The 208,551-nt window shown below is 71.5% G+C and carries 187 protein-coding genes, 2 pseudogenes and 1 riboswitch; of the genes and pseudogenes, 107 read left to right on the forward strand and 82 right to left on the reverse strand.

The features are described from left to right. Window position 1 precedes the first annotated feature (1 nt). The 4 genes and pseudogenes from ACFWU3_RS00790 to ACFWU3_RS00805 all read left to right on the forward strand — a co-directional run. Window positions 2–142 (forward strand): annotated as a pseudogene (locus tag ACFWU3_RS00790) (hypothetical protein); the annotation flags it as partial. Window positions 143–469: 327 nt separating this feature from the next. Beyond that, on the forward strand, window positions 470–1,057 hold the full coding sequence (locus ACFWU3_RS00795; RefSeq protein ID WP_383233942.1) for a sigma-70 family RNA polymerase sigma factor: 588 nt from the start codon (window positions 470–472) through the stop codon (window positions 1,055–1,057). A gap of 127 nt (window positions 1,058–1,184) precedes the next feature. Then, window positions 1,185–2,687, forward strand: a complete 1,503-nt coding sequence (gene guaB, locus ACFWU3_RS00800; RefSeq protein WP_384429111.1) for an IMP dehydrogenase — start codon at window positions 1,185–1,187, stop codon at window positions 2,685–2,687. 102 nt (window positions 2,688–2,789) lie between these two features. Continuing rightward, window positions 2,790–3,914 (forward strand): GuaB3 family IMP dehydrogenase-related protein, encoded by a 1,125-nt coding sequence (locus ACFWU3_RS00805; protein ID WP_313944631.1) that lies wholly within the window; start codon window positions 2,790–2,792, stop codon window positions 3,912–3,914. 121 nt (window positions 3,915–4,035) lie between these two features. Here the strand turns inward: ACFWU3_RS00805 and ACFWU3_RS00810 are convergent, their stop codons facing one another. Continuing rightward, window positions 4,036–4,524, reverse strand: a complete 489-nt coding sequence (locus ACFWU3_RS00810; protein WP_384429114.1) for a hypothetical protein — start codon at window positions 4,522–4,524, stop codon at window positions 4,036–4,038. Between the two features lie 96 nt (window positions 4,525–4,620). Then, on the reverse strand, window positions 4,621–5,862 hold the full coding sequence (locus tag ACFWU3_RS00815; protein WP_384429117.1) for a nucleotide sugar dehydrogenase: 1,242 nt from the start codon (window positions 5,860–5,862) through the stop codon (window positions 4,621–4,623). A gap of 230 nt (window positions 5,863–6,092) precedes the next feature. Here ACFWU3_RS00815 and ACFWU3_RS00820 point away from each other — a divergent pair, with 230 nt between their 5' ends. The 9 genes from ACFWU3_RS00820 to ACFWU3_RS00860 all read left to right on the forward strand — a co-directional run bounded on the left by ACFWU3_RS00820 (window position 6,093) and on the right by ACFWU3_RS00860 (window position 23,149). Then, a complete protein-coding gene (locus ACFWU3_RS00820) occupies window positions 6,093–7,799 on the forward strand; it encodes a glycerol-3-phosphate dehydrogenase/oxidase (protein ID WP_384429120.1) in 1,707 nt (568 codons plus the stop codon). Between the two features lie 779 nt (window positions 7,800–8,578). Further along, window positions 8,579–10,927, forward strand: a complete 2,349-nt coding sequence (locus ACFWU3_RS00825; RefSeq protein WP_384429123.1) for a serine/threonine-protein kinase — start codon at window positions 8,579–8,581, stop codon at window positions 10,925–10,927. Between the two features lie 138 nt (window positions 10,928–11,065). Continuing rightward, window positions 11,066–14,011, forward strand: coding sequence for a protein kinase (locus tag ACFWU3_RS00830; protein WP_384429126.1), 2,946 nt, complete (start codon window positions 11,066–11,068; stop codon window positions 14,009–14,011). Window positions 14,012–14,134: 123 nt separating this feature from the next. After that, a complete protein-coding gene (locus tag ACFWU3_RS00835; RefSeq protein ID WP_384429129.1) occupies window positions 14,135–15,802 on the forward strand; it encodes a serine/threonine-protein kinase in 1,668 nt (555 codons plus the stop codon). Window positions 15,803–15,830: 28 nt separating this feature from the next. Continuing rightward, window positions 15,831–17,471 (forward strand): serine/threonine-protein kinase, encoded by a 1,641-nt coding sequence (locus ACFWU3_RS00840; RefSeq protein WP_384429132.1) that lies wholly within the window; start codon window positions 15,831–15,833, stop codon window positions 17,469–17,471. 165 nt (window positions 17,472–17,636) lie between these two features. Then, a complete protein-coding gene (locus tag ACFWU3_RS00845; protein WP_384429135.1) occupies window positions 17,637–17,804 on the forward strand; it encodes a hypothetical protein in 168 nt (55 codons plus the stop codon). Beyond that, entirely contained in the window at window positions 17,801–19,543 is a 1,743-nt protein-coding gene (locus tag ACFWU3_RS00850; protein ID WP_384429138.1) for a serine/threonine-protein kinase, read from the forward strand. The genes ACFWU3_RS00845 and ACFWU3_RS00850 overlap by 4 nt, the downstream gene beginning before the upstream one ends. 104 nt (window positions 19,544–19,647) lie before the next feature. After that, window positions 19,648–21,264 carry a succinic semialdehyde dehydrogenase gene (locus ACFWU3_RS00855; RefSeq protein ID WP_384429141.1) on the forward strand — a complete coding sequence of 539 codons (1,617 nt, stop codon included), beginning with the start codon at window positions 19,648–19,650 and terminating at the stop codon, window positions 21,262–21,264. A gap of 70 nt (window positions 21,265–21,334) precedes the next feature. Beyond that, entirely contained in the window at window positions 21,335–23,149 is a 1,815-nt protein-coding gene (locus tag ACFWU3_RS00860) for a GMC oxidoreductase (protein ID WP_384429144.1), read from the forward strand. Window positions 23,150–23,273: 124 nt separating this feature from the next. Here ACFWU3_RS00860 and ACFWU3_RS00865 read toward each other — a convergent pair whose 3' ends face one another. Further along, a complete protein-coding gene (locus ACFWU3_RS00865) occupies window positions 23,274–24,269 on the reverse strand; it encodes an LPXTG cell wall anchor domain-containing protein (protein ID WP_384429146.1) in 996 nt (331 codons plus the stop codon). A gap of 391 nt (window positions 24,270–24,660) precedes the next feature. Here ACFWU3_RS00865 and ACFWU3_RS00870 point away from each other — a divergent pair, with 391 nt between their 5' ends. Further along, entirely contained in the window at window positions 24,661–26,364 is a 1,704-nt protein-coding gene (locus tag ACFWU3_RS00870) for a peptidase (RefSeq protein ID WP_384429149.1), read from the forward strand. Window positions 26,365–26,997: 633 nt separating this feature from the next. On the opposite strand, the gene ACFWU3_RS00875 is transcribed toward ACFWU3_RS00870, so the two are convergent. Next, on the reverse strand, window positions 26,998–27,294 hold the full coding sequence (locus ACFWU3_RS00875; protein ID WP_313944617.1) for a chorismate mutase: 297 nt from the start codon (window positions 27,292–27,294) through the stop codon (window positions 26,998–27,000). A gap of 312 nt (window positions 27,295–27,606) precedes the next feature. Here ACFWU3_RS00875 and guaA point away from each other — a divergent pair, with 312 nt between their 5' ends. Then, window positions 27,607–29,202 (forward strand): glutamine-hydrolyzing GMP synthase, encoded by a 1,596-nt coding sequence (guaA, locus tag ACFWU3_RS00880; protein WP_384429153.1) that lies wholly within the window; start codon window positions 27,607–27,609, stop codon window positions 29,200–29,202. A gap of 16 nt (window positions 29,203–29,218) precedes the next feature. Here guaA and ACFWU3_RS00885 read toward each other — a convergent pair whose 3' ends face one another. Then, a complete protein-coding gene (locus ACFWU3_RS00885; protein WP_313944615.1) occupies window positions 29,219–29,662 on the reverse strand; it encodes a cupin domain-containing protein in 444 nt (147 codons plus the stop codon). A 69-nt stretch (window positions 29,663–29,731) separates the two neighbouring features. Here ACFWU3_RS00885 and ACFWU3_RS00890 point away from each other — a divergent pair, with 69 nt between their 5' ends. From ACFWU3_RS00890 to ACFWU3_RS00900, 3 genes are all read left to right on the forward strand, one after another. Beyond that, complete coding sequence (locus ACFWU3_RS00890) at window positions 29,732–30,520, forward strand: class II aldolase/adducin family protein (protein ID WP_384429157.1); 789 nt, start codon at window positions 29,732–29,734, stop codon at window positions 30,518–30,520. Window positions 30,521–30,631: 111 nt separating this feature from the next. Continuing rightward, window positions 30,632–31,900, forward strand: a complete 1,269-nt coding sequence (locus tag ACFWU3_RS00895) for a hypothetical protein (RefSeq protein ID WP_384429160.1) — start codon at window positions 30,632–30,634, stop codon at window positions 31,898–31,900. Between the two features lie 124 nt (window positions 31,901–32,024). Beyond that, on the forward strand, window positions 32,025–32,549 hold the full coding sequence (locus tag ACFWU3_RS00900; protein ID WP_384429163.1) for a DoxX family protein: 525 nt from the start codon (window positions 32,025–32,027) through the stop codon (window positions 32,547–32,549). On the opposite strand, the gene ACFWU3_RS00905 is transcribed toward ACFWU3_RS00900, so the two are convergent. Further along, window positions 32,456–32,731, reverse strand: a complete 276-nt coding sequence (locus ACFWU3_RS00905; protein WP_384429166.1) for a hypothetical protein — start codon at window positions 32,729–32,731, stop codon at window positions 32,456–32,458. The two genes, ACFWU3_RS00900 and ACFWU3_RS00905, sit on opposite strands and share 94 nt — an antisense overlap. Next, the gene (locus ACFWU3_RS00910; protein WP_384429169.1) at window positions 32,718–34,010 is read right to left on the reverse strand and encodes a PspC domain-containing protein; all 1,293 of its coding nucleotides are present in this window, start codon (window positions 34,008–34,010) and stop codon (window positions 32,718–32,720) included. The genes ACFWU3_RS00905 and ACFWU3_RS00910 overlap by 14 nt, the downstream gene beginning before the upstream one ends. Before the next feature lie 140 nt (window positions 34,011–34,150). Here ACFWU3_RS00910 and ACFWU3_RS00915 point away from each other — a divergent pair, with 140 nt between their 5' ends. From ACFWU3_RS00915 to ACFWU3_RS00925, 3 genes are all read left to right on the forward strand, one after another. Then, window positions 34,151–35,446: a PspC domain-containing protein gene (locus tag ACFWU3_RS00915; protein ID WP_328861500.1), complete on the forward strand. Its 1,296-nt coding sequence runs from the start codon at window positions 34,151–34,153 to the stop codon at window positions 35,444–35,446. Beyond that, complete coding sequence (locus ACFWU3_RS00920; protein WP_384429173.1) at window positions 35,443–36,132, forward strand: LuxR C-terminal-related transcriptional regulator; 690 nt, start codon at window positions 35,443–35,445, stop codon at window positions 36,130–36,132. The genes ACFWU3_RS00915 and ACFWU3_RS00920 overlap by 4 nt, the downstream gene beginning before the upstream one ends. A gap of 70 nt (window positions 36,133–36,202) precedes the next feature. After that, window positions 36,203–37,426, forward strand: coding sequence for an alpha/beta hydrolase (locus ACFWU3_RS00925; protein WP_384429176.1), 1,224 nt, complete (start codon window positions 36,203–36,205; stop codon window positions 37,424–37,426). 168 nt (window positions 37,427–37,594) lie between these two features. Here the strand turns inward: ACFWU3_RS00925 and ACFWU3_RS00930 are convergent, their stop codons facing one another. Beyond that, window positions 37,595–38,653 (reverse strand): NlpC/P60 family protein, encoded by a 1,059-nt coding sequence (locus ACFWU3_RS00930; RefSeq protein ID WP_384429179.1) that lies wholly within the window; start codon window positions 38,651–38,653, stop codon window positions 37,595–37,597. A 339-nt stretch (window positions 38,654–38,992) separates the two neighbouring features. Here ACFWU3_RS00930 and ACFWU3_RS00935 point away from each other — a divergent pair, with 339 nt between their 5' ends. Beyond that, entirely contained in the window at window positions 38,993–39,346 is a 354-nt protein-coding gene (locus ACFWU3_RS00935; RefSeq protein ID WP_384429182.1) for a hypothetical protein, read from the forward strand. A gap of 128 nt (window positions 39,347–39,474) precedes the next feature. Here ACFWU3_RS00935 and ACFWU3_RS00940 read toward each other — a convergent pair whose 3' ends face one another. Further along, on the reverse strand, window positions 39,475–40,650 hold the full coding sequence (locus ACFWU3_RS00940; RefSeq protein ID WP_384429185.1) for an NlpC/P60 family protein: 1,176 nt from the start codon (window positions 40,648–40,650) through the stop codon (window positions 39,475–39,477). 1 nt (window position 40,651) lies between these two features. Then, window positions 40,652–40,816: riboswitch (cyclic di-AMP (ydaO/yuaA leader) on the reverse strand. A gap of 377 nt (window positions 40,817–41,193) precedes the next feature. Between ACFWU3_RS00940 and pcrA the strand changes: the two genes are divergently transcribed. Further along, window positions 41,194–43,671: a DNA helicase PcrA gene (gene pcrA / locus ACFWU3_RS00945; protein WP_384429188.1), complete on the forward strand. Its 2,478-nt coding sequence runs from the start codon at window positions 41,194–41,196 to the stop codon at window positions 43,669–43,671. Window positions 43,672–43,775: 104 nt separating this feature from the next. On the opposite strand, the gene ACFWU3_RS00950 is transcribed toward pcrA, so the two are convergent. Both ACFWU3_RS00950 and ACFWU3_RS00955 read right to left on the reverse strand, forming a co-directional pair. Then, entirely contained in the window at window positions 43,776–45,398 is a 1,623-nt protein-coding gene (locus tag ACFWU3_RS00950; RefSeq protein ID WP_384429191.1) for a M23 family metallopeptidase, read from the reverse strand. A gap of 235 nt (window positions 45,399–45,633) precedes the next feature. After that, entirely contained in the window at window positions 45,634–46,605 is a 972-nt protein-coding gene (locus tag ACFWU3_RS00955) for an esterase/lipase family protein (RefSeq protein ID WP_384429194.1), read from the reverse strand. Between the two features lie 373 nt (window positions 46,606–46,978). Here ACFWU3_RS00955 and ACFWU3_RS00960 point away from each other — a divergent pair, with 373 nt between their 5' ends. Further along, window positions 46,979–47,392 (forward strand): cobalamin B12-binding domain-containing protein, encoded by a 414-nt coding sequence (locus tag ACFWU3_RS00960; protein WP_313944600.1) that lies wholly within the window; start codon window positions 46,979–46,981, stop codon window positions 47,390–47,392. A 367-nt stretch (window positions 47,393–47,759) separates the two neighbouring features. Here ACFWU3_RS00960 and ACFWU3_RS00965 read toward each other — a convergent pair whose 3' ends face one another. Both ACFWU3_RS00965 and ACFWU3_RS00970 read right to left on the reverse strand, forming a co-directional pair. Continuing rightward, window positions 47,760–49,379, reverse strand: a complete 1,620-nt coding sequence (locus ACFWU3_RS00965) for a DUF5691 domain-containing protein (RefSeq protein WP_384429197.1) — start codon at window positions 49,377–49,379, stop codon at window positions 47,760–47,762. 27 nt (window positions 49,380–49,406) lie between these two features. After that, window positions 49,407–50,756: an SWIM zinc finger family protein gene (locus ACFWU3_RS00970; protein ID WP_384429200.1), complete on the reverse strand. Its 1,350-nt coding sequence runs from the start codon at window positions 50,754–50,756 to the stop codon at window positions 49,407–49,409. Window positions 50,757–50,874: 118 nt separating this feature from the next. Here ACFWU3_RS00970 and ACFWU3_RS00975 point away from each other — a divergent pair, with 118 nt between their 5' ends. The 7 genes from ACFWU3_RS00975 to sucD all read left to right on the forward strand — a co-directional run bounded on the left by ACFWU3_RS00975 (window position 50,875) and on the right by sucD (window position 60,443). After that, window positions 50,875–51,987 carry an AAA family ATPase gene (locus ACFWU3_RS00975; protein ID WP_384429203.1) on the forward strand — a complete coding sequence of 371 codons (1,113 nt, stop codon included), beginning with the start codon at window positions 50,875–50,877 and terminating at the stop codon, window positions 51,985–51,987. Then, window positions 51,984–54,512, forward strand: coding sequence for a DUF5682 family protein (locus tag ACFWU3_RS00980; RefSeq protein ID WP_384429206.1), 2,529 nt, complete (start codon window positions 51,984–51,986; stop codon window positions 54,510–54,512). Before ACFWU3_RS00975 ends, ACFWU3_RS00980 begins: the two co-directional genes overlap by 4 nt. Beyond that, window positions 54,509–55,798, forward strand: coding sequence for a vWA domain-containing protein (locus ACFWU3_RS00985; RefSeq protein WP_384429209.1), 1,290 nt, complete (start codon window positions 54,509–54,511; stop codon window positions 55,796–55,798). The genes ACFWU3_RS00980 and ACFWU3_RS00985 overlap by 4 nt, the downstream gene beginning before the upstream one ends. A gap of 93 nt (window positions 55,799–55,891) precedes the next feature. Further along, a complete protein-coding gene (locus ACFWU3_RS00990; RefSeq protein WP_384429212.1) occupies window positions 55,892–56,887 on the forward strand; it encodes a hypothetical protein in 996 nt (331 codons plus the stop codon). A 107-nt stretch (window positions 56,888–56,994) separates the two neighbouring features. Next, on the forward strand, window positions 56,995–57,900 hold the full coding sequence (locus ACFWU3_RS00995) for a hypothetical protein (RefSeq protein ID WP_384429215.1): 906 nt from the start codon (window positions 56,995–56,997) through the stop codon (window positions 57,898–57,900). 455 nt (window positions 57,901–58,355) lie between these two features. Continuing rightward, a complete protein-coding gene (gene sucC, locus ACFWU3_RS01000; protein ID WP_313944592.1) occupies window positions 58,356–59,537 on the forward strand; it encodes an ADP-forming succinate--CoA ligase subunit beta in 1,182 nt (393 codons plus the stop codon). 21 nt (window positions 59,538–59,558) lie between these two features. Next, the gene (gene sucD, locus ACFWU3_RS01005) at window positions 59,559–60,443 is read left to right on the forward strand and encodes a succinate--CoA ligase subunit alpha (protein WP_313944591.1); all 885 of its coding nucleotides are present in this window, start codon (window positions 59,559–59,561) and stop codon (window positions 60,441–60,443) included. A gap of 114 nt (window positions 60,444–60,557) precedes the next feature. On the opposite strand, the gene ACFWU3_RS01010 is transcribed toward sucD, so the two are convergent. After that, window positions 60,558–62,111, reverse strand: coding sequence for a sigma factor-like helix-turn-helix DNA-binding protein (locus tag ACFWU3_RS01010; RefSeq protein WP_384429219.1), 1,554 nt, complete (start codon window positions 62,109–62,111; stop codon window positions 60,558–60,560). Between the two features lie 116 nt (window positions 62,112–62,227). Here ACFWU3_RS01010 and ACFWU3_RS01015 point away from each other — a divergent pair, with 116 nt between their 5' ends. Next, window positions 62,228–64,087, forward strand: coding sequence for a DUF6350 family protein (locus tag ACFWU3_RS01015; protein WP_384429222.1), 1,860 nt, complete (start codon window positions 62,228–62,230; stop codon window positions 64,085–64,087). Here the strand turns inward: ACFWU3_RS01015 and ACFWU3_RS01020 are convergent. After that, entirely contained in the window at window positions 64,077–64,865 is a 789-nt protein-coding gene (locus ACFWU3_RS01020; RefSeq protein ID WP_384429225.1) for a hypothetical protein, read from the reverse strand. The two genes, ACFWU3_RS01015 and ACFWU3_RS01020, sit on opposite strands and share 11 nt — an antisense overlap. 297 nt (window positions 64,866–65,162) lie before the next feature. Between ACFWU3_RS01020 and purN the strand changes: the two genes are divergently transcribed. Continuing rightward, window positions 65,163–65,822 (forward strand): phosphoribosylglycinamide formyltransferase, encoded by a 660-nt coding sequence (gene purN, locus ACFWU3_RS01025; RefSeq protein WP_384429228.1) that lies wholly within the window; start codon window positions 65,163–65,165, stop codon window positions 65,820–65,822. After that, entirely contained in the window at window positions 65,819–67,381 is a 1,563-nt protein-coding gene (purH, locus tag ACFWU3_RS01030) for a bifunctional phosphoribosylaminoimidazolecarboxamide formyltransferase/IMP cyclohydrolase (protein WP_384429231.1), read from the forward strand. Before purN ends, purH begins: the two co-directional genes overlap by 4 nt. A gap of 134 nt (window positions 67,382–67,515) precedes the next feature. Here the strand turns inward: purH and ACFWU3_RS01035 are convergent, their stop codons facing one another. Continuing rightward, window positions 67,516–68,100 carry a hypothetical protein gene (locus tag ACFWU3_RS01035; RefSeq protein WP_384429234.1) on the reverse strand — a complete coding sequence of 195 codons (585 nt, stop codon included), beginning with the start codon at window positions 68,098–68,100 and terminating at the stop codon, window positions 67,516–67,518. Window positions 68,101–68,360: 260 nt separating this feature from the next. Here ACFWU3_RS01035 and ACFWU3_RS01040 point away from each other — a divergent pair, with 260 nt between their 5' ends. The 10 genes from ACFWU3_RS01040 (at window position 68,361) to ACFWU3_RS01085 (ending at window position 80,661) form a co-directional block, all read left to right on the forward strand. Further along, on the forward strand, window positions 68,361–69,227 hold the full coding sequence (locus ACFWU3_RS01040) for a bifunctional methylenetetrahydrofolate dehydrogenase/methenyltetrahydrofolate cyclohydrolase (protein WP_384429237.1): 867 nt from the start codon (window positions 68,361–68,363) through the stop codon (window positions 69,225–69,227). 17 nt (window positions 69,228–69,244) lie between these two features. Continuing rightward, window positions 69,245–69,922: a DUF3017 domain-containing protein gene (locus ACFWU3_RS01045; protein WP_384429240.1), complete on the forward strand. Its 678-nt coding sequence runs from the start codon at window positions 69,245–69,247 to the stop codon at window positions 69,920–69,922. Window positions 69,923–70,357: 435 nt separating this feature from the next. Then, a complete protein-coding gene (locus ACFWU3_RS01050) occupies window positions 70,358–71,368 on the forward strand; it encodes a DUF2690 domain-containing protein (protein WP_384429243.1) in 1,011 nt (336 codons plus the stop codon). A gap of 154 nt (window positions 71,369–71,522) precedes the next feature. Further along, window positions 71,523–72,512 (forward strand): malate dehydrogenase, encoded by a 990-nt coding sequence (locus tag ACFWU3_RS01055; RefSeq protein WP_384429246.1) that lies wholly within the window; start codon window positions 71,523–71,525, stop codon window positions 72,510–72,512. A gap of 220 nt (window positions 72,513–72,732) precedes the next feature. Further along, window positions 72,733–73,350, forward strand: coding sequence for a hypothetical protein (locus ACFWU3_RS01060; RefSeq protein WP_384429249.1), 618 nt, complete (start codon window positions 72,733–72,735; stop codon window positions 73,348–73,350). Between the two features lie 110 nt (window positions 73,351–73,460). Then, window positions 73,461–74,954: an aldehyde dehydrogenase family protein gene (locus ACFWU3_RS01065; protein WP_313944580.1), complete on the forward strand. Its 1,494-nt coding sequence runs from the start codon at window positions 73,461–73,463 to the stop codon at window positions 74,952–74,954. 27 nt (window positions 74,955–74,981) lie between these two features. After that, a complete protein-coding gene (locus tag ACFWU3_RS01070; RefSeq protein ID WP_384429251.1) occupies window positions 74,982–76,520 on the forward strand; it encodes a GMC family oxidoreductase in 1,539 nt (512 codons plus the stop codon). Continuing rightward, window positions 76,520–77,563 (forward strand): glycine betaine/L-proline ABC transporter ATP-binding protein, encoded by a 1,044-nt coding sequence (locus ACFWU3_RS01075; protein ID WP_384429254.1) that lies wholly within the window; start codon window positions 76,520–76,522, stop codon window positions 77,561–77,563. Before ACFWU3_RS01070 ends, ACFWU3_RS01075 begins: the two co-directional genes overlap by 1 nt. Window positions 77,564–77,813: 250 nt before the next feature. Then, entirely contained in the window at window positions 77,814–79,691 is a 1,878-nt protein-coding gene (locus ACFWU3_RS01080; protein ID WP_384429567.1) for an ABC transporter permease, read from the forward strand. 1 nt (window position 79,692) lies between these two features. Further along, window positions 79,693–80,661 carry an ABC transporter substrate-binding protein gene (locus ACFWU3_RS01085; RefSeq protein WP_384429257.1) on the forward strand — a complete coding sequence of 323 codons (969 nt, stop codon included), beginning with the start codon at window positions 79,693–79,695 and terminating at the stop codon, window positions 80,659–80,661. 128 nt (window positions 80,662–80,789) lie between these two features. Here the strand turns inward: ACFWU3_RS01085 and ACFWU3_RS01090 are convergent, their stop codons facing one another. Both ACFWU3_RS01090 and ACFWU3_RS01095 read right to left on the reverse strand, forming a co-directional pair. After that, window positions 80,790–81,509 carry an isocitrate lyase/phosphoenolpyruvate mutase family protein gene (locus ACFWU3_RS01090; protein ID WP_384429260.1) on the reverse strand — a complete coding sequence of 240 codons (720 nt, stop codon included), beginning with the start codon at window positions 81,507–81,509 and terminating at the stop codon, window positions 80,790–80,792. A gap of 12 nt (window positions 81,510–81,521) precedes the next feature. After that, window positions 81,522–82,022 (reverse strand): carboxymuconolactone decarboxylase family protein, encoded by a 501-nt coding sequence (locus ACFWU3_RS01095; RefSeq protein WP_384429263.1) that lies wholly within the window; start codon window positions 82,020–82,022, stop codon window positions 81,522–81,524. Between the two features lie 47 nt (window positions 82,023–82,069). Here ACFWU3_RS01095 and ACFWU3_RS01100 point away from each other — a divergent pair, with 47 nt between their 5' ends. Then, complete coding sequence (locus tag ACFWU3_RS01100) at window positions 82,070–83,467, forward strand: PLP-dependent aminotransferase family protein (protein WP_384429266.1); 1,398 nt, start codon at window positions 82,070–82,072, stop codon at window positions 83,465–83,467. Between the two features lie 235 nt (window positions 83,468–83,702). Here the strand turns inward: ACFWU3_RS01100 and ACFWU3_RS01105 are convergent, their stop codons facing one another. Beyond that, complete coding sequence (locus ACFWU3_RS01105) at window positions 83,703–84,572, reverse strand: hypothetical protein (protein WP_384429570.1); 870 nt, start codon at window positions 84,570–84,572, stop codon at window positions 83,703–83,705. Between the two features lie 153 nt (window positions 84,573–84,725). Here ACFWU3_RS01105 and ACFWU3_RS01110 point away from each other — a divergent pair, with 153 nt between their 5' ends. Continuing rightward, window positions 84,726–85,001, forward strand: a complete 276-nt coding sequence (locus tag ACFWU3_RS01110) for a hypothetical protein (protein ID WP_384429269.1) — start codon at window positions 84,726–84,728, stop codon at window positions 84,999–85,001. A gap of 201 nt (window positions 85,002–85,202) precedes the next feature. Then, complete coding sequence (locus ACFWU3_RS01115) at window positions 85,203–86,384, forward strand: glutathionylspermidine synthase family protein (RefSeq protein WP_384429272.1); 1,182 nt, start codon at window positions 85,203–85,205, stop codon at window positions 86,382–86,384. A 9-nt stretch (window positions 86,385–86,393) separates the two neighbouring features. Here ACFWU3_RS01115 and rocD read toward each other — a convergent pair whose 3' ends face one another. Continuing rightward, window positions 86,394–87,587, reverse strand: coding sequence for an ornithine--oxo-acid transaminase (gene rocD, locus ACFWU3_RS01120; protein WP_384429573.1), 1,194 nt, complete (start codon window positions 87,585–87,587; stop codon window positions 86,394–86,396). 394 nt (window positions 87,588–87,981) lie between these two features. On the opposite strand from rocD, the gene glyA reads away from it, so the two are divergent. Further along, window positions 87,982–89,244, forward strand: coding sequence for a serine hydroxymethyltransferase (gene glyA / locus ACFWU3_RS01125; protein ID WP_384429275.1), 1,263 nt, complete (start codon window positions 87,982–87,984; stop codon window positions 89,242–89,244). Between the two features lie 39 nt (window positions 89,245–89,283). On the opposite strand, the gene ACFWU3_RS01130 is transcribed toward glyA, so the two are convergent. The 3 genes from ACFWU3_RS01130 to ACFWU3_RS01140 all read right to left on the reverse strand — a co-directional run bounded on the left by ACFWU3_RS01130 (window position 89,284) and on the right by ACFWU3_RS01140 (window position 91,761). After that, window positions 89,284–90,012, reverse strand: a complete 729-nt coding sequence (locus ACFWU3_RS01130; RefSeq protein ID WP_384429278.1) for a hypothetical protein — start codon at window positions 90,010–90,012, stop codon at window positions 89,284–89,286. Between the two features lie 281 nt (window positions 90,013–90,293). Continuing rightward, the gene (locus ACFWU3_RS01135) at window positions 90,294–91,154 is read right to left on the reverse strand and encodes a hypothetical protein (RefSeq protein ID WP_384429281.1); all 861 of its coding nucleotides are present in this window, start codon (window positions 91,152–91,154) and stop codon (window positions 90,294–90,296) included. After that, complete coding sequence (locus tag ACFWU3_RS01140; protein WP_313944567.1) at window positions 91,147–91,761, reverse strand: sigma-70 family RNA polymerase sigma factor; 615 nt, start codon at window positions 91,759–91,761, stop codon at window positions 91,147–91,149. Before ACFWU3_RS01140 ends, ACFWU3_RS01135 begins: the two co-directional genes overlap by 8 nt. A 46-nt stretch (window positions 91,762–91,807) precedes the next feature. Between ACFWU3_RS01140 and trpS the strand changes: the two genes are divergently transcribed. Next, on the forward strand, window positions 91,808–92,821 hold the full coding sequence (gene trpS / locus ACFWU3_RS01145; protein ID WP_384429284.1) for a tryptophan--tRNA ligase: 1,014 nt from the start codon (window positions 91,808–91,810) through the stop codon (window positions 92,819–92,821). Between the two features lie 149 nt (window positions 92,822–92,970). Then, on the forward strand, window positions 92,971–93,567 hold the full coding sequence (locus ACFWU3_RS01150; protein ID WP_384429287.1) for a 2'-5' RNA ligase family protein: 597 nt from the start codon (window positions 92,971–92,973) through the stop codon (window positions 93,565–93,567). A gap of 43 nt (window positions 93,568–93,610) precedes the next feature. Here ACFWU3_RS01150 and ACFWU3_RS01155 read toward each other — a convergent pair whose 3' ends face one another. Then, window positions 93,611–94,366: a decaprenylphospho-beta-D-erythro-pentofuranosid-2-ulose 2-reductase gene (locus ACFWU3_RS01155; protein WP_384429290.1), complete on the reverse strand. Its 756-nt coding sequence runs from the start codon at window positions 94,364–94,366 to the stop codon at window positions 93,611–93,613. A 91-nt stretch (window positions 94,367–94,457) separates the two neighbouring features. Beyond that, a complete protein-coding gene (locus ACFWU3_RS01160) occupies window positions 94,458–95,840 on the reverse strand; it encodes an FAD-binding protein (RefSeq protein WP_384429293.1) in 1,383 nt (460 codons plus the stop codon). 150 nt (window positions 95,841–95,990) lie between these two features. Here ACFWU3_RS01160 and ACFWU3_RS01165 point away from each other — a divergent pair, with 150 nt between their 5' ends. Genes ACFWU3_RS01165 through ACFWU3_RS01180 form a run of 4 tightly spaced genes read left to right on the forward strand, consistent with a single transcriptional unit; the run spans window position 95,991 to window position 98,848 of the window. Further along, window positions 95,991–96,572: a phosphatase PAP2 family protein gene (locus ACFWU3_RS01165; RefSeq protein WP_384429296.1), complete on the forward strand. Its 582-nt coding sequence runs from the start codon at window positions 95,991–95,993 to the stop codon at window positions 96,570–96,572. Continuing rightward, on the forward strand, window positions 96,565–97,506 hold the full coding sequence (locus tag ACFWU3_RS01170) for a decaprenyl-phosphate phosphoribosyltransferase (protein ID WP_384429299.1): 942 nt from the start codon (window positions 96,565–96,567) through the stop codon (window positions 97,504–97,506). Before ACFWU3_RS01165 ends, ACFWU3_RS01170 begins: the two co-directional genes overlap by 8 nt. Next, entirely contained in the window at window positions 97,503–97,928 is a 426-nt protein-coding gene (locus tag ACFWU3_RS01175) for a GtrA family protein (protein ID WP_384429302.1), read from the forward strand. The genes ACFWU3_RS01170 and ACFWU3_RS01175 overlap by 4 nt, the downstream gene beginning before the upstream one ends. Further along, a complete protein-coding gene (locus ACFWU3_RS01180; protein WP_384429304.1) occupies window positions 97,916–98,848 on the forward strand; it encodes a YihY/virulence factor BrkB family protein in 933 nt (310 codons plus the stop codon). The genes ACFWU3_RS01175 and ACFWU3_RS01180 overlap by 13 nt, the downstream gene beginning before the upstream one ends. Here the strand turns inward: ACFWU3_RS01180 and ACFWU3_RS01185 are convergent. Further along, window positions 98,817–100,025 (reverse strand): D-alanyl-D-alanine carboxypeptidase family protein, encoded by a 1,209-nt coding sequence (locus ACFWU3_RS01185; RefSeq protein WP_384429307.1) that lies wholly within the window; start codon window positions 100,023–100,025, stop codon window positions 98,817–98,819. The genes ACFWU3_RS01180 and ACFWU3_RS01185 overlap by 32 nt on opposite strands. 121 nt (window positions 100,026–100,146) lie before the next feature. Here ACFWU3_RS01185 and ACFWU3_RS01190 point away from each other — a divergent pair, with 121 nt between their 5' ends. After that, entirely contained in the window at window positions 100,147–100,398 is a 252-nt protein-coding gene (locus ACFWU3_RS01190; RefSeq protein WP_340474902.1) for an SCO4848 family membrane protein, read from the forward strand. An 11-nt stretch (window positions 100,399–100,409) separates the two neighbouring features. Then, entirely contained in the window at window positions 100,410–101,741 is a 1,332-nt protein-coding gene (locus tag ACFWU3_RS01195; protein WP_384429310.1) for a metallophosphoesterase, read from the forward strand. Window positions 101,742–101,750: 9 nt separating this feature from the next. On the opposite strand, the gene ACFWU3_RS01200 is transcribed toward ACFWU3_RS01195, so the two are convergent. Next, window positions 101,751–103,340, reverse strand: a complete 1,590-nt coding sequence (locus ACFWU3_RS01200; RefSeq protein WP_384429313.1) for a sensor histidine kinase — start codon at window positions 103,338–103,340, stop codon at window positions 101,751–101,753. Beyond that, the gene (locus tag ACFWU3_RS01205) at window positions 103,337–104,023 is read right to left on the reverse strand and encodes a response regulator transcription factor (RefSeq protein ID WP_313944554.1); all 687 of its coding nucleotides are present in this window, start codon (window positions 104,021–104,023) and stop codon (window positions 103,337–103,339) included. The genes ACFWU3_RS01200 and ACFWU3_RS01205 overlap by 4 nt, the downstream gene beginning before the upstream one ends. A gap of 159 nt (window positions 104,024–104,182) precedes the next feature. On the opposite strand from ACFWU3_RS01205, the gene ACFWU3_RS01210 reads away from it, so the two are divergent. Next, window positions 104,183–106,669 (forward strand): MMPL family transporter, encoded by a 2,487-nt coding sequence (locus tag ACFWU3_RS01210; protein ID WP_384429576.1) that lies wholly within the window; start codon window positions 104,183–104,185, stop codon window positions 106,667–106,669. Window positions 106,670–106,741: 72 nt separating this feature from the next. Here ACFWU3_RS01210 and ACFWU3_RS01215 read toward each other — a convergent pair whose 3' ends face one another. The 3 genes from ACFWU3_RS01215 to ACFWU3_RS01225 are packed head-to-tail and all read right to left on the reverse strand — an operon-like array spanning window position 106,742 to window position 108,314. After that, complete coding sequence (locus tag ACFWU3_RS01215) at window positions 106,742–107,443, reverse strand: TetR family transcriptional regulator (protein WP_313944553.1); 702 nt, start codon at window positions 107,441–107,443, stop codon at window positions 106,742–106,744. Window positions 107,444–107,454: 11 nt separating this feature from the next. After that, window positions 107,455–107,865 (reverse strand): thiol-disulfide oxidoreductase DCC family protein, encoded by a 411-nt coding sequence (locus ACFWU3_RS01220; RefSeq protein WP_384429316.1) that lies wholly within the window; start codon window positions 107,863–107,865, stop codon window positions 107,455–107,457. Window positions 107,866–107,870: 5 nt separating this feature from the next. Beyond that, window positions 107,871–108,314 (reverse strand): hypothetical protein, encoded by a 444-nt coding sequence (locus tag ACFWU3_RS01225; protein WP_384429319.1) that lies wholly within the window; start codon window positions 108,312–108,314, stop codon window positions 107,871–107,873. A gap of 151 nt (window positions 108,315–108,465) precedes the next feature. Here ACFWU3_RS01225 and ACFWU3_RS01230 point away from each other — a divergent pair, with 151 nt between their 5' ends. Then, window positions 108,466–109,932, forward strand: a complete 1,467-nt coding sequence (locus ACFWU3_RS01230) for a VWA domain-containing protein (protein ID WP_384429322.1) — start codon at window positions 108,466–108,468, stop codon at window positions 109,930–109,932. Further along, window positions 109,932–110,504 (forward strand): GNAT family N-acetyltransferase, encoded by a 573-nt coding sequence (locus tag ACFWU3_RS01235; RefSeq protein WP_384429325.1) that lies wholly within the window; start codon window positions 109,932–109,934, stop codon window positions 110,502–110,504. Before ACFWU3_RS01230 ends, ACFWU3_RS01235 begins: the two co-directional genes overlap by 1 nt. A gap of 68 nt (window positions 110,505–110,572) precedes the next feature. On the opposite strand, the gene ACFWU3_RS01240 is transcribed toward ACFWU3_RS01235, so the two are convergent. From ACFWU3_RS01240 to ACFWU3_RS01265, 6 genes are all read right to left on the reverse strand, one after another. After that, the gene (locus ACFWU3_RS01240) at window positions 110,573–111,118 is read right to left on the reverse strand and encodes a hypothetical protein (RefSeq protein WP_384429328.1); all 546 of its coding nucleotides are present in this window, start codon (window positions 111,116–111,118) and stop codon (window positions 110,573–110,575) included. 165 nt (window positions 111,119–111,283) lie between these two features. Then, window positions 111,284–112,051 (reverse strand): succinate dehydrogenase iron-sulfur subunit, encoded by a 768-nt coding sequence (locus ACFWU3_RS01245; protein WP_340474915.1) that lies wholly within the window; start codon window positions 112,049–112,051, stop codon window positions 111,284–111,286. Continuing rightward, window positions 112,051–113,805 carry a succinate dehydrogenase flavoprotein subunit gene (sdhA, locus tag ACFWU3_RS01250; RefSeq protein WP_384429331.1) on the reverse strand — a complete coding sequence of 585 codons (1,755 nt, stop codon included), beginning with the start codon at window positions 113,803–113,805 and terminating at the stop codon, window positions 112,051–112,053. Before sdhA ends, ACFWU3_RS01245 begins: the two co-directional genes overlap by 1 nt. Window positions 113,806–113,825: 20 nt before the next feature. Further along, window positions 113,826–114,302, reverse strand: coding sequence for a succinate dehydrogenase hydrophobic membrane anchor subunit (locus ACFWU3_RS01255; protein WP_313944545.1), 477 nt, complete (start codon window positions 114,300–114,302; stop codon window positions 113,826–113,828). A gap of 8 nt (window positions 114,303–114,310) precedes the next feature. After that, window positions 114,311–114,691: a succinate dehydrogenase, cytochrome b556 subunit gene (gene sdhC / locus ACFWU3_RS01260; protein ID WP_313944544.1), complete on the reverse strand. Its 381-nt coding sequence runs from the start codon at window positions 114,689–114,691 to the stop codon at window positions 114,311–114,313. Between the two features lie 168 nt (window positions 114,692–114,859). Next, complete coding sequence (locus ACFWU3_RS01265) at window positions 114,860–115,339, reverse strand: 2-oxo-4-hydroxy-4-carboxy-5-ureidoimidazoline decarboxylase (protein WP_384429336.1); 480 nt, start codon at window positions 115,337–115,339, stop codon at window positions 114,860–114,862. 302 nt (window positions 115,340–115,641) lie between these two features. Here ACFWU3_RS01265 and ACFWU3_RS01270 point away from each other — a divergent pair, with 302 nt between their 5' ends. From ACFWU3_RS01270 to ACFWU3_RS01285, 4 genes are all read left to right on the forward strand, one after another. Continuing rightward, entirely contained in the window at window positions 115,642–117,264 is a 1,623-nt protein-coding gene (locus ACFWU3_RS01270; protein WP_384429339.1) for a glycoside hydrolase family 20 protein, read from the forward strand. Between the two features lie 424 nt (window positions 117,265–117,688). Beyond that, on the forward strand, window positions 117,689–118,273 hold the full coding sequence (locus ACFWU3_RS01275; RefSeq protein ID WP_384429342.1) for a hypothetical protein: 585 nt from the start codon (window positions 117,689–117,691) through the stop codon (window positions 118,271–118,273). Window positions 118,274–118,562: 289 nt separating this feature from the next. Further along, window positions 118,563–119,339 carry an RNA polymerase sigma factor gene (locus tag ACFWU3_RS01280; protein WP_384429344.1) on the forward strand — a complete coding sequence of 259 codons (777 nt, stop codon included), beginning with the start codon at window positions 118,563–118,565 and terminating at the stop codon, window positions 119,337–119,339. Next, entirely contained in the window at window positions 119,339–120,340 is a 1,002-nt protein-coding gene (locus ACFWU3_RS01285; protein ID WP_384429347.1) for a hypothetical protein, read from the forward strand. Before ACFWU3_RS01280 ends, ACFWU3_RS01285 begins: the two co-directional genes overlap by 1 nt. 198 nt (window positions 120,341–120,538) lie before the next feature. Here the strand turns inward: ACFWU3_RS01285 and ACFWU3_RS01290 are convergent, their stop codons facing one another. Further along, a complete protein-coding gene (locus tag ACFWU3_RS01290) occupies window positions 120,539–121,405 on the reverse strand; it encodes a peptidoglycan-binding protein (protein WP_384429350.1) in 867 nt (288 codons plus the stop codon). 189 nt (window positions 121,406–121,594) lie between these two features. Between ACFWU3_RS01290 and ACFWU3_RS01295 the strand changes: the two genes are divergently transcribed. Beyond that, window positions 121,595–123,175 (forward strand): methylmalonyl-CoA mutase, encoded by a 1,581-nt coding sequence (locus tag ACFWU3_RS01295; RefSeq protein ID WP_384429353.1) that lies wholly within the window; start codon window positions 121,595–121,597, stop codon window positions 123,173–123,175. A 57-nt stretch (window positions 123,176–123,232) separates the two neighbouring features. Beyond that, window positions 123,233–123,892, forward strand: coding sequence for a leucine efflux protein LeuE (leuE, locus tag ACFWU3_RS01300; RefSeq protein ID WP_313944538.1), 660 nt, complete (start codon window positions 123,233–123,235; stop codon window positions 123,890–123,892). 17 nt (window positions 123,893–123,909) lie between these two features. Here the strand turns inward: leuE and ACFWU3_RS01305 are convergent, their stop codons facing one another. Both ACFWU3_RS01305 and ACFWU3_RS01310 read right to left on the reverse strand, forming a co-directional pair. Beyond that, window positions 123,910–124,368: a MarR family winged helix-turn-helix transcriptional regulator gene (locus tag ACFWU3_RS01305; protein ID WP_384429357.1), complete on the reverse strand. Its 459-nt coding sequence runs from the start codon at window positions 124,366–124,368 to the stop codon at window positions 123,910–123,912. A gap of 17 nt (window positions 124,369–124,385) precedes the next feature. Beyond that, on the reverse strand, window positions 124,386–125,834 hold the full coding sequence (locus tag ACFWU3_RS01310) for an FAD-dependent monooxygenase (protein WP_384429360.1): 1,449 nt from the start codon (window positions 125,832–125,834) through the stop codon (window positions 124,386–124,388). A gap of 58 nt (window positions 125,835–125,892) precedes the next feature. Here ACFWU3_RS01310 and ACFWU3_RS01315 point away from each other — a divergent pair, with 58 nt between their 5' ends. Then, a complete protein-coding gene (locus ACFWU3_RS01315; RefSeq protein WP_384429363.1) occupies window positions 125,893–126,516 on the forward strand; it encodes a TetR/AcrR family transcriptional regulator C-terminal domain-containing protein in 624 nt (207 codons plus the stop codon). A gap of 25 nt (window positions 126,517–126,541) precedes the next feature. On the opposite strand, the gene ACFWU3_RS01320 is transcribed toward ACFWU3_RS01315, so the two are convergent. Both ACFWU3_RS01320 and ACFWU3_RS01325 read right to left on the reverse strand, forming a co-directional pair. Further along, window positions 126,542–127,867, reverse strand: coding sequence for an alpha-2,8-polysialyltransferase family protein (locus ACFWU3_RS01320; protein WP_384429366.1), 1,326 nt, complete (start codon window positions 127,865–127,867; stop codon window positions 126,542–126,544). After that, entirely contained in the window at window positions 127,867–128,850 is a 984-nt protein-coding gene (locus ACFWU3_RS01325) for a glycosyltransferase family 2 protein (protein WP_384429369.1), read from the reverse strand. Before ACFWU3_RS01325 ends, ACFWU3_RS01320 begins: the two co-directional genes overlap by 1 nt. A 187-nt stretch (window positions 128,851–129,037) precedes the next feature. On the opposite strand from ACFWU3_RS01325, the gene ACFWU3_RS01330 reads away from it, so the two are divergent. The 12 genes from ACFWU3_RS01330 to ACFWU3_RS01385 all read left to right on the forward strand — a co-directional run bounded on the left by ACFWU3_RS01330 (window position 129,038) and on the right by ACFWU3_RS01385 (window position 143,357). Further along, on the forward strand, window positions 129,038–130,363 hold the full coding sequence (locus ACFWU3_RS01330; RefSeq protein ID WP_384429372.1) for a DUF6716 putative glycosyltransferase: 1,326 nt from the start codon (window positions 129,038–129,040) through the stop codon (window positions 130,361–130,363). Window positions 130,364–130,413: 50 nt separating this feature from the next. Beyond that, window positions 130,414–131,754 (forward strand): cytidylyltransferase domain-containing protein, encoded by a 1,341-nt coding sequence (locus tag ACFWU3_RS01335; RefSeq protein ID WP_384429375.1) that lies wholly within the window; start codon window positions 130,414–130,416, stop codon window positions 131,752–131,754. A gap of 13 nt (window positions 131,755–131,767) precedes the next feature. Next, window positions 131,768–132,691 (forward strand): N-acetylneuraminate synthase family protein, encoded by a 924-nt coding sequence (locus tag ACFWU3_RS01340; RefSeq protein WP_383234792.1) that lies wholly within the window; start codon window positions 131,768–131,770, stop codon window positions 132,689–132,691. 411 nt (window positions 132,692–133,102) lie between these two features. Beyond that, complete coding sequence (locus ACFWU3_RS01345) at window positions 133,103–134,173, forward strand: hypothetical protein (protein WP_384429378.1); 1,071 nt, start codon at window positions 133,103–133,105, stop codon at window positions 134,171–134,173. A 195-nt stretch (window positions 134,174–134,368) separates the two neighbouring features. Next, on the forward strand, window positions 134,369–135,598 hold the full coding sequence (locus tag ACFWU3_RS01350) for an amidohydrolase (RefSeq protein ID WP_384429578.1): 1,230 nt from the start codon (window positions 134,369–134,371) through the stop codon (window positions 135,596–135,598). 226 nt (window positions 135,599–135,824) lie between these two features. Next, window positions 135,825–136,868: a BMP family protein gene (locus ACFWU3_RS01355; protein WP_384429381.1), complete on the forward strand. Its 1,044-nt coding sequence runs from the start codon at window positions 135,825–135,827 to the stop codon at window positions 136,866–136,868. Window positions 136,869–137,107: 239 nt separating this feature from the next. Beyond that, entirely contained in the window at window positions 137,108–138,646 is a 1,539-nt protein-coding gene (locus tag ACFWU3_RS01360; protein WP_384429581.1) for an ABC transporter ATP-binding protein, read from the forward strand. After that, window positions 138,643–139,755 carry an ABC transporter permease gene (locus ACFWU3_RS01365; RefSeq protein ID WP_384429384.1) on the forward strand — a complete coding sequence of 371 codons (1,113 nt, stop codon included), beginning with the start codon at window positions 138,643–138,645 and terminating at the stop codon, window positions 139,753–139,755. The genes ACFWU3_RS01360 and ACFWU3_RS01365 overlap by 4 nt, the downstream gene beginning before the upstream one ends. Window positions 139,756–139,867: 112 nt before the next feature. Further along, entirely contained in the window at window positions 139,868–141,112 is a 1,245-nt protein-coding gene (locus tag ACFWU3_RS01370; protein WP_384429584.1) for an ABC transporter permease, read from the forward strand. An 11-nt stretch (window positions 141,113–141,123) separates the two neighbouring features. Continuing rightward, entirely contained in the window at window positions 141,124–141,513 is a 390-nt protein-coding gene (locus ACFWU3_RS01375) for a cytidine deaminase (protein ID WP_384429587.1), read from the forward strand. A gap of 87 nt (window positions 141,514–141,600) precedes the next feature. Beyond that, window positions 141,601–142,878 carry a thymidine phosphorylase gene (locus ACFWU3_RS01380; RefSeq protein WP_384429387.1) on the forward strand — a complete coding sequence of 426 codons (1,278 nt, stop codon included), beginning with the start codon at window positions 141,601–141,603 and terminating at the stop codon, window positions 142,876–142,878. A gap of 197 nt (window positions 142,879–143,075) precedes the next feature. Then, window positions 143,076–143,357, forward strand: a complete 282-nt coding sequence (locus ACFWU3_RS01385; RefSeq protein WP_384429390.1) for an STAS domain-containing protein — start codon at window positions 143,076–143,078, stop codon at window positions 143,355–143,357. Window positions 143,358–143,409: 52 nt separating this feature from the next. Here the strand turns inward: ACFWU3_RS01385 and ACFWU3_RS01390 are convergent, their stop codons facing one another. The 3 genes from ACFWU3_RS01390 to ACFWU3_RS01400 form a co-directional block, all read right to left on the reverse strand. Next, window positions 143,410–144,471: a sigma-70 family RNA polymerase sigma factor gene (locus ACFWU3_RS01390; RefSeq protein ID WP_384429393.1), complete on the reverse strand. Its 1,062-nt coding sequence runs from the start codon at window positions 144,469–144,471 to the stop codon at window positions 143,410–143,412. 69 nt (window positions 144,472–144,540) lie between these two features. Further along, window positions 144,541–145,254, reverse strand: a complete 714-nt coding sequence (locus ACFWU3_RS01395) for a L,D-transpeptidase family protein (protein WP_384429397.1) — start codon at window positions 145,252–145,254, stop codon at window positions 144,541–144,543. 109 nt (window positions 145,255–145,363) lie between these two features. Beyond that, the gene (locus ACFWU3_RS01400) at window positions 145,364–146,635 is read right to left on the reverse strand and encodes an MFS transporter (RefSeq protein ID WP_384429400.1); all 1,272 of its coding nucleotides are present in this window, start codon (window positions 146,633–146,635) and stop codon (window positions 145,364–145,366) included. A gap of 62 nt (window positions 146,636–146,697) precedes the next feature. Here ACFWU3_RS01400 and ACFWU3_RS01405 point away from each other — a divergent pair, with 62 nt between their 5' ends. Beyond that, window positions 146,698–147,651, forward strand: coding sequence for a LysR family transcriptional regulator (locus ACFWU3_RS01405; RefSeq protein ID WP_384429403.1), 954 nt, complete (start codon window positions 146,698–146,700; stop codon window positions 147,649–147,651). 51 nt (window positions 147,652–147,702) lie between these two features. On the opposite strand, the gene ACFWU3_RS01410 is transcribed toward ACFWU3_RS01405, so the two are convergent. Beyond that, window positions 147,703–148,563, reverse strand: a complete 861-nt coding sequence (locus ACFWU3_RS01410; protein WP_384429406.1) for an alpha/beta hydrolase — start codon at window positions 148,561–148,563, stop codon at window positions 147,703–147,705. A gap of 103 nt (window positions 148,564–148,666) precedes the next feature. Here ACFWU3_RS01410 and ACFWU3_RS01415 point away from each other — a divergent pair, with 103 nt between their 5' ends. From ACFWU3_RS01415 to ACFWU3_RS01425, 3 genes are all read left to right on the forward strand, one after another. Then, window positions 148,667–149,821 (forward strand): adenosine deaminase, encoded by a 1,155-nt coding sequence (locus tag ACFWU3_RS01415; protein WP_327681008.1) that lies wholly within the window; start codon window positions 148,667–148,669, stop codon window positions 149,819–149,821. Window positions 149,822–149,943: 122 nt separating this feature from the next. Further along, complete coding sequence (locus ACFWU3_RS01420) at window positions 149,944–150,336, forward strand: ATP-binding protein (RefSeq protein ID WP_384429409.1); 393 nt, start codon at window positions 149,944–149,946, stop codon at window positions 150,334–150,336. A gap of 119 nt (window positions 150,337–150,455) precedes the next feature. Continuing rightward, window positions 150,456–151,277 carry a hypothetical protein gene (locus ACFWU3_RS01425; protein WP_384429412.1) on the forward strand — a complete coding sequence of 274 codons (822 nt, stop codon included), beginning with the start codon at window positions 150,456–150,458 and terminating at the stop codon, window positions 151,275–151,277. 13 nt (window positions 151,278–151,290) lie between these two features. Here the strand turns inward: ACFWU3_RS01425 and ACFWU3_RS01430 are convergent, their stop codons facing one another. The 5 genes from ACFWU3_RS01430 to afsQ1 all read right to left on the reverse strand — a co-directional run bounded on the left by ACFWU3_RS01430 (window position 151,291) and on the right by afsQ1 (window position 155,242). Continuing rightward, window positions 151,291–151,491: a PspC domain-containing protein gene (locus tag ACFWU3_RS01430; RefSeq protein WP_313944515.1), complete on the reverse strand. Its 201-nt coding sequence runs from the start codon at window positions 151,489–151,491 to the stop codon at window positions 151,291–151,293. A 102-nt stretch (window positions 151,492–151,593) separates the two neighbouring features. Continuing rightward, the gene (locus tag ACFWU3_RS01435; protein WP_384429416.1) at window positions 151,594–152,163 is read right to left on the reverse strand and encodes a VanZ family protein; all 570 of its coding nucleotides are present in this window, start codon (window positions 152,161–152,163) and stop codon (window positions 151,594–151,596) included. Between the two features lie 151 nt (window positions 152,164–152,314). Next, window positions 152,315–152,950, reverse strand: coding sequence for a hypothetical protein (locus ACFWU3_RS01440; RefSeq protein ID WP_384429419.1), 636 nt, complete (start codon window positions 152,948–152,950; stop codon window positions 152,315–152,317). Next, window positions 152,947–154,524, reverse strand: coding sequence for an ATP-binding protein (locus tag ACFWU3_RS01445; protein WP_384429422.1), 1,578 nt, complete (start codon window positions 154,522–154,524; stop codon window positions 152,947–152,949). The genes ACFWU3_RS01440 and ACFWU3_RS01445 overlap by 4 nt, the downstream gene beginning before the upstream one ends. A 40-nt stretch (window positions 154,525–154,564) precedes the next feature. Then, window positions 154,565–155,242 (reverse strand): two-component system response regulator AfsQ1, encoded by a 678-nt coding sequence (afsQ1, locus tag ACFWU3_RS01450; protein WP_175257369.1) that lies wholly within the window; start codon window positions 155,240–155,242, stop codon window positions 154,565–154,567. Between the two features lie 236 nt (window positions 155,243–155,478). Between afsQ1 and ACFWU3_RS01455 the strand changes: the two genes are divergently transcribed. Next, the gene (locus ACFWU3_RS01455) at window positions 155,479–156,213 is read left to right on the forward strand and encodes a SigE family RNA polymerase sigma factor (RefSeq protein ID WP_313944512.1); all 735 of its coding nucleotides are present in this window, start codon (window positions 155,479–155,481) and stop codon (window positions 156,211–156,213) included. A gap of 253 nt (window positions 156,214–156,466) precedes the next feature. Here ACFWU3_RS01455 and ACFWU3_RS01460 read toward each other — a convergent pair whose 3' ends face one another. Then, window positions 156,467–157,102: an ATP-binding protein gene (locus tag ACFWU3_RS01460; protein ID WP_384429425.1), complete on the reverse strand. Its 636-nt coding sequence runs from the start codon at window positions 157,100–157,102 to the stop codon at window positions 156,467–156,469. A gap of 126 nt (window positions 157,103–157,228) precedes the next feature. Between ACFWU3_RS01460 and ACFWU3_RS01465 the strand changes: the two genes are divergently transcribed. Then, window positions 157,229–157,639: a hypothetical protein gene (locus ACFWU3_RS01465; RefSeq protein WP_384429428.1), complete on the forward strand. Its 411-nt coding sequence runs from the start codon at window positions 157,229–157,231 to the stop codon at window positions 157,637–157,639. A 117-nt stretch (window positions 157,640–157,756) separates the two neighbouring features. Here ACFWU3_RS01465 and ACFWU3_RS01470 read toward each other — a convergent pair whose 3' ends face one another. Genes ACFWU3_RS01470 through deoC form a run of 3 tightly spaced genes read right to left on the reverse strand, consistent with a single transcriptional unit; the run spans window position 157,757 to window position 161,057 of the window. Further along, window positions 157,757–158,671 (reverse strand): aldehyde dehydrogenase family protein, encoded by a 915-nt coding sequence (locus ACFWU3_RS01470; protein ID WP_384429431.1) that lies wholly within the window; start codon window positions 158,669–158,671, stop codon window positions 157,757–157,759. After that, window positions 158,664–160,103, reverse strand: a complete 1,440-nt coding sequence (locus ACFWU3_RS01475; protein WP_384429434.1) for an aldehyde dehydrogenase family protein — start codon at window positions 160,101–160,103, stop codon at window positions 158,664–158,666. Before ACFWU3_RS01475 ends, ACFWU3_RS01470 begins: the two co-directional genes overlap by 8 nt. Window positions 160,104–160,109: 6 nt before the next feature. Continuing rightward, window positions 160,110–161,057 (reverse strand): deoxyribose-phosphate aldolase, encoded by a 948-nt coding sequence (gene deoC, locus ACFWU3_RS01480; protein WP_313948890.1) that lies wholly within the window; start codon window positions 161,055–161,057, stop codon window positions 160,110–160,112. A gap of 1,079 nt (window positions 161,058–162,136) precedes the next feature. Between deoC and ACFWU3_RS01485 the strand changes: the two genes are divergently transcribed. Beyond that, window positions 162,137–162,766 carry a PH domain-containing protein gene (locus ACFWU3_RS01485; RefSeq protein WP_384429437.1) on the forward strand — a complete coding sequence of 210 codons (630 nt, stop codon included), beginning with the start codon at window positions 162,137–162,139 and terminating at the stop codon, window positions 162,764–162,766. A 176-nt stretch (window positions 162,767–162,942) separates the two neighbouring features. Continuing rightward, complete coding sequence (locus tag ACFWU3_RS01490; RefSeq protein ID WP_384429440.1) at window positions 162,943–163,284, forward strand: hypothetical protein; 342 nt, start codon at window positions 162,943–162,945, stop codon at window positions 163,282–163,284. A gap of 4 nt (window positions 163,285–163,288) precedes the next feature. Here the strand turns inward: ACFWU3_RS01490 and ACFWU3_RS01495 are convergent, their stop codons facing one another. From ACFWU3_RS01495 to ACFWU3_RS01510, 4 genes are all read right to left on the reverse strand, one after another. Then, window positions 163,289–164,494, reverse strand: coding sequence for a hypothetical protein (locus tag ACFWU3_RS01495; RefSeq protein WP_384429443.1), 1,206 nt, complete (start codon window positions 164,492–164,494; stop codon window positions 163,289–163,291). A gap of 144 nt (window positions 164,495–164,638) precedes the next feature. After that, a complete protein-coding gene (locus ACFWU3_RS01500) occupies window positions 164,639–166,288 on the reverse strand; it encodes a phospho-sugar mutase (RefSeq protein WP_384429446.1) in 1,650 nt (549 codons plus the stop codon). A gap of 108 nt (window positions 166,289–166,396) precedes the next feature. Continuing rightward, window positions 166,397–167,227: a purine-nucleoside phosphorylase gene (locus ACFWU3_RS01505; protein WP_384429449.1), complete on the reverse strand. Its 831-nt coding sequence runs from the start codon at window positions 167,225–167,227 to the stop codon at window positions 166,397–166,399. A gap of 122 nt (window positions 167,228–167,349) precedes the next feature. Further along, window positions 167,350–167,787, reverse strand: a complete 438-nt coding sequence (locus ACFWU3_RS01510; protein ID WP_313944502.1) for a gamma-glutamylcyclotransferase — start codon at window positions 167,785–167,787, stop codon at window positions 167,350–167,352. A gap of 564 nt (window positions 167,788–168,351) precedes the next feature. Here ACFWU3_RS01510 and ACFWU3_RS01515 point away from each other — a divergent pair. Together ACFWU3_RS01515 and ACFWU3_RS01520 are read left to right on the forward strand one after the other, a co-directional pair. Continuing rightward, the gene (locus ACFWU3_RS01515) at window positions 168,352–169,791 is read left to right on the forward strand and encodes an NAD(P)H-quinone dehydrogenase (RefSeq protein WP_313944501.1); all 1,440 of its coding nucleotides are present in this window, start codon (window positions 168,352–168,354) and stop codon (window positions 169,789–169,791) included. A 143-nt stretch (window positions 169,792–169,934) separates the two neighbouring features. Then, the gene (locus tag ACFWU3_RS01520) at window positions 169,935–170,888 is read left to right on the forward strand and encodes a DeoR/GlpR family DNA-binding transcription regulator (RefSeq protein WP_313944500.1); all 954 of its coding nucleotides are present in this window, start codon (window positions 169,935–169,937) and stop codon (window positions 170,886–170,888) included. Between the two features lie 68 nt (window positions 170,889–170,956). Here the strand turns inward: ACFWU3_RS01520 and ACFWU3_RS01525 are convergent, their stop codons facing one another. After that, window positions 170,957–171,547: a TetR/AcrR family transcriptional regulator gene (locus tag ACFWU3_RS01525; RefSeq protein WP_384429453.1), complete on the reverse strand. Its 591-nt coding sequence runs from the start codon at window positions 171,545–171,547 to the stop codon at window positions 170,957–170,959. A gap of 137 nt (window positions 171,548–171,684) precedes the next feature. Further along, on the reverse strand, window positions 171,685–173,439 hold the full coding sequence (locus ACFWU3_RS01530; protein WP_384429456.1) for a biotin carboxylase N-terminal domain-containing protein: 1,755 nt from the start codon (window positions 173,437–173,439) through the stop codon (window positions 171,685–171,687). A 359-nt stretch (window positions 173,440–173,798) separates the two neighbouring features. Between ACFWU3_RS01530 and ACFWU3_RS01535 the strand changes: the two genes are divergently transcribed. Beyond that, window positions 173,799–174,257, forward strand: a complete 459-nt coding sequence (locus ACFWU3_RS01535; RefSeq protein WP_384429459.1) for a hypothetical protein — start codon at window positions 173,799–173,801, stop codon at window positions 174,255–174,257. Window positions 174,258–174,436: 179 nt separating this feature from the next. Here ACFWU3_RS01535 and ACFWU3_RS01540 read toward each other — a convergent pair whose 3' ends face one another. After that, window positions 174,437–175,042: a nucleoside triphosphate pyrophosphatase gene (locus ACFWU3_RS01540; RefSeq protein ID WP_352205831.1), complete on the reverse strand. Its 606-nt coding sequence runs from the start codon at window positions 175,040–175,042 to the stop codon at window positions 174,437–174,439. 20 nt (window positions 175,043–175,062) lie between these two features. Beyond that, window positions 175,063–175,191: a morphogenic membrane protein MmpB gene (gene mmpB / locus ACFWU3_RS01545; RefSeq protein WP_384429462.1), complete on the reverse strand. Its 129-nt coding sequence runs from the start codon at window positions 175,189–175,191 to the stop codon at window positions 175,063–175,065. 214 nt (window positions 175,192–175,405) lie between these two features. Here mmpB and ACFWU3_RS01550 point away from each other — a divergent pair, with 214 nt between their 5' ends. Continuing rightward, window positions 175,406–176,680 carry an SGNH/GDSL hydrolase family protein gene (locus tag ACFWU3_RS01550; RefSeq protein ID WP_384429464.1) on the forward strand — a complete coding sequence of 425 codons (1,275 nt, stop codon included), beginning with the start codon at window positions 175,406–175,408 and terminating at the stop codon, window positions 176,678–176,680. Window positions 176,681–176,694: 14 nt separating this feature from the next. On the opposite strand, the gene ACFWU3_RS01555 is transcribed toward ACFWU3_RS01550, so the two are convergent. Both ACFWU3_RS01555 and ACFWU3_RS01560 read right to left on the reverse strand, forming a co-directional pair. After that, entirely contained in the window at window positions 176,695–176,901 is a 207-nt protein-coding gene (locus tag ACFWU3_RS01555; protein ID WP_384429467.1) for an acyl-CoA carboxylase epsilon subunit, read from the reverse strand. Window positions 176,902–176,915: 14 nt separating this feature from the next. Further along, window positions 176,916–178,526, reverse strand: a complete 1,611-nt coding sequence (locus ACFWU3_RS01560) for an acyl-CoA carboxylase subunit beta (protein WP_384429470.1) — start codon at window positions 178,524–178,526, stop codon at window positions 176,916–176,918. Between the two features lie 109 nt (window positions 178,527–178,635). On the opposite strand from ACFWU3_RS01560, the gene ACFWU3_RS01565 reads away from it, so the two are divergent. From ACFWU3_RS01565 to hutH, 5 genes are all read left to right on the forward strand, one after another. Continuing rightward, entirely contained in the window at window positions 178,636–179,493 is an 858-nt protein-coding gene (locus tag ACFWU3_RS01565; RefSeq protein WP_384429473.1) for a biotin--[acetyl-CoA-carboxylase] ligase, read from the forward strand. A gap of 273 nt (window positions 179,494–179,766) precedes the next feature. Next, window positions 179,767–180,861, forward strand: coding sequence for an adenylate/guanylate cyclase domain-containing protein (locus tag ACFWU3_RS01570; protein WP_327686767.1), 1,095 nt, complete (start codon window positions 179,767–179,769; stop codon window positions 180,859–180,861). A 91-nt stretch (window positions 180,862–180,952) separates the two neighbouring features. Further along, window positions 180,953–181,747 carry an enoyl-CoA hydratase-related protein gene (locus ACFWU3_RS01575; RefSeq protein WP_328861563.1) on the forward strand — a complete coding sequence of 265 codons (795 nt, stop codon included), beginning with the start codon at window positions 180,953–180,955 and terminating at the stop codon, window positions 181,745–181,747. A 62-nt stretch (window positions 181,748–181,809) separates the two neighbouring features. Beyond that, window positions 181,810–182,973 carry a diguanylate cyclase domain-containing protein gene (locus ACFWU3_RS01580; RefSeq protein ID WP_384429476.1) on the forward strand — a complete coding sequence of 388 codons (1,164 nt, stop codon included), beginning with the start codon at window positions 181,810–181,812 and terminating at the stop codon, window positions 182,971–182,973. Window positions 182,974–183,105: 132 nt separating this feature from the next. After that, window positions 183,106–184,647: a histidine ammonia-lyase gene (hutH, locus tag ACFWU3_RS01585; RefSeq protein WP_384429592.1), complete on the forward strand. Its 1,542-nt coding sequence runs from the start codon at window positions 183,106–183,108 to the stop codon at window positions 184,645–184,647. Between the two features lie 59 nt (window positions 184,648–184,706). On the opposite strand, the gene ACFWU3_RS01590 is transcribed toward hutH, so the two are convergent. Continuing rightward, a complete protein-coding gene (locus tag ACFWU3_RS01590; protein WP_384429479.1) occupies window positions 184,707–184,997 on the reverse strand; it encodes a hypothetical protein in 291 nt (96 codons plus the stop codon). Window positions 184,998–185,104: 107 nt separating this feature from the next. Here ACFWU3_RS01590 and ACFWU3_RS01595 point away from each other — a divergent pair, with 107 nt between their 5' ends. Both ACFWU3_RS01595 and ACFWU3_RS01600 read left to right on the forward strand, forming a co-directional pair. Continuing rightward, complete coding sequence (locus ACFWU3_RS01595) at window positions 185,105–185,491, forward strand: hypothetical protein (RefSeq protein WP_384429481.1); 387 nt, start codon at window positions 185,105–185,107, stop codon at window positions 185,489–185,491. Window positions 185,492–185,698: 207 nt separating this feature from the next. Next, window positions 185,699–186,964, forward strand: coding sequence for an Ig-like domain-containing protein (locus ACFWU3_RS01600; RefSeq protein WP_384429485.1), 1,266 nt, complete (start codon window positions 185,699–185,701; stop codon window positions 186,962–186,964). A gap of 100 nt (window positions 186,965–187,064) precedes the next feature. Here the strand turns inward: ACFWU3_RS01600 and ACFWU3_RS01605 are convergent, their stop codons facing one another. Then, entirely contained in the window at window positions 187,065–187,949 is an 885-nt protein-coding gene (locus tag ACFWU3_RS01605; protein ID WP_384429488.1) for a helix-turn-helix transcriptional regulator, read from the reverse strand. A gap of 118 nt (window positions 187,950–188,067) precedes the next feature. Here ACFWU3_RS01605 and ACFWU3_RS01610 point away from each other — a divergent pair, with 118 nt between their 5' ends. The 3 genes from ACFWU3_RS01610 to ACFWU3_RS01620 all read left to right on the forward strand — a co-directional run bounded on the left by ACFWU3_RS01610 (window position 188,068) and on the right by ACFWU3_RS01620 (window position 190,181). After that, window positions 188,068–189,111 carry an NAD(P)-dependent alcohol dehydrogenase gene (locus ACFWU3_RS01610; protein WP_384429491.1) on the forward strand — a complete coding sequence of 348 codons (1,044 nt, stop codon included), beginning with the start codon at window positions 188,068–188,070 and terminating at the stop codon, window positions 189,109–189,111. Between the two features lie 151 nt (window positions 189,112–189,262). Further along, window positions 189,263–189,850 carry a TetR family transcriptional regulator gene (locus ACFWU3_RS01615; protein WP_384429494.1) on the forward strand — a complete coding sequence of 196 codons (588 nt, stop codon included), beginning with the start codon at window positions 189,263–189,265 and terminating at the stop codon, window positions 189,848–189,850. A gap of 118 nt (window positions 189,851–189,968) precedes the next feature. Further along, entirely contained in the window at window positions 189,969–190,181 is a 213-nt protein-coding gene (locus ACFWU3_RS01620; protein WP_384429496.1) for a hypothetical protein, read from the forward strand. A gap of 130 nt (window positions 190,182–190,311) precedes the next feature. Here the strand turns inward: ACFWU3_RS01620 and ACFWU3_RS01625 are convergent, their stop codons facing one another. Continuing rightward, the gene (locus tag ACFWU3_RS01625; RefSeq protein WP_384429595.1) at window positions 190,312–191,940 is read right to left on the reverse strand and encodes a hypothetical protein; all 1,629 of its coding nucleotides are present in this window, start codon (window positions 191,938–191,940) and stop codon (window positions 190,312–190,314) included. A 157-nt stretch (window positions 191,941–192,097) separates the two neighbouring features. Then, window positions 192,098–193,723 (reverse strand): ribosomal protection-like ABC-F family protein, encoded by a 1,626-nt coding sequence (gene abc-f / locus ACFWU3_RS01630; protein WP_384429499.1) that lies wholly within the window; start codon window positions 193,721–193,723, stop codon window positions 192,098–192,100. A 391-nt stretch (window positions 193,724–194,114) separates the two neighbouring features. Between abc-f and ACFWU3_RS01635 the strand changes: the two are divergent. Then, a pseudogene (locus tag ACFWU3_RS01635) lies at window positions 194,115–194,444 on the forward strand (helix-turn-helix domain-containing protein); the annotation flags it as partial. A 314-nt stretch (window positions 194,445–194,758) separates the two neighbouring features. Here the strand turns inward: ACFWU3_RS01635 and ACFWU3_RS01640 are convergent. The 7 genes from ACFWU3_RS01640 to ACFWU3_RS01670 all read right to left on the reverse strand — a co-directional run bounded on the left by ACFWU3_RS01640 (window position 194,759) and on the right by ACFWU3_RS01670 (window position 199,366). Then, a complete protein-coding gene (locus ACFWU3_RS01640; protein ID WP_384429502.1) occupies window positions 194,759–195,361 on the reverse strand; it encodes a ClpP family protease in 603 nt (200 codons plus the stop codon). 1 nt (window position 195,362) lies between these two features. After that, window positions 195,363–196,016, reverse strand: a complete 654-nt coding sequence (locus tag ACFWU3_RS01645) for an ATP-dependent Clp protease proteolytic subunit (protein ID WP_313944478.1) — start codon at window positions 196,014–196,016, stop codon at window positions 195,363–195,365. Between the two features lie 144 nt (window positions 196,017–196,160). Then, entirely contained in the window at window positions 196,161–196,385 is a 225-nt protein-coding gene (locus tag ACFWU3_RS01650) for a hypothetical protein (protein WP_384429505.1), read from the reverse strand. A 26-nt stretch (window positions 196,386–196,411) separates the two neighbouring features. After that, window positions 196,412–196,738, reverse strand: coding sequence for a DUF6233 domain-containing protein (locus ACFWU3_RS01655; RefSeq protein WP_313944476.1), 327 nt, complete (start codon window positions 196,736–196,738; stop codon window positions 196,412–196,414). A 351-nt stretch (window positions 196,739–197,089) separates the two neighbouring features. Further along, window positions 197,090–197,422 carry a hypothetical protein gene (locus tag ACFWU3_RS01660; RefSeq protein ID WP_384429508.1) on the reverse strand — a complete coding sequence of 111 codons (333 nt, stop codon included), beginning with the start codon at window positions 197,420–197,422 and terminating at the stop codon, window positions 197,090–197,092. Further along, window positions 197,415–198,116: a peptide-methionine (S)-S-oxide reductase MsrA gene (gene msrA, locus ACFWU3_RS01665; protein WP_384429511.1), complete on the reverse strand. Its 702-nt coding sequence runs from the start codon at window positions 198,114–198,116 to the stop codon at window positions 197,415–197,417. Before msrA ends, ACFWU3_RS01660 begins: the two co-directional genes overlap by 8 nt. Window positions 198,117–198,262: 146 nt before the next feature. Next, window positions 198,263–199,366 carry a hypothetical protein gene (locus tag ACFWU3_RS01670; RefSeq protein WP_384429514.1) on the reverse strand — a complete coding sequence of 368 codons (1,104 nt, stop codon included), beginning with the start codon at window positions 199,364–199,366 and terminating at the stop codon, window positions 198,263–198,265. A 71-nt stretch (window positions 199,367–199,437) separates the two neighbouring features. Here ACFWU3_RS01670 and ACFWU3_RS01675 point away from each other — a divergent pair, with 71 nt between their 5' ends. After that, the gene (locus ACFWU3_RS01675) at window positions 199,438–200,592 is read left to right on the forward strand and encodes a cystathionine gamma-synthase (protein ID WP_384429517.1); all 1,155 of its coding nucleotides are present in this window, start codon (window positions 199,438–199,440) and stop codon (window positions 200,590–200,592) included. A 332-nt stretch (window positions 200,593–200,924) separates the two neighbouring features. On the opposite strand, the gene ACFWU3_RS01680 is transcribed toward ACFWU3_RS01675, so the two are convergent. The 4 genes from ACFWU3_RS01680 to ACFWU3_RS01695 all read right to left on the reverse strand — a co-directional run bounded on the left by ACFWU3_RS01680 (window position 200,925) and on the right by ACFWU3_RS01695 (window position 202,482). Then, window positions 200,925–201,116, reverse strand: a complete 192-nt coding sequence (locus ACFWU3_RS01680; protein WP_313944470.1) for a DUF1059 domain-containing protein — start codon at window positions 201,114–201,116, stop codon at window positions 200,925–200,927. Between the two features lie 99 nt (window positions 201,117–201,215). Beyond that, window positions 201,216–201,467, reverse strand: coding sequence for a hypothetical protein (locus ACFWU3_RS01685; protein WP_384429520.1), 252 nt, complete (start codon window positions 201,465–201,467; stop codon window positions 201,216–201,218). Further along, window positions 201,464–201,937 (reverse strand): sigma factor-like helix-turn-helix DNA-binding protein, encoded by a 474-nt coding sequence (locus ACFWU3_RS01690; protein ID WP_384429523.1) that lies wholly within the window; start codon window positions 201,935–201,937, stop codon window positions 201,464–201,466. The genes ACFWU3_RS01685 and ACFWU3_RS01690 overlap by 4 nt, the downstream gene beginning before the upstream one ends. Window positions 201,938–201,969: 32 nt before the next feature. Beyond that, window positions 201,970–202,482, reverse strand: a complete 513-nt coding sequence (locus ACFWU3_RS01695; RefSeq protein ID WP_313944467.1) for a MarR family transcriptional regulator — start codon at window positions 202,480–202,482, stop codon at window positions 201,970–201,972. 145 nt (window positions 202,483–202,627) lie between these two features. On the opposite strand from ACFWU3_RS01695, the gene ilvA reads away from it, so the two are divergent. From ilvA to ACFWU3_RS01710, 3 genes are all read left to right on the forward strand, one after another. Beyond that, entirely contained in the window at window positions 202,628–203,857 is a 1,230-nt protein-coding gene (ilvA, locus tag ACFWU3_RS01700; protein WP_384429527.1) for a threonine ammonia-lyase, read from the forward strand. 258 nt (window positions 203,858–204,115) lie between these two features. After that, entirely contained in the window at window positions 204,116–205,135 is a 1,020-nt protein-coding gene (locus tag ACFWU3_RS01705; RefSeq protein ID WP_384429530.1) for an ATP-binding cassette domain-containing protein, read from the forward strand. Next, window positions 205,132–205,989 carry an ABC transporter permease gene (locus ACFWU3_RS01710; protein WP_384429533.1) on the forward strand — a complete coding sequence of 286 codons (858 nt, stop codon included), beginning with the start codon at window positions 205,132–205,134 and terminating at the stop codon, window positions 205,987–205,989. Before ACFWU3_RS01705 ends, ACFWU3_RS01710 begins: the two co-directional genes overlap by 4 nt. 95 nt (window positions 205,990–206,084) lie before the next feature. On the opposite strand, the gene greA is transcribed toward ACFWU3_RS01710, so the two are convergent. Beyond that, on the reverse strand, window positions 206,085–206,582 hold the full coding sequence (gene greA, locus ACFWU3_RS01715; RefSeq protein WP_327680914.1) for a transcription elongation factor GreA: 498 nt from the start codon (window positions 206,580–206,582) through the stop codon (window positions 206,085–206,087). A gap of 186 nt (window positions 206,583–206,768) precedes the next feature. Beyond that, a complete protein-coding gene (locus ACFWU3_RS01720; protein ID WP_384429537.1) occupies window positions 206,769–207,173 on the reverse strand; it encodes a DUF4307 domain-containing protein in 405 nt (134 codons plus the stop codon). Between the two features lie 97 nt (window positions 207,174–207,270). On the opposite strand from ACFWU3_RS01720, the gene mca reads away from it, so the two are divergent. After that, window positions 207,271–208,152 carry a mycothiol conjugate amidase Mca gene (gene mca / locus ACFWU3_RS01725; protein ID WP_384429540.1) on the forward strand — a complete coding sequence of 294 codons (882 nt, stop codon included), beginning with the start codon at window positions 207,271–207,273 and terminating at the stop codon, window positions 208,150–208,152. After that, a complete protein-coding gene (locus ACFWU3_RS01730; RefSeq protein WP_356701350.1) occupies window positions 208,145–208,393 on the forward strand; it encodes a hypothetical protein in 249 nt (82 codons plus the stop codon). Before mca ends, ACFWU3_RS01730 begins: the two co-directional genes overlap by 8 nt. Window positions 208,394–208,551: the final 158 nt, after the last annotated feature.

The following is a 208,551-nucleotide window of genomic DNA, read 5'->3' on the forward strand; positions in this document are numbered from 1 at the left end:
GCTGTACCTGGAGCTGCACCGCGGCACGTACACCTCCCAGGCCAAGACCAAGCAGGGCAACCGGCGGAGCGAGTCCCTGCTGCGCGAGGCCGAGCTGTGGGCGGCCACGAGTAGCTCCGCTACGAGGGCGCACCGGCGCCCGGCGATCGCACGCATCGGACGCCGCGAACCCCGCCCTGCGGGCGGACGACGACACTGCGCGGACACTCCCTTCGGCCCGGCGGACGGGTCGCCCCCGGGGCGCGACGGACCCCGCCCGCCGTACGGCGGGCGGGGAATCGGACGGACGCGGGCATTCGTTTCCCGTCCGATGCCGCATCCTTGAGATGTGGAGTTCCTTGGGAACGAGTCTGTCGAGCGGAAGGGGAGGGCGCAGGCGATGAGTTCCGGCGCACCTGCTCATAACGCTTCGGTGCACAACATTGGACGCAGTGCCACGGATGCTCAGGCGCCGAGGCACCATGGACCGATGCGTGACGACGAGGCGGTGACCGCTCAGGGGGCCATCGGTTCCCTGGTTCACCGTGCCGTCGACGGGGACGAGCAGGCCACGCACGATCTCCTCGCGCACGTTCACCCCCTCGCGCTGCGTTACTGCCGCACCCGGCTCAGCCGGCTGCCGGGAGACGCGCGTCACTTCGTGGAAGACCTCGCCCAGGAGGTCTGTGTCGCGGTGCTGATGGCACTGCCGCGGTACAAGGACACCGGGCGGCCCTTCGAGGCCTTCGTCTTCGCCATCGCCACCCACAAGGTCGCCGATCTGCAGCGGGCGGCCATGCGCCACCCGGGATCGACGGCCGTACCGTCCGACGAGATGCCCGAGCGCCCGGACGACTCCCTCGGCCCCGAGGAACGCGCGCTGCTCAGCGACGACGCCGAATGGGCCAAGAAGCTCCTCGCCAACCTCCCGGAGAACCAGCGCGAGCTGCTGGTGCTGCGGGTCGCGGTCGGTCTGACCGCGGAGGAGACGGGACAGATGCTGGGTATGTCACCCGGCGCGGTGCGAGTCGCCCAGCACCGGGCTCTGAGCAGGCTGCGTGCGCTGGCCGAGCAGTGAGTCGTACGGTCTTCCTGTACGTACGAACAACCAAAGCTGCCGGCCGATCTTGATCGTGGAATGAGACGGGTTCAGAGCCCGTTAGCATGGACATCCGCACCGATCAAGGCCATTTGGGGAAGGTGTCATGACCAACGTCGACGGAGTGCCCGAGAAATTCGCGACACTCGGGCTGACCTACGACGATGTGCTGCTGCTGCCGGGCTCGTCGGACATGGCGCCCGACCAGATCGACACCTCCTCGTACATCTCGAAGAACGTACGGGTGAACATCCCGCTGCTGTCCGCGGCGATGGACAAGGTCACCGAGGCGCGCATGGCCATCGCGATGGCCCGCCAGGGCGGCGCCGGCGTGCTGCACCGCAATCTCTCCATCGCCGACCAGGCCAACCAGGTCGACCTGGTCAAGCGCTCCGAGTCCGGCATGGTCACCGACCCGATCACGGTGAACCCGGACGCGACGCTCGGCGAGGCCGACCGGCTGTGCGCGAAGTTCCGCATCAGCGGTGTGCCGGTGACCGACCGCGGCGGCAAGCTGCTCGGCATCGTCACCAACCGTGACATGGCCTTCGAGTCGGACCGCAGCCGCCAGGTGCGCGAGGTCATGACCCCGATGCCGCTGGTCACGGGCAAGGTCGGGATCTCGGGTGTCGACGCCATGGAGCTGCTGCGCCGCCACAAGATCGAGAAGCTTCCGCTGGTCGACGACGCCGGTGTGCTCAAGGGCCTGATCACGGTCAAGGACTTCGTCAAGGCCGAGAAGTACCCGATGGCCGCCAAGGACAAGGACGGCCGGCTGCTCGTCGGCGCGGCCGTCGGTGTCGCGGGCGACGCCTTCGAGCGCGCCCAGGCGCTGATCGAGGCGGGCGTCGACTTCATCGTCGTCGACACCGCACACGGCCACTCCCGGCTGGTCGGCGACATGGTCGCCAAGATCAAGTCGAACGCGGGGGGCGTGGATGTCATCGGCGGCAACATCGCCACGCGTGACGGCGCCCAGGCGCTGATCGACGCCGGTGTCGACGGCATCAAGGTCGGCGTGGGCCCCGGCTCCATCTGTACGACCCGGGTCGTCGCCGGCATCGGCGTTCCCCAGGTCACGGCGATCTACGAGGCCTCGCTGGCCGCCAAGGAGGCCGGTGTCCCGGTCATCGGCGACGGTGGCCTCCAGTACTCCGGCGACATCGCGAAGGCGCTGGTCGCGGGCGCCGACACGGTCATGCTGGGCTCGCTGCTCGCGGGCTGCGAGGAGTCTCCGGGCGAGCTGCTCTTCATCAACGGCAAGCAGTTCAAGTCCTACCGCGGCATGGGTTCGCTCGGTGCGATGCAGTCCCGCGGCGAGCAGCGGTCCTTCTCCAAGGACCGCTACTTCCAGGAGGGCGTCGCCTCCGACGAGAAGCTGGTTCCCGAGGGCATCGAGGGCCAGGTGCCCTACCGGGGTCCGCTCTCCGCGGTCGTGCACCAACTGACCGGTGGTCTGCGGCAGTCGATGTTCTACGTCGGCGGCCGGACGGTCCCGGAGCTCCAGGCGAACGGCCGGTTCGTGCGCATCACCTCGGCGGGTCTCAAGGAGAGCCACCCGCACGACATCCAGATGACGGTCGAGGCGCCGAACTACAGCAGGAAGTAGTCCGCACGTCGTGAGGGGCGGTCCCGGAGCTTGCCGGGACCGCCCCTCACGTATGTGTCGGGGATACTGGTAGGCGCAGACGTAGAGGGAAAGGCCACACACGTGACTGAGATCGAGATCGGGCGCGGCAAGCGCGGCCGCCGGGCGTACGCGTTCGATGACATCGCCGTCGTACCGAGCCGGCGCACGCGGGACCCGAAGGAGGTCTCGATCGCCTGGCAGATCGACGCCTACCGCTTCGAGCTGCCCTTCCTGGCCGCTCCCATGGACTCCGTCGTCTCCCCGCAGACCGCGATCCGCATCGGTGAGATGGGCGGCCTCGGTGTCCTGAACCTCGAGGGCCTGTGGACGCGGTACGAGGACCCGCAGCCGCTGCTCGACGAGATCGCCGAGCTGCCGACCGACGCCGCGACCAACCGTCTGCAGGAGATCTACGCCGCGCCGATCAAGGAAGAGCTGATCGGGCAGCGCATCAAGGAGGTCCGCGACTCGGGCGTCGTGACGGCCGCCGCGCTCTCGCCGCAGCGCACCGCGCAGTTCTCCAAGGCCGTGGTGGACGCGGGCGTCGACATCTTCGTCATCCGCGGCACGACGGTCTCCGCCGAGCACGTCTCCGGTGCTGCCGAGCCGCTGAACCTGAAGCAGTTCATCTACGAGCTGGACGTCCCGGTCATCGTCGGCGGCTGCGCCACCTACACGGCGGCGCTGCACCTGATGCGTACGGGCGCGGCCGGTGTCCTGGTCGGCTTCGGCGGCGGCGCCGCGCACACCACGCGCAACGTGCTCGGCATCCAGGTCCCGATGGCCACCGCGGTGGCCGACGTGGCCGCGGCCCGTCGTGACTACATGGACGAGTCCGGCGGTCGCTATGTCCACGTCATCGCCGACGGCGGTGTGGGCTGGTCCGGAGACCTGCCGAAGGCGATCGCGTGCGGCGCGGACGCGGTGATGATCGGTTCGCCGCTCGCCCGCGCGACGGACGCGCCCGGCCGGGGACACCACTGGGGCATGGAGGCGGTCCACGAGGACGTCCCGCGCGGCAAGCTGGTGGACCTGGGCATCGTCGGGACGACGGAGGAGGTCCTGACGGGGCCCTCGCACATCCCGGACGGTTCCATGAACTTCTTCGGTGCGCTGCGCCGCGCCATGGCGACGACGGGCTACAGCGAGCTCAAGGAGTTCCAGCGCGTCGAGGTCACGGTGGCGGACTCCCAGCACAAGCGCTGAGGCCGGCCGCTCCGCACCGGACGGGTGCGGACGATACGTACGGCAAGGGGCCCGCACCGGGTGGTGCGGGCCCCTTCCGCGTGCACGGATCAGCTCCGGCGGGAGCCGAGGTGGGCGGAGGTCACTCCGCGGACTTCTTCGCGCCGGAGAAGGCCGCGAATCCGGCCAGACCGAAGAAGAGGAAGGTCATGACGTCCTTGCTCTCGTTCCAGAGGTCCATCACCTGGGAGAAGTTGTCGAACAGGACCTCGGTCACCGACGCGCCCGTCAGGTCCGCCATGATCACCGCGATGGCGAGCAGCTGACCCAGGTACACGGCCACCAGCGAGCAGACGACGCTGACGACGGGGAGCAGGGGGTTGCGCCCGCCCACCTTGCCCGCGGCGAAGCCGGTGATGAAGCCGACGCCGATCGCGGCCCAGCCGATCTCCCGCTCGATGGCTCCGGCGATACCGCCGTAGATCCCGCCCGCGACGAGGGCGACGACGACAGCGGTCACCAGACCGAGGGCGACGTTGTCACGGACGGGGGCCGGCGGCGGGGCCGGCGCGAAGGGAACGCCCTGGTCGGCGAAGGGATTGCCGGACGGTGGCGGAACGGGCTGGCTCATGTGGGTCCCCCCCAAGGGATGCAGATCGTCGTACGAGCGTGCGACGAGTTCCGGACAGTAGCAGCCCGCTACGACAGACGCGGACGGGTTATGTCCTCAGAGCCGGTGGGCCGCGCCCGCCGGGGTGGCGCCCCGGGTGTCGAGCAGGAGCTGCGCCTTCACGGCGAGGCCCTGGAGGTCGTACGTGCGGTGGTGCTGGAGCAGCACGGTCAGGTCCGCGTTGGCGGCCGCCTCGTAGAGCGAGTCCGCACGCGGGACGGGCTGGTCGTGGACGCGCCAGTCCGGGATGTAGGGGTCGTGGTAGCTGACGGAGGCGCCCAGATCCATCAGGCGGCGGGCGATCTCGGTGGACGGGGAGCTCTCCAGATCGGCCAGATCGGGCTTGTAGGTGATGCCGAGGAGCAGAACACGCGCGCCGCGGGCCGATTTTCCGTGCTCGTTCAGCAGGGTGGCGCACCGCTGGATGACGTACTGGGGCATCCGGGTGTTGATCTCCTGGGCGAGGCCGACCATGCGCAGGGGAGGCCCGGGGGTGCGGCCGTTCAGCGGGAGGCAGCTGGGGTCCAGCGGGACACCGTGGCCGCCGACGCCGGGGCCGGGGCGGAAGGCCTGGAAGCCGAAGGGCTTCGTCTCGGCGCAGCGGATGACGTCCCAGAGGTCGACGCCGAGGTCGTTGCAGAGGACCGCCATCTCGTTGACGAGGGCGATGTTGACGTGCCGGAAGTTCGTCTCCAGCACCTTCACCGTCTCCGCCTCGCGCGTGCCGCGGGCCCGGACCACCTTGTCCGTGAGGCGGCCGTAGAAGGCGGCGGCCGACTCGGTGCAGGCGGGGGTGAGGCCACCGATGACCTTGGGGGTGTTGGCGTAGCCGTGGGTGCGGTTGCCGGGGTCGACGCGGCCGGGGGAGTAGGCGAGGTGGAAGTCGCGGCCCGCCCGCAGTCCGGAGCCCTCTTCGAGGAGGGGGCGCAGGAAGCTCTCGGTCGTGCCGGGCTGGACGGAGGATTCCAGTACCACGGTGGTGTGCGGGCGCATACGTGCCGCGAGCGTGCGGGCGGCCTCGCCGAGGGCGGTGAGGTCCAGATTGCCGTCCGGACCGAGCGGCGTGGGTACACAGAGTGCGGCGGTGCGAACCCGGCCGAGCTCGGCCGGGTCCGTCACCGTCCTGAACCCGGCGGAGAGCATCCGGCGGACGTCGGCGGGGGAGCAGCCTCCCGCCGGTTCGGTGAGATGCCGCGGGTCGGTGTCATAGCCGATCGTCTCGATGCCGGCACCGACGGCGGCCTGGGCGAGGGGCAGGCCGAAGTGACCGAGTCCGATGACAGCGAGATCTGCGGGCATGGCGTTGGCCGTCCTTCCCTTTAACCGGAGGGGAGCGGGGGCGCAAGCCCTGTGGGCAGAACGGGCGGGCGCAATGTCAGACTAGGCGTAAATATGACCGTTATGCGGTATTGCGCGCTCGTGGCTGCCCGAGTGTTATCCACAGTCGGTGGCTGAAGTCGGCGACTGCGGACAGAATCGACGGTGTGGACCCGACCGCAGGGGGACACGGGGGCGACGGGAGGCACGCAGTGAGGACAGCGACACTGGGACCCGAGGAGCGCACTCTGGCACTCGCCGGCATGGCCGAGCGGGAGCTGGACGTACTGGTGGTGGGTGGTGGCGTCGTGGGCGCCGGCACAGCCCTGGACGCCGTGACGAGAGGACTGTCCACCGGTCTGGTGGAGGCGCGCGACTGGGCGTCGGGCACGTCGAGCCGGTCCAGCAAGCTCATCCACGGCGGACTGCGCTATCTGGAGATGCTGGACTTCGCGCTCGTCCGTGAGGCGCTGAAGGAGCGCGGCCTGCTCCTGGAGCGCCTGGCGCCGCACCTGGTGAAGCCGGTGCCGTTTCTGTACCCCCTTCAGCACAAGGGCTGGGAGCGCCTGTACGCCGGATCGGGCGTCGCGCTGTACGACGCCATGTCCGTCTCGTCCGGACACGGGCGAGGGCTCCCCACACACCGCCATCTGACCCGGCGGCACGCCCTGAGGGTCGCCCCCTGCCTGAAGAAGAACGCCCTCATCGGGGCCATCCAGTACTACGACGCGCAGATGGACGACGCCCGCTATGTGATGACCCTCGTCCGCACGGCCGCGCGGTACGGCGCCCACGTCGCCAGCCGTGCCAGGGTCATCGGGTTTCTCCGTGAGGGCGAGCGTGTCGTCGGAGCGCGGGTGGAGGACGTCGAGGGCGGCGGGGAGTACGAGATCCGCGCCAAGCAGGTCGTGAACGCGACCGGTGTGTGGACGGACGACACCCAGGCGATGATCGGCGAGCGCGGCATGTTCCATGTGCGCGCCTCCAAGGGCATCCATCTCGTCGTGCCCAAGGACCGGATCCACTCCACGACCGGCCTGATCCTGCAGACCGAGAAGTCGGTGCTGTTCGTCATTCCCTGGGGCCGGCACTGGATCGTCGGAACCACGGACACCGAATGGGACCTGGACAAGGCGCACCCCGCCGCGTCCAGCGCGGACATCGACTATCTCCTGGAGCACGTGAACTCCGTGCTGGCCGTCCCGCTCACCCGGGACGACGTCGAAGGCGTGTACGCGGGGCTCCGCCCGCTGCTGGCCGGTGAGTCCGACGCGACGAGCAAGCTCTCCCGCGAGCACACGGTGGCGCATCCGGTCCCCGGGCTCGTCGTCGTCGCGGGCGGGAAGTACACGACGTACCGCGTCATGGCGAAGGACGCGGTGGACGAGGCGGTGCACGGTCTCGATCAGCGGGTCGCCGCATGTGTCACGGAGAACGTGCCGCTGGTCGGCGCCGAGGGATACACAGCGCTGTGGAACGCCCGCGCGCGGATGGCCGCGCGTACGGGCCTGCACGTGGTGCGGGTGGAGCATCTCCTCAACCGGTACGGCACGTTGACCGAGGAAGTGCTCGCGCTCATCTCCGACGATCCGACGCTCGGCGAGCCGCTCGCCGCCGCGGACGACTATCTGCGGGCCGAGATCGTGTACGCGGCCTCGAACGAAGGCGCCCGGCACCTGGACGACGTGCTGACCCGGCGCACCCGGATCTCGATAGAGACCTTCGACCGGGGTACCCGCAGTGCACGCGAGTGTGCCGAGTTGATGGCACCGGTGCTGGGCTGGGACAAGGAACAGATCGAGAAGGAGGTCGAGCACTACGAGAAGCGGGTGGAGGCGGAGCGTGAGTCGCAGCGGCAGCCGGACGATCTGACGGCGGACGCCGCGCGGTTGGGGGCACCCGACATCGTGCCCCTCTGATCCTTGCAGTGGCCGGGGAGGTGCCGTCGGCGGTCGGGCAGGTCCCGCCGACGGCCGAGCAGGGCCGCGACCAGTGCCGGGGTGGGTGGGGTCCCGAGTAGTGGCAGGGTGGGGTGGTCCCGATCTTCCGGACCCGTTCAGACGGACGGTGGACCCGGGAGACACGCCGGTCCCGGAGTGAGGGACAATGATGGCTCTGCCAAGGCGTGTTACCGCATCGCGCGGGAGCGGCAGGCGCGGGCGAATACCAGGGATCGCAGAGGGGACGCATGTCGGAGGCGGAGCAGTCGCGGAAGCCCCAGCGGGACAAGGCCGAGGAGCCCGAGGCGACGGTGCCGGACGAGCGGGGATCGGGCACCGCGAAGCCGGGCGTCAAGGGTGGAGCGAGGACGGGCGCGAGGTCGGGCGCGAAGCCTGCCGCGAAGTCGGACGCCAAGCCGGGGAGCCGGCCGGACGCGAAGGGGAGCCGGCCGGGGGATTCCGGAGCGGACCCCGCGGGCGGGGCGGCGGCCGGAGTGTCGTCGGGTGCGGCGGCGGACGCGGGTCCGGCCGACGCGAAGCCTGAGGACGGTGCTGTCGCCGCGGGTGCGGCTGACGCTGTGGCTCGCGCCGAGGAGCCGGCCGATGCTGCCCCTGGTGCTGCGGATGTGGTTGATGCCGAGCCGCGTGTTGAGGCTCCGGTTGACGCTGTGCCCAGTGCTGCGGATGTGGTTGATGCCGGCCCGCGTGCTGAGGAGCCGGCCGATGCTGTTCCCGGTACCGGCGCGCCGGTTGACGGCGTGCCCGTAGCCGAGGACGAGGTGGCCGAGGCGACGCCGGTTTCCGGGGCGGCGAAGAAGACTGACGTACCGTCCGGACCGGCGGCGGTCGCGGGCGCCGACGCCTCCGCCGATCCGCGGACCGACCCCCGGACCGGAATCACGGCCAAGGCCAAGGCCAAGGCTGAGCCCGGGGCTGAGACCAGGAACAAGACCGAGTCCGGGACCGGTGCCAGGTCCGGGGCCGCAGCAGGCACCGGGGCCCCTGCCGAGGACGAGGACGAGGCCGTGATCGGGGCGGCGGCCGCTGCTCAGGACGCGGCTCCCTCGCGTGCCAAGGCCCGGGAGACCGTGCCGTCGTGGGCCAAGTCCGAAGTCGCCGCCGATGCGGGGCGCGAGGCGAAAGCCCCGGCCAACTCCGGCGCGGCCAAGACCGATGCCCCCTCCGGCGTCAGGGCCGACGCGAAGCCCGCGTCCTCCGCGTCCCAGAGCTCCGCCGAGACGAAGGTGCCCCGCCAGGGGTCCGGGCGGGACTCCGAAGGGCGTCTGCTGGCCGGGCGTTACCGGCTCGGCGGTGTGCTCGGCCGCGGCGGTATGGGCACGGTCTGGCGGGCTGTCGACGAGACCCTCGGCCGTACCGTCGCCGTGAAGGAACTGCGCTTCCCGACCAGCATCGACGACGAGGAGAAGCGCCGCCTCATCACCCGGACGCTGCGCGAGGCCAAGGCCATCGCCCGTATCCGCAACAACAGCGCCGTGACCGTCTACGACGTCGTGGACGAGGACGACCGTCCGTGGATCGTGATGGAGCTCGTGGAGGGCAAGTCCCTCGCCGAAGCGGTGCGTGAGGACGGGACCCTGACGCCGCGCCGGGCGGCCGAGGTCGGGCTCGCCATCCTCGACGTCCTGCGGTCAGCGCACCGCGAGGGCATCCTGCACCGTGACGTGAAGCCGTCCAACGTGCTGATCTCCGAGGACGGGCGCGTCGTCCTCACCGACTTCGGCATCGCGCAGGTCGAGGGCGACCCCTCGATCACCTCCACCGGCATGCTCGTCGGCGCCCCCTCGTACATCTCGCCGGAGCGCGCCCGTGGCCACAAGCCCGGGCCCGCCGCCGACCTGTGGTCGCTCGGCGGTCTGCTGTACGCGAGCGTCGAAGGCAGCCCGCCGTACGACAAGGGCTCCGCGATCGCGACCCTGACCGCGGTCATGACCGAGCCGCTCGACCCGCCGAAGAACGCGGGCCCGCTGGAAGAGGTCATCTACGGCCTGCTCGCCAAGGATCCGGCGCAGCGGCTGGACGACGCCGGCGCACGTGCGCTGCTGACCAAGGTGCTGAACACACCCGAGCTCCCCGAGGCGCCGGTCGTGCCCGAGCCGCCGCAGGACGCCACCCGCGCCCTGTCGTTGCCGCCCGTGCCCCCGCCGCCCACGGCGAAGCCGAAGGATCCGGCCGCCGAGCGGGTGCGCGGCGCGCTCAGGTCCGTGCGGAACGCCGCAGCGGCGGCCGCGACGCCGGAAGCCCGGCCGAAGCAGTCGGCCTCGCAGCAGACGTCTTCCCCCCGGCCCACACCGCCGCGGGCGCCGCTCACCGATGTGGTGCCCCGCCGGACGCTGGTGATCGGCGCGGTGGTCGTCGTGCTCGCCATCCTGGCCACGGTGCTGTACCTGACCCTGGGCGACGGCGATCAGGGCAACGAGGGCAAGGTCAAGAACGACCCGTCGGCCACGCCGGGGGCGGCCTCCGCGGGGACGGGCACCGACACCGGCACGGACACCGGCGACGACAAGGGCAAGAACGGCGACGAAGAGGACTCCGGCAAGGACTCCGGCAAGGGCGACGACGGCGGCTCCGGCGACGAGCAGACGCCCGAGAAGCCCGGGGCCGGTGACGCCGCCGGCGGCGGACTGCCGGCGGGGTACGCGATGGTGTCGAACGACCAGTTCCACTTCACCATGGCGATGCCCAAGGGCTTCAAGGTCACCGACATAGCGGGCTCCAACTCCGGCGCGATATACAACCGGACGAGCGGCGCGTTCCCGCGCGTCCAGGTCGACTTCGGCGCGAACCCCAAGGACGACGCCGCCGCTGCCTGGCGGGCCGCGCAGGTCGCCGTCAGTCTCAGCAGCGACGGTTACAAGCACCGGGGGATCAAGCCGGTCGAGTACAACGGCTATCCGACGGCGGCCGACTGGGAGTTCGAGCGCACTCAGGGCGGAATGCGGGTACGAGTCCTCAACAGGGGCTTCAAGGTGGACGCCGCCCGCGGCTACTCGATCATGATCAGCTGCAAGGCCAGTGAGTGGGACAAGGCGGAGTGCGTCACGCTGCGCAAAACGGCGTTCGCCACATTCAAGCCCAAGGACTGACCAAGGACACGTATCGTGAGAGCTCGCGGACGGTACGCAGCCGCAAGGGGCCGCTGAACGACCGGAATTGACGTGCTTTGACGTTTTGCTGCGGCCTCCGGGACGGGTCGGCGGACAGCGCGCTTGTGGGGAGGCGTCGTGGACGACTACGCGGGACGGGTACTCGCCGACCGCTATCGGCTTCCCCTGCCTCCGTCCGACGCGTACGAACTGGCCGAGACCCTCGCGTTCGACACCTACAGCGGACAGGAAGTCCTGGTACGGCAGGTGCCGTTGCCGGAGATCGTCGAGGCCGAGTTCGTCGACATGGAGGGCCTGGCCGGGAGTGCGGTGCCGGGGAGGGCGCAGGGACGTTCGACGCGGCGGCCCGCGGACCCGGCCGTGCGCCGGGCCATGGACGCCGCGCAGGCGGCCGCCCGGATTCCCGATCATCCGCGGCTCGACCAGGTCTTCGACGTCTTCGCCGAGGACGGCTCGCTGTGGATAGTCAGCGAACGCGTCGCCGCCAGGCCGCTGGCCGCGCTTCTCGCCGAGAAGCCCCTCACGCCCTACCGTGCGGCCGAAGTCGCCTCCGACGTGCTGACCGCCCTGCGCGTCCTGCACGCCCACGGCTGGACGCACCGGAACATCACCGCGCGTACGGTCCTGGTCTGCGACGACGGACGGGTCGTTCTGACGGGGCTCGCCACCGGGGCCGCGGAGGAGGCACTGTGCGGATACGCGCCCGTGCCCGCGCCGGTCGACCTTGATCACGACCCCGAGGACGACGATTTCGACGACCGGCATCTCCAGGACGGGGAGCTGGACGAAGGCGAGTTCGGCCACGACGGGCACGAAGGTCACGACGGGCACGAAGGCCACGACGACCACCCGCACGTCGAGGGTGCCCGTGACGAGGGCTACGCCTACGGCGAAGCCGGCGAGGGTTCGCCGGGGCAGGCCGCGCTGGAGTCGCCGCACTCGGCCGATCCCTACGCCACCCCCGACCCCTATCTGGCCCCCGATCTCTATCCCTACCATCCCCCCGCGCAGGGCACCGGCACAGGAGTCGGCTCCGGCCCCACTGCTCCCGACCCCGCTGCTCCCGGTCCCACCGGTGCCGGTTCCGGCACCGGCGTCCCCGACATCAGGGCCGCCCGAGCGGGTGCGATCGCCGCGTACCGCGCGGGCGCCCGCGCCGCCGCCCGGGTCAGCGAGGACCTGCGCCAGGGCGACCGCCCCGTACAGACGGGCAACGACCCGGACTGGTGGGCAGCCAAGCCCGGAGAGCGGCGTATCGCACCGGCCGAGTACCACGCGGCCGACGCCGACGCCGACGAAGACGATGCGGACGACGACGAGTTCGACGACGACTACGGCGCCGGCGGACCCGCTCGCCCCCGTCTCGCCGGAACCTGGCACGACGGCCCACTCCCGGGGCAGGACGGCCCTGCCCCCCTGTCCGCGGGCGGTGGCGGACCGGCCGGGCATCCTGGGCGCGACAACGACCCGTACGGCGTCGACCCCTACGGTGTGCGCCAGGCCCTCCCCGGCGGTTCGCACCGCCCTGATCCGGGCGCCGGGCGCGGCGGCTCCGGCGACCCCTACCGTGACCGGCCGGCACTGCCCGCACCCCGTTCCGGCACCCCGGACCCGTACCGCCCCGCCCTGCCCCGCACCCGCTCCGGTGGAGCACCGACGCCGGTTCCGGCCCCGCCCACCGGGAGCTGGGACCGCGGCGGTGCCGGACGCGAGGCCCTGCGCGCCGACTCGCAGCGCCGGCCTGTCCCCGCGGCCCGGAACGCCGGCGGCTGGGACGAGGTCGTGGCCGGCTCCGAACCCCCCGCGTACCAGGGGCCGTCCACTCCGCTCGCCGCCGAGCGCGCCCGGCAGGCGCGGATCGCCGTCGTCGGAGCGGTGACCGAGCGCTGGGCGCCCGAGCAGGCCGGGCCCGTCCACGAGAACTGGCAACTGGCCGCCCCCGTGGGGCCCGCCACCGACCTGTGGGCGCTCGGCGCCCTGCTCTACCGCTCGGTCCAGGGCCATGCGCCCTACCCGGAGGAGAGCGCCCACGAGCTGGTGCAGCTCGTGTGCGCCGAGCCGCCCGCGTTCGCCGAGGAGTGCGGGCCGCTGCGCCCCGTGGTCGAGTCGTTGCTGCGCCAGGACCCCACGGAGCGCCCCGACTTCGAGGAGCTGCGGGGCTGGCTGAGGTCCCTCGTGCGCTCGGCTCCCGAGCCCGAGGCCGGGATGGACGTCGTGGCGGTCCCGTCGAGCGTCGTGGACGGCAGCCGACTGCCCGTCGTACGCCGCCGGGGCGAGCTGGTGCGCAAGCGGCGGACCGGTTCCACCGAGGTCGTCCACGGCCGCCACCGTCACAAGAAGTCGCGGCGGGAACGCCGCGGTCCGCGCTCCCTCGGCCGCATCCTGCTGCTCCTGATCCTGGTGCTCCTGGTCGCGGCGATCGCCTACGCCATGATGTTCATGCCCAGGTCCGGTACGCAGCAGGAGGGCGCCCAGGGCACGCAGAGCCCGGCGCCCACGGCCTCCGCGCCCGGTCCGGGCCGTACCGAAGCCGGTACCCCTCCGCCGCCGAAGGCTTCCGGCACCCCCGGTTCGCAGCAGCCCCAGACGTCCGCGCCCGCCGGGAACCTCCCGGCCGGCTATGCGCTGCGCAGCGATCCCGAGGGCTTTCGGGTCGCGGTCGACACGTCCTGGCAGCGCAGGCCCATCAACGACAGCGGCCAGGTCCGTTACAGCGACGGGGACTTCACCCTGATCGTGGTCCCCGGCCGGGACAGCGTCCAGGCGAACGGCGACGACCCGCTCGTCTACCAGCGGGACAAGGAGCGTGAACTCCAGCCGTTCCGTGACTCCTCCTGGGCGGCGGCGACCGGGCTGCGCCGGATCGACGTCGGCCGACAGGCCATGGCCGAGGGGCAGTTCACCTGGCAGGACAGCAGCGGCCGTGAGGTCTACGTACGCAACCTCGCCATGATCGTCGGCGGCCGGTACCACGTGGTGCAGGTGATCGGTCCGGAGGACCAGCGGGACAAGGTGACGGAGGCGTACAGCCAGGCCGTCGAGGCATATCGGGCGACCGGCTGACCCCCCGCCCGGACCGCGGGAAGGTGCCGACGGGCATCACAGTGCGGTCACTTGAGGCATCCGAGGTACCGCGCCCGTAATTCCCTTCCGTAACCTGTGATCCCAAGGAACGGGGCGGGGGACGTGGAGAATTCTCAAGAGACGGGCGCGGGACTGCTGCTGGCCGGGCGTTACCGGCTGGGCGAGTGCATCGGCAGCGGTGGCATGGGCAAGGTCTGGCGCGCACACGACGAGGTGCTGCACCGGGTCGTCGCGGTCAAGGAGCTGACGGCGGGGCGCTATGCCTCCGAGGCCGACCGGATCGTGCTGCACGCGCGTACCCAGAAGGAGGCCCGGGCCGCTGCCCGGATCAGCCATCCCGGCGTGGTCACCGTCCACGACGTTCTCGACCACGACGCGCGCCCCTGGATCGTCATGCAGTACGTCGACGGGCCGTCGCTCGCCGACGCGGCCAAGGAGACCGGGCGCATCCCGTCGCTGGAGGCCGCCCGGGTCGGACTGCACGTGCTGCGCGCGCTCGGCGCCGCGCACGCGGTCGGGGTGCTCCACCGTGACATCAAGCCCGCGAACATCCTGCTCGACCGGCAGGGCACCGCGCACGGCGAGGACCGTACCGGGGGACGTGCGCTCATCACCGACTTCGGGATCGCGGCGATCGAGGGCGACTCGACGATCACCAGGACCGGCGAGATCGTCGGCTCCATCGACTATCTGGCCCCCGAGCGGGTGCGCGGCGCCGATCCCGGTCCCGCCTCCGACCTCTGGTCGCTGGGCGCCACGCTCTACACGGCGGTGGAGGGCGAGTCGCCGTTCCGGCGTTCGACACCGCTGTCGACCATGCAGGCCGTCGTCGGCGACGAGCCGCGCCACCCCGAGCACGCGGGCCTGCTCACCCCCGTGATCATGTCGCTGCTGCGCAAGAATCCCGCGGACCGCCCCTCGGCCGCCGAGGCCGAGCGGATGCTCCAGGCGGCGCTGGCGGACCCGACGCGGACCGTGGCCCCGCACCAGGTCCCCACGCAGCGGGTGACGCGCAGCGAACAGCGTCACGAACACGGCCGCGGACACGGGCAGGACCAGCGCCACGGTCAGGGGCCAGGGGGTCCCGTCAACTCACCGGCCCCGACGCCGTACCGGCCGAACCCCGTCCTGACGCCGTCCTCCTCACCCGCCCCGCCGCCCGCCCCGAAGCGCCGCGCGGGCCGGCTGCGCCGGGCGGTGATCGTCGTCGTGCTGTCGGCCGTCGTCGGCGTCGGCGCGGGGCTCGCGGCCATGAAATACGCGGGGGACGACGGCGAGGGCGGTACGGGAACCCAGAACACTCCCGACACCTCCGCGTCCGTGCCGCCCGGCTGGCACCGTGTCGACGACCCGGAGGGCTTCAGCCTGCTCGTGCCGAAGGGCTGGAAGCGCCAGGCGGACGGCGACCAGATCGACTACACGCCGGACAACGGCAGACACCGCATCCGGATCAGCAGTGACGACTCGCCGGACTTCGAGAACCCGTACATGCACATGCTGAGCCTGGAGAAGACGCTCGCGAGGCTGCCCGCGTACAAGCGGGTCAAGCTCGCGCCCAACACCTTCCGGGACCACACCAACTCCGCACTGTGGGAGTTCACCTGGACCGAGCGGAAGAGCCACCCGGGGGACCGGCGGGCCATCGACCAGATCTACTACGAGGACGACGGCAGCGAGTACGCGCTCTACATGTCGGGGCCGGCCGAGGACTGGGCGACCACCCGTGAGCAGTTCGACATCATGCTGCGGGGCTGGCGGCCGCCGGCATGACCGACGACGCCGAACGAGGGGGATTCGGGTGTCCGAGCAGACGCGGCTGATCGCGGGCCGCTACCGGCTCCTCGGCCGGCTGGGGCGCGGGGGCATGGGCACCGTGTGGTGCGCGGACGACGAGCTGCTCGGCCGCCGGGTCGCGGTGAAGGAGCTGCATCCGGAGGACTCTCCCGGGGGCCGCGGCGCCTCGCCGTACACCTCCACGGCGGCGCCCCTGCGCGAGGCGCGGGCCGTCGCACGGGTCAAGCACCCGCATGTCGTCGTCGTGCACGACGTGGTCGTCGACGACGGGCTTCCGTACATCGTCATGGAGCTGGTCGACGGCGGCTCGCTCGCCGAACGGATCGCGCGCCGCGGCCCGGTGGGTGTCGCCGAGACCGCCCGCATCGGACTGGCGCTGCTCGGGGCACTGCGTGCCGCACACGAACTGGGCGTGCTGCACCGGGATCTGAAGCCCGCGAACGTCCTGCTCGAAGAAGCGACCGGGCGGGTCGTGCTCACCGACTTCGGCATCGCCCAGCTCACCGGCTCCACGACGATCACGGAGGCGGGGTCGTTCGTCGGATCGCCCGAGTACACCGCACCCGAGCGGATGCAGGGCGCCACCGCCGGTCCCGCGTCGGACCTGTGGTCGTTCGGGGTGCTGTTGTGTGCCGCGCTCGGCGGTGAATCGCCGTTCCGCCGGGACTCGTTGGGCGGCATCCTGCACGCGGTCGTCGAGGCCGAGATCGTTTTGCCCGCCCGGGCCGAGCCGCTGCGTCCGCTCGTCCTCGGGCTGCTGGAGCGCGATCCGGCGCTGCGGCTCGGCGCCACGGAGGCGGAGGAACTGCTGCGTACGTACGTCGCGAAGGGCAGTCTGCCGGCCCGCGACGTGCACAGCGCGCCGACCAGCGCCGTGGTCCGGCCCGCGCCCCGGGCGCCCACGCCGACGGAGTCGGTCACGGCGGCGCCCGCGCCGGTGTCCGTACCGGCACCCGCGGGCCGTGCCCGGCGCCGTGCGCCGCTGCTGGTCGCCGCCGCGCTGGTCGCCGCACTCGCCGGGGCGGGCGGGGCGACGGCGGTGCTGATGCAGGACGACGGCAAGGGCACGGCCGCGCCCGGGCCAGCGGCTTCGGACAGCACGCCACCGGTGCGTACCGCGCGGTCTCCCGTCGCCGACCCCGCGCCCACCGTGACGGTGACGAGCTCCCCGGCTCCGGCCCCGGCGGCCGAAAAGCCTTCCGCGCCCGCGGGTTACCTCGCCGTCGTGGACCCGGACGGGTTCGCGATCGCGGTACCCGAGGGCTTCTCGCGTTCCGAGGACGACAAGCGCGTGTACTACATGGACGCGGACCAGGCCGTCAGGATCGGCATCCGCGTACAGCGGCCGGTCCCGGACGGCCCGCTCGGATCGATGCGCCGCTCGGACGCGGACGGGCCGCACACCAACCCCGGCTATCGCGACGGCAAGGTCACCCCGACCACGCACAACGGACTGACCGCCGCGCTCTGGGAGTTCACCTGGAACGGCTTCTCGCGCGCCGAGGGCGACCGGCACACGATCGACGTCTGCTGGGAGGAGAACGGCAGGATGTACGACGTGTGGGTCTCCGCGCCCGTGGGGCGGCTGGACGAGGCGCGCCGGCACTTCGACACCGCGCTCGACTCCTTCACACCGCCCGGCTGATCGCCCTGCCCGGCTGACCGCCCGTCGCCCGGCCGGCCGCCCCTCGTCCGGCCGGGTGCGGAGAGACAGGGCGGGTGCGGAGAGACAGGGTGGTCACTGTCACGGGTCTGCATCCGGTCCCCTGTGCCTGTGGCATCCACCACCGGGTTTGGTGAGGATGTGTGCATGACCAACAACGGGGGACGGTCGAACGAGCCGATCAGCCACGGCCTCAGGTCGCCGGACGCCGCCCGGCGGCCGCGGATCTCCGGCCCGGCGGAGGGCTGGGCGGCCCGGGAGTGCGGGATGCTCCTCGACCGGGTCACCGGGCATCCGAGGATCCAGGGCCTGTGAGCGCCGAGGGCGACGGCCGTCTGATCGGCGGCCGCTACCGGCTCGTCGAACGCATCGGCTCCGGGGGCATGGGCACCGTCTGGCTGGCCCGGGACGAAGTCGTCGGGCGGGACTGCGCGGTGAAGGAGCCGCGGCTGCCCGGCGACCCCGCCGACCCCGTCCACCAGCGGCTCTGCCGGCGGCTTCAGCGCGAGGCGCGGGCGGCCGCGCAGGTGGAGCACCCGTCGGCCGTCTCCGTCCACGACGTCGTGACGGACGGCGGACTCCCCTGGATCGTCATGGAGTTGGTCCGCGGCGAATCCCTCCACGCCCTGCTCAAGCGGGGAGCGCTGACACCGCGGGAGACCGCCCGGATCGGGCTCGCCGTCCTGGGCGCCCTCGACGCCGCGCACGCGAAGGGGATCGTCCACCGCGATGTGAAGCCCGCGAACGTCCTGCTCGGACCGCACGGCCGGGTGGTGCTCACGGACTTCGGCATCGCGCGCGTCCAGGGCGAGGAGCCGCTGACGGTCAGCGGCGAGTTCGTCGGCTCGCTCGAATCGATCGCGCCGGAGCGGATGCAGGGCGTCCCGGCCGGGCCCGAGTCGGACCTGTGGTCGCTGGGCGTGCTGCTGTACGCGGCGGTCGAGGGGTGGTCCCCGTTCCGGCGTACGACGCTGGAGTCCACCCTGGCGGCGATCCTCCAGGCGGCACCGCCCGAGCCGGTCCAGGCCGGGCCGCTGGGCGATCTGATCGTGAAGCTGCTGGCGAAGGAGCCCTCGCACCGGCCGTCCGCGCAGGAGGTCGAGCGGGAACTGGCGGCGGTCGCGGAGGGCCGCGTCTCCCCGCTGCCGGGAGCGGAGGGCTCAGCGGAACCGCGATCTCCTGCTCGGCACGAGCACGAGCCGCGTCCCCCCGCTGCCGACGCCGCCGATCCCGCGCCCGGGTCGCGCGCATCCGCATCCCCGGAGCCCGGGTCACCGGACTCCGGGCCCGAGCGCTCAGGACCACCCGATTCGGGATCGGACCCCAGGCCCACCTCCACGGCCACCCCCTCCGGTCTCCGCCGCCCCCGCCGGGCCCTCGCCCTGGCCGCGGCGGCCACGGTCGCCGTCGGAGCGGCCGTCTGGGGCGTCGCCGCCGTCGCGTCCGGCGGCACCGACAACTCCGGCACCCCCGGCGCACACGGGAACGGCACCCCCGGACCCTCCTCACAGCCGCAGATGGCCACCCCGGACGCCTGGCGGTGGCGCCCCCACTTCGAATCACGGCTCGACGCGGAGATCTCCGTCCCCCGGTCGTACCGGCGTGAGGCCGTCCCTTCCGAGGCGTCACTCGCGGCCGACCGGGAGATCACCTTCGCCGAGCGCGGCAACCCGGTCTGGTTACGGCTCGCGCGCGCCGACAGGGACCCGTCCGCGTCCGGCCCGGTCGAGTGGGCGCAGCGCGATCTGCGGCGGCTGATGGACGGGGGTGAGCAGGGCGGACGGGTCACCGCGTCCCAGGCGCGCGGCACCGTCGTCCCCGCCAATCACCACGGCACCGACGCGGCCGTGCTGGACGTGACGTACTACGCGCAGGAGGGCGACACCGCACGGCCCGTCCACCGGCTGGCGTTCTACGTGGTCACCGCCGCCCAGGAGCGCTACTCGGTGCTCGTCGAGATGCCGAAGGGCGGCAAGGAGGAGGCGGAGGGCCAGGATCTCTTCCGTGGTGTCCGGGACCGTCTGAAGCTCGGCAAAGCCGAGACCAGTCCCTGATCAGGGCTTATGTGCCAGCGATCGCTGGCGCGATGATGTGGGGGTGTGGAAAAGCTGTTACCGACGGGTACCCAAAGCTCTGATTGCGGCATACTCTCGCCCCCATGACGGACTCGAAGGCCCCCGCCGCCACCCTCGGCACCAACCCGACCGCGGCCGCGCCGGCGAACGCGCGCACCGCCGCCGACGTGGTCACTCCCGAGGTGGTCGCGCAGCTCACCCGTGGCGTCGTCGGCTCCGGCCGCACCGCCAACCACACGCCCTTCACCGGACAGAAGCTGGCGGACCTGCCCGAGTCCACTCCCGAGGACGTGGCCGAGGCCTTCGCGCGGGCCCGTGTCGCCCAGCCCGTCTGGGCCGCGACCCCGGTCCGCACCCGCGCCGCCGTGCTCCTGCGCTTCCACGACCTGGTCCTGGAGCGGCAGGCCGAAGTCCTCGACCTCATCCAGCTGGAGACCGGCAAGGCCCGGCTCCACGCGCATGAAGAGGTCCAGGCCGTCGCCGTCGCCGCCCGCCACTACGGCCGCAGGGCCGCCGCGTATCTGAAGCCGAAGCGGCACACCGGTGTGGTCCCCGTCCTCACCAAGGCCACCGAACTGCGCCAGCCGCGCGGTGTCGTGGGCCAGATCGCGCCCTGGAACTACCCGCTCGAACTGTCCGTCGGCGACGCGCTGCCCGCGTTCGTGTCCGGCAACGCCGTCGTGATGAAGCCCGACACCGAAACCGCGCTGACCGCCCTGTGGGCCCGCGACCTGCTGATCGAGGCCGGACTGCCGGCTGAGGTCTTCCAGGTCGTCATCGGCGAGGGACCGGTCGTCGGCCCGGAGGTCGTCAAGCACGCCGACTACGTCTCCTTCACCGGCTCCACGCGCACCGGCCGAGAGGTCGCCCAGGGCGCGGCCGCCCGCCTCATCGGGGTCTCCCTCGAACTCGGCGGCAAGAACGCCATGCTGGTGCTCCACGACGCGGACATCGAGAAGGCCGCCGCCGGAGCGATCCGCGCCTGCTTCTCGTCGGCCGGCCAGCTGTGCATCTCCATCGAGCGGCTGTACGTCCACGAGTCGGTGGCCGACGCCTTCCTGGAGCGGTTCGCCGCCCGGACCAAGGCGATGCGCCTGGGCAGTTCGCTGGCGTACGGCGCCGACATGGGCTCGCTCGTCGGCGAACGCCAGCTGGAGACCGTCACCCGCCATGTCGACGAGGCGGTGGCCAAGGGCGCCACGCTCGTCGCCGGCGGCGTCGCCCGCCCCGACATCGGCCCGCTGTTCTACGAGCCGACCATTCTCGACGGCGTCGAGTCGCCCATGGCCGTGTGCACCGAGGAGACCTTCGGCCCGGTCGTCTCCGTCTACCGCTTCACGGACGAGGACGAGGCCGTCGCGCTCGCCAACGCCACGCCGTACGGACTGAATTCGAGCGTCTGGACGCGTGACGGCAGGCGCGGCCACGCCGTCGCCGCGAAGCTGCGCACCGGCACGGTCAACATCAACGAGGGCTACGCACCGGCGTACGGCAGTGTGCAGTCCCCGATGGGCGGCATGAAGGACTCCGGTCTGAGCCGGCGGCACGGCTCCGAGGGAATCCTCAAGTACACCGAGGCCCAGACCGTCGCGCAGCAGCGACTCATCCCGCTCGCACCGTCGTTCGGGATGGACGACGAGAAGTACGCGGCGTTCATGAGCCGCTCCCTCAAGGCGATGAAGGCCCTGCGCCTGCGCTAGCCCGCAACGCCGGCGCCCGCAGTGCCGGCCCGAACCGAGCAGTCAGCACCGTTTCGTACCGAGGAGTGCCATGTCCCAGGTCCCCCCTGCCCGGAATCAGGAAGCCCCCGACAACGACGCCTACGACTACGACGTCCTGATCGTCGGTTCGGGCTTCGGCGGTTCGGTCTCGGCGCTGCGGCTGACGGAGAAGGGCTACCGGGTCGGCGTCCTGGAGGCGGGCCGCCGCTTCACCCGGGAGACGCTGCCGAAGAACTCCTGGGACCTGCGCAACTTCCTGTGGGCCCCGGCGCTCGGCCTGTTCGGCATCCAGCGGATCCACCTGCTCGGCAATGTGATGGTGCTGGCGGGCGCGGGGGTGGGCGGCGGTTCGCTGAACTACGCCAACACCCTCTACGTCCCGCCGAAGCCCTTCTTCGAGGACGCGCAGTGGGGGAACATCACCGACTGGCAGGCGGAACTCCAGCCGTACTACGACCAGGCGCGGCGGATGCTCGGCGTCCGGCTCAACCCCACGATGACCCCCTCCGACGTCCATCTCAAGGCGACCGCCCAGGCGATGGGCATCGGCGACACCTTCCACATGGCACCGGTCGGCGTCTTCTTCGGCGACGGCGAAGACGCCGACGGTACGGCGAGGACCACGCCCGGCTCCGAGGTCCCCGACCCGTACTTCGGCGGTGTGGGACCGGCCCGCAAGGCGTGCACCGAGTGCGGTGAGTGCATGACGGGCTGCCGCCACGGCGCGAAGAACACCCTCAACGAGAACTACCTCTACCTCGCCGAGCAGGCCGGTGCCGTCATCCACCCGATGACCTCCGTCGTCACCGTCACCGAGGACTCGCGGGGCGGCTTCGCCGTGGGCACACTGCCGAGCGACAGCAAGCGCAAGGGCAAGGGCCGGACCTTCACGGCCCGCCGGGTCGTGATCGCGGCCGGCACCTACGGCACCCAGACCCTGCTGCACCGGATGAAGGACACCGGCCTGCTGCCGCGGATCTCCGGGCGACTGGGGGAGCTGACCCGTACGAACTCCGAGGCGCTCGTGGGCGCGCAGACCGACAACCGCCGTTACCGCAAGCGGCACGGCGGGGAGCGGGTCGACTTCACCCGCGGGGTCGCGATCACCTCGTCGATCCACCCCGACGCCAACACCCACATCGAGCCGGTGCGTTACGGCAAGGGCTCCAACGCGATGGGCGGACTGACCGTCCTCCAGGTCCCCTACAACACCAAGCGCCGGGTTGCGGGCTGGTTCGGGAGCATCACCAAGCACCCGATGCTGGCGATGCGGATGCTGTCCAACCGGCGCTGGTCCGAGCGGACGATCATCGGGCTCGTCATGCAGTCGCTGGACAACTCACTGACCACGTACCGCAAGCCCAAGGGCATCGGCAAGGGTCTGCTCACGGCCCGGCAGGGCCACGGTGCGCCCAACCCGACCCAGATCCCCGAGGCGACCCGTGCGGCCTCGCTCCTCGCGGAGGAGATCAACGGCTTCGCCGGCTCCAACATCGGTGAGCTGATGGGCACTCCGCTGACCGCCCACTTCCTGGGCGGCTGCCCGATCGGCGCGGCGGCGGAGTCGGGCGTGATCGACCCGTACCACCGGCTGTTCGGCCACCCGGGCATCTCGGTCGTGGACGGCTCCGCGGTCTCGGCGAACCTCGGGGTGAACCCGTCCCTGACGATCACCGCGCAGGCGGAGCGGGCGATGTCGTTCTGGCCCAACAAGGGCGAGGAGGACCCGCGTCCGGCGCAGGGCGGTGTGTACGAACGTCTGCTTCCGATCGCCCCGAAGTCCCCTGCGGTCCCGGACGCGGCGTTCGGGGCCCTGCGACTGCCGTTGCTGGAGATCCCGAAGGTGCCGCCGAAGAAGGCCTGACGGCCCACGCCGAGGCCGCCCGCCCCGGCCGCACCACCCCGGCTGCACCACCCCGGGCACAGAGAAGGGCCGCTGCACCCCCCTCCGAGTGCAGCGGCCCTTCCGGTCTTGCAGGTGGCTCGTGTTACGCCGTCGCGTCCTCGCGGCGGCGCTTCATCGCGAAGACCACACCGGCGCCGGCGAGAACGGCGACACCGCCGACGATCCCGACGACGGGCAGGACGGAACCGGAGCCGGTCTCGGCGAGGCTGCCGGTGACCTGGGCGCCCGTGTTGGTGCCCGTGTCCGGCTTCTCGGTGGCGACCGGAACCTTGCCACCCTCCTGCGGCTTCGTGCCGCCGGTGTCCGTACCGGCCTTGACGATCTGGAACTTGTACGCGTCGTCACCGCTGCCGATGCACTCGGCGTCCTCGTCGCTGTAGATGCTCGCGCCGAGCGAGAAGCCCGCACCCACCGGGGCGCCGGCCTTGACGTTGATCCGCAGCGGGAGGTCGACCTCGAACTCGGGCTCCAGCGTCTCCGACCAGCCGACGAAGCCGACGGCCTCGCCGTCCGGGCCGCGCAGGTCGTACCAGGTCTTGGTGTCCGGGTCGAAGGCCTGCAGCCGGACCTGCTTGCGCGTGAACAGCTCCTCGCCCAGCTCGTCGGCGGAGGCGCCGGCGAAGTAGACGAGGTCGGTCAGCGTGCTGTCCGACGAGTTGTAGATGTTCAGGCTGAACTTGTGCCAGCCGCTGCCCGCGGCGATCTTGCCGGGAAGCCCCGTGATCGACACGTCGATCTTGGCGTCCTCGCACTCGACCGGCAGCTCTTCCTCCGGCTCGGTCGCCGTCGCGCTGGGCGTGCCGGCGGGAGTGCTCGGGGTGTTCGCCGGGGTGCTCGGCGAGGAGGCGGTGTCGCTGGGCGAGGCGGATACACCGGTGCCCGGCTCGGGGGCTGCCTCGGGGGCCGTCTCGGTCGCCGAGGGCGAACCGGACGGGGTGGTGCTCTCGCCGGCCTCCGGAGTCGTGGACTCCGTGGTCGTCGGCGAGCCCGTCGCGAACGCGGCCGGAGCCGACAGGAACGCGGCGGGGGCTATGACTGCGGTCGCGGCGGCGACGGCCATAGCGCGGCGAAGCTTCATGAAGACCTCAGTGAAGTCCGGGTACCGCATCACAGCGGCACTGATTCTGGAGGGCCTTCCGGGGTGGGGGTGCACGGGTGAGGCCGTTGATACGCATAGATGACCGGCGAGTGGCTGAAAAGGTTGCACGCGAACTCACAGAAACTTTATGTGGTGCCCGTCACATGCGTCGTCACGGGGCCGTGGAGCGGTGCCGGGGCCCGTTTGTGGCGTCGGGTCCGATGTCCTGAAATCGCCCCCTGGCCCATCCGTTGCATGTGATGCGCATCACGCCGCGCCGCCCGCGGTGATCGCACAACCTTTCCTCCGGGTGTGTGGTCGAACCTGCGCTGTCACCGCCCCGAGCACCCCCGGGGCCCCACGGATCCCAACCGATCTCGAAGGTTCGTTGATGAGACGCCTGTTCCTTCCGGCTGCCGGCCGTCGTTCGGCCACCGCCCTCGCTGTCGCCGGGCTGTTCGCCGGTGCCGTGCTCACCGCCGCTCCCGCCCATGCGGACGGCCCTGTGTTCACCCTCGGCGGCCCGGCCGAGGTCGGGCTGCGCCCGTATCCCGCCACGGGCAAGCCCCAGCCGACGACCGTCGATGTGACGGTGAACAACCCCAGCGAGGACGTGGAGAACGGCGACTTCGACGGCGAGTACACCGTCACGTTCGACCTCAGCGCCCTCGCCGGTGTCGCCGATGTGAAGTTCGGCGACACCGGGAGCTCGAACTGCAAGATCACCGGCACGACCGGTGTCTGCACCGACTACGGCGTGTGGGCCGGGCTCAGCAGTGTCGCCGAGCTGAAGGTCTCCGCCGCGAAGGGCAGCAAGCTCGGCTCCACCGGTGACATCAAGGTCTCCGGCACGGCCGAGGGCGCCACCTTCACCCCCTTCACGACCAAGGTGACCGTGGGCGGTCCCGACCTGGTGATGAAGCCGCTGAACCTGAAGGCGGACGTCAAGCCGGGCCAGGCGCAGCGTGCTCCGATCACGTTCGCCAACGCGGGCACGTCCGCGGCCGGCGATGTGCTGCTCACGCTGATGTACTCGCACGGCATCGAGATCCCCGAGCGGTTCTCCAACTGCGAGTACAGCCAGGGCGCGGGTGAGGACTTCGAACACGCCTACTCCACCGCGATCTGCGCCCTCGAAGGACCCTTCGAGCCGGGTGCCGTCTACGAGCTGGAGAAGCCCTTCACGGTGCAGGCGGCCGGTCACGCCTTCATCGAGGACTTCATCTACCGCGTCAACGAGGACAGCCCGAAGGAGCGTGCCGCCCAGCGTGCCGGCGCCGCCTTCACCCCGGGCACCGGAGGCGTTCTCGGAGTGAAGAAGCAGGCCGCCCCGGCCCGTTCGGCGGACCTCGACCCGTGGAACAACCAGCAGGAGCAGGGCATCCGCGCCAAGAACACGGCGGACTTCGCCGCGTACGGCGTGAGCGTCGAGAAGGCCGCCGTCGGTGAGACGGTCAAGGCCGGCATCGGCTTCCGCAACCAGGGCCCGGCGTGGATCGGTTACCTCCGCTCCGGTGAATCCATCGGCGTCGTGGACGTCAAGATCCCCGAGGGCGCCAAGGTCACCGCCAAGCCGAAGTCCTGCAACGGCGTGACGGCGTCGGGCGGTGAGCGCGACAAGCAGCTCGGCGCGCCCCGCTACATCTGCGAGGTCGGCTCCGTGGTCCTGGAGGACGCGGACTTCGCGCTGCCCTTCGAGCTCACGATCGAGAAGGTCGTCGCCGACGCGACGGGAACCGTGACCGTGCGCAACTGGCACGAGCCCGAGCCCGCGCTGCAGTTCGACCCGAACATGGCCAACAACACCGCGAAGCTGGTCCTGAACGGCAAGGACTCCGGCACCACCACGGGCGGCACGTCCGGCGGTTCCACCACCGGCGGTTCGACCGGTGGTTCCACGGGCGGCGACTCGCCGCAGTCCACGGGCGGTACGGCCGCGGGCTCCGCCACGACCGGTGGGGGTACGGCCGAAGGCGGGCTGGCCTCCACCGGTTCGACCGCGCTGCTCACCGCGTCGGCCGCCGCCGTCGCGCTGGCCGCGGGCGGGGTCCTCTTCGTCGCCGTCCGTCGCCGCCGCGCGACGACCGGTGCCTGAGAGGCCGATCGCGACCGATCGCGTCGCACCGACCGAGCGGGAGTGAGCGGGCAGGGCCGATCGACGAGACCGGACCTGCCCGCGCCGGAGCAGTGAACACCGTGACGGGCCCTCGGCCCGGACGCAGAACAAGAGCCCCGCCGGACGCGCTGTCCGCGGGGCTCTTGGCGATCGGCACCGGCGTCAGGGCAGCGCCGGTGCCCACCGTGGCGCCGGGGGGTTGCGCCGCCGGGAAGGGGCCGCCCGCCGTGTGCGCCCAGGCCCTGATCCGAACGACAGGCCCTGCGGCGCACGGGTGGTGTCGACCTCTGGCTGTGGAGTCGCGCAGTGGGGATGCGCGGGTTCTGGCATCGTGCTGGGCGTGCTGCGAGAGCAGCTGTTCGGATCGGATGCGGTCGGCCCCGGGCGTCCCCGGAAGCCGACCGCCCTTGGAGTGACCGGGCTGCTGTCCCCTGCCGACCGGTCACGCGCGCTGGGGCGAGGTCCCACGACGTACCTGAAGTACGTCACACGCCCCAGCGGAGCCACGCGTGGTTTCCTGCACTGGCCCGCCCCTGGCTGACACGGACACCCGGACCAACGACCCCCCGTCGCCCGCGGTCACGCGCCGTACGGGTGAGGATGCGACCGAACTCAGATGCGGCCCCGGCACAGCTCCAGCAGGGTCATCGCCAGCGAGGTGCCGGGCCGGCCGAGCGCGTCGCGGAAGTGGCTGAGCACCTCCATCTCGCGGGACAGGTTCACCCGGCGCCCGCCGGAGGACAGACGCGCGTCCTGGATGACGGCCGACACGGCCATCCGTTCCTGCACGAGACCGATGATCCGGTCGTCGAGGGCGTCGATCCGCTCGCGGGCGGAGGTGATCACGTCCGCGGCCTCGGGGGTGCGGGCGCCGGTCTTCTCCGTGACGGTCTTCTCGGCGAGTGTCATGGCGTGGGGCTCCTTGTTCCGAAGGAGGCGTCCCCGGTCCGGCACGGCCCGGAAATGACAGAACGCCCCGGGCCTTGTCGGCCCGGGGCGCCTGGGAAGTCGCTTGTCAGTTGCTCAAGCAGCACGACCATGGCAGCCGGACGGGCCGGTGCCATAGGTAAAGACGAAGGTCAGCTGCGTGTGCATGGGGACAGTATGGACCGACCGCCCGCCCGGGGCCAAAGCCGGGTTCGGATGGTGAGACGGAAGAGGCCCCCGCGCGCCCCGGTAGAATCGGCAGAACCGACCCCGCCCACCGCCGGAAGGCCGCCAGTGTCATCAGCGTCCCCCGCTGCCGCGCCCGCATCGAACCCGGACGTCGTCCTGGTTGTCGATTTCGGCGCCCAGTACGCCCAGCTCATCGCCCGCCGTGTCCGTGAGGCCCGGGTCTACAGCGAGATCGTCCCCTCGACGATGCCCGTCGCCGAGATGCTGGCCAAGAACCCCAAGGCGATCATCCTCTCCGGCGGTCCCTCGTCCGTCTACGCGGAGGGCGCCCCGCGCCTGGACCGCGCGATCTTCGAGGCCGGGGTCCCCGTCTTCGGCATGTGCTACGGCTTCCAGCTGATGGCGACGACCCTCGGCGGCACCGTCGACAACACCGGGGCACGCGAGTACGGCCGTACCCCGCTGCACGTCTCCAAGGCCGGCTCGACGCTCTTCGAGGGCACCCCGGCAGAGCAGCCGGTGTGGATGTCCCACGGCGACGCCTGCTCCGCCGCCCCGGAGGGCTTCACGGTCACCGCGTCCACGGACGTGGTCCCGGTCGCCGCCTTCGAGAACGACGAGAAGAAGCTGTACGGCGTGCAGTACCACCCCGAGGTGATGCACTCCACGCACGGCCAGCAGGTTCTCGAGCACTTCCTCTACCGGGGGGCCGGCATCGAGCCGACCTGGACCACCGGGAACGTCATCGAGGAGCAGGTCGCCGCCATCCGCGAGCAGGTCGGCGACAAGCGCGCGATCTGCGGGCTGTCCGGCGGCGTGGACTCCGCGGTGGCCGCCGCTCTCGTGCAGAAGGCCATCGGCTCCCAGCTGACCTGTGTGTACGTCGACCACGGTCTGATGCGCAAGGGCGAGACCGAGCAGGTCGAGAAGGACTTCGTCGCGGCAACGGGCGTACAGCTCAAGGTCGTCGACGCCGAGGAGCGTTTCCTCGACGCGCTGAAGGGGGTCGCCGACCCCGAGCAGAAGCGGAAGATCATCGGTCGCGAGTTCATCCGGGTCTTCGAGCAGGCGCAGGCCGAGATCGTGGCCGAGGCCGAGGCCGGCGAGGAAGTCGCCTTCCTCGTCCAGGGCACGCTCTACCCGGACGTCGTCGAGTCCGGCGGCGGCAGCGGCACCGCCAACATCAAGTCGCACCACAACGTCGGCGGCCTGCCCGAGGACCTGGAGTTCCAGCTCGTCGAGCCGCTGCGCCAGCTGTTCAAGGACGAGGTCCGGATGGTCGGCCAGGAACTGGGCCTGCCGGAGGAGATCGTCCAGCGCCAGCCGTTCCCGGGCCCCGGCCTCGGTATCCGGATCGTCGGCGACGTCACCAAGGAGCGGCTCGACCTCCTGCGCGAGGCCGACGCGATCGCCCGCGAGGAGCTGACCGCGGCCGGTCTCGACCGTGACATCTGGCAGTGCCCGGTGGTGCTGCTCGCCGATGTGCGCAGTGTCGGCGTCCAGGGCGACGGCCGCACCTACGGCCACCCGATCGTCCTGCGTCCCGTGTCCTCCGAGGACGCCATGACGGCGGACTGGACGCGGATGCCGTACGACGTGCTGGCGAAGATCTCGACCCGCATCACCAACGAGGTCGCGGACGTCAACCGGGTGGTCCTCGACGTGACGAGCAAGCCGCCGGGCACCATCGAGTGGGAGTAGTCCCCGTGCGGTGCCGCTACGACGGCTTCTCCAGTTCGAAGTCGTCGTAGTGGAAGCCCGGCGAGACGACGCAGGTCACCAGGGCCGGCTCCGTCCCCGCCGGGTCCGCCGACTGCCAGGTGCCCGCGGGCACCAGCAGTTGCGGCATCTCGCCGGACTCCACCGACGGGCCGAGCCTGAGCGTCGTGTCGTGCGACGGCTCGTCCCCGGTGCCGCCGAGGTGCAGCCGCAGTGGGCCGCCGCGGTGCCACAGCCACAGCTCGTCCGACCGCACCCGGTGCCAGCGGGACCGCTCGCCGGGGTGCAGCAGGAAGTAGATACCGGTGGCGTAGGCCCGCTCCCCGGGGTAGCCGGGCGGGGTCGTTCCGCCGGGCGTCCGCCAGGTCTCCCTGAACCATCCGCCCTCGACATGGCGCTCCAGCCCGAGCAGCGGAACCAGCGGGGAAGTGTGTTCGCTCATGGGGGCATTCTCGCGCAAGGGGCGTGAAGTCTCTGGTCAGTTGAGGTACCCGGAGGTAGCTTCCGTGCCATGACTGAGACGCCCTCGCCGATACCGGTTGACCAGCTGCGATTCGCCATGCCGCCCGTGCACGAGACCGTGGCGGACGAGCGGGCCCACCGCAAGCAACGGCTCGCGGGGGCGCTGCGGCTCTTCGGCCGGTTCGGATACGAGGACGGGGTGTCCGGGCATGTCACCGCGCGGGACCCCGAGTTCGCGGACTGCTTCTGGGTCAACCCCTTCGGTGTGCCGTTCGCGCATGTCACGGCCGAGGACCTGGTGCTGGCGAACGGCCAGGGACAGGTCGTCGCCGGGCGCCACCACGTCAACCAGGCCGCCTTCGCGGTGCACGCCCAGGTCCACCGAGCGCGGCCGGACGTCGTCGCCGTCGCCCACACCCACTCCGTGCACGGGCGCGCGCTGTCGGCACTCGGCGAGCTGATCGAGCCGATCACCCAGGAGGCGTGCGCCTTCTACGAGGACCACACGCTGATGGACCGCTACACCGGTGTGGTGGTCGACGAGGAGGAGGGCCGGCGCATCGCCGAGGCCCTCGGACCCCACAAGGCCGCCGTCCTGCGCAACCACGGACTGCTGACCGTCGGCGACTCGGTCGACGCCGCCGCCTGGTGGTTCATCTCCATGGAACGCTGCGCCCAGGTGCAGCTCACGGCGCGGGCGGCGGGCAAGCCCGCGCTGATCGATCACCGTGACGCGGTGGCCACCCGCGAGCAACTCGGCACCGATCTGGTCGCATGGATCAACTACCAGCCGCTGTGGGAGCAGATCAGCAGGGCGGAACCCGGGCTTCTCCAGTAGTCTCCCGTCAACGTAGCGGCGCCGTATTCACCCCCTGTGGCCTCGGGCGCCGGAGCGCGCGCCCCTTACGTACGGCACAATTCCCTGGAATTGCAAGGAAGTTCGGTCGACGTGGGGCTCGGAAGGCGGCAGACGTTCGTGGCGGTGCAGGAAGCGGGACAGTGCGAGGAGTGCACGCACGGCGCACGCGAGGGTCATCGGCGCGCGGTCGCCGCGTTTCTCGCACGACGGGACGAACTGGCCGCGGGGCAGGGACTGCCCGCCGGGGTCGCCCACTCGCCGGGCGCTTCGCGCCAGTGGGTGTCGGACGAACTGACCCAGTCGGCGCGTGGAGTCGCCGACCGCAGCCGTGAAGCCGGCGACGCCTGGCTCCAGTTGATCTGGCAGCGCTCGGTGATCGCGGTGTGGGCGGCCGTGGTGGCGCTGGCGCTCGGACAGAGCGTGACGGCGATAGGCGCGGGCTGGACCGCCGCACGTACGGCGGGGCTGCTCGCCGCGGTCCTCTTCGGCGCGCTCCTGACCGTCACCGCCCGGCTGCACCGCGCCCGCGGCGGCCTCCTGGCGCCCCTCATCGGCGAGGACAACCGTCTCTCCACCTCCCGCGCGGTCGCCGTCACCTGGGTCCTGCTGGTCGCCTACGCCGTGCTGGTGATCGCCTTCGAGCTGGCGCTCGCCTCCGCGCCGTCCCGGCGGGACACCCTGATCGACGGCCTCGGTCTCGCCCGGGGCGCGGGCCTGCTCTCCGTCCTCGCCCTCACGTGCGCCATCGCCGTGGCCGTCCGCCGGGTGGTGGCCCTGCGGGTCGTGGGACGGCGGCTCCAGAAGGTGCGCGCGGACCGGCCGCGCCTGGCCGACCTGCTCTGCGACGACAGCGGCCGCGGCAGCTTCGCGGACGTGCAGTACGTCCTGGTCGGCGCGGTCGCCATGGTCTTCACTCTGGTGTGCCTCGCCCGCAGGCCCGAGCGGCTGCCCGATCTGCCGTGGGGCCTCGCGCTGCTGGTCGCCGTCTCGGCGGTGACGTACTTCGCGGGTAAGTACGCGGAGGGCGGCCGGCCGGTCGTCTTCTCGGTGGTCCGGGCGCGCGAGGCCGGGGACCTCGACGCCCCCATCCGTACCGGCGACGACATCGAGATCCGCGGCACCGGCTTCGTACCGCCCGGCGCGGGTGCCCCGGACCGGCTCGCCCGGCTGGTCGTGCGCATCGGCACGGTCCATGTCCACGTCCCGCTGATCCCGGTCCCCGGCGGCTTCGCCAACCCCACCGACACCGTGCTGACCGTGCCGGTCCCCGTGGAGGTCGAGCCGGGGCGGGTCGAGGTGCAGGTGGTGACCGCCGCCGGCGGTGAGAGCAGCCCGGTCGTCATCGATGTGACCGACTGATCCGTCCCGTCACGGGCGAGCGCTCCCGGGGTGGTTGTCACAGTGTGAGCCGCATGCCTGGTGAGCCGCGCGGCGACGACGTACGTATGGTCAGTTGACGGGTCAACCGAAGGCGGGACCAGCGATGACACATACATATCGGACGACATCCGGCTACGGCACGATCGACGGCGGACACCACGGCGGCTGGAGGGAGCGGGCGAGCCAGTACGCCCTGCTCCCGCTGCGGATCTTCCTCGGCGTGACCTTCATCTACGCGGGGATCGACAAGCTCACCGACAGCCAGTTCCTGGCGGCGAGCGGCACCGGCTCGGTCGGGGACCTGATGCGCAGTGTCCGGGACAGCTCCGCCGTCCCCGGGCTCGTCGACCTCGCCCTCAAGAGCCCCGAGAACTTCGGTTACGCGATCGCCTTCGGAGAGCTCGCCGTCGGCATCGGCACCCTCGTCGGACTGCTCGCGCGGCTCGCCGCCTTCGGCGGCGCGCTCATCTCGCTGAGCCTGTGGTTGACCGTCAGCTGGCAGACCGAGCCGTACTACTACGGCAACGACCTCGTCTACCTGATGGCCTGGCTGCCGCTGGTGCTCGCCGGGGCGTCGGTCCTGTCCTTCGACGCCGCCATCGCCTCCCGGCGACGGCGAACCTTGTAGTCCACCAGACCCACCGCCCCGGACAGGAACAGACCGCCGAAGACCACCGGGAGGACCACGAACCACGGGATCTGCCAGGTGCCGGCCGCATCGCCCGCGTACAGCAGCGCCGCGGCCAGCACCGCCAGACCCGCGACCACCTTGCCCGGCCTGAACGCATGCCGGATGTCACGACGCGGCACGGGTCACCTCCACCTGTCCGACGCCCACTTCGAGGCGGAGTTCGATCGTGCCCGACGGCTTGACCCCGGCGGGCGGCGACAGCGTCTGCTGCCGCTGCTGACCGGGCTGGACGTCGATGTCGTTCTTCGCGTCACCGGGCAGTCTGATGTCGCCCAGTCCGACCTCTGCCCGCAGCTTCACCGGAGCGTTCCTCGGGACGACGACCTTCGCGCCCCCGGCCCCGACCTCCACCCGTGTCGACAGGGTCTCGCCCGCGGGGACGGCGGCGGCGGAGAGGTTGAGAGTGCCGATGCCCGAGCCCAGTTCGTACCGCGGCTTGACGGCCGCCACCGAGGCGGGCTTCCAGTCCGTCCGCGCCCACTCGGTGCTGATGTCCTTCGGGAGCGCGGCCGCGCCCGCCAGCAGCACCGCCGTGATCCCCGTCATCAGCACGGTGCCGAAGCCGGTACGGCCCAGCACCGAACTGACCAGCAGACCGAGGCCGAACACCGCGAGCGCGCACACCAGACCGATCTGCAGGCTCGTGCCCAGCGCATGGGTCTCCCAGCTCGCGGCCGTGCCCGTACCGCCGGCGACCAGGGCGAGCAGGAACACCGTGCCGCCGATGCCACGCGGACCGCGCGCACGGGTCCGGACGGGGCGGTCCCGCCGCGGTTGGACCGCCTCCCCGAGCGCCGACTCCGGACCCCACAGATAGCCGGACGGCACCGGCCCCGTCGTGCCGTCCTTGACGATCGGGTCGCGCCACCAGGAGGGGCTGTCGGGGGCGGGCGGCGCCTTCGTCTCCGGCGGAGCCTCGGCGACCGCGTGCGCCGTCGCCGGATCGAGCGGCGCACCCTCGGGGAGGACACTGCGGCGGCGCTGCGACCACACGGCCGCGCCGGCGGCCGCGACGGACAGGAGCACGGCGAAAGCGATCGTGCCGCCGTTGCTCAGCATCGTCAGGAACAGTCCGCAGCCGATCAGGGCGAGAAACACCGCCGTCAGGGACGCGCCCTCGACCCGGCCCGACAGCAGCCGGCGCCCCTCGGTCTCGTCGTCGTCCTCCTGCGGGATCAGCAGCCAGGCGAAGCCGTAGAAGATCAGGCCGACACCGCCGGTCACCGACAGCACACCGATCACGATCCGGAAGATCACCGGATCGAGGTCGAAGTAGCGGCCGAGGCCGCCGCAGACGCCCGCCAGCACCTTCTGGCGGGGTGTGCGGCGCAATGGCGCGTCGGGGTGCGCCTCGGGCGCCCCTTCCTGAGTCGCCTGCGGCGTGGTCGGCGAAGTCATGTGTCCATGGTGACGGGCGCCCGGCGCGAACGGCACCCGGGCCGACCCTGGCCGTCCCCTGATATCCGCTCCCGCACTCAGGGTCGGATTAAGGGACGACCCTGATACCGCCGTGTGCCCCCGCGTGTGACGATCGGGTCATGCCAGTCGCCACGCCCCGAGCCGCCGGACCCTCGCGCGCCACCGCGCCGGAGGAGGTGCCGGTGCGCAAGCTCTACCGCAGCGCCGACGGGCGGATGCTGGGCGGTGTGGCCCGCGGCCTCGCGGGCCATCTCGGCCTGCCGGTCATCTGGGTCCGGCTGGTCTTCCTCGCCCTGTTCCTCTCCAACGGCCTCGGGGTGCTGCTGTACGCGGTCTTCTGGATCGTCGTGCCGCTCGGCGTCGGCGGCAGGGCGGCCGAGCCGCGCTCCGTCTTCGAGACCACCCCCGACGGCAGACGCAAGCTCCGCAAGCCCGACAAGGGTCAGCTGTTCGCGATGGTCGCGCTCCTCATCGGCGCCGCGATCTTCGCCCAGAACATCGACATGGGCGGCAGCGCCAACCGCTACATCTGGCCGACGCTCCTGATCGGCGCCGGCGTGGTGCTGGTGTGGCGGCAGGCGGACAACGCCCGCCGGGCCCGCTGGACCCAGGCGGCCGGCCGCCGCCGCAGGCTGCTCCAGGTGGGCCGTGCGCTGGCCGGTGTGGCCCTCGTCGGCATGGGCCTGACCGTCTTCATGGTGGTCCGCGGCTCGGCCGCCCAGCTCGGCAACGTCCTGACCGCCGCGATCGCGGTCATCGCCGGAGTCGCCCTGCTCGCGGGCCCCTGGCTGGTGCGCATGACGCAGGACCTCTCGGAGGAGCGGACGATGCGCATCCGGGCGCAGGAGCGCGCCGAGGTGGCCGCCCACGTCCACGACTCCGTCCTGCACACGCTCACCCTGATCCAGCGCAACGCCGACGACGGCGGCGAGGTCCGCCGTCTCGCCCGCGCCCAGGAGCGGGAGTTGCGGAACTGGCTCTACAAGCCCGAGGGCACCGGCAAGGAGGAGGACGAGGAGCCGGACACGCTCGCGGAGGCGGTGAAGAAGGCCGCCGCCGAGGTCGAGGACAAGCACGGCGTCCCGCTGGAGGTCGTCGTCGTCGGCGACTGCCCGCTCGACGAGAAACTGAGCGCACAGATGCAGGCCGCACGCGAGGCAATGGTGAACGCGGCCAAGTACGGTGGCGAGGGCGGGGCGGTCCAGGTCTTCGCGGAGGTCGAGGGCCGTACGGTCTTCGTCTCCGTCAGGGACAGGGGGCCGGGCTTCGATCTGGATTCCGTACCGCGCGACCGTATGGGCGTCAGGGAATCGATCATCGGCCGTATGCAGCGCCACGGCGGCACGGCGCGGCTCACCTCGGCACCCGGCGAGGGCACGGAAGTGGAGCTCAAGATGGAGAGGGCGGACGGATGACCGAGGCTGCGGGAGAGAGCGCCGAGCGGCGGGTACGGGTCGTGCTCGTCGACGACCACCGGATGTTCCGCACCGGCGTGCAGGCGGAGATCGGCCAGACCGAGACCACGGGCGTGGAAGTGGTCGGCGAGGCCGCGGACGTGGACCAGGCCGTCACCGTGATCACCGCGACCCGGCCCGAGGTCGTCCTGCTGGACGTGCACCTCCCGGGCGGCGGCGGGGTCGAGGTGCTGCGGCGCTGTGCCTCGCTGATGTCGGCGGCGGACCGTCCCGTACGGTTCCTGGCGCTGTCCGTCTCGGACGCCGCCGAGGACGTGATCGGTGTGATCCGCGGCGGCGCCCGCGGCTACGTCACCAAGACCATCACCGGCACGGACCTGGTGAACTCGATCTTCCGGGTGCAGGACGGCGACGCGGTCTTCTCGCCGCGGCTGGCCGGCTTCGTGCTCGACGCCTTCGCCTCGACCGACGCACCGCCGGTCGACGAGGACCTCGACCGCCTCACGCAGCGTGAGCGCGAGGTGCTGCGGCTGATCGCGCGCGGTTACGCGTACAAGGAGATCGCCAAGCAGCTGTTCATCTCGGTCAAGACGGTCGAGTCCCATGTCTCCGCCGTCCTGCGCAAGCTCCAGCTGTCGAACCGTCACGAACTGACCCGGTGGGCGACGGCGCGACGACTCGTCTGACAGCCGCTGTGAGGTAATCGGTACATAGCCGGGCAACCGTCGGTGCCGAGTTCACCTCTTGCTGTGCGTGATGAATCTGACGGGGAACACCTTCTTCGTGATCACGATCGTCCTGGTCGTGATCGCCGTGCTGCTGCCGCTGCTGCTGTGGAGCCGGCTGCGCGGACCCGCGGTCGTGCGGGGCGCGTGCCGGCTGCTCATGGTGGTCTTCGCGCAGGCCACGGCCATTCTCATGGTCTTCGTCTCGGTGAACAACTCCAACGGTCTCTACGGCAGTTGGGGCGACCTGCTCGGCACCTCCGACCATGTGAACAACGCGGTCGACCTCGGGCCCAGCGGGACCGGGGGCCGGCAGATCGCCGCGCTGCCGAAGGTGCGCCAGACCTTCGAGAAGGTCGACGAGCCGGGCCTCGGCAGCGGCCTGCGCCGCACCTACCTCAAGGGCGCGGTCTCCGGCGTGGAGGGCGAGGTGTACGTCTGGCTGCCGCCGCAGTACGACGACCCCGCCTACCGCGACAAGCAGTTCCCCGTCGTCGAGCTGCTCGCCGGCTTCCCCGGTTCCTCGAAGAGCTGGTTCCGCGCCATGAAGGTGCAGTCCCGGATCCAGCCGCTGATCGAGTCCGGCGTCGTGGCGCCCTTCATCCTCGTCTCGCCGCGCACGATGCTGCTCGGCGACAAGGACACCGGATACGCGAACGTCCCGGGCACGGTCAACGCCGACAGCTGGCTGACCGTGGACGTGCGCAAGATGGTCGCCGACAACTTCCGGGCCTCCCTGGCCCCCACGAGCTGGGCGATAGCCGGCTACTCCGCCGGCGGCCACGGAGCGGCCAAACTGGCCCTCGCCCACCCCGACCGCTACTCCGCCGCGGTGAGCCTGTCCGGTTACAACGACCCGGCTGCGGAGAAGACCTCCATCACGGGGGCGGACCCGAAGCTGCGCCGTGAGAACGACGTCCTGAACATCCTCATGGGGGCGAAGACGCCGCCCCGGGTCTCCCTGCTGGCCACGGGAGAGGGCGCGGACGGCTACCTCCCGGGCCTCGCGCTCCGCGACGTGTCGAAGCCGCCGACCAGGGTCGAGGTCCGGCCGACGGCGGGCGGTCACGTCACGCGGGTGTGGGGTGCGGAACTGCCGTACGCGTTCCGGTGGTTGACGCGCGAGATGAAGCTGGAGGACGGGACGCCGGGCCAGGGCGGCCCGGGCGGGGGCGCCGGGCGCCGGGACCGTCCGGAGGCGGAGGGTGCGGAGGTGGACGAACCGTCGGGGGCGGGCGGCGGGATGCTGGAGTGAGGTCGGGCGCTGGCGCGTGAGGGCCGGACGCCGGACGCCTGTGCGCGAGGCCCCGCGACGGACGCTCGTCGATGACCCCGGACCCCTACGACGGACCCCCGGGCCCCGGGCCCCTACGACGGACCCCCGGACCTCGGGCCCCTAAGACGGACCCCCGGACCCCGGGCCCTATGACGGACGCGTCGCCCCCGCGAACGGCATGTCGTCGATCGACGCGACCCGGACCGGGGCGCCCGGACGCGGTGCGTGGACCATCTGGCCGCCGCCGATGTAGAGGCCGACATGGCTGATGCCCGAGTAGAAGAACACCAGGTCGCCCGGGGCCAGTTCGGACCGGGACACCCGCCGGCCCGCATTGATCTGCGTGTACGTGGTCCGGGGGAGCGAGACGCCGGCAGAGCGCCAGGCCGCCTGGGTGAGCCCGGAGCAGTCGAAGGAGGACGGGCCGGTCGCTCCCCAGACGTACGGCCTGCCGAGCGCCCCGTAGGCGTAGGCGACGGCCTGGGCGGCGCGGGAGTCGGGGGCCCTCAGGGCGCCGCGGGGGGCCGTGGAGCGGTCGGCGCGCGCGGCGGACGCGGAGTCCCCGTGCCCGGACCCCGCGTCGTACGAGGCACGCTGTTCGGCCGTGAGCCGGTCCAGCATCCGCTCGGCGGCCGAGAGTTTGCTCTGTACGGTCGCCTTGTGGCGGGCCAGTTCCGCCTGCCGGTCCTTCAGGCTCTCCATCCGCTCGCCCGCCTGTGCCCGCAGCCGGTCGATCTCCACGAGCTGCTGGTGCACTCCGGCGATCGCGGCGGCCTGCCGCTCACCCGTGCGTTCGACGAGCGCGGCCCGCTCCAGGTACTCGTCGGGGTCGGAGGTGAGCGCGAGTTGCAGGGCGGGGTCGATGGTCCCGGCGCGGTACTGAGCGGTGGCGATCGAACCGAGAGCGTTGCGCGAGGAGTTGAGGCGGTCGGTCCTGCGGGCGGCCTCGTCGCGCAGCCGGTCGACCGATGTACGCAACGCCGCGGTCCGCTCCTTGGCCCCGTTGTACTTCTCCGTGGCCACCTCTGCCTCGTGGTACAGCTTGTCCGCCTTGTCCTTGACCTGGGCCGGTGTGAGGGCGGGTTCCGCGTGGCCGACTCCGTCGAAGGCGGTCGCCGACGCCGCTCCTGCGAGCGCGATGGTGGCTGCGGTTCGGGCGGCGGGCCCGGAGAGGAGATGCTGCTTGGGTTTCCGGTGCGCGGCCACGGGTGCGTGTACGTCCTTCCGTCATCCCTGCGGGTCCGGGTCCGGCGGCGGCCCGCACAGGGGAGCGGTCCGCCGCCGGATCTCTCGGCGTGACGGCCGACTGCCGCCCGGTGCTGCGGCGGCGGTGGGGAGTCGGTCATCTGAGGCAGGACGCTAAACCTGGGGGTCACGGCAGGGAGACGCAAGGACCGAATGTGCCCGAAGGTGGACATCTTGCTGCGCTTTCTGCAAGCCGATCCGGCCCGCACACGTCCTTTCTCCGCACCGCTGTGACCGATGTGCCGAATGAGGCTCACCCGGCCTGAAGGGGGTGATATGGCGGGAGTTAGGCTCCGCCGCATGGACGTACTCATCAATGCCTTCGTCGCCCTGCACATCATCGGTATCGCGGCCCTGCTGGGCGGCTTCCTCACGCAGATGAAGGCGATGTCCGAGGGGACGGCGCGCTTCGGCCCGGCGATGCTGCACGGTGCGCTGACGATGCTCGTCACCGGTGTGGCGCTGGTGGGCCTCAACCAGGCGGACGACCAGACGGTGAACAACCTCAAGATCGGCATCAAGCTGGCGGTGCTGGTGGTGATCCTGGGTCTGGTCTACGTCAAGCGGGACGAGGAGTCGGTGGAGAAGCCGCTGTTCGCCGCGGTGGGCGGGCTGACGGTCGCGAACATCTTCATCGCCACGCTCTGGACGTGAGCGCGCCGCGCCGGACATGAGGGCGCCGGGCGCGGCTCTGGTGCTCCGGGTGCTCCGCGCGTTCCGGGCGCTCCGGGCATGAGAACGCCCGGGCACCCTCGGGCCCGGGCGTCCGGTGTGCGGCCGGCTCAGGCCGGGCGAACGCTGCCGTAGATCGGCATGTAGAAGATCGACTCCTCGCGGACGTTCGCCCCCGGCTTCGGGGCGTGGATCATCTTGCCGTCGCCGATGTAGATGCCCACATGGCTGATGTCGTCGTAGAAGAAGACCAGGTCCCCCGGGAGCAGATCCTTCGTCTCGATCCGCTTGCCGGTCTTCACCTGGTCCCAGGTGGTGCGCGGCAGGCTCACGCCCGCGGTCTTCCAGGCGGCCTGCGTCAGCCCCGAGCAGTCGTACGAGCTGGGGCCGGCCGCACCCCAGACGTACGGCTTGCCGATCTGGGCGCGCGCGAAGTCGAGGACCTTGGCGGCCTTGGCGGTGGAGGTGCCGTCGGAAGAACCGGAACCGGAACCCGTGCCGGTCCCGGGCACCGTGCCCGTGCCGCCGCCCTGGTTCTGCTCGCGCTCCTTCTCCCGGCGCTGCCGCTCCGCCTCGGCCTTCGCCTCCTGTTCGGCCTTCTGCTCCGCCTTGCGGCGGGCCTCCTCCGCCTTCTCGCGCTCGATCGCGGCCAGCCGCGCCTTCTCCTCGGCGGTCAGCTTCGACAGCAGCTCACGCGCCTCGGCGAGCTTTGCCTGCACGTCCTGCTTGCTGGTGCGCAGCGCCCGCTGCGACCGGGTGAGGGACTCCAGGCTCTCGGTCGCCGTGGCCCGCTGCTTGGCGGCGGCCGCCCGCTGGGTCTCGTAGTCGGCGATCACATCCCGCTGACGGTCCGTCATGCGGTCCATCAGCTGGGTCTGGTCGAAGTACTGCTGAGGGCTGTCCGCGAAGAGCAGCGCGGCGGTCGGGGCGACCGCGCCCGTGCGGTACTGCGCGGCCGCGTAGTTGCCGAGCACCTGGCGGGACTCGTTCAGCTTCTCCGTGCGCTGCGCGTTCTCGTCGAGGAGCTTGCCGACCTGCTGCCGCTTCTCCTCCGTCGCCTCTTTCGCCTGGTTGTACTTCTGCGTCTCGGTGCCGGCCTGCCGGTACAGGTCGTCGACCTTCTTCTGCACCTCTTCGACCGACGGCTTCGGGTCGCTCGGCGCCGCGTCGGCGCTCTGCGTCGACAGCAGCGTGACGGATGCGAGGGCTGCCGTCGTGAAACCGACGGCGGGGGAGGTCTTCACGGTTCGACTTCGCGTTTTGCGATGCGACGCCAAGGCCGACATCTCCTTCTTCCGTTGACCGCCTACCGGGTTAGCTGTCGGGTTCGGGCGGAACGGAAGATCGCCCTACGGACCGTGCTGGTGCTGGTCCGATTCACCCCGGTTGTGCATGGTGGGTCCCCGGTTCCGAACTTCCTTGGGAAAAGCTCGAATTCGGCGCTGACTGCCCGTTTGGCGTGGATCGCCGCGGGGGACGGGCTGCCTGATCGAGCACGCTAACCAACTCGTGTGGCTCCTGTGAAGGTTGATGTTCGATATGCCCGATACATTTTCGTGACCTTATCGATCGGGTGGTCGGCGTGCTCGCCAGATGACCCATTGCGTTCGAAAAGGTGCAGAGTGTTGCCGGAGTCGTGCGGGATTGGGCGCATCGGTGGTACGGGAGCGGGCGTACGGCTTCGAACGCGCCGACGCACCGACGCATCGCATCGCATCGCACCGCTCCGGCGCTCGGACCGGAGCCGCCACGCCTCTCGGCGGGGTCGCGGCGGCCGTATGGCAATGCGGCCGCGAGCTGTCAGTGCCGCGGCCTAGACTCGTAAAGCGATGAGCAGCCTCTTTGACGACAGCTTCCTGGCGAACCTCCAGCACACCTCGGAGGAGCCCCCGCCGCACCCCGAGGAGCCCGGAGACGGGCCCGGAGAGGAGATCCCGGACGATCTCTTCCAGGGCGCGTTCGACGTGCCCCCGGCCCGGGACGCCCACCACGGCAACGGCGCCCCGCGCACGATCGTGGACCCCGCCGCCCTGCTGGACGGACTGAACGAACAGCAGCGCGCCGCCGTGGTGCACACCGGATCGCCGCTGCTCATCGTGGCCGGCGCCGGTTCCGGCAAGACCCGTGTGCTCACACACCGCATCGCCCATCTGCTGGGGACGCGCAGCGTCCACCCCGGCCAGATACTGGCGATCACCTTCACCAACAAGGCCGCCGGCGAGATGAAGGAGCGCGTCGAGCAGCTGGTCGGCCCGCGCGCCAACGCCATGTGGGTCATGACCTTCCACAGCGCCTGCGTCCGCATCCTGCGCCGGGAGTCCAAGAAGCTCGGCTTCACCTCGTCGTTCTCGATCTACGACGCGGCCGACTCCAAGCGACTGATGGCGCTCGTCTGCCGTGATCTCGATCTCGACCCCAAGAAGTTCCCGCCGAAGGCCTTCAGTGCCAAGATCTCGAACCTCAAGAACGAACTGATCGACGAGGAGAGCTACGCCGACCAGGTCGGCGGGGGCAGCGAGGCCGAGGGCTCCGGGGGAGGCTTCGAGAAGACGCTGGCCGAGGCGTACCGGATGTACCAGGCGCGGCTGCGCGAGGCCAACGCCCTGGACTTCGACGACATCATCATGACCACCGTCCATCTGCTCCAGGCGTTCCCGGACGTCGCCGAGCACTACCAGCGGCGCTTCCGGCATGTGCTGGTGGACGAGTACCAGGACACCAACCACGCTCAGTACACGCTCGTACGCGAGCTGGTGGGCACCGGGCAGGAGGACCTGCCCCCCGCCGAGCTGTGCGTCGTCGGCGACGCCGACCAGTCGATCTACGCCTTCCGCGGCGCGACCATCCGCAACATCCTCCAGTTCGAGGAGGACTACCCGGACGCGAAGACGATCCTGCTGGAGCAGAACTACCGCTCGACCCAGACGATCCTCTCCGCCGCCAACGCCGTCATCGAGCGCAACGAGAGCCGCCGCCCCAAGAACCTGTGGACGAACGCAGGCGCGGGCGCCCGGATCACCGGCTACGTCGCCGACACCGAGCACGACGAGGCCCAGTTCGTCGCCGACGAGATCGACCGGCTCACGGACGCGGGCGACGCCAAGGCCGGTGACGTCGCGGTCTTCTACCGGACGAACGCACAGTCCCGGGTCTTCGAAGAGATCTTCATCCGGGTCGGCCTGCCCTACAAGGTCGTCGGCGGAGTCCGCTTCTACGAGCGCAAGGAGGTCCGGGACGTCCTGGCCTATCTGCGCGTCCTCGCCAACCCCGAGGACAACGTCCCGCTGCGGCGCATCCTCAACGTCCCCAAGCGAGGCATCGGCGACCGCGCCGAAGCGATGATCGACGCACTCGCCCTGCGCGAGAAGATCACTTTCCCGCAGGCGCTGCGGCGGGTGGACGAGGCGTACGGCATGGCGGCCCGGTCGGCGAACGCCGTCAAGCGGTTCAACGTGCTGATGGAGGAGCTGCGTACGGTCGTCGAATCAGGCGCCGGACCGGCCACCGTCCTCGAAGCCGTTCTGGAGCGGACCGGCTATCTCGCCGAACTGCAGGCGTCTACGGACCCGCAGGACGAGACACGGATCGAGAACCTCCAGGAACTGGCGGCGGTGGCGCTGGAGTTCGAGCAGGAGCGGGCCGAGGAGGAGGGCGCTGGCACCCTCGCCGAGTTCCTGGAGAAGGTCGCGCTCGTGGCCGACTCCGACCAGATCCCCGACGAGGACGAGGACGGCTCCGGAGTCATCACCCTGATGACGCTGCACACCGCCAAGGGCCTCGAGTTCCCGGTGGTGTTCCTGACCGGCATGGAGGACGGCGTCTTCCCGCACATGCGCGCGCTCGGCCAGGCCAAGGAGCTGGAGGAGGAGCGCCGGCTGGCGTACGTCGGCATCACACGCGCCCGCGAACGCCTGTACCTGACGCGCTCCTCCATGCGCAGCGCCTGGGGGCAGCCCTCGTACAACCCGCCGTCGCGGTTCCTGGAGGAGATCCCGGGACAGCACCTGGACTGGAAGCGCACCGGCCCGATGGCCGCGCCGGCGGGACCGACCGCGGGTATCGCGTCGTCGCTGTCGTCGTCGCGCTCGCGGTCGGGCGGCGGAGCGTCGGGGTTCGCCACCAGGCGGACGACCGACAAGCCGGTCATCTCGCTGGCCGTCGGCGACCGTGTGACCCACGACCAGTTCGGCCTGGGGACCGTCACCGAGGTGAAGGGGTCCGGCGCCGACGCACAGGCGACGATCGACTTCGGGGACGCCAAGCCGAAGCGGCTGCTGCTGAGGTACGCGCCGGTGCAGAAGCTCTAGCGCGGGCAGGGGCGCCGGCCGGCTGCGACGAGCGGCCGGCCGGACTGTCCTGCTGCGTGGAGATGTGCGGTGTGACCGAGCCCGGCCGGTGTACGGGGGTCGGGCTACGCGGGGTCGAGGCCGTGGCTGCGCAGCCAGGGCAGTGGGTCGATCGCCGCGCCGCCGCCGGGCCGGACCTCGAAGTGGAGGTGCGGGCCGGTGGAGTTGCCGGAGTTGCCGGAGTACGCGATCACGTCACCGGCCTTGACCGAGCCGGACCGGATCTTGGTGGTGCTCAAGTGGCAGTACCAGGTCTCGGTGCCGTCCGCAGCGGTCACGATGGCCATGTTGCCGTAAGCGCTGTTGTACTGCGTACGGACGGTGCCGTCGGTCGCGGCCATCACCTCGGTGCCGTACGACACCGGGAAGTCGATGCCCGAGTGCAGGGACATCCAGTTGACGCCGGCCTGACCGTAGTAGGCGCTGAGGCCGCCCTGCTTCACGGGAAGGACGAACTTGGGGCGCAGCGCCTCGAGACGCTTGGCCTCCTCCAGACGCTTCTTCCGCTCCGCCTCCTGGCGCGCCTTGAGGTCGAGGCGTTCCTGGGTGCGGGAGGCGCGGTCGCCGAAGTCGCGGGCGTCGGCGCTGAGCGCGGCGAGCTGCGTGTCCATCTTGTTGTTCGCGGCGGCCGGCTTGACCGATGCGGGATCGGCGGCAGCCAGGTTCTGGGTGCTGTTGTCCTTGGTCTCACCGCCGCTGATGCCACTGACCGAAGCGGCGGCGATGCCCGCGACGCCCATCACGCAGGCGGAGGGCACGGCGACGGTGAGCAGTGCGGATCGCTTGGCCGGGGTGCGACGACGGCCGCGGCTGCCGCCGGACCGGCGGACGGGGCGCGGCGTGACCGGGGTGGCACCGATGAGCGCGGGCTCGAGCTCGTCCCCCGGCTCCTCGACGGAGTCGGCGTCCATGGCCGTGCTGTCGTCGGTGTGCTGCTCGGCCTCGTGGCCGCCGTCGAAGTCGGGCCCGTACGCGGAGTCGTACTCGGACGCGTACTCCGCCTCCGACGCGTAGTCCGCGTCCTGGCCGGTCTCGACGGGGGAGTCGTAGCCGGGCGTTGCCTCGGCCTCGTACTGCTCCGCGTACTCCTGCGTGTGGTCCGGGGCGTACTCACCGGAGAACTCCGGCAGCAGTTCCGTGCCGAACTCCTGCTCAGGCGTGAACTGTTGCGGTACGAGGGCTTCCGCGCCCGTGTTCCAGGCGGTGGCGTCGTAGGTGCCGGTCTCGTGACCCGGCACCGCCCACTGGCCGGTGGTGTCGTACGTGAAGGTGGCCGCGGCCGTCTCGAACTGGCCTGTCTGCGCACCCTGGTTCCACGCGGAGGCGTCCCACTGGCCGGTGGCGTCGTACTGACCGCTCGGGTCGTAAGGGACCCCGGCCTGCACACCGGCGTCGTACTGCGCGGTGGTGTCGTACTGGCCCGTCGTGTCGTACTGACCGGCGGTGGCGTACTGACCGGTGGCCTCGGTGAACTGCTGGGCCTGGTCTGCCTGGTGCTGCGCGCCGTACACGTCGTAACCGGCGGTGCCTGCCTGGTGCGACCCGGTGTCCCACTGGGACGAGTCGTACTGACCGCTGTGTCCGGCCTCGTGTCCCGGAAGCGCACCGAAGAGCGGGTCGGTTTCAAAGCTGCCGGAGGGGTACCCGTCATATCCGACGTACCCGGCGTGGGCGTGCTGGTCGTTCACCAACTTCTCTCTCGCCTCGGCAGCAGGACCTGTGTTCAGGGGCCACGGTGCAGTCGGGTCCCGGAGCGAACGCAGTGGCGGCGACTGTACCCGGCGGTATGCGACGGCGACAATCTTCCGCAGGTTTTAGGGAATCAGGAAACGGGCATTCGGCCGTGTTTCGGCGGACTGTGGGCAGAGCTTTGGCCCTACGTTCGAAAAACGTTCGACAATCTGTCACCGCTGAGGCCGCGACTCAGGCAACCGAAACGGCTCCGGACGCGTCCGCCGACGACGTGCTCGTCTCGAGTGCCTGCCGGATGCCGGCGGCGACGGCAGGGTGGACCGGCAGGGCGAGATGGCCGATTCCGCTGACTCGCACGTTCTGGGCGATGAGGTCCGGATGGTCCACACAGGCCGTCTCGACGGGCACCATCAGCTGGTCCAGGTCGCTCCAGAAGCTCACGAAGCGCGTACGGCAGCCGGGCGCGGGGCCGCGCAGCTCCTCGATCACGGCCGAGCCGGGGCGCATCTGCCGCACGATCGGATGGGCACTGGCGAGCGGGGCGACGGTCGTGCCGGAATGCGGGGTGCCGAGCGTGACGAGGGTGCGGACCCGCTGGTCGCCGCCGAGGCACTGCACGTAGTAGCGGGCGATGAGTCCGCCGAGGCTGTGCCCGACGATGTCGACCTCGCCGCGGCCGGTACGGGCGCAGATCTCCTCGATGTGCCGGCCGAGAAGCTCGGCGGCGGTGCGGATGTCGCAGGTCAGCGGGGAGTAGTTGAGGCACTCCAGATGGCGCCAGCCGTGGCGGGCCAGCGAGCGGCGGAGCAGGACGAAGACGGAGCGGTTGTCGACGAAGCCGTGGAGCAGTACCGCGGGCGGAGGGGCGGGCACCGCGCCGGTCGGCAGTGGCGTGGCGGTGGGTGCGGGCCCGCACTCGAGCTCGGACGCCGGCTCGGCATCGAGCGGGCGCGGGTTGCAGGCGCCCTCGTCCGGTGACCGGCGGCTCCCGTCGCCTGCCGGTCCGGGTTCGCGGTCCTGCGGGTGGCCGGGGCCGGGGCGCTCGGCGAACAGCCCGGAGGGGTAGAGCAGCAGATGCCCGGCGAGGATCGCCAGCTCGAGGGCGGTGGCCTGGAGAAAGGTGACAGGCACTTTCAGGTTGCAGAGGCTTCGCAGGTGGCGCACGGGGCGCAGACTCAGGGAAATGAAGGGCACCGCCGTCATGGGCCGACCTCCGTACGGCACGCTGGAGACGACACCGTCCCCCGTGTGCCCTCATGGGGCCTCCGCAGGTACGACCTTGTGCCTTTGGCCCGTCGCCGGATGCCGGTATCGACACCGGGGACGGCGGCGGGCCAAAGGCAAAGGTGCCGTACCCCGGTGCCGCGCGGCTGACGGCAGGGGAGGTACGACCCTGAAGCGGCTCCCTTGTGATCGTCCCCGTGGACGGCTTGTGTGCCGCCCGGTACGGGTACGACGCTTAGCGAACTTGTCCCATGTGTGATTTCCCCCTCGCTGACCTCCGCGAAACGGTCGGGTGCGGGATGCTGGAGATAACGTTCGTTCACTGACGACGGAGTCAGGTGTGGAGGCAGTGATGGGTGTGACCGGTCCGATCCGCGTAGTGGTGGCCAAGCCGGGGCTCGACGGCCATGACCGCGGGGCCAAGGTGATCGCGCGAGCGCTGCGCGACGCGGGTATGGAGGTCATCTACACCGGGCTCCACCAGACGCCCGAGCAGATCGTGGACACGGCGATCCAGGAGGACGCGGACGCGATCGGTCTGTCGATCCTCTCGGGCGCCCACAACACCCTGTTCGCCAAGGTGATCGAGCTCCTGAAGGAGCGCGAGGCGGAGGACATCAAGGTCTTCGGCGGCGGCATCATCCCGGAGGCGGACATCGCACCGCTGAAGGAGCTCGGTGTGGCGGAGATCTTCACGCCGGGCGCGACGACGACGTCGATCGTCGACTGGGTCAACGCGAACGTCCGCGAGCCCGCCGGAGCGTGACCCGAACGGCCCCATGGCTGAGCATCACGGGCGGTCGGAATGGGTGTCCCAGGGCGGGCGTGCGGCCGGAGCGCCGTGGGCCGTACGACCGGGTGCCGGGTGCCGTGGGCCGTACAACCGGGGGAGCGGTGGGCGACCTACCGAGGTTGCTTCTGTCGGGGTGGTTGCTGTGGGTGACGGCCGGACGGGCCGGAGCCGCTTCCGTCACGTTCTGTGGCGGATCGCGCCCCCGTCACCGGTCGAGGACGGGTGGACCGGCCCCGGTGTCGTGGGTCGGTGACGGGCCGGCCTCGGTGTCCTGGCCGGTGACGGACCGGCCCGACCCGGGTTCCCGGTCCATGACGGGCCGGCCCGCGACAGGGTCCCGCTACACCGATGGCATCAGCTCCTGCCGCATCGCCTCCCGCAGCCGCAGCGTCGACACCAGGCGCTGGAACGCCTCCGACCAGTAGCCCCCCGCCCCCGGTGACGCCCCCTCCACCTCGTCCGGGGTCGCCGTCAGCAGGTCGAGACGGCTCGCCTCCGCGGGATCCAGGCAGCGCTCCGCCAGACCCATCACCCCGCTGAAGCTCCACGGATAGCTGCCCGCGTCGCGTGCGATGTCGAGTGCGTCCACCACCGCGCGGCCCAAGGGCTCCGACCAGGGGACTTCGCAGACGCCGAGCAGCTGGAACGCCTCCGACAGCCCGTGCGCCGCTATGAACTGCGCGACCCAGGCCGCCCGCTGCTCCTCCGGCAGCGTCGCGAGCAGTTTCGACCGCTCGGCCAGGGACGACGTGCCGGGGCCTGTCTGCGGCGGGGTGCCCGGCGGGCCGAGCAGGGCCCGGGACCAGTCCGCGTCCCGCTGGCGGACGGCCGCCCGGCACCAGGCCGCGTGGAGCTCCTCGCCCCAGCCGTCCGCGACCGGCAGGGCGACGATCTCCTGTGGGGTGCGCCCGCCGAGCCGCTCGGCCCAGACGGTCAGGGGCGCCGCCTCCACCAGCTGGCCCAGCCACCACGAGCGCTCCCCCCGCCCCGTCGGCGGGGTGGGCACCACTCCGTCGCGCTGCATGTCCGCATCGCACTCGTGCGGCGCCTCCACGGCTATCGACGCGCTGCCGCCGTCCCCGCTGCGGTCCGGTCCGACGCACGACACCGCCCGTGCGGCCATCCGTCCGGCCAGGGCGGAGTGCGGCAGCGCGGAGAGCAGTTCGGCCGCCGTCGCCCGGACATTGCGGCTGCGGTCGGTCAGCGCCTGCTCCAGGAACGGCTCGTCCGCATCCGTCAGTCCCGTACGCAGGGAGTCGAGGAACATCAGCCGGTCCTCGGCCCGTTCGGTCGGCCAAGTGCCGGCCAGCAGTGTCCTCGCCCGGCCCGCGTCATGCGCCCGCACGGCAGCCAGCAGCGCGACCCGCTCGGCGAACAGACCCTCCTCCCACAGTCGTTGGACCGCTTCCTCGTCGGTGAGGTCCGGCAGCAGGGCACCGCCGCCCGACGAGCCGCGCAGCGCGAACTTCCACTCCGGATTGAACCGGGCCAGCCACAGCCCGCGCGCCCCTGCGAAGGCGAGTGCCTGCGGACGCAGGTCCGTGCGGGCCCGGGCCGCGTCCAGCAGCGCGGGCAGCAGGGGCGGCGGTACCCGGTAACCCTGTTCGTTGGCCGCGGCCAGCCATTGCGGCAACAGCTCGGTCAGGTCGGGGGCCGTGCCTCTGCGGCCTCCCGAGGAAGGAGCGGAACGGTCGGCCAGCAGCTGTGCCAGTCGGCGCCGGGCCGGTACCGGCAGGTGCCGGCGGGTGTCGTCCGGCGCGGGCTCCGGACGGGCGGCCGCCTGGGCCGGCACGAGACCCGCCCTGCGCCGCACGGTGTGGATCGCCGCGGCGTCCAGCAGTGCCGCGGGTGCGTCCCTGCCCGTGGCCGTCACCGGTTCCGGCGGCGTGCGGCGGTCGGTGCCGAGCAGGGCCGAGGTGACGAGCTCTTCCCACAGGGCGTCGTCGATGATGCTGGTCATGGGTGGCGTCCTCCGTACCTTCACAGTTCAGACGAGGGGAACCGTCTCGGCCGCGTCGTCGGACCAGGCGGCGAGAGGAGTGAAGCCCTCGTGCCCGCACTCCCCGAACACGGTCACCGGACCGCCGCCGGACAGCGCAACGAGCTTCCACAGCCCGGGCCGGCCCAGCGTGCCGGGCGACAGCGGCAGAGCCGACTCACCGTCGGCGTCGGCCAGTTGCCATCCGTCGCCGGCCGGGACGGGTATCACCTCGGTCAGGGTCGCCGGCCAGGAATCCAGCCACGGATCGTCCCGCAGAGCGCGCCCATAGGAATCGAGCGCGGTGGCCACCGGACCGCCCGGCGGCGGTGACGCGATCGGGACCGGTGTGCCGAACTGCTCGCCCAGGTCAGCGCGCAGTTGCCCCGCTCCCGCATGGGGAGTCAGCTCGGTGTCGATCATCATCCCCACCGGCAGGGCGAGTTGTGGAGAACGGCCTGCCGCGCCGAAGGAGAGGATCACCGCCGTACGTCCGGAGGACCGCCCGTGCATCCACGTACGGCGTGTGGTGATCTTGCCGTCGGACGTGTCGTACTGGGCGAGGACCATCCATGCGTCGCGCACCGCCGGGCCCTCGGCCGGCGAGGTGAGACCGACGCGCGTGCGCACCGCCGCCGCCAGAGGCTGGGGAAGCCGCTCGATCCCCAGCCACGCCGAGTCCAGCAGATGGATGAGCGCGCACTCCTCCAGCAGTCTCACCGGCCAGCCGGGCCCCGATCCCGGAATGGCGCCCAACTCCCGCACCCGGGCCGCCAGTCCCGGCGCCTGGGCGTCGACCATGCGGGCCGCGGTCTCCTCCCACAGGCCGTACCCCGACTGCTCGGCCGCCGCCAGTCCACCGCGGAGCAGATCGCCGAGCCGCTGCTCCAGCTCGGTCGCACCCGCCGTGATCCGGCCGGCCCTGCGCTCCGCGCGCCGCTTGGCCGCCTCCGGGTCGGCGCTCCTGGCGGGCGCCCCCGCGTCCCCGTCGCTCCCCTCCTTCTCCACGGCGCGCTTGCGCCGCCCCTCCAGCCACTCCTCGGCCCAGTCCGGCGCGCTGCCGGCCTGCACCGCCTTCTCGTCCCCCGCCCAGAGCAGCAGCAGCCCCAGCGCGTGCTTGCAGGGGAACTTCCGGCTCGGACAACTGCACTTGTACGCGGGCCCCGTGGTGTCCACGACCGTCTGATACGGCCTGCTGCCACTGCCCTTGCACAGCCCCCACACCGCTCCCGTGCCGCTCGTGCCTGCTTCGGACCACGGCCCGGCCATGCCGAGCCTGTTTCCCGCTTTGCGTGATGCGTCGTCAGGAGCCAGTGCCAGCACCTGTTCCGACGTCCAGCGCACCCCCTGCTGATTCATGGTGACGACGCTACGGGCAGCCACTGACAAACCCATCTGACCTGCGAGGACGGTTGATTGTCAGTGGCATGGTGCACGGTGGGAACCACATCGGATCGAACGATCTGGAGGGGGAAGCATGACCGTGTCCGAAACCGGAAATGCCACGGGCGCCGAGGCTCTGCGGCCGCATGCGGAGGACGCCTTCGCGGACGAACTGGCGGCGCTCGCCGCGGCCGACGACCGGCCGCGTCCGGTCAACTGGCGGCTGTCGCCGTGGGCGGTCGCCACCTATCTGCTCGGCGGCACACTGCCCGACGGCACGGTGATCACACCGAAGTACGTGGGACCGCGCCGGATCGTCGAGGTCGCCGTCACCACGCTCGCCACCGACCGGGCCCTGCTGCTGCTCGGCGTGCCCGGCACCGCCAAGACCTGGGTCTCCGAGCACCTCGCGGCCGCGGTCAGCGGCGACTCCACCCTGCTCGTGCAGGGCACGGCGGGCACCCCGGAGGAGGCGATCCGCTACGGATGGAACTACGCGCAGCTGCTCGCCCACGGCCCCAGCCGCGACGCCCTCGTGCCCAGCCCCGTCATGCGCGCGATGTCCGACGGCATGACGGCCCGGGTCGAGGAGCTCACCCGTATCCCCGCGGACGTTCAGGACACGCTGATCACGATCCTGTCCGAGAAGACGTTGCCCGTACCCGAGTTGGGGCAGGAGGTCCAGGCGGTCCGCGGCTTCAACCTCATCGCCACGGCCAATGACCGCGACCGCGGGGTCAACGACCTCTCCAGCGCGCTGCGCCGCAGGTTCAACACCGTGGTGCTGCCCCTGCCCGCGACGTCGGACGCGGAGGTCGACATCGTCTCCCGGCGCGTCGACCAGCTGGGCCGCTCGCTCGACCTGCCGGCCGTGCCGGAGGGCCTGGAGGAGATCCGTCGCGTCGTCACCGTCTTCCGGGAGCTGCGCGAAGGCGTCTCCGCCGACGGCCGCACCAAGCTCAAGTCGCCGTCGGGCACGCTGTCCACGGCCGAGGCGATCTCCGTCGTCACCGGCGGCCTCGCGCTCGCCGCGCACTTCGGGGACGGCGTGCTGCGGCCGGGTGACATGGCGGCCGGCATCCTCGGCGCGGTCGTCCGCGACCCGGCGGCCGACCGGGTCATCTGGCAGGAGTATCTGGAGACCGTGGTGCGCGAGCGGGACGGGTGGAAGGACTTCTACCGTGCCTGCCGCGAGGTGAGCGCATGACGGGCCCGCTGCTGCTCGGTGTCCGTCACCACGGACCGGGCTCGGCGCGTGCGGTGCGGGCGGCCCTGGACGCGGCCTCGCCCCGGGTGGTGCTGATCGAGGGCCCGCCGGAGGGGGACGCCCTGTTGGCGCTCGCGGCGGACGAGCAGATGCGGCCGCCGGTCGCTCTGCTGGCCCACGCCGTGGACGACCCGGGGCGGGCGGCGTTCTGGCCGCTGGCCGAGTTCTCCCCGGAGTGGGTCGCCCTGCGCTGGGCGCTCGACCGGGACGTCCCGGTCCGCTTCATCGACCTCCCGGCCGCGCATTCGCTGGCGCTCGCGGCGGAGGAGGAGGCGGCCGCCGGGGCCCGTCCCGAGGAGCCCGGCCCGCTGGAGGGCGCCGATCCCGAACGGCCGGCGGTGGGTTCGACGGACCCGGGGTGGGACGCGGTGCCGGACGGCGCACCGTCGGCTGAGCTGTCGCCGCAGGAGCGGTCGCCGCACGAGCCGGTGTCGGACCGGCCGTCTCCACAGGAGTCGGCGGCCGGGAGCGGGGACCCCGAGTGGGATGCCGTCCCGGGGGAGCCGGGAGCGGGCCCGGACAGCGCGCCGTCCGACGCCGGTATGCGCATCGACCCCATCGCCGTCCTCGCCGAGACCGCGGGGTACGACGACCCCGAGCGGTGGTGGGAGGACGTCATCGAGCACCGCGGCACGGACGGCGCCGACGGCGACCCGCGAGCGCCGTTCGCCGCCCTCGGCGAGGCCATGGCCGCGCTGCGCGGGATGTACGGACACGGCGGGCACGACCGCGACCTCGCCCGCGAGGCCCATATGCGGATTCAACTGCGCACGGCGCGCAAGGAGTTCGGCGACGAGGTCGCGGTCGTCTGCGGCGCCTGGCACGTCCCGGCGCTCGCGGAGAAGACCACCCTCACCGCCGACAGGGCCCTGCTGAAGGGACTCCCCAAGCTCAAGACGGAGATGACCTGGGTGCCGTGGACCCATCGCCGGCTGGCCCGCCACAGCGGGTACGGGGCGGGCATCGACTCGCCCGGCTGGTACGGGCATCTGTTCCAGGCGCCCGACCGTCCCGTCGAGCGCTGGATGACCAAGGTCGCGCGGCTGCTGCGCGACGAGGACAGGATGGTCTCCTCCGCCCATGTCATCGAGGCCGTCCGGCTGGCGGAGACCCTCGCGGCCATGCGCGGCCGCCCCCTCGCCGGACTGACCGAGACGACCGACGCGATCCGCGCTGTCATGTGCGACGGCTCCGACGTGCCGCTCGACCTGGTCAGGGACCGGCTCATCGTCGGGGACGTGCTCGGCGAGGTGCCGGACACCGCCCCCGCCGTGCCCCTTCAGCGGGACCTCACCCGGCTCCAGCGCAGTCTCCGGCTCAAGCCGGAGGCGCTGGAGCGGGAGGTGGAGCTGGATCTGCGCAAGGACAACGACGCGGCCAAGAGCCGGCTGCTGCACCGGCTGTGCCTGTTGTCCGTCGGCTGGGGCGAGCCGGCGACGGGGCGGGGCAGCACGGGCACCTTCCGCGAGAGCTGGCGGCTGCGCTGGGAGCCCGAGCTGTTCGTCAAGGTCGCCGAGGCCGGCGTGTGGGGGACCACCGTGCTCTCGGCCGCCACGGCGAAGGCGGAGAGCAAGGCGGTGTCGGCGACCGCCCTCGCCGAGGTGACCACGCTCGCCGAGCAGTGCCTGCTGGCCGAACTGCCCGACGCCCTCTCCGTCGTGATGAAGGCGCTCGCCGACCGAGCCGCGCTCGACGCCGACGTCGGTCACCTCGCCCAGGCGCTGCCCGCGCTCGCCCGTTCGCTGCGTTACGGCGACGTGCGGTCCACCGACACCGCCGCGCTCGGCGAGGTCGCCACCGGGCTCGCCGAGCGGATCTGTGTCGGCCTGCCGCCCGCGTGCACGAATCTCGACGCGGACGGCGCCGCCGAGATGCGCGGCCACCTGGACGCGGTCCACACCGCGATCGGGCTGCTGCCGACGGCCGCCGAACTGAGCAGCCGTTGGGGGTCGGTGCTGCACCGGCTCGCCGGCCGCGACACCGTACCGGGGGTGATCCGCGGCCGGGCGGCCCGCCTGCTGCTGGACGACGGGCGGCTCGAGGAGGACGAGGCCGCGCGGCTGATGAGCCTCGCCCTCTCGCTCGGCACCCCGCCCGCCGAAGCCGCGGCCTGGATCGAGGGGTTCGTCGGAGGAGCGTCGGGCGGCGGCATGCTCCTCGTTCATGACGAGCGCCTGCTCGGCCTGGTCGACGCCTGGTTGACGAGCGTGCCGGCCGACGCGTTCACCGATGTACTGCCGCTCCTGCGCCGCACGTTCTCCGCGTACGAGCCGGGCGTGCGCCGCACGCTCGGCGAGCTGGTCCGCCGCGGACCCGCCGCGGCGCCGGGCGGTCCGTCGCGGCCGCAGGCGGGGATGCCCGGCTTCGGTGCCGGACTGGACGAGGAACGCGCGGACGCCGTGCTGCCCGTGCTGCGGATGCTGCTCGGAATCGACGACAACGACCTTGCGGGGGCGGGCCGATGACCCGGACGACTGATCCGGCGACGACAGATGCGACGACGATTCGTCCGGCGACGACCGACGTGACGGCTACCGACGTGACAGCGACCGCTGGGTCCACGACGGAGCGGACCGCGGCCGGGGCGACGCCCGGCGACGAGCGGCTGCGCCGGTGGCGGCTCGTCCTCGGCGGCGAGTCGGCGGACGGCACGGGCTGCTCCCTGGCCGGGACCGACGTGGCCATCGACGGAGCCCTGACCGCGCTCTACGGCAACGGCGGCGGACGGCCCGCCGGCGACCGCAGCCGCGGCCGTTCGGCCGGGCTCGGTGCTTCCGCGCCGTCCGTGGCGCGCTGGCTCGGCGACATCCGTACGTACTTCCCGAGTTCCGTCGTCCAGGTGATGCAGCGCGACGCCATCGACCGGCTGGGGCTGTCCACGCTGCTGCTGGAGCCCGAGATGCTGGAGGCCGTGGAGGCGGACGCCCACCTCGTCGGCACCCTGCTCTCCCTCAACAAGGCGATGCCCGAGACGACCAAGGAGACGGCCCGGGCCGTCGTGCGGAAGGTCGTCGACGACCTGGAGAAGCAGCTCGCGACCCGGACGCGCTCGACGCTCACCGGGGCTCTGGACCGATCCGCGAAGATCAACCGTCCGCGGCACCGGGACATCGACTGGGACCGCACCATCCGGGCGAACCTCAAGAACTACCTGCCCGAGTTCAACACGGTCGTACCCGAGCGGCTGATCGGATACGGGCGGGCGTCGCAGTCCGTGAAGAAGGACGTCGTGCTCTGCATCGACCAGTCCGGTTCGATGGCCGCGTCCGTCGTCTACGCCTCGGTGTTCGGCGCGGTCCTCGCCTCCATGCGCTCCATCGCCACCCGGCTCGTCGTCTTCGACACCGCGGTCGTCGACCTCACCGACCAGTTGGACGACCCGGTCGATGTGCTCTTCGGCACCCAGCTCGGCGGCGGCACGGACATCAACAGGGCGCTGGCGTACTGCCAGTCGCAGATCACCCGGCCCGCCGACACGGTGGTGGTCCTGATCAGCGACCTGTACGAGGGCGGCATCCGGGACGAGATGCTCAAACGGGTGGCCGCGATGAAGGCGTCGGGTGTGCAGTTCGTCGCGTTGCTCGCCCTGTCCGACGAAGGGACGCCGGCGTACGACCGGGAGCATGCGGCGGCACTCTCGGCGCTGGGCGCACCGGCCTTCGCCTGTACGCCCGACCTTTTCCCGGACGTGATGGCGGCCGCGATCGAGAAACGGCCACTGCCCATACCGGACATGGTGGCTCATCAGTAACAGGGGGCTTGCGCAGCCCCGGGAGGAACGTGCGAGCATCGTCCCCGATCGACGCGGAACGTCCGCTTCCGCCGATGGGGAAGGTCTCTCGCCGTGTCTGCCGCAGCTGCGCCCTCCGCTACTGCCGTTCTGCGCGTAGTGCGCCGTACGGCGGTCCAGCGGCATGTGGTGCGGGGGCGGCTGCTGCGGGTGCTGCTGTTCCTCGGCGGCCTGTTGACGGTGGGGTTCCTCTACGGGGGCCAGGCGCACGCGGCGGAGGCGGCGGGCCCCGCACAGTCGGTGACGACAGCTGGGGCCGGCGCGGCACAGGACATGCGCGGTGCGGCAGAAAACGTCGTGCGCGGTGCGGCGACTTCGGGGCCCTCGGAAGCCTCGGGGGCGTCGAAGTCCGCCGACCGGGCCGAGCCCGTACCGGCCACGGACGCCCCGAAGCAGGCTCAAGCTCTGCGGCCTGTACGGCAGGTGGTCGTGCCGGAGCGGGTCACCGCTCGCGACACCGCCCGACCTCTCACGCGGCCGCTGAACCGGTCCATCGTCGAGCCGCTCGCTGAGCCCCTGGTCACGTCGCTTGCTGAATCGCTCGCCGCGCCGCTGACGCCGATCCTGGCCCGGACGCCTGGCCTTCCCCACGCGCCCGGCCTTCCCGAGGGCCTGACACCGCCTCTCGGCACGCCGCCCCTCGACGGCAACGAGCCGCACACAGCACCGCAGCTCCCCTCCGTCGACAACTCAGCGCTCAACCCCGCGTTCCCCGCGGGTCCATGCGGACCCACGGCCGAGACTCCGGCGGCGACGGTCGCGCACCGGGCCTTCGGCGCGGACCGTTCCGTCCGTGCGGCTGCCGCTGCCCGGACCACGGCGGACGACCCTGCCCCGGCGCCCGCGCCCGGGCAGGCGCCCGGGAAGCCGTGCGGCATCGTGCCCGGGGCGCTCCAGCAGTCCGGCGACAGCCACACACCGCGGTCCGGCGACCAGGCGACGCACACGGCGGGCGGTACGGCCTTCGCGCCGTCGCCCGGTGCGGTCCGGGCGGCGGCCGGTGAGCCGACGCGTGAACGACCCGGCGACATCCTCGAATTCCCCGGCTAGGGCAGCCCTTCCCCAACTCGAGACCTCCCGCGCGGGGGTGGGACAGGTCTGCCCGCCGTCCGGACGACTCCGGACAGCCGAACGCTTTCGAAGGATCAGAAGCCAGCATGAACAAGAACATTCGCCGTTCCATAGCCGTAGCAGCCACCGCCTCCGGGATGTGGGCGCTCGGGACCGCCATGGCCAGCGCCGACGAGCTGCCCGTCTCCGTGCCGCTCTCCACGCCGGACCTGGCGGCCGAGCTCCCGGCGGCCCCGGAGGTCCCCGAGGCACCCGCCGCCCCGGAGACGGTCGTCCCCGAGGTGAAGGACCTCCCCGAGGCCCGGGATCTCGAGCCGACCGCCCAGCGCCTCGTCCACGACGCCGAGCACGACGCCGAGCGCACCGCCGCCGAGGCGCAGGGGGAGATCGACTACCTCTTCGGTCCTCTGTCCGACTTCGCTCCCGAGCTCGAGCGGGTCCCGGCCGACGCGCAGGCGCAGGTCCGGAGCACGGTCGGTGCCACGGGTCCCGTCGTCGACGAGACGGCCACCGCCGTGCTCCCGCCCGTCGCCGCCACCGCCGTCGACTCGGTTCTCCCCGTGGCCGACCGGGCCGTGGGTGACGCGGGTGTCCTCGCGGGCGGTGTCGTCGGCGAGGTGTCGCCGTTCGCGGGCGGCATCGTCTCCGGCGTCCAGCCCCTGGCCGGGGGCGTCGTCTCCGAGGTCGGCCCATTCGCCGGCGGTGTGGCCGGTTCGGTCCGGCCGGTGGTCGACACCGTCGTCTCCCACGTGCAGCCGGTCGCGCACGGCGTCGGCGGCAGCGCGGGGAGCCTGGCGCAGGGTATGACCGGGGACGTGCGGCCGTTCGCGGGTGCCGCCCTCTCCGGCGTACAGCCCTTCGCCCACGACCTGACGGGCGCCGTCACCGACGACGTCCACCCCCTCGCGGGCAACGCCGTCGACGGCGTCCAGGGCGCGGTCTCCGCCGTGACGCCGAGCTATGTCCCGGCAGCCCCGTCGTACGGCATCTGAGACGGCATCTGACAGATCGGTCCGGTCTACGGACAGATCCGGCACGGATTCGGCGGCATCTGTCGAAATCGCCGGATACCCGGGCGAATACCTTGCCGACCCGGTGGGCAGCAAGGAAACAACGGCCCGGGCCGGGTCATCGGGCGGTCCTCATTGGGGTGAGGGCCGCCCGGCTCAGGGCGCGTCCCCCGAAGGTGTCCGCAGGCATCTGTCGGTGGCGTGGCCGACGGTGCGATCTGTTCGCGCGGCCGATGGTGCGATCTGTGACTGTTATCACCGCTCATCTGTGAGCTGCAATTTAGGGAGCCACGTTCCACGGGGATAACCTGCGAGGCGGACATGCCGCGTGCCCGGACACCGTGTACGCCTTCCTTGTGACACCGCAGTCACGTTGCCCTTCGCGGCACGCCCACGCAGACAACGAACCGCGATGATGAGAAAAGGGACGGACGCGCGTGGACCTGTTCGAGTACCAGGCGAGGGACCTCTTCGCCAAGCACGGTGTACCGGTGCTGGCCGGTGAAGTCATCGACACGCCTGAGGCGGCGCGCGAGGCTACGGAGCGTCTGGGCGGCAAGTCGGTCGTCAAGGCGCAGGTCAAGGTCGGTGGCCGCGGCAAGGCCGGCGGCGTGAAGCTGGCCGACGGCGCGGACGACGCGGTCGAGAAGGCCGGTCAGATCCTCGGCATGGACATCAAGGGCCACACGGTCCACAAGGTGATGATCGCCGAGACCGCGCCCGAGATCGCCGAGGAGTACTACGTCTCGTACCTCCTCGACCGCACCAACCGCACCTTCCTGGCCATGGCCTCCGTCCAGGGCGGCATGGACATCGAGGAGGTCGCGGAGAAGACCCCCGAGGCCCTCGCGAAGGTCCCGGTCGACTCCAACGAGGGTGTCACCCTCGAGAAGGCCCGCGAGATCGTCGCGCAGGCGAAGTTCCCGGCCGAGGTCGCGGAGCAGGTCGCCGAGATCCTCGTGACGCTGTGGAAGACCTTCATCGCCGAGGACGCGCTCCTCGTCGAGGTCAACCCGCTGGCCAAGGTCGCCGACGGCCGTGTCATCGCCCTCGACGGCAAGGTCTCGCTCGACGAGAACGCCGAGTTCCGGCAGCCGGGCCACGAGGAGTTCGTGGACCACGCCGCAGCCAACCCGCTCGAGGCTGCCGCCAAGGCCAAGAACCTCAACTACGTCAAGCTCGACGGCGAGGTCGGCATCATCGGCAACGGCGCGGGTCTGGTCATGTCGACCCTCGACGTCGTGGCGTACGCCGGTGAGGCGCACAACAACGTCAAGCCCGCCAACTTCCTCGACATCGGTGGCGGCGCCTCCGCCGAGGTGATGGCGAACGGTCTCGAGATCATCCTCGGCGACCCGGACGTCAAGTCCGTCTTCGTCAACGTCTTCGGTGGCATCACCGCCTGTGACGAGGTCGCCAACGGCATCGTCCAGGCCCTGGAGCTGCTGAAGTCCAAGGGCGAGGAAGTCACCAAGCCGCTGGTCGTGCGCCTCGACGGCAACAACGCGGAACTGGGTCGCAAGATCCTCTCCGACGCGAACCACCCGCTCGTGCAGCGCGTGGACACCATGGACGGCGCGGCCGACAAGGCCGCCGAGCTCGCCGCGGCTGCGAAGTAAGGGACGAGGGACACCACAGTCATGGCTATCTTCCTCACCAAGGACAGCAAGGTCATCGTCCAGGGCATGACCGGCGCCACCGGCATGAAGCACACCAAGCTCATGCTCGCCGACGGCACCAACATTGTCGGCGGTGTGAACCCGCGCAAGGCCGGCACCAGCGTCGACTTCGACGGCACCGAGGTGCCCGTCTTCGGCTCCGTCGCCGAGGCGATGGAGAAGACCGGGGCGGACGTCTCCGTGCTCTTCGTGCCGCCGGCCTTCGCCAAGGCCGCCGTCGTCGAGGCGATCGACGCCGAGATCCCGCTGGCCGTCGTCATCACCGAGGGCATCGCGGTGCACGACTCCGCCGCCTTCTGGGCGTACGCCACCAGCAAGGGCAACAAGACCCGGATCATCGGCCCGAACTGCCCCGGCCTGATCACCCCCGGCCAGTCCAACGCCGGCATCATCCCGGGCGACATCACCAAGCCCGGCCGCATCGGTCTCGTGTCGAAGTCCGGCACGCTGACCTACCAGATGATGTACGAGCTCCGTGACATCGGCTTCTCCTCCGCCGTCGGCATCGGTGGCGACCCGGTCATCGGCACCACGCACATCGACGCTCTGGCGGCCTTCGAGGCCGACCCGGAGACCGAGCTGATCGTGATGATCGGTGAGATCGGCGGCGACGCCGAGGAGCGTGCGGCCGACTTCATCAAGGCCAACGTCACCAAGCCGGTCGTCGGTTACGTCGCGGGTTTCACCGCCCCCGAGGGCAAGACGATGGGCCACGCCGGTGCCATCGTGTCCGGCTCGTCCGGCACGGCGCAGGCGAAGAAGGAGGCCCTCGAGGCCGCGGGCGTCAAGGTCGGCAAGACGCCGACCGAGACGGCCAAGCTCGCACGCGAGATCCTCGGCGGCTGATCATCACCGCCTGAATCTCTGCCGAACGCACGGACGGGCCCGCGCCTCATGACGAGGCGCGGGCCCGTCCGCGTTCCCGGCCGCACTCGGGCCGGCCCGGTGACGGCCGCCCTCCTACGGGATGGTCGGTACGAGTCGTTCCGGGCCGTGGACAGGCTCGGACAGCAGCTTCTCGCGCAGCATGTGATTGCGCGGGTTGATCGGCTGCGGTCCGGCGAGCGGTGGTACCCCGCCGACCTGATGGCCGGGAGGCACCGCCGGCTCGTACTGCGTCGGCGCGGTGGCCAGGGTGAAGCCCGTGGCGCCCATGATCAGCGTGGTGACGCTGAGCGCCGCCCGTGTCCACAGCCAGGCCCGGCGCTCGCTGGTCGTCCGTACGGCCCTGGGCGGGTTGAGCTGCGGCACGGGAGCGGCGTTCGCGAGCGCGATCAGCTGATTGCGCAGGACCGTGGGGTCGCTGAGGTGGGGGAGCTGCTCGGCGATGGCCTCGCGCGCGTGCAGCAGACGGTTCGCCGCCGCGGGAGTGCTCGCCTCCGTCTCGGCGGCCGTGTCGGGCAGGTCGAGGCCGAGGCCGTCGTAGAGCACGAGGGTGCGGCGGTAGGCGGGCGGCAGCTCCAGCAGCGCTTCGAGCAGTTCGCGCTGTTCGCTCTCGACGAGCGGCGGGTTGTCGGGGTGCCGGTGGACGGGCCGCAGCCGCTGCCAGGGGGACATGGCGAACTCGTACGCGGCCGCCCGCACCCAGCCCGCCGGGTCGCGGTCGCGGGCCACCTCGGGCCAGCGCTGCCAGGCGAGGTGGAAGGCGCGCTCGACGGACTCGTGGGCGAGTCTGCGCCGGCCGGTGAGCAGATAGGCCTGGCGTACGAGGCCGGGGGCGCTGTACGTGTACAGGGCGTCGAAGGCCTCGGCGGGGGTGGACACGGGTCGCCTGTCCAGGGGCTCCGTGCCGGCCGCGGTCTCCGCTGCCGGGGCCATGGCTGGCTCGCTCCCGCCGCCGGCCGGGCCGGACCCGCCTTCACCCGCGACGTCGGCGCCTGATCCGGCGTCGCCCGCGCCATCAGGCCGGTACCCGCCTTCGCTCGCGTCATCGGGCCGGGACTCGACATTGCCCGCGTCGTCGGGCCGGGACTCGACATTGCCCGCGTCTTCGCCGCCGGAACCGCTGTCCCCGGCCACCGGCGGCATCTCCGCCGTGGTGCCGCCGGGCTCGGGGTCCGCTGCCGACGCCGTCCGCACCGGCGTCGGTTCGACCGGCACCGGGTCCCCGGCCGTCTCCGGAGGCTGTTCGATGTCCGTCGCAGATGCCGTGACCGGGGCGGTCTCCGGAGCGGAGGTGCCCGGTGACGTGCTCCGCGGCCGGGCTGCGGGGGAGGGCTGTCGCCCCGACACCGTCTCCTGTTCCGGATGCGGCCCCGACGCCGGTTCCGGTTCCGCTTCCGGTTCCGACCCGGGAGCCGGGTCCGGGTCGGTCAACAGCTTGGCGTACACCTCACGCCTGCGCCCCCGGGGGCTGCTGCGGCCCGTTTCCCACGACCGGATCGTGGCTCTCGTGACGCCGACGGCGGTGGCGATCTCCTGCTCGCTCATCGACTTCGCCTCGCGCAGCCTGCGGCGCTCCTTGGGGGAGGGCAGCGGAATGCTCGAACCGGAGCGTGTCGTGCTCTGGGTCATGACCGGCTCCCCGAAGCGCAGCACTCTGCGGAAAAGTACATAAACGTATATTGAGCGACACAACGACTATTCGCCCGTTACGTGGATAAAGCGCGTGTCGTTGGCAGCATGGCCGCGTGACCCAGACGACCGATCACAGCCCTCCGTTCTCGGCTCCGGTGCTGCTCCAGGGCGGCCGGCGGCCCGCGCTGGCCGCTTGCCTCGTGCGCGGGGCGATCGCGGCCGGACTCGGGCTCGGTACGTTCGCCGTCCTGGTGATCGCGCTGTGGATCAGTTCGCCGTATCCGGACAGTGGTCCGAACGGGGCGCTGCATGTCGCGGCCGGGCTGTGGCTGCTCGCCCACGGCGCGGAACTCGTCCGCTCCGAGACCCTCTCCGGGCAACCGGCGCCCATCGGGATCGTGCCGCTGCTGCTCGTCGTGCTGCCGGCCTGGCTGGCGCACCGGGCGGCCCGCGACGGTCTGCTGCCCGCCGACGACCGGCCGCGCCCGTCGGCGCGGGGAGCGCTGTGTGCGGTCACGCTGGGATATCTGCTGGTCGGCGCGGCTGCCACGGTCTACGCGGCGGGCGGACCACTGGCGCCGGATCTGCTGAGCGCCGTGCTGCATCTGCCGCTGGTGACCCTGGCGGCGGTGGGGGCCGGGGTGTGGACGGCGAGCGGCCGTCCGGGCGGTCCGCTGCCGGAGTGGGTGCCCGCGCGGCTGCGGAAGGAGCTCGCCCGTACGCGGGTGGCTGTCGCCGTGCGGTCCGGGGCGGCCGGTGCGCTGACCCTTCTGGGCGGTGGCGCACTGCTGGTGGCGGCCTCGATGGTGTGGAACGCGGACGCCACGCAGGACTCGTTCCTGCACCTCGCGGACGTGTGGTCGGGGCGGCTCGCGGTGCTGATGCTCGGGCTGACGCTGGTCCCCAACGCGGCCGTGTGGGCCGCCGCGTACGGGCTGGGGCCGGGCTTCGCGCTCGGCACGGGAGCGACGGCGACCCCGCTGGCGCTCACCGGGGACCCCGCGCTGCCGCACTTCCCGCTGGTCGCCGCGGTGCCGGCCGAAGGGCCCGGCACGCCGCTGAACTGGGCCGCTGCGGCCGTGCCGCTGGCCGCGGCGCTGATCGTCGCCCACTTCACCGCGGACCGGGCCGCGCCCCGCCACGGCAACCGCGCGACGGCGTGGGGGATGGGTGAGACCGCGCTGGCGGCGTTGCAGGGTGCGATGGTCTGCGGCGTACTGACAGGTGTCCTCGCGGCGGCAGCCGGCGGGCCGCTCGGTACGGGACGGCTGACGGCGTTCGGCCCGGTGTGGTGGCTGACGGGCGCGGCCGCGCTGGTGTGGTCGGCGGTCGTCGCGGTGCCGGTGGCCCTGGGGCTGCGGGCCTGGCGGGTACGGGGCAGGGCCGCAGGGGCCGACGGGTCACCGGTTCCGGCTGCCGTTGTGCCGGGACCCGCGGCATCTGCGCCCGTCGGTGCGGGCGGCGTGGAGGTGGCCGACATGGCCGACATGGACGACGCGGAGTTCGACCCGTACGACTTCCTGCCGGAGTTCCCCACCGGGTCCCGGAAGACCGACGCGTCGCCGGACGGTACGGCCGGGACATCCGACGAGTCCTCGGAAGGGGCCGGGCAACGGGCCGGGGACGCCACCGGATCGGACCGCGACGACCGCGCGCCGTGGGCCGTGCCGCTGAGCCCGTGGCCCAAGGCCCCCGGACTGTCGAGTGTTGCCCTCGGCACGGACCGCGCCAAGGCGGACGGCGAGAAGGCGGACTCCCCGGCAGCCGACCGTAGGGAAGACCCCGGGGCAGTTTCCACGACCAGCCCTGCGACGAACCCCACGGACCATCGTGCGGATACCGGCACTGCCGGGGCGGACGCCGCACGGCCGAGCCCCGAGCTCCCGGCCCTGCTGCCCGATGCTCTGCCGGACAGGCCCGCGGGCTCTGGGGACGCGGACCGGGACGACTCCGGTCCGCCAGCTACTCCTTGACGCCGATGACCCCGCGCAGCGGGTCGGGCAGCTTGTCGTTGCAGGCCAGCTGCCCGGTCTTCGTCAGCGAGTCGTTCACGCACGTGTAGTAGTCCCGGTAGACCAGCTGCGCGGTGAAGGACGCGGCCACGATCACCAGGGCGATGCTCGCCATCACCAGACCGCTGACGGCGGACGTGATCTGCGAGCGGTTCGGGGTCTGCGGCGCCTGCGGGGTGGCCGGCGGCGCGACCGTCGGGTCCGCCGGGCGGCGCTGGGGCTTGGCACGCAGGGAGCTGATCGCCCAGTACAGCGCGAGCGCGCCGAGCAGCAGCGCGATCTCCGGGAAGTCGAACAGGGCGAAGAAGAACGCCCACATGCCCGAGAGCAGTGCGTAACGCGCCCGGCGCTGGGACGGGTCGGTCGGGTCCCAGCGCATGCCGCCCGTGCTGGGAGGTCCGCCTTCGGGGCCCTGCTGTCCGCCGCTGTTCTGCTGGTTCTGGCCTTCGGGGCGGCCGCCGAAGCCGCCCGGGGAGCGGCCCGGCTGGCGGCTGCTCCACTGGCTGCCCCACACGGGACGGTCGTCGGAGCCGGACGGGTCGGAGGAACCGGAACCCTGGCCGGATCCCGATCCGGACGAGTCGTCGGGAGAGCCGGAGGAACCGTCGTTCGCCGGGCGCCGGGGCTGCCACGGCTGGTCGGGCCGCCCCTCGGGCGGAGGGGCGAAGGGGTTGTTGTCGTCCGTGGACTGGCGCTCCCGCGGCAACAGGAGGTCCGTACGGCGGCGTCGGTCCGGCATCTGGTGAACGTCTTCCCCTCAGACCCTGTTGCGCGTGGGGTCTTGTGTCGTCGTGCCCGTCGAGGGACGGGTCCTGTCCCCAGACGCTACCTCCCGGCCACGCCCCCGTCCCGTGGGGGCTCTTCTGTGTGCCGGTATCGTTGCTGACGGTCGGCCCCTTCGTAGAGTTCCCCGTATCGAGGGGTGCGATTCGTTCGTACGACCGTACAAAGACGCACAGCCCCGCGACACGCACTGCCACGCGCACTGCGACACCGCGGGAAACACCGCGACATCACCGCGAGAAAGAGACCCGCCGTGGCCTCCCCGCCCCTCTCTGTCCGACCGGCCCCGGATCGACCGGCCCGCCTGGTGGTCCTGGTCTCCGGTTCCGGCACCAACCTCCAGGCCCTGCTCGACGCCATCGGCGACGATCCGGCCGGCTTCGGCGCCGCCGTGGTCGCCGTCGGCGCGGACCGCGACGGGATCGTGGGACTGGAGCGCGCCGAGCGCGCCGGACTTCCCACGTTCGTGTGCCGGGTCAAGGACCACGAGTCCCGTGACGCGTGGGACCGGGCGCTCACCGAGGCGACGGCGGCGTACGAGCCCGACCTCGTCGTCTCGGCCGGATTCATGAAGATCGTGGGCAAGGAGTTCCTCGCCCGCTTCGGCGGCCGGTGCGTCAACACGCATCCCGCGCTGCTGCCCAGCTTTCCCGGCGCCCACGGTGTCCGCGACGCGCTCGCGTACGGGGCCAAGGTGACCGGGTGCACCGTCCACTTCGTCGACGACGGCGTCGACACCGGCCCGATCATCGCGCAGGGCGTGGTGGAGGTGCGGGACGAGGACCACACGGACGGTGGGACCGCTCTTCACGAGCGCATCAAGGAAGTCGAGCGAGCACTGCTCGTCGAGGTCGTGGGGCGTCTGGCCCGTAACGGCTACCGCATTGAGGGACGAAAGGTAGTTTTCCCGTGACTGTTGAGACTGCGAAGCGGGCCATCCGGCGAGCGCTGGTCAGTGTGTATGACAAGACGGGGCTCGAGGAGCTCGCGCGCGGGCTGCACGAGGCGGGCGTGGAACTGGTCTCCACCGGATCGACCGCCGGGAAGATCGCCGCGGCCGGTGTGCCGGTCACCAAGGTCGAGGAGCTCACCGGCTTTCCCGAGTGTCTGGACGGCCGGGTCAAGACGCTGCACCCCCGCGTGCACGCCGGCATCCTCGCCGACCTGCGCCTGGAGTCCCATCGCGAGCAGCTCGCCGAACTCGGCGTGGAGCCGTTCGACCTGGTGGTCGTGAACCTCTACCCGTTCCGCGAGACCGTCGAATCCGGCGCATCCCCGGACGAGTGCGTCGAGCAGATCGACATCGGCGGCCCCTCCATGGTGCGCGCCGCCGCCAAGAACCACCCGTCGGTCGCGATCGTCACCAGCCCCGAGCGGTACGGCGACGTGCTGACCGCCGTCTCCTCCGGCGGCTTCGACCTCGGCGCGCGCAAGCGGCTCGCGGCGGAGGCGTTCCAGCACACGGCCGCCTACGACGTCGCCGTCGCCTCCTGGTTCGCGTCCGCGTACGCCCCGGCCGACGACTCGCCGTTCCCCGACTTCCTCGGTGCCACGTACGAGCGCTCCCACGTCCTGCGCTACGGCGAGAACCCGCACCAGGGCGCCGCGCTGTACGTGAACGGCAACGGCGGTCTCGCCGAGGCGGAGCAACTGCACGGCAAGGAGATGTCGTTCAACAACTACACGGACACGGAGGCCGCGCGGCGCGCCGCGTACGACCACGCCGAGCCGTGTGTGGCGATCATCAAGCACGCCAACCCGTGCGGTATCGCGGTCGCGGCGGATGTCGCCGAGGCGCACCGCAAGGCGCACGCCTGCGACCCGCTGTCCGCGTTCGGCGGGGTCATCGCCGTCAACCGCCCGGTCTCGGTGGCCATGGCGGAGCAGGTCGCGGAGATCTTCACCGAGGTCATCGTCGCTCCGGCGTACGAGGACGGAGCGGTGGAGGTGCTCGCCCGCAAGAAGAACATCCGGGTACTGCGCTGCCCGGACGCTCCCTCGGCGCCGGTCGAGATCAAGCCCATCGACGGCGGCGCGCTGCTCCAGGTGACGGACCGTCTCCAGGCCGACGGCGACGACCCGTCGGCGTGGACCCTCGCGACGGGCGACGCCCTGGACGCCGGTGAACTGGCCGACCTGGCCTTCGCCTGGCGGGCCTGCCGCGCGGTCAAGTCCAACGCGATCCTGCTGGCCAAGGACGGTGCGTCGGTCGGCGTCGGCATGGGTCAGGTCAACCGCGTCGACTCGGCGAAGCTCGCGGTGGAGCGCGCGGGCGAGGAGCGTGCGCGGGGTGCGTACGCGGCGTCCGACGCGTTCTTCCCCTTCCCCGACGGCCTGGAGATCCTGACCGCCGCGGGCGTCAAGGCCGTGGTGCAGCCGGGTGGTTCGGTCCGTGACGAGCAGGTCGTCGAGGCCGCGAAGAAGGCGGGCGTGACGATGTACTTCACCGGGACACGTCACTTCTTCCACTGACGGATTCCGCCGACGGTTTCCGTCGACGGATTTACTCGACGGACGTCCCCTCGGGGACGGACACGCGTACGGCCCGCCGGTTGCGCAACCGGCGGGCCGTACGGGGTGCTGCGGGCTGTCCGTGCAGTGCGGGGTCAGTGCCGCGGGCGGGCGAACCACTCGCCGCCGTCGGACTTGCCGACAAACACCGTGATGAGGATGGCGAGCACGGTGTGCGCCAGGCCGACGACGATGAACGGGTAGATGCCGAGAATCGCGGTGATGATGCCGAACACCATGGTGGTGACACGGATACCGCTTCCGCCCGTCTTGAACTTGATCGCGAGGAAGACCGCGAGCGCACCCCAGACCAGGGCGCCGACGCCGATGGCGTAGACCGCGCCGGTGGAGAAGTCGGCCAGGTCCTGGAACTGCACGTCGTCCCGGAGCGACGGGTCGTCCTGCGCCTTGTCGATGGCCGCGCCGGTGAGGAACATGAGCACGGCGCCGATGACCTGGAAGCCGGCGATCACGTAGAGCATGACGCGCGCAGCCTTCACACCGCCCGGCATCTCCGTGGGGCCCACCCCGTAGCCGCCGCCACCGTAGGGCTGGACCGGCGGCGCCTGCGGGTAGCCGTAACCGGGCTGTCCCTGGGGCTGGCCCTGCTGCGGATAGCCGTAGCCCGGCTGACCGCCCTGCTGCTGGCCGTAGGGGTTGTTCGGGTCGCCGAAGCTCATGGCGGGTTTCCTCCGTTGAAAGTGCGGGGACTGCGCGGTCCGGGCGGAGGAACGTCACACGAGATCAGCGGTTCGGCCCCCCAACACTTTCCGCGGCACTGCGCCGCTCATCGTCGTCTCCACGTCGACTTTTTGTCCAGTCGGTATGCGTATGTGTTGTGCAAGTGCAACCTCCCGTTCCGGGTGCCGGGAGGGGGTGTTCCGGGCCCGGTGGGGAGCGGAATTGGAACCGGGGCGGGTCCATCCGCGAGGATGGGTGCATGACTGCCCAGATTCTCGATGGCAAGGCCACCGCAGCCGCGATCAAGTCCGATCTGACCGTCCGCGTGGCGGCCCTCAGGGAGAAGGGCGTCACGCCCGGTCTCGGGACCCTGCTGGTCGGGGACGACCCGGGCAGCCGCTGGTACGTGAACGGCAAGCACCGCGACTGCGCGCAGGTCGGCATCGCCTCGATCCAGCGCGAACTGCCGGACACCGCCACCCAGGAAGAGATCGAGGCGGTCGTCCGCGAACTCAACGACAACCCCGAGTGCACCGGCTACATCGTCCAGCTCCCGCTTCCCCGGGGCATCGACACCAACCGGGTCCTGGAGCTGATGGATCCGGCCAAGGACGCGGACGGGCTGCACCCGATGAGCCTCGGCAAGCTGGTGCTCGGCGTCGACGGGCCGCTGCCCTGCACGCCGTACGGCATCGTCCAGCTGCTGCGTCACCACGACGTCGAGATCAACGGCGCCAATGTGGTCGTCGTCGGCCGGGGCATCACCATCGGGCGGCCGATGCCGCTGGTGCTGACCCGCAAGTCCGAGAACGCGACCGTGACGCAGTGCCACACGGGCACCCGCGACCTGTCCGCACATCTGAAGCAGGCCGACATCATCGTCGCGGCGGCCGGCGTGCCGCACCTGATCAAGCCGGAGGACGTGAAGCCGGGCGCCGCGGTGCTCGACGTCGGCGTCAGCCGCGACGAGCACGGCAAGATCGTGGGCGATGTGCACCCGGGCGTCACCGAGGTGGCCGGCTGGGTGGCCCCGAACCCGGGCGGCGTCGGCCCGATGACCCGCGCGCAGTTGCTGGTCAACGTGGTCGAGGCGGCCGAGCGTGCCGCCGCCGTCACGGCAGGCTGACCGGAGAGGCTGACCCCATGGGTGTACGGACGAACGACGAGGACGCCACGGCGCCGGCGGAGCCCGACGGGCCCGCCGGATCCGGCGCGGACGATGCGCGGGACACCGGCGCGGCCGCCGCCGACGGGGCGCGCGGCACGGAGGGTGACGCGGCCGATGACGGCGGCGCGACCGCGGACGGACACGCGGACGAGTCCGGCGCCGGCTTCGAGGGACCGGACGTCGTGCACGAGCCGGACGGCGAGGTCAGTGCCAAGGGCGTCGTCAGTTCTCCCGGGCCCGACGGCGAACCCGTGCGCACCACCCGGCGCTTTCCCTCGCTCACCACGGACACCGCCCGCCCCGAGGGCGGCGGGCGCGCGGCCCCCGGGGACGCTCCCGCTCCCGCCCGGCAGTGGCCGCTGCTGACCGTGCTGGCGCTCGCCGGACTCGGGCTGCTCATCGTCGGCATGGACGCGTTCGCCGACGCCTTCCGTGTCGGCACGATCCTCATCGGGGTCGCGCTGATCACCGGTGCGGTGATGCGACGGGTCCTGCCCTCGGTCGGCATGCTCGCTGTGCGATCGCGATTCACCGACATGGTGACGTACGGGCTGCTGGGCGTGGTGATCACGCTGCTGGCGCTGGTGACCCAGCCCAAGCCCTGGCTGGACCTGCCGTTCCTGGAGGACGCCGTCCACTTCACCGTGCGGTAGGAGCCACCGGGCCGGGGCGTCCGGCACGCGGACCACGCAGACACCCGGACCACGCAGAACGGCGCCCGTCCTCTCCCCCGAGGGAGGACGGGCGCCGTCGTGTGTCCAGAGTCATGGACGCGCCAACACCGTTCAAGGGACGGCCGGGGCCTGTGGCACGGAAGTGACCATTCCGCCACGGTGTGATCGTTGCGCCACGGATGCGAGACCGAATCGGCCGCCGGGGGGCGCACGAAATCCACGGCCGGGGGGCGCACGAAGCATCGCGACCGGTCCTGAGTGCTCCCCCTGTGAGCCGACAGACGGAACTGACATCCTGACCCTGCGCATCTCCCTCGGTGTCCGGTTCTCGGGCGGGGGTCCCGGAGCGGAGCGGGGGCGGCGGAGCGACACGGCACGGCACCGCACGGTTCGGGGGAACAAGGGGGGTGGCACATGCCTCGTTGGAAGGCACTGCCGGAAGAGCTGGACCCACAGATCCGCGAGTTCGCCGAGCAACTGCGCCGGCTCGTCGACCGGAGCGGGCTGAGCCTCGCCGCGGTCGCCGACCGGACCGGCTACGGCAAGACGTCCTGGGAGCGGTACCTCGACGGGCGGCTGCTCGCCCCCAAGGGTGCGATCCTCGCGCTCGCGGAGGTGACCGACACCGGCCAGGCCCATCTGATCACCATGTGGGAGCTCGCCGAACGCGCGTGGAGCCGCTCCGAGATGCGGCACGACCTGACGATGGACGAGCAGCGGATAGCCGAGGCGCGGGCCGCCCTCGGGGAGTACGGCCCGCCACCGGAGCACGGCCCGACACCGGAGGACGCCGTGCCGCCGGGCGCCCGCACGGCCGCACCCGTGCCCGGGAGCGGAGCGGGAGCCCGGACACCGCGGCGCGGGCAGTACCCGGCGCCTCCCGGATCGCATCCGCCGGGCGACGCCCGTCCCGGCCCGTCGGGCGGCCGGCGCAAGGTCGTCCTGTTCCTCGCCGGCGTCGTGGGCGCGCTGCTCGTGATCGCCGCCGCCGTGCTGCTGACCGACCTCGGCGGGAGCGGTGGCGACGACGGCACTGCTGCCGGGAAGCCGTCGGCGACGCCGAGCACCAGCGCACCGCCGCTGCCCGCCGGGGTGAAGTGCAGCGGCGCGGCCTGCACCGGCCAGGACCCGGAAACGATGGGCTGCGGCGGCGAGTTCGCCACGACGGCCTCGTCGGCGACCATCGGCAGCTCCCTCGTCGAGGTCCGCTACAGCAAGACCTGTCAGGCGGCATGGGCGCGGATCACGGGGGCCACGGCCGGTGACATCGTGCGCGTCACCGTCACCGGCAAGGCAGCGCAGCAGGGCCTGGTGGACGAGGACACCGACGCGTACACCCCGATGACCGCCGTTGCCGGGGCGGCCGACGCGCGGGCCTGCGCCACGCTCATCTCGGGGACCACCGGCTGCACCGGCGGCCAGTGAGCCGCGCCACACGGGTGGGGGGAATGGCCGGGTGCCGGGTCGGATAGCCTGACCGCTGGATGTCTCTTCACGTCAAGATTCGTGCAGAGGTGCGAAGGGGCGTCCCGCACGAGGGGCAGGGACCCCCACCGCCAGCTGTCTTACGGAGATCGCCATGACCCGCACTCCCGTCAACGTCACCGTGACCGGCGCGGCCGGCCAGATCGGCTACGCGCTGCTCTTCCGCATCGCCTCCGGCCACCTGCTCGGCGCGGATGTGCCGGTCAAGCTGCGCCTTCTCGAGATCACCCCCGCGCTCGGCGCCGCCCAGGGCACCGCCATGGAGCTCGACGACTGCGCCTTCCCGCTGCTGCGCGGCATCGAGATCACCGACGACCCGAACGTCGCCTTCGACGGCGCGAACGTCGCCCTGCTCGTCGGCGCCCGCCCGCGTACGAAGGGCATGGAGCGCGGTGACCTGCTCGAGGCCAACGGCGGCATCTTCAAGCCGCAGGGCAAGGCCATCAACGACCACGCCGCGGACGACATCAAGGTCCTCGTCGTCGGCAACCCGGCCAACACCAACGCCCTGATCGCCCAGGCCGCGGCCCCGGACGTACCGGCCGAGCGCTTCACCGCGATGACGCGCCTCGACCACAACCGCGCGATCTCGCAGCTGGCCGCCAAGACCGGCGCCGCCGTCTCCGACATCAAGCGCCTGACGATCTGGGGCAACCACTCGGCGACCCAGTACCCGGACATCTTCCACGCGGAGATCGCCGGCAAGAACGCCGCCGAGGTCGTGAACGACGAGGCCTGGCTGGCCGACACGTTCATCCCGACCGTCGCCAAGCGCGGCGCGGCGATCATCGAGGCGCGTGGCGCGTCCTCGGCCGCCTCCGCCGCCAACGCCGCGATCGACCACGTCCACACCTGGGTCAACGGCACCGCCGAGGGCGACTGGACCTCCATGGGCATCCCGTCGGACGGCTCCTACGGTGTGCCGGAGGGTCTCATCTCCTCCTTCCCGGTCACCACGAAGGACGGCAAGTACGAGATCGTCCAGGGCCTGGACATCAACGAGTTCTCGCGCCCGCGCATCGACGCCTCCGTGCAGGAGCTGGCGGAGGAGCGGGACGCGGTCCGCGCTCTCGGCCTCATCTGAGGAAGCCCGCGCGCGTCACGGCACCACGAAGCCGCCTCCGGTTCTCCGGGGGCGGCTTCGTCGTACCCGGATGCCCGAGGCCCGAGGCCCGAGGCCCGAGACCGGAGCCGCGGGACCGGGGGCACCCGCCGCGGCCGCCTGCGCAACCGGGCGCCACCGCCGGTGAGATGGGCCGCGGACCGGCGGAACCGGCCGTACCACCGCGGGAGTCTGGGCTGTCATGCGCGTGACGATGATTCTGCCGGCCCTGACGGAAGCCACCCGCCCGCGGACGGCGCCCGCGACGACCCCCGCGACGGACATGGGACAGCGCCTCCTGGCCACGGAGACGGGACAGCACGTCCTGGCGGCCGCACTGGTCGTCGTGCTCGGCGTGATCGCGCTGTTCCCGCTGTGCGGGCATCTGGTCAGGACGGCGATCGCCCGGCGCGGCCTGCGCGCCCCGACCGGTCCCGGCACGGCGAGGACCGTCGCGCTGTGGTGCCTCACCCTTGCCCTCGGGCTGTACGTCTACGGGGTCCTGTGCTGCGTCCGGCTGGAGAACGCGTACCACGCGTGCATGCTCGAACGGTACGGACGGCCGGACGTCCCCGGCGGCCCCTCCCTGGTGGGGAACGACGACAGCCTCCTCCCCGTCGCCTCGACCTGCACCTGGTCCGACGGGTACACGCTCGACGTCGTCCCCTCCTTCGTGAACCCGCTGATCGCGGTGCTGGTGTGCGGGGCCGTGGTCGCCGGGGCAGGGGCCATGGGGTGGGCCCGGGGCGCGGGGCGGCCGCGGCCGCGCCCCGCACGGACATCACGGGCGAGTGCGGACGAGTTCGAACGCGGAGAGTGAGTAAGGCCACTTTCCGTCATGCGTTGGGCATGGATCGCTGACTTCCGGGCAGGCAGCCAGGTCGCCGGGGGACCGGTGGCAGCCAATGGGAACGGAAGGCAGAACGCGACGTGTCGGTACAGGAGACCATCCACGTGGGCGGAGAGTGGCGACAGGCCGCCTCCGGCGCCACGCGAGAGATCATCGACCCCGCTGACGCGACCGTCCTCACGGTCGTCGCCGAGGGCGGGACCGAGGACACCGACGCCGCGGTGGCCGCCGCGCGCAGCGCCTTCGACGACGGCGAGTGGCCCCGCACACCCGTGGCCGAGCGGGCCGCCCTGCTGCGGCGCGTCGCCGATCTGCTCCAGCGCGACCGGGAGGAAATCGGGCTGCTGGAGAGCCGTGACGCCGGCAAGACCCTCGAGGAGGGCCGTGTCGACGTCGACTGCGTCACCGACGCCTTCCGCTACTTCGCCGACCTCGTGATGAACGAGAGCGGCGGCCGTGTGGTCGACGCGGGGTCCGAGGAGATCCACAGCGTCGTCGTGCACGAGCCCGTGGGCGTGTGCGCGCTGATCACGCCATGGAACTATCCGCTCCTCCAGGCGAGTTGGAAGATTGCCCCGGCGCTGGCCGCGGGCAATACTTTTGTGGTCAAGCCCAGCGAGATCACCCCGCTGACCACCGTCGCGCTCATCCGGCTGCTCGCCGAGGCGGGCCTGCCTGCCGGTGTCGCCAACATCGTGACCGGCGCGGGCGACCCCGTCGGCGCCCGGCTCGCCGACCACCCCGACGTCGATCTGATCTCCTTCACCGGCGGTCTGATCAGCGGCACGAAGGTGATGCGCGCTGCCGCCGACAGCGTCAAGAAGGTCGCGCTCGAACTGGGCGGCAAGAACCCGAACGTCGTCTTCGCCGACGCCTGCGAGACCGACGAGGGCTTCGACACGGCCGTCGACCAGGCGCTCAACGCCGCCTTCATCCACAGCGGTCAGGTCTGCTCCGCCGGCTCCCGGCTCATCGTCGAGGAGTCCCTGCGCGAGCGGTTCGTCGCCGAACTCGCCCGCCGCGCCGAGAAGATCAGGCTCGGCCGCGGCACCGCCGACGGCGTCGAGTGCGGCCCGCTCGTCTCCCGGCAGCAGCTCGCGAAGACCGAGGAGTACGTCGCGTCCGCCCTCTCCGAGGGCGCGGTGCTGCGTGCCGGCGGCCGGCGGCCCGAGGGCGAGGACCAGGAGGGCTTCTTCTACCGGCCCACCGTCCTCGACCAGTGCCACCGCGAGATGCGCGTCGTCAGGGAGGAGGTCTTCGGGCCCGTCCTGACCGTCGAGACCTTCCGTACCGAGGACGAGGCCGTCGCCCTCGCCAACGACACCGAGTACGGACTGGCCGGCGCGGTGTGGACCACCGACGCGGGCCGCGCCCGGCGCGTCGCCGGTCGGCTGCGCCACGGCACCGTCTGGATCAACGACTTCCACCCCTACCTCCCGCAGGCGGAGTGGGGCGGCTTCGGCAAGAGCGGCATCGGGCGCGAGCTCGGTCCCGCCGGACTCGCCGAGTACCGCGAGTCCAAGCACATCTACCAGAACCTCGCTCCGCGCCCCGTGCGCTGGTTCGCGGGCTGACGAGGGACGAGGAGCACCAAGAACACCATGCCTGAGTACGACTATGTCGTGATCGGGGGCGGCACGGCCGGATCGGTCATCGCCTCCCGTCTCACGGAGAACCCGGATGTCACCGTCGCCGTCATCGAGGGCGGCCCGAGCGACGTCGGACGCGACGACGTCCTGACCCTGCGGCGCTGGATGGGCCTGCTGGGCGGCGAACTCGACTACGACTACCCCACCACCGAACAGCCCCAGGGCAACTCCCACATCCGGCACAGCCGGGCCCGGGTGCTCGGCGGCTGCTCGTCGCACAACACCCTCATCGCCTTCAAGCCGCTGCCGTCCGACTGGGACGAGTGGGAGACGGCGGGCGCCAAGGGCTGGGGCGCGGTGCCGATGGAGGCGTACTTCGCCCGGCTGCGGAACAACATCGTTCCCGTCGACGAGGCGGACCGTAACGCCATCGCCCGCGACTTCGTCGACGCCGCCCAGGCCGCCATCGGCGTCCCGCGGGTCGAGGGCTTCAACAAGAAGCCGTTCCACGAGGGCGTCGGCTTCTTCGACCTGGCGTACCACCCGGAGAACAACAAGCGGTCGTCCGCCTCCGTCGCCTATCTGCACCCCTTCCTGGACCGCCCCAACCTCCACATCGCGCTGGAGACCTGGGCGTACCGGCTGGAGCTGGAGGATCCCCTTGCCTCCGGCGGGGGGAACCCCAGGGCGACCGGTGTGCACGTACGGACGAAGGACGGCGAGGAGCAGCTCGTCACCGCCCGTCGTGAAGTCCTCGTCTGCGCGGGAGCGGTGGACACTCCGCGGCTGCTGCTGCACTCCGGCATCGGCCCGAAGGCCGACCTGGAGGCGCTCGGCATCCCCGTCGTGCACGATCTGCCGGGCGTGGGCGAGAACCTGCTCGACCACCCCGAGTCGGTGATCGTCTGGGAGACCCACGGGCCGATCCCGGAGAACTCCGCGATGGACAGCGACGCCGGACTGTTCGTCCGCCGCGACCCGCGCGCCAGGACGCCCGACCTGATGTTCCACTTCTACCAGATCCCGTTCACGGACAATCCGGAGCGGCTCGGCTACGAACGGCCCCCGCACGGGGTGTCGATGACGCCGAACATCCCCAAGCCCCACAGCCGCGGCCGGCTGTACCTGACCAGCGCCGACCCCGAGGTCAAACCCGCGCTGGACTTCCGGTACTTCACGGACGAGGACGACTACGACGCGCGCACCCTCGTCGACGGCATCAGGATCGCCCGCGAGATCGCCCTGACCGAGCCGCTGGCCGGCTGGCTCAAGCGCGAGGTCTGCCCGGGACCCGAGGTCACCGGGGACGAGGAGCTGAGCGAGTACGCGCGCAAGGTCGCCCACACCGTCTACCACCCGGCCGGCACCTGCCGGATGGGTGCGCAGGACGACGAACTGGCCGTGGTGGACCCGGAGCTGAGGATCCGGGGCCTGGACGGCATCCGGATCGCCGACGCGTCCGTCTTTCCGACCATGCCGTCCGTCAACCCCATGATCGGGGTGCTGATGGTCGGCGAGAAATGCGCCGAGCTTCTGGGAGGTACCGCCTGATGAGTACGCCGCCCGTCTTCTCCGTCAGCGATCTGTGGAAGGTCTTCGGACCCAAGGCGGACCGCGTACCCGGTTCGGAGCTCGCCGAGCTCCCGCCGGCCGAACTGCGCGAACGCACCGGCTGCACCGCGGCCGTGCGCGATGTCTCCTTCGACGTCCGCAAGGGCGAGGTCTTCGTCGTCATGGGCCTGTCCGGCTCCGGCAAGTCGACGCTCGTGCGCTGTCTGACCCGGCTCGTCGAGCCGACGTCGGGCTCGATCGCCATCGACGGCGAGGACGTCCTGTCGATGGACCGGGCACGGCTGCGCGAACTGCGCCGCCACCGCGCCTCCATGGTCTTCCAGCACTTCGGTCTGCTGCCGCACCGGTCGGTGCTCGACAACGTGGCGTACGGCCTGGAGATCCAGGGCGTCCCGCGGGCGGAACGACGGGCGAAGGCGGCGGAGTTCGTCGCCAAGGTGGGACTCGACGGCATGGAGAACCGCCGGCCCGCACAGCTCTCCGGCGGTCAGCAGCAGCGCGTGGGCCTTGCCCGCGCACTCGCCGTCGACCCCGAAGTCCTGCTGTTCGACGAGCCGTTCAGCGCGCTCGACCCGCTGATCCGCCGTGACATGCAGGAGGAGGTCGTACGGCTGCACCGCGAGGAGGGCCGCACGATGGTCTTCATCACGCACGACCTGAGCGAGGCGCTGAAGCTCGGCGACCGCATCGCGCTGATGCGGGACGGCCGGATCGTGCAGCTGGGCACCCCCGAGGAGATCGTCGGCTCGCCCGCGGACGACTACGTACGGGACTTCGTCCGTGATGTGCCGCGCGAGCAGATCATGACCGTGCGCACGGCGATGCGGCCCGCTCTCGCCGACGAGACCGAGGAGGGGCCGGCCATCGGTCCCGACGCCACGGTCTTCGAGGCCATCGAGGCGGTGGCGCGCAGCGGCGCGAGCGCCCGCGTGATGCAGGACGGCCGCTGTCTGGGCGTCGTGGACCACGCCGCACTGCTCAATGTGGTGGCCGGTGTGCCCGCGGCGAAGGCGGCGGCGTGATGATTCCCTGCGCTTTCGACGGGCGCGGCCTGTCCCGTTGCCCGGCCACGTCCCGAGTGTCTCGTACCTCTGTGGCCTGCCGGACGTCTCGGGCCTTCCCGGCCTCGGCGGTCTGCCGGAACGCCGGCGGCCGTGGGCGGTGGTCGGCATGACCGCCGTCACCACCGGACAGGACGTCACCACCGGACAGGACGTCACCGCCGTCGCCGGCGGACGCCGCCTGCTCGAAGGCCGCGGACGCCACCTCGCCATGGCGGTGGGCGTCCTCGTCCTGCTGGCCGCCGGAGCTCTGCTGCTCGGCGGTGGCAGCTGGCCCGCCTCCCTCGCCGTCGACCTGTCCGGTCCGCTCGGCCGGGCCAGCGACTGGATCGTCGACAACCGCGACAGCCACCCGGTGTTCCTGTACTTCTTCGGGCACATCAGCAACGCCGTCGTGCTGTCCGTGCGCGCCGTCTATCTGCTGCTGCTCGCCGCCGGATGGGCGGGCGTCACCGCGGCGGCCGGGCTGATCGCCTGGCGGGTGGCCGGTCCGCGGCTCGCGCTGACCGCCGTCGCCGGATTCGCCGTGTGCGGACTGCTCGGCATGTGGGTGCCGACCATGCAGACCCTCGCCCTGATGGTGGTCGCGGTCCTCGCGTCCGTCGTCGTGGGCGGGCTCATCGGCCTCGCCACCGGGCTGTCGGACCGGACGCACCGGGCGATGCGGCCGGTGCTCGACACCATGCAGGTGCTGCCGGCGTTCGCGTATCTGCTGCCGGTCGTGCTGGTCTTCGGCATCGGTGTGCCCGCGGCAGTCCTGGCGACCGTCGTCTATGCCGCTCCGCCCATGGCGCGCCTCACCGCCCTCGGGCTGCGCGGCGCCGACGCCGGGGTGCTGGAGGCGTCCGCGTCGATGGGCGCGACCGGACGGCAGCGGCTGCTGACCGCCCGGCTGCCGCTTGCCCGCAAGGAACTCCTCCTCGGCGTCAACCAGTCGATCATGATGGCGCTGTCGATGGCGGTCATCGCGTCGGTCATCGGCGCCGGCGGTCTCGGCGACCGCGTCTACCAGGCGCTGGCCTCCGTCGATGTGGGTGCCGCGCTCGCCGCCGGTATCCCGATCGTGCTGCTGGCGGTCGTGCTGGACCGTACGACCGCTGCCGCCGGCGCCCGGGTGGGCGCCGCTCCCGACACCTCGGCGCTGCGCGGATGGCGCGGCTGGACGGTGGCCGCCGTCCTGCTGCTCGCCGTCGCCGTCACCGGGCGGCTCCTCGGCCGCCTGTCCTGGCCCGAGAGCTGGGTCGTCGGTATCGCCGAGCCCGTCAACCGCGCGGTCGACTGGATGACGGCCCATCTGTACTCGGGTGTCCCCGTCGTCGGCGGCACCGCAGACTGGGCCGCGCGTTTCACCGGCTGGGTGCTCGACCCCCTGCGGGACGGTCTCCAGGCGCTGCCGTGGTGGTCCGTTCTCCTGCTGGTCGGTGCGCTCGCGCTGCTGATCGGCACCTGGCGCACCGCGCTGACGGCGGTCCTCGCCATGGCCGCCATCGGCGTCCTCGGTGTGTGGGAACCCTCCCTCGACACGCTGTCGCAGGTGCTCGCGGCCGTCGCCGTGACCCTGGTGCTGGGCTTCGCCGTCGCGATCGGCGCGGCACGCAGCGCACGGGTGGAGAGGCTGCTGCGGCCGGTGCTGGACGTGTTCCAGACCATGCCGCAGTTCGTCTATCTGATCCCGGTGGTAGCGCTGTTCGGTGTCGGCCGTGCTCCCGCGGCCGCGGCAGCCGTCGTGTACGCCCTGCCGGCCGTCGTCCGCATCACCACGCAGGGGCTGCGCGGCGTCGACCCCGTGGCCATGGAATCCGCCCGCTCGCTGGGCGCGACCGGCTGGCAGCAGCTGCGGCAGGTCCAACTGCCGCTCGCCCGCCCGGCCCTGCTGCTCGCCGTCAACCAGGGCGTCGTGCTGGTCCTCGCCGTCGTCATCATCGGCGGTCTGGTCGGCGGTGGCGCACTCGGCTACGACGTGGTGTTCGGCCTCGCCCAGGGCGACCTGGCGACCGGTCTGGTCGCGGGCGCCGCGATCGTCTGTCTGGGCCTGATGCTCGACCGGGTCACGCAGCCGACCGCACGCCGCGCCGGAAAGGGGGCCTGACATGGCCACTCGTCTACGCATCACCGCACTGGCCGCGGCGATCGGCCTGGTGGGCATCACCGGCTGCGGCGCGGCCGACATGACCAAGCAGGCATCGCCGTACGCCGCCGCCCAGGGCGCGAAGACCGTCACGCTCTCCGTCCAGTCGTGGGTGGGCGCCCAGGCCAATGTGGCCGTGGCGTCGTATCTGCTCGAACACGAGCTGGGCTACCGCGTGGACACCGTCCAGGTGGACGAGGTGCCGGCCTGGGACGCCCTCAGCCAGGGCCGGGTCGACGCCATCCTGGAGGACTGGGGCCACCCGGAGCAGGAGGACCGGTACGTCAAGGACAAGAAGACGATCGAGCCGGGCGGCGGTCTCGGCGTCACCGGCCACATCGGCTGGTTCGTCCCGACGTACTTCGCGAAGGCGCACCCCGATGTCACCGACTGGCGGAACCTCGACAAGTACGCCGACCAGCTCCGCACGCCGGAGAGCGGCGGCAAGGGCCAGCTGCTGGACGGTTCGCCGTCGTACGTCACCAACGACAAGGCCCTGGTGGAGAACCTGAAGCTGGACTACCAGGTCGTCTTCGCCGGGTCCGAGGCCGCGCAGATCACCCAGATCAAGCAGTTCGCGAAGCAGAAGAAGCCCTTCCTCAGCTACTGGTACAAGCCGCAGTGGCTGTTCGAGAAGGTGCCGATGACCGAGGTCAAGCTGCCCGCGTACAAGGAGGGGTGTGACGCCGACCCGGAGAAGGTGGCCTGCGCCTATCCGCACACGCCGTTGCAGAAGTTCCTCAACAGCACGTTCTCGAAGAAGGGCGGCGAGGCGGCGGACTTCCTGAAGAAGTTCAACTGGACCACCGATCAGCAGAACGATGTGGCGCTGATGATCGCGGAACAGAAGCTGTCGCCGGAGGAAGCCGCCAGGAAGTGGGTCGAGAAGAACGAGACGACCTGGCGGAAGTGGCTGCCGAAGAAGAAGTAGTGATGTGACGTCGATACGGCAGGACGGGCCCGCTTCGGCGGGCCCGTCCTGTTGTGTGTCGTGTCGCGGGGCCTGTCATGGTGCTGCCGCGACGACCGTGCCGCCCGCGTGCCGTCGTCGCGTCCGTGTCAGCCCAGGAGCCGGTCGGCGATCTCCCTCACCTTCCGCATCGCCTCCTGCTGAAGCTGCGGGCCGAAGGTGATCCGCGTCGCGCCCAGGCGGCCCAGTTCCGTGATCGCGGGCCCGCCGGGGGATGGCGACACATTGATCGGGAGCGCGGTCTCGGCCCGCAGCAGCGGCAGGTGCTCCGGCGGGACGCCCAGCGGATACACGCAGTCCGCGCCGGCCTCCTCGTAGAGCCGGATCCGGCCGATCGCCTCGTCCGGGTCGGCGACGCCCCGCAGGAACGTGTCCATCCGGGCGTTGATGAACAGCGCGTCGCCGGCTGCCGCGCGGACCTCGGCCAGCCAGTCGGCATGCGGCCGCGCGTCCTTCAGCGCCCCGGTGACCGGGTCGGAGTCCTCCAGGTTGCAGCCGACCGCGCCCGTGTCGAGCACCCGGGCGACGAGTTCCTTCGGCGGCAGGCCGTACCCGCCCTCGACGTCGGCGGAGACCGGAACGCTCACCGAACGGGCGATACGGGTGACGGCGGCGAACATCTCGTCGGCCGGCGTCCGGCCGTCCTCATAGCCGAGCGAGGCGGCGACGCCCGCGCTCGGAGTGGCGAGCGCGGGGAAGCCGGCGTCCGCGAAGACGCGGGCGGCGGCAGCGTCCCACGGACCGGGGAGGACGAGCGGGTCGTCCGCCGCCCGGCCGTGGTGGAGTGCGCGGAAGGCCTCGACGGTCATCTCCGCAGCTCCTCAGCGCTGGTACTGGCCGGGTGTGTAATGGCCCGGCACCAGTCGGCAGGTCACACCGAAGCGGTTCCAGGCGTTGATGACGGTGATCGCGGCGATCAGCTGGGCCAGTTCGGTCTCGTCGAACTCCTTCGCCGCCTTCGCGAACACCTCGTCCGGCACGAAACCGTCGGTGATGACCGTCACCGCCTCGGTGAGTTCGAGCGCCGCGATCTCCTTCGCCGTGTAGAAGTGCTGCGACTCCTCCCAGGCGCCGAGCTGGATGATCCGCTCCACCGACTCGCCCGCGGCGAGCGCGTCCTTGGAGTGCATGTCCAGGCAGAAGGCACAGTGGTTGAGCTGCGAGGCACGGATCTTGACGAGTTCCAGGATCACCGGGTCGACGCCCCGGCGGGCCGCCGCGTCCAGCGTGACCATCGCCTTGTAGACCTCGGGAGCGAGCTTCGCGAGATCGAGGCGGGGAGCGTGCTCGGGCAGGCGCGTGGTGGTCGTTTCCGTGTTCATGCTGTCGAATCTAGCCCTGCTGTGGCGCAGGAGTATGGTCCATTTCCATGACGGATTCCTGGTCCACTTTCGGCGCCGACCTGCATCTGGAGCTGCGCGGTACCGGCCTGCGCACGGGCCTGATGGACGCCCTGCGGGAGGCCGTCCGCAGCGGGCGGCTCACCCCCGGGACCCGGCTGCCGTCCTCGCGCTCGCTCGCCGCCGATCTGGGCATCGCCCGGAACACGGTCGCCGACGCCTACGCCGAACTGGTCGCCGAAGGCTGGCTCACCGCCCAGCAGGGTTCGGGGACGCGGGTCGCACGGCGGGCGGCGCCCCGGCGGCCCGCGGCCGTGGCGAGAGCGCGTCCGGCGCGGCCCACGGCCCGCTGGTCCTTGCGGGCCGGCAGCCCCGACCTCGCGTCGTTCCCACGAGCGGAGTGGCTCAAGGCGGCCCGCCGTGCGATCACGGCCGCGCCCCACGAGGCCTTCGGGTACGGCGATCCGCGAGGCCGCATCGAGCTGCGGACCGTGCTCGCCGACTATCTGGCCCGGGCGCGCGGAGTCCGCGCCGATCCCGAACGGATCGTCATCTGTTCCGGTTTCGTCCACGGCCTGATGCTGCTGGGGAAGGTGCTGCGCGCGCGGCGCGTACGCGAGGTCGCCGTCGAGTCCTACGGCCTCGACCTGCACTGGAACGTGCTGCGCGAGGCCGGGATGCGGACGCCTGCCCTGCCCTGCGACGAACTCGGGGCAGCCACCACGCAGTTGGGGCAGCTGAGGGGAGCGGGCGCGGTGCTGCTGACACCGGCACACCAGTTTCCGCTGGGAGTGCCGCTGCATCCCGACCGGCGCGCCGCCGTCATCGACTGGGCGCGTGCGTCCGGCGGCGTGGTCCTGGAGGACGACTACGACGGGGAGTTCCGCTACGACCGCCAGCCGGTGGGTGCGCTCCAGGGCCTGGACCCCGACCGGGTGGTCTACCTGGGCACGACGAGCAAGTCCCTGGTGCCGGGGCTGCGGCTGGGCTGGATGGTGCTGCCCGACGAACTGGTGGGGGAGGTGGCCGAGGGGAAGGGGACGTCCGACTGGATGTGCGGTGTGCTCGACCAGTTGACGCTCGCCGAGTTCATCGCCTCCGGCGCGTACGACCGGCATGTGCGCGGGATGCGGCTGCGCTACCGCAGACGGCGGGACCAGTTGGTGGCCGCGCTGGCCGAGCGTGCTCCGGACATCAGCGTCAGCGGGATCGCGGCGGGACTGCACGCGGTGCTCGAACTCCCGGACGGCACCGAGCCGTCGGTCGTCCAGGCGGCGGGCTGGCAGGGCCTCTCGGTCTCGGGGCTGTCCTCCTTCCGGCACGAGGACGTGACGTCGGGCAGGGACGCGCTGGTGGTGGGCTACGCCACGCCCCCGGACAGCGCCTGGACGAACTCGCTGGACGCGCTCTGCCGGGTGCTCCCGTAGGGCGGGGTCCCGGCCGGTGGAGGGGACAGATCCGCGCTAGGGAGGCGGGGCGCACGGTTGGTTCGGGTCCCGGGCCGGTGGAGGGGACAGATCCGCGCTAGGGAGGCGGGGCGCACGGTTGGTTCGGGTCCCGGGCCGGTGGACGGGACAGGACCGCCGCACGGTTGCAGGGCGCACGGTTGGTTCGGGTTCCCGGGCCGGGGTCGGCCGCGGGAGCCCGGGCACGCCCCCCCGGTCAGGCGCCGCGCCCGGGCGGTGACGCCGGCTGCTCCCCCTTCTCGTCGGTGTCCGCCGGGGGCTCGCCGAACCGCGCCAGGGCCAGCGCACCCGCCACCGCCACCGCGAAGCCCAGAATCGCCAGCCAGGCGAGCCCTTCACGCGTGCGGTCGCCCAGCCACACCACGCCCACCAGCGCCGGACCGATCGTCTCCCCGATCACCATGCCCGCGGTCGCCGTCGTCACCGAGCCGCGCTGAAGGGCCGAGGTCAGCAACAGGAACGCCGTGCCGCCGCCCACCAGCAGGGCGTAGAGCGCGGGGTTGGTCAGCACCTCGGGCAGGGCGACGGTGTCGATCAGCCGGACCGAGACCTCGACGACGCCGAAGCCCGACCCGGCGCCCAGTCCGAGCACCAGCGCGCGGGAGCGGTCCGGCAGCCGGCCGGCGAGCGCGCCGACGAGCAGGATGAGGACCGCGATGCCGAGCATCGCCCACTTCAGGGCGGTCGATCCGGTGCTCTCGCCCTCCGGGCCGGAGGAGAGTCCCAGCATGGCGAGGCCCGCGACCACCACGCCCACCGCGGCCCACTCGGTGCCGCTCAGCCGCACATGGAGCATCCGGGCCGCGACCACGGCGGTGACCGCGAGGCTGGCGGCGAGCGCCGCCCCGACCGCGTAGATGGGGATGGAGCGCAGGGCCAGGATCTGGAGGACGAAGCCGAGGCCGTCGAGCGCGAGACCGACGACGTACCGCCACTGCCGCAGGGCCCGCAGCAGCAGCGCCGGGTCGACACCGGAGCCGGTTCCCGGCTCCGCCGCGCGGGCGGCGACGGCCTGGAAGACGGAGGCCGTGCCGAAGCAGACCGCTGAGGCGAGAGCGCAGATCATCCCAAAGAGCACAAAGCGACTGTAGATGAGGAGGGTTGGTGGACCGCTCGTGGCGACCCGCGAGGCGGCCACTAGTCTGTCCGCGGCTCCATCCCTGGGGCCGGTGGTACGAGGGTGCTCAGTGGTACGAGGGTGAACGGGGGCGAGCGTTCGATGGCGCGACGCAGGCTGAGGTCGAGCACGGTGGTGCTCGGAGGCATGGGAGTGCTCGCGGCGACGATCACGTCCTGCGGCTCGGACCCGGACAAGCGGTGTGTCGACCCGGTGACCCAGGAGAAGCTCCCCAGTTACGAGTGCGACGACAGCAGCGGCAGCGGGCGCTACTACTACGGAGGCAGCTACTCGGCCGGCAAGGCCGAGGGCGGAAGCTTCGACAAGGCGGCGGTCGACCGCGGCGGATTCGGCTGCTCCGGCTCCGGCGGCGGCTGAGTTCCGCCACCCCCGGCCGAAGCTGCCCGGCGGGCGGTCAGGCCCGCACACAGCCGCCCGGCGGCGGTTCCCCCGTGCTCGGTGCCTCGGCTCCGGCGGCTGAACACCGCGCGGCGCTGCCCGACGGCGGCCGAGCCCCGTCCGCAGCCGCCCTGCACCGGCGGCGGCGAAGCCCCGCCCGTACTCCAGGAAGGCCGCGGAATGCAGCGCCACACGATCGATCCCCGGCCCGGCTGGCAGGAGATCGTCGAGGAACAGGGCCTCGTCTACCCCCTCACCCGCTACCCCGACGGTTCGCTGCGCCCGTACTGGGACGAGAGCGCCTACTACGCGTTCTCCCTCCCCGAGGTCGAAGCGCTGGAGGAGGTCGTCGAGGAACTCCACGCCATGTGTCTGGCGGCGGCCGCGCACATCGTCGAGCGCGACCGGTTCGCCGACCTCGGGATCACCGACGCCCGGCTCGCCTCCCTGATAGCCGAGTCCTGGCGCAGGCGGGGCGAACTCCCCTCCGTCTACGGCCGGTTCGATCTGCGCTACGACGGCACGGGCCCGGCCAAGATGCTGGAGTACAACGCCGACACGCCCACCTCACTGGTGGAGGCCGCGAGCCCGCAGTGGTTCTGGATGGAGGACCGCTTCCCCGGGGCCGACCAGTGGAACTCCCTCCACGAGCGCCTCGTCGACGCCTGGAAGCGTCAGGCCCCGCTTCTGCCGCCCGGCCCGCTGCACTTCGTCCACTCCGACGGGGACGAGCTCGGCGAGGACCTGATGACCGTGGCGTATCTGCGTGAAACGGCCGAGCAGGCGGGGCTCGCCACCGAGGCGCTGTCCGTCGAACAGATCGGCTGGGACCGGCTGTCCGGCCGGTTCGTGGACGACCGGCTGCGCTTCATCCGCTCCTGCTTCAAGCTCTACCCCTGGGAGTGGCTGACCACCGACCGCTTCGGGCCGCAGGTCCTCGCCACCCTCGACAACGGCGGCGGCACCGGTACCACCTGCTGGATAGAGCCCGCCTGGAAGATGCTCCTGTCGAACAAGGCACTGCTCGCGATCCTCTGGGAGCTGTACCCGGGCCACCCGAACCTGCTGGCCGCCCATCTCGACGGCCCGCGCGAACTCGCGGCCGACCGCGGCTATGTCGCCAAGCCGCTGCTCGGCCGCGAGGGCGCGGGCGTCACGATCCACGAACCCGGCCTGGCTCCCGTCGTGCGCGACGAGCCGTGCTGCTACCAGGAGTTGGCCCCGCTGCCCGCCTTCGACGGCAACCGTGTGGTGCTCGGTGCCTGGGTCGTCGAGGGCGAGGCGGCGGGGCTCGGGATCCGGGAGTCCGCGGGGCTGGTCACGGACGAGTACGCCCGCTTCCTGCCCCATGTGATCCTCTGACCCGCAGGGTCAGGAACTCAGCACGGCCCGCAGCTGGTCGAGGCCCCAGTCCAAGTCCTCCTTGCTGATGACCAACGGCGGGGCGATACGGATGGTGGAGCCGTGGGTGTCCTTGACCAGCACCCCGCGGTCCATCAGCTTCTCGGAGATCTCCCGGCCGGTGCCGTGGGCGGGGACGATGTCGACGCCCGCCCACAGGCCGCGTCCGCGGACGGCCTCCACCGCTCCGGTGCCCGTCAACAGACCCAGCTCGTGGTGGAGATGATCGCCCAGCTCGGTGGCGCGCTGCTGGTACTCGCCGGTGCGCAGCATCGCGATCACCTCCAGGGCCACCGCGCACGCCAGCGGGTTGCCGCCGAACGTGGAGCCGTGCTCCCCGGGGCGGTACACGCCGAGGACGTCACGGGACGAGACGACCGCGGACACCGGCACCACACCGCCGCCCAGCGCCTTGCCCAGGACGTACATGTCCGGCACGACGCCCTCGTGCTCACAGGCGAAGGTCTTGCCGGTGCGGCCCAGGCCGGACTGGATCTCGTCGGCGATGAACAGGACGTTCCGCTCGGTGGTGAGCCGGCGGACACCGGCGAGATAGCCGGGCGGCGGCACGAGCACGCCCGCCTCGCCCTGGATCGGCTCGATCAGCACGGCGACGGTGTTGTCGGTGAGCGCCGCTTCCATCGCGGCGAGGTCGCCGTAGGGGACGATCTCGAAGCCGGGGGTGTACGGGCCGAAGTCGGCCCGGGCCTCCGGGTCGGTCGAGAAGCTGATCACCGTGGTCGTACGGCCGTGGAAGTTGTCGGCCGCCACGACGATCTTCGCCGTGTTGTCCGGCACGCCCTTGACGCGGTAACCCCACTTCCGGGCGGTCTTCACGGCGGTCTCCACCGCCTCGGCCCCGGTGTTCATCGGCAGCACCATCTCCATGCCGCACAGCTCCGCGAGCTGCGTACAGAAGTCGGCGAACCGGTCGTGGTGGAACGCGCGCGAGGTGAGGGTGACCCTGTCCAGCTGCGCTTTGGCCGCGTCGATCAGACGTCGGTTTCCGTGGCCGAAATTGAGCGCCGAATACCCGGCGAGCATGTCGAGATAACGGCGTCCCTCGACATCGGTCATCCACGCGCCGTCCGCGGAGGCGACGACGATGGGGAGCGGGTGGTAGTTGTGCGCGCTGTGCGCCTCGGCGGAGGCAATGGCACTCATCGATACAGACACGGGATCTCCGTTCGGGTAGAGACAAGGCATCCGGCCGGCACGGGGTGCGGGCCTGGTGGCCGGAGGGGCCGGGGGATCGACAGCGGTTGTTCTCCGGTGGTTGTTTTTCCGTGGGCGTCCGCGTGATGCCCCTGTTTCTATCGTCGCTCGCATCATGGACGAAGAAACCTTGCTGTGGGGCGTGAGCATTAAGGTTGGTGGTACGCACGGCGACTGGCGAGCGGGGAACCGACCCCGAGGGAGTCGTGCGCGCAGGAGCAGACGAGGTGCCGCCCGCCTGGGTACCCCGGCGACCCATTCCCCAGTGGGTGCCGCCCGCCCCTGCCTCCGGTGGGGGAGCCCGAGTCGCACCCCGGGACACCCAGTGACCCCGGAGGAAACCATGACCCTGCCCCACCCCGCACTCTCCGCCGCCGACCCGGAACTCGCCGCGCTCGTCGGAGCGGAGGAGCGGCTCCAGGCCGAAACCCTGCGCCTCATCCCCAGCGAGAACTACGTCTCCGCCGCCGTGCTGGAGGCCTCGGGCACGGTGCTCCAGAACAAGTACAGCGAGGGATACGCGGGCCGCCGCTACTACGAGGGCCAGCAGGTCATCGACCAGGTCGAGCGCCTCGCCGTCTCCCGCGCCAAGGCCCTCTTCGGCGTCGAGCACGCCAATGTCCAGCCCTACTCCGGCTCCCCGGCCAACCTCGCGGTCTACCTCGCCTTCGCGGAGCCCGGGGACACCGTGATGGGCATGGCCCTGCCGATGGGCGGCCACCTCACCCACGGCTGGGGGGTCTCCGCCACCGGCAGGTGGTTCCGCGGTGTGCAGTACGGCGTACGCCACGACACCGGCCTCATCGACTTCGACGAGGTGCGCGAACTCGCCCTGAAGGAACGCCCGAAGATCATCTTCTGTGGCGGAACCGCCCTCCCCCGGACGATCGACTTCCCGGCCTTCGCGGAGATCGCCCGCGAGTGCGGCGCCGTCCTCGTCGCCGACGTCGCCCACATCGCCGGCCTCATCGCGGGCGGTGCGCACCCCTCACCCGTGCCGCACGCCGACGTCATCTCCACCACCACCCACAAGACCCTGCGCGGGCCCCGCGGCGCGATGCTGATGTCCCGCGAGGAGCACGCCAAGGCCCTCGACAAGGCGGTCTTCCCGGGCCTTCAGGGCGGCCCGCACAACCAGACCACCGCCGCCATCGCCGTCGCCCTCCACGAGGCGTCCCAGCCCTCCTTCCGCGCCTACGCGCAGTCCGTCGTCGCCAACGCCCGGGCACTCGCCGAAGCCCTCCTCGACCGCGGCTTCGACCTGGTGTCCGGCGGCACCGACAACCATCTGATCCTGATGGACCTCACGCCCAAGGAGGTGCCCGGCAAGGTGGCAGCCAAGGCCCTCGACCGGGCCGGGATCGTCGTCAACTACAACACCGTGCCGTACGACCCGAGGAAGCCGTTCGACCCCTCCGGCATCCGCATCGGCACCCCGTCCCTCACCTCGCGCGGTCTCGGCACCGAGCACATGGCGGCCGTCGCCGACTGGATCGACCGAGGCGTGACCGCGGCCGGCAAGGAGGACGAGGAAGCGCTGGCCACGATCCGCTCCGAGGTCGCCGAGCTGATGTCCGCCCACCCCGCACCCGGTCTGGCGGGCTGAGTCCGGCCCCGCGCCGGTCCCTTTGGCCCGTTGAACCCGTCAGCCGTCCAGTAGCTGCTGCCGCGGTCCGGTCTCCCGCGTCCCGTCGCCCCGCCCGAACGGCGGGCGCGGGAGGCGGGAGACCACCGGCCGCAGGACCAGCGCCAGCACCGCTCCGCCCACCAGCCCCGGTATCGCCCACCACCAGCCTTCGGCGCCGTCCGAGGTGCGTGCGGCCGCCGCCGCGGACCCGGCGCCCGCCGCTTCCTCCGGTGCGTCCGCGGGCTCCGGTGCCTGCTGCTGTTCCCCGTCCCAGGCCGGCGGGTACTGGGCCACTCCCGCCCCGCCGTTCTTCTCGCCCATCAGGCCGAGCTTCGTGAACAGGGCGGTCAGCGCGGCCGGTTGCCGCGCCTGGTGCCAGTACCCCTGGTGCGTCTCCAGGTTCGTCGCCGTATGGATCCAGACGAGGCCCGCCCGGTCGCCCGGATAGACCTGGTCCACCCGCCACGGCTGCACGTCGTGGATCATCCAGGTCACATTGATCTGCCGGGTCCCGAGCGCCATGTCCAGCGACGGCGGCCGGTCCGTCTGCCCCTTGGTCGGCCCCTCGCCCAGCAGCTTCAGCAGGCTGCCGTACTCCGCGTCGCTGTAGTAGAGCGAGGCGGTCTCAGCGCTCTCCGGCGAGGTGACCAGCACGCTCGTCGGGCCGCCGGCCACCGCGCTCGGAGCGAAGACCCAGCTCAGCGCCAGCACCGTCGCCAGGGCGGCAAGTCGTCGTAGCAGTCGCATACTTCCCCCAGCCGACACCGGATACGGCCCCTCCGCACCGTGTCACCTCTGGTACACCGCCCGACGCCGCGAGGTTCCCGTTCGCACCCGATGACTTTCGCGCGCCCCAGCGCCCCGTGAACCGCCGCCACCCCGATGACTTTCGGGCACCGCCGCCGCCCCGCGAACCCGCACTCTCCGTCGGCCGCCCCACACGCGCCCGCCCGGCCCGCCTTGCCCGGCACAACCGGCCGGCCCTCGACCGCCGCCCCGACCCGGACGGCCCCGCGCGGACCCGACCACTAACCCGACCCGGAAGGCTCCCGCGGCTCCGCCGACTCCCACGCCCCGGCCGCCGACTCCGCGATCTCCTTCGCCCGTGCCAGTGCCGCCACGCCCTCCAGCCGCAGCGTCGTCCGTCCGCCCGCCGTCGTCCACAACAGCGTCGGCCCCGCCGTCCGCTCGGCCTGCGTCCACTGCTCGCCGCGGGCGTCGGTCATCCCGAACCGCAGCAGATGGGGCTCCTCGAACCACAGCCCTGTGCCGTCGGCCAGCGTCACCCACTGGGGCATCAGCCGCGCCTGCTTGGCATAGCCGAGGTCGAGCGCCGCCGGGAACTGGTCCAGCCGGACCGTCCGCCCCCGCTCCCTCCAGCACATCGAGATCACCGAGCGGCCCGCCGGCCCCGCGACGACCGAGACGGCGTCCGGTGTGCCCAGCGCCGGCGGCACCACTGCCCGGAACCCCGCCCGCCGCTCGGCCTCGGCCTGCGGAACGGCTTCGGCGCACCACGGCGGCCGCACGTCCCCCAGCGGCGGCGCCGACGGGTCGTACCGCACGTCCACCCCGCCGAAACCGAACCAGTCCACGACCGCGGCCCGCACCGGGGGCGTGAGCACCAGGACCACCAGCACCCCGGACAGCACCACGGTCAGCGCGCGCCACCGGCGGTGCGTCCAGCCGCGCAGTCGCGTCCCGAGGCCGGCGGGGGCGGGCGTCGGCACCGCCTCGGCGAGGAGCTGCGCCAGCACCCGCTCGGCCATCGTCTCGCCGGACACGTCCGGGACCCGGATTCCGCGACCTGCCTCGCGCAGCTCCTCCGCCAGGGCCTCCCGCTCCGCCTCACGGCCGCCGCCCGCTCTCCCGCGCCCGTCCTCACTCATGCTCCTCACCTCCCTTACCGCCGATGAGCTTCCCGAGCCTGGCCAGCGCCCGGTTCAGCCGGGACTTCACCGTCCCGCGCGGCCAGCCCAGTGCCTGCGCCGTCTCCGCCTCGTCCATCTCCAGCAGATAGCGGCAGACCACGACCTGGCGCTGCTGTTCGCCCAGCTCGTCCAGCGCCGCCAGCAGCAGCGAGCGCCGCTCGTCCGCCACGGCCGCCAGCGCCGGATCGGCCGACTCCGGTATCAGCGGCTCGGAACCCAGCAGCAGCGCCTCGCGCCCGGCCAGCGCCCGCAGCCGGACCGCGGTGCGCACTGTGTTCCTGGTCTCATTGACCACGATCCGCAGCAGCCACGGCCGGAAGGCGGCGCCGTCCCGGAACCGCCCCAGCGCCTGGTACGCCTTGAGGAAGGCGCTCTGCACCACGTCCTCGGCGTCCGCGCCCGCGCCGAAGGCCACGGCGGCCCGGAGCGCGACCGCCGTGTGGGCGCGCACCAGCTCCGCGTACGCCTCCGGCTCTCCGGCGCGCACCCGCGCGATCACGGCCCCCTCGTCAACGACGATGCGGCCCCCCTCCAGGGTCCCCTCCCGCGTCCTCACACCTTTCATACACCGGCGGCCGGAGTTCGGTTCCGCACCTGAGAGAATGATGAACATGGCCTCATCCCGACCTCGCGCTCTCTCCGGCATTCAGCCGACCGCCGGTTCGTTCCACCTCGGGAACTACCTGGGAGCGATCCGTCAGTACGTGGCGCTGCAAGAGACCCACGACGCGTTCTACATGGTCGTCGACCTGCACGCGATCACCGTGCCGCAGGACCCGGCCGAGCTGCGGGCGAACACCCGCCTCGCCGCGGCCCAGCTGCTCGCCGCCGGTCTCGACCCCGAGCGCTGCACCCTGTTCATCCAGAGCCACGTGCCCGAGCACGCCCAGCTCGGCTGGATCATGAACTGCCTGACCGGCTTCGGTGAGGCCTCCCGGATGACGCAGTTCAAGGACAAGTCGGCCAAGCAGGGCGCCGACCGCGCCACCGTCGGCCTGTTCACCTACCCGATCCTCCAGGTCGCGGACATCCTGCTGTACCAGGCGGACGCCGTCCCGGTCGGCGAGGACCAGCGCCAGCACATCGAGCTCACCCGTGACCTGGCCGAGCGCTTCAACGGCCGCTTCGGCCAGACCTTCACGGTCCCGGCGCCGCACATCGTCAAGGAGGTCGCGAAGATCTACGACCTCCAGGACCCGACGATCAAGATGAGCAAGTCGGCGTCCACGCCCAAGGGCCTGATCAACCTGCTCGACGAGCCGAAGGCGACCGCCAAGAAGGTCCGGAGCGCGGTCACGGACACCGACACGGTGGTCCGCTTCGACAGCGTGGAGAAGCCCGGCGTCAGCAATCTCCTCACGATCTACTCCACGCTCACCGGCACGACGGTGACCGAGCTGGAGCAGAAGTACGAGGGCAAGGGGTACGGAGCGCTCAAGACCGACCTCGCCGACGTGATGGTGGAGTTCGTCACTCCGTTCCGCACCCGGACCCAGGAATATCTGGACGACCCCGAGACGCTGGACTCGATCCTGGCCAAGGGTGCGGAGAAGGCCCGGGCCGTGGCGGCGGAGACGCTGGCCGCGGCATTCGACCGGGTGGGCTTCCTGCCCGCGAAGCACTGAGACCCTCTCCCGCCACCGGCCGGCCGGTGGCGGGACCTCGTGCCCGTGGCCGAGTGTGTCCAAGGCCTCTGGCCACACATGCGGTGGAGCCGCCACACTGGCGAGTGCGGACACAAACGACAACTGAGACGACATGTGAGGAGAACGACGTGGGGACCGTAACGCTCGGCGTTTCGATCGCGGTCCCGGAGCCTTACGGCAGCCTGCTCCAGGAGCTGCGCGCGGGCTTCGGGGATCCCGCCGCGCACGGCATTCCCACGCACGTCACCCTGCTGCCGCCCACCGAGGCCGACCCGGCGGCCCTGCCGGCGATCGAGGCGCACCTCACCGAGGTCGCGACGGCGAGCAGGCCGTTCCCGATGCGGCTCTCCGGCACGGGCACGTTCCGTCCGCTCTCGCCCGTCGTCTTCGTCCAGATCGCCGAAGGCGCCGCGGCCTGCTCCTGGCTCCAGAAGCGCGTGCGGGCCGCCTCCGGTCCGCTGGTGCGCGAGCTCCAGTTCCCGTACCACCCGCACGTCACCGTCGCGCACGGCATCGCGGAAGAGGCGATGGACCGTGCGTACGCGGAGCTGGCCGACTTCGAGGCCGCCTGGACCTGTGCTTCGTTCGCGCTCTACGAGCAGGGCGCGGACGGCGTGTGGCGCAAGCTCCACGAGTACGCCTTCGGGGGCGGCATCTCCTCCGTGCCCGCACAGGGCACTCCGGTCGACGAGCCGGCGACGGCTCCCTCGGCCGCCACGTCCTGACCCTGGCGCGCCGCCGCCCCACCCGGACGAACCGCCGCACCGCTCACAGCGGCAGCCGGCGGAAGAGCGGGCGCGGCACATGCCGCAGCGCCGACATCACCAGCCGCAGCGCCCCGGGCACCCACACCGCCTCCGCCCTGCGCCGCAGCCCCTGCTCGACGGCCAGCGCGACGGCCTCCGGTGTCGTCGCGAGCGGCGCCTCGGGCAGCCCGGCCGTCATCCTCGTCCTGACGAAGCCCGGGCGGACGACCATCACATGGACCCCCGTCCCGTACATCGCGTCGCCCAGTCCCTGGGTGAAGACGTCCAGGCCGGCCTTGCTGGAGCCGTAGATGAAGTTGGCGCGGCGGGCGCGCTCGCCGGCCACCGAGGAGAGGACCACCAGGGAGCCGTGCCCCTGGTTCTGCAGGGCGGCCGCGCACACGAGTCCGGCCGAGACGGCGCCCGTGTAGTTGGTCTGCGCGACCCGGACCGCCGCCGGCGGGTCGGCCTCGTCGTTCGCCTGGTCGCCGAGGACGCCGAAGGCGAGCAGCACCATGTCGATGTCGCCCTCGGCGAAGACCTTGCCCAGCACCTGTTCGTGCAGGGCCGGGTCGAGGGCGTCGAAGGCGACGGTACGGACGTCGGCGCCGAGCCGGCGCAGTCCGTCCGCGGCGGCTTCGAGGTCGGGAGAGGGGCGGCCCGCCAGCCAGACCGTACGGGTGCGCCGGGCGATCAGCCGGCGGGCCACGGCCTGGCCGATCTCCGAGGTGCCGCCGAGGACGAGCAGGGACTGCGGTGCGCCGAAGGCGTCCTTCATGAGCAGTGCTCCTTACGAGCGGTGGAGAGCCCCGGCGGGTGGGCCGGGGCGGGAGTCGGGGCGAGCGGCGAAGCCGGACTGGAGGGCGGGGTCAGAGCGTGAGGCGGCGCGAGAGGTCGGAGGCGAACACACCGTGGGGGTCCAGCCGGGCGCGCAGCGCGCGGAAGTCGGCCAGCCGCGGATACATGCCGGCCAGCAGCTCCGGCCGCAGCCGGGAGTCCTTCGCGAGATAGACCCGGCCACCGGCCCCGGCGACCTCGTCGTCGAGTTCGTCCAGGAAGGCGCCGAGGCCGGGCAGATCCGCGGGGATGTCGAGCGCCAGCGTCCAGCCGGGCATCGGGAAGGACAGCCACCCGGCGTCCCCCTCGCCGAACCGTTTGAGCACCGCGAGGAACGAGGGGCAGCCGCGCCCGGCGATCCGCCGCACGATCCGGCGCAGCGTCTCCTCCTGCCCGTGCCCGACCGCGAACTGGTACTGCACGAATCCGCCCCGGCCGTAGATCCGGTTCCAGTGCGGTACGCCGTCCAGCGGGTGGAAGAAGGAGGAGAGCCTCTGCAGCTCACCGAGGCGGAGCCGGGGCGCCCTGCGGTACCAGAGCTCGTTGAAGAGGCCGACCGTCGCGCGGGTGAGCAGGCCGGGCGGTACGAAGCGGGGCGGGCCGGGCAGCCGGCCGGGGCGGAACGCGAGCGGTGCGCGGCGGGCGCGCGCGGGCAGCGCGGTCAGCGGGGCGTGCTCGCCGCGGGTGAGCACGGAGCGTCCCAGCGCCCGGCCGCGGGCGAGCAGGTCGATCCAGGCGACCGAGTAGCGGTAGCGGTGGTCGGTGGCGGTGAGCCGGGCCATCAAGTCGTCCAGATCGGCGGTCCGTTCGGTGTCGACGGACATCAGCGACGTCTCGACGCGGTGCAGCCGGAGGGTCGCCGAGAGAATCACTCCCGTGAGGCCCATACCGCCCGCGGTCGCGTCGAAGAGTTCGGTGCCGGGCCGCACCGTGTGGACCGCGCCGTCCGCGGTGAGCAGGTCCAGGGCGTCGACATGCCGGGCGAAGGAGCCGCTGACGTGGTGGTTCTTGCCGTGGATGTCGGCGCCGATCGCTCCGCCGACGGTGACCTGCCGGGTCCCCGGCGTCACCGGTACGAACCAGCCGAGCGGCAGCAGCGCCTCCATCAGCCGGTGCAGGCTCACCCCCGCGTCGCACACCACGACGCCCGCCTCGGCGTCGACGGAGCGGATGCGGTCCAGGGCGGTCATGTCGAGGACGGATCCGCCCGCGTTCTGCGCCGCGTCGCCGTACGCCCTGCCGAGCCCGCGGGCGATGCCGCCGCGGGTGCCCCAGTCCCGTACGGCCGCGGCGGCCTCGTCGGCGGTGCGTGGCCGCAGCACGAACGCGGTCGTCGGGGCCGTACGCCCCCAGCCGGTGACGGACACGAAGGTGCCACCGGGACCGGCGGCGGAAGGACGGGTGTCGGCAGCCATACCCGGACCGTATCGCCGCAAATGCCCTGTTTTCCGCAGACCTAACGGACGCGCCGAAATGGGTGATTAAACGAGTGTCATCAAAGATGAGCGTGAAACTCGGCCGGTCGCCGAGAAGAGTCCCCCCTGGCTCAGGAGAAGGGGTGGCGAATGAGATACGTCGACTGCGCGGCCGCCGACCGAAGGCTGTTGGCAGCGATGCGCGCGTACGGGGGACGACCGGGCGTCGCCGTCGCCGCACGCGCGCTCTCCCTCGCCGGGGAGCACGCCGCGCTCTGGATCGCCGCCGGTCTCACCGGCGCGGCGGCCGACCCGGAACGGCGCGGGCACTGGCTGCGCGCCACCGCCGTGGTCGGCGGCGCCCACCTGGCGAGCATGGGCGTCAAACACGTCGTCCGCCGGCCCCGCCCCGAACTCCCCTCGCACCGGCCCCTCGTCAGCACCCTGGGCCGCCACTCCTTCCCCAGCTCGCACGCCGCGTCGGCCGCGGCCGCCGCCGTGGCCTTCGGCGCACTGCTCCCCGCGGCCCGCCGGCTGGCGCCGCCGCTGGCCGCCGCCATGTGCCTCTCGCGACTGGTCGCCGGGGTGCACTACCCGACCGACATCGCGGCCGGTGCGGTACTCGGCGGGCTGGCCGCACGCGCCGGAGCCCGGTGGACGGGCGGCAGGGTGTCGCCCGGCCTCACGGGGGCCCGCGCCGCCGGACGTCCGAAGGGCCGGCGCCATGCCTGAGCCCGGTACCGCGCTGCTGGAACGGCCCCGGAAACCGTCGGCGCTGCGGGCCGTGAGCCTGCCGGTCGGCCTGCTCAGAACCGCCCGGCCCCGGCAGTGGATCAAAAACGTCCTCGTGGTGGCCGCGCCCGCCGCCGCCGGTGAACTGGACTCCCCGCACGCCGCCGGACAACTGGGCGTCGTCTTCGCCCTGTTCACCGCCGCCGCGGCCGCGATCTATCTGATCAACGACGCCCGGGACGCGGACGCCGACCGGGCCCATCCGGTGAAGTGCCGCCGCCCGGTCGCCGCGGGCGAGGTCCCGGTGCCCGTCGCCTACACCACGGGCGCCGTGCTCGCCGGCATCGCCGTCGGCGGAGCCGCCGCCCTGTGCACCCCCATGACCGGCGCCCTGCTCACCGCGTATCTGTCGATGCAACTCGCCTACTGCATCTGGCTCAAGCACGTGCTGGTCGTCGACCTGGCCGTCGTCACCACCGGGTTCCTGATGCGCGCGATGATCGGCGGGGTCGCGCTCGGCATCCCGCTCTCGCGCTGGTTCCTGATCACCACCGGCTTCGGCGCCCTGTTCATGGTCGCGGCGAAGCGTTACTCCGAAGCCGTGCAGCTGGCCGACAGCAGGGGCGCGACCCGGGCGCTGCTCACCGAGTACACGACCGGCTATCTGCGCTTCGTCTGGCAGCTCGCCGCCGGTGTCGCCGTCCTCGCCTACTGCCTGTGGGCCCTGGAGAGCGGCGGGGTGGCCGCGTCGGCGCTGCTGCCCTGGCGGCAGCTCTCGATGATCGCCTTCATCCTGGCGGTGCTGCGGTACGCGGTCTTCGCCGACCGCGGCACGGCCGGCGCACCCGAGGACGTGGTGCTGCGGGACCGGCCGCTGGCCGTCATCGGCCTGGTGTGGGCCGCGATGTACGGACTGGCGGTCGCCGACCTGTGAAACGCGTCCCCTGGCTGGAGGCGGCCTCGTTCATCCTCGTCGGAGGGGGTGCGTACGCGGCCGACGTGGCGATCTTCACCCTGCTGCGCGGCCCCGGCGACTGGGGACCCCTGACCGCGAAGTCGGTCTCGTTCCTCGCCGGCTGCACGGTCGCCTACCTCGGCAACGCCCTCGGGACCTACCGGCGCCGGAGCCTGCGTCTGCGGGAGTACGCCGCCTTCTTCGGCGTCAATGTCGCCGGCGCGATCGTCCAACTGCTGTGCCTCGCGGTATCGCACCACGGCCTCGGGCTGACCTCGGCGCGCGCGGACCTCGTCTCCGGGCTCGGCGTCGGCATGGTCCTGGCCACCTGCCTGCGATTCTGGGGGACCCGAACGCTGGTGTTCCGCGTGGAGGGTAGGCGTACGCCATGGACTGGCTGACCAAGCTCCCCGTCGTCGGGCCCCTGATGGCCCGGCTGATGCAGACCCACGCCTGGCGCTCGTACGAGACGCTCGACCGGGTGCACTGGGCCCGGCTGGCCGCCGCGATCACCTTCATCAGCTTTCTGGCCCTCTTCCCGCTGATCACCGTGGCCGCGGCGATCGGTGCCGCCCTGCTCAGCAAGGAGCAGCTGGGCAAGCTGGAGGACAAGATCGGTGACCAGGTCCCCGGCATCTCCGACCAGCTCGACATCAACTCACTGGTCGACAACGCGGGCACGGTCGGACTGGTCGCGGGCGCGCTGCTGCTGCTCACCGGTATCGGGTGGGTCGGCTCGCTGCGGGACTGTCTGCGGGCCGTGTGGGAGGTGGACGACGAGGACGACGACAACCCCGTCGTCCGCAAGGTCAAGGACGGCGTCGTGCTCCTCGGCCTCGGCGCGACCGCCCTCGCCTCCTTCGCCGCGTCCGCGCTCGGCTCCACGACCGTCGGCTGGACGGCGAAGCGGATCGGCATCGATGACGGCGGCGCCGAGGGTCTCCTGCTTCAGGTCGCCGCCATCGGCATCGCCGGCGTCGCCAACTTCCTGCTGCTGCTCTACCTGCTGACGCTGCTTCCGGGGGTGCATCCGCCGCGCCGTCGCCTGGTGGTCGCCGGGCTCATCGGCGCGATCGGTTTCGAACTGCTGAAGCTGCTGCTCAGCGGCTACATCCAGGGTGTCGCGTCGAGGAGCATGTACGGCGCCTTCGGCGTCCCCATCGCCCTGCTGCTGTGGATCAACTTCTCGGCGAAGCTGCTCCTGTTCTGCGCCGCGTGGACCGCGACGCCGAGCAAGGAGCAGTCACCTGCCGCCGAGTCGTCATCCTCAGAGGGTCCCGGCGGCGCCGCTACCGACGGCGCAGCGGCCACTGGCGGTTGACCAGGAAGACTCCCGCCGCCAGCACCACGAGCAGACCGCCGACCACGGCGAGGGCCGTGCCGACGCCGCCGGAGCCCTCGTCCGCAGCGGCGGACGCCTTCGCGGGTGCGCCGTTGCTCGCGGGTTCGACCTGGGGGGAGTCCTCGGGGGCGGCGGACCTCGGCGGGACGAGTTCACCGACGGGCCGGACCTTCCCGGCCGCCGCGAAGCCCCAGTCGAGCAGCCGTCCGGCCTCCTTGTAGACGGCCTGGCTCTCCTCGGAGTCCGGGTTCATGACGGTGACGAGCAGCACCTTGCCGTTGCGCTCGGCGACACCGGTGAACGTGGCGCCGGCGTGCGTGGTGTTGCCGTTCTTGACCCCCGCCATGCCCTGGTACGGGGAGACCCCGGACTCGCCGGTGAGCAGCCGGTTGGTGTTCTGGATCTCGAAGTAGTCGCGCTTGCCCGCCGTGACCCCGCCGGGGAACTTGGCGCGTGCCGTGGAGCAGTACTCGCGGAAGTCCTTCTTCTGCATCCCGCTGCGGGCGATGAGCGTGAGGTCGTACGCGGACGAGACCTGGCCCTCGGCGTCATAGCCGTCGGGCGAGACGACGTGGGTGTCGAGCGCCTGGAGCTCGTCGGCGTGCGCCTGCATGTCCTCGACGGTCTTGGGGACACCGCCGTTCATCGCGGACAGGACGTGGACCGCGTCGTTGCCGGAGCGCAGGAAGACGCCGAGCCACAGGTCGTGCACCGTGTAGGCGTGCTCCTCCTTGACCCCGACGAGGCTGCTGCCCTCGCCGACGTCCGCGAGTTCGGCCTGGGTGACCTTGTGCGCCTCGGTCTTGGGGAGCTTCGGCAGAACGGTGTCGGCGAAGAGCATCTTGAGCGTGGACGCCGGAGGCAGCCGCCAGTGCGCGTTGTGCGAGGCGAGGACGTCGCCGCTCTCCGCGTCCGCGACGATCCAGGACCGGCCGGTGACCTCGTTCGGCAGCACGGGTGCGCCCGGTCCGAGGCTGACCTGGGTGCCCGCCCTGCCGAGCTGCGGGCCGCCGACGGTCGACATGGAGGCCGGCGGATTCGGCTGCTTCCTGGTGGCCTTGCCGTCCAGGGTGCCGGCCGAGGCGGGCACGGCGAGGAGCACGGGCAGCAACGAGGCGGCGGTGACCGTCAGCGCGGTCTTCTTCAGAGCGGACACAGACGAGAACGTACAGGGAGCTACAGAAAATATGCTTATCGTCCCGGAGGCGCGCCGGGAAGACCGCCGGGACAGCCCACCCCGGAGAACCCGGCCGGACCACGCCCGCGATACTGGGTGCATGAAGCTCAGCCGCCCCGTCTCCTGGTTCCTGCTCGCCTTCGGGGTGTGGAGCTGGTTCATCTGGGTCACCTTCGTCAAAAACCTGTGGGCGGACGGCAGCGGTCTGGCCTTCGACGACGCGGGTGACCCGACGGGTTACTTCTGGGTGCATCTGCTGCTCGCCTTGACGTCCTTGCTTCTGGGGACGGTCGTCGGAGTGATCGGGTTGCGTGGCGTCCGCGCTTTGCGGCGTGAGGCACACAAGGGATAGAGGAGCAGTCCGTGGTCGTGGTCTTCGTGCTGGTGGCGATCGCGGTGATCGCCCTGCTCGCAGGCGTGCACCGCTATGTGTGGAGCAGGCTCGTGCGCGACACGACCGCGGGCCGGGGCCGTGCACGCCGCATCGGCACCGTCGTGATGTGGGTGCTCCCGCTGCTGTCCCTGGGCGCGCTGATGTCGGGGCGCGCCGGCGCGCCGCTGTGGCTGGAGAGCGTCCTGGCGTGGCCGGGCTACCTGTGGCTGGCGGTGCTGCTGTACCTGGTGCTGGCGCTGCTGGTGGGCGAGGTCGTACGGGCCGTGTGGCTGCGGCGGGGCACGTCGTCGCCGGCGGAGCCGGCCGTGGCCGCCCCCGAGCCGTCACTGCACACCGTCCCCGCGGGACCTGCCGAGACACCGGCACCGGAGTCCGGTGCCGGTGCGTCGAACGGCCCCGTGGTCGAGACGCCCGCACCGCCGTCCGGGGCCTCCGCCGATGAGCCCGGTGAACCCGACGCGCCCGCGCAACGACAGGTGTCACGGCGCCTGTTCGTCTCGCGTGTCGTCGGCGGTGGAGCCGCCGCGGCCGCTCTCGCCACCGTCGGCCACGGGACCTACGGAGTACTGCGCGGCCCCCGGGTCACCCGGGTGACCGTGCCGCTGGCCAAGCTGCCCCGCAGCGCCCACGGCTTCCGGATCGCCGTCGTCAGCGACATCCACCTCGGGCCCATCCTCGGACGGGCCCACACACAGCGCATCGTCGACACCATCAACCGCACCTCTCCCGATCTGGTCGCCGTCGTCGGCGACCTGGTCGACGGCAGCGTGGCCGACCTCGGCCCCGCCGCCGAACCTCTCGCGCAGCTGAAGGCACGGCACGGCTCCTTCTTCGTGACGGGCAACCACGAGTACTTCTCCGGCGCCGGCGAGTGGGTCGACCACGTCCGCGAACTGGGACTGCGGCCCCTGGAGAACCAGCGGGTCGAGATCGCGGGCTTCGACCTCGCCGGGGTCAACGACGTCGCGGGCGAGAGCGAGGGCGACGGCCCGGACTTCGCGAAGGCGCTCGGCGACCGGGACCGCACCCGCGCCTCCGTCCTCCTCGCGCACCAGCCGGTGGTCATCCACGACGCCGTCGAGCACGGCGTCGACCTCCAGCTCTCCGGCCACACCCACGGCGGTCAGCTGTGGCCCGGCAACTACCTGGCCGAGCTCGCCAATCCGACCGTCGCCGGGCTGGAGCGCTACGGCGACACGCAGCTGTACGTGACCCGGGGCGCGGGTGCCTGGGGCCCGCCGGTGCGGGTCGGGGCGCCCTCCGACATCACGGTCGTCCAGCTCGCGTCCCGGCAGGCGTAGCCTCCGGGCTCAGCCGGCCCCGGTGCCGTGTTCCTTGGTCTCCGTGCTCGTGCTCGTCGGCTCCACCGACGAGCGGGGCGGGGGCATGGCCGCCCGTGCCGCCGCCGGGAGTCCGACGCTCACCGTCAGTCCCTCGCCCGGCGCGGTCCGCACCGTCACCGCGCCGCCGTGCGCGGTGACCACCGCCTGCACGATCGCCATGCCGAGACCGCTTCCGGGCGGCCGTCCCGACGGCGAGTCGGCCTCGCCCGCGGCCCGGAAGAAGCGGTCGAAGACACGCTCGGCGTCCTCGGCCGCCATGCCCGGTCCCTGGTCCGTGACCCGCAGTCGTACGGCGCCCGGTCCGTGTCCGTCGCCCTCCCCGCGTGTCAGCTCCACGGTGACGGGCGCCTCGGCCGGCGTGTGGGCGCGCACATTGGCCAGCAGATTGCCGACGACCTGACGCAGCCCCGCCTCGTCGCCCCGCACGGTCACCGACCCCGCGGCCCGCACGGTGAGCGGACGCTGCGGCTGCTGGGCCCGCAGGTCGTCCGCCGCGTCGCGCACCAGCCGGCTCATGTCGACCGTGCACATCCGCGGCCGCGGCTGCTGATCCAGCCGGGCCAGGGTGAGCAGTTCCTCGACGAGCCGGCCCATCCGGTCCGCCTCGGCCGTCATCCGGGCGAGCGCCCGGGTCCGGTCGGCGGGCTCGCGCAGCATCCCCTTGTCGTAGAGCTGGAGATAGCCGCGGATCGCGGCGAGCGGAGTCCGCAGCTCGTGCGAGGCGTCGGCGACGAACCGGCGCAGCTGGGCGGCGCTGTGCTCGCGGGTCTCGAAGGCCGATTCCACCTGGTGGAGCATGGAGTTGAGGGCGACCCGCAGCTGTTCCGTCTCGGTGACGGGATCGCGCCCCGCGGGCACCCGCCGGGTCAGATCGCCCTCCGCGATCGCCGAGGCCGTCTCCACCATGTCCTCCAGCGGCCGCAGCCGGTGCTGCGCGCCGAGCATGGTCAGCAGCGCGAGCAGCACCAACAGGAAGGTGCCGAAGGCGAGATCGAGTTTCAGCGCCTTCCTGACGCCGGAGTGCACGGCTCCCGTGTCGGTGGCCATCAGGACGATCGTGCCGTCGGCGAGCCGGGACCCGACCGCGCGGTGCGGATCGCCGCCCACCCGTACGTCGTGCACCTGGGCGGAGTCAGCGTAGGCGACCGGATCGCGGACGGCATCGGCGAGTTCGATCTGCCGGCGGGTGGGCGGGATCTTCGCCAGGGCGATGGGCCGGTGCTGTGCGTCGAGGGCGACGAAGACCGTCTCCGAGCCCGGCAGCGGGCTCCGCTCCCCGTTCCCGGGGGCGAACTCCTCCATGAGGGCGCTGATCGCGCTGAGCGAGTCGACCTCCTTCTGGGTGAATCCGGTGCGCTGGATGGCATTGCGGCTGCCGAGCAGTTCGTTGTCCACCCGGTCGAGCAGATAGTGCCGCATGCCCATGAGGCTGACGGCGGTGGCGGCCGCTATGCCGAGGGCGAGCAGGGCGACGTTGACGATCGTGAGCTTGGCGCGCAGCGAGTGGATTCCGTGGCGCCGTCGGTGCCGGGTCCCCGCCCGCAGCAGACGCCTCATGCGAGTCCGTACCCGATGCCCCGGCGGGTGGTGATCAGCGGCGGACCGAGCGGGTCGAGCTTGCGGCGCAGATAGCTGATGTACGTCTCCACCACCGTCGACTCCGCCTGGTGCTCGTACTGCCAGACGTGGCGCAGCAGTTGGTCCTTGGGGACGATGCGGCCGCCGTTGCGGACGAGGAAGCGCAGCAGCGCGTACTCGGTGGGGGTGAGCTGCACCGAGCGGCCCGCCCGGCGTACGGCGCAGGTCGCGTCGTCCAGTTCCAGGTCCCCGTAGCGCAGCGGTGGCCGTACCGGCAGCACGTCGGCGGGCCGGGTGCGGCGCAGGACGGCGCTGATCCGGGCCACCACCTCGTCGACGTTGAAGGGCTTGGTGATGTAGTCGTCGCCGTAGCCGAGGGCGCCCACGATCTCCGCCGGGGCGTCCCGCGCGGTGACGAAGACGACGGCCGTCTCCGGGTACCGCTCGCGCAACTCGCGTGCCAGCACCCGGCCGTCGCCGTCCGGAAGCATCACATCGAGCAGCGCCACATCGGGGCGCGTCTGCCCGGCCGACTGCCGCGCCTGCCGTACGCTTCCCGCCGTAATCACCTCAAAACGGTGGTAACGCAGGGCGATGGCGAGGACGTCGGCGATGCTCGGCTCGTCCTCGACGACCAGCACGGTCGCTCCCTCGTGGTCCATGACCTCAGTATCGGCGCGAACCCCGTGCGGGGGGCGGGCCGCTGTCTTGGAGTTCCTTGAGAGTCATGGCCGCGCCGCACCACGGACCGGGTCCGCGGTCGATTCTGAAGTCCGGCCCGGGGGAGACGGATCGACGAAGGGGCAGAGATCGTGGCGGCATTGGCGCGGTGGTGCTACCGGCACCGGCTGGTGGTCGTGGTGCTGTGGGTGGGGTTGCTGTTCGGCCTGGGGGCGGCCGGCAGCACGGCGGGCACCGACTACTCGGACAACTTCAGCCTCCCGGACACCGATTCCAAGCAGGCACTCGACCTGATGGTCGAGGCCTTCCCGCAGCGCTCCGGCGACCCCAACACCGTGGTGTGGCGGGTCTCCGAGGGTTCGGTGCGCGACGCGGCGGTACGGGAGCGGCTCGACCCCGCACTCAGGGAGATCGCGGGCATGAAGGGGGTCGGCGAGGTCGCAAGCCCCTACACCGAGGCGGGCGCGGCCCAGATCAGCGAGGACGGGCGCACGGCCTACGCGCAGGTCACCTTCGCCGAACAGGCCAACGCCGTACCGAAGGAGCTGGTCCAGGACGTCGTCGACACCGCGGGCGAGGCCCGGCGGGACGGCCTTCAGGTCGAACTCGGCGGGCAGGCGATCACCCGGATCCAGGAACCGCCGACCGGCACGGCCGAACTCGTCGGCCTCGGCGCCGCGGCGATCGTCCTGTTCCTCGCATTCGGCTCCCTGTTCGCGATGTCGCTCCCGCTGGTCGTGGCCGTGTTCGGCGTCGGCACCGGAATGCTGTCGACGACGCTGCTCAGCCATGTCACGGACGTACCCGAAGTGGCGCCGCTGCTCGGCTCGTTGATCGGCCTCGGGGTCGGCATCGACTACGCCCTGTTCATCGTCACGCGCCACCGCAAGGGTGTGCTGCGGGGTATGGACCCCGAGAAAGCGGCGGTCACCGCGCTCAACACCTCCGGCCGCGCGGTGCTGTTCGCGGGCGGCACGGTCTGCATCGCGCTCGCCGGCATGCTCGTGATGAACATGCGCTTTCTCGACGGTGTCGTGATCGCCACCTCACTCACGGTCGTCCTCAGCGTGCTGGCGGCCGTGACGCTGCTGCCGGCCCTTCTCGGCGTGCTGGGCGAGCGGGTGCTGAGCCGGCGGCAGCGCCGGCGGCTCGCGGCCGAGGGACCCGAGCCGGTCGAGGCGCGCGGAGCGGCCGCCCGCTGGTCCATGACGGTGCAGAAGCGGCCGAAGTCCATCGCGCTGGTCGCGGTCGTCGTGATGGCAGCGCTCGCCGTCCCGGTGCTGTCGCTGCGCCTCGGTGCGACCGACCAGGGCAACCACCAGGAGGACACCACCACACGGCAGGCGTACGACCTGCTCGCCGAGGGCTTCGGCCCCGGCTTCAACGGGCCGCTCCAACTGGTGGCCGAGGACGCCGGACCGGCCGCGGTCCAGGCGCTCGTGGAGCGGGTGCGCGCCACGGAGGGGGTCGCCCAGGTGGCCGCGATGCCCGCGCCGCCCGGCTCCGACGTGACGGTGATCAACGTCGTACCGACGGCCTCACCGCAGTCCGAGGCGACGGACCGGCTGATCGACACCCTGCGCGACGAGGTCGTCCCGCAGTCCGGCGAGACGGTCCATGTCGGCGGAGTCACCGCGGTCTTCAAGGACTTCGCCGCCGTGACCGGCGACCGGCTGCCCTACTTCATCGGGGCGATCATCGCCCTGGGCTTCCTGCTGCTGCTCATCGCCTTCCGCTCGCTGGTCGTCCCGCTCACCGCTGCCGTGATGAACCTGATCGCGGCCGCCGCGTCCTTCGGCGTCCTGGTCGCCGTCTTCCAGTGGGGCTGGGGAGCGGAGGCACTCGGCGTCGGCAAGGAGGGCCCGATCACCGCGTTCCTGCCGGTGATCATGCTGTCGCTGCTCTTCGGCCTCTCGATGGACTACCAGGTGTTCCTGGTGAGCCGGATGCACGAGGAATGGGTGCACACGAAGGACAACGCACGGGCCGTACGGGTGGGTCTCGCCGAGACCAGCCGGGTCATCAACTGCGCCGCCCTGATCATGATCTGCGTCTTCAGCGCCTTCGTCCTCAGCGGCGACATGGAGGGCGCCATGGCCGGCATCGGGCTGGCCGCGGCCGTGGCGCTGGACGCGTTCATCCTGCGCACCGCACTGGTACCGGCCGCGATGCATCTGCTCGGACACTCCAACTGGTGGCTGCCCGCGGGCCTGGAGAAGCGGCTGCCCCATCTGGCGGTGGAACCGAAGGAGCAGGCGGAGGAACCCGGCCCGGTCCATGCGGACGGCCGTGAGCCGGAATCCGCCGTGCCGGGCCCGCGGGCCGGGGCTCCGGCCGGGGAGGCCGGGTCGGTCGAGGCCGGGTCGGTCGTGTACGGATTCGTCCGCGCGCCGGACGGCGAGCCCCTCGCGGACGTGGTGCTCACCCTCGTCTCGACGCGGGGACGCCAGGTCGACCGGGTCACGTCCCTGGCCGACGGCTCGTACATCCTGTCCGCGCCGTCGGGCGGCGCCTATCTGCTGGCCGTGACGGCGGGTGCGCACGAACCCTGGGCGCGCCACATCATGATCGGCGGCGATGCGCTGGTCCACGACGTGCTGCTGACGGAGGTGGGAGCGAGCCGCTGAGGCGGCCCCGGCCCACACCCGGCGGTCGTGCGAACACCCCGGCTCCGGCCGGGGTGTTCGCCGCTTCGCGCGCTACCGCTTGCGGGCGGCGACCGTCTCCGCCATCCCGGGCAGGAAGTCCGTGAACAGCTCGTGCACCTCCCGTACGAGGGGCCGCAGTACCCGGAAGCGGGCGAGCGCGACACCGCGGGTGGTGAGCCGGGCCCCGCGTTCGGCCAGCCGTCTGCTGCGCTCGCGGCCCTCGGAACGGTCGAAGACCCAGTACAGGACCAGGCCCATCTGCGACAGCCACATCAACTCGGGCAGGATGTCGACCAGGTCGTCGGCCACCTTCGCCTTCGACCCGGCGAGCACCTCGCGGTGGACCGCGATGGCCGACTCCCGCGCATGCTCCGACTCGGGGGAGAAGGGGCTCAGCGGGCTCTCCGGGTCGGCGGCGTTCTTGAAGAACTGCGCGGCGAACTCGTGGTACGGCGCCGCGATGTCCAGCCAGGCGGTGAGCACCCCCGCGAGCCGGGCCTCCAGATCGGTCTCGTTGTCCAGCACGGGCCGGACCGCCGCCTGGTGCTCGGCCGCGATCCGGTCGTAGAACCCCTGGACGAGGTGCTCCTTGGAGGAGAAGTAGTAGTACGCGTTCCCCACGGAGACCCCGGCCTCCTTGGCGATGGCCCGCATGGTCGTCTTGTCGTAACCGCGCTCCTGGAAGAGCCGGAGCGCGGTTTCGAGGATGAGCGTGCGGGTCTGCTCGCTCTTGGGGGCCTTCACTTCAGTCACGGTGCCCGAGCCTAACCGGGGACGGAGCACCGGTCGTCGCAGGCCTGCGGACCGGTGGGTGTGCCCGAGGCGGTCACCTCGCGGTACTTGGCCGCGGCGAGCATCGTGACGCGGACGAAGGGGGCGCCGGCCGGGGTGGCCAGCCAGTGGGCCTTCGGCCGGTGCTCGGCCAGTGCCCACAGGCACACGATCCAGGCCCCGGCCCCCGTGAAGACCTGCCCCCGGTCGCCGAGGACGGTGATCTCCCGGCGGGTGCGCTCGTGGTCGAGCCCCGGGTACCGGCGCCGGGCCTCGTGCGACCCGGCGGGCACGAGATCCAGCGGTACGAGCTGGCGCTGACGCTGGAGCCAGTGCCGCAGATGGACGCAGAGGGAGCACTGGGCGTCGTACAGGACGGTCAGTCTCCGGACCGGGACCCCCATGGCGCTCACGCTCCGGCGGGACCGGCGGCGGGTGCGGCCCACGGCCCCTTGTCGACGGGACCGGTCCAGCCCTGCGGCGGCACCGGCGGCACCTGCTCGCGCTCCATGATGCCGCGCCGGCGGATCTTGTTGAGGACGTAGACGTTGCCGAGGTGCATCACGCCGAGGACGAGCAGGACGACGCCGACCTTCACCGAGAGCGCCTCGAAGAGTCCGCGGGCGTCGGCCACCGCGTCGGCGGCCTTGAGGTAGAGGGCGACGAAGCCCAGGTTCACCAGGTAGAAGCCGACCACCAGCAGGTGGTTCACGGCATCGGCGAGCTTCTCGTTCCCGTGCAGTACGTCGGCCAGGAAGATCCGCCCGTTCCGGCTCAGTGTGCGAGCCACCCAGACGGTCAGCGCGACGCTGATCAGCAGATAGACGATGTACGCGACAACAGTGAGGTCCATCCCCACCCCTCCTTGAACGTGTTCAAAAGGCTGGACAGGAAGGACTGTAGACCTGTTTTTGAACATGTTCAAGCGAGTTCGCGGTGCCCTCGGAGACGTACGTCCGGCGCAGGTGTCGCCCCGGCGCGGTCCGACCCGCCACACTGTCCGGATGGCATCCGTACCTCTCAGCAAGGGCGCCAACATCCCGGTCGCCGCTGCCGCTGTCCGCGCCGTGCTCAGCTGGGCCCCGGGGGAGGGGACGCCCGACGTCGACGCCTCCGCGCTGCTCCTCACCGAGGGCGGACGGGTGCGCGACGACGGGGACTTCGTCTTCTACAACCAGCCGCGGCACTCCTCGGGCGCCGTGCGGCACCAGGGCAAGCGGGACGGGACCGACACCGTCGAGGTCGATCTCTCGTCGCTCGAAGCCTGTGTCGACCGCGTCGTGCTGAGTGCGTCGGCCGACGGCGGCACCTTCGGCCGGCTGCGCGGACTGAGGCTGCTGCTGCTCGACGCGGCGAGCGGCACGGAGCTGGCGCGGTTCGACATCGCCGCGGGGGCGGAGACGGCCCTGGTCGCCGGTGAGCTGTACCGGCGGGCCGGTGCGTGGAAGTTCCGGGCGGTGGGCCAGGGTTACGCGGCCGGACTGGCGGGGCTGGCCACCGACTACGGCATCACCGTGGACGACGCGCCCGCGCCGGTCCCGCACGCGCCCTCGCCGGTCTCGCACGCGCCCGCGCCGGTCCCGCACGCATCCGCCCCGGTCCCGCAGTCGCCCGTGCGTACGCCACAGGCGCCCGTCCCGCAGATGCCCGCCCCACAGGCTCCCGCGCCCGCACCGCCGCCCGCCGTCCCGCAGGCCGCCCGGCCGGACCGGGGCGAGGAGCAACTCCCCGTCGACATGCGCAAGCGGCTGTCCCTGCGCAAGCAACAGGTCGCCGTCAGCCTGAGCAAGCACGGCGCGGCCGGCGCCACCGCGCGGGTGATCCTGGTGCTGGACGCCTCCGGCTCCATGGCGATGCTGTACTCCCGGGGCGTCGTCGCCGATGTCGTGGAGCGGATGGCCGCCGTCGCGGCTCAGCTCGACGACGACGGCGAGATGCAGGCGTGGACCTTCGCCACCCACCCGGCCAGGCTCCCCGACCTCACCGTCGCCGGTCTGCCCGAGTGGCTCCAACTGCATGTCAGGGGCGGCGAGATGAGCCTGTTCGGCCGCCCGAAGAAGCCGAAGAAGGGCATGCGGCCGGGCCAGGTCGACATGCGCCTGGTCGGCATCCAGAACGAGGAGCAGAAGGTCATCGCCGAGGTCCGGGGCTACGTCCGGGCGAATCCCGCCCAGGCTCCGACCCTCGTGCTGTTCTTCTCGGACGGTGGTGTCTACCGCAACGCCGAGATCGAGCGTGAGCTGCGTGCGGCCGTCGAGGAGCCCGTCTTCTGGCAGTTCGTCGGCCTCGGGAAATCCGACTACGGGGTCCTGGAACGGTTCGACACCCTCCCCGGCCGCCGCGTGGACAACGTCGGCTTCTTCGCCGTCGACGACATCGCGGTCGTCTCGGACCCCGAGCTGTACGACAGGCTGCTGACCGAGTTCCCCTCCTGGCTCACGGCGGCCCGCCGGGCGGGCATCATCGGCTGATGGACCACACGATCACCGTCCGGCCCGTGACCGGCGCCGACTGGCCCGACGTGGAAGAACTCCTGAGCGCACGCGGCTCGGTCAAGGGCTGCTGGTGCATGTTCTTCCGGCAGACCCCGCAGGAGCGCCGCGAGACCGCGTGGGGCGAGGGCAACCGCCGTGCGCTGCGCGCCCTCGTCGACGACGGAGCCCGTCCGGGCCTGGTCGCCCGCCGGGACGGCACCCCCGTCGGCTGGGTCTCCGTCGCACCGCGTACGGAGTACTCCCGCCTCGACCGCTCCCCGGTCAGCAAACCGGTCGACGACGTCCCGGTGTGGGCGCTGGTCTGTCTGTACGTCGGCAGGGAGCACCGCGGTACGGGCGTGGCGCGCGAACTCGTCCGCGGAGCCGTCTCGTTCGCCCGGGACAACGGTGCACGGACGGTGGAGGCCTATCCCGTGGACGACACGATGGGCCCGGTGGGAGCCGACGAGGCGTTCCACGGCCTGGTCTCACTGCTGACCGCCGAGGGCTTCACCGAGGTGGCCCGGCGCGCCCCGAAGCGCCCGGTGATGCGGCGTCGACTGACGTGACCCGCTCCGTCACATGGACCCGCCCGGTGGTCACCGGCCCCCGCCGATGACCACCCCGGTGCGGAGCACTACATGCTGCTCAGCGACCGCGCATAGTTGATCTGGCCCATCACCTGCTGGAACGTGCCCGGGTGCTGTGCCGGGATCATCGTCGAGTGGTGCTTGCCCGCGCTCGTCACCGTGACCTGGATGAAGCCCGTCGTCGTCTTCTCCTTCATCAGGAGGAAGAGCAGGCCCAGCAGACAGAAGATGAAGAACACGACCGCCAGCACGATGGCGTGCGTCGGCATCTTCTCCTCGGTGCGGGACATGTCCGTCGCGTTCCACACCGCGCCCCGCAGCGGCAGCGTGCCCGCCGGGGTGACGATCGAGTCGCCCATCACCGTGATGTCACCGATGGAGACCAGCGGCGTGCCGCCCATCGGCACCGGGTTGACCGGCACCGGGACACCCGCGGGCTGCGTCTGCGAGTAGGCCGGGGTGTCGTTCGGGCCCGGATAGCCGTACCCCGGTGCGGCGTTGGGGTAGCCGTAGGCCGGCGTCCCCGGCGGCTGCGTCGGGCCCCACTTGTACTCGGGCTCTCCGTCCGCTGCGTACGGATTGGGCTCGCTCATATGTCTCGTCCCCGCTTTCGAGCTTCATGTCAGACGTCCCACGATCCTGCCAGGTATCGCCGCGCTCGGTGAAGCCCGTACGGCGAAGGGCCCCGCGTCCCGGGCGGGATGCGGGGCCCTTCGTACCGAATCGGTGCGACCGGCGCGACCGGTGCGACCCGTGGGTCAGAAGCGGCGCGTGATGAGCGCCCGCTTCACCTCCTGGATCGCCTTGGTGACCTCGATACCGCGCGGGCAGGCGTCCGTGCAGTTGAACGTGGTGCGGCAACGCCACACGCCGTCCTTGTCGTTGAGGATCTCCAGACGCTGCTCCCCGGCCTCGTCACGCGAGTCGAAGATGAAGCGGTGCGCGTTGACGATCGCCGCCGGGCCGAAGTACTGGCCGTCGTTCCAGAACACCGGGCACGAGGACGTGCACGCGGCGCACAGGATGCACTTGGTGGTGTCGTCGAAGCGCTCGCGGTCCTCGGCGGTCTGCAGACGCTCACGCGTCGGCTCGTTGCCGTTGGTGATCAGGAACGGCATCACGTCGCGGTACGCCTGGAAGAACGGCTCCATGTCCACGACCAGGTCCTTGAGGACCGTCAGGCCCTTGATGGCCTCGACCGTGATGGGCTTCTCCGGGTTGATGTCCTTGATCAGCGTCTTGCAGGCGAGCCTGTTCTTGCCGTTGATCCGCATCGCGTCGGAGCCGCAGATGCCGTGCGCGCAGGAGCGGCGGAAGGTCAGCGAACCGTCGACGTCCCACTTGATCTTGTGCAGCGCGTCGAGGACGCGCTCCTTGGGATCGATGTCGATCCGGAAGTCCTGCCACTCCGCGTCCGCCGCCACCTCGGGGTTGAAGCGGCGGATCCGGAACGTGACGGAGATGAGGTGCGACGAGGCGGAGTCCGCCTCGAACGCATCCAGCTTGTCCAATGTCGGGGTAGCCATCAGTACTTACGCTCCATCGGCTGGTAGCGGGTCTGGACGACCGGCTTGTAGTCGAGACGGACGGTCTCGGAGCCGTCGTCGCCGACCTCGCGGTACGCCATGGTGTGGCGCATGAAGTTGACGTCGTCGCGGTTCGGGTAGTCCTCGCGGTAGTGACCGCCGCGGGACTCCTTGCGGGCCAGCGCCGAGACGGCCATGACCTCGGCCAGGTCGAGCAGGTTGCCCAGCTCGACGGCCTCCAGCAGGTCCGTGTTGAAGCGCCGCCCCTTGTCCTGGATGGACACGTTGCGGTAGCGGGCCTGAAGCTCGCCGATCTTCTCGACCGCGGTCTTGATCGTCTGCTCGGTGCGGAACACCATGACGTTGGCGTCCATGGTCTCCTGCAGCTCGCGGCGGATGTCCGCCACCCGCTCGTTGCCGGTGGAGTTGCGCAGCCGCTCGACCTGGGCCTCGACGAGCGAGGCGGGGTTCTCCGGGAGCTCGACGAAGTCGTGCTTGGCGGAGTACTCCGCGGCGGCGATGCCCGAGCGCTTGCCGAAGACGTTGATGTCCAGCAGCGAGTTGGTGCCGAGGCGGTTGGCGCCGTGCACGGAGACGCAGGCGACCTCGCCGGCGGCGTACAGACCCGGGACGACCGTGGTGTTGTCCGCGAGGACCTCACCCTGGACGTTGGTCGGGATGCCGCCCATGGCGTAGTGCGCGGTCGGCTGGATCGGGATCGGGTCCGTGTAGGGCTCGATACCGAGGTAGGTCCGCGCGAACTCGGTGATGTCCGGGAGCTTGGCGTCCAGCTGCTCCGGCGGCAGGTGGGTCAGGTCCAGGTAGACGTGGTCGCCCTCGGGACCGCAGCCGCGGCCCTCGCGGATCTCGGTGTAGATCGAGCGCGAGACGACGTCACGCGAGGCGAGGTCCTTCATGACGGGGGCGTACTTCTCCATGAAGCGCTCGCCGTCCTTGTTGCGGAGGATGCCGCCCTCACCGCGGGCGCCCTCCGTCAGCAGGATGCCCATGCGCCAGATGCCCGTCGGGTGGAACTGGAAGAACTCCATGTCCTCCAGCGGCAGACCGCGCCGGTAGCAGGCCGCCTGGCCGTCACCGGTGAGGGTGTGCGCGTTGGAGGTCACCTTGAAGAACTTGCCGGTGCCGCCGGAGGCGTAGATCACGGCCTTCGCCTGGAAGATGTGGATCTCGCCGGTGGCCAGCTCGTAGGCGACCACACCGGCCGACCTCTTGACGCCGTCCACCTCGGTGATCAGCTGGTCCAGGACGTAGAACTCGTTGAAGAACTCCACGCCCTCCTTGACGCAGTTCTGGTACAGCGTCTGGAGGATCATGTGACCGGTGCGGTCCGCGGCGTAGCAGGACCGGCGGACCGGGGCCTCACCGTGGTTGCGCGAGTGGCCGCCGAAGCGCCGCTGGTCGATGGTGCCGTTCGGGGTCCGGTTGAACGGCAGGCCCATCTTCTCCAGGTCGAGGACCGCGTCGATGGCCTCCTTCGCCAGGATCTCGGCGGCGTCCTGGTCGACCAGGTAGTCACCGCCCTTGACCGTGTCGAAGGTGTGCCACTCCCAGTTGTCCTCTTCCACGTTGGCGAGCGCGGCGGCCATGCCGCCCTGCGCGGCGCCCGTGTGGGAGCGGGTCGGGTAGAGCTTGGTCAGCACGGCGGTGCGGCTGCGCTTCGTCGACTCGATGGCCGCGCGCATTCCGGCGCCGCCGGCGCCGACGATGACGGTGTCGTACTTGTGGATCTTCATTGGTCTCGTCAGCCCCGGCTTTAGCGGATGTTCGGGTCGAAGGTGAAGATCACCAGCGTGCCCAGAAGGATGGTGAACACCGTGGCGGTGTACAGCAGGCCCTTGAGCCACAGACGCGTGTTCGGGCGTTCGGCGTAGTCATTGATGACAGTACGCAGACCGTTGGCGCCGTGCAGCATGGCGAGCCACAGCATCAGCAGGTCCCAGACCTGCCAGAACGGGGACGCCCAGCGGCCGGCCACGAAGGCGAAGCCGATCTTGGAGACGCCGCCGTCCAGCACCAGCTGGATCAGCAGGTGGCCGATGACCAGGACGACCAGCACGACGCCCGACAGACGCATGAAGAGCCAGGCGGCCATCTCGAAGTTGCCGCGGGTGGAGCTCGGCGTGCGGCCCGTGCGCCGGCGCGGCGCCTCGATGTACGGCGCCGGGTTGTCGGCGCTGTAGAGGCTCTCGCCCTCGACGGGGCCGATCGTGGAAGAGGTGTCAGCGGACATGTCTGGCGTCAGCTCCCGAAGACTTCACGAACGGCGTGGCCGAGCACCGGGTACAGGGCACCCACCATCAGCACGAACCAGATGGCCATGACGCTCCAGAGCATCTGCTTCTGGTAGCGCGGGCCCTTGGACCAGAAGTCCACGGCGATGACACGCAGCCCGTTCAGCGCATGGAAGAGAATCGCGGCCACGAGGCCGTATTCGAGCAGCGCGACGATAGGCGTCTTGTACGTGGCAACCACATCGTCGTACGCCTCGGGCGAGACGCGGACAAGAGCGGTGTCCAGCACGTGTACGAACAGGAAGAAGAAGATGAGGACGCCGGTGACTCGATGAGCCACCCATGACCACATTCCTTCCCGGCCGCGGTACAGCGTTCCAGCCGGCACGGAAGAACCCTCCGGGAGCGGGGATTGGGGCCTGCCGGCTTGGGGTTGTCGGTCTGGCCCGGCCGGGTACGGTCCACCGGCCCCGGCCATCGTAGCGACGACTTGTCGGTTCGTTCGCCCGGGGTCGGCTGGTGTGATCAAACAGGCAATCAAACAGCCTCGTACGGGCTACCGGGAAGCCCCCGCGACGTCTGATTCAGGATGGTTGGCCACTACATGTGTCAGTCGGGAGCGCGCGAGGCCGCGCAGCTCCTCTGCGGCGACGGCCCGCTCCTCGTCCGGTTCGTGGGTCAGACGGGTGCGGATTCCGGCCAGCAGGTGATCCAGGTACTCGTCGGGACCGTAGGCGTCGAGGCAGATCACGAAGGCGTGGCCGAAACGGCTCTCGTACGCGGCGTGGGCGGCGGCGAGCGCGGTGTGCGCTGCCTGGGGCGCGCCCGGGTGCAGCCCGGCGGAGCACTCGTCGGCGAGAGCCTCGGTGACGTCGGAGGGCCGCAGGTCGTAGCCGGCCTCGTCGGCCGCGGCGAGCAGGGACGCCAGGTCGGGGTAGGGGCGGTGGGCGGCCATCCGCTCGGCCCAGCGGCCGCTGGCGCAGCAGGCGAGCAGGGTGGCGACGACGGCGCTCTCGGGTGCGGTGTTGAAGTGCACCAGTCCAGGTGTGCCGCTCCGTTGGCCGGGCAGCGGGGACCGTATGCCAGAAGGGGCGGGCGCGCCGAGAGTGTGGTGGAGTGTCGGCGGTCGCTTCGGGAGGCCGGCGTGGGATTCGCTGGACAGCGTGGGCTCCTCGAACAGAACAGCGGGACCGCTGGGAAGGGAGGGGTGGATGAGTCGTAACGCTATCGACGCGTGCGAGGACGTGTCCGACGGATGCGCGATTTTCACCCGGACGGGAGAGTTTCAGCTCATGTGATGGACGATGCAGGGGGTGCTTCGCCGTGGTTACGCTGCATATGGGAGGTATCCGAGTGATAGTGCACCCTGGGCGCGCCCGGACCGCCGGCGTCATGGTCGCCGTGGCCGCGGCCCTGTCGATGACCGTGACCGGCTGTTCCAGCGGCTCCGACGGCGATGCGGCCGATACGGGCGGTGACGGTGGCGCCCGGGCGAAACCCGCCGCGCCCAGTCCTTCGCCGTCCCGGTCGTACCCGCTCTCCACGGCGCCCGCGACCATCCCCTCCGTGCGGCAGCACGAAGCCGCCCGTGGGCCGGGCTGGAAGCCCGGACCCGCTGCCGGGATCGTGGTCGCGAAGGGCAGCGAGGCCCTGGCCGACGAGGCCAAACTGCTCGCCGGCGAGCTGAAGATCGCCTACCGGGGAGCCGTTGCCGCAGGTCCCGCAGATGTCGAACTGGTACTGGCCCCCTCGCAGGCGGGCGGCGCGGAGTCGTACACCGTCCGGACCGGCGGCGGGAAGGTGCGCATATCCGGGCCGGACCAGTCCGGCGTCTTCTACGGCACCCGCACCCTCAAGCAGGCGGTCCGCTCCGGCGGCGTGATGCCGGAAGGGCTCGTCCAGGACCGCCCCGACCGGCCGCAGCGCGGACTGATGGTGGACATCGCCCGCAAGAGCTTCACCGCGGGCTGGATCGAGGACCGGCTGCGGGAGATGGCCGACCTCAAGCTCAACCAGCTGGGACTGCACTTCTCGGACGACCAGGGGTTCCGTATCGAGTCGGACACCCACCCCGAGATCGTCTCGCAGGAGCACCTCACGAAGGACCAGGTCAGAAAGATCCTGGCGCTGGCGTCCTCGCTGCACATCCAGGTCGTGCCCGAGATCGACTCACCGGGGCATCTGGGCGCGGTGCTGGCGGCCTATCCCCAGCTCCAGCTGAGGGACGTGGGCGGCCGGACGGTGCGCGGAGCGATCGACATCGGGAACCCGGAGTCGGCACGGCTCGTGGACGAGCTGCTGCGCGAGTACGCCGATCTCTTCGGCGGCAGGTTCTGGCATCTGGGCGGTGACGAGTACCAGGCCCTCGTGCGCGAGAACCCGGAGGCGTCCTTCCCGCAGCTCGCGGCACTCGCGCGGGAGCAGTACGGCCCCGAGGGCCGGGTCCAGGACCTGGCGACGGACTGGGTGAACGACCGCGCCGCGGTCGTGCGGCCGCTGGGCCTCCAGCCCAAGGCCTGGAACGACGGCTTCTTCCGGGGCGGGTCGGTCTCCGTGGACAAGGACGTCGAGGTCGCGTACTGGACCGGCAAGGAGATCGGCGCACGGCCGCCCGAGGAGTATCTGGCCGAGGGCCGCAAGCTCCTGAACCTCAACGACGAGTACATGTACTACGTACTCGGCGAGCCCAACGACTTCACCTACCCGACGGGCCGGCGGATCTACGAGCAGTGGACGCCGTTCGTCCTCCGCGGCACCGAGCCGGTGCCGGAGAAGTACTCGAAGCAGATCGTCGGCGGCCAGTTCGCCGTCTGGTGCGATCTCGCCCAGGCGCAGACGCAGGCCCAGGTCGCGAGCGGTATCCGGATGCCTCTGCGGGCCACGGCCCAGAAGTTGTGGGTGCCGGGCGCTCCGACGGCGAGCTGGGCCGACTTCCAGAGTCTGGCGAACCGGCTCGGCTGAGCCGGGCGGCGGCGCCGCGGGTCGCTTGCCGCGCTGTCCGTCGCGCCGGCCGTCATGGGGTCGTCGCGGTGTGGGCCCGCCCGGGGGTGTGCGGGCCCACACCACGGTCCCCGGCCTCCCCGCGGGCCCAACCGGGCGCCCTGCAAGCCGAGTTCCGGGTGCGCAGAATGTAACAGAGGTGTGGCGCAAATGTGTGCGAGTGGCGCGGAATTGATGGTGGGTCCGTCAGAGCCGCTCATGACCGCACAACCGTGGCGGCGGGACCATCGGACGGAGTACTTTGCGCCAAGCGGCCCGAACACGGCTTCGGGAGACTTCTCCTCCGATCCCTGGAAGGACGGGGTTTCCCGCTTCGTCGTAGTGACGCAATTGAGCCACGGGGCGCAGTAAGAGGAAGTACTGCGTCCGCGATGGGAGGCGTCCGGTGGCGTCGAAGTGCCTGAGAGAGCTGATCGCACAGGCCGATGAGAGAGGCCTGGCCGCGAGCGGGCTCGCATGCCTGGACCGCTGTCTGCCGCTGCTCGCGTCCGAGAGCGATGTGCTGCGTCCGCTGTGGGCGGGCCTGGTGGACGGCGCGGAGGACTGGTCCGTGCGGCTGGGCGCCGCCAGAGAGGCGATGGAGAGCGAGACCGTCAGCGACGAAGCGGCCGTTCTCGTGCGCCAGATGCTCGGTGCCGCGCCGTCCGAGTGGGAGCGCGAGCCGCTGCGCGAATGGGCGGACGACTGCTCCGTCGCCGCGCTGGAGCTCCACCACCGCTTCGACGCCTCGCCGGGCGACGGGGAGCCGGAGGCGGCCGATGTCATCGAGGTGCTCAAGAGCTGCCGCGAGGGGGAGCCGACGAGCGCCGGGCCCCTGGTGGCCGGGGAAGTGCGGCGGCAGATCCAGGTCCTGGAGATCCTCGCCGAGGGCGAGGGCGGCGTCGGCCTGCGGCAGGCGCTCGATGTGTCGACCGAGGGGCAGCGGATCCTGCGTGCGGTCGTCTCCCGCCGTGCCCGCGTGCAGCGCTGAGAGCCGGACATCAGCGGCTTTGGACGAGCGCGGGACGGGTGCGGTGGAAGGACGACCGGGGCCGCCACCCCCCACAGGAGAGGCCCCGGTCGTCGTCCGCCGGGGTCGCAGAGCCACCCCGTACTTCTCTCAGCGCCGGGCGGGCGATTTCTGTCACACGACGCCGGTCGGCAATTGTTGCAAGTTGTACAAGGCATGGACGCGGCCCCCCGGAACGACGTAGCGTGCTGATTCGCGCACGGGGGCGCGGCAGTGATGACCAGCTGCGATTCGGAACAAGGTTGAGGTAGTGCTGGGGGACGACGCGGAGCTGACCGCCGCGGTGCTCGCGGCACAGGACGGGGACGAAGGCGCCTTCCGGACTGTGTACCGCGCCGTGCACCCGCGGCTGCTCGGCTATGTACGGACGCTCGTCGGTGAGCCGGAGGCCGAGGACGTCACATCCGAGGCATGGCTCCAGATCGCCCGCGACCTGGACCGGTTCAGCGGCGACGCGGACCGGTTCCGCGGATGGGCCGCCCGAATAGCCCGCAACCGCGCGCTCGACCACATCAGGATGCGGGGCCGGCGCCCGGCCGTCGGCGGCGACGAGAGCGAACTCACCGGCAGGCCGGCGGAGTCGGACACCGCCGACGAGGCCATGGAAGCCCTCGCCACCGGATCCACCATGGCCCTCATCGCGCAACTGCCCCAGGACCAGGCCGAGGCCGTCGTCCTGCGGGTGGTCGTCGGGCTGGACGCCAAGAGCGCCGCCAAGACGCTGGGCAAACGGCCCGGAGCCGTACGCACCGCGGCGCACCGTGGGCTCAAGCGGCTGGCCGAGCTGCTCGGCGCGGAGAGCCTGGAGGGTCTGGGGGCAGCGGATTACGAGGACCCCGAGAGCGTGGGCGCCGTTGCGAACGCGTACGGTGCTGTCGCCGACGCGGACGCCGTGAACACGGTCGCGGGCCCCGCCGAACGCGCCGCGGATCTGAACGGCGTACCTCCGCAGCGCAGTCTCCGGCCCGGTGCCACGGCACCCGCCGGTGTGACGCATTCGCGGCCGCGGACGCAGAAGGACATGTGATGGCCGACGAGCGGTACGAGTGGCTTGACAGGAAAGCGGCGGAACAGCTGTTGCGCGGCGAGCCGGTCAGGACGTCGGACGAGCACGCCCGTGCACAGGCCGCGCAGCTGTCCCGGGCCCTCTTCGCAGCGGGCAGGCCGGAGGTCCCCGTCCATCCCGAGGACGGTGAAATGCCGGGTGAGGCCGCCGCGCTGGCGGCCTTTCGCAAGAGCAGGGCCGACGCCGAGGCGGGCGACGCGCTCGGGACCGTACGCCTCGCCCCCTCACCGTGCGCCGCGCTCGGTGTGCGGCTGCGCCGACCCGTGCGGTTCGGTATCGCGGCGCTCGTCGCGGGCTGTGCCCTCGGCGGTGTCGCGGTCGCGGCGGGCACCGGCCTGCTGCCGACTCCTTTCAGCGGCGGCACGCCTCTTCCCGCCTCCTCCGTCTCGGCGGCGGAGACACCCGGACCGGTACTGAGCGAGTCGCCCGACGGCGCGGTGAGCTCGCCCATGCAGTCGCCCGATCCCGTCACCTCTCCCTCGGCCCCTCCGGCGGAGAGCGGCGGGCTGGTCAAGGACCCGGACCCGACGGGCGCCACCACCGGGCCGGGCGGCGAGACGCCCGGCCGGCCGGAGGACGGCAAGGACGACGCCAAGAGCAAGCGGCGGGCCGAGCTGTACCGCAGGACGGTCGCGGCCTGCCTCGACTACCGCAAGGGCACCCTGCCGGCCGAGCACCGCAAGAAGCTGGAGATCGCGGCCAAGGGGCCGGGCGGGGTCGAGCGGTTCTGCGCCGAACTGCTGAACCGTGACGCGAAGAGCGGCGGCGGCGACCACAGCGGCAGCGACGGCGGCGGTGACAACGACGACGACAAGGGTGACGGTGACGGCTCGGACTCCGACGGCCGGCCGCACGGATCCAAGCCGCCCGTCTCCTGGACACCGCCGCAGCAGAACACCCCGCGCACCGCGTCCGAAAATGGCCCCCTGCCGTCCGTGGACACGCTCGGCTCTCTGTTCTGACCAGGCGTTTTCCGGCCGCGCCCACGCGGTGTGACATTTTTTGAGCCGTTGACGCAGTAGAGAGTGAGCCGACTGGTCATCGGCCGCGCCCGAGCCGGGGTTCCCCCCGTACCTACGGCTGGGCGCACATGGCGCGGGCGGGACACGTTCCCCCGGTCCCGCCCGCGCCACTCACTCCTCCTGACGGCCCCGGCCGTCTCACCAGTGGATGACGACCTTGTCGCCGATGCGGACCTGCGCGAACAGCGAGGCGATCGCCCCCTTGTCCCGGACGTTGGCGCAGCCGTGGGACGCGCCGTTGTAGCCGCGGGCCGCGAAGTCCGCCGAATAGTGCACTGCCTGGCCGCCGCTGAAGAACATCGCGTACGGCATCGGGGTGTGGTAGATCGTCGAGACGTGGTCCCTCGACTTCGCGAAGACGCTGAAGGTGCCCTCGCGGGTCGGTGTGTACTGGGACCCGAAGCGCACGTCCATCGTGGACCGGACCGTGCCGTCGACCACCCAGGACAGGGTGCGGCTCGTCTTGCTGATGCACATCACGCGACCGGTCAGACAGCGCGGGTCGAGCTTGGCCGAGGGCTTGTTGACCTTCCGGCCCGCCAACTCGTCGCTCGTCGGCTTCTTCGTCATCCCGAGCAGCTTCTGCCAGGTGACGGTGTTCGTGTCACCGGTGACCGGCAGTCCGCGCTTGGTCTGGAAGCCCTTCACCGCATCGGCGGTGACCGAGCCGTACGTGCCGGTCGGGGTGTCGTCGAACCAGCCGATCTGGGCGAGCCTGGCCTGGAGCTCGCGCACCTTGGCGCCCTTGGAGCCGCGGGCCATCAGCACCTCGGCGGGCTCGGCGCTCGCGCTCGGCGAGGCGGGCTTCTGCTTCGGTTTCCCGGACGGCGTGGCCGGCGCCGGACGGGTCGGTGCGGGTGTCGCCTCCGGCGCGGGCGCCGAGGCGCCCGGCTTGCCGTCCGACCCCGCGGCCCGGTCGGGTACGGCGGCCTGGGCCGTGCAGCCGACGGTCACCGCGAGTACGGCGGCCGCGGCGATGGTTCTGCCGATGGTGTTCCGAAGCATGTCGCCCCCCTGTGTTCTCTGTGCATGCTGAGATGGATTCCCGCTCTGCTCGGTTGCGCAATCCCGCGCATCATGGGGAGAAGGCTGTGAGCAAGGTCCCACCGGACGGCTCTCGAACCGTCGCGGACCCGCCGCTACAGTCCCTCGCGAGTACGGTTACCGGCGAGTAGCTCCAGCGGAGGCACAGACATGGCGCGCGAGTCCGAGTCGGGACTGCCCATCGAACCGGTCTACGGACCGGACGATCTGGAGGGGTTCGACCCGGCCGAGCAGCTGGGGGAGCCCGGGGCGTTCCCCTACACCCGCGGTGTCTATCCCTCGATGTACACCGGACGGCCCTGGACGATGCGTCAGTACGCGGGCTTCGGCACGGCCGTGGAGTCCAACGCCCGCTACCAGCAGCTCATCGCCAACGGCACGACGGGCCTCTCGGTCGCCTTCGACCTGCCCACCCAGATGGGCCACGACTCCGACGCCCCCATCGCGCACGGCGAGGTCGGCAAGGTCGGGGTCGCCATCGATTCGATCGACGACATGAGGGTGCTGCTCGGCGGAATCCCGCTGGACCAGGTCTCCACCTCGATGACCATCAACGCGCCGGCCGCGCTGCTTCTCCTGCTCTACCAACTCGTCGGCGAGGAGCAGGGCGTCCCGGCCGACCGGCTCACCGGCACCATCCAGAACGACGTGCTCAAGGAGTACATCGCCCGCGGCACCTACATCTTCCCGCCCAAGCCGTCGCTGCGGCTGATCGCCGACATCTTCCGGTACTGCCGGGCCGAGATCCCGAAGTGGAACACCATCTCGATCTCCGGCTACCACATGGCCGAGGCGGGGGCCTCGCCCGCGCAGGAGATCGCGTTCACCCTTGCGGACGGTATCGAGTACGTCCGAACGGCCGTAGCCGCCGGCATGGACGTCGACGACTTCGCGCCGCGTCTGTCGTTCTTCTTCGTCGCGCGGACGACGATCCTGGAGGAGGTCGCCAAGTTCCGTGCCGCGCGCCGGATCTGGGCGCGTCTGATGCGCGACGAGTTCGGGGCGAAGAACCCGAAGTCCCTCATGCTGCGCTTCCACACGCAGACGGCAGGGGTGCAGCTGACGGCGCAGCAGCCCGAGGTCAATCTGGTGCGGGTCGCCGTGCAGGGGCTCGCGGCCGTCCTCGGCGGCACCCAGTCGCTGCACACCAACTCCTTCGACGAGGCGATCGCGCTGCCGACGGACAAGTCGGCCCGGCTCGCGCTGCGGACCCAGCAGGTCCTGGCCTACGAGACGGACGTCACCGCCACCGTCGACCCGTTCGCCGGCTCCTACGTCGTGGAGAAGATGACGGACGACGTTGAGGCGGCGGCCCTGGCGCTGATGCAGCGGGTGGAGGACATGGGCGGCGCCGTCGCCGCGATCGAGCGCGGGTTCCAGAAGAACGAGATCGAGCGCAGCGCGTACCGCATCGCCCAGGAGACGGACAGCGGGGAGCGCGTGGTCGTCGGCCTCAACCGGTACACGCTCGACGAGGAGGAGCCGTACGAACCCCTGCGGGTCGATCCGGCCATCGAGGCGCAGCAGGCGCAGCGGCTGGCGAGGCTGCGCGCCGAACGCGACCAGCCGGCGGTGGACGCCGCGCTCGCCGCGCTGCGGAAGGCCGCGGAGGGTACGGAGAACGTGCTCTACCCGATGAAGGACGCGCTCAGGGCGCGGGCCACGGTGGGCGAGGTGTGCGACGCCTTGCGCGCTGTCTGGGGCACGTATGTGCCGGCTGACGCCTTCTGATTCCGTGATGCGAAACGCCGAGGCGGAGTGTCGTACCCGTGTGCGAGACTCCGCCCCATGCTGGGTGTCACCGATCTGCCGACCTATCTCGCCGGCCTTGTCCTGATCATTCTCCTGCCGGGGCCGAACTCGCTGTACGTGCTCTCCGTCGCCGCGCGACGTGGTGTGCGGACGGGATACCGTGCCGCCGCCGGTGTGTGGTGCGGCGACACCGTGCTGATGGTGCTGTCGGCGGCGGGCGTGGCCTCGCTGCTCCAGGCCAACGCCGTGCTGTTCGGCATCGTGAAGTTCGCCGGCGCCGGCTATCTGACCTGGCTCGCGATCGGGATGCTGCGGGCGGCCTGGTCGATGTGGCGCACGCGCCGTGAGCGGGCGGTGGAGCGCGAGGCGGCTTCCCCGGACGCCGCGGCCGACTCCGAGCGGCCCTTCCGCAGGGCGCTGGTGATCAGCCTGTTCAACCCGAAGGCGATCCTCTTCTTCATCGCCTTCTTCGTGCAGTTCGTCGACCCCGCGTACGCCTACCCCGCGCTGTCCTTCGTGGTCCTCGGCGCGCTCGCGCAGGTGGCGAGCTTCCTCTATCTGACCCTGCTGATCTTCACCGGCACCCATCTCGCGGAGGCCTTCCGCCGCCGCAAGCGGCTCTCCGCGGGAGCCACCTCGGCGGCGGGCGCACTGTTCCTCGGCTTCGCGGTGAAGCTCTCGCTCAGCAGCAGCTGACCGGAGCGGCCCGGGGGTCAGTGGTGCCAGGCCCTGCCGTCCACGTTGTGGATCATCCGCTGAAGCACCTTGAGGGTGCGGACATACTCCTCGTCCGTGATGCCGTCGTGGATCTTCGCCCGTACGCCCTGCTGCCGTACGGCCGCCTCGGCCCGGAGCGCCTCCCCCTCGGGGGTGATGTGCAGCAGCCCGTCCTCGCCGAGGGCGACGAGCTCCCGGCCGATCAGGGCCTCGACCTCGTCGTCCATGCGGACGGTCCCCACCGCGAGATAGCCCTGGAGGAACGCGACCAGTTCGGTGCGGTCCCGTCCGGCGGGCGATTCGGCGAGCTGGTTGAGGACCCACCACTGGGGCTGGGTGAGCCCGGCCTCGCCGAGTACCCCGCGGATATGGCCCACCACCGCCTCGTGGGCGGCCCAGCTCCAGTAGCCGATCGGCTGGCGTACGAGTCCGGTGTCATCGTGTGAATAGCGCATACGGCGACCGTAGAAACTCAAGCACGCTTGAGGTCAAGGCCGCCGTGGGCACCGGCCCGGCGCAGCCATGCGGCCAGTCCCGCCGTGTCCTCGCCGGCCCAGCCGATGTAACCGTCGGGCCGGACCAGGAAGAGGCCCTTGCCGTACGGCTCGTACGCGTCGATCCGGTGGCAGCGCACCACATCGCCGTCCCCTGACGGGAGTCCGGCGTCCGTGCCGACGGCGAGCAGGGTGAAGTGCGGGCCGCGGAACAGGTCGAAGATCCGGCTGCCGTCCGGCAGCGGGCCGTCCGGCGCCCGGTCGCCCGCTTCCAGCGCGCCCGCGGACCCCGCGGCGAGCGGTCCGCCGCGGTAGCCGAGCCCCAGCTGCATGGTGGCCTCCCCGCGCCGGGCCTCGCCGCGGTGAATACGGGTGGACAGGCCGAGCATCTGCGCGGCGACGGGCAGCCGCTCCTCCTCGTAGCTGTCGAGCAGTTCCTCGGGCGCGCCGTGGAGCAGGACCTGACCGAGCTTCCAGCCGAGGTTGTACGCGTCCTGGACGCTGGTGTTGAGCCCCTGCCCACCGGCCGGCGAGTGCACATGGGCGGCGTCGCCCGCCAGGAAGATCCGGCCCTCGCGGAAGCGCTCCGCCAGGGCGGCGCGCGGCCGGAAGTCCGACGACCACCGCACCTCGGTGACGTCGTCCGCGCTCAGATGGGTGCGGGCGGCGATCAACTCCCGTACCCCCGCGGGGGAGATGTCGGGCTCCGACTCCGAGAAGCGGCCCGTGACCTGGAAGTCCTCCGTCCCCGGCAGAGGGCAGACGGCGAGGAACGCGGACCCGTCGCCCGGGAACACATGCCAGTTGAGGCGGTCGAGCGCGGGGATGCGGACGTCCGCGACGAGCATCGGGGCGGGGTCGACGCTCTCGCCCGTCATCGGGATGCCGAGAATCCGGCGGACGAGACTGCGGCCCCCGTCGGCGGCGACCGCGTAGTCCGCCCGGACGGTGCCCGTCGTCAGCTCGGCCGTGACGCCGGTCTCGTCCTGGGTGATGGCGGTGAGGGCCGCGCCGAAGGTGACGGCGCCGCCGAGTTCGGTGAGCCGGCTGTGCAGGATCTGCTGGGTGCGCCACTGGGGGAGCAGCCAGGGTTCGCCGTAGGGAGCCGCGTCCGTGGGCCCCGGGCGCTCGAACATGTCGTGCTCGCCGCGCCGTTCGCCGTCCTCCCAGAGCATTCCGACCGGCGCTCTGCCGCCCGCGGCGAGGACCGCGTCCACGACCCCGAGATCGTCGAGGACCTCCAGGGTGCGGGGCTGGAGGCCCTTGCCGCGGGAGCCCGGGAAGAGGGCGTCGGACTGCTCCACGACCAGCGTGCGGACCCCGCGGCGAGCGAGATCGCAGGCGAGGGCGAGCCCGGTGGGTCCGGCGCCGACGACGAGCACCCGGGTGTCCGTGATCCCGTCGTCCTTAACGTTGTTAAGTTCCATGTCCGTAGGGTGAACTTAACGGCGTTAAGTTGTCAAGGGGGTGTGGGAGGGTGGGCGCGTGGCTACGGAACGACTCGACCGGATCCGGGTGGCGCGCACCGCCCTGCGCCTGCTCAACGAGGTGGGCCTCGAAGGACTGACCCTGCGAGGGATCGCCAAGGAGCTCGACGTCAAGGCCCCGGCGCTGTACTGGCACTTCAAGGACAAGCAGGCGCTGCTCGACGAGATGGCCACCGAGATGCTCCGCCGCATGACGGCGGACCTCGCCGAGGCGCCCCCGCCGGCGGACTGGCGCGCGGCGTACGCGGCGGCGATGCGGGGGCTGCGGTCGCATCTCCTGCGCTACCGCGACGGCGCGCGCGTCTACAGCGGCACGCACTTCACGGACCTGAGCTACGCCGCGCCGATGGAGGCCCAGCTGCGGACGCTCACCGAGGCGGGATTCACGCCGGGAGCGGCGGCACGGGCGTGGCAGACCGGGTACAGCTACACGATCGGTTACGTGATCGAGGAACAGGCGACGGGCGAGGGGTACGACCTGCGGGCCCGGGAGGAACGCCTGTCGCAGTACCCGCTGGCCGCGCGGGCGGGCGAGGAACTGTTCGGCTCCCGGGACGAGGGCTTCGAAAACGGCCTGGCGGCGGTGGTGTCGGGCGTGGGTGCGGTGCTGGGCCCGGGGTGAACGGCGCCCGCCCGACCCGCTCCCGTCACCCCAGCGCCAGCTTCTTCAGGCGGCGGGCCCTGCGCGCCACCCTTCGCACCGCCGCGTGGCGGGGGACCGGGATGCCTCCCGGAAGGCCCAGCACCGTCAGGCGGCGGCGCTTGAAGTAGCGCCACGTCCGTCCGTTCAGGCTGCCGCCGAGGTACCGCTCCGCCGCCGGGCGCAGATCGGACCTGATCTGCGGCTGCATCGCGAAACCGACCGCGCTCAGCAGCCCGGTCAACTCCTCGTCCGCGGCCTTCGGCGCACCGGCCTCGCCCTCCGCCAGGTCCGGCACCAGCGCGTCGACGACCGTCAGCGGGATCCGGTTGCTGTTCTGGTACGGCGTGAGCCGGTCCAGCAGCGGCTCCGTGCCGACCCGGGCCACGGGAATGCCGTAGAACGTGCTCGCCGTGAACAGCGCGGTCGAGAAACAGCCCGCCACCAGCGCGGGACGCAGCTGCCGGTAGAGCACTTCCGCCAGCACCGGCCGGTCCAGCACGGTGAGTTCCGCGTCCAGTGCCTCCGCCTCCCGCTCCAGCGTCCGGGTCCAGGACGCCGGCGCCGTGGGGTGCGGTTTGAAGACGATCCGGCGGTGGCCGAGCGCGACCGCGCCCCGCACCATCCGCACGTGCAGGGCCTCTTCCTCCGCCGGCGTGATGATGCCGAGCGCCGCGAGGTACTGGCCGAGCAGCAGTGCCGCGCCCTCACCGACCGCGGACCGCGCCGGTGACTCCTCGACCCCGTCGGACAGTTCGGCGACGACCTTGACGAACGCCTCGGTCGCGACGACCCGCGGCTTCGCCCCGAACTCCGAGAGCAGCAGGGGCTGCAGACCCGGCACCAGATCCAGGTGGAACAGGGTGCGCACGCGCTCGCCGACCAGCGGGTCGATCTTGCTGCGGGTGGGGCCGTAGCTCATCAGCCCGTCCGCGTAGACGTCCAGCGCCGCGTCCGGGAAGAGCTGGGCGATCGCGAGGGCCGGCGTGACCTGGATCGACTCGACCGCGAGCTCGATCCGGTCGTCGCCGAGGTCCCACAGCATGCGCAGATACCGCTCCCACAGGGGCCCGTCGTCCGGGCGCGGTGACCAGCCGCCGGGGTGGAAGGGCGAGATGGCCTCGTTCCAGGAGATCACCCCGTCGAAGCGCCCGCGCAGCCGCTCGAAGCCCGGCATGGTGTCGAGCGAGGGCGAAGTCTCCGGCGTCGTGGCGTTGTTGGCGACCAGCAGCAGCCGCCGGTCCGCGGCCGGGAAGCAGCCGCTGTCGATCGCCGCGGACAGCGTCGCCGCACCGTACAGCGAGGAGGCGTAGAAGATCTGGGTCGTGGGCATCAGGCCGCGGCCTCCGAGGAGAGGGGGGAGGGACGGCGACGGAGCCTGCGCAGACGCGAGGCGCGTTCGGTGTCCATCGAGTCGAGCGCTTCCTTCAGAATGTCCTGCGGCATCCGTTTCAGCGCGGCCGCGCTCATCGCCCGCAATTTACGTGCCACCGCGGGTTCGAATCGCTCCACCGATCCCAGGTGATGAGAAATAACCGCGCAGTATGTCCGCACTGCTTTGGGAAGCAGCTGCGCGGAATCCGGATCCTGCGCCGTTTCTTCGAGTACCTGGTCGAATGCCCGAATGAAATCCAGCTGCCGAATGTCACCGATTTGTGTCAGGGACGACGCGACGCCGCGTCGATAGAAGATCCCCAGGTGGCTGATCACCGCGAACGTCTCGGCCTCGCGGTGCAGCCGCCAGATCCACGGCCGGTCCTCGGCGGTGCGCAGACCGTGGGTGAAGTGCAGCAGCCCGCGGTCGGCGAGCCGCCGGTGGTACATCCCGGCCCACGCGAAGGGGTAGTCCACGCCGGTCGAACGGTCGGCGGGCAGGATCGCGTCGCGCGGCCGCAGCACCTCGCCCCGCCGGCCGACGGGGACGCGGTGGACCGTGCGGGCCCTGGCCGTGCACTGCACATGGTCGGTGCGCACGAAGTCGCAGCCCAGGTCCTCCATGGCGGTGAGCAGATGCTCGAAGTGGCCCGGGGCGAGCCAGTCGTCGCCGTCCAGGAAGGCCAGATACTCCCCGCTCGCCGCGTCGAGACCGGTGTTGCGGGCGGTGGCGAGACCGCCGTTCTGCTCATGTCTGATCACCCGCGCCCCCGGCACCTCCCGCTCCGCGCGCTCGAGGATCTCCGGAGTCCCGTCCTTCGAACAGTCGTCGACAAGGAGGAATTCGAAGTCCTCGCGGGCGTTCGCCTGCAGGCTTCTGAGGGTGTCGGGCGCGTATGTCTGCACGTTGTAGAACGGCACGATGACGGAGAGCTTGACCACCCCCGTGAGGCTAGGGGCGGCCCCGGCATTCGTTCTGTCCCTGGCAAAGATGAAGGGTGAACAGAAGGCGACGGAGCGGTTGACCGACCAGTTTCCCGGGCGCTTTCGCCAACCGTAGACGCGCTGTTAACCATCTGTTGTGGTCGAGTTGGGCCGTCAAACGGAATGCCTTTCTAACGTCCTCGGCGTGCCATCAAGTACCAGCGAGGCCGTACGGGTCGCCGTACTCGCCGACTCCGACACCCGGTGGAAATGGGGCGCGCTCACAGCGCGTCGTATAACCCCGAACGACACCCCTGACTCCGTCGAGCTGAGCGGCTTTCTGCTGCGCGGCCGGGCCACTCCCACGGCCCGCCAGCTCGCCGAGGTCGGTGTGCGGGTGGACGAGTTGCGCGAGGTCACGGCGAACGAGTTCCTGCGCGCCGTCAAGGACGACGCGTACGACGTGATCGTGCTCGCCCTCGTCGGTGGTGCCGTCCAGGCCCTGCTGCACGGGCTGGCCGCACTGAAGATGCCGCTGCGCCCGGTCGTCGTGACCGGGTACGTGGGAGTCGTCTACGAGAAGCTCGCCGACGGACTGCTGCTGCGGCACGGAGCCGACGTCGTCCTCGCCAACTCCCGTCACGACGTGGACCGTTTCCGCGCGGTCTACGAGGGCGTGGGCGCCGATGCCTCGTCCGTCACCGAGGCCGCGCTGCCCTTCCTCGGCGGGGCGCCCTACCGGCCCGAGGCCGGCCGCGACACGGTCGTCTTCGCCGCCCAGCCCTCCGTCCCGGAGTCCCGCGTCCACCGCACCCACCTGCTGCGACGGCTCGTCGAGCACGCCCGTCTGCACCCCGGCCGTGAGGTGCTGCTGAAGCTGCGCTCCCGTCCGGGCGAGCACACGACACACCTCGAAGAACTCCCGTACCAGAAGCTCGCCGAGAAGCTCCCCGGCGGGCTGCCGCCCAACTTCCGTCTGGTGTACGGGAACATGGGCGAGGTCCTCGACCGCACCGACCTGCTGGTGACCGTCTCGTCGACGGCCGCGCTGGAGTCGCTGCACCGCGGCATACCGACGGCGATCCTCACCGACCTCGGTGTGCGCGAAGCCCTCGGCAACCACCACTTCCTCGGCTCCGGCCTGCTCACCTCGTGGGACCGCCTGGACGGCGGCCACCGCCCCCTGCCCGATCCGGACTGGCTGTCCCGGCAGGGCGTCGCCGCCGACGGGACCTACGACAGCGCCTTCGACGTGGCCCGGGAGCGCGTCGCCCTGCTGCTGGAGAAGCCCGAACTCCCGCCGATCACGCCGTACTACACCCCCGCGACGGCGCCCGGCTATCTGCCCGGCATCCTCGCCCGCCACCACCTCGGCGCCGACGGCACCCCGCTCCAGGGGGAGGCGAAGACCACCGAGATCAGCGTCGTCCGGCGCGTGGTGCGCGACGCCGTACGGGAGGTGGCGCGCGGCGCGTACCGCCACGGCGTGCAGCGTGTCGCCCCCGTCCTCCGCCGGATGGGCCGGCTGTGACCCACGAGAGCACCGGCGCACACCCGCAACCGACGTACCCAGGAGCCCAGATGACCGTGCTCGCCGTGATCCCCGCCCGAGGCGGCTCGAAGGGCGTACCGGCCAAGAACCTGGCGCCCGTGGGCGGAGTGCCGCTGGTGGCGCGGGCCGTGCGCGAGAGCCTCGCCGCCCGGCTGGTGACCGACGTCGTGGTCTCCACGGACGACCCGGACATCGCGGCGGCGGCCCGGAGCGCCGGCGCCGAGGTGGTCCTGCGGCCGGCCGCGATCGCCGGCGACACCGCCACCAGCGAGGCCGCCGTCCTGCACGCCATGGATGCCTTCGAGGCGATGAACGGCTGCCAGGTCGACGTGGTCCTGCTCGTCCAGTGCACCAGCCCCTTCCTGAGCCGCGAGGACGTCGAGGGCGTGGCCGCCGCGGTCGCCGAGCGCGGCGCGGACAGCGCGGTCACCGTGGCCCCGTTCCACGGCTTCGTCTGGCGTGAGGACGCCGAGGAGCCGGTCGGCGCCACGGGTGAACAGGCCGGGAACGCGGGCGAGTACGGGGCCGTGCGCCCCGCCGTCGGCGCACAGCCCACCGGCGCCGCCACCGCGCTGCCGGCCGGCACCGCCCCCGGCGGCCGCGGCGTCAACCACGACTCTTCCTTCCGCCCCCGCCGTCAGGACCGTCCGCAGGACTTCCTGGAGACGGGCGCCGCGTACGCCATGGCCGCCCCCGCCTTCCGCGAGGCCGGCCACCGCTTCTTCGGCCGCACCGCCCTGGTCCGTACCGACCCCGCCCGGGTCCTCGAAGTGGACGACCCCCACGATCTCGCGCGCGCCCGTGCGCTCGCCCCGCTCCTCGACACCCCCGCGCTGCCCACGCGCGAGGACGTCGACGCCGTCGTCCTCGACTTCGACGGCACCCAGACCGACGACCGGGTCCACATCGACGCGGAGGGCCGGGAAATCGTCTCGGTGCACCGCGGCGACGGCCTCGGCATCGCGCATCTGCGCAACGCCGGTCTGCCCCTGCTCATCCTGTCCACCGAGCAGAACCCGGTGGTCGCGGCGCGCGCCCGCAAGCTCAGGATCCCCGTCCTGCACGGCGTCGACCGCAAGGACCTCGCCCTCAAGCAGTGGTGCGAGGACCAGGGGATCGCGCCCGAGCGCGTGCTCTACGTCGGCAACGACGTCAACGATCTTCCGTGCTTCGACCTCGCCGGCTGGCCCGTGGCCGTCGCGAGCGCTCACGGATCCGTACGCGCCGCCGCGCGTGCCGTCACTACCACCCGCGGCGGTGAGGGGGCGATCCGCGAGATCGCCGCCTGGCTTCTCGGCCCGACCCTTCTCCACACCCCAGCAGGCGGTCCCCCAGCCCCTGCCGTGTCCCACAACACCCCCGAGAGTTAAGGATCTACCCCCCATGAGCACGTCCCGTCTGCGTACCCTCGGCACCAGGACCGCCGGGCCGGGCCACCCCGTCTACGTCACGGGTGAGATCGGCATCAACCACAACGGCGACCTCGACAACGCCTTCGCGCTCATCGACGCCGCGGCCGACGCCGGCTGCGACGCGGTCAAGTTCCAGAAGCGCACGCCGGAGATCTGCACACCGCGAGACCAGTGGGACATCGAGCGCGACACCCCCTGGGGCCGGATGACGTACATCGACTACCGCCACCGCGTGGAGTTCGGCGAGGACGAGTACCGCCGGATCGACGAGCACTGCAGGAAGCGCGGCATCGACTGGTTCGCCTCCCCGTGGGACACCGAGGCCGTGGCCTTCCTGGAGAAGTTCGACGTCCCGGCGCACAAGGTGGCCTCCGCCTCCCTCACCGACGACGAACTGCTGCGTGCGCTGCGCGGCACCGGCAAGACGGTCATCCTCTCCACCGGCATGTCGACGCCGCGGCAGATCCGCCACGCGGTGGAGGTGCTCGGGAGCGACAACATCCTGCTCTGCCACGCCACGTCGACGTACCCGGCGAAGGCCGAGGAGCTCAACCTGCGCGTCATCAACACGCTCCAGGCGGAGTACCCGAACGTCCCGATCGGCTACTCCGGCCACGAGACGGGTCTCCAGACCACGCTCGCCGCGGTCGCGCTCGGCGCCGCGTTCGTCGAGCGCCACATCACGCTCGACCGCGCCATGTGGGGCTCCGACCAGGCGGCCTCCGTCGAGCCGGGCGGCCTCCAGCGTCTGGTCCGCGACATCCGCACGATCGAGACCGCGCTGGGCGACGGCGTCAAGAAGGTCTACGACTCCGAGCTCGCCCCGATGAAGAAGCTGCGCCGGGTCGCGGGCGTCGTCGCCGAGGGGGGCGACCGCGAGCCCGCGGCGGTCTGACGGCCCGACCGCCGTCACCCCGGGGGCCGCACGCCGGTCTGACGGCCCGACCGCCGTCACCCCGGGGGCCGCACGCACCGCTCCCGTCACCCCGCACGACGGGTGACCCCGAGGTGCTGCCAACCCCGGGGGCGGCGGCCCTTCGGTCGTGGGCCGCGGCTCGTGGCCCACGGGGCCGGGGCTCCGGTCGTGGCCGGTGCACAGCCTGCCGGGCCGCGGTCGTGACGGTTGGACGGCCTTTCCCGGCCTCCGGTGCCGGGCGGTGGACACCGGCCCGCACGCCCCTGAGCGCCGCACCTGATCCCACCCCGGACGCCGTCCGCCCGGAACCGCGTCCACCCGGAACCCCGTACGCCGTGAATCGCCGTCCACCCGGAACTCCCGACCACCCCGATCACGAGGTGACCCACAGTGAATCTCGCCTTCGTCGAGAGTCCGGTCCAGCTCCTGAACGTCCTGGAGTGGGCCCACGCCCGGCCCGGTGCGCCGCCGGACGTGCTGCCGGACGGCCTCGGGCGGCGGGGTGACCGCGCGGCCGAGCTGATCGTGGTCGTGCTCTCGCCCACCGATCCCATGTCGCGCGGCCAGCTGCGCCGGATGGCGGAGCTGGCCCGCGACGAGGGGTTCACGGTCCGCTGGCAGGAGGCCCGCGGCGGGACCGGAGCGCCGCTGAAGACCGTGCGCCGGCTCGCCCCGATGCTGCACCGCGCGGAACGCATCGTCATAGGCGACCCCTTCTCCCGCTACGTGCAGCTGCTCCTCACCCTGGTCGGCGGCAAGGACCTGACCGTCGTCGACGACGGCACCGCCACGATGGAGTTCGTGGCCCAGCTGGCCCGCGGCGAGAAGCTCGTGCGCTGGCACCGGCGCGGCAGGCGCGGTCCGCGCGAGATGGTCCTCGCGCCCGTGACGTTCCTGGCCCGCCGCCGGCTCACCCCGTCCCGGTCCCGCCGGGTCGAGGTGTTCACCTCGATGCCGGTCGAGCCGCCGCCGGGGATCACCGTCACCCCCAACGTCTTCGGCTGGACCCGCGCCCGCTTCGGCCCGCCGAAGATCACTCGCGGCGCCGACCTGGTCGGGACGTCTCTGGTGGAGACGGGAGTGGTCGACCCCGACCAGTACGTGGAGGCGGTCACCGCGCTGGCCCGCACCCACGGCGCCACCCGCTACTTCGCGCACCGGCGGGAGAGCTCCGACAAGCTGCACCGGCTCGCGGTGGAGACCGGCCTGGAGATCGTCCGGCCGGATCTGCCGCTGGAGCTGATCGCCCGCCGGGGCCCGATCGGCGCCACGGTGCTCAGTTTTCCGTCGACCGTGGTGCACACGCTTCCGCTGGCGCTCGCGGGCACCGGCATCCGGGTGGCGGTCTGCGACATCTCCCCGGAATGGCTCAGGGACAGCGCCTCGCCCCGCGCACAGGGCTTCCTCGCCGGGGTCACCGGCACCGCACGGGATGTGCAGCGGTTGCCCGCACCGGCCTGAGACCATGATCCTCCGCCGGAGGATCGCTTCGGAGCGGCTTGAGGTACGGTCGAAAAGGGTGCGTGAGCTTACCCACACGGGTGGGCAACCATGCACCTCGGGGCCACCTTTCCTTCCCCTATCGGGTTGAACTTTTGTTGATCAGTGGTCAGTTGGCCCCCGCCTGGGCATACCCTTCAACAGGTGAACCAACTGATGTCCCGTGAGTCCGAAGCAGACCTGCCCGGGGGAGACGCACTGCCCGGCACGCTGTCCGAAGCGCTGCGTGCCGAGCTGATCGCCTTCCGCCGGGACATGCACATGCACCCGGAGCTCGGCAACCAGGAGTTCCGTACGACCGCCGCGATCAAGGCACGCCTGGAGAAGGCGGGCCTGAAGCCGCGCGTACTGGCCGTGGGCACCGGACTCATCTGTGACATCGGCGCCTGGGACGAGACGCGGCCGCTGCTGGGTATCCGCGCGGACATCGACGCTCTGCCCATCCCCGACACCAAGATCGGGGTTCCCTACCGCTCCACCGTCCCCGACCGCGCGCACGCCTGCGGTCACGACGTCCACACCACCGCCGTTCTCGGCGCCGGTCTGGTCCTGGCCGATCTGGACCGGCAGGGGCTGCTGCCGCAGCCGGTGCGGCTGATCTTCCAGCCCGCCGAGGAAGTGCTGCCGGGTGGTGCGCCGGACGCCATCGAGTCGGGTGTCCTGGACGGTGTCGGGAAGATCATCGGCGTGCACTGCGACCCCAAGGTCGACGCGGGAGTCATCGGACTGCGGCCCGGCCCCATCACCTCCGCCTGCGACCGGCTGGAGGTGACGCTCGACGGCCCCGGCGGCCACACCGCCCGTCCGCATCTGACCACCGATCTCGTCACGGCGGCCGCGAAGGTCGTCACCGAGGTCCCGGCCCTGCTCGCCCGCAGGGTCGACGCACGCTCCGGGCTCGCGGTCACCTGGGGCCGTATCGAGGCGGGCCACGCCTGCAACGTCATCCCGCAGCACGCCGAACTGTCCGGCACCGTCCGCTGCCTGGACCTGCCGGGCTGGCGCGCGGCCCCCGACCTGGTGCACGCGGCCATCGACGAGATCGCCACGCTCCACCGGGCCAAGTCCGAGATCAACTACATCCGCGGTGTGCCGCCGGTGGTCAACGACCCGGCGGTGACCGAACTGCTGCGGGACGCGCAGACCGCGCGCCGCGGATCGTATGCGATCGAGGACACCGAACAGAGCCTGGGCGGCGAGGACTTCTCCTGGTACCTGGAGCACGTCCCCGGCGCGATGGCCCGGCTCGGCGTGCGGACGCCCGGTGACACCACCCGGCGGGACCTGCACCGCGGCGACTTCGACGCCGACGAGCTGGCGATCGACGTCGGCGTCGAGCTGTTCACGGCGGCGGCCCTGCTCGACGGCCGGGCGGACAGGACCTAGCACCGGCGTCACGTTCTCGCCCCGGCCGCGCTCGACGGCCGGGCGTACGCTGCACTGGAGTACGTCGCGTGTCGATCAATGCGGCGCGCACCAAGCCCATGGCCGGTTCGCGACGATCCGATAACGACTGATGAACAGGTCTTTAACTGACATCTACGCGCGTTACGATCGCCGCGAAACCAGCGCCGGAAGTGGCGCTTTCGGTCAGGTTTTAAGGAGCCCCCCAGTGCGCCGGATCACCAGGATCGCCACCGTGGGCCTTGCGTCCACGGCTCTCGCACTGTCCGTCACCGCATGTGGCGGCAAATCGTCCTCGGACGCTGCCGAGGACAGCAGCAGCGCCGCCATCGCGTACGACATCGGTGGCCGCGGCGACCAGTCGTTCAACGACGCCGCGTTCGCCGGCCTCGAGAAGGCCGAGAAGGACCTCGACATCAAGGGGACCGAGGCCGAGCCGAGCGAGGGAGAGGGCGACCCGGACAAGGTCCAGCGCCTCACCGAGCTGGCCCGCGCCGGCAACAACCCCGTGATCGGTGTCGGCTTCGCGTACGCCCCGGCCATCGCCGAGGTCGCGCCGAAGTTCCCGAAGACCACCTTCGGCCTCATCGACGACACCTCGAAGACCGGCAAGAACATCGCCAACCTGGTCTTCAACGAGGAGCAGGGCTCCTACCTGGCCGGCGTCGCCGCCGCCAAGGTGACGAAGTCCAAGACCGTCGGCTTCATCGGTGGTGTCGAGACCCCGCTGATCAAGAAGTTCGAGGCGGGCTTCGTCCAGGGCGTCAAGGACACCAACAAGAGCGTCAACGTCAAGGTCCAGTACCTGACGCAGCCGCCGGACTTCGGTGGCTTCTCCAAGCCCGACCTCGGCAAGGCGGCCGCGCAGGGCCAGCTCGACGCGGGCGCCGACGTGATCTACGCCGCCGCCGGTCTCGCCGGCTCGGGCTCGATCGAGGCCACCGCCAAGGCGAAGAAGTGGTCCATCGGCGTCGACTCGGACCAGTACAACCAGAAGGGTCTCGCGCCCTACAAGGAGTACATCCTCACCTCGGTGACCAAGGATGTCGCGGGCTCCGTCTACAACCTGATCAAGTCGGTCAAGGACGGCAAGCCGCAGTCCGGTGAGATCCGCTACGGCCTGGACAAGGACGGCGTCGGCCTGGCGACGTCCAACCCGGCCTACACCAAGCTGACCGATGTGACCGCCGCGGTCGACAAGGCCCGCGCCGCCATCATCGCCGGCACGGTCAAGGTCAAGACCGCTCCGTAGTCGCCGGTCGGAAACCCTTCGTTCCGCGGGCCCGGAGGGGCGGTGCACACCGCCCCCCGGGCCCCGGGCCGGGTTCCGGCCACGGGTTTTTATCATTCGGCAGCGCTACGCGCGTAGAGCCCTCTCCGGCGCGATAACTTCGCCCCTGCCCCCGAACCCCCCTCCGCCCTGCCTCCCTGCTCCTTTCCCGCCAAGGAGAGTGCGTCATCAACGCGTCCAGCCCTCCTGCCGCCGTAGAACTGCGCGGCATCACCAAGCGCTTCCCGGGTGTCGTCGCCAACCACGACATCGACATCACCGTCCACAAGGGCACCGTGCACGCCCTCGTCGGTGAGAACGGCGCCGGTAAGTCGACCCTGATGAAGATCCTTTACGGCATGCAGAAGCCGGACGAGGGCACCATCACCGTCGACGGCTCCCAGGTCTCCTTCTCCAGCCCCGCCGACGCCATCGCGCGCGGAATCGGCATGGTGCACCAGCACTTCATGCTGGCCGACAACCTCACCGTGCTGGAGAACGTCGTTCTCGGGGGCGAGAAGCTCTACGGCATCGGCGCCAAGGCGCGCAAGAAGATCAAGGAGCTGTCGGAGGCGTACGGGCTGAACGTCCGCCCCGACGTCCTGGTCGAACAGCTCGGTGTCGCCGACCGGCAGCGCGTGGAGATCCTCAAGGTCCTCTACCGCGGGGCGCACACCCTCATCCTCGACGAGCCGACCGCGGTGCTCGTGCCGCAGGAGGTCGACGCGCTCTTCGCGAACCTGCGCGAGCTCAAGGCCGAGGGCCTGACCGTCATCTTCATCTCGCACAAGCTCGGCGAAGTCCTCTCCGTCGCCGACGAGATCACGGTCATCCGCCGCGGCACCACGGTCGGCACCGCCGACCCGAGGACCACCACGACCAAGCAGCTCGCCGAGCTGATGGTCGGCAGCGAACTGCCGTCGCCCGAGACCCGTGAGTCGACGGTGACCGATGTCCCGATGCTGACCGTGGACAGCCTGCGGCTGACCGCGACCGACCCCGACGGCGTCGTGCGCGAGGTCCTCGACGGCATCAACTTCACCATCCACCAGGGCGAGGTGATGGGCATCGCCGGCGTCGAGGGCAACGGTCAGACCGAGCTCATCGAAGCCCTGATGGGCATGCGCGACCCCGACGGCGGTGTGATCACGCTCGGCGAGAACGACATCTCGCACGCGCCCACCCGCAAGCGCCGCGAGGACGGCATCGGTTACATCCCCGAGGACCGCCACCGGCACGGGCTGCTGCTGGAGTCCCCGCTGTGGGAGAACCGCATCCTCGGCCATGTCACCGAGCGCCCCAACAGCAAGCACGGCCTGCTCGACCTCAAGGCGGCCCGCAAGGACACCGAGCGGATCGTGCGCGAGTACGACGTGCGCACCCCCGGCATCGAGGTCACCGCGGCCTCCCTCTCCGGCGGCAACCAGCAGAAGCTGATCGTCGGCCGCGAGATGAGCCACGCGCCGAAGCTGCTCATCGCCGCCCACCCCACCCGTGGTGTGGACGTCGGCGCCCAGGCGGCGATCTGGGACCAGATCCGGGAGGCGCGCCACGAGGGTCTCGCGGTGCTGCTGATCTCCGCCGACCTGGACGAGCTCATCGGGCTCTCCGACACCCTGCGGGTGATGTACCGGGGCCGGCTGGTCGCGGACGCCGACCCCGCCACCATCACCCCGGAGGAGCTGGGCTCGGCCATGACCGGCGCCGCCACCGGCCACCTGGAAGCACCCGAGCAGCCCGAGAACGGTGAGGCCCGATGAAGAAGTTCGACAAGGACCGGCTGATCCTGGGCCTCGCCGGCCCGGCGCTCGCCCTGGTCGTGGCCTTCCTGCTCACCTCGGTGGTGCTGCTCGTCTCGGACCGTGATCCGATCGAGCCGTACACCCTGATGATCCAGAACGCCGAGTACACCGACGTCCAGGTGCTGATCGTCAACCAGGCCGGTACGTACTACCTCGCCGCCCTGGCCGTCGCCATCGGCTTCCGGATGAACCTGTTCAACATCGGTGTGGACGGCCAGTACCGCCTCGCGGCGATGCTGGCGGCGGTCGTCGGCGCCTCCGTGGAACTGCCCGGCCCGCTCCACATCCTGCTGATCGTGCTTGTCGCCATGTTCGTCGGCGCCTTCTGGGCCGGTATCGCGGGCATCCTGAAGACCACCCGCGGTGTCAGCGAGGTCGTCTCGACGATCATGCTGAACGCGATCGCGACCAGCCTGATCGCCTGGATGATCCTGCCCGCGAACCTCGGTGTGCAGCCGAAGGGTTCCAACGACCTGACGACCGGTGAGATCGCCGAGTCCGGCTGGTTCCCGGGCCTCGACACCGGCGAGGGCGGCGTCGTCTACGGCTTCACCTTCATCGCGTTCGGCCTGGGCATCGTCTACTGGTTCATCCTCAACCGCACCCGCTTCGGCTTCGACCTGCGCGCCACCGGCGCCAGCCAGTCCGCGGCCCAGGCGAGCGGCGTGGACGCCAAGAAGATGGTCCTCACCGCCATGCTGATCTCCGGCGCGGTGGCGGGCCTGTCCGGTCTGCCGCTGCTGCTGGGCCAGACGCACACGTACAGCCTGAGCTTCCCGGTCGGCGTCGGCTTCACCGGCATCACGATCGCGCTGCTCGGCCGCAACAACCCGGTCGGCATCTTCTTCGCCGCACTGCTGATCGCCTTCCTGGAGAAGACCTCGGCCTCGCTGGACCAGCACGGCTACGAGAAGGAGATCGCCACGATCATGCAGGGCCTGATCGTGATCTCGGTCGTCGTGTCCTACGAACTCGTTCGTCAGTACGGGCTGCGCCGCCAGCAGCAGAAGGTCGGCGAGGAACTCGCCGCCCAGGCCCGTAAGTCCCGTGAGGAGGCTGTCCTGTGAGCGACGCACACGAGGCCGTCGGGCTTCGGACGACGAGGATGGCCGCGCCCCTGCGCCGAGTGGGCGGAGAAGCGAGTGAAGGCAGGACAGCGTGAGCACCAGCACCGTCTCGATGACGTCGACCGCACCCAAGAAGGGCGGCGGCCGCCGCAAGCTGTCCCTGCCGGTGATCATGCTGATCATCGCTGCGGGCCTGCTGCTGTTCTCCCTGGTCCGGGTGATCAGCGGCGCCAATGACCTCACCTCGGTGGGCCAGGTCGCCGGCGCACTCCAGCTGGCGGTGCCGATCGGCCTCGCGGGACTCGGCGGCCTGTGGGCCGAGCGGGCCGGCGTGGTCAACATCGGCCTCGAGGGCATGATGATCCTCGGCACCTGGTTCGGTGCCTGGGCCGGCTACCAGTGGGGTCCGTGGACCGGTGTCCTGCTGGGCATCGTCGGCGGCGCGCTCGGCGGTCTGCTGCACGCCGTGATCACCGTGACCTTCAACGTCAACCACATCGTCTCCGGTGTGGCCATCAACATCCTGGCCGTCGGTGTCACCCGCTACCTGTCGAACTTCACGTTCGCCGAGGCGGACGGCGGTTCCTCCAAGCAGTCCCCGCGCATCGACCAGATCACCGACATCACCATTCCGGGACTCTCGGACTGGATGATCGATCTCCAGGCCAAACACTGGTTCTTCGTGTCCGACCTGGCCGGTGTGGTCGGCGGTCTGGTGACCAACCTGTCGCTGCTGACCGTCGTCGCCATCCTGCTGATCCCCGGCACCTGGTGGATTCTGTGGCGCACCGCGTTCGGTCTGCGGCTGCGTTCCTGCGGTGAGAACCCCGTCGCCGCCGAGTCCCTGGGCGTCAACGTCTACAAGTACAAGTACATCGCGGTCACCGTCTCCGGCGGTCTGGCCGGTCTCGGCGGTGCGTTCCTCGCGATCGTCGCGACCGGTATCTACCAGGAGGGCCAGACCGGCGGGCGCGGCTACATCGGTCTCGCGGCCATGATCTTCGGCAACTGGATGCCGGGCGGCATGGCGCTGGGCGCCGGACTCTTCGGCTTCACCGACGGTCTGAAGCTGCGCGGTGGCGCGGAGAACGTCCACGCGATGCTGCTCCTGCTGGCGATCCTGCTGGTGCTCGTCGTGGGCTGGCAGCTCTACAAGCGCAAGCATGTGCAGGCCGCGATCGCCGCGTTCGTCTCGGCGCTGCTGTTCCTCTGGTACGCGATGACGGACGCGCTGCCGAGCCAGTTCGTGGACGCGGCGCCGTACGTCACCACGCTGCTGGTCCTCGCCCTGTCCGCACAGCGCCTGCGGCCGCCCAAGGCCGACGGCCTGCCGTACCGCAAGGGCGAGGGCAAGTGACGACCCCGTCCGTGACGGACGTCGACTGGGAGCTCCTGCGGGAGCGGGCACGCGAAGCGATGGCGCGCGCGTACGCCCCCTACTCGGGCTACCCGGTCGGCGTGGCGGCGCTCGTCGACGACGGCCGCATCATCGTCGGCTGCAACGTCGAGAACGCCTCGTACGGTCTGTCGCTGTGCGCGGAGTGCGGCCTGGTCTCGCAGCTCCATGCCACCGGCGGTGGCCGGCTCACCCACTTCGCGTGTGTGGACGGCCGGGGCGAGGTGCTGGTGCCGTGCGGGCGGTGCCGGCAGCTGCTGTACGAATTCGGCGGCCCCGAGCTGCTGTTGGACACCCCGGAAGGGATCCTGACCCTGGACGAGATGCTCCCGCAGGCGTTCGGGCCGCAGCATCTCTCGTAGGAGCACGGCCGCGGCCCTTCCGCTCCGGCGGAGGGGCCGCGGTCATACCCTCTTTCTATGCGCGTAGAGCAACTCTGGAGGAATCCCATGGACGTCATCTCCGTCATCCGCACCAAGCGGGACCGGGGTGAGCTGAGCCCCGAGCAGATCGACTGGGTCATCGACACCTACACCCGGGGTGAGGTCGCCGACGAGCAGATGTCGGCGCTGGCGATGGCGATCCTGCTGAACGGCATGAACCGCACCGAGATCGCCCGGTGGACGGCGGCGATGATCGCCTCCGGCGAGCGCATGAACTTCGACGCCCTTTCCCGCCCCACCGCCGACAAGCACTCCACCGGTGGGGTCGGCGACAAGATCACGCTGCCGCTCGCCCCGCTGGTCGCCGCGTGCGGTGCGGCCGTCCCGCAGCTCTCCGGCCGCGGTCTCGGCCACACCGGCGGCACGCTCGACAAGCTGGAGTCCATCCCCGGCTGGCGCGCGCTGCTGTCCAACGAGGAGATGCTGAACGTCCTCGACACCACCGGCGCCGTGATCTGCGCGGCCGGTGACGGGCTCGCCCCCGCCGACAAGAAGCTCTACGCGCTCCGCGATGTCACCGGCACCGTCGAGGCCATCCCGCTGATCGCCTCCTCGATCATGTCCAAGAAGATCGCCGAGGGCACCGGCTCGCTGGTCCTGGACGTCAAGGTCGGCACCGGCGCCTTCATGAAGACCATCGAGGACGCTCGCGAACTGGCCTCCACCATGGTCGCGTTGGGCACGGACAGCGGAGTGCGGACCGTCGCGCTGCTCACCGACATGTCCACCCCGCTCGGCCTCACCGCGGGCAACGCGCTCGAGGTCCGCGAGTCCGTCGAGGTCCTCGCCGGCGGCGGTCCCTCCGACGTCGTCGAGCTGACCCTGGCGCTGGCCCGCGAAATGCTGGACGCGGCCGGCATCAAGGACGCCGACCCGGCGAAGGCGCTGGCCGACGGCTCGGCGATGGACGTCTGGAAGCGCATGATCGCGGCCCAGGGCGGCGACCCGGACGCGACGCTCCCGGTGGCCCGCGAGCAGCACGTCGTCACCGCTTCCGCCTCCGGCGTCCTGACCCGCCTCGACGCGTACGACGTCGGCATCGCCGCCTGGCGCCTCGGAGCGGGCCGGGCCCGCAAGGAGGACCCGGTGCAGGCGGGTGCGGGCGTCGAACTGCACGCCAAGCCGGGCGAGACGGTGACGGCGGGACAGCCGCTGATGACCCTGCACACGGACACCCCGGAGAAGTTCGACTACGCGCTCCAGTCCCTGGGCTCGGCGTACGACATCGCCCCGGCGGGCACGGAGTTCACCCCGAACCCGATCGTGCTGGACCGCATCGCCTGACCGGCGCAGCTGTGACGAACGGCGGGACCCGTGGAGATCCACGGGTCCCGCCGTTCGTCGTGGCACCGATGAGAACGGGCGCCCGCGCCGGTCCCCAGAACAGGACGTATCCGTACGACGACGGGACGGGATCGTGAGCCATGCGCCGAAGTCTTCTGACAGCGATGAGTTACGGCCGCAGGGGCAGTCTGATACGTGTGGACGCCACACAGCCCGTCGTCATGCGCCTTTCCGGGAGGCTGACCCCGGACGATGTGCCGCGCCTGTGCGAGGAGTTGCACGCACGGCTCTCCGGCACCGGCGCCACCGAGGCGATCTGTGACGTCGGAGGGCTGACACACGCCACCCTGACCGCTGTGAACGCCCTTGCGCGGATGCAGCTCACGGCCCGGCGGCTGGGGTGCCGGGTCCGGATGAGGGGTGCCGGGCCGGAGCTGCGCGCACTGCTGGAACTGGTGGGCCTGGGCGAAGTCGCCTGACGGGGATCGCCGGCCGGGGAAGCCGGAAGGCGAGCCGCCGGAAGGGCCGGTCCTAGCCCGCCGCCTTCGGGGCCTCCGCTTCCGCCCCCTCGCCCGCGACGGCCTCCGGGGCCACCTCGGCGACCGGGGCGCCGTCCTTGTCGAGGGCCGGCGGCAGATCGAACAGCGGGAACCACCTCTTGGTGTCCAGGAAGAAGTCCATCCCGCCGACCTTGCCGTCGGAGAGCTCCAGGACGATGAGCGCCCACGGCTCGTACCCCTCGCCGGACGCGCTCGGGTGGTAGTGCGCGAACGCCGGCGAGCCGTTCGCCACGGTCGGGACCAGCTTCGATCCCCGGCACACGTCGCCCACGCCGAGCATCCAGCCCACGATGTTGTCGTGGCCGCGCAGCCACAGGTCGTAGGGCGGCATGGACATCGTCGCGTCCTCGTGGAGGAGGGCGGTCAGCGCCTGCATGTCGTACCCCTCGAAGGCCGCCACATAGCGGGCGAGGAGCTTCTGCTGTTCTTCGTCGAGAGGGTCGGCGCCGTCCGAGGAGGCCGGCTCCGACTCGGCGAGGGTCGCCCGCGCCCGCTGGAGCGCGCTGTTCACCGAGGCGACCGTGGTGCCCAGCAGCTCGGCGACCTCGCTCGCCTTCCAGGCCAGCACCTCGCGCAGGATCAGGACGGCGCGCTGCTTGGGCGGCAGATGCTGGAGCGCGGCGACGAAGGCCAGCCTGATCGTCTCGCGCTCCACCGCGGTCTCCGCGGGGTCGGCCACCGAGGGCAGCACCCGCCCGTCGGGCACCGGCTCGAGCCAGGTGACCTCCGGGCGGCTGGTGAGCTGGGCCTGGGCGACGGGGGTCGCGGCCGTGAGGTCCATGGGGCGGGCGCGGCGGTTGCCTGCGTTCAGCATGTCGAGACAGACGTTCGTCGCGATGCGGTACAGCCACGACCGCAGCGACGAACGCCCTTCGAACTTCTCGAAATTCCGCCAGGCCCGGACCATGGTGTCCTGCACCGCGTCCTCCGCCTCGAAAGCGGAGCCGAGCATGCGGTAGCAGTAACCGGTCAGCTCTCGCCGGTACTGCTCCAGTCTCGAATCCAGGTCCTGCGTCGTTGCCAGATCACTCATCGGGTCCACCCCTGTCGCCCATTCGGCACCAGCCCTTCGGAACCTACAGGAGGGGACTGACAGCGGGGGTCAGGTTCCCGGCTTGCGCCCGTACACGTGCACGTCGTCGCCGTTCTTCAGCAAATTCCAGTATGCCTTCGCCTCCGCGGGCCGCATATTGACGCAGCCCCCAGAGCCCGGCGGGTTGTACATCGACTTCGTGACCGAGTGGAAGGCCTGGCCGCCGTCGAAGAACTGCGAATACGGCATCCGGACCTTGTAGAGGGTCGAGAAGTGATTGATGCTCCGCCAGTAGATCTTCCTGGCGCCGGTACGGGTCTCGGTGCCGTTCTTGCCCGTACGCACCGCGACCGGTCCGTAGACCAGCTTCTTGCCGTCCTGGATCCAGGTCAGCTGACGGGTCAGGTCGACACAGGCGATGCGGCCCTTGTTGGTCGGACACTTGCCCGCCGCGTTCGGGTTCTTCCCCGCCGCGCGCTGCGCCAGGATCGTGTTCATCGTCTGCCAGGTCAGCGGGCCGGCGTAGCCGATGGTCGGGGTGATCCCGTGCCATCCCTGGAAGGTCCGGATCGCCTTGCAGTCGGCCGCCGACTGCTTGCCGTCCACCGGACGCCCCATGAACTTCTCGACCTGCTTCTGGTACGGCCCCGTCGCCGTCGTGCACGAGGCCGCGGCGGCCGGCGCGCTGCCTATCGCCATCGTGAGCGGGACCACCAGACCGGTCAGGCCGAGCACCACTCCCGCCCGTCTCCGTATGCCCTGCGTCCCCCCGGTGCGACCCATCGCCACCAACTCCCCTCCGTGGACCGCGCCGACGCGCGGGTCTGCCAGCTTTGACGCTCACGGAGGAGCCGCGGTTGTACGGGAGAGGGACCAATTTCGCGCGGGTTCGTCAGCGCTGTGCGCCGGCGAGCAGCATCCGGTGCTCGGCGCGGGCCACCCGGGTCCCGTAGAGCGTGATCGACACGACGCCGAGCACGGCCAGCAGGCCCAGCAGGACCGTGCCCGCCCAGCCGCCGGAGTGGTAGGCGAGGGCGCCGAGCGCACCGCCCGCGCTGCTGCCGAGGTAGTACGCGGACTGGTACAGCGCGGACGCCTGGGCCCGGCCCGTCTTCGCCGTGCGGCTCACCGAGGACGAGGCGACCGCGTGCCCCGCGAAGAACCCCGCGGTGATCAGCACCAGGCCGAGCAGCACCGCCGGCAGCGTGTCCGCCAGCGAGAGCAGCAGACCCGCGGCGGTCGTGGTGACCGCGAGGTAGAGGGCTCCGCGGCGGCCGAGGCGGCCGACGAGCTTCCCGGCGGCGGCGGAGGAGACCGTACCGACGAGATACACCAGGAAGATCGAACCGACGATGCCCTGCGGCAGGCTGAAGGGGGCCTCGACCAGCCGGTAGCCGATCACCGTGTAGACCGCGCCGAACACCGTCATGAACAGCGCGCCGATGGCGTACAGCCGCAGCAGCAGCGGGTCGGCGAGATGACCGCGGACGGTCGCGACGAGGGCGCGCGGGTTCACCGAACCGGGCGTGAAATGACGGGCCCTGGGGAGCATCGCGCGGAACACCAGCGCGCACACGAGGGCCATCAGGCCGACTGCGGCGAGCGCCGCGCGCCAGCCCCAGAGCTGCGCCACCCATCCGGTGACGATCCGCCCGCTCATCCCGCCGATGCTGTTGCCCGCCACGAACAGGCCGATCGCTGCCACCAGCGCCTTCGGCCGCACCTCCTCCGCGAGATACGCCATCGCCGAGGCCGGTAGTCCGGCCAGCGCCGCGCCCTGCACGGCGCGCAGCGCCACCAGCCACTCCAGGCTCGGCGCGAACGGCACCAGCAGTCCCACCGCCACGGCGACGGCCAGCGACGCCGTCATCACGGTGCGCCGACCGAAGCGCTCGGAGAGCGAGCTCATCGGCAGGACGCACACGGCCAGCGCGGCGGTCGCCGCGGAGACGGTCCAGCTGGCGGCGGACGCGCTCACGCCGAAGTCGGCGGAGACGGCGGGCAGCAGCGCCTGCGTGGAGTAGAGGAGGGCGAAGGTGGCCATACCGGCGGCGAAGAGCGCGAAGCTCATGCGGCGATAGCCGGGCTGCCCGGGGGAGAGGCGTTCGGGGGACGACGGGCCGGCGCCCACGGGAGTGGACGCCTTGGTACTGGCGGGAGACATGCTTCGAACGTAGGCGCCGGAACTTCATGCGTCCAATGCATGGATTGGCCATAATCGTTCCCATGGTGCATGACCACAGCTCACAGCCTCGGCTGTCACCGAGTAGTTACGAAGAAGACATCACGCTGCTGCTCGCGCCGCGCCTCGCGTACTTCGCCGGAGTCGCCCGCCACGAGCATGTGACGCGCGCCGCACAGGAGATGGGGGTGCCGCAGTCGACCCTGTCCCGGGCGATGGTGCGCCTGGAGCACGACCTCGGTCTGTCCCTGTTCGCGCGCAAGGGCCGCACCGTCTCGCTCACTCCGGCGGGCCGGACCTTCCTCGCCTCCGTGGAGCGGGCGCTGGGCGAGGTCGAGCGGGCGGCGGACTCGGTGCGGGCGGACGCCGATCCCAGCGCGGGAAAGGTGGCGTTCGGTTTTCTGCACACCATGGGGTCGGAGACCGTGCCGGGGCTGCTGCGGGCCTTCCGCGCCGACCATCCGCGCATCCGCTTCACTCTCGTGCAGAACTACGGCGAGGCCATGCTGGAGCGGCTGCGCGCGGGAGAGCTCGACCTGTGCCTGACCTCGCCGGTACCGGACGCACCCGACCTGGTCGCCCGGCGCCTGGACGAGCAGCGGCTGCGCCTGGTGGTGCCCGACGACCACCGGCTCGCAGGCCGCCGCCGCATCCGGCTGGCGGAGGCGGCGGACGAGGTCTTCGTGACCCTCGAACCCGGCTACGGTCTGCGCCGGATCACCGACGACCTGTGCGCGGAGGCCGGCTTCACCCCGCGGGTCGCCTTCGAGGGCGAGGAGGCGGAGACCCTGCGCGGGCTGGTGGCCGCGGGCCTGGGCGTGGCCCTGCTGCCGCCGCCGGCCGTCGCGCGACCGGGTGTGGTGGAGCTGACGGTGACCGCCCCGCGCGCGGTCCGCGAGATCGGCCTCGCCTGGCTCGACGGACACCCCGACACCGCCCCGGTGGCGGCGTTCAAGAAGTTCCTGCTCTCCCGCCGGGGCAACCTGCTCCCGGACTGAGAAGCCCGTCCGGGAGGCGTCCGGGCAGGCACCTGCCAGGGCGGCGCGGGCCTACCGTCGCAGCGATCGGCCGAAGCCGGCCGCCAGCGGCATCCGCAGCCCGAGCGGCGGCGGGGCCGCGAGCGCGTCGGCCACCGGGCGGGCGTAGGGCCGGGTGAAGAGGGCGCCCAGGACGAAGTCGGCCGCCAGCGCCTGGACTTCACCGTGGTGCTGCCGCAGCGCGTTGCCGTCCGTGTGGACCTCGAAGCGGCAGGTGTCGCGGTTGGTCTTCTTCGCCCGCTCGGCCAGCCGGTAGGACAACTCCGGGTCCGTACGCGCGTCGTTCGTGCCGTGCACGATCAGGACCTGCCGGCCGACGAGCTGTTTCACCGGTTCGGGTGCGGCCGCCATGTCGTCCTCGGGCAGCCACGGGGCAAGCGCCAGAACGGAGTTGACCGCCGCGTGGCCCGCGGCGTGCAGGGCCGCGCGACCGCCGATGCCATGGCCCACGAGACAGACGGGCACATCCCCGTACCGCTGGAGCACCTCGTCCGCCACCCGCGCCGCGTCGACGGCGGGCTGAGCGTCCGTTCCGTTCCAGCCCCGGAAGCGGTAGTGGACCGCGTGCACCACCAGTCCGTGCTCGCGCCCCGCGCGGGCCAGCGACCGGCCCATCGGCAAGGCCGCCGCGTACGCCAGCGGTGAGGGTCTGCGGACGGACTCGGGCTCCCCGTCGGGCAGGAGCAGCACCACTCCGCCGACCGCCGGACCGGCGCCCGCCGCCCGGCCGCCCACCGGCCGGCCCAGCCGGGCCTCCCGCCTGCGCCGGCTGTCTCGCTCTCCCCTCGCCACGGTCGCCTCACGGCGGGTTCCCGTACCTCTGGCCTGGTCGCCCGGACGCCCCCACCACAGGGGCGATGCGTGGTGTGCCATGACAGAACAGTCTCAGAAGGGCGGGTGTACTCCACCCGTACGCACGGTCACTGTTACGTATCGACCCGGCTCTCTCTACGCGCGTAGGGGCTAGAGTGCGCAGATGACGAGCCAGACCCTCAACACGCCCACCGCGGACCAGATCCGCCGTGCTCCGAAGGTGCTCCTGCACGACCACCTCGACGGCGGGCTGCGTCCGGGCACGATCATCGAACTCGCCCAGGCACACGGCTACGAACGGCTCCCCGAGTCCGAGCCGGACAAGCTGGGCATCTGGTTCCGCGAGGCCGCCGACTCCGGCTCGCTGGAGCGCTATCTGGAGACCTTCGCGCACACCTGCGCCGTCATGCAGACCCGTGACGCCCTCTTCCGGGTCGCCGCCGAGTGCGCCGAGGACCTCGCCGAGGACGGCGTGGTCTACGCGGAGGTGCGGTACGCCCCCGAGCAGCACCTGGAGGCAGGTCTCACGCTCGAAGAGGTCGTCGAGGCCGTCAACGAAGGCTTCCGTGAGGGCGAGCGGCGTGCCCGTGAGAGCGGTCACCGCATCCGTGTCGGCGCGCTGCTCACCGCCATGCGGCACGCGGCCCGTGCCCTGGAGATCGCCGAACTGGCGAACCGCTACCGCGATCTGGGCGTCGTCGGCTTCGACATCGCGGGCGCCGAGGCGGGCTTCCCGCCCACCCGTCACCTGGACGCCTTCGAGTACCTGAAGCGCGAGAACAACCACTTCACCATCCACGCCGGTGAGGCCTTCGGTCTGCCGTCGATCTGGCAGGCGCTCCAGTGGTGCGGCGCCGACCGCCTCGGGCACGGCGTGCGCATCATCGACGACATCGAGGTGGCGGACGACGGCACGGTGCGGCTCGGCCGCCTCGCCGCGTACGTACGGGACAAGCGCATCCCGCTGGAGCTCTGCCCGACGTCGAACCTGCAGACCGGCGCCGCCGACTCGTACGCCGACCACCCCATCGGGCTGCTGCGGAAACTGCACTTCAGGGCCACCGTCAACACCGACAACCGGCTGATGAGCGGCACCAGCATGACCCGTGAATTCGAGTTGCTGACCGACACCTTCGGATACACGCTCGACGACATGCAGTGGTTCACCGTCAATGCGATGAAGTCGGCGTTCATTCCTTTCGATGAACGACTGGCGATGATCAATGACGTGATCAAGCCCGGATACGCCGAGTTGAAATCCGAATGGCTGTTCCGTCAGACCGCCACGACCAGCGATTCTTCCTCCGGCGGAAAGTGATCGTACTTATCGGGAAGCGGCCGGGAACGTCAACACTCGGCCGCTTCATGGTGTTTGCCACTCCTGTGGGGCGGGGCTAGCTTGCAGAGCCGCTCATATTCCCGTCCCGAGGAAAACCCCTGATGAAGCAGTCTGCTGTCAAGACTCTCGGTGCCGCCGCTCTCGGTGCCGCCTTCGCCGCCGCCGCCGCGGGCTCCGCCGCCGCTGCCCCGGCGACGCTCCCCGACACCGCCACCCCGCTCGACAGCGTCACGAGCGTGGCGCCCGTGCAGAACGCCGTCACCAAGCTCCCGGCGGGTGCCCCCGCGTCGCTGGCCGGTGGCCAGCAGGCGCTGACCGACGCCGTCGGCCCGGTGGCGGCCACGCTGGAGGGCGTCACGGACAAGGCGCTGCCCACCGACGGTGCTGCCGACCCGGTCGCGGGTCTGCTCGGCGGCCTCCCGATCGCCGGGGGCCTTCCGCTGAACGGTCTGCCGCTGAACGGCCTTCCGCTCGGCGGCCTCCCCCTCGGCTGAGACACGGACGGACGGCGATCTTCCGACGGGCGCAACCGACATCCGCCGGACGCCACTGAAGTGGGGCGCACATCCCGAATCGGATGTGGGCCCCACGTCTGTGTGCCAGGATCGCCGCCATGCGCCCGATGACCGCCGGGACAAGCGCCCGACCGACCCTGCTGACAGCCCTCTCCGCCTTCTCCGCCCTCCTGCTGGCCACGGCCTGCACGAGTGACGACGGCAAGGAACCCGCCAAGGGCTCGGATGCGCCCGCGAGTTCGGGCGCGACCACCGGCGCCGGACCGGCCGACGGGGGGAGCGGCGACGGTGGTGCCGGCGGTGACAGTGACAAGGGAGACGGCGGCGACACCTCGAAGCCGCTCAGCAGCCCCCAGTTGGAGCGCTCCGCGCTGGCCACCGGAGATCTGCCCGGCTTCCAGGTGTCCAGCGGCAAGAGCGCCCTCGCCCCCGCCGGGCAGCCCGCCGCCGACACCCCGACGTGCCAGCCGCTCGCCGATGCCATGGGTGACGCGCCGAGCCCCCGGGCGAAGAGCACGGTCAACCGCGGGCTGGGCTCGGTCAAGAACGTCGGGCTGGCGGTGTCCGCCTCGGTCAGTGCCTACAGCGAGGCGGACGCGGTGAAGCTCATGGACGGACTGAAGAAGGCCGTCGGCGCGTGCGGCAAGGGATTCACCGCGACCCTCCAGGGCCGCAGCGGCTCCTACCGCGAGGTGAAGGAGAGCCCCTTCACCACCAAGGGCGCCGACGAGACCGTCAGCTGGACGGCGGTCGGGACCAACGAGGGCGTGGCCACCCCGGTCCATCTGGTCGTGGTGCGCCAAGGCGCCACGGTGGCGCGGTTCATGGCGCTCGATCTCGCGCGGCGCGTACCGCCGCGCGTCCCCCGGGAAGTCGCCGACAAGCAGCTGGCGAAGGTCGGCCAGGTGCGGGCCGGCTGAACCGGCAGGTGCTCTACCAGGCCGTCGTGGCGGTCTTCTCGGCCGGCAGGAACAGCCACAGCGCCAGATAGACCAGGAACTGCGGGCCGGGCAGCAGGCACGAGACGGCGAAGATGACCCGCATGGTGCCGGCGGATGTGCCGAAGCGCTGTGCCAGCGCGGCGCACACGCCACCGATCATGCGTCCCTCACGCGGGCGGACAAGTGCGGCCATGATGGGCTCCTTTGCGAGAACCGTATGCGGATGTTCAGGAGCGGTTCCCGGTGGCTCCTGATGTATCCATGGTGGCTCTCGACAGGGGTGCAAAGCGTCGCTCTACGGTGCGATCCCGACCCTGGGAATCGTCGGGGTCGCCCCCTGAGACGGCTCCTCCCGCAGGACGGCACCGCGCGGCCGCGAGGAGGACCCGGCGCCCGCGCCCCCCTGCCTGCGGCGCAGCCGGGCCCGCCCGGCGGGCACGACCAGCAGATGGGCGATCGTCACCCCGGCGGTGTTCAGCAGCAGCGAGTCGACGTCGAGCACCCGCCCCGGTACACCGGTCTGGAGTAGCTCTATGGCGAGGGAGAGGAACGCGCCGGCCGCGACGGTGCGGGCCAGCGAGGCCAGCGGCGAGACCATGAGCCGGCCGCCGGCCATGGGCAGCAGGACGCCGAGCGGCGCGAGCAGCAGCAGTCCCTCACCCATCCGGCGAGCGGCCTCCACGGGGCCCAGCGCGAGGTCGGCCTTGATACCGGCGAAGGGCTCGAGATTCGCGGCCGTCACCCACAGCACGTCCAGCGGGCGCAGGGTCAGCCATGCCACGAGCAGCAGATGCGCGAGGAGGAGGGTGACCCCCGCCGCGCGGAAGCGGATGACGGCACTGCCGCCCTGACCTTGACGCTGCACGCCCCCCAAGACGCACGCTGCGCGCGAATCGGTTCCGGAAGCTTTCAAGTGGAAGCCGTACGGGTCGCTCCGCGCGGCTCCGTACGGACCGTCGCCGCACCCCACAGCGCCGTCGGCGGGACGGACGTGACGTACGTCCCAGGGCCTGTCGCTACTCCGACACGGACGGGGACGGCAGCGCTCCGAGCGTCGGCACCGTCTCGTCGGGGCGCTCCTTGGCCGTCTGGGAGCAGGAGTAGCTCCGGGGGGCGTACGCACCGGGGCCGCCGAGCACCACCGCGCCTCCCGGGGCCGCGGCCCGGCTCTCCGCGAACGTGCAGACGATCTGGGCGAGCGCCGGCGCGGGCAGGTCCTCGGGCTGGCGGTTCAGCCGCAGCGTGCCCGCCGGGTCCCCCTTGCGCGGCCCGCCGGCCACGATCGGCCCGCGGACGTACGTGGCGAAGCCCGCCTCGCGCTCCGAGGACGACGGCTCCTTCTGCAACTCGTCGATCAGCGCCTGGGCCACCTGCACCCGGTCGGTCAGCGCCTTCTTCTCGGGCACCCCGGCCGTACGGTCCACGGACTCCAGCTGGGAGGCGCAGACGAGATAGACGCGCACCGGGACACCGCTCTCCGGCTGTGCCTGGGTGATGTTGCCGCCCGACACCTCGCACGGCACCCGCGACGGCGCCGGTCCGGCGTCGACGGGGACCTGGGTGGACCTGATGCCGCACCCGCCGATGGCGAGAGCGCCCAGGAGGGCGGCGAGCGCCACCACCGCCCGCCTGCCCGCTGCGTCCGGCGTCACCGTGTGCCTTCCTCTCCCCGGTCACGGCTCTGTGCGTCCGTGCCCTCGTCCGGCCCGGTGTCCACGTCGGTGTCGCCGTGCCCGTCGCAGTCCTTCGCGTCGGAGGACTCGCGCGGCAGCCGCAGCACGAACACCGCACCGTCACCGTCCGGCGAGTTCGCCGCGGTGATGGTGCCGCCGTGGATGTGCGCGTTCTCCATCGCGATCGACAGGCCCAGGCCGCTGCCCTCGGAACGCGGCCGTGACGCGCTCGCCTTGTAGAAGCGGTCGAAGACATGCGGCAGGACGTCCTCGGGGATGCCGGGCCCGTGGTCCCGTACCTCGATGAGCAGTTCGCCGTCGACCGGGCGCACCGACACGCGTACCGGCGAGCCGCCGTGCTTGAGCGCGTTGCCGATCAGGTTCGCGAGGATCACGTCGAGCCGGCGCGGGTCGAGCCGCGCCATGATGCCGCGCTCGGCGTCCAGGTCCACGGCGTCCAGCCAGGCGCGGGCGTCGATGCACGCGGTGACCTGGTCGGCGACGTCGACGTTGTCCACGACGAGCCTCGCGGTGCCGGCGTCGAAGCGGGTGACCTCCATGAGGTTCTCCACCAGATCGCCGAGCCGCCGGGTCTCGCTCACCACCAGGTTCACCGCCGGCGCGATCATCGGGTCGAGCGTGTCGACCTCGTCCTCCAGCACTTCGGTGACGGCGGTCAGCGCGGTGAGCGGAGTGCGCAGTTCGTGCGACATGTCGGCGACGAAGCGGCGGCTGGACTCCTCCCGCGCGCTCATGTCGTCGACCTTCTTCTCCAGCGACTCGGCCGTCTTGTTGAACGTCCGTGCCAGTTCGGCCAGTTCGTCCGTCCCCGACACCCGCAGCCGGGTGTCGAGCTTGCCCTCGCCGAGCCGCCGGGCCGCCTCGCCCAGCCGGTGCACCGGCTTCAGTACGGTCGTGGCCGCGGCCTGGGCGAGCAGCGCCGAGCCGACGAGCGCCAGCGCGGTCGCGATTCCCAGCGACCAGGCCAGCGAGTTGAGGTCCTGCCGTTCCTGGTCCAGCGACTTGAAGACGTAGCCCGTCGGGCCGCCGCCGACGATGCGGGTGCCGCCGACGAGGAAGGGCGAGCCGTTGCGCTCGGTGCGCAGCCAGTACAGGTGGTACGGGACCTGGTTGCCCGCACCTATGTCCTGCCGCTTGTCCACCGCATCGCGCAGCCGCCCCGGCACGTCGTCCAGCGTGAAGGTGTCCGGGTCGGAGGTGACGACCACCGGCTTGCCCTCGTCGCGCTGACCGATGAGGAGCACGCTGTAGTCGGCGTTGCCGTCGGCCATCTGCTCGGCGGCCTCCTGGAGTTCGGCCTGCGTCGGCTCCAGCGGCAGCGCGGCCGCCCGGTTCTGCATGTCCTGCCGGAAGTCCGCGAGGGCTGAGTCCTGCGTACGGGTCAGCACGGCTTCCCGGTTCAGCCAGTACGCGATGCCCGAGGCGGAGACCGCCGCGGTCAGCGCGACCGCGGCGAAGACCACGACCAGCCGGAGCCTGAGGCTCGTCCAGCGAAGCGGGGCGAGTATCGCGCGCTTTGCGGCACTGCTCACCGAGGGGTTCCGTTCATGGGAATGACGGTGCAGACATGTGTCACTGCGGAACGTCCAGCCGGTAGCCCACACCGCGCACCGTGCGGATCAGGGTCGGCGAGGACGGCACGTCCTCGACCTTCGCCCGCAGCCGCTGGACGCAGGCGTCCACCAGTCGTGAGTCGCCGAGATAGTCGTGCTCCCACACCAGACGCAGCAGTTGCTGCCGCGAGAGCGCCTGCCCGGGCCTGCGGCTCAGTTCGAGCAGCAGCCGCAGCTCGGTGGGCGTGAGCTGGAGGTCCTCGCCGTTCTTGGTGACCGTCATCGCCGAGCGGTCGATGACCAGGGAGCCGAAGGTCGCCGAGTCGGTGGACTCCCGCTCGCCGCGGCGCAGTACGGCCCGGATACGGGCGTCCAGCACACGGCCCTGCACGGGTTTGACGACATAGTCGTCCGCGCCCGACTCCAGGCCGACCACCACGTCGATGTCGTCGCTGCGTGCGGTCAGCAGAATGATCGGCAGCTGATCGGTGCGCCTGATGCGGCGGCACACCTCGAAACCGTCGATCCCGGGCAGCATCACATCCAGCACGATCAGGTCCGGTCGCTGCTCGCGCAGCAGTTTCAGACCGTCCTCTCCCGTCGCCGCGGTGGCCACTCGGTGGCCCTGGCGTGACAGCGAGAGTTCGAGGGCCGTGCGGATGGCGTCGTCGTCCTCGATCAGCAACAGGAAAGGCACGGTGGTCATTCTGGCCCATGTGTGCGCCGTAGTTCGACTGCTGGAGCGCTCTCACACGCTTCCTCCCCTTGTGAGAGGCGTAAAGAGAGCTTTGCGAACCGGTGGCGAAGCAGGGCCGTGACGTCCCGGCGGCCCCTGTGACAGGCCTGTGACAGTCGGCGGACACCGCCATGAAATCGCCTGGGCAAGCTTTTGGCACACGGACGGAAACAGACTCCACCGACGGGGGGCGCGAGATGAACGCACTGCACAGCACCAACTCAAGCGCAGTTGTCACGCGTCTCCATGACGTCGTGAGGGGACCGGAGAAGTCCGGCGCCGTGAACGGGCGGGGGTGCGTTCGGGGCGCCGGGCGTCAGCACAAGCCGTCGTACATGACGGTCGTTGACGTGCCCACGGGGGGCAGCGGAGCGGCGTACGGGGAGGGCTCGGGGGAGCAGGCAGGACTGTCGGAGGCGGAGTTCACCGCCTACGTGCAGGAGCGCCGTTCCTCCCTGTACGCCACCGCCTACCACCTGACCGGTGACCGGTTCGAGGCCGAGGACCTGCTGCAGAGCGCGCTGTTCTCGACCTACCGGGCCTGGGACCGGATCAGTGACAAGGCGGCGGTCGGGGGCTACCTCCGCCGCACCATGACCAACCTGCACATCAGCGCCTGGCGCCGGCGCAAGCTCAACGAGTACCCCACGGAGGAGCTGCCGGAGACGGCGAGCGACACCGACGCGATGCGGGGCACGGAGCTGCGTGCGGTGCTGTGGCAGGCGCTGGCCAGGCTGCCCGAACTCCAGCGGACGATGCTGGTCCTTCGCTACTACGAGGGCCGCACCGACCCGGAGATCGCGGAGATCCTGGACATCAGTGTCGGCACGGTGAAGTCGAGCATCTGGCGGTCGCTCCGCCGGCTGCGCGAGGACGAGGTCCTCAGCTTCGGCCGTGACGAGGAGGAGTCCTTCGGCGAGCTCGTGGCCTGAAGGCACCGGGGGGAAAGAGAAGGGGGCCGCCGTTTCGGGGGAGACGGCGGGAGTGGGGGATCACGGGGGTCACGGGGGACCCACGGGGGAAACGGAGCGGGACCGGACAGGCCGGGGGGTCTTGTCCGGCCCCGCTCTGTCGTGTTGCGGGGTGTGCGAACCGCCGCCGCGGGGCGCGTCACCCGGCGTGCCGGGCGGGTGTTACGCGGGCGTACGGCGCGAGGCCGTTACGCGGGCATGCGGCGTGCGCGCGTCATGCGAGGGTCGCGGGCGCGCGGCGGCAGCGGCCCGCCGCGGCTGCCGCGAACCGGCCGAGCGCCTCGTCCTTGCCGCACGGATACGCGCCCAGCTCCCGCTGCCGCGCCACGATGCCCCGCTCGGCCCGCATGAGCCGCCAGCCGCGGCGCACGAGGAAGCCCACCGACTTGCGGCCCTCGCGCAGATCCCGCACCAGCCGGCGCCGGAAGGTCGTGGACGGCCGCCCGCGCAGACAGAGCGCGTCCGCCAGTACGCCGAGGTCCTGGCATCGCGCCACGATGTCCGCCGCGAAGATGCCCTCCGCCACGAACAGCGGTGTGCGCCCGATGTCGAGCGACTCCCGGTCCACTCGCGCGCTGGTGGCGAGGTCGTACACGGGAACGGTTGTCCGTCCCGTACGGCACAGCTCCACCACGGCGGCCACCGCCGCGTCCGCGTCCCACGACCCGGGGGAGTCCCAGTCGATGTCGGAGGTGCCCTCCACCAGCGGAAGCGTCGGGTCGTCACCCTCCTTGTAGAAGTCGTCGAGGCGCAGCACGGGCAGGCCCGTACGGGCGGCGAGGGACGACTTCCCGGATCCTGAGGGGCCCGAGAGCAGCACGACACGAGTCGGTATGGGGGATGAGCTCACGGGACACCAGTGTGACGCATTGACCCGTGAAGGGGACCCCTCGGGGCAGACGTTGGTATTCGACGTCACACCTCAACTACGCTGCGTGCCCAACCGATTACTCGTCTCGTCCAGTCAGGAAATCCCATGGCACGTCACACAGCCCCCCAGTCCCGGCGGCTCGCCCTCCGCGCAGGTCTGACCGTCGCGGCGGTGGCCGCGGCCCTCGGCGCGAGCGATGCCGCCCACGCGGCACCGGCGGCTCCCGTGGGTCTCGATGCGCTCGGCGCCGCCCTGCCGGCCGGGCAGGACGCCGGACCGGCCGCCGGTCTGACCGGTGTGGTCACCAACTCGGTCACCGGTGTCGCCCAGCTCCGCAGCCTCCAGCTGAACCCCTTGGCCAACACCGGAGTCGACCCGCTGGCCAACGGAGTCGCCACCCAGGTCGCCGACTTCAAGCCGCTCTCCACCACCGCCGCCACCGGGCCGCTCGCGTCGGGCGCGGCGCTCGAGGACCTGCCGGTGATCGGCGGTGTCGTGGGAGCCCTGCCGCTCTGAGCACCTCGCTCATGTCCGGGCCCCTGTGCGGCCGGACACGAGAGGAGCCCCCTGCCGCCGGACGGGACGGCAGGGGGCTCCTGATCGGGGGGCTCCTGATCGGGGAGCCGGATCAGCTCAGTAGGCCGAGCCGGACGCGCCGAGCGAACCCGTCGGGTGCCAGACCGTCTTGGTCTCCAGGAACGCGGTCATACGGTGCGTACCGGGGTCGGCCGCGTAATCCACAGCCTGGGGACGGAGAACCCGCTTCAGGTTGTCAGCCGCCGCGATCTCCAGCTCCCTCGCCAGCATCTCGTCGGCGCCGGTCAGGTCGATGGCGTTGACGTCCTGGTGCGAGGCGAGCGGGGTCGCGATCTCGGCCGTACGGCCGGAGAGCACGTTGACCACACCGCCGGGCAGGTCGGAGGTGGCCAGCACCTCGCCGAGCGAGAGCGCCGGCAGCGGTGCCTTCTCGCTCGCCACGACGATCACCGTGTTGCCCGTGGCGATGACCGGGGCGATCACCGAGACCAGGCCGAGGAACGACGACTCCTGCGGCGCGAGCACGGCGACGACACCGGTCGGCTCGGGGGTCGACAGGTTGAAGAACGGACCCGCGACCGGGTTCGCGCCGCCCACGACCTGGGCGATCTTGTCCGTCCAGCCCGCGTACCAGACCCAGCGGTCGATCGCCGCGTCCACGACCGCCGACGCCGCGGACTTGGACAGCCCCTCGGCGGCCGCGACCTCGTTGCTGAACTGCTTGTGCCGGCCCTCCAGCATCTCCGCGATGCGGTAGAGGATCTGACCGCGGTTGTACGCGGTCGCGCCCGACCAGCCGCCGAACGCCTTGCGCGCCGCGACGACCGCGTCACGGGCGTCCTTGCGGGACGAGAGGGGCGCGTTGGCCAGCCAGGTGCCCTTGCCCGCCGCGTCAGCCGCTGATGTTTTCGCCGTCACCTCGTACACCCGGCCGCTCTCGGAGCGGGGGAACTTGCCCCCGACGTACAGCTTGTAGGTCTTGAAGACGCTCAGACGAGTCACGTCAGACATCGAGGTAGGCCTCCAGACCGTGGCGGCCGCCCTCGCGGCCGAAGCCCGACTCCTTGTAGCCGCCGAAGGGCGAGGTCGGGTCGAACTTGTTGAAGGTGTTGGCCCACACCACGCCCGCGCGGAGCTTGCCCGCGACCGCGAGGATGCGCGAGCCCTTCTCCGTCCAGATGCCGGCGGAGAGGCCGTACTGGCTGTTGTTCGCCTTCGCGACCGCCTCGTCCGGCGTACGGAAGGTGAGTACCGACAGCACCGGGCCGAAGATCTCGTCACGGGCGACGGTGTGGGCCTGGGTGACGCCCGTGAACAGCGTCGGCGCGAACCAGTAGCCCGAGGAGGGCAGCTCGCACGGAGCCGACCAGCGCTCGGCACCCTCGGCCTCACCGGTCTCGGCGAGCGCGGTGATCCGCGCCAGCTGCTCCGCGGAGTTGATCGCGCCGATATCGGTGTTCTTGTCCAGCGGGTCGCCCAGACGCAGCGTCGACAGCCTGCGCTTCAGCGAGTCCAGCAACTCGTCCTGGATCGACTCCTGGACGAGCAGCCGGGAGCCGGCGCAGCAGACCTGGCCCTGGTTGAAGAAGATGCCGGTGACGATGCCCTCGACGGCCTGGTCGATGGGGGCGTCGTCGAAGACGATGTTGGCGCCCTTGCCGCCGAGTTCCAGGGTGGCCTTCTTGCCGGTGCCCGCGATCTGGCGGGCGATCGCCTTGCCGACGCCGGTCGAGCCGGTGAAGGCGACCTTGTCGACGCCCGGGTGCTCGACGAGCGCGGCGCCGGTCTCGCCGTAGCCGGGAAGGATGTTGACGACACCCTTCGGCAGGCCCGCCTGACGGCAGATGTCGGCGAAGAACAGCGCGGAGAGCGGGGTCGTCTCGGCGGGCTTCAGCACCACCGTGTTGCCCGTGGCGAGCGCGGGCGCGATCTTCCACGCCAGCATCAGCAGCGGGAAGTTCCAGGGGATGACCTGGCCGGCGACGCCGAGCGGGCGCGGGCTGGGGCCGTAGCCCGCGTGGTCGAGCTTGTCGGCCCAGCCCGCGTAGTAGAAGAAGTGCGCGGCGACGAGGGGGAGGTCCGCGTCACGCGTCTCCCTGATCGGCTTGCCGTTGTCCAGCGTCTCGAGGACGGCGAGCTCGCGGCTGCGCTCCTGGATGATCCGCGCGATGCGGAACAGGTACTTGGCACGCTCGGCGCCGGGCAGCGCGGACCACTTCTCGAACGCCTTGCGGGCGGCCTTCACGGCACGGTCCACGTCCTCGGTGCCGGCCTGGGCGACCTCGGCGAGGACCTCCTCGGTCGACGGCGAGACGGTCTTGAAGACCTTGCCGTCGGCGGCGTCGGTGAACTCGCCGTCGATGAACAGGCCGTACGACGGCGCGATGTCGACGACCGAACGCGACTCGGGGGCCGGCGCGTATGCGAATGTCTGCTTGTCCATGGGGTCTCAGTCCACCGTGACGTAGTCGGGGCCGGAGTAGCGGCCGGTGGCCAGCTTCTGGCGCTGCATCAGCAGGTCGTTGAGCAGGCTCGACGCACCGAAGCGGAACCAGTGGTTGTCCAGCCAGTCCTCGCCGACGGTCTCGTTGACGAGGACGAGGAACTTGATCGCGTCCTTGCTGGTACGGATGCCGCCCGCGGGCTTCACGCCCACCTGTACCCCAGTCTGCTCCCGGAAGTCGCGAACGGCCTCGAGCATGAGCAGGGTGTTCGACGGGGTGGCGTTGACCGCGACCTTGCCCGTCGACGTCTTGATGAAGTCGGCGCCCGCGAGCATGCCGAGCCAGGAGGCGCGGCGGATGTTGTCGTACGTGGAGAGCTCGCCGGTCTCGAAGATGACCTTCAGGCGGGCGGCGCCGGAAGCCTCCTTCACGGCGAGGATCTCCTCGTACACCTTGAGGTACCGGCCGGCGAGGAACGCGCCGCGGTCGATGACCATGTCGATCTCGTCCGCACCCGCGGCGACGGCGTCGCGGACGTCCGCGAGCTTCACGTCGAGGGCGGCGCGGCCGGCGGGGAACGCGGTGGCGACGGAGGCGACCTTCACGTCCGAACCCTGGAGGGCGGCCTTGGCGGTCGCGACCATGTCGGGGTAGACACAGACGGCGGCGGTCGTCGGGGTGCCGCGGTCGGTCGGATCGGGACGTACGGCCTTGGCGGCGAGCGCCCGGACCTTGCCCGGGGTGTCCGCGCCTTCGAGCGTCGTCAGGTCGATCATGGAGATGGCCAGGTCGATGGCGTAAGCCTTGGCCGTGGTCTTGATCGAACGGGTACCGAGGGACGCGGCGCGCGCTTCGAGGCCGACGGGGTCGACGCCGGGGAGCCCGTGCAGGAAGCGGCGCAGCGCAGTGTCGGACGCCGTCGCGTCGGCGAATGCAGGTGCAGTGGTGGGCATGGTCACCAGATGAGCATATCTACGCGCGTAGCGACCTGTACAGGGGGAGGGGGGTGGTTGTGCGGGTCGCTGGGGCGGGGCCAGGGTGCTTGGGGGGTGGGTGCTTGTGGGGTGCGGGTCCCTGGGGCGGGGCCTGGGTGCTTGGGGCGCGGGTGCTTGTGGGGTGCGGGTTGCTGGGGCGGGGCCAGGGTGCTTGGGCCTCGGGTGCTTGTGGGGTGCGAGTCCCTGGGCGGGGCCTGGGTGCTTGGGGCGCGGGTTCTTTTCGGGCGTCGGGTCCGGGGGCCCTCCGGGCTCGACTCCTCGGGGTCGGCGGCGTACAGCTGTGTCGTGTTGGTCACCCGGGTGTTGCCGCCGATCCCCTGCGGGGCCGACCCTGCACGCCCCCTCCCGGCGGGTTGAGGACCCGGCCGGTGGCGGTGCGGGTACATGTGAGCCCGAGCCGGTTCGGGCGGCCGGGGTGGGATGCGGCGCGAAGCTGCCGCAGAGGGGGTGTGGGGCGCAGCCCCAAGGGATCACCTCCACCCGCACCTGACCGGGGGCGGCCAGCCGGCGCCGCGCGAAGCTGCCGCAGCCAGGGGGTGTGGGGCGCAGCCCCAAAGGATCACCTCTCCACCCGCACCTGACCGGGGCGGCCAGCCGGCGCGGCGCGAAGCTGCCGCAGCGGGGGTGTGGGGTGCGGCCCCGCATGAACCAGTTCGTCCACCAGGACGGCGTGGGGGCGCCAACTCCGCAGGCACGGGGCCTGGGGGCCCAGCCACCAGGACCTTTCCCGCCCGCACCGGACAGGTGCGGTCAGCCGAGGCGGCGCGAAGCTGCGCCGCGCAGAGGGGCGTGGGGCGCCGGCCCCACAACCCCTACTCCGACTCGCACCGGACGGTGCGGAGCCCTCGCGGCGCGAAGCTGCCGCAGGCAAGTGGGTGTGGGGCAGCCCCATAACCCCGTCCCGCCCGCACCCGGCAGTCATCCCCGTCGGGCGCGGCCGCACCGGGGCGTGGGGCGCAGGTCCGCGGGATCTGCGGTTGTGCGGCAGCAGGGGGTCTGGGGCGCAGCATCAGGCGGGGGTGCGGCAGAATCGGGGGATGAGCAGTTCGCCGAGTCCCGCCGAGAGCACCTATGCCGACCGCGTCTTCCGGTCGTCCGCCGGAATGGGCGGTGGGGTGTTGCTGCTCGCCCTCGTCGCATGGATCGCCGGGGACGCTCTCGTCCGGGGCGAGGGGCGCACCCCCTGGATCGCCCTCGCCGGGGCCCTGCTCGTCGTGCCCGTCGTCGTCGCGTTCACGATGCGGCCCGCCGTCTTCGCCAACGACGACCGGCTGCGGATCAGGAACCCGTTCCGGACGATCACCCTGCCCTGGGGGGACGTCGCCGATGTGCGGGCGTCGTTCTCGAGCGAGGTGTTCACGCAGGACGGGAAGAAGGTCCAGCTGTGGGCCGTGCCCGTGTCGTTGCGGCAGCGCAAGCGGGTCTCGCGGCGGCAGATGCAGCGGGCGCACGACGATCCGCACGGGCGGACGTCCGTGAACGCCGATGTGAGCGACAAGGCACGACTGGCGCCGGCTGATCAGACCGTCGCCGATCTGCGGGAGATGGCCGAGCGCAATGCCTCCCGGCCCGAAGCGCAGGGGCACATGCAGGTCCGCTGGGCGTACGAGCTGCTCGCGCCCACCCTCGCCGGGCTCGTCCTGCTCGTCGTCCTGCTGGCCGTCTGACCCGTTCCACCGGGCGATGGCCTGGGGGCGGCCGAGGGGCAACGCCCGGATGAAGGACCGCTCCACCTCCCCTGTTCGGCCCCGCCCCTCCCGTACGCATCCTTAGATTGCCCCTGCCGACGCAGTGGGGGTGAGGCATGGTCGGGCGAGCCGACGAAGGCAGTTGGACAGCCGGGTTGTCCGGGACGAGGTGCCGGATCGACGTCGACGGCGCAGGCCGGTACGGCTGGCGGCTGATCGCCCCGAACGGGCGCGTGGTGGCCGTGTCGGCGAGCACGTTCGGCGATCACGGCTCGTGCGCCGCCGCGTTCGTGTCCTTGTGCGCCGGGCACGCCGAGATGACCGGCGGGGTGCAGCACACCCCCGACGGCAACGGCTGGGTGTGGCTGCTCCGCGACGCCGACGGCCGGGCCGCGGCCGTCTCCGGGCGGGCGTACGAACGCCATTCGACGTGCCGCGCCGCACAGCAGCGTTTCCGCTCGCTCCTCGCGGAGTCGGCCGTCGGCGGACACGGCTGAGAGGTCACGGCGGCCCCTTCCAGACCAGCAGCATGTACGCGCCCAGCCACGCGGACATCAGTGTGGAGGCGCCGAGGACGACGGCGACCGTCGCCTTGCGCCGGGCCCGGGCCAGTGCCTGGGCCACCGGAAGCAGCAGCGGGAATCCGGGCAGCAGGAAGCGCGCCCGGGGGAAGTAGACGCCGCCGCTGCCGAGCACCACCAGCAGCAGTACGCCGGTGAACACCAGCAGGGGCAGCGGCTGCCGGTCCACCGCGCACAGCAGGAAGAGCACGACGGAGAGGATCAGCACCGCGGAGACGGCCAGCACGAACAGCTGGGGCCGGGTCATGTAGATCAGTTGCTGCCGCAGCTCCAGCAGGGTCGCCCGGCCGCCGTCCCAGTCGTTCTTCCACAGCCGTTGCACGGCGAAGTAGCCGTCCACGCGGCCCACTCGCGCCCCGACCCAGGCGACGAACCCCAGCCAGCCCAGCGGCGCGAGGCACGCGCCGGCCACGGCCGCCCGGCGGACGCCGGGGTCGCGCCGGGCGGCGAGCAGCGCGGCGAGGCAGACGGCCGCCGCCACCGCGATGCCCGTGGGCCGGGTCAGCCCCGCCAGGGACGCGAGCGAACCCGCCCAGAGCCAGCGGCCGGTGAGCACCGCGTACAGGGCCCAGGCCGCGAGGGCGGTGAACAGCGACTCCGTGTAGCCCATCCACTGCACCATCGCGACCGGCAGCGTGCCCCACAGGACCGTGAGCAGGGTGCCGACCCGTCGGCCGCGGAGCCGGTCGCCGACCGCGAAGACGCCCCACGCGGCGACGAACGAGCAGACGATCGCGAGCATCAGGCCGACCGAGGCACGGGAGCCGGGCGTGACCGCGGCGGCCGCCTTCACCAGCGCCGGATAGAGCGGGAAGAAGGCGAGGTTGTTCTCGTTGACCGCGGTGCCGAGCCGGTCGGTGTACCCGTGCTCGGCGATGCCGAGGTACCAGTCGGAGTCCCAGGAGGTGGCCAGCGTGGGCCAGATGCCGTGGCCCTTGGCGTGGGCGAGGCGGGCGACGACCAGCAGTCCGCACAGGCGGACCGCGAGATAGGCGGTCAGGGCCGGGGCCGCGCGCCGCAGCGAGCGCAGCAGCCGGCTCCCCGCGCCGGGTGCGTCCCCCCGCCCCGGGGCCGGTGGCCGCCGGGAGGCGGGGACGAATGCGTGGACGGTCGCGGCGGGAGACACGGCGGCTGCTCCTGGGACTCGGCGTGCGCTACCGGGTCACACCCTTGCCCGGACGGCCCCGGGGAGCGGGGCGGGCTGCCGCCACGCCGTACGAGATTCACCCGTACGGGCGGCCCCGCGCGGTGCCCTGGCCCGCGCCCGCCGTCAGATGCCGGCCGCCGCCGAGAGGTCCCGCTTGACCGCCGTCAGCACCTCGGTGGCCCGCTCGCGCGCGGCGGGCAGCGCGGCCGCGTCCCCGACCGGGACGACGACCTCCAGGTAGCACTTGAGCTTGGGCTCCGTGCCGCTCGGGCGGACGATGACGCGGGCGGTGAACTCGCCGTCGAGGTGGTACCGCAGACCGTCCGTCGGCGGCAGCGTCTCCGTACCGCGGGTCAGGTCCTCCGCGCTGGTGATCCGCAGCCCGGCCAGTTCGGCCGGCGGCTGCTCGCGAAGCCGGCGCATCGCGTCCGCGATGATGCTCAGGTCCTCGACCCGCACCGAGAGCTGGTCCGTGGCGTGCAGACCGTGTTCGACGGCCAGGTCGTCGAGCAGATCGGTCAGTCCGCGGCCCTGCTCCTTGAGTTCCGACGCCAGCTCGGCGACGAGCAGCGCGGCGGTGATGCCGTCCTTGTCGCGGACGCCCTCGGGGTCGACGCAGTAGCCGAGGGCCTCCTCGTAGCCGTAGCGCAGGCCCTCGGCGCGGGCGATCCACTTGAAGCCGGTGAGCGTCTCCACGAAGGGCAGCCCGGCCGCTTCCGCGATCCGGCCCAGCAGGGACGAGGACACGATCGACTCCGCGAAGGTGCCCGTCGCGCCCTTGCGGACGAGGTGGGCGGCGAGCAGCGCGCCGACCTCGTCGCCGCGCAGCATGCGCCACTGGCCGACCGCGCTGTCGTCGGGCACCGCGACGGCGCAGCGGTCGGCGTCGGGGTCGTTGGCGATGACGATGTCCGGCCGGACCCGGCGCGCGGTCTCGAAGGCGAGATCCATCGCACCCGGCTCCTCGGGGTTCGGGAACGCGACGGTCGGGAACGCGGGATCGGGCTCGGCCTGCTCCGCCACGAGGACCGGTTCCGGGAAGCCGGCCCGGGCGAAGGCGGCGGTGAACACCTCCGTGCCGACGCCGTGCAGGGCCGTGTGGACGACACGGACGCCCCGCGGGGACCCGGCGGCCAGCACGGCGTCCGTACGCGCCAGATAGGCCTCCAGGACCTCCTCGCCGAGGATTTCCCAGCCGGACTCGGCGCGCGGCACGTCGTGCAGGCTGTGGATCGCGTCGATCTCGGCGGCGATCTCCGCGTCGGCGGGTGGCACGATCTGCGAGCCGTCGCCGAGGTAGACCTTGTAGCCGTTGTCGCGCGGCGGGTTGTGGCTCGCGGTGACCTCGACTCCCGCGACGGCGCCCAGCTGCCTTATGGCGAAGGCGAGTACGGGAGTCGGCAGCGGACGCGGCAGCACGGCGGCCCGGAGGCCGGCGGCGACCATGACCGCCGCGGTGTCGCGCGCGAAGTCGGCGGACTTGTAGCGGGCGTCGTAGCCGATGACGACGAGGCCGCCCTCCTCGCCCTTGGCCCGCAGATATGCGGCGAGGCCCGCTGCCGCGCGGATCACGACGGCTCGGTTCATCCGCATGGGACCCGCGCCGAGCTCGCCGCGCAGACCGGCGGTGCCGAACTGGAGCGTGCCCGCGAACCGGGCCGCGAGCTCGTCGGTCTCCCGGGACTCGATGAGCTTGCGCAGCTCGTCGCGGGTCTCGCTGTCCGGGTCCTCGGCCAGCCAGGCCTCGGCCCGGGCGATGAGGTCCTGCGTCACGGTGTGTGCCTCTCGTGATGGGTCGGGGGGAACTCCGGCCCGGCCGGCGATGAAGGGCACGACCGGGGGCCGTTCTCCGGGGACCCGGGTCCCCGGAGGCGACAGACGTCAGATCCGGTCCAGGACCCTCGTCAGCAGCGAACCCATGCGCGCCGCCGAGTCGCGGCCCGCCTGGAGCACCTCTTCGTGGTTGAGCGGCTCGCCCGTCAGTCCGGCCGCCAGGTTGGTGACGAGGGAGATGCCGAGCACCTCCGCGCCGGCCTCACGGGCGGCGATGGCTTCGAGCACCGTGGACATGCCGACCAGGTCGCCGCCCATGACGCGGACCATGTTGATCTCCGCCGGCGTCTCGTAGTGCGGGCCGGGGAACTGGACGTAGACCCCCTCCTCCAGCGAGGAGTCGATCTCCTTGCACAGCGCGCGCAGCCGCGGCGAGTACAGGTCGGTCAGGTCGACGAAGTTCGCGCCGATGATCGGGGAGGCCGCCGTCAGGTTGATGTGGTCGCTGATCAGCACCGGCTGACCGGGGCGCATGCCCTCGCGCAGACCCCCGCAGCCGTTGGTCAGGACGACGGTCTTGCAGCCCGCTGCCACCGCGGTGCGCACACCGTGTGCGACGGCGGCGACGCCGCGGCCCTCGTAGTAGTGCGTACGGCCCAGGAAGACGAGCGCGCGCTTGCCGCCGATGCGGTACGAGCGGATCTTGCCGCCGTGGCCCTCGACCGCCGGGGGCGGGAAACCGGGCAGTTCGGTGACCGGGAACTCGGCCTCGGGAGCACCGAGCGCGTCCACGGCGGGCGCCCAGCCGGAGCCCATCACCAGGGCTACGTCGTGTGTCTCGGCGCCGGTGAGCTCGCGCAGGCGGGCGGCGGCGGCGTCGGCCGCGCCATGGGGGTCGGCGGAGACGCCGTTGAGGTCCGGGTTCACTGATGCGTTCACGCGAATGAGGGTAGCCGGTCATTTCCTACGCGCGTAGATGACGCAGCATACGGCCTTCGGATCGTTGTCTTGTCGTTTCCGACGAACACGCTCCGTGTCCGGCCCGGTGCCCGGCGCGGCCGTCAGCAGGGCCGCTTCCGCAGCTCCATCACATAGTCATGAGGCGCCCCGGCCGAGTCGGCCGCGTCCGCGAGCTCGCCGAGATAGCGCGCCGACGGCAGGCCGCCCTCGTAGCCGTTCAGCACGTACACCCAGGCCGGCTCCTCGCCGTCCAGGGTGTCCACGCGGACCCGCATCCGCCGGTAGATGTCCATGCCGACACCCTCCCAGCGGTCCATCGAGTCCTCGTCCATCGGGGCGATGTCGTACAGCGCGACGAAGACCTGGGAACGCGGCGCCTCCACGATCGTGGCCAGCGCTCCCTCCCAGCCCATCTGCTCGCCGCCGAACGTCAGCCGGTGGCCGTTCAGCCAGCCGGTGCCGCGCAGCGGGGAGTGCGGGGCGCGGCGGGACATCAGCCGCGCGTCGAGGTTGCCGGCGTACGCGGCGTAGAGCGACATGGGATTGAGGGTACGGGAGGGGCACGGGTGCGGGCTCGTGCGGGCGAGGTGGGGCGGGGGGTGTGGTGGGTTCTGTCCGGTGGGGGGACGGCGGAGGTGGGGGTCCCCTGGCGGGTGCCTGGGGGACGGGTTCTTGTTCGGCGTCGGGTCCGGGGGCGGGTGCCTGGGGCGTCGGGTTCTTGTCGGGCGTCGGGTCCCTGGGCCGGGCGTGTGCCTGGGGCGTCGGGTTCCTGTCCGGCGTCGGGTCCGGGGGCCCTCCGGGCTCGACTCCTCGGGGTCGGCGGCGTACAGCTGTGTTGCATTGCGTACCCGGGTGTTGCCGCCGATCCCCTGCGGGGACGACCCTGCACGCCCCCTCCCGGGGGTCGAGGGCGGGTGCGAGTCCTGGGGACGAGCTGGGCGGGTGGGCGGTCGGGGGATCTTCCGGGACACTCGGGGTGGACGCCTTCCCCCATGGGAGGCCCCGGGAGTGAGCGGGTTGAAGCGTGCGGGACAATGGAGTACGTACTCCAGCCCAGCGGGACACCCCACCCGGCAGTAACGAGAGCGCGAGGCGTAACCCCTGTGACCCGGATCGTGATCATCGGCGGCGGACCCGGCGGATACGAGGCGGCCCTGGTGGGCGCCCAACTCGGCGCGGAGGTGACCGTCGTGGACTGCGACGGCCTCGGCGGCGCATCCGTACTGACGGACTGTGTGCCCTCCAAGACCCTCATCGCCACGGCCGAGGTGATGACCACCTTCGACTCCTCGTACGAGGAACTGGGCATCATCGTCGCCGACGACACCCCGCACATCGAGCAGGCCGCCCGGGTGGTCGGCGTGGACCTCGGCAAGGTCAACCGCCGTGTGAAGCGTCTCGCTCTCGCCCAGTCCCACGACATCACCGCCTCCGTCACCCGGGCAGGCGCACGCGTGATGCGGGGCCGCGGCCGGCTGGAGGGCCAGCAGGCGATGGACGGGTCCCGCAAGGTGATCGTGCGCGCCGCCGACGGGAGCGAGGAGACGCTCACCGCCGACGCCGTGCTCATCGCGACCGGTGGCCACCCCCGGGAGATCCCGGACGCCCTCCCCGACGGAGAGCGCATTCTGAACTGGACGCAGGTGTACGACCTGGACGAGCTCCCCGAGGAGCTCATCGTGGTCGGCTCCGGTGTCACCGGTGCCGAGTTCGCCGGTGCCTACCAGGCGCTCGGCTCCCGGGTCACCCTCGTCTCCTCCCGCGACCGCGTGCTGCCCGGTGAGGACCCGGACGCCGCCGCGGTCCTCGAGGACGTCTTCCGCCGCCGCGGCATGAACGTCATGGCCCGCTCCCGCGCCGAGTCCGCGAAGCGCGTCGGCGACCGGGTCGAGGTCACGCTCTCCGACGGCCGGGTCATCTCCGGCTCGCACTGTCTGATGGCGGTCGGCGCGATCCCCAACTCCGCGGGCATGGGCCTGGAGGACGCGGGCGTACGGCTCAGGGACTCGGGACACATCTGGACCGACAAGGTCTCGCGCACCAGTGCCCCGGGCGTGTACGCGGCCGGTGACGTCACCGGCGTCTTCGCGCTCGCCTCGGTCGCCGCCATGCAGGGCCGGATCGCGATGTACCACTTCCTCGGTGACGCGGTGCAGCCCCTCAACCTCAAGACGGTCTCGTCGAACGTCTTCACCGACCCGGAGATCGCGACCGTCGGCTACACGCAGGCCGACGTGGACGCGGGCAAGATCGACGCCCGTTCGGTGAAACTCCCGCTGCTGCGCAACCCGCGCGCGAAGATGCAGGGCATCCGCGACGGTTTCGTCAAGATCTTCTGCCGTCCGGGCACGGGCATCGTGGTCGGCGGCTGTGTGGTGGCGCCGCGTGCGAGCGAGCTCATCCATCCCATCTCGATCGCGGTCGACAACAATCTGACGGTCGAACAGATCGCAAACGCTTTCACCGTGTACCCCTCTCTGTCGGGGTCGATCGCGGAGGTGGCACGCCAGTTGCACACCCGGAAGACGGCCGGCGAGGCGTAAATCCGAAGAACCCCGGGCACTTGGCGCACCGGCGGTCAACTTCTGCTCCGCCTATACCACTTGCCGAACTCCGATTTGGGCAACTTCTGCTATTCGGCGCATAGTGCTGAAAACTATCGGCCGGTGGGGTTACTGTCAGTTTCGTGTTCGCTGCAGAACGTCGCCAATTGATCCTCGAAATGGTGCGCGCCAACGGAGCCGTGTCGCTCCGTGAGCTCGCCCGCGTCGTCCAGACCTCCGAAGTGACCGTACGTCGGGACGTGCGGGCGCTGGAGGCAGAAGGACTCCTCGACCGCCGCCACGGCGGTGCGGTACTGCCGGGTGGATTCACCAGAGAGTCCGGCTTCCCGCAGAAATCCCTGTCCGCCACCGCGGAGAAGACGGCCATCGCCGACCTCGCCGCGGGCCTCGTCGAAGAAGGCGAGGCCATCGTCGTCGGCGCCGGTACGACCACGCAGGAGCTGGCCCGCCGGCTCGCGCGTGTTCCGGGGCTGACCGTCGTCACCAACTCCCTGCTGGTCGCCCAGGCGCTGGCCCATGCCAACCGCGTCGAGGTCGTCATGACCGGCGGGACCCTGCGTGGCTCGAACTACGCGCTGGTCGGCAGTGGGGCGGAACAGTCGCTCCAGGGACTGCGGGTCTCCCGTGCCTTCCTGTCCGGGAGCGGGCTCACCGCCGAGCGCGGTCTGTCCACCTCCAACATGCTCTCCGCGAGCGTCGACCGGGCGCTGGTGCAGGCCGCCGCCGAGGTGGTGGTCCTCGCGGACCACACCAAGCTGGGCACCGACACCATGTTCCAGACCGTGCCGACGGACGTGATCACCAGGCTGGTCACGGACGAGCCGCCGGCCCATGACGACCGCGCGGCCACCGAGCTCCAGGCGCTCGCCGACCAGGGGGTGCAGATCGCCGTGGCCGGTGCGGCAGGGGCCGCCGAGACGGCCCCCGGCCGCCCGCCCCGCCGTGATGTGCCGCTCCCGGGACAGCGCCGCACCCGCGGCGGGCCGGGGCATCAGCTGCGCAGCGCGGCCGGAGCGCTCGCGCCCGACCCCGGTGTGGAGCGGGCGGCGAGGGTGGCGGACCTCCGCCGCCGGTAGGCCTTCCGTGCGCGGGCCGTGTCCGGCGCCCGAGCCCGGCCCCGAGGTCGGTGCACGAGTCCGGCGTACTACGGGCGCTCCGGCCGCAGGCCCTTCAGGGTGAGCAGCAGGAGCCGGTCCGCCAGTTCGGGGTCGTCGGGTGTCTGCTCCGCTGCCAGCGCGATCGCGTTGGTCAGCTGCATCAGATCCGCGATCGAGACGTCCGGGCGCACGGCGCCGCTCTCCTGCGCCCGTACCAGCAATTCGTTGCCCGCCTCGCGCAGTGGCTCACAGGACTGCGAGAGTGCCGAACTCCGGTCGTGGGACGCCGACATGAGCGCCCTGGAGAGGCCCCGGTACTCACCCGCATGAGTGATGATGGCGCGCAGCCACTCCACCAGCGCCGTGCACGGCCGCTCCGCGCCGGCCAGTTCGCGGGAGCGCTCCAGCAGTGACGCGAGCGCGTCCTGGAAGACCGCGTTCATCATCGCGTGACGGTTGGGGAAGTGCCGGTACAGCGTGCCGATTCCGACCCCCGACCGGCGGGCGATCTCCTCCAGCGAGGCGTCGGTGCCGTGCTCGGCGAAGGCGGCACGGGCCTCGCCGAGCAGCCGTTCGTAGTTCCGGCGCGCGTCCGCCCGCCTCGGCCGTGCCGAGGCCGCTGTCGTACTCGTGGTCATCGTGCCGTCCTCCCTGGGCCGCACCGGTCTCCAGGATGCCACCGAGCGGCCGGCGGCTTCCCGGGTGCGGAGACGGGACCGCCCCGCCGGTCCGGGGACTCGGCGGGGCGGGATCCGCACCTGTGTACTACGGGACGTCAGTCCTTGATCTCGCAGATGGCCGCGCCGGACGAGACGGAGGCTCCGACCTCGGCGGCGAGGCCCTTGATGGTGCCCGCGCGGTGCGCGTTCAGGGGCTGCTCCATCTTCATGGCCTCCAGGACGACGATCAGGTCGCCCTCCTTGACCTCCTGGCCCTCCTCGACCGCGATCTTGACGATCGTGCCCTGCATCGGGGACGCGAGGGTGTCGCCGGAGGCGGCGGACGCGGACTTCTTCGCGGCACGGCGCTTGGGCTTGGCGCCCGCGGCCAGACCGGTGCGGGCCAGCGACATGCCGAGGGAGACCGGCAGCGAGACTTCGAGGCGCTTCCCGCCGACCTCGACGACGACCGTCTCGCGGCCCGGCTCGTCCTCGACCTCGGCCTCCGCCGGGGCGGCGAACGCGGGGATCTCGTTGACGAACTCGGTCTCGATCCAGCGGGTGTGGACGCGGAACGGGTCGCTCGTGAACGCCGGGTCGCGGACGACCGCACGGTGGAACGGGATGGCCGTGGCCATGCCTTCCACCGTGAACTCGTCCAGCGCACGCGCGGCACGCTGGAGCGCCTGCTCACGGCTGGCGCCGGAGACGATCAGCTTGGCCAGCAGGGAGTCCCACGCCGGGCCGATCACGCTGCCGGACTCCACACCCGCGTCCAGGCGGACACCGGGGCCCGAGGGCGGGGCGAAGGTGGTCACCGTGCCGGGTGCGGGCAGGAAGCCCCGGCCCGGGTCCTCGCCGTTGATGCGGAACTCGAAGGAGTGGCCGCGCACCTCCGGGTCGCCGTAGCCGAGCTCCTCGCCGTCGGCGACGCGGAACATCTCGCGCACCAGGTCGATGCCGGTGACCTCTTCGGTGACCGGGTGCTCGACCTGGAGACGGGTGTTGACCTCCAGGAAGGAGATCGTGCCGTCGACACCGACGAGGAACTCCACCGTGCCGGCGCCGACGTAGCCGGCCTCCTTGAGGATGGCCTTCGACGCGGCGTACAGCTCGGCGTTCTGCTCGTCCGTCAGGAACGGCGCGGGCGCCTCCTCCACCAGCTTCTGGTGGCGGCGCTGGAGCGAGCAGTCACGGGTCGAGACGACCACGACGTTGCCGTGCTGGTCGGCCAGGCACTGGGTCTCGACGTGCCGCGGCTTGTCCAGGTAACGCTCGACGAAGCACTCGCCGCGACCGAAGGCGGCGACCGCCTCGCGGACCGCGGAGTCGTACAGCTCCGGCACCTCTTCCAAAGTGCGGGCGACCTTCAGACCGCGACCGCCGCCGCCGAAGGCGGCCTTGATCGCGATCGGCAGGCCGTGCTCCTTGGCGAACGCGACGACCTCGTCGGCGCCGGAGACCGGGTCGGGCGTGCCGGCCACCAGCGGAGCGCCGGCGCGCTGAGCGATGTGACGGGCGGCGACCTTGTCACCCAGATCGCGGATCGCCTGCGGCGGCGGGCCGATCCAGGTCAGCCCGGCGTCCAGCACTGCCTGCGCGAACTCGGCGTTCTCGGAGAGGAAGCCGTATCCAGGATGGATGGCGTCCGCACCGGAGTCCTTCGCGGCCTGAAGGACCTTGGCCATGTCCAGATAGCTGGCTGCCGGAGTGTCACCGCCCAGGGCGAACGCTTCGTCTGCCGCGCGGACGTGCAGAGCGTCCCGGTCCGGATCGGCGTAGACGGCTACGCTCGCGATCCCGGCGTCCCGGCAGGCCCGGGCAACACGGACAGCGATTTCGCCTCGGTTGGCGATGAGCACCTTGCGCACGATGGCTCCCTCCTTGAAACAAGCTGAGTTTAGGGACAGCCGACACGGCCTTTCGACCCGTCCCCAATGGTGAGCTTGCCCACACGGAGCGTGATTCGAGGCTCGCCCCAGTCGCGAAATCCCTTGTCGCACCACGGTACGACGGGTTTCCTCCTCGCACAGTAGCCCTCTTGTGTGGCGCAGGTCTCTGTTCGTGGAGCCAGCGGCCGAACGGGTTTCTTTGTGGAGTCCCTACGAATGGGCGAATGATTCTTTGCCGCGCGACCGAGCGTGCCGAGACCCTTGTCCTGCCATTTACCCGTTAGTAGCGTTCGCGCTGTCGTACGTACTTCCGGTAACTGAGGGTTGGGGGCGCCGTGATGCGCAGAACGGTGGCCGTGGTGGCCGCGGCTGTACTGCTGATGGAGGCCGTGGGCTTCGTCGTCGTCAACGGCATCCTCGCCACGTTCGTGGACGGTCAGGACATGTCCCTCGCGGGGATGGACCCGGACGCGATGGTCACCGGCACCTGGGCGATGGGGATCGTGTTCGGCCTCTACCTGGCGGCCTGCGCCGTCGTGGCCCTGGTGGCCGGGGTGCGCGACCGGGCGCCGGGGCGCTTCGGGCGCATCCTGCTGATCACCGCGGCGGTGACGCACGGCGTGCTCGGCGCGCTGACCGTGGGGCTGGTGGGCTGGTCCGCCTTCGCGTTCATGATGGTCGTGCTCGCGCTGATCGTGATGGTGCTGGTCTTCTTCGGCAGGGAGCGCACACCGCGTGACGCGAAGCCGGCGCCGCAGGCCGGGCCCGCGCCGACGAACGGTGCCGCGCCGGCCTGACACCGGCCGGCGGACCTGTCAGTCCTGGCGGGATCCGTCAGGACCGGCACGCCTCTGTCAGGGGGTGTCAGGCTCGTTCACCGGCGGCCGCCGCGGGCGTCTTCGGGGCGCCCGGGCAGTGCGGCTCCGGGGGCCGGCCGGTCGGGGTCCGGGTCCGGCCGTGAGGATGCGGGGTCCGATCAGGCCCACAGGTCCGTGATCGAGTAGCCCAGTTCGGCCAGCAGCCCGCGCAGCAGTGGCAGGGACAGGCCGATGACGTTGCTGTGGTCGCCCTCGATCCCCTCGATGAACGGCGCCGAGCGGCCGTCGAGGGTGAACGCGCCCGCCACGTGCAGCGGTTCGCCGCTCGCCACGTACGCGGCGACCTCGGCGTCCGACGGTTCACCGAAGCGGACCGTGGTCGACGCGGTGGCGGACGCGATCCGGCCCGTCGTGGTGTCGGTGACGCAGTGACCGGTCTGCAGCACGCCCGAGCGTCCGCGCATCGCCTTCCAGCGGGCCGTGGCCTCTTCCTCGTCGACGGGTTTGCCGAGGGCCTCGCCGCCGAGTTCGAGGACCGAGTCGCAGCCGATGACCAGGGCGCCGGCGGCTTCGGGGCGCGCGGCGACGACGGCCGCCTTGGCCTCGGCGAGTACGAGGGCGAGTTCGGCGGGGGTCGGGGCGCTCAGGGCGTCCTCGTCGACACCGCTGACGATCACCTCGGGCGCGAGCCCGGCCTGGCGCAGCAGATTCAGGCGGGCGGGGGAGGCGGAGGCCAGAACAAGGCGGGGGGCTTGGACGGTCATGGCGCCATCGTAGGCGGCGCTCAGTGCAGGCCGACCACAAACATCGCAAGCACCATGGCCAACGCCAGCACCAGACCGACGCGGCGCATCATCGCCTGGGTCTGGCGCAGTTCCTCGGGGGGTTCGTTCTCCGGGTCGGACCACAGCATGCTTCCGATCCTGCGGCCGGACGGCCCTCCGGCGCCTGAGTACGGATACTCAACGGCCTGGGTACGGGCGAATCGTTCATGATGACCCCGCCGGCCCGCCCCAGCCCTAAATGGGCTTGCTGTTCCATTAGGACTCCCCATGGTGCTACCTTTGCCTCATCGCTTAATGGAACTCTCGACCCGTTAGGGCTCGGGATCGGGAAGGAGCACCGCCATGCACCGGTATCTGCGCCGTGCCGTCGCCCCGCTCGCCGCCGTCGCCGTGGGGCTCGGCCTCGTCGCCGGCACGGACGCCCGGGCCGCGGCGCCCACCCGCGACGACACCCGTCACCCCCACTGGACGGCGGCCTGGGCCGCCTCGCCGCAAGCCCCCAGTACCGGCTTCACGCCGAACTGGTCCCAGGAGGGCTTCTCCCGGCAGACCGTCCGCCAGGTCGTCCGGGTCACCGCGGGCGGCGACCGGATCAGAATCCGGCTGTCCAACGCCTACGGCACCTCCCCGCTGCACCTCACGGGTGCCACCGTCGCCCGCGCGGGCGGGGGCGCGTCGGTGCGGCCCGGCTCGGTGCGCACTCTCACCTTCGGCGGCAGCCGCTCGGTCTCGATTCCCGCGCACGGCGAACTGCGCAGCGACGCGGCCCGGTTGCCGCTGACGTCGCTGGAGCCGGTCACCGTGACGCTGTACTTCGCCGGCACCACGGGGCCCGCGACCTTCCACGCCCAGGGCTGGACCGACACGTACCGCGCCGCCGGGGACCGCCGCGCGGACACCTCGGGCGCCCGCTTCACCGAGGTCACGCAGTCCTGGTACTACCTCTCCGGCGTCGAGGTGGCGGGCAACGCGCGGCCCGCCCACGGCGGCGGCATCGTGCTCTTCGGCGACTCCGTCACCGACGGCTTCGGGTCCACGCCGGGCGCCGACCGGCGCTGGTCCGACGCCCTCGCCGAACGCGTCGGCCGGCCCGTCCTCAACGCGGGCATCGGCGGCAATCTCGTCCTCAACGACTCCGCCTGGTACGGCGAGCGGGCCACCGCGCGCTTCCGCCGTGACGCCCTCGACCAGCCCGGCGTCTCCACCGTCGTCCTGCTCCAGGGCCTCAACGACATCGGCTTCAGCGAGGCGGAGGACCAGCCCACGTACAAGCCCGCCCCGGTCGTGCCGGCGGCCGAGCTGATCGCCGGGTACCGCGAGCTGATACGGCAGGCCCACACCCGCGGGGTGGAGATCGTGGGCGCGACGCTGCTGCCGCTGAAGGGCTCCGACCACTGGGGGCCGCACTCGGCGCGCGTCAGCGACGCGGTCAACCGCTGGATCCGTACGTCGGGGGAGTTCGACGCCGTCGTCGACCTCGACCGGGCGCTGGCCGATCCGGCGGACCCGGACCGGCTCGCCCCTGTCTACGACCACGGCGACGCGCTGCACCCCAACGACGCCGGCTACCTCCGCATGGCGGCGGAGGCAGCCGGGGTGCTGTCACGGTCCCGGTGAGCCGGGAGCCCCGGTCAGACCGGCCAGAAGGTGCGGGCCCACGCCCGCGGACCGGGCAGCGGACGGCGGCTGCGGGCGATCCTCGCCGGGTCCGACCACTGCTCGGCCGGCGCCACGTCACCCTCCGGTGCTGAGGCCGACGCCGCGGCGCGGGCCCGGACCACCGCCAGGGCGGCGGCCAGTTCCTCGGGGGTCGGGTTTCCTCGTACGACCTTGATCATCGTCAGGTCCCTTCCTAGAGGGGGATGTTGCCGTGCTTCTTCGGCGGGAGGTTCTCCCGCTTGGTGCGCAGTTGACGCAGTCCCTTCACGACCTGCGACCGGGTGTCCGACGGCATGACCACGGCATCGATGTAGCCGCGCTCGGCCGCCGTGTAGGGGTTGAGCAGCGCGTCCTCGTACTCCTCGATCAGCCGGGCGCGCGCGGCCTCCTGGGCCGCCTCGTCGCCGGCGGCCGCGATCGTGCGGCGGTGGAGGATGTTCACCGCGCCCTGCGCGCCCATCACGGCGATCTGCGCGGTCGGCCAGGCGAGGTTCAGGTCGGCGCCCAGGTGCTTGGAGCCCATGACGTCGTACGCGCCGCCGAACGCCTTCCGCGTGATCACCGTGATCAGCGGGACGGTGGCCTCCGCGTACGCGTAGATCAGCTTGGCGCCGCGGCGGATGATGCCGCCGTACTCCTGGTCGACACCGGGCAGGAAGCCGGGGACGTCGACGAAGGTCAGCACCGGCACGTTGAACGCGTCGCAGGTGCGCACGAAACGGGCGGCCTTCTCGGAGGCGTTGATGTCGAGACAGCCGGCGAACTGCATCGGCTGGTTCGCCACGATGCCCACCGGGAAGCCCTCGACCCGGCCGAACCCGGTGAGGATGTTCGGCGCGAACATCGCCTGGGTCTCCAGGAACTCGCCCTCGTCCAGCACGTGTTCGATGACGGTGTGCATGTCGTACGGCTGGTTCGCCGAGTCCGGGATGAGGACGTCGAGCTCGCGGTCCTCGTCGTTCGTCGCGAGGTCGGCCTCCTCGGGGAAGGCCGGCGGCTCGGAGAGGTTGTTGGACGGCAGGTACGACAGCAGGGACTTGACGTACTCGATGGCGTCCTTCTCGTCGCCCGCCATGTGGTGCGCGACGCCGGAGGTGCTGTTGTGCGTACGGGCGCCGCCGAGGGCCTCGAAGCCGACGTCCTCACCGGTCACGGTCTTGATGACGTCCGGGCCCGTGATGAACATGTGCGAGGTCTGGTCGACCATCACCGTGAAGTCGGTGATCGCGGGGGAGTACACGGCGCCGCCGGCGCACGGTCCGACGACCAGCGAGATCTGCGGGATCACGCCGGAGGCGTGGGTGTTGCGGCGGAAGATCTCGCCGTACATGCCGAGCGCGCTGACGCCCTCCTGGATGCGGGCGCCGCCGGAGTCGTTGATCCCGATGACCGGGCAGCCGGTCTTCAGGGCGAAGTCCATGACCTTGATGATCTTCTGGCCGTAGACCTCGCCGAGCGCACCGCCGAAGACGGTGAAGTCCTGCGAGAACACGGCGACCGGGCGGCCGTCGACCGTGCCGTAGCCGGTGACCACTCCGTCACCGTACGGACGGGTCTCCTCCAGGCCGAAACTGGTGGAGCGGTGCCGGGCGAACTCGTCGAACTCCACGAACGAATCCTCGTCCAGCAGCAGATCGACCCGCTCACGGGCCGTCAACTTGCCCTTGGCATGCTGCTTTTCCACCGCGCGGGCGGAGCCGGCGTGCGTCGCCTCCTCGATGCGGCGCTGCAGGTCCGCGATCTTGCCCGCGGTGGTGTGGCTGCTGGGACTGCTGGAGCTGGCGATCTGTTCCGGCTCGGACATCGGGATGCGGCTCCCTGGCTGATCACGGGGTCGTTGGCTACTGACTCGTAGCGTATCGGCGTGGATACCGTTCGGCAGTGCGTCGTTTACCACACCTAACCTGGCTTGCATGACGTTTGAGAATGCGCCCGGGAGCCGCTGGTCCGACCTGGACCGGCCGCCGCTGAACGCCTCCGCGCTGCGCCGCGCCCTGCTGCAGCCGGGCGGGCTGTGGACTTCGTTCGACATCGTGCCCGCCACCGGGTCGACCAACTCGGATCTGGCGGCGAAAGCGGGCTCCCTGCAGGAAGGGGCCGTACTCGTCGCCGAGGAGCAGACCGCCGGGAGGGGCCGCCTGGACCGCAGCTGGACCGCGCCCGCCCGCTCGGGACTCTTCCTGTCCGTGCTGCTGCGCCCCGGCCCCCAGGTGCCCGTGGAGCGCTACGGATGGCTTCCGCTGCTCACCGGAGTGGCCGTCGCGACGGGGCTCAGCCGGGCCGCCGGGGTGGACATGTCCCTCAAGTGGCCCAACGACCTCCTGGTGACTGTGGGTGGCGAGGAACGCAAGACCGGCGGGATCCTCGCGGAGCGTGCGGGCGACGGCGGCGTGGTGATCGGCATGGGGATCAATGTCACGCTCCGTGAGGAGGAGCTGCCCGTGCCGTCGGCGGGCTCCCTCGGGCTGGCCAACGCCGTCTCCACGGACCGTGACACGCTGCTGCGGGCCGTCCTGCGCTCCCTGGAGCAGTGGTACGGCAAGTGGCGCGAAGCCGGCGGCGACGCGGGACTCTCGGGAGTGCAGGAGGCGTACGCGGCGGGCTGCGCCACGCTGGGCCGCAGGGTCCGCGCGGAGCTGCCCGGGGACCGTTCGGTGACCGGTGAGGCCATCGCCCTGGACGGCGCCGGACGGCTGGTTCTGGCCACCGGCGACGGCACCCGGGAGACGGTCGGCGCGGGCGACATCGTGCACCTGCGGCCGGCCGGCTGAGCCGGTGCGTCGCGCCGCTGAACCAGCCGGGCCACTCGGACGTGAGCCAGGGCACACCTGCCGTATCGTTGAGGCGATCGAGCGACAGATCGGCAGGACAGTGCGCAGGGAACGGGCAGGAGGCGGCTGGTGACCGTCGACGACACCACTTCCGGCGCGGACGATTCCGGCTCCGGTTCCGAGTCCGGGGGGTCCGGGGCGGGCGATTTCGAGTCAGGTTCTCCCGAGTCCGCCGCCGGGGCCGGCAACGCGGCATCCGGCAGTTCCGGGGCAGTGCATCCCACGCCCCACCACGCCGTCGACCACACGGTCGAACCGACCGACGATCCCCTGGCCATCCGGCTGGAACAGCTGATCCTCGGCGCCGAACGGCGCTACACCCCTTTCCAGGCGGCGCGTACCGCGGGCGTCTCCATGGAGCTCGCCTCCCGTTTCTGGCGGGCGATGGGCTTCGCGGACATCGGCCAGGCCAAGGCGCTCACGGAGGCGGACGTCCTCGCGCTGCGCAGGCTCGCCGGTCTCGTCGAGGCCGGCCTGCTGAGCGAGCCCATGGCGGTCCAGGTGGCGCGCTCCACCGGGCAGACCACCGCCCGGCTGGCCGAATGGCAGATCGATTCCTTCCTGGAGGGCCTCACCGAGCCTCCCGAGCCCGGGATGACGCGGACGGAAGTCACCTATCCCCTGGTGGAGCTGCTCCTGCCGGAGCTGGAGGAGTTCCTGATCTACGTCTGGCGACGACAGCTGGCCGCGGCCACCGGACGGGTCGTCCAGGCCGCGGACGACGAGGAGATGGTCGACCGCAGGCTCGCGGTCGGCTTCGCGGACCTCGTCGGCTTCACCCGGCTGACGCGACGCCTGGAGGAAGAGGAACTGGGCGAGCTGGTCGAGGCGTTCGAGACCACGTCCGCCGACCTGGTGGCCGCCCACGGCGGCCGGCTGATCAAGACGCTGGGTGACGAGGTCCTGTACGCGGCGGACGAAGCCGGCACGGCCGCGGAGATCGCCCTGCGGCTCATCGAGACGATGACCCACGACGAGTCGATGCCGGCGCTGCGCGTCGGCATCGCTTTCGGCACGGTCACGACGCGGATGGGCGATGTCTTCGGCACCACGGTCAATCTGGCGAGCCGGCTCACCTCGATAGCGCCGAAGGACGCCGTACTGGTGGACGGGGCGTTCGCCGAGGAGCTGGTGCGGACCGGCGAGGCGCCGGCGTCGGAGGCCGAGGCTGCGGAGGAGGCGACGAAGGCCGAGAAGGAGGGCCGGGAGCCGCCCTCGTACCGTTTCGCGCTCCAGCCGATGTGGCAGCGGCCGGTCCGCGGTCTGGGCGTCGTCGAGCCCTGGCTGCTCTCCCGTCGCCCGCAGTGAGCCTCCCGGGCCCCAGGGACCCGGGCCCCGCACGGCCGGGAACGCCGCGGGCCTATGATCCGGTGAACCGTCGTTAACCGGGAGGGTCCTCATGTCCGAGTCCGAGCAGCGGTTCGGAGAATTCGTCCTCGTCCGCACGCACCAGCACGTCGCCGAGCTCGTCCTCGACCGGCCCAAGGCGATGAACGCCGTCTCCACGGAGATGGCGCGCTCGCTCGCCGCCGCCTGTGACGCCCTCGCCGCCGACCGGGACGTCCGCGTCACCGTGGTCACCTCCTCGAACGACCGCGCCTTCTGCGTCGGCGCCGACCTGAAGGAGCGCAACTCCTTCTCGGACGCCGAGCTGGTCCGGCAGCGGCCGACCGCCCGCGCCGCGTACACCGGCGTGCTGGAGCTGCCGATGCCCACGGTCGCCGCGGTACACGGATACGCGCTCGGCGGAGGGTTCGAGCTGGCTCTGGCCTGCGATCTGATCGTCGCCGACGCGACCGCGGTCGTGGGCCTGCCCGAGGTGTCCGTGGGCGTCATCCCCGGCGGCGGCGGTACGCAGCTGCTGCCGCGCCGGGTGGGGGCCGCCCGCGCCGCCGAGCTGGTGTTCTCCGCACGGCGTGTAGAGGCGGCGGAGGCCCGGGAGTTGGGGCTCGTCGACCAGCTCGCGGAGGACGCCCGCACCGAGGCGCTCGCCCTCGCCGCCCGGATCGCCGCGAACTCGCCCGTGGGGCTGCGCGCCGCCAAGCGGGCCCTGCGCCTCGGGCAGGGGCTCGATCTGCGTGCCGGACTGGAGGTCGAGGACGCGGCCTGGCGCTCGGTCGCCTTCTCCGGGGACCGGGCCGAGGGCGTCGCCGCCTTCAACGAGAAGCGGAAGCCGCAGTGGCCCGGCGAGTGACCCGGAGAATCTCGGCGCACTCCAACTGATCAAATCCTCCCAAACCTCCCTAAGCTGGGTTGATGGCTGAGGATCGGCGGTTGCGAGCGGTGGTGGCGCTGGCGCAGGCGATGGCTGCCGCGCACACCCCGCGCGAGTCGTGGCGTGCGGCGGCGCTGGGCGCGTGTTCCGCGCTGGCGGGCTCCTTCGCGGCGCTGTCCGTGTGGGAGCGGGAGCTCGGGCGGCTCAAGGTGCTCGTGAACGCGGGTGAACGGGCCGTCGGCGAGGAGGAGTTCCCCGAGTCGGAGACCTATCCCGTCAACCGCTTTCCCGAGATCACGGAGTTCCTGCACGAGCAGTGGGCGGGCGGCGGTGAGCCGGACGCCTGGGTGGAGACCGTGGACGGCCCGGCGACGCCGGAGCACGGCTACTGCCACCAGAGGGTGGCGGCCCTGCGCCGGCGCCGCCGCGGCTGCTGCGTCGTGGCGCCGATAGTGCTGCACGGCCGGGCCTGGGGCGAGCTCTATGTCGCCCGTCCGCTCGGCGTCGCCGTCTTCGACCGCCACGACGCCGACTTCGCGACCGTCCTCGCCTCCGTGATCGCCGCCGGGATCGCCCAGACCGAGCGGCTCGAAGAGGTCCGCCGCCTCGCCTTCACCGACCCGCTGACCGGTCTCGCCAACCGCCGTGCCGTCGACACCCGTCTCGACGAGGCGCTGGAGCGCCACCGCGAGGACGATTCCGTCGTCAGCCTGGTGGTCTGTGACCTGAACGGCCTCAAGCGGGTCAACGACACGCACGGTCACGCGGTCGGCGACCGGCTGCTGGAACGATTCGGTTCGGTCCTGTCACTGTGCGGCGCCATGCTGCCCGGGGCGCTCGCGGCCCGGCTCGGCGGCGACGAGTTCTGCCTCGTCGCGGTCGGGCCCTCGTCCGACGAGGTGGTCCGGGTGGCCGACGAACTCTGCGTCCGCGCGGCCGAGTTGGAGCTCGGCGAAGGAGTGGCGTGCGGGGTCGCGTCGACCGGCGACCCGATCGGGCACGTCCGCTCGGGCCGCCGGCTGTTCCGGCTGGCGGACGCGGCCCAGTACCGGGCGAAGGCGGCCCGCTCGCCGAAGCCGGTGGTGGCGGGCCGCGACGGCACGGTGCTGCGCCTCGCGGACGCCCCGCCGCGCTCGCACCAGGACCGCCGCCGTTTCCGGGGGGTGCGGCCGGAAGAGGTCGAGGAGCCCTGGAGCGAGCCGTAGGGCGTGGGCCCTCGCCGCGCGGGGGGCGTGCGGCTCGTGGGGGCGCCGGTGGGGTGCTGGGGGAGTAAGGGGCCCACCCGCCCACCACTAGTGACAGGTTGCGATTCAATCCGTACGCTGCTGAATATGGATATGCATACCGTCGTGGTGGGGACGTCCGGTACCACCGCCGATGACGTCGTCGCCGTGGCCCGCCTGGGCGCCCGTATCGAGATCTCCGCCGAGGCACAGGCCGCCCTCGCCGCCGCCCGCGCCGTCGTGGACACCCTGGCCGCCAAGCCCGAGCCCGTCTACGGGGTCTCCACCGGCTTCGGCGCACTCGCCAGCCGGCACATCAGCCATGAACTCCGCGCCCAGCTCCAGCGCAACATCGTGCGCTCGCACGCCGCCGGCATGGGCCCGCGCGTCGAGCGCGAGGTCGTCCGCGCGCTGATGTTCCTGCGGCTGAAGACCGTCTGCTCCGGGCACACCGGCGTACGCCCCGAGGTCGCCCAGACCATGGCGGACGTGCTGAACGCCGGGATCACGCCCGTCGTGCACGAGTACGGCTCCCTCGGCTGCTCCGGCGACCTCGCGCCGCTGTCCCACTGCGCCCTGACCCTCATGGGCGAGGGCGACGCGGAGGGGCCCGACGGCGTGGTGCGTCCCGCGGGCGAGCTGCTCGCCGAGCACGGCATCGCACCCGTCGAACTCCGCGAGAAGGAGGGCCTCGCCCTCCTGAACGGCACCGACGGCATGCTCGGCATGCTGGTCATGGCGCTCGCCGACCTCCAGCGCCTCTACACCTCGGCCGACATCACCGCCGCGCTCTCGCTGGAGGCGCTCCTCGGCACCGACAAGGTGCTCGCCCCCGAGCTGCACGCCATCCGCCCGCACCCGGGCCAGGGCGTCTCCGCCGCCAACATGAGCGCCGTGCTCAAGGGCTCCGGACTCGTCGGCCACTTCCAGCACGACGAGGCGCCCCGGGTCCAGGACGCCTACTCCGTGCGCTGCGCCCCGCAGGTCGCGGGCGCCGGGCGGGACACCCTCGCGCACGCCCGCCTGGTCGCCGAGCGCGAACTCGCCTCCGCCGTCGACAACCCGGTCGTCCTGCCCGACGGCCGCGTGGAGTCCAACGGCAACTTCCACGGCGCGCCCGTGGCCTACGTCCTCGACTTCCTCGCCATCGTCGCCGCGGACCTCGGCTCCATCGCCGAGCGCCGCACCGACCGGCTGCTCGACAAGAACCGCAGCCACGGGCTGCCGCCGTTCCTCGCCGACGACGCCGGCGTGGACTCGGGCCTGATGATCGCCCAGTACACGCAGGCCGCCCTGGTCAGCGAGATGAAGCGGCTCGCGGTCCCCGCGTCCGCCGACTCGATCCCGTCCTCCGCGATGCAGGAGGACCATGTGTCCATGGGCTGGTCGGCGGCGCGCAAGCTGCGCACCGCGGTCGGCAACCTGAACCGGATCATCGCCGTCGAGCTCTACGCGGCCACCCGCGGTATCGAGCTGCGGCACGGTCTGACCCCCGCGCCCGCCTCGCAGGCCGCCATCGAGGCGCTGCGCGCGGCAGGTGTCCAGGGGCCCGGGCCGGATCGTTTCCTCGCCCCCGACCTGGAGGCGGCGGACGTCTTCGTCCGCGACGGCGGGCTCATCGCCGCCGTGGAACCGGTGACGGGGCCGCTGGCCTGACCACGAGCCCGGCACGAGGCTCACGATGACCCGGGGCGGCGCCCCGGGTCATCCGGCTTTCACAGCGCGGTTGTTGCGCCCGTCGCGCCGGTGGCGCTCCGGCGTATGGAGTAGGTCACGAAGCCCACGCCGAGTCCCAGGAACGTCGTGCCGCCGATGATGTACGGCGTGGTGTCGAAGGTGCCCGTGTCGGCGAGTTTCAGGTCCTGGGGCGTCGCCGCCGCACCGGTCTGCTGTCTGTCCACGCCCTCCCGCTCGGCAGTGGCGTTCGCTGACGGAACGAACCACAGCGCGCAGAGCAGGGTCCCAGCGGCAGTGGCGGTCAGAAGCGGTCGACGTGCGACGGACACGGACTCGATCCCCCTTGAGGCATCCTCGAATTGGCCGGTGCGCTGATGCTAGTGAAAGCAGCGGGTCGTGGGAAAGCCGGGCAGCCGGGAGCCCTACTCTCCGTCGTATGACCACTTCTGAGACATCACGGTATGTGCGCCTGCGGGTGGAATTGGTGCTGGAGATCGGGGAACCCGCATCACTGACCGGCGCCGCGCTGGAGCGGATCGCCTCGGACGAGTACATGCCCGAGGAGGAGCGCGCACACGCGGAGTCGGCGGTGCGCGAGGACGAGGCCGAGGCCGTCGCGTATCTCGTGGACCCGTTCGACCTGGTCGGCGACGTTCCCGGCGTCGAACTGGCGCAGGCGTCCTGGACCAGCGAGCAGATCGAGTACGACCCCGATGCCGAGGAGTGGGACCTCGACGAGGAAGATGGAGAGTACGACGCCGCCGAAGATGCCGACGACGCCGGTGAACCGGACGACGTGGACGCCGGCGGCGGACGCCCGTAGCCTGCTGGACCGGCAGTTTTCCGGACCGGCCGGCCAGAGCCCCGGTTCCACGGGCCGGGGCCCGGCCGGACGGATGCCGCGGGACTGCAACCGGCACCGCTGCGGCTGCGTCGATGAGTGGTGTTCCCCACATCGGTTGGGGATGTGGAACCGGGTAACCCGGATTGGGTGTTTTCCCCAATAGTGCGATCAGGCGATTCGGCAACGATGGAGAAGCGTGTGATGACGGACAGCAAGCGGCGCAGGGCCCTCATGGTCGCGTCCGCGGTGCTCGGCGGCGTTCTGGTGCTGTCGGCATGCAGTGGCGACGGCGACAAGGGCGGTAGCGCCGAGGGCTCGAAGAAGTCGCAGGCCCAGGTCGACGAGGCGGCGGCGAAGGACGCCTCCAAGGCCCGAATAGCCATCTCCCCGAAGAACGGTGCGACGAACGCCGGCATCAACGACGACGCCAAGGTCACCGTCAGCGAGGGCACGCTGACGCAGGTCACGATGACCACCGCCGACGGCGCCGCGGTGAAGGGCACGCTCGCCCCCGACGGCAAGAGCTGGAAGCCGGACGATCAGCTCGAGCGCTCCACCACGTACAAGATCTCCGCCTCCGCCAAGGACTCCGAGGGCATGGAGGCCCACGAGAACTCCTCCTTCACCACGGTCTCGCCCGCCAACAGCTTCATCGGCAACTTCACGCCGGAGGACGGTTCCACCGTCGGTGTCGGCATGCCGGTGTCGATCAACTTCAACAAGGCGATCACCGACAAGAAGGCCGTGCAGGCCGGTATCACCGTGGAGTCGAGCAGCGGCCAGGAGGTCGTCGGTCACTGGTTCAACGGCCAGCGTCTGGACTTCCGGCCGGACCAGTACTGGCAGGAGGGCTCGACCGTCACGCTGAAGCTGAACCTCGACGGTGTCGAGGGGGCCGAGGGAGTCTTCGGCGTCCAGCAGAAGACGGTCACCTTCAAGATCGGCCGCAACCAGGTCTCCACCGTCGACGCCGCGACGAAGACGATGACGATCACCCAGGACGGCAAGACCGTCAAGACGATCCCGATCTCCGCCGGTTCCACCGAGAACCCCACGTACAACGGTCAGATGGTGATCTCCGAGAAGTTCAAGGAGACCCGGATGAACGGTGCGACCGTCGGCTTCACGGACGACGACGGCAAGGGCGAGTACGACATCAAGAACGTCCCGCACGCCATGCGGCTGTCCACGTCGGGCACCTTCATCCACGGCAACTACTGGGGCGCCGACTCGATCTTCGGCAGCGCCAACACCAGCCACGGCTGTGTCGGCCTGAACGATGTCGAGGGCGCGGGCGACCCGAACCAGCCCGCCGCGTGGCTGTACGACAACTCCATCGTCGGTGACGTCGTAATCGTCAAGAACTCCAAGGACAAGACGATCAAGCCGGACAACGGCCTCAACGGCTGGAACATGAGCTGGGCGGAGTGGCAGGCCGGCTCCGCGGCCTGATCCGACCGGCCACCGAGCCGTACAGCGGAAGGCGGGTCACCCTTCGGGGGTGACCCGCCTTCGGCGTGTGCGGGGGCCGGAGCGACCGCGAGGACAGGCCCTAGGCGCCCGCCGCGGGTCCCGGCCGCAGCCGCGCGTCGTCCTCCTCGCCGTCGACGCCCCAGCCCGCCAGCAGTCGCAGCGACTCGGCCGACCGCGTGCCCGGCTCCGCGTGGTAGGTGACCAGCGACAGATCGTGATCGTCCGGCAGTCGCAGCGTCTCGTACGACAGCGTCATCTCGCCGACCAGCGGATGGTGGACGCGCTTCACGCCGTGGCCCTTGTCCTGCACCGTGTGCGCGGCCCAGAGCCGCCGGAACTCCTCGCTCTTGACCGAGAGATCGCCGATCAGCTCCGGCAGCTGCGGATCGTCCGCCGAGCATCCCGCGTACATCCGCAGCACGCTCACCACCTCGGTCGCCTTGCACTCCCAGTCCATGTACAGATCCGTGGCGTTGGGGTCGAGGAAGACCATCCGGGCCATGTTGCGGTCCTTCGCGGACAGGGCCGCGAAGTCACCGAACAGCGCTCGGGCCGTGCGGTTCCAGCCCAGGATGTCCAGCCGCCGCCCCACCACATAAGCGGGCACGCCCTCCATGGCGTCCATCAGCTGCTGCACGGACGGGCGCAGCTGCTGCGGCCTGCCCATCCGCCGGTGCTTCTTCTGCTTCGGCTTCGCGAGATGGCTCAGGTGGTCGCGCTCGGCGTCCGACAGCCGCAGCGCCCGCCCGATCGCGTCCAGCACCTCGGTGGACACATTGCGCCCGTTGCCCTGTTCCAGGCGGGTGTAGTACGCCACGGACACCCCGGCGAGCTGCGCCAGCTCCTCGCGGCGGAGCCCCGGTACCCGCCGGCGGCGGCCCAGCTGCGGCAGGCCGACGTCCTCGGGCTGCAGCCGGGCGCGGCGTGAGCGGAGGAATTCGCTGAGTTCGGCGCGCTGGTCCATGCTCACCAGTATCGCGCCACCCTTCCCACGCAGCCTGACCCTGCCAGTGGTACGCACGCCGGACGTAGGTACAACAGAGGGCTGGGTAGGTTCCGCGTACTTCGGCACAGTCGACTCCATGACCACGACTGTTTCCGCATACGCCGCTCCCGCCGCCAAGGCGCCGCTGGAGCGGACGACCATCCCGCGCCGTCCGGTGGGCGAGCACGACGTGCTCATCGAGATCAAGTACGCGGGCATCTGCCACTCCGACATCCACCAGGCCCGTGACGGCTGGGGCGAGGGCATCTTCCCGATGGTCCCGGGACACGAGATCGCGGGGATCGTCACCAAGACCGGCCCGGGCGTCACCAAGTTCGCCGTCGGCGACCGGGTGGGCGTCGGCTGCATGGTCGACTCCTGCCGGGAGTGCGACAACTGCAAGGCCGGACTCGAGCAGTACTGCTCCGGCGGCAACGTCGGCACGTACAACGCCCTCGACAAGAACGGCGAGCCCACCTACGGCGGCTACTCCACCCACATCGTGGTGGACGAGGCGTTCACCCTGCGCATCCCGGACGGCCTCTCGCTCGACGTCGCCGCCCCGCTGCTGTGCGCCGGCATCACCCTCTACTCGCCGCTGGCGCACTGGAAGGCCGGCCCGGGCAAGAAGGTCGCCATCGTCGGCCTCGGCGGTCTCGGCCACATGGGCGTCAAGATCGCGCACGCGCTGGGCGCCGAGGTGACCGTTCTCAGCCAGTCGCTGCGCAAGAAGGACGACGGTCTGCGCCTCGGTGCCGACCACTACTACGCGACCAGTGACGAGGCGACCTTCGAGCAGCTGGCGGGCACGTTCGACCTCGTCGTCTCGACGGTGTCGGCGCCGCTGCCGCTGGACACCTATCTGGGGCTCCTGCGGACGGACGGAGCGCTGGTGAACGTGGGCGCTCCCGAGGAGCCGGTGTCGCTCAACCTCTTCTCCGTCATCGCCGGCCGCAAGACCCTCGCGGGCTCCGGCATCGGCGGTATCCGCGAGACCCAGGAGATGCTCGACTTCTGCGCCGAGCACGGCCTCGGCGCGGAGATCGAGGTGATCGGCGCCGACCGGATCAACGAGGCCTACGAGCGGGTGCTGTCGAGCGACGTGCGCTACCGCTTCGTGATCGACGCGGCCACCATCTGAGCGACCCGCGGCCCCTTTCCGGGGCCCCTTCCGACACCCCGGCCCGCGGTGGATCAGGCCCCCTCCTGACCGCCGTGGCCGGGGTTCCGCGGTACTGCACATCCGGCCAGTCCGACCCAACTGAACAGTTGGAGGGTCCTACGCTCGGACCATGGCCTGGGACACCGCACGCACCCGCAGAGTCCTGCTCGCGGCGGCCGTCGACGAATTTGCCGAGTACGGCTTCGAAGGGGCGCGGATCGACCGCATCGGCGCCCGGGCGGGCGTCAACAAGGAGCGGATCTACCAGTACTTCGGCAACAAGCAGCAGCTCTTCGACCATGTTCTGGACACCGAACGGGAGCGGATCGCGCGAACGGTCCCGGTGACCGGCGAACAGCTCGACGACCTGGGGGAGTACGCCGGCCGGCTGTACGACTACCACTGCGCGCACCCGCAGTTCATCCGCCTCCTCCAGTGGGAGGGACTCCAGGACACCGGCGGTCCGGCGCTGCGCGAGGCCGACCGTACGGCGGCTCACGGCGTGGCGGTGCGGGCGCTCGGCGACGCGCAGAAGAAGGGCACGCTCGACGCGCGGCTCGCCCCCGAGGCCCTGTTCTACGCCGTACTCGCCCTGGGCGCCTGGTGGTTCAGCGCCCCGCAGGCCGTCCGCATGATCTACGCGGAGGCGCCGGGGGAGGAGACGGAACGCGCCACTCTGGTGGAGCTGGTGCGCCGGCTCGCGGGCCAGGAGCGCTGAGGACCGCCCGTCACCCGGCCGGTGGCAGACCGCCTCCACGTTGTTGCCGTCCGGGTCCCGTACGAACGCGCCGTAGGCCGTAGTACGCCGGGTGGTACTCCGGCCGCACCCGCGGCTCGTGGAGCACCTCGGCGCCCCGCCGACCGCCGCGTCGAAGAACGTGTGCACCGCCGCACGGTCGGCCGCCTCGAAGGCGATGTGCGCCTCGCGCGCCGCACCGTCCGTCGTCACCGGGCCGATCCAGAACCGCGGCTGCGCCGTGCCCCAGCCGATCACCTGGCCGAAGTCGAGCAGGCGGGTGCTGCCCAGCGGCGCGAGCACCCGGTCGTAGAAGGCGGCCGAGGCGGCCGGGTCCGCCACCTGGAGCGAGATGTGGTCCAGCATGGCCCGAGCCTGGCACACGGCACCGGCAGCGCCCCGACGACGAGCCGTGGCCGCCCCGCGGGATCGCGGCACCCGCCTCAGCAGTCGGATCCGGCCGAACGCGGCACCCGGTAGGGCGAGTCCAGCCGGTAGTCCCCGGCCCGCGGCACGGTCAGCCGCGTCCACTCGCCCTCCTGCCGCAGACAGGCACCGCTCGCCCGCAGCCACGGCGAGTACGCCACCCGTACCGTCACCGAGCCGGCGGCCGGCATCCGTACCGTCAGTGACGCGTCGTCCCCGTCCACCACCGTCGCCGGGGACGACACCAGCGGTACCGCGTCGCGCACCCGGTAGACCGTCCAGCCCTCGTCCTGCCACACCTGCTCCAGCCACGACGGCGCGCCGCGGACGATCGCGGCCTCGTCCTCCGCCGGCCCGTCCGGGCGCCCGTGCGGCAGCACCACATAGCCGACCGCCCAGCGGTCCAGCCACTGCCGGTACGTCGCCGGGTTCAGCGAGCCGTCGTAGAAGAGCCGCCCGCGCTCGACGTCGAGCTGACGGTTCCAGCCGCGTGCCAGGTTGATGTGGGGGGCGAGCGCGGTCGCCTCGCGGTGGTTGCGGGCGGGGACGACCTCGACCCGCGTACGGTCCGCGCCCAGCCGCTCCAGCTCGCGGACGACACCGTCGGTGTGCGCCGCCCAGGACGGGACGTCGGTGGAGACGACCAGATCGTCCTCGGTCTTGTCGATCAGCCAGTACGTGCTGAAGAAGAGCGCGATCGCGAGCACGGCCCGTGCGGGGCGCACCAGACCGCGGGCGAACTCCCCGGCCCACGCCGCCGGCCCGGACCCGGTGCGCGGTTGCTCGCCGAACCGTGTGAGCAGCGCCGCGAGCAGCACCGGAGCCGCCGCGAGGCCGAGCAGCCGCTCGACGTTCGTGCCGATCGGCGAGGCGATGAGATACGTCAGCACGACGCCGAGGCCGTACACCCCGGCGCCGAAGCGCACCACCCGCCACGTGCGGGGCGCGGCGACCGCCACCGCTGCCGAGACGGCCAGCGGCATCCACAGTTTCTCCGTCGCCATGGGCTGCTCGCCCCGGAAGGGGAACAGCCATGTCACCACGCCCACCACCACGAACGGCGGGAGTGTCAGCGCGAGCCCTTTGCGCCACTGCCGGTCCAGCAGCCAGGCCGTACCGGCCACCACCAGGAACAGTCCGGCCACGGGACTCGCCGTCGCGGCGAGCGCCGCGCAGACCACGGCGACGCCCGTTCTGCGGACGTACAGCAGGGCGGGCAGACCGATCGCGACGCCCAGCGCGAACGTGGTCCGCCCCGACGCGATGTTGCACCACAGCGCCAGCGCCCCGACCACGGCCGGAGCGAGCGGCCACCGCACCCCGGTCCGCACGAACAGGCGGGCCAGCACCCACGTGCCGACGAGACCGGCCAGCACCGACACCGTCCGCACCCCGAGCACCGCCATCAACGCGGGTGCCAGCAGGCTGTAGTTGGCGGTGTGCGTGCCCCCGTACCAGGAGAAGTTGTACGCGGTGGCCGGGTGACGCTCCATGAACCCGGCCCATGCCAGCTGGGCGGCCAGATCCCCGCCACCGGTGGCGAGCCACACCGCCCACAGCGCGTACAGCGGCACGGCCACGGCGGTCGCGACGAGCGGGACGCGCCACCACGGCGGTGCGTCCCGCTCAACTGCCCGTGCCGGCAACGTCCGAGCCCGCTCACTGATCCCCACGAGCAAACCCTAATGGCGGGGCCTCGCCGGGCAGCGGGCCCGGACAGCGGTCCTGCCGGATCCGGTCAGGCGGCCCGGCTCACGCGACCGAGCACGGGCGGCCCGGGCCGTCCGCGGTCAGGCGACGTGGTCAGGCGACCGCGCGGCCCGACCGCAACTCCAGCCGATCGCCCGTGAATCGGCTCCGGAACCGCCGGTCGTGCGAGACGACGACCACCGCGCCCTCGTAGGCCGCCAGCGCCTCCTCCAGATCCTCCACCAGACTCAGGGCCACATGGTTCGTGGGCTCGTCCAGGACGAGCAGATCCGCGGGGGCCGCCAGCAGCCGGGCCAGTTCGAGTCGCCGCTGCTGACCCACGGACAGCGCCGCGACCGGCACCGTCAGATCCTCCTCGCGGAACAGTCCGAGACCGAGCAGTTCGGCGGCGTACTCCTCGGGGAGACCGCGCCGCCCCGCCGCGTACGCCGCCAGCAGTGGTCCGCGGGACGGTACGGCCGGCAGCTCCTGCGGCAGATAGCCGACCCGGACCCGCTCCTGACGGTGCACCGTGCCCTCGTCGGGGCGCACCTCCCCGGCCAGCACCCGCAGCAGCGTGGTCTTGCCGGCGCCGTTCGGACCGGTCACCAGAAGCCGCTGTCCGGACTCCACCCGCAGCGCCTCCAGCCGAAGCCGGTCACCGACGGCGATGCCGGTCAGCTCGGTCAGCAGCCCCTCCCGGCCGCCGCCGGCCGGCCTGGCCGTGAAGCGCAGCGGCTCCGAAGGCGCGGGCACCGGCTCCCTGCGCAGCCGTTCCAACCGCACGCGTGCGGCCCTGACCTGCCCGGACAGCTTCGTCTCATGGGAACGCCGGTGCTTGCCGAACCCCTGGTGCGGATCCTTCCCGGTCGTCGCCAGCCGCTGCCCGGCCGCCGCCACCAGTTCCTCCGTCCGGGCCACGTCCGCCAGCCACTCCTGGTGGTCGAGCTCCCGGCGGCGGCGGGCGGCGGCCTTCGCGGTCCGGTAGCCGTGCCAGCCGTCGCCGTACCGGGTCACCGCACGGGTGTCGCGGTCGACCTCGAGGATCGTGGTCGCGATGCGTTCGAGGAAGGCGCGGTCGTGCGTCACGGCGACGACCGTGCCCCGGTGCGCCCGCAGCCGGTCCTCCAGCCACTCGGTGGCCCGCCGGTCGAGATGGTTCGTCGGCTCGTCGAGCAGCAGCAGTTCGGGCGCGGCGGACAGCACACAGGCGAGGGCCAGCCGCGACTGCTCCCCGCCGGAGAGCGTGCCGATCTCACGCTCGCGGGTGATGTGGGTCAGCCCGAGAGCGTGCAGCGCGGCGTCCACGCGGGCGTCCGCCTCGTATCCGCCGCGCTCGTCGAAGGAGGTGAGGAGGTCCCCGTACGCGGCGAGCTCGTCCTCGTCGGCCTCGGCGAGACGCTCCTCGGCGTGCCGCAGCCGCCGCTCGATCTCCCGCAGCTCGGCGAGCGCGGCGTCGACGGCCTGCTGCACGGTGTGCCCGGGCCCCAGGCCGAAGGTCTGCGCCAGGGTCTGGGCGAGATGCCCGGTGCCGCCGGGCGCGCCGACGGTGATCTCCCCGGCGTCGGGCGCCTCGGCTCCCGCGATCAGCCGCAGCAGGGTCGATTTGCCGGAGCCGTTCTCCCCGATGACACCGGCGCGTTCGCCGGGCCGGACGGTGAAGGACACCTGGTCGAGTACGGAGCGGTCCCCATAGGTCTTGGAGACGTCCTTCATGGTCAGTTGGGCGCGTTCGCGCATGGTCTTTCCCTGAAAATGACATGCCCGCGAAGGGGTGCGCGACGGCGCACCGCAGGGCAGGGGTGGGTTCTGCCGGACCGGGGGACGTCAGCGCGGTGCTACGACGAGCACGCGGCGTCCGCGGCCGGAATCAGAGAAAGAAGTAGTGCTTGTGCGAACCCATGCGTCCAGTCTAGCCAGGACCCCTCCGCGGAGAGGAGTCATTTTCGCCGCCGGGATCTCTCCGGCAACGGGGCTGTCCTGCTGCGGGACGAGCGGGCCGAGCGGGACGGACCGGTCTCGGCGAGGTCGAGGCGAAGGCGCGGCGAAATGACCCGCCGGGCACGGGATTTCGCGTCGGGCGGAACGCCGCCACACCCTCCGCGGCGCCCATCGCTCCTACTCTGATGTGGTGAGCAGCCACGCGCCGAACCGAGACCGCGTCCTTCCCCTGCGCCCGCTGACGGCGGCGCCCGCAGCCCGGGAGCCGCTGTGGCGGAACATCGTCGGGGACGTCCTGCGCCGTGAGCGGCGCGCCCAGCAGCGCACGCTCCAGGACGTGGCCGACGCGGCGCGTATCTCGATGCCGTATCTCTCCGAGCTCGAACGCGGCCGCAAGGAGGCATCGTCGGAGGTCCTCGCCGCGGCCGCCCACGCCCTCGGTCTCGGGCTGGCCGATCTTCTCGCCCTGGCCCACCGCGAACTGGCGCGTCCGGCGCGGACGCGGCACGGCAGGCCCGGGCCCGCCGCCCCGGCCGTCCCCGCTGCTCCTGCCGTGCCCGCCGCTCCCGCCGTTCCCGAGCGGGCTGCTGTCGAAGCCGCCGAGGACACGCGCGTCGACGACGGCACGGCGACGACCGCGGTGGAGCTGAGCGCGCGAGCCGTACGGAGTACGGCGTTCACGCGCCCGGCCGGTTCCCGGACGGCACCGCGCCGGGGCGACGTCCGCCTCGCCGCCTGACGGACGGGCGGACGGACGCCAGGCGCAGGCGCCTGTGCCGAACAGCCGCCGCCGGCACGGAAGGTGCCGGACGGCGGCCGTCGGTGCCGCGGGACTCAGACCCTCACGAGCCGGCGGCTGAGCACCTCGTCGGCGAGCCCGTACGCCACCGCCTCCTGCGCGGTGAAGAACTTGTCGCGGTCCATGTCCGCCCGCAGGGTCGCCGCGTCGTGCGGGACATGGCGGGAGAGCACGTCCTCGACCTGCGAGCGGATCCGGAGCACTTCCCTGGCCTGCAGGGCGAGGTCGGAGACCGTCCCCTGTCGGCCGCCGCTGGTCGGCTGCCCCAGCAGTACCCGCGCGTGTTCGAGCACGAACCGCCGGCCCGGGTCCCCGCCCGCCAGCAGCACCGCGGCGGTCGAGGCCGCCTGCCCGACACAGAACGTCGAGATCGGCGCACGGACGAAGGTCATCGTGTCGTAGATCGCCATGAGCGAAGTGAACGAGCCGCCCGGCGAGTTGATGTAGATCGCGATCTCGGTGTCCGGACTCGACGACTCGAGGTGGAGCAGCTGTGCGATGACGACATTGGCCACGCCGTCGTCGATCTCGGTGCCGAGGAAGATGATCCGTTCGGACAGCAGCCTGCTGAACACGTCGTAGGACCGCTCGCCCTGCGCGGTGCGCTCCACGACGTTCGGAATCGTGTACTGGCCCATGTCAGAGTCCCGCCCGTCGCCGTGAACCGGCCGGCCGCACGTCGTCGAGCGACTCGACGACCCGGTCGACCATGCCGTACTCCCGCGCCTGCTCGGCCGTGAACCAGCGGTCGCGGTCGCCGTCGCGGGAGATCGTCTCCTCGCTCTGGCCGGTGTGCTCCGCCGTGATCCGTTCGACGGCCTTCTTGGTGTACTCCAGGTTCTCTGCCTGGATCGCGATGTCGGCGGCGGTGCCGCCGATGCCGGCGGAGGGCTGGTGCATCATGATCCGCGCGTTCGGCAGCGCGAAACGCTTCCCCGCGGTGCCCACGGTGACCAGGAACTGCCCCATGCTGGCGGCGAATCCCATCGCCAGCGTCGAGACGTCGTTGGGGATCAGCCGCATCGTGTCGTAGATCGCCAGCCCGGCCGTCACCGAACCGCCCGGACTGTTGATGTAGAGGCAGATGTCGGTCCGCGAGTCCTCCGCCGACAGGAGCAGCATCTGCGCGCAGACCCGGTTGGCCGAGACCTCGTCGACCTGGGTGCCGAGCAGGACGATGCGCTGGTTCAGGAGCTGTGCGGCCAGATGGTCGTCGAAGCGGGTGGGCGCGGTGTCACCCTCGGAGGCGCGTGGGCCGAAGGCCGGGTCACGGCCGGTGATGAGTGCTGACATCGGACCTCCTTGTGGTGGCGCGGCGACCGTCGCCGCGATCTCCACCATCGGTCCGCACGGGCGGCCGGGTCAGGTTTCTCGGCCCGCAGCAGATTCGCCCTCGGCAGAGCGGGAGGCCGGTGGCCGGATCCGTGCCCCCACCGGTCAGGGGAGGATCTCCAGCCGTTCGTACTCGTGCGGCCGGTCGCCGACCCAGTTCACCCAGGTGGGGTCGTCGAGCATGAGCTCCGCGTCGGGCAGGCCGGCCCGCCTCAGGAACTCCAGAAGATCGCGGTCCGAGTGGGCGAGCCCCATGATCTGCTCGCGCACGGTGACCCGTCGTCCCCCGGACGGGCTGATGCGGTGCACGACGATCGGTGCGCGGCTCATGCTTCCAGGCTGCGTCGCATCACGGCTCACAGCACACCGAGCTCTCGGTCGGGACGGCAGATGGGGCAGGGGTCCACCTGCTCGGCGAGCGCGCGGAGCGCCTCTTCCCGGCCGACCGGCTTCGACCGGGCGCCGCGCATCGCACAGCTCCCGACGTGCACATACGCGGGCGGCCGCCCCGCGCCGATGCCGTATTCGACGACCCAGTCGGGGGGAGGCGGCGCGACATGGGCGTCCCGCTGGGCCCGGTCCTCCTCCTGGAGGAGCCACCGCCGCGTCTGGTCGAGCTGCTGAAGCTGCACACGCTGGAGGAACCGGAGAAGCTCCAGACGCGACGGCGGGCGATCGTTCACATGTTCGATTCTAGGCGCGATCAGCGCCGATGTTCCACCGCGGGGTGCGGATGCCCGGGGGTGACCCCCGTCCGGCGCCCGCAGCGGCGCCGCCGGATCGCGCCGGACGCCAGGCGACGACGGGCGCGCTGTCGCCGTCACGTACGCCACGTCGCGTGGCACCCGAGCGGACAGTGGTGCCCGACCGCGCGGCGCAGGGCCGCATGCCGCCTGTGCAGGGGCAGTTGCTCCTCGCGCACCCTGGGGGCGCGGGTCCCGTAGCTCACCGGCGATCGTCACCCGCCGGCCCTGGGGCACCCCGGCCGGGCGCGACACAACGGTCCCGCCCGGAGGCGCCTGCCCGGGTGCCGCTCAGGAGGGCTCCTCGGTGACCTGATGGGCGAAGACCGTGAACTCCGCGTACCCGTCGTCGCCGACGGATCGGTGGTCGATGCCCACGAGGACCCGGTCGCCGGGCAGGCCCGACTCGACGACCATCGCGTCCAGAAGGACCGCGATGGGCAACTCCGACTCCAGGTCGGGGTAGAAGTCCCAGAACAGGGGCGTCTTGTCGATGATCGAGTGCCGCACGCCCTCGGCGTCGTCGAAGACGACCTCGACGACGTACGGGAATTGACTGGTGTCCACCCACCGCACTGCCGCGGCGTGCACCAGGACGGTGGGTGACTCGGCCGGCTCAGTCATCGGCCGACGCGATGCCCGTCGGGCACGACGCACCCCAGTTCGTCTCGAACGGGTCGCCCAGCTGGACTCCCGTCCCGCCGATCCCGCAGTACCCCGCCGGGTTCTTGTCGAGATACTGCTGGTGATACCCCTCGGCCGGATAGAACGGGCGGCCCTCCGACGGAAGCAGTTCCGTCGTGATCGTGTCGAAGCCCGAGCCCGTCAGGACCTTCTGGTACGCCTCGCGGGAGGCCTCCGCGATCGCCGACTGGGACGGGGAGTGGGTGTAGATCGCCGACCGGTACTGGGTGCCGCGGTCGTTGCCCTGGCGGAAGCCCTGGGTCGGGTTGTGGGACTCCCAGAAGACCTTCAGCAGCTGCTGGTACGAGACGACCGACGGGTCGAAGACCACGCGGACCGCCTCGGTGTGGCCGGTCAGGCCGGAGCAGGCCTCTTCGTACGTCGGGTTCGGGGTATGACCGCCCTGGTAGCCGACCAGGGTCGTCCAGACACCGGGGATCCGCCAGAACGTGCGCTCGGCGCCCCAGAAACAGCCCATGCCGAAGTCCGCCACTTCGAGGCCCTCGGGGTACGGGCCGAGCAGCGGGTTGCCCAGGACCGTGTGACGGTCGGGCACGGAGAACGTCGGGTCCGGACGGCCCTTCAGGGCCTGCTCGACGGTGGGGAGCTCGGGGACACGGCGGGACAGGAACATGCGATGGCTCCTCGGGTTCGGTACCTGAAGAACGTCATGCGCCCGGCAGAGATTCCCCCGGAAACGGGGGCGCCGACCGGCCGGTCGGCGCCCCGGGTCACCGCCTGCGGCCCCACCGAGGAACCGTTCGACGCGCGCCGCATCCGCTACCGCAGCAGCGTCGCCGGGCTCCCCCCGTTCGCCTCGTACCCCGCCACCGCCAGGTTCCGGTACACGGTGTACTCCGCCGCCGGATCACCGCTCAGGGTCCACGGGACCGCGCCCACATGGCCGTCCACGCGCACCAGTTGGTTCATCGCCTCGGCCCACCGCTCGGACCGTACGAGGAAGAGCACCAGCAGATGGCGTACGTGCGCCAGCATCGGGTCGTCCGGGCGGGCCGCGTGGACCGCGAAGAGCGCGCCCTCGACCGCCTTGCTGACCACCGCGGTCCGGTGGAAGTCCTGCACCAGGACCACGTCCGGGATGTGCTCGAAGACCGCGAACAGCGGCAGCGCCGCCAGCAGCGAACCCTGAGGTGCGCGGGCCGCGGCCGTCGTCGCGAAGTGGTCGGCCTCCTCGCGGCTGCCGTGCCACTTCTCGCACCAGTAGTGCAGCGCGGCCAGATGCGCGCCCATGTGCTGCGGGGCGCGGTCGATGACCTTCAGCCACACCTGGTCGAACTGCTCGTGCGTGTAGTTCAGGCCGCGCGCGACGGCCAGCTCCGTGATGTACGGGACGGGGTCGCCCGGGGCGAGCAGGGCCGCGTCGCCGCAGACCGAACGGGCCTCCTCCAGGATGATCCGGAATTCGTCCGTCCCCGCGCTCGACGACCGCCACGCCTGCTGCACCAGGAACTCCGCGTGCACCTGGGCGGCGCCCGCGTCCTTCGGCGACTCCGAACGCCAGGCGCGCAGCCACGACCCGCCGGCGCCCGGCTTCTGCTGGAGCTCCAGCGAGGCGGCGCCGGCGAACGCCTGCACGCGCTGCCAGCGCACCTCGCCCTCCTTCGGAGTACCGGCGAGCAGCTGCGCGGCCGCCCGCCAGTCCTGGGTCGCCTGGACGACGTCGAGCACGTCGAGCAGGTCCTGGTCGGGTCCGGGCAGGCGGACGTCCAGCTCCTCCTGGCGCACGAATCCGTACGTGTCGGGGTCGGCCGCGTCGGGCGAACCGGGCGCCACCTGGTGGATACCGACACGGCGGCGCCTGACGAACGGACCGATCACCGCGACCAGCAGGCCCACCGCGATCAGGAACCAGAGAATCTCCATGGGTCCATTGTCCCGGACGACGTTCGGGGCGGACCACGCGCTGCCCCTTCACAGGACTACGCTCGGGCCTCATGAGCGACCAGCACAGCTTCCACAGCCTCGAGACCCTCGCCATTCACGCGGGAAACACCGCCGATCCGCTGACCGGCGCGGTCGTCCCGCCGATCTATCAGGTGTCCACCTACAAGCAGGACGGTGTGGGCGGACTCCGCGGCGGCTACGAGTACAGCCGCAGCGCCAACCCGACGCGTACGGCGTTGGAGGAGAACCTCGCGGCGCTGGAGGGCGGCCGCCGCGGTCTCGCCTTCGCGTCCGGGCTCGCGGCCGAGGACTGCCTGTTGCGCGCGCTGCTGGAGCCGGGCGACCACGTGGTCATCCCGAACGACGCCTACGGCGGCACCTTCCGGCTGTTCGCGAAGGTCGTCTCGCGCTGGGGCGTCTCCTGGTCGGTCGCCGACACCTCCGACGCGGCCGCGGTCCGCGCGGCGGTCACCGAGAACACGAAGCTGATCTGGGTCGAGACGCCGTCGAACCCGCTGCTCGGCATCACCGACATCGCCGCCGTGGCGGAGGTCGCGCGCAGCTCGAACGTCAAGCTGGTCGTGGACAACACCTTCGCCAGCCCGTATCTCCAGCAGCCGATCTCGCTCGGCGCCGACATCGTCGTGCACTCGCTGACCAAGTACATGGGCGGCCACTCGGACGTCGTGGGCGGCGCGCTGATCGCGGCGGACGCGTCGGTCGGCGAGGAGCTGGCGTACCACCAGAACGCCATGGGTGCCGTAGCGGGCCCGTTCGACGCGTGGCTGGTGCTGCGGGGCATCAAGACCCTGCCGGTCCGGATGGACCGGCACAGCGAGAACGCGGGCCGGTTGGTCGAGATGCTGACCCGCCACCCGAAGGTCACCGAGGTCCTCTACCCGGGGCTGCCGGAGCACCCGGGCCACGAGATCGCGGCCAAGCAGATGAAGTCCTTCGGCGGCATGGTCTCCTTCCGCGTCCAGGGCGGCGAAGAGGCGGCCGTCGAGGTCTGCAACCGCACGAAGCTGTTCACGCTGGGGGAGTCCCTCGGCGGTGTCGAGTCCCTGATCGAGCACCCGGGCCGTATGACGCACGCGTCCGTGGCGGGCTCCGCGCTGGAGGTCCCGGCGGACCTGGTGCGGGCGTCCGTGGGCATCGAGTCGGCGGACGACCTGATCGCGGACCTCCAGCAGGCGCTCGGCTAGGACAGGGCCTCGGCACGTCCGGCGTCGCGGGCGGCGCGCGCTTCGGCCGGCGTCCGGCGGGGCCCTTTCGGGGCCCGGCCGGGCGCCGGCTCGCGTTCCGTGCCCGCTCGGGACGCGCCGACGACCGCGCCGGGCTGTCGGCCCACGGCGGCGCCGGCGTGTCCCGCCGCGGTGACGACCGCGCGGCTTCACGGTCCCGCCGCGGCGACTGCGCCGGCCGCCCGGTCCGGCCGGGTCGACGCGTTCCGCATGCCCGCGGCCTGCGCGGCGACCGGTCCTGCCCGCGGCCTGCGCGACGACCGGTCCTGCCCGCACGAAGCGAAGACCCTCTGCTACGCGGGGACCTTCTCGTCCTCCAGCGACCCGCGGATCCCGTCCCGCAGCTCCGGGGTGTCGTCGTGCCCGTGCACGGAGACCGCGTGTTCGCTCGCGGCCCGTACGACTTCCTCTTCCTCGCCGGAAATGGTGAGACTGCAGCCCGACTCGCTCGGCATCTTGCGGCAGTCGGCGACTTTCCTGGTCATGACGGCCTCCTCGCGGCGTCGGTGCACCGCTCATTCCAGGATAGTTCCGCACGCACCGGGCGAACCCGTCGATGCGCGCACAGTCCCGGTACGCCGGCGCTACCAGCCTTCGAGTGGAGGCGTCATGTCCGACGGGGGAGCCACCCACGGCTCGGCGACCGACGCCCACACCGCGAACGCGACGGCCGCCGCCACCAGAATCAGCCAGGTCAGCCGGCGGACCGCACGGTGTCGCCGCAGCAGCCGGCCGCCGTGCACGGCGGCGCGCGCCGCCAGGTCCGCGGGCACCGCGGGATGCTGGGCCTCCAGCATCCGGCGGACCTCGTCCTCCTTGCGGTCGGCGCCGCTCATGACACCGCCTCGGCCGGGGCGCGCGGTGGCGCGGGCGGTGTGCTGCGCATGGTCGCCACGGCACGGGCGCAGATGGCGCGGACGCGTTCGACGGGGAGTCCGATCAGCGCCGCGGTCTGCTCCTCGGCCACCCCCTCGTACAGGCGCAGCACCAGAATCAGCCGCTCCTGCGGCGTGAGACGGTCCAGTACGCCGCCCCGTACCCGGTGGTGGCGCCAGGCGGTGCGGGCGAAGCGGGTGGCGAGTTCCTGCCGGGTGCGGTCGTACGGGTCCTCGCCGCGCAGCCGGTCCCACTCCGCGTAGGTGTGGGCGAGCGCGGAGGTCAGCAGCTGCTGCGCCAGCGGATTGCGCGGTGCGGGCTCGGCGGTGAGCAGGGTGGCGGCATGCAGCAACCGGCCGGCCGCGCCCGCGACGAACGCCTGGAACTCCCGGGCGCGGCGGCGCTCCAGTGCCGACCGCCGCTCGCTCACGTCCTCATATAGGGGCAGATTCGCGGCCCGGGTCAAGAGGTCGGCGGCGTCTCCGTGTCCACGGGAGGAAGTCCGGCCTGGCGGGCGGAGAGAGCGGTGTTGAACCGGGTGAGCAGAGTGCAGAAGGATTCGCGCTCGGTCTCGGTCCAGCCGTCCGTCACCTGCGCCATGAGCTCGCGCCGAGAGGAGCGGACCTCTTCCAGCCGGGCCTGGCCGCGCGGGGAGAGCTGGAGGACGACGGCCCGGCCGTCCTCGGGGTGGGAGGTGCGCTTGACGAGACCGGTGTCGACGAGCGGGGCGACCTGGCGCGTGACGGTCGACGAGTCGATGCCCATCCCCGCGGCGAGGGCCTTGACGCCCATCGGGCCTTCCCGGTCGAGCCGGTTGAGCAGCAGATAGGCGGCGCGGTCCATGGAGTTGCGGACCTGGCCGACCCCGCCGAGCCGGGTCTGTTCCGCGCGGCGTGCGAAGACGGCGACCTGGTGCTGGAGAGCATCGAGGAGGCCGGGGTCGAGATGAGTCGTCATGTCCTGAGAGGTGGGCATGGCTAGGGGGCTCTCTCGTGCGGTGGTCGGTTGGTGGGGGACAGAGTACGCGGCCCACACGCGGTGCGTACCAGCCCTGCACAATCCCATGAGGAACGCTTGATCGGGTCTGCCGGGGGCCGGTTGAGCTGCGAGACTTGGCGTCATGAGCTTCGGTACGTCTGACTCCTTGCGCCCCGTCATCCTCGACGACGTCCGCGGGGCGCAGAAGATGCTGTCCGGCGTCGCGAGGGTCACCGCCCTGGAGGGCAGCAGGTACCTGTCGCAGCTGGTGGGGGCGCCGGTCCACCTCAAGTGCGAGAACCTCCAGCGGACGGGTTCGTTCAAGCTGCGCGGCGCGTACGTACGGATCGCGGGGCTGCGGCCCGAGGAGCGGGCCGCCGGTGTCGTCGCCGCGTCCGCGGGCAACCACGCGCAGGGAGTGGCGCTCGCCTCGACGCTGCTCGGAGTGCACTCGACCGTGTTCATGCCGGTCGGCGCACCGCTGCCGAAGATCGCGGCGACGCGGGAGTACGGCGCCGAGGTGCGGATGCACGGTCAGGTCGTCGACGAGACCATGGCTGCCGCCCAGGAGTACGCGCAGGAAACGGGTGCCGTCTTCATCCACCCCTTCGACCACCCCGACATCATCGCGGGGCAGGGCACGGTGGGCCTGGAGATCCTGGAGCAGTGCCCGGAGGTGCGCACGATCGTCGTCGGTGTGGGCGGCGGTGGTCTGGCCGCCGGCATCGCGGTCGCGGTGAAGGCGGTGCGTCCCGATGTCCGGCTGGTGGGGGTGCAGGCGGAGGGGGCGGCCGCGTATCCGCCCTCGCTCGCCCAAGGTCGCCCCGTCGCCATCGACGCCCCCTCCACCATGGCGGACGGGATCAAGGTGGGCTGCCCCGGCGACGTCCCCTTCAAAATCATTGGCGATCTTCTCGACGAGGTCCGTACGGTTTCCGAGGACGCGCTCTCCAGCGCGCTGCTGCTCTGCCTGGAGCGGGCGAAGCTCGTCGTCGAGCCCGCCGGGGCGAGCCCGGTCGCGGCGCTGATGAGCGAGCCGCGTGCGTTCAAGGGACCGGTCGTCGCCCTGCTGTCGGGCGGCAATGTGGATCCGCTGCTGATGCAGCGCATTCTGCGGCACGGTATGGCGGCGGCAGGCCGTTATCTGTCGCTGCGGGTGCGGCTGACGGACCGCCCGGGAGCTCTTGCGGCACTTCTCGGGTCGTTGTCAGTGCTCGACGCTAACGTCCTCGACGTGAGTCACGTCAGGACCGATCCGCGGCTCGGGCTCACGGAGGTGGAGGTGGAGCTGCAGCTGGAGACGAAGGGCCCGGAGCACTGCGACGAGGTCACCGCGGCGCTGCGCGGGGCGGGATACACCGTCCTGAGCTGAGCGCAGGGGACCTGGCGCGGGTTCCTGCGACGACGACGGCGACGACGGCGACGACTGCGCACGACCGCTGCGGCTCACGCGACGGCCGCCGCAGTCACCGCGGCCGTGACGTCACGACTATCGCGATACATCTTGAGTGACGCGATGTATCGCGTTACCGTGAGGCCCCTGACGTGCTCCCGCCACGCACAGATTTCGCACCCGCCTGCCTTCTTGCCCCGTAGCGACCCACCCACCTGCCACCTTGGGAGATCCCTCATGCCAGGCGCCATTTACGCCGAAGGTCTCGTCAAGACCTTCGGCGACGTAAGGGCTCTGGACGGCGTCGATCTCGACGTCCCCGAAGGCACGGTCCTCGGACTTCTCGGCCCCAACGGAGCCGGCAAGACCACCGCCGTGCGCGTACTGACCACCCTGCTCCAGCCCGACAGCGGCAAAGCCGTCGTCGCCGGAATCGACGTCCTGAAGAACCCGAACGAAGTCCGCCGGTGCATCGGCCTCTCCGGTCAGTTCGCCGCGGTCGACGAGTATCTGACCGGCCGTGAGAACCTTCAAATGGTCGGCCAGCTCTACCAGATGAGCTCGCGCGACGCCAAGAGCCGGGCGGTCGAGCTGCTCGACCGCTTCAACCTCGCGGACGCCGCCGACCGCCCCGCCAAGACCTACTCGGGCGGTATGCGCCGCCGCCTCGACCTGGCCGCCGCCCTGGTCGTCTCCCCGCCCGTGATGTTCATGGACGAGCCCACCACCGGACTCGACCCCCGCAACCGCATGCAGCTGTGGGAGGTCATCCAGGAACTGGTCAAGGGCGGTACGACCCTGCTGCTCACCACGCAGTACCTGGAAGAGGCCGACCACCTGGCCGACGACATCTGCGTCATCGACCACGGCAAGGTCATCGCCCGCGGCACCGCCGACCAGCTCAAGGCCCAGACGGGCGGCGAGCGCGTCGAGGTCGTCGTCCACGAGCCCGACCAGATCGCGCCCGCCCAGGAGGTCCTGCGGGGCTTCGGCAAGGGTGACGTCGCCGTGGTCGAGCACACCCGCAAGCTGACCGTGCCCGTGACCGGCGGCGCGAAGCTGCTGGCCGAGGTCATCCGCGAACTGGACACCCGGGGCGTGGAGATCGACGACATCGGTCTTCGTCGGCCCACCCTGGACGACGTGTTCATCTCCCTCACCGGCCATCACGCCGAGATCGAGGACGAGGAGAACGGCGAGGCCGCGCAACCCAAGGACGCCAAGGGCAAGAAGTCCCGGAAGGAGAGCGTGAAGTGACCACCACAGCGGACGCCGTCGAGATCGCGGCGCCCCGTCCCCGCGGCGGGATCGTGCAGTCGGTCAACGACTCGCTCGTCGTCGCCAAGCGCAACCTGATCCGGATGCTGCGCATCCCGGAGATGATCATCTTCGGGCTGATCCAGCCCATCATGTTCGTGGTGCTGTTCAGCTACGTCTTCGGCGGCTCGATCTCGGTGGACGGCAGCACCTCGCCCGCCGCCTACCGCGAGTTCCTGATGGCGGGCATCTTCGCGCAGACCGTCACCTTCGCCACCGCGGGTGCCGGAGCGGGCATCGCCGACGACATGCACAAAGGCCTCATCGACCGGTTCCGCTCGCTGCCGATGGCACGCGGCGCGGTCCTCACCGGCCGTACGCTCGCCGACCTCGTCCAGACCGCGCTCACCCTCGTCGTGCTCGCGCTCGTCGCCCTCCTGGTCGGCTGGCGGAGCCACGAGAACCTGGGCAAGGTGCTGGCCGGCTTCGGTCTGCTGCTGCTCCTCGGCTACGCCTTCTCCTGGATCGGCGCGCTGATCGGCCTCTCCGTACGGACGCCCGAGGCGGCCACCTCCGGCGGGCTGATCTGGCTCTTCCCGCTGACGTTCATCTCGAACGCCTTCGTGCCGTCGGACAACATGCCCACCTTCCTGCGGTACATCGCCGAGTGGAACCCGTTCAGCGCGACCGTGCAGGCGTCACGCGAGCTGTTCGGCAACCTGCCGCCGGCCTATGTCGCACCCGACGCCTGGCCGATGCAGCACCCGGTCTGGGCCTCGCTGATCTGGTCCGTCCTGATCATCGTGTTCTTCAGGACGCTGGCGGTGCGCAAGTACCGCTCTGCCACCGCCTGACGCGGCGCCCACAGGGCACGGGACAGGCGCCCGCACACGGCGAAGGGGCCGGACCGCATCGCGCGGTCCGGCCCCTTCGGCGTTCGCCGGCCGGCTCAGCCGGTGTAGGGCTTGGCCTCGAGGATCTTCACCGAAGCCTTCTTGCCGTTGGGCAGCTCGTACTCGGCGTCGTCGCCGACCTTCTTGCCGTTCACTCCGGCGCCGAGCGGGGACTGCGGGGAGTACGTCTCGATGTCCGTGCTCGCGTACTCGCGGGACGCCATCAGGAACGTCAGGGTGTCGTCCTCGTCGCCGTCGAAGGCGATCTTCACGACCATGCCGGGCTCGACCACACCGTTGTCCGCGGGGGCCTCGCCGACCTTCGCATTGTCCAGGAGCTGGGTCAGCTGGCGCACACGGAGCTCCTGCTTGCCCTGCTCCTCCTTGGCCGCGTGGTACCCGCCGTTCTCCCGCAGGTCGCCCTCCTCACGCGCCGCCTCGATCTTCTTGGCGATCTCGGTGCGCGCGGGACCAGACAGGTACTCCAGCTCGGCCTTGAGCTGGTTGTACGCCTCCTGGGTGAGCCAGGTGACGTTCTCGCTGGTCTGGGTCACAGGTGCTCCTCGTAGGTACTGGGAATACAAAGCATCGCCCTACCCAGAAGGATGTGCCTCCATGGATGGGCGAAACCACGAGCCTAACAATTTCGTGGCCGCAGGGGGAGGACGAAAGCCATCAGAAGTACGTCAACGCAGGTCAGCGCAGTGACCCGCCGTGATCGTCCAGATGATCCGTCCGCGTCAGCGGGCGGTGCACTGCACCAGCTCCGCGCTGGTGGCCCGGGCCGTCGTCCGGATCTCGACCACCTGGTCGATCCGCTTCCCGCCGCGGCTCTCCACCGGCACATCCAGCCTACCCACCTCGGCTCCGTCCTCGGAGCGCGAGCGCAGGGTGCAGCTGCCGGCGGCGTCCGCGTCCTTGCGGACCTCCAGATGCACCTGGACCGCGGAGTCCGAGATCACCGAGAACTTGATCACCTCGGCGCTGATCCTCTGACCGGCGACGTAGTCCCAGCCGAACCAGCCGATCACTCCGAGCAGGGCCGCCCCGAGCACCGCGCCCACCAGCTTGAGCCTGCGGTCCGCGCGCTCGTCCGCGGAGCGGCCGTAGCGGCCCTCGGGAAGCTGTTCGCGCACGGCGGCCATGGTCTTTCCTCTCGGGCAGGGGGCACCGGAATTTTCCGTCCCCCGATTCGGTCACTATAAGAGTTGCCCGACGCGACAAATCATTGAGGATCGAGTCTTGACTGAGCAGCTGCGACTGATGGCCGTTCACGCCCACCCCGACGACGAGTCGAGCAAGGGCGCGGCCACCATGGCCAAGTATGTGTCCGAGGGGGTGGACGTGCTGGTCGTGACCTGCACAGGAGGCGAGCGCGGCTCCATCCTCAACCCCAAGCTCCAGGGGGACGCGTACATCGAGGAGAACATTCACGAGGTACGCAGAAAGGAGATGGACGAGGCCCGCGAGATCCTCGGCGTCGGCCAGGAATGGCTCGGCTTCGTCGACTCGGGCCTGCCCGAGGGCGACCCGCTGCCCCCGCTGCCGCAGGGCTGCTTCGCCCTGGAGGACGTGGACAAGGCCGCCGGCCGGCTGGTGAAGTCGATCCGCACCTTCCGTCCGCAGGTCATCACCACGTACGACGAGAACGGCGGCTACCCGCACCCCGACCACATCATGACCCACAAGATCACGATGGTGGCCTTCGAGGGCGCGGCGGACGCCGAGCGCTACCCGGAGTCGGAGTTCGGGCCCGTCTACCAGCCGCAGAAGCTCTACTACAACCAGGGCTTCAACCGTCCCCGCACGGTCGCCCTGCACGAGGCGCTGCTGGCCCGGGGGATCGAGTCCCCCTACGGCGAGTGGCTGGAGCGCTGGAAGGAGTTCGAGCGCGTCGAGCGCACGCTCACCACCCACGTGCCGTGTGCCGAGTTCTTCGAGATCCGCGACAAGGCGCTGCTCGCGCACCGCACGCAGATCGACCCCGACGGCGGCTGGTTCCGCGTTCCGCTGGAGCTCCAGAAGGAGGTCTGGCCGACGGAGGAGTACGAGCTCGCCACGTCTCTCGTCGACACCTCCCTCCCCGAGGACGACCTCTTCGCGGGCATCCGGGACAATGCCTGATATGAGCGCAAGCGCAAACCTCGCCCTGACGCATCTCGTCCCCCTCGCGAAGGAGGTCGACGACAACAAGGTCACGCCCGGAGTCCTCGGCTTCCTCGTCTTCGCGGCCCTGGCCGTGGGCGTGTGGTTCCTGATGAAGTCGATGAACCGGCACATGGGCCGGGTGGACTTCGAGGAGGCACCCGACCCGCGGGCCGAGTCGAAGGAAGCCGGCGGCAAGACGGGCCCCGCCTCGGCCTAGTGCCGCTCCCGGCACCGGGTCACCCCGGGCCTGCCGGAGGGCGTTCGCGCCGTACGCACGACCGCCGTACGCCCGCACGACCGCTGTACGGGTCACCGCTGTACGCACCGCCGCCCGTGCCGCCCGCACCTCCTGGGTGATCCGCGCCATCAGCTCCC

It is taken from the genome of Streptomyces sp. NPDC058685, from assembly GCF_042714725.1.
Classification (GTDB): Bacteria; Actinomycetota; Actinomycetes; order Streptomycetales; family Streptomycetaceae; genus Streptomyces.

Coding starts and splice junctions, on each gene's coding strand:
- ACFWU3_RS01565 (WP_384429473.1), top strand. CDS start 178,636: ATGACGTTTGAGAATGCGCCCGGGAGCCGCTGGTCCGACCTGGACCGG.
- ACFWU3_RS01420 (WP_384429409.1), top strand. CDS start 149,944: ATGAAGCAGTCTGCTGTCAAGACTCTCGGTGCCGCCGCTCTCGGTGCC.
- ACFWU3_RS01310 (WP_384429360.1), bottom strand. CDS start 125,834: ATGGAACTTAACAACGTTAAGGACGACGGGATCACGGACACCCGGGTG.
- ACFWU3_RS00955 (WP_384429194.1), bottom strand. CDS start 46,605: ATGACGGCGGTGCCCTTCATTTCCCTGAGTCTGCGCCCCGTGCGCCAC.
- ACFWU3_RS00935 (WP_384429182.1), top strand. CDS start 38,993: ATGGACGTACTCATCAATGCCTTCGTCGCCCTGCACATCATCGGTATC.
- ACFWU3_RS01035 (WP_384429234.1), bottom strand. CDS start 68,100: ATGAGCTTCGGCGACCCGAACAACCCCTACGGCCAGCAGCAGGGCGGT.
- ACFWU3_RS01305 (WP_384429357.1), bottom strand. CDS start 124,368: ATGCGCTATTCACACGATGACACCGGACTCGTACGCCAGCCGATCGGC.
- ACFWU3_RS01045 (WP_384429240.1), top strand. CDS start 69,245: ATGGGTGTACGGACGAACGACGAGGACGCCACGGCGCCGGCGGAGCCC.
- ACFWU3_RS01605 (WP_384429488.1), bottom strand. CDS start 187,949: ATGGACCAGCGCGCCGAACTCAGCGAATTCCTCCGCTCACGCCGCGCC.
- ACFWU3_RS01525 (WP_384429453.1), bottom strand. CDS start 171,547: ATGACCACGAGTACGACAGCGGCCTCGGCACGGCCGAGGCGGGCGGAC.
- ACFWU3_RS01160 (WP_384429293.1), bottom strand. CDS start 95,840: ATGGCTGCCGACACCCGTCCTTCCGCCGCCGGTCCCGGTGGCACCTTC.
- ACFWU3_RS01230 (WP_384429322.1), top strand. CDS start 108,466: ATGGCATCCGTACCTCTCAGCAAGGGCGCCAACATCCCGGTCGCCGCT.
- ACFWU3_RS01335 (WP_384429375.1), top strand. CDS start 130,414: ATGACCGTGCTCGCCGTGATCCCCGCCCGAGGCGGCTCGAAGGGCGTA.
- ACFWU3_RS01600 (WP_384429485.1), top strand. CDS start 185,699: ATGGAGAAGCGTGTGATGACGGACAGCAAGCGGCGCAGGGCCCTCATG.
- ACFWU3_RS01380 (WP_384429387.1), top strand. CDS start 141,601: ATGGACGTCATCTCCGTCATCCGCACCAAGCGGGACCGGGGTGAGCTG.
- ACFWU3_RS01365 (WP_384429384.1), top strand. CDS start 138,643: ATGAAGAAGTTCGACAAGGACCGGCTGATCCTGGGCCTCGCCGGCCCG.
- ACFWU3_RS00960 (WP_313944600.1), top strand. CDS start 46,979: ATGGGTGTGACCGGTCCGATCCGCGTAGTGGTGGCCAAGCCGGGGCTC.
- ACFWU3_RS00810 (WP_384429114.1), bottom strand. CDS start 4,524: ATGAGCCAGCCCGTTCCGCCACCGTCCGGCAATCCCTTCGCCGACCAG.
- ACFWU3_RS00855 (WP_384429141.1), top strand. CDS start 19,648: ATGACGGACTCGAAGGCCCCCGCCGCCACCCTCGGCACCAACCCGACC.
- ACFWU3_RS01220 (WP_384429316.1), bottom strand. CDS start 107,865: ATGGGGGTCCCGGTCCGGAGACTGACCGTCCTGTACGACGCCCAGTGC.
- ACFWU3_RS01455 (WP_313944512.1), top strand. CDS start 155,479: ATGAACGCACTGCACAGCACCAACTCAAGCGCAGTTGTCACGCGTCTC.
- ACFWU3_RS01155 (WP_384429290.1), bottom strand. CDS start 94,366: ATGAAGGACGCCTTCGGCGCACCGCAGTCCCTGCTCGTCCTCGGCGGC.
- guaB (WP_384429111.1), top strand. CDS start 1,185: ATGACCAACGTCGACGGAGTGCCCGAGAAATTCGCGACACTCGGGCTG.
- ACFWU3_RS01100 (WP_384429266.1), top strand. CDS start 82,070: ATGACGGATTCCTGGTCCACTTTCGGCGCCGACCTGCATCTGGAGCTG.
- ACFWU3_RS01270 (WP_384429339.1), top strand. CDS start 115,642: ATGGGAGGTATCCGAGTGATAGTGCACCCTGGGCGCGCCCGGACCGCC.
- ACFWU3_RS01295 (WP_384429353.1), top strand. CDS start 121,595: ATGGCGCGCGAGTCCGAGTCGGGACTGCCCATCGAACCGGTCTACGGA.
- sucD (WP_313944591.1), top strand. CDS start 59,559: ATGGCTATCTTCCTCACCAAGGACAGCAAGGTCATCGTCCAGGGCATG.
- ACFWU3_RS01610 (WP_384429491.1), top strand. CDS start 188,068: ATGACCACGACTGTTTCCGCATACGCCGCTCCCGCCGCCAAGGCGCCG.
- ACFWU3_RS01075 (WP_384429254.1), top strand. CDS start 76,520: ATGAGTACGCCGCCCGTCTTCTCCGTCAGCGATCTGTGGAAGGTCTTC.
- ACFWU3_RS01550 (WP_384429464.1), top strand. CDS start 175,406: ATGCACCGGTATCTGCGCCGTGCCGTCGCCCCGCTCGCCGCCGTCGCC.
- ACFWU3_RS00845 (WP_384429135.1), top strand. CDS start 17,637: ATGACCAACAACGGGGGACGGTCGAACGAGCCGATCAGCCACGGCCTC.
- ACFWU3_RS01475 (WP_384429434.1), bottom strand. CDS start 160,103: ATGGACAAGCAGACATTCGCATACGCGCCGGCCCCCGAGTCGCGTTCG.
- rocD (WP_384429573.1), bottom strand. CDS start 87,587: ATGAGTGCCATTGCCTCCGCCGAGGCGCACAGCGCGCACAACTACCAC.
- ACFWU3_RS01705 (WP_384429530.1), top strand. CDS start 204,116: ATGCCAGGCGCCATTTACGCCGAAGGTCTCGTCAAGACCTTCGGCGAC.
- ACFWU3_RS01580 (WP_384429476.1), top strand. CDS start 181,810: ATGGCTGAGGATCGGCGGTTGCGAGCGGTGGTGGCGCTGGCGCAGGCG.
- ACFWU3_RS00985 (WP_384429209.1), top strand. CDS start 54,509: ATGACCCGGACGACTGATCCGGCGACGACAGATGCGACGACGATTCGT.
- ACFWU3_RS00910 (WP_384429169.1), bottom strand. CDS start 34,010: ATGACTTCGCCGACCACGCCGCAGGCGACTCAGGAAGGGGCGCCCGAG.
- leuE (WP_313944538.1), top strand. CDS start 123,233: ATGCTGGGTGTCACCGATCTGCCGACCTATCTCGCCGGCCTTGTCCTG.
- ACFWU3_RS01615 (WP_384429494.1), top strand. CDS start 189,263: ATGGCCTGGGACACCGCACGCACCCGCAGAGTCCTGCTCGCGGCGGCC.
- ACFWU3_RS01720 (WP_384429537.1), bottom strand. CDS start 207,173: ATGGCCGCCGTGCGCGAACAGCTTCCCGAGGGCCGCTACGGCCGCTCC.
- ACFWU3_RS01680 (WP_313944470.1), bottom strand. CDS start 201,116: ATGACCAGGAAAGTCGCCGACTGCCGCAAGATGCCGAGCGAGTCGGGC.
- glyA (WP_384429275.1), top strand. CDS start 87,982: ATGACCCTGCCCCACCCCGCACTCTCCGCCGCCGACCCGGAACTCGCC.
- ACFWU3_RS01540 (WP_352205831.1), bottom strand. CDS start 175,042: ATGACCGTCCAAGCCCCCCGCCTTGTTCTGGCCTCCGCCTCCCCCGCC.
- ACFWU3_RS00865 (WP_384429146.1), bottom strand. CDS start 24,269: ATGAAGCTTCGCCGCGCTATGGCCGTCGCCGCCGCGACCGCAGTCATA.
- ACFWU3_RS01055 (WP_384429246.1), top strand. CDS start 71,523: ATGACCCGCACTCCCGTCAACGTCACCGTGACCGGCGCGGCCGGCCAG.
- ACFWU3_RS01415 (WP_327681008.1), top strand. CDS start 148,667: ATGACGAGCCAGACCCTCAACACGCCCACCGCGGACCAGATCCGCCGT.
- ACFWU3_RS00915 (WP_328861500.1), top strand. CDS start 34,151: ATGCCAGTCGCCACGCCCCGAGCCGCCGGACCCTCGCGCGCCACCGCG.
- ACFWU3_RS01180 (WP_384429304.1), top strand. CDS start 97,916: ATGGACTGGCTGACCAAGCTCCCCGTCGTCGGGCCCCTGATGGCCCGG.
- ACFWU3_RS01425 (WP_384429412.1), top strand. CDS start 150,456: ATGCGCCCGATGACCGCCGGGACAAGCGCCCGACCGACCCTGCTGACA.
- ACFWU3_RS01400 (WP_384429400.1), bottom strand. CDS start 146,635: ATGTCTCCCGCCAGTACCAAGGCGTCCACTCCCGTGGGCGCCGGCCCG.
- abc-f (WP_384429499.1), bottom strand. CDS start 193,723: ATGCGCGAACGCGCCCAACTGACCATGAAGGACGTCTCCAAGACCTAT.
- ACFWU3_RS01020 (WP_384429225.1), bottom strand. CDS start 64,865: ATGCCGGACCGACGCCGCCGTACGGACCTCCTGTTGCCGCGGGAGCGC.
- ACFWU3_RS01225 (WP_384429319.1), bottom strand. CDS start 108,314: ATGGACCTCACTGTTGTCGCGTACATCGTCTATCTGCTGATCAGCGTC.
- deoC (WP_313948890.1), bottom strand. CDS start 161,057: ATGCCCACCACTGCACCTGCATTCGCCGACGCGACGGCGTCCGACACT.
- ACFWU3_RS01395 (WP_384429397.1), bottom strand. CDS start 145,254: ATGGGTCGCACCGGGGGGACGCAGGGCATACGGAGACGGGCGGGAGTG.
- ACFWU3_RS01130 (WP_384429278.1), bottom strand. CDS start 90,012: ATGCGACTGCTACGACGACTTGCCGCCCTGGCGACGGTGCTGGCGCTG.
- ACFWU3_RS01190 (WP_340474902.1), top strand. CDS start 100,147: ATGAAGCTCAGCCGCCCCGTCTCCTGGTTCCTGCTCGCCTTCGGGGTG.
- trpS (WP_384429284.1), top strand. CDS start 91,808: ATGGCCTCATCCCGACCTCGCGCTCTCTCCGGCATTCAGCCGACCGCC.
- ACFWU3_RS01010 (WP_384429219.1), bottom strand. CDS start 62,111: ATGACCCAGAGCACGACACGCTCCGGTTCGAGCATTCCGCTGCCCTCC.
- ACFWU3_RS01340 (WP_383234792.1), top strand. CDS start 131,768: ATGAGCACGTCCCGTCTGCGTACCCTCGGCACCAGGACCGCCGGGCCG.
- ACFWU3_RS01115 (WP_384429272.1), top strand. CDS start 85,203: ATGCAGCGCCACACGATCGATCCCCGGCCCGGCTGGCAGGAGATCGTC.
- ACFWU3_RS01200 (WP_384429313.1), bottom strand. CDS start 103,340: ATGAGGCGTCTGCTGCGGGCGGGGACCCGGCACCGACGGCGCCACGGA.
- ACFWU3_RS01110 (WP_384429269.1), top strand. CDS start 84,726: ATGGCGCGACGCAGGCTGAGGTCGAGCACGGTGGTGCTCGGAGGCATG.
- ACFWU3_RS01165 (WP_384429296.1), top strand. CDS start 95,991: ATGAGATACGTCGACTGCGCGGCCGCCGACCGAAGGCTGTTGGCAGCG.
- ACFWU3_RS01350 (WP_384429578.1), top strand. CDS start 134,369: ATGTCCCGTGAGTCCGAAGCAGACCTGCCCGGGGGAGACGCACTGCCC.
- ACFWU3_RS01085 (WP_384429257.1), top strand. CDS start 79,693: ATGGCCACTCGTCTACGCATCACCGCACTGGCCGCGGCGATCGGCCTG.
- ACFWU3_RS00920 (WP_384429173.1), top strand. CDS start 35,443: ATGACCGAGGCTGCGGGAGAGAGCGCCGAGCGGCGGGTACGGGTCGTG.
- ACFWU3_RS01205 (WP_313944554.1), bottom strand. CDS start 104,023: ATGGACCACGAGGGAGCGACCGTGCTGGTCGTCGAGGACGAGCCGAGC.
- ACFWU3_RS01235 (WP_384429325.1), top strand. CDS start 109,932: ATGGACCACACGATCACCGTCCGGCCCGTGACCGGCGCCGACTGGCCC.
- ACFWU3_RS01290 (WP_384429350.1), bottom strand. CDS start 121,405: ATGCTTCGGAACACCATCGGCAGAACCATCGCCGCGGCCGCCGTACTC.
- sdhA (WP_384429331.1), bottom strand. CDS start 113,805: ATGAAGATCCACAAGTACGACACCGTCATCGTCGGCGCCGGCGGCGCC.
- ACFWU3_RS01465 (WP_384429428.1), top strand. CDS start 157,229: ATGGCACGTCACACAGCCCCCCAGTCCCGGCGGCTCGCCCTCCGCGCA.
- ACFWU3_RS01255 (WP_313944545.1), bottom strand. CDS start 114,302: ATGTCCGCTGACACCTCTTCCACGATCGGCCCCGTCGAGGGCGAGAGC.
- ACFWU3_RS01405 (WP_384429403.1), top strand. CDS start 146,698: ATGGTGCATGACCACAGCTCACAGCCTCGGCTGTCACCGAGTAGTTAC.
- ACFWU3_RS01170 (WP_384429299.1), top strand. CDS start 96,565: ATGCCTGAGCCCGGTACCGCGCTGCTGGAACGGCCCCGGAAACCGTCG.
- ACFWU3_RS01040 (WP_384429237.1), top strand. CDS start 68,361: ATGACTGCCCAGATTCTCGATGGCAAGGCCACCGCAGCCGCGATCAAG.
- ACFWU3_RS00870 (WP_384429149.1), top strand. CDS start 24,661: ATGAGACGCCTGTTCCTTCCGGCTGCCGGCCGTCGTTCGGCCACCGCC.
- hutH (WP_384429592.1), top strand. CDS start 183,106: ATGCATACCGTCGTGGTGGGGACGTCCGGTACCACCGCCGATGACGTC.
- ACFWU3_RS01640 (WP_384429502.1), bottom strand. CDS start 195,361: ATGGGCCAGTACACGATTCCGAACGTCGTGGAGCGCACCGCGCAGGGC.
- ACFWU3_RS01070 (WP_384429251.1), top strand. CDS start 74,982: ATGCCTGAGTACGACTATGTCGTGATCGGGGGCGGCACGGCCGGATCG.
- ACFWU3_RS01470 (WP_384429431.1), bottom strand. CDS start 158,671: ATGTCTGACGTGACTCGTCTGAGCGTCTTCAAGACCTACAAGCTGTAC.
- ACFWU3_RS01080 (WP_384429567.1), top strand. CDS start 77,814: ATGGCGGTGGGCGTCCTCGTCCTGCTGGCCGCCGGAGCTCTGCTGCTC.
- ACFWU3_RS00940 (WP_384429185.1), bottom strand. CDS start 40,650: ATGTCGGCCTTGGCGTCGCATCGCAAAACGCGAAGTCGAACCGTGAAG.
- ACFWU3_RS00885 (WP_313944615.1), bottom strand. CDS start 29,662: ATGAGCGAACACACTTCCCCGCTGGTTCCGCTGCTCGGGCTGGAGCGC.
- ACFWU3_RS01485 (WP_384429437.1), top strand. CDS start 162,137: ATGAGCAGTTCGCCGAGTCCCGCCGAGAGCACCTATGCCGACCGCGTC.
- ACFWU3_RS00975 (WP_384429203.1), top strand. CDS start 50,875: ATGACCGTGTCCGAAACCGGAAATGCCACGGGCGCCGAGGCTCTGCGG.
- ACFWU3_RS01410 (WP_384429406.1), bottom strand. CDS start 148,563: ATGGCACACCACGCATCGCCCCTGTGGTGGGGGCGTCCGGGCGACCAG.
- ACFWU3_RS01105 (WP_384429570.1), bottom strand. CDS start 84,572: ATGATCTGCGCTCTCGCCTCAGCGGTCTGCTTCGGCACGGCCTCCGTC.
- ACFWU3_RS00900 (WP_384429163.1), top strand. CDS start 32,025: ATGACACATACATATCGGACGACATCCGGCTACGGCACGATCGACGGC.
- ACFWU3_RS01320 (WP_384429366.1), bottom strand. CDS start 127,867: ATGCCCACGACCCAGATCTTCTACGCCTCCTCGCTGTACGGTGCGGCG.
- ACFWU3_RS01560 (WP_384429470.1), bottom strand. CDS start 178,526: ATGTCCGAGCCGGAACAGATCGCCAGCTCCAGCAGTCCCAGCAGCCAC.
- ACFWU3_RS01135 (WP_384429281.1), bottom strand. CDS start 91,154: ATGAGTGAGGACGGGCGCGGGAGAGCGGGCGGCGGCCGTGAGGCGGAG.
- ACFWU3_RS01695 (WP_313944467.1), bottom strand. CDS start 202,482: ATGCCCACCTCTCAGGACATGACGACTCATCTCGACCCCGGCCTCCTC.
- ACFWU3_RS01060 (WP_384429249.1), top strand. CDS start 72,733: ATGCGCGTGACGATGATTCTGCCGGCCCTGACGGAAGCCACCCGCCCG.
- msrA (WP_384429511.1), bottom strand. CDS start 198,116: ATGTTCCTGTCCCGCCGTGTCCCCGAGCTCCCCACCGTCGAGCAGGCC.
- ACFWU3_RS00995 (WP_384429215.1), top strand. CDS start 56,995: ATGAACAAGAACATTCGCCGTTCCATAGCCGTAGCAGCCACCGCCTCC.
- ACFWU3_RS00965 (WP_384429197.1), bottom strand. CDS start 49,379: ATGACCAGCATCATCGACGACGCCCTGTGGGAAGAGCTCGTCACCTCG.
- ACFWU3_RS01050 (WP_384429243.1), top strand. CDS start 70,358: ATGCCTCGTTGGAAGGCACTGCCGGAAGAGCTGGACCCACAGATCCGC.
- ACFWU3_RS00925 (WP_384429176.1), top strand. CDS start 36,203: ATGAATCTGACGGGGAACACCTTCTTCGTGATCACGATCGTCCTGGTC.
- ACFWU3_RS01670 (WP_384429514.1), bottom strand. CDS start 199,366: ATGGAGATTCTCTGGTTCCTGATCGCGGTGGGCCTGCTGGTCGCGGTG.
- ACFWU3_RS01650 (WP_384429505.1), bottom strand. CDS start 196,385: ATGAGCCGCGCACCGATCGTCGTGCACCGCATCAGCCCGTCCGGGGGA.
- ilvA (WP_384429527.1), top strand. CDS start 202,628: ATGAGCTTCGGTACGTCTGACTCCTTGCGCCCCGTCATCCTCGACGAC.
- ACFWU3_RS01430 (WP_313944515.1), bottom strand. CDS start 151,491: ATGGCCGCACTTGTCCGCCCGCGTGAGGGACGCATGATCGGTGGCGTG.
- pcrA (WP_384429188.1), top strand. CDS start 41,194: ATGAGCAGCCTCTTTGACGACAGCTTCCTGGCGAACCTCCAGCACACC.
- ACFWU3_RS01535 (WP_384429459.1), top strand. CDS start 173,799: ATGCGCAGAACGGTGGCCGTGGTGGCCGCGGCTGTACTGCTGATGGAG.
- ACFWU3_RS00890 (WP_384429157.1), top strand. CDS start 29,732: ATGACTGAGACGCCCTCGCCGATACCGGTTGACCAGCTGCGATTCGCC.
- ACFWU3_RS01240 (WP_384429328.1), bottom strand. CDS start 111,118: ATGAGCGAGCCCAATCCGTACGCAGCGGACGGAGAGCCCGAGTACAAG.
- ACFWU3_RS01675 (WP_384429517.1), top strand. CDS start 199,438: ATGAGCGACCAGCACAGCTTCCACAGCCTCGAGACCCTCGCCATTCAC.
- ACFWU3_RS01140 (WP_313944567.1), bottom strand. CDS start 91,761: ATGAAAGGTGTGAGGACGCGGGAGGGGACCCTGGAGGGGGGCCGCATC.
- ACFWU3_RS01595 (WP_384429481.1), top strand. CDS start 185,105: ATGACCACTTCTGAGACATCACGGTATGTGCGCCTGCGGGTGGAATTG.
- ACFWU3_RS01390 (WP_384429393.1), bottom strand. CDS start 144,471: ATGAGTGATCTGGCAACGACGCAGGACCTGGATTCGAGACTGGAGCAG.
- ACFWU3_RS00980 (WP_384429206.1), top strand. CDS start 51,984: ATGACGGGCCCGCTGCTGCTCGGTGTCCGTCACCACGGACCGGGCTCG.
- ACFWU3_RS00795 (WP_383233942.1), top strand. CDS start 470: ATGCGTGACGACGAGGCGGTGACCGCTCAGGGGGCCATCGGTTCCCTG.
- ACFWU3_RS00875 (WP_313944617.1), bottom strand. CDS start 27,294: ATGACACTCGCCGAGAAGACCGTCACGGAGAAGACCGGCGCCCGCACC.
- ACFWU3_RS01685 (WP_384429520.1), bottom strand. CDS start 201,467: ATGAGCGGCGCCGACCGCAAGGAGGACGAGGTCCGCCGGATGCTGGAG.
- ACFWU3_RS01645 (WP_313944478.1), bottom strand. CDS start 196,016: ATGTCAGCACTCATCACCGGCCGTGACCCGGCCTTCGGCCCACGCGCC.
- ACFWU3_RS01245 (WP_340474915.1), bottom strand. CDS start 112,051: ATGGCTACCCCGACATTGGACAAGCTGGATGCGTTCGAGGCGGACTCC.
- ACFWU3_RS01510 (WP_313944502.1), bottom strand. CDS start 167,787: ATGTCGCTCTACGCCGCGTACGCCGGCAACCTCGACGCGCGGCTGATG.
- ACFWU3_RS01095 (WP_384429263.1), bottom strand. CDS start 82,022: ATGAACACGGAAACGACCACCACGCGCCTGCCCGAGCACGCTCCCCGC.
- ACFWU3_RS00815 (WP_384429117.1), bottom strand. CDS start 5,862: ATGCCCGCAGATCTCGCTGTCATCGGACTCGGTCACTTCGGCCTGCCC.
- ACFWU3_RS01285 (WP_384429347.1), top strand. CDS start 119,339: ATGGCCGACGAGCGGTACGAGTGGCTTGACAGGAAAGCGGCGGAACAG.
- ACFWU3_RS01730 (WP_356701350.1), top strand. CDS start 208,145: ATGCCTGATATGAGCGCAAGCGCAAACCTCGCCCTGACGCATCTCGTC.
- ACFWU3_RS01555 (WP_384429467.1), bottom strand. CDS start 176,901: ATGATCAAGGTCGTACGAGGAAACCCGACCCCCGAGGAACTGGCCGCC.
- mmpB (WP_384429462.1), bottom strand. CDS start 175,191: ATGCTGTGGTCCGACCCGGAGAACGAACCCCCCGAGGAACTGCGCCAG.
- ACFWU3_RS01575 (WP_328861563.1), top strand. CDS start 180,953: ATGTCCGAGTCCGAGCAGCGGTTCGGAGAATTCGTCCTCGTCCGCACG.
- ACFWU3_RS01370 (WP_384429584.1), top strand. CDS start 139,868: ATGACGTCGACCGCACCCAAGAAGGGCGGCGGCCGCCGCAAGCTGTCC.
- ACFWU3_RS00860 (WP_384429144.1), top strand. CDS start 21,335: ATGTCCCAGGTCCCCCCTGCCCGGAATCAGGAAGCCCCCGACAACGAC.
- ACFWU3_RS01660 (WP_384429508.1), bottom strand. CDS start 197,422: ATGACTGAGCCGGCCGAGTCACCCACCGTCCTGGTGCACGCCGCGGCA.
- ACFWU3_RS00970 (WP_384429200.1), bottom strand. CDS start 50,756: ATGAATCAGCAGGGGGTGCGCTGGACGTCGGAACAGGTGCTGGCACTG.
- ACFWU3_RS01090 (WP_384429260.1), bottom strand. CDS start 81,509: ATGACCGTCGAGGCCTTCCGCGCACTCCACCACGGCCGGGCGGCGGAC.